The organism is Microbacterium paraoxydans, from assembly GCF_900105335.1.
GTDB lineage: Bacteria > Actinomycetota > Actinomycetes > Actinomycetales > Microbacteriaceae > Microbacterium > Microbacterium paraoxydans.
In genome coordinates this window covers 719,386-947,824 of record NZ_LT629770.1, presented here as the reverse complement: position 1 = coordinate 947,824, position 228,439 = coordinate 719,386, and the positions used below count along the sequence as shown (strand labels likewise).

Below are 228,439 nucleotides of genomic sequence, written 5' to 3'. Positions count from 1 at the left end.
ACCGCCCTTGACGGACTTCGACAGCTCCTTGATGAAGCCTTCCGCGGTGACGGTGTACTTCACCTCTTCGTCGCTGACCTTGGCGGTGTTGACGGTGACGAACGACTGGTCACGCTCGATGTACGCGGCGGCGCGACCGAGGATCATCGGGTCGAAGACGACGTCGCCGTTCATCCACAGCACGCCGCTCTTGCCGGTGGCGCTCAGGGCGCGCAGCAGGCTCTTCGAGGTGTTGGTCTCGTCGTAGCGGTCGTTGTGGACGTAGTTCACGGAGGGGAAGGCCTCGATGATGGTCTCCGCGCGGTAGCCCACGACCGTCGTGATGCGCGCGTCGGATCCGAAAGCGGCCCGGATGTTGTCGTGCTGCTGGCCCATGATCGTGCGGCCGTCGTTGAGCTCGGTGAGCGGCTTGGGCAGCGCACGGCCGAGGCGGGAGCCCATTCCGGCTGCGAGGATGACGGTCTGAAGAGTCACGAATACTCCTAAGGAAGTTGTGTTCACGGTCGGTTCACCGACCAGACACTTCGTCGTGCCGGGAATCATGCTAGCGATTCCCCCTGGGAACCCCGGGGCCAGGCAGGCCCCGTTGCCATTTCGTGACCGAGTACACACGCAACGCACAGGCACGACAACCCCCTTGCAAATTCCGCGGAGAAGGGGTTCTGATGTCGGAATGTCGCGTGGGGCCTTGGCTCTCAGCTACCCGTTGATACCGTAGGACGGTGACTTCCTCCCCTGATAACCCCACCCCCCAGGCAGAGGGAGCCGAGACTCCGACCGAGGCCTCCGCGCCCGCTCGGAAACCGGCCGCCAAGAAAACTGCCTCGTCCTCCGCCGGCGCGAAGAAAGCGACCGGAGCGAAGTCCTCCGCGACGAAGGCGGCGGCGGCGAAGACCGCAGCCTCGAAGACCACCACTGCGAAGTCCACGTCGGCGAAGACTGCCGGCACGAAGTCCACGAGCCAGAAGACCACGGCGGCGAAGGCCGCGGGCGCGAAGGCCGCTCCGGCGAAGTCCACCGCAGCGAAGTCCTCGACGGCGACGAAGGCGGCCACGGCGAAGACTCCCGCGGCGAAGAGGCCCGCGGCGAAGACTCCCGCGGTGAAGAAGCCGACCGCTGCGCGGCCCGCACCGACCAAGGCCGCAGCCGAGAAGGCGGCCCCCACCTCCGAGGTCGTGGTCGAGCCCACGCCCGCAGCGAGTGTGGATCCCGCGGCCGCTCGCACCGCGTCGGCCGCCCGAGCGGCCGCGGTGAAGAACACCGCCGCGCGGACCACGAGCCCGAAGCGCCCGTCCGCGACGACCACGAAGCCGAGCACTGCTGCCGCCAAGACGACGGCTGCCAAGACGGCTGCGGCCAAGGCCGCCGCGGCGAAGACGGCCGCCGCGAAGGCATCGGCGGCCAGGACGACGGCCAAGACCACCGCCGCCAAGACCGCTGCGGCGAAGGCGGCTGCGGCCAAGGCGGCTGCCGCGAAGGCCGCGGAAGCCGAGGCCGCGGAGGCGCAGGCGGCGGAAGCCGCGGCTGCGGACGCACAGGCCTCGGAAGCACTGGCCGCTGCGGAGACGCAGCCCGAGGAGTCCGCCGCGGTGGTGGCGTCGGACGACGGCGCCTCCGAGTCGGCGACGCGCGTCGAGGACGCGGCCGCCATCGAGGAGTCCGCCGCGGAGCCCGCGGTCGAGGTGTCGGACACCGCTCTGCCGGTGACGAAGGAGCCCGCGCTCGAGGAAAGCCGCGTCGCGGACGTCGAGGTCGTCGAAGTGGTCGAAGCCGTGATCGCCGAGGAGCCGCCGGCCGAGGTCGACGAGGAGGAGGCGGCGGAGCCCGCCACCGAAGCCATCCGGATCCGCGGTCTCGTGAAGCAGTTCGGCGAGAACCGCGCTGTCGACGGCATCGATCTCACCGTGCCCGCCGCCTCGTTCTATGGCATCGTCGGCCCCAACGGTGCCGGCAAGACGACGACCCTGTCGATCGTCGCCGGCCTCCTGCGTGCGGACGAGGGCAGTGTCCTCATCTGCGGCATCGACCAGGCGAGCGAGCCGCTCGCGGCGAAGCGCGTGATGGGCGTCCTGCCGGACCGCCTGCGCACGTTCGACCGCCTCACCGGCCGGCAGCTGCTGTATTACTACGGGCTGCTCCGCGGCCTCGCCGCCGACGTCATCGAGAAGCGCACCGGCGACCTCGCCCGGGCGTTCGATCTCGGCGACGCCCTGAACCGGGTGGTGTCCGACTATTCGGCGGGTATGACCAAGAAGATCATGCTCGCGGGCGCGATGATCCACTCGCCGCGCGTCCTGGTGCTCGACGAGCCGTTCGAGTCCGTCGACCCGGTCTCTTCCGCCGTGATCCTCGACATCCTGCGCGCCTACGTCTCGCACGGCGGCACCGTGATCCTGTCGAGCCACGGAATGGACCTCGTCGAGCGCGTGTGCTCCCGGGTGGCCATCATCGTCAACGGCGAGGTGCTCGCCGAGGGCACGATCGACGAGGTACGCGCGGGCCAGACGCTCGAGTCCCGATTCGTGGAGCTCGCTGGCTCCAGCGGCGAGGTGGAGGGGCTCGAGTGGCTGCACACGTTCTCCGACTGAGGTTCGCGCTCCTCCTGGGCGCCCTGCGCGGGGAACACCGGGTGCGCACCCTGCTCTCCTTCGGCGCGGTGATCGCGGTCACGGTGGTCGTCTGCGTGGCGGTGTTCAGTCTCGGCGACGCGCCCGTTCCGGTCTCCCAGGCGGTGACAGTGCTCGGCGGTGCGGCCGTCCTGCTCGGCTTCCTCGTGGGACCCCTGCTCGTGGGGGCCGTCGATCAGCTCGATCCCCGGCGTTTCGCGGTGTTCGGCGTCGACGAGCGGAAGATGCCCGGAGTCCTTGCGATCGCCTCACTGGTCAGCGTGCCGAGTCTCGCGCTCCTCGCGGTCTACGTCAGCGTGACGATCGTCGCCGTCCGCGCCGGTGCGCCGTGGGTGCCGGCCGTCCTCCTGGCGCTGACGGGGCTGCTGTCGACGATCCTCCTCTCCCGGGTCGGGATGGCGCTCAACGCGCTGCTGCTGCCGGAGCGTCGATCCCGCGAGCTGACCGCGCTGTTCGCCCTCGCCTTGATCGTCATCGCCTTCCCTGTCGCGGTGTTCCTCGGCTCGCTCCGCTGGGATGGCGAGGTTCCGGCATCGTTGGCGACCCTGACCTCGGTGATCGGGTTCACCCCGCTCGCCGCGTCGCCGGCGGCGATGTTCGCGGCGGCCGCCGGTGAGACGGCTGTGGCCTGGGTCAGCGGACTGATCGCCGTGGCCACCCTGGCGTTGCTGTGGCTCGCCTGGACCTGGTTCGTGCGCCGCCTGCTGACGACGACGGAGCGTCCGGTGGCGGCACGCGAGCGCACCGGACTCGGCTGGTTCGCCCTGCTGCCCTCGAACGCCTTCGGCGCCATCGCCTCGCGAAGCCTCGTGTACTGGCTCCGCGACCGTCGGTACATCATGAACATCATCGTGGTGCCCGTGGCGGGCGTGCTGACCGTGTTCCCACTGATCGTCGCGGGCGTGCCGGTCGAGATCGCCGCGCTCGTCCCCGTGCCCGTCATGGCCCTGTTCTTCGGCTGGCTGCCCCACAACGACGTCGCCTACGATTCCACGGCCCTGTGGACCCACGTCGCGAGCGGCGTCCGCGGTCTTCCCGACCGTCTCGGGCGCCTCGTGCCCGTGCTGCTCGTCGCCGTCCCCGTGCTGGCGATCGCGGTGCCGCTCTCGCTGCTCCTCGCCGGTCGGTGGAGCCTGCTCCTGCCGCTCGTCGGTGTCGGAGCGAGCCTGCTGTTCAGCGCCCTCGGGATCTCCAGCGTGGTGTCGGTGGTGGCGCCGTACGCGGTCTCCCGCCCCGGGGACAGCCCGTTCCAGCAGCCGCAGCGACCGACCTCCAGGGGGATCTACGGCCCGGCGGCGGCATTCCTCGGTGCGATCCTCCTGAGCGTGCCGACCATGTGGCTGTTCGGCGCGAGCATCGTCGCCGATCCCGGATTCGCGCCTGCGACGTTCTGGGTCGGCATCGTCACCGGGGCGGCCGCGTTCATCGGAGGAGCCGTGATCGGCGGACGCATCTTCGAGCACAGCGGCGAGCGTCTGATGGAGTTCGTCGAGACGGCCTGAGACCCGCCCCGCCGAGGCTCGGACGCGGCTAGAATCACGGGATGAGTACTCCGCTGGACAGCCCCGATCAGGGCGGCGTGGCAACGCTTGATCGCGAACTGGAAGAGCTCCTCCGCGAGGAGAACATCGAACCGGGCGACCACGAGCGCTTCTCGCACTACGTCAAGAAGGACAAGATCCTCGAGTCGGCGATCACGGGCAAGCCCGTCCGCGCGCTCTGCGGCAAGAAATGGACGCCCGGTCGTGATCCGGAGAAGTTCCCGATCTGCCCGACCTGCAAGGAGATCTACGAGTCGATGGTCGGCTGACCGCCGACCGCGCGTCAGTCCGCCTCGACGTAGACCGTCGGGATCGCCGGATCCGACTTGCTGAGTGCGAGCGCCCGCACCGGCAGCTCTTCGCGCACACGCAGGTGATGCGCGCGGGCGGCAGCCGTCCCCGCCGCGCCCTCGGCTGCGGTGTCGATCTCGCCGCCCTCGACGAGGGTGACCTGGAGCGGGCGTCCGTCCGGGTGCTCGGCAGGCGTGTCCAGCGCTTCGAAGCCGTCGGAGACGACGACCGTCTCTGCTGCGGCGACGCCGTCGTCGAGGGTGCGGAACGCCGCCTTGCGCCCGCCGAAAGACGCCTTGTCGGCCGAGGCCTTGGCGACGCCGATCCACGCCCCGTCGGCGTCCTGCCGGGCGACGAGCTTGTAGACCATGCTCGCGGTCGGATACCCGGAGCCGGTGACGACCGAGGTGCCGACCCCGTAGGCGTCCACGGGGGAGGCGGCGAGGGCTGCGATCGCGTATTCGTCCAGGTCGCTGGTGACCGTGATGCGGGTATCGGTGGCGCCGAGCTCGTCGAGTTGTGCGCGGACCTCCGCGGCGACGATCGGGAGGTCGCCGGAGTCGATGCGGACGCCGCCCAGCCCGGTCCCGGCCACGCGGATCGCGGTCTCGACGCCGGTGCGGATGTCGTAGGTGTCCACGAGGAGCGTGGTGTCCACGCCCATGCTCTCGACCTGCGCGCGGAAGGCGTCCTCCTCGCTGTCGTGCAGCAGCGTCCAGGAATGGGCGGCAGTGCCCATGGTCGGGATGCCCCAGGCGCGCCCGGCCTCGAGGTTGCTCGTGGCGCCGAAGCCGGCGATGTAGGCGGCTCGCGCGGCAGCGACCGCCGAGCGCTCCGCGGCGCGGCGGGAGCCCATCTCGGCGAGGGGCCGCTCTCCGGCGGCGATGCTCATGCGCGCGGCGGCCGTGGCGACGGCGGAGTCGTGGTTGAGCACACTCAGCGCCAAGGTCTCCAGGACCACCGCGTCCGCGAACGAGCCCTCCACCGTGAGGATGGGCGACCCGGGGAAGTAGAGCTCACCCTCACGGTATCCGCGGATGGTCCCGGTGAAGCGGTAGCGCTCGAGGTAGGCGAGGGTCTCGGCGTCGACGACGCGCTCGTCGCGGAGGAAGCGCAACTCGTCGTCACCGAAGCGGAAATCGCGCAGCAGCTCGAGCAATCGCCCGGTGCCGGCCACGACGCCGAAGCGACGTCCGCCGGACAGCCGACGGGAGAACAGCTCGAAGACACTCGGACGGGAGGCGGTGCCGTCCCGGAGCGAGGCGGCGAGCATCGTGAGCTCGTAACGGTCGGTGAGCAGCGCCGTCGACGTGGTCATGCGCTCAGCTTAGTGAGGCCAGGATGCACGAGGCGCCGCGCACGCGGGTAGGCTGGGGAGTCATGAACGACGCGCCCATCGGGATCTTCGACTCCGGTGTCGGCGGGCTCACGGTGGCCAGGGCCATCCGGGCCCAGCTGCCCCGCGAATCGTTCGTCTACATCGGCGACACCGCCCACTCGCCGTACGGCCCCAAGCCCATCGCCGACGTGCGCCGCTACGCGCTCGAAGTGCTCGACACGCTCGTGGACCAGGGCGTGAAGATGCTCGTGATCGCCTGCAACACGGCGTCCGCGGCCATGCTGCGCGATGCGCGCGAGCGCTACGACGTGCCCGTCGTCGAGGTGATCGGTCCGGCCGTGCGACGCGCGGTGTCCACGACGAGGAACGGACGGGTCGGTGTGATCGGTACGGTCGGCACCATCGGCTCCCGGGCGTACCAGGACATGCTCGAGGTGAACGAGCGCCTGCAGGTGTTCACGGCGGCCTGCCCCCGGTTCGTCGAGTTCGTCGAGGCCGGGGTGACCGGAACTCCCGAGGTGCTCGCCGTGGCCGAGGAGTACCTCGCGCCGCTGCGGGAGGCCGACGTGGACACGCTCGTCCTCGGCTGCACGCACTACCCGTTCCTCCGTGGTGCCATCAGCTACGTCATGGGGGAGGGCGTGACTCTGGTCTCCAGCGACGACGAGACCGCGGGCGACGTGTACCGCCAGCTCGTGCGCGGCGATCTGCTGGCGCCGCCCGACGCCACCGCGACCTATGTCTACGAGGCCACGGGCGACTCCGCCGATGACTTCACGGCGCTCGCGAACCGGCTCATGGGCCGCGAGGTGCGCGACGTGCAGCTCGTCCAGACCGGCGTCATCACGCTTCCCGATTCCGCCCTCGACGCGCGCTGAGCCCGTCGCTCCATCCCCGACCGAGAGAAGCACATGACCGACATCGTCCGCGCCGACGGGCGTTCCACCTCGCAGCTCCGCGAGATCACCATCGAGCGCGGCTGGAGCGCGCAGGCCGAGGGCTCGGCTCTCATCAGCTTCGGCGGGACGAAGGTGCTGTGCACCGCCTCGTTCACGAACGGTGTGCCGCGCTGGCTCACCGGCAAGGGCAAAGGCTGGGTCACGGCGGAGTACGCGATGCTCCCGCGCGCGACGAACAGCCGCAACGACCGGGAGAGCGTGAAGGGGCGCATCGGCGGCCGGACGCACGAGATCTCCCGGCTCATCGGACGCGCTCTCCGCGCCGTCGTCGACACCAAGGCGCTGGGCGAGAACACCATCGTCATCGACTGCGACGTCCTCCAGGCTGACGGTGGCACCCGCACGGCGGCGATCACCGGCGCCTACGTCGCCCTGGCCGACGCGATCGAGTGGGGGCGGGACAAGAAGTTCATCGGCAAGAACTCGACGCCGCTGCTCGACTCCGTCTCCGCGGTGTCGGTCGGCATCGTCGACGGGGAGCCGATGCTCGACCTCGCCTACGTCGAGGACGTGCGGGCCGAGACCGACATGAACGTCGTGGTGACCGGCCGCGGCCTGTTCGTCGAGGTGCAGGGCACGGCCGAGGGGGCGCCGTTCGACAAGCGCGAGCTCGACGCGCTCCTCGACCTCGGCGTCGCCGGCTGCGCGGAGCTGAAGGACCGGCAGCTCGCCGCCCTGGCGGGAGCCTGAGCATGCGCGTCGTCCTCGCGACCCACAACCCGCACAAGGTGGCGGAGTTCCAGCAGATCGTGCAGCAGACGCGGCCCGACCTGGAGGTCGTCGGCTACGACGGTCCCGAGCCGGTCGAGGACGGCGTGACGTTCGCCGAGAACGCGCTCCTCAAGGCGCGTGCGGCTGCCGCGCACACCGGCCTTGCGGCGCTCGCCGACGACTCCGGCATCTGCGTGGACGTGCTCGGCGGTTCACCCGGGGTGTTGTCGGCGTACTGGGCAGGGCAGAAGAAGGACGCCACGGCGAACCTGGAGCTGCTGCTCGACCAGCTGCGCGACATCGCCGACCCGCACCGCGCCGCGCACTTCACGTCGACCATCGCGCTCGTCCTCCCGGACGGTCGCGAGCACGTCGTGGAGGGGATCTGGCCCGGACGCCTCGCCCACGAAGCCTCCGGGAGCGGCGGTTTCGGCTACGACCCGATCTTCATCCCGGACGGTCAGCCGGACGGCGCGGAGCGCACCGTGGGGGAGTTCACGGCGGAGGAGAAGCAGTCGCAGTCGCATCGCGCCCGCGCCTTCACGGCGCTCGTGCCGCTGCTCGCCGCGCTCTGAGCGTCGGAGAGAAGAACCCCTGCTGACGGTGAGAATCGTTACTGTTCCCGACTAGCCAGGAACGGCCTCTTGGCACCCGCCCCCGGGCTAGCCTGGGGGCATGCACGATCACGCCCCCGCGCCCGGCGGTCTCCGTTCGGCGAGCAGCCGCCGCCTGCTCGCGATCTCCCTGACCCTCACCGCCACCGTGATGATCGTGCAGGTCGTCGGAGCTCTTCTCACCGGCTCGTTGGCGCTGCTCGCGGACGCCGCGCACATGTTCACGGACGCCTCGGCGCTCGTGATCGCCCTCATCGCCGCGACCGTGGCGGCGCGTCCTGCGGACGACCGGCGGACGTTCGGTTATCAGCGCGCGGAGGTCTTCGGCGCGCTCATCAACGCGGTCATCCTCATCGCCCTCGCCACGGTCGTCGCCGTGCAGGGGGTGCAGCGGCTGCTGAACCCCTCCGAGATCGAGGTCGCCGGTGGGCTCATGCTCGTCGTCGCGGTCGTCGGCCTGCTCGCGAACGCGGTGTCGATGTGGCTGCTCAGCCGTGCCCAGCGCACGAACCTGAACGTGCGGGGCGCCTACCTCGAAGTGATGGGCGACCTTCTCGGCTCGCTCATGGTCATCATCGCGGCGGGCGTGATCCTCGTGACGGGCTGGATGCCGGCCGACGCCCTCGCCTCGCTGTTCATCGCGGCGATGATCATCCCGCGGGCGTTCGTCCTCCTCAAGGAGGTGTTCTCCGTGCTCGCCGAGTCGGCGCCGAAGGGCATGGCGGTCGGCGAGATCCGCACCCACCTGCTCGGCTACGACGGCGTCGTCGGGGTCCATGACGTGCACGTGTGGCAGCTCACCCGCGGTGCTCCGGTCTTCACCGCCCACGTCAGCGTCCGGCCGGATCTGCTGGCGGACGGCCGCTCGGCGGCGCTGCTCTCGGAGATGCAGGCGTGCCTCGCGGACCACTTCGACGTCGCGCACTCCACGTTCCAGATCGAGCCGGCCGAGCAGAGCGACTGCGAACCGCACCACGCCTGAGCGGCGTGTGCGTCACGCCTCGACGGTGATCTCGTCGACGGTCTTGTCGGGACGCAGACCACGCCAGCGGGCGTGACGGAGGATGCCGTCCGGCGTCCAGTTCGCGAACTCCACCTCGCCCACGAGTTCTGGACGCACCCACAGGGCGTCGGAGGCATCGGGTCGGGGGACGCCGTCGAGCGGTGCGCGCGGCACCCGCAGCGGCTCCAGGCGGGCGAGGAGGTCGCGGAGGATCCGGTCGGTGAATCCGGTGCCCACGCGGCCGATGTAGCGGAGGTCGCCGCCCTCCGGGACCGCGAGGAGGAGAGAGCCGAGAGTGCCCTCCCGCTCGCCCTTCCCCGGGCGGATGCCGACGATCACCGCCTCCTGCATGCGGGTGTTCTTGAGCTTGAGCCAGGAGGGCGAGCGCTGGCCGGCGCGATACCGTGACGCCGGATCCTTGACGACGACGCCTTCCAGCCCGAACTCCTCGCTCGCGGCCAGCGCCGCGTCCACGTCGTCGAAGACGGGTGGGACCTGGATGGGCGCGTCGACCCCCGCCACGATGTCGTCCAGGAGCGTGCGGCGCTCGCGGAGCGGCATCCCGGTGAGATCATGCCCGTCGAGGCGGAGCAGGTCGAACAGCATGTACACGACCGGTGTGCGCACCACCTCGCGCTCGATCTCCCGGGGCCGGGTGAGGTGCATGCGATTCTGCAGCAGGGAGAAGCTCGGCCGGGCTGCGCTGTCGAAGGCGACGATCTCCCCGTCGACGATCGCCTCGTCGACCGGGAGGAACGGGGCGCCGTCGGCCGTCAGCTCGGGATAGCGCGCGGTGATGTCGGTGCCGCGACGGGCGTGCAGCGACATGTGCCCGTCGCGCCAGGTGCCGATCGCACGGATGCCGTCCCACTTCACCTCCACCCAGGACGGGGTGCTGAGGTTTCGAGCGATCGCGGGGGTGCCGTTCTCGGCGAGCATCGGGGAGAGGGAGGGGAGGGTGGTCGCGGCGGGGGACGGTGCGGGTGCGGCGAGCGGCCGTCCGCGGCGGGCGGGGGCGACGGCCGCCGCCCGGATCGCGGGAGCCGGGGTCGAGGCGGGCGCGTTCGCGGCCAGTGCCGGAGCGTCGGGGCGGAGCGACGAGAGGGGGTCGAATCCGGCAGCCGCGCGTGCGAGCACGTCGTCCAGCTCGAGGTGTGCGAGCCCCGGGTCGTCGAGCTCCTCCCACGTGCGCGGCGCCGCGACGCCGGGGCGGGCGCGCCCCCGCAGGGAGTACGGGGAGATCGTCGTCTTCTTGCCGTTGTTCTGGCTCCAGTCGAGGAACACCTTGCCTCCGCGCACGGCCTTGGACATGACGCTCGTCGCGAGGTCCGGGTGGTCGTTCTCGATGATGCGCGCCAGCTCTTTGACGACGGCGGAGACCTCGGCGCTGGTCTGCTCGCCGGGCAGGGACGCGTAGAGATGGATGCCCTTGCTGCCGCTCGTCACGGGCAGGGGGTCGAGGCCCATGCCGGTGAGGAGCGTCCTGGCGATCCGGGCGACCTCGGCGCACTGCGCGAGGTCGGCGCCGGGTCCGGGGTCCAGGTCGAGCACGAGACGGTCGGGGCGACCGGGCAGACCCTCCGGGGTGAACCGCCACTGCGGCACGTGCAGCTCGATCGCCGCGACCTGCGCGAGCCAGACCAATGTGGGCACGTCCTCCACCAGCGGATACGCCTTGGGGCCGTCGGAGTGCTGGATGTCCTGCCGCGGGATCCAGTCCGGAGCCCCGGGCTCGAGCTGCTTCGTGAAGAAGGAGTCCTCGGGAGCCGCGGCGGTGCCGACGCCCTCGACCCAGCGCTTGCGGGTGACCGGGCGGCCGTCGAGGAGTGGCAGGAGCAGGGGCGCGATGGCGGTGTAGTAGGCGATGACCTCGCCCTTGGTCGTGCCCGTCTCCGGATAGACGACCTTGTCTAGGTTGGTCACGCGCAGTCGTCGGCCGTCGACCTGTACGACCTGCGCCTCTCCCACCATGGAGCCAGCGTAGTCAAGGGGTGGTCGTGACGGGTGGGGCTGGTGTCTACTGGTGTGATGAGGACGATCTGGAAGGGCGCCCTGACGTTCGGGCTGGTGAACGTGCCGGTCAAGGTGTACTCCGCGACCGAGGATCACGACGTGCCGCTGCATCAGGTGCACGACAAGGACGGCGGCCGCATCCGCTACCAGCGGACGTGCGAGGTGTGCGGCGAGACGGTCGCGTACTCTGACATCGACCGCGCCTACGTCGACGACGGCCAGACGGTCGTGCTCACCAAGGACGACCTCGCCGCGCTGCCGGCGGAGAAGAGCCGCGAGATCGACGTCGTGGAGTTCGTGCCCTCCGACCAGGTCGATCCGCTCACCCTCGACAAGCCGTACTACCTGGAGCCCGACTCGAAGTCGCCCAAGGCGTACGTGCTGCTGCGCAAGACCCTGGAGCAGACCGATCGCACCGCGATCGTGCGGTTCACGCTGCGCCAGAAGACCCGGCTCGCCGCGCTGCGTGTGCGGGGCAAGGTGCTCGTGCTCCAGACGCTGCTGTGGTCGGACGAGGTCCGGGAGGCGGAGTTCCCGTCCCTCGACGAGGACGTGCGGATCTCGAAGAAGGAGCTGGAGCTGTCGTCCTCCCTCGTGGACAGCTACTCGGCCGACTTCGATCCCGAGGAGTTCGTCGACGAGTACCAGAAGGAGCTCCGCACCCTCATCGACGCGAAGATCGAGGCCGGCGAGACCTTCGATGTGGCCGAGACGTTCGGTGGCGACGCCGAGAAGGCGGCCGACGGCGGCGAGGTCATCGACCTGATGGAGGCGCTGCGCGCGAGCGTGGCCCGCTCCAAGGAGAAGCGCTCGAAGAACGCGGGCTGATCCGCGACGAGGTCAGTGCTTTCCGTCGCCGTCGAGGTCGGGGGCCCGGTCGAACACGTCGGCGTCGAGGACGAGCTCCTCCGCCTCCGCATGGTCGGTCACGACGTCTTCGCCCGCGGCCGCGGCCTTCTTCGCCTTGTGACGCTCGGTGAGGTAGTGCCACAGGGTGACGATCGCCGTACCGCCGACGGCGATGAGCAGGATGATGTCGATGTACTCGACGACGAGGTGCCGGATCCAGGGGATGTAGGCGATGAGGTACCCGACCATCGTGAGCCCGAAGCCCCAGATCATCGCTCCGATGAAGTTGTAGAGCGAGTAGCGCCGCCACGGCATGTGGCCCACCCCGGCCGCGACCGGAGCGAACGTGCGCACGATCGGCACGAAGCGGGCCAGGATCACGGTGAGGCCGCCGAAGCGCTCGAAGAACGCGTTGGTGCGCTCGACGTTCTTCTTGCTGAACAGGCCGGATTCCTTGCGTTCGAACACCGCGGGACCGCCCTTGTGTCCGATGACGTAGCCGACCTCGCCGCCGATGAACGCCGAGAGCGCGATGAGCAGCGAGACGACCCAGATGTTCACGCCGAAGACGTTGCTCGTGTGGGTCAGCAGGCCCGCGATGATGAGCAGCGTGTCACCGGGCAGGAGGAAGCCGACCAGCAGACCGGTCTCGGCGAAGATGATGAAGCAGACCACGAGGAGCGCCCACGGACCCGCCGCCCCGATGATCGTCTGCGGATCGAGCCACGGGATGAGCGCGGTGGGGGCGTGCAGCATGCTTTCGAGCACTGGCGGGATTCCCGTCGGTCGTGAGGTGTCGGCGGTGGAGCGATGCGGGCGCCGAAGCACCCGTCGTGCGGAAGGTGGGACTTGAACCCACACGCCCTGGGGCACAGGAACCTAAATCCTGCGTGTCTGCCAATTCCACCACTCCCGCGCGGTGGCTTCAGTCTACTGACCCGCGCGCTGTTCGACCCTGGGGATCGTCCCGCAGTTCCGCGCCGTCACGCGGGGCGATGACGCTCCAGCCGGACGACGGCGACGAGGATTCCCGCCGCGAGCGCACCGAGGCCGCCCATCGCCATGTCGCCGATCGTGTCCTCGTAGGTGACGAAGATCTCGTCGGTGACGAAGGTGCGTCCCGCCCACTCGATCATCTCCCACACGGCGCTGGCAGCGAGCCCGATCACGGTGCAGAGGATGATCGGGATGCGGGGGCGGAACGCCGGCGACTCCTGCGCGGTGACGATGCCGAGGCGGGAGAGCACGAGGTAGCCGGTGGCGGCGAGGGCGCCTGTGCAGACGAAGTGCACGACGAGGTCCCACCCGGTGAGCGTGCGGTACACGTCGAACACGTTGCTCGCGGCGGCGATGAGTACGATCAGGCCGATCGCGAGGTCGATGCCGCCGCGCATCCCGAGGACACGGGGGAGCATGAGGGCGGGGAGGGCGAGCGCGAGGATGCCGGCGTCGGTCGGGGTGGACCAGATCGCCGCGACGAGGACGCTGAGGATGCCGATCACGCGGACGGCGTCGGCGCCGTACTCCGCCACGGACTGCGGTGGGCGGAGGAAGTCCTCCTTCATGCGGGCTCCTCGGGTGCGACGGCGGGGGCGAGATCGAACAGGGCGTGCACGGGGAGATGATCGGACGGCCAGCCCCCTCCATACTGGCGGGCGTCGATGCCCACCCGGCGCACGGGTAGCGCGGGGGAGGCGAGGACGCCGTCGATGCGGCGTCCGCGGCGCGGCGACCGGTAGCCGGCGAACGTGCTCCAGGCGGGTGTGCGGCGGGTCACAGCGGCCGTCCACGAATCGCGGAGGACGTCGTCGGTCTCCAGGGCACGCCACGGTGCCGAGCCCGCGGCGGCGTTGAAGTCGCCGAGGAGGATGACGGGTGTCAACGCTGCGGCAGCGACGTCGTGCACTGCCTGCGCCTGGCGGAGCCGCGCCCAGGGTGAGAACGCGTCGAGGTGGGTGTTGAGCACGGTGACCGTGGCCCCCGTGCGGTGATCGCGGAAGGACGCCTCCACCGCCACCCGCGGCACGACACTCGACCAGGAGCGCGAACCGGGGCGATCGGGGGTGCGGGAGAGCGCGACCTGTCGCCAGGTGCGCAGCTCCAGCCGGTCGGCGTCGTAGAAGAGCGGACAGCCCTCGCCGCGGGGTCCCGGGAGGCGGCCGTGGCCGATACGGCGGAACGACGGGCCGAGCGCGGCGGAGACGGCGGCAGCCTGCTCAGGGAGGGCTTCCTGCACACCGAGGACGTCCGGCCGCTCCGTGCGCAGGAGCGCGGTGAGCCGGGGACGTCGAACCGACCAGCGGTCGGCGGGTGGCCAGGCGAGCGCGCCGAGATCGCGGCGGATGTTGAGGGTCATGACGTGCAGCTCGGTGGCAGACGCTGTTCCGAGGAGCGGGGCGGTCATCGGCGGGCTCCGGGCGCGGGGACGCCGAGCCGGTGCAGTACCCGGCGCAGGGTGAGCCGCACCCAGCGCACGGGCGGGAAGTCCTCCGGCCAGTGCACGAGGACGGTGCGGGCGCCGATCCAGGCCCGGCGCGCGAACGAGCGGCCGCTGCCGAACGGGCGCATGGAGATGCCCATGTCGGTGTGCACGAGCCAGCGGATGCGGTGGCGCTCGCCGACGTGGAAGGCGAGGTCGAGGTCGTCGTGGAGGTCGGCGTCGTCGCGGTGCACGCGGTCTCGGACCGCAAACCAGGCCGAGCGGCGGAGGGCGAGATTCGACCCGAACAGCGGCGCGTGGCCCAGGGCGGAGCCGCACACGATGACGTAGGACAACAGGTAGGCCACCGCGAGGGGCCGCCGCAGGAACCGGGGGCCGTCGACGAAATGCGCACCGCCGGTCCAGGCGCCGACCCGCGGATCCCGCGTACACGCGGTCGCCATCGTCTCGATCCACCGCGGCCCCGGCACGCCGTCCGCGTCGAGTCGCAGGATCACGTCGCCCGTCGCCGCGTCGTACCCGGTCGCGCTCGCCGCGGGTATGCCCGGGGTGTCGCACCGCACGACCCGTGCACCGTGCCGGACGGCCACGGCGGCCGACTCATCGGTCGAGGCGTTGTCCACGACGATGATCTCGTCCGGCGGAAGCGTCTGTCGGGCGAGGGCGCGAAGACACCGCTGCAGTTCCGTCGCGTCGTCCTTGACCGGGATGACCACGCTCAGGGTCGGTTCGGGGGCGGCTGGTGTGGCGCGGTGCACGTCGTCTCCTCGCAGGTCTGCTCCTCAGCCTAGGGAGCGCGACGACGGGGGACGTACCGGTTGACACCGGGGCGGGCGGGTCGATACGGAGGCGTCAGGAGGAGCCTTGGATGCAGACGGCCTGCCCCTCGACGAACGTATCGATCGCGGTCCGGCGGAGTTCCTGTTCGCGGTCGGGGTCCGCGTCGTCGCCGTTCTGGACGCCGACGCGGTAGTCGTGGAGCGCGCGCAGATCGTCGCTCACTGCGGTCGCAGCCTCCTGCACCTCGCCGTCGACGTCGAGATCGGCGTACTCGTCCGCGAGCTCCTTCAGGCGCTCGGTCTGCTCCGGGCTCGGCGTGCCGCCGACCGTGTCCTGGGCGAAGAAGGCCTCGAGCTCCGTGTCGACGGCGGCCACACTCTGGCACTGCAGGAGATCGGCGCCACTGGTGCAGCCGGACAGGAGGAGAACCCCGAGGAGGCCGCACGAGACAGTGAACCGCTTCATGCCTGCACGCTACCCGGTGCCAGAGCGTTCCCGTTCGGAGGCCGCGCACGGGGTGTGGATAACTCCGCGGGCCGGGAGCGGATCGTTGCGAGGATGCAGGGATGGAGCAGCCCGCGTCGATCATCGCCGACCTTGTGCGGCGTCGGCTGCGGTCCGAGGGGGTGGATCCGGCGACCGACCCGGAGCGGGCGCGGGAGGTCGCCCGGGCGGAGGTGCGGCGTCACGATGATCGGGCGCTCGCGCGGGGCGGCGTGCTGGTCGAGGACGAGGCGGCGTGCGTGCGGGACGTGCTGGCGGCGGTGAGCGGCTTCGGTGCTCTGCAGCCGCTGCTCGACGACCCCGGCATCGAGGAGGTGTGGGTCAACGGCGACGGGGCCGTGCACACGGCGCGGGGTGGGGTGGCGGAGCGGACGGCGCTGTGGTTGGACGAGGCGACGGTGCGGGACCTGGTTGAGAGGATGCTGCAGGCGACGGGACGGCGCGTGGACATCGGGCAGCCCTTCGTCGATGCCTCGCTGCCGGACGGCTCGCGGCTGCATGTCGCGATCGCCGATGTCGTGCGCGGGTCGTGGGCGGTCAACATCCGCAAGTTCCTTCCCGGGTACCGCTCGCTCGATGCGCTCGTGATGCAGGGCGCGCTGACCCCCGAGGCCGCGCGGGCTCTCGGTGAGGCGATGCGGACGGGCGCGTCCGTGATCGTGTCGGGGGCGACCCACGCGGGGAAGACGACGATGCTCGGGGCGCTGCTCGCCGCCTGCGCGGCGGACCAGCGGATCATCACGGTGGAGGAGACTTTCGAGCTCGCGGTGGACGGCCCGGATGTGGTCGCGCTGCAGGGGCGTCAGCCGAGCCTCGAGGGCACCGGCGAGATCACGCTGAGGCGATTGGTGAAGGAGGCCTTGCGAATGCGACCGGACCGGCTCGTGGTGGGGGAGGTGCGCGACGCGGAGGCCCTTGACCTCGTGCTCGCGCTGAACACGGGCGTGCCCGGGGCCTGCACGGTGCACGCCAACTCCGCCGCGGAGGCGCTCGACAAGCTGTGCCTGCTGCCCCTCCTCGCCGGCCGGAACATCGACCGCGACTTCGTCGCTCCGGCGCTCGCGTCGTCCGTCGATCTCGTCGTGCACTGCGCGCGCGATGCGGCCGGGCGTCGATACGTCGAGGAGATCGTCGCCTTGACGGGTGAGGTGATCCAGGGGCGGGTGCTCAGCACGCCGGTCTTCGGAGCCGCGCGCCCCCGCGGCCGATCGGCACCGGTCGGGACGGGGGTTCTCGCATGACGATCCTCCTCGGCGCGACGCTCGCGGCCGGCGTGCTCCTGATCCTGGCACCGTGGCTGTGGCCGGCCGGGGAGCGCTCCGCGACTGCTCCGCATCGCGGTCGTCTGGCTCGTCTCGCGGGCGAGGCGGGGTTCCCGGCGGTGCAGACCCGCTCTCTCGTGATCGGCATCGCCGGTGCCGCGCTCGGCGCCGCCTCCCTCGCCTGGCTCGTCACGGGAAGCGCCGCGCTCGCGATTCTCGCCGGGCTGGCCGGGGGCGCGGCGCCGATCGCCTACCTGCGTGGCCGACGTCTGCGGCTGCGGCGTCTGCGGCGCCAGCTCTGGCCCGACGTCTGCGACCTGCTGATCGCCGCGATCCGCGTCGGCCTGTCGCTTCCCGATGCGGTGGCCACCCTCGCGGAATCGGCTCCACCGCCGCTCCGGCCCGCGTTCGAGGTGTTCGCCCGAGACCTGCGGAGCAGCGGACGGTTCGACTCCAGTCTGGACCGGCTAAAGGCCGTCCTCGCCGATCCACTCGGCGACCGGATCATCGAGACCCTGCGGATGGCGCGGCAGGTCGGTGGCACCGAGCTCATCGGCGTGCTGCGGGCGCTCTCCTCGTCCGTGCGTGCCGACGCGGCGCTGCGTGGCGAGGTCGAGGCGCGGCAGTCGTGGATCCGCGGAGCGGCCGTCCTCGGAGCCGTGGCGCCGTGGGTGATCCTCACCCTCCTGATCCTGCGCCCGGAGGGGGCCAAGGCCTATGGCACGCCGGAAGGGATCGTCGTGATCGTCGTGGGCGCGGTCGTGTCCGTCGTGGCATTCCGCCTCATGATCCGGATCGGTCGGCTGCCCGAGCCGCGTCGGTGGTTCGGGTGAGCGGGCTCTCCGCGCTCGCCGTGGCCGTGCTGCTCGGCGGGGGATTCGCCACGGGTGTCCTCTCGCTTCTGGCGGGCCTCCCACGGTGGCGGGCGGCGTCGCTCGCGTCGCGGATCGCGCCGTACGTGCGGGACGTCGTGGACGACGAGGTGTTGCCGCGCGACGCCTTCACCCGGCCCGGCACCCTGCCTGCCGGAGGGTTCCGCCTCGGTGCGCGCGGTGCGAAGACGCTCGACCGTCTGCTCGGCGGGACGGAAGCTCTCCGACGGCGGCTCGCTCAGGCGGGGTCGGCATTCGATCCCGTCGCCTTCCGCGGTCGTCAGCTCGCGGTGATCGTGGGCGGAATCGCTGCCGGAGCGCTCGCCGTCATCGTTCTCGTCGTGATCGGTCGGTGGTCGCTTCCGGTCGGGTCGATCCCGCTCCTCGCGGGAGCGGCGGCCGGTGTGGGGTACGACATGCGGCTGTCGGCGCGGGTGCGTGCGCGAAAGGTGCGTCTGACCGAGGAGCTGCCGACGACGCTGGAGTTCCTGGCGCTCTGTCTCTCGGCGGGCGAGGGGTTCCTCGATGCCGTGAAGCGCGTGGCCGGTGTGGGGTCAGGGGAGCTCACGGTCGAGCTGCGCCGCGCGGTACTGGAGGTCGGGACGGGGTCGCCGCTGGCGGACGCACTGACGGCGATGGCAGCGCGGCTGGAGCTGCCGGGGCTCACGCGGGCCGTGGACCAGATCGTCGCCGCGCTCGAACATGGAGCGCCGCTCGCCGCCGTCCTGCGCGCGCAGGCCGACGACACGAGGGAGGAGGCCAAGCGCACGCTCATCGAGCAGGCCGGACGGAAGGAGATCTTCATGCTCCTGCCGCTGGTGTTCCTCATCCTGCCGCTGTCCGTCGTGTTCGCGATCTACCCTGGTCTGTTCATCCTGCGCCTCGGCATCGGGTGAGTGGTCGGCCGAGGGCGCCCCGGGGGCTTACCTTTTGACTATGGGAAGTCTTGAGTACAACAGCTCTCGTCCGCCGATCGACGTCGAGGACACCCTGCTGGCGCATCTGAAGATCGTGATCTCCACCAAGCTCCGTCGCCAGGAGAGCTTCATGATGACGTGGCCCTCGGGGAAGAAGAGCCCGGGCCGGCTCTCGGCGTGGATGCACCCGGCCATCCCGCTGGTCCTCGAGTTCGATGCCGAGCCGACGCCGGCGATCGACCCGGCTCGGGTCAGCCACATGATGGAGCGGCTGAACGCCCGAGGTGAGCTCGTCATCGACGAGTTCACCTCCTGACGCTGCGGCGGCTTCCCGCGGCGCTCAGACGTCCCAGTCCGGCAGCCCCCCGAGGTCTGCAGCAAGGCTCCCGTCGTTCGACGCCTTGACCTGGAAGAGGAACACCCGCGACGTCGGGTGGACGAGGACGCTCGCGAGGCCGTCCGACGTGGCGAACGAGACGAATGTGGGCTCGGCGCGCGCGGCGGCTTCGATCCGCTCCCGGAGGGCGACGACATCCGTGCCGCGAGGCAGGGGATAGGTGAGCCCGTCGATCTCGACCCGCGCCCGCATCTCATCGTCAGGTCCGGGGCGCATGCGTGACAGGCTATCCCTCGTCGTGGTGTCCGGACCCGGGGTTGTGCGATTCGCGCGACGGGGGTACAGAACCCCGCCGCTTCGCTCTCCGGGCACCGACGACGATGACGATGACGGAGACGAGGATCACCACGCCGCCGACGATCGCGATCAGCACCGGAATCGACGGCAGCAGAGGGTTGGGTTCCATGAGGCAGGAGCCTATTGCGCCCGGGTCGGCTCCGGGGAGACCCGCGGACCTCCTTGACGGTGCTCCCGCGCGGAACGTCGCCAGCACACGAACGCGACGGCGGCCGCCGCCAGCATGGTGAAGGCGGCGGGAAGCCCACCCTCGGTCCCGAAATCGCCACCGGTGAGCAACGGTGCCGAGGAATCGGAAGGGGCGAAGAACAGGAGCGACGTGGAGTGCGGGTCCAACCCGCTCACCGGGATGCCGTAGACGTTGCCCATGCCGAAGTTCCAGCCGGCATGAATACCGCAGATGAGCCACAGCGACCGCTGCCAGAGTGTGACGAAGGTGGCGAAGATCGCGTACAGGAAGATGGTGGCGAAGGCCACCGGATGGCCGCCGACGCCATGCACCACCGTGAACAGCAGCGAGGGGACGAGGACTGCGAGCCACGTCGGGAATCGTTGCCCCACGCTCTGGAGGAGGAACCCGCGTGTCACGACTTCCTCGTTGCCGCCCTGGACGATCACGGTGACGGCGAGAGCCAGGATCAGAGGTAGGGCGGGAAACCCGGAGGTGCCGCCCGCGGGGCCGGCGACCGCCTCGTACTGGCCCGTCAGCAGAAGGAACAGTATGGGTACGGAGATCAAGACGAGCCCGACGACGACGCCGAGCAGGAGAGCGAGCACGCCGCGCCCGGGTTGCCGGAAGCCGAGAGTGCGCACGTGTCGCCGCTCATAGAGGCCGACCCAGGCGAAGACGAGGCCGATGACGACGAGGTTGGCGAACGCCTCCTGGAACTGCGACGCGACGGAGCCCGCAGGAACGGGGGCCGCGATCGTGAGAGCCGCGAGCAGGCCGATCTGGACGATCCAGAGCGCGAGGAAGAGGATGATCGCCAGCCACCAGCTCGTGACCCTGGCACCTGACCGCGCGTCCGCGATGAAGGGGGACTCGTGAAGGGAGGCTCGTGCGGGGGAACTCGTGGAGGTCATGGGGTCCTGTCACGTCGCAAGGGGGCTTAGTTCGTCGAACGTAGCAACGGTGTCGACGCGGCGTCCATCGTTCTCACCCGGATGAACCGTCGGGAGGATCCGGCGATGCCCGGAACACCGAGCTCCTGTGGATAACGTCCGCGCCGTGGCAGGTCTCCCATGCACACTGGCGGCATGATCTCTCGTGCGCGCTCGATGCTCTGTGCCTTCTACGACGACGAACGGGGAGACGTGCCCGGTTGGGTGCTCGTCACCCTGATGACCGCGGGGCTCGTCGTACTCATCTGGGCGGTCGCCGGGCCCGCACTCACCTCCCTGTTCGAGCAGGCCATCCAGCGGGTCTCGGGGCTCTGACATGCGCGCGCCTGCGGGGGTGACCGACGACCGTGGGTCGAACCCGGTGGAGTTCGTGCTCGTCGGCACCCTGCTCACCGCACTCACCCTCGCGGTGCTGCAGCTCGCGTTCGCGATCTACGTGCGCAATGTCGTCCACGACGCCGCTGTGGAGGGGGCGTACTACGCGGCTCTCGCCGACACGACAGCCGCGGAGGGGGAAGAGCGGGCGCGTGAGGTTATCCGTCGCGCGGTGGGCCCCTCCTACGCAGACGACATCACGGTGACCTCGGCGCGGCGAGCGGGACAGGAGACCGTCGAGGTCCGGATCCGGACGACGCTCCCGGTGTTCGGCCTGGTCGGCGTCCCGGCGGCCTTGCAGGTGGAGGCCCACGCACCGGCGGAGTCATTCGATGCGCGATGACGCGGGGTCGAGCTCGCTGGAGTTCATCGCCGTCGGCGTGATCATGCTCGTGCCGCTGCTGTACCTCGTGATCGCCGTGGGCTCGGTGCAGGAGCAGACGCTGGGCGTCGAGGCCGCGGCGCGGCAGGCCGCACGTGCCGTCGCCTCGGCACCCGACATCGCGGCGGCGGCCGACCGAGGGGAGGAGGTGCTGGACGGGGTCGTCGCGGAGTACGGCATCGATCCCGGTGCGGTCGACGTCGCGGTGTCGTGCCGCCCCCGGGCATCGGCCTGTCCGGCGGCGGGAGCGACGGTGGTCGTCACGGTCTCGACGCGCGTGTCGCTGCCGCTCGTGCCGGGCGTGCTCGGACTCGACCAGGCGACGTCCGTCCCTGTGGAAGCCGTGTCGGTGCAGAAGGTGTCGCGGCGATGGGGCGGGGGATGAGGGGGCGCGTGCCGGCCCTGAAGCAGCACGGAGAGGGCGACGACGACGGGAGCGTACTGCTGCTCGTGCTCGGCTACCTCCTCCTCGCGCTCGCGGTGCTGTTCGTGTGCGTCTGCGCCACCGACCTCTACATCGCCCAGAAGCGGCTGGACGGGCTCGCGGACGCGGCGGCGCTCGCCGGAGCGGACGGCTTCACGCTGCAGGTGGAGGGTGACAGCCCCCGAGCGACGCTCACCGACGCGGGGGTGGCCGAGCAGGCGGCGCCGCTCGTCCTCGGAGCGGGGTTCAAGGCGACCGTCGTCGACGCGGGCACCCCGGACGGCGTGAGCGCGCGCGTCACCGTTGCAGCGACCTGGCACCCGCCGCTGCTCTCGCCGTTCGTGCCGGACGGAGTGCCGTTGCAGGCGACGGCCACGAGCCGGACGGCGCTGCGCTGAGCGACCGGGCGCTCAGCCGTCGGCCGGGTCCGGCGTGGGCGGGGGCGTCCGGGGGACGAACCGCGGGATCCAGCGCAGGAACCCCGCGGCGCCGACGAGTCCGATCAGGCCCATGGCTCCCGCCGCGAACGAGAGGGAGGCGACCGCGGTGATGCCCGAGACGAGGAGCGGAGCGACCGCGCCGCCGGCATCGGTCAGCGTGCGCCACGACCCGAGGAACGCGGCGGGGTCGCGCTTCGGGGCGACGTCCGCGCCGAGAGTGAGGAGGATGCCGCTCGACAGACCATTGCCGACGCCGAGGACCGCGGCGAACATGCCGAACCAGAGCACCGCGGAGTCGAGGTCGTGCGTGACCGACAGGGCGAGGAACCCGGCGCCCATCAGCACCATCGCGGGCATCGCCGCCCAGAGCCGGCCGAAGCGGTCCATCACCTGGCCGCTGGCGTAGAACAGGGCGAAGTCGATGGCGCCGGAGACCCCGACGACGAGCGCGATGGTCGATGCGTCGAGGCCCAGGGAGAGCCCCCACAGCGGGAGGACGACCTGCCGTGCCGACCGCACCGCGGACAGCGAGGCCGCAGCGAGTCCGAGCCGACCGAGCACTCCGCGCTGCCGCCACATGGTCTGGAAGATCCCGGCCCGCTCGACGATGGGGATCGACCCGGTCACCGCCTCTCCGCTGTCCTCCACGAATCGATCGGTCGTCCGCAGCGGGGCGACGGTCTTCTCCGGATCCGGTCCGAAGAGCACGAGCACGACCATGACCACGAGGCAGGCGAGGAAGAACCAGATCGCCGCGGCCTCGGTACCGAAGAGCTGCAGCAGACCGGCGGAGACGAACGGGCCGATGAAGATGCCCAGACGGAAGCTGCCGCCGAGCAGGGAGAGCGAGCGGGCGCGGAACGCCAGCGGCACCCGCGTGGTCATGAACGCGTGCCGGGCGAGCCCGAACGCCGCGGCGCACAGGCCGAGAAGGAACACCGATGCCGCGAGGACCCCGAGCGACGGCGCGAACACCATGCCGACGGCAGCGAGGATGGCGATGACGCCGGCGATCACCATCGTGAACCGCTCGCCGATGCGGCCCACGGCCCACCCGGCCGGGAGGTTGCCGCACAGCTGACCGACCACGAGCGCCGAGGCGACGAGGGCCGCGAAGGCGACGTCGGCCCCCATGGACGCGGCGATGACCGGGATGAGCGGGATGACCGCGCCCTCGCCGAGGGAGAAGAGGACGGTCGGCAAGTACACCATCGGCCCGAACTGGCGGAGGACCGTGGATGCACTGCTCACGCCCTTCACGCTACTCCCGTCGGCGCACGGCCCTGGACATGCCCGTCCCCGCGCGCGCGGGCGGCACGTTAGGCTGAGGTGTCATGCTCGAACTAGATCTCTCCGCCGAAATCCAGGCGCTCAGGCACACCTTCGGCGACATCAGCGAGGTCGTCGATGTCAACCGTCTCCGCGAGGATATCGCGCGTCTCAGCGAGGAGGCCGGCGCGCCCGACCTCTGGGACGACACCGAGAACGCCCAGAAGGTCACCAGTGCCCTGAGCCACCGCCAGTCGGAGCTCGCCCGCATCACCGGCATCGCCCAGCGCCTCGACGACCTCGAGGTCCTCGTCGACCTCGCGAACGAGATGGGAGACGAGGAGTCGGCGATCGAGGCGCGCAAGGAGCTGCAGACGCTCACCGACCTCATCAACCAGCTCGAGGTGCAGACGCTGCTCGATGGCGAGTACGACGAGCGCAGCGCCATCGTCACCATCCGCTCCGGCGCCGGCGGCGACGACGCCACCGACTTCGCCGAGATGCTCATGCGCATGTACCTGCGCTGGGCGGAGCGTCACAAGTACCCCGTGAAGGTCATGGACACCTCGTACGCGGAGGGCGCGGGCATCAAGTCGGCGACCTTCGAGATCGACGCGCCCTACGCCTTCGGCACGATCTCCGTCGAGGCCGGCACGCACCGCCTCGCCCGCATCAGCCCGTTCGGCTCCGCGGACAAGCGCCAGACGTCGTTCGCCGCCGTCGAGGTCATCCCGCTCATGGAGGAGGCGACCGAGGTCGACATCCCCGAGAGCGACATCCGGGTCGACGTGTTCCGCTCCTCCGGCCCCGGTGGGCAGTCCGTCAACACGACCGACTCCGCCGTGCGCATCACGCACCTCCCGACCGGCATCGTCGTGTCGATGCAGAACGAGAAGTCGCAGATCCAGAACCGCGCTGCGGCCATGCGGGTGCTGCAGAACCGCCTCCTCCTGCTGCAGAAGGAGCAGGAGGCCGCCAAGAAGAAGGAACTCGCCGGCAACATCACCGCGAGCTGGGGCGATCAGATGCGCTCCTACTTCCTCTACGGTCAGCAGCTCGTGAAAGACCTCCGTACGGGCCAGGAGTCCGGCAACCCCGCCGCCGTGTTCGACGGCGATCTCGACGACTTCATCTCGGCGGGCATCCGCTGGCGCAAGCGCAAAGACGAGGACTGACCCCTACGACGAAGGCCCCGGGAGATCCCGGGGCCTTCGTCGTGCGGTGCGGACGGGTCAGCGAGCCGACGGCTCGACGGTCACGCGCGCGACCTCCTGCAACATCTCGTCCGTGATGACGATCACGTAGGACGAGCTCTCGGCGACGTCGAACGAGACCGTGCCCTCCGCCGTGGAACCGGCGTCCTGCTCGCTGGACTCCAGCGTCGCCTCGCCGAAGATGTCGTAGTCACCCTCGGTGCCGTCCGCGGTCTCGACGGAGAAGTAGAGCGGGTTGACGTAGGTCGTCCCGTCGAGCGTCTCCCAGGCGACGTCGATCAACAGATATCCGCCGTTCGCGGGCTCGAAGTCCGTGCCGTTGGTCGGGCCGAACGTGGCGGAACGGATGGTGACCTCGGCCGTGCCCTCGAGCTGCGGCACGGTGACCGGCTCTCCCAGCGTGCCCTCGGCGACCTCACCCGTACCCGCGTCGCCTGTGTCGTCGGTCTCCGGCGCCGGGCTCTGAGTCGTGCCCTCGTCGTAGTCGGGAAGCGTGACCGGACGCACGGTGTTCGCGACGGCCAGCACGAAGAAGATGCTCACGACTATGGCGACGATACCGCCGAGCACCGACACCCCGAGCCCGGTGATCCCCGGCCACTTGGTGCCCTTCAGGAACAGGGAGATGAGCGAGACGATGAATCCGGCCGCCAGGAGGAACCAGGCGAACGGCAGCGTCACGGGGATGAACGCGAGGAGGAGGCCCAGCGCGGCGAGCCCGAGGCCGACGAGTCCGAGCACCGAGACCTTCTTCGGGGCCGCGGGAGCCGGCGCCTGACCGCGGTACGTCCCCTGACCGGGGTACGCGCCCCGACCGGGGTACGCGCCCTGCCCCGGATACGTTCCCTGAGCGCCCGGCGCCTGGCCCGGGTATCCGCCCGCGCCCTGTGCACCCGGGTACGCGCCCGGTGTCGGGTATCCGCCCTGGCCCTGGTATGCGTTCTGATCGGGAGTGGCCGGCGGGACCATCGGCGCCGCACCGGGGAGGCCGTGCGCGCCGCTGGTCGGTGCGGTCCAGTCCTGTGCCGGCTCTGGCGCGACGATGAACTCGGTCGCGGGCTCGTCCGGAGCGATCTCGCGCTCAGCGGCGACGGGCTCGGGAGCGACGGTCTCCGCCGTCGCCGTCGGCTCCTGTCCCAGGGGAGCGCCGTCGTCGGTCGCCGCGGGGGTGCTCTCCGCGCCCCCGTCGTCGGTCGCCGTCGCGGTGGTGTCGTCGGTCGTCGCCGTCGTCTCCGGCGCGAAGTGCTCCGTCCACTGCTGGCCGTCCCACCAGCGCAGGCGCCCGGAACCGTCGTCGTACCAGCCGGCAGGTGTCGTCATGGGGGTCCCCTCCGTGTGTGCGCTCGCGCGCGGTGGACGCGAATCGACACTCCATGTATAGCAGCGGGCGACGACCTCGGTGGGCCTGCGAGCACAGCCGAGAAGCGGAGCGGCGTCCTGCGCGGCGGGGTGTCGTGCCGGGGCCGGGCCCGTGGCGCGCTTAGGCTCGAATCGCCATGATTCGGTTCGAGAACGTCACGAAACGCTACCGCGGGACGTCGAAGCCCGCCCTGTCCGGTGTCGACTTCGAGGTGCAGCGCGGGGAGTTCGTCTTCCTGGTCGGTGCCTCCGGCTCCGGCAAATCCTCCTGTCTGCGCCTCATCCTGCGCGAGGATGTGCCCACGACCGGTCGCGTCGCCGTCCTCGGCCGCGATCTGCGGGCTCTGGCGAACCGGAAGGTGCCGTACTTCCGCCGCCACATCGGCTCGGTGTTCCAGGACTTCCGGCTGCTGCCGTCCAAGACGGTCTACCAGAACGTCGCCTTCACGCTGCAGGTCACCGGATCGTCCCGCGGCTTCATCCAGCAGGCCGTTCCCGAGGCGCTCGCGCTCGTCGGGCTCGACGGCAAGGAGAAGCGCATGCCGCACGAGCTCTCCGGCGGGGAGCAGCAGCGCGTCGCGATCGCCAGGGCGCTCGTCAACCGTCCGCAGGTGCTGCTCGCCGACGAGCCCACCGGAAACCTCGACCCCGCGACCTCCGTCGACATCATGCAGTTGCTCGCCCGGATCAACGCGGGCGGCACGACGGTGCTCATGGCCACGCACGAGGCCGGCTTCGTCGACCAGATGCGCCGCCGCGTGATCGAGCTCCGCGACGGCGAGATGGTCCGCGACGAGGTGCACGGCGGATACGGCGACACCTCGAACATCCCGCGTCTGGTGCCGGAGGAGGTCCGCGGTGCCGCGGCCGCCGCCGCTCTCACCGCCGTCCAGGAGGTGCAGCGCCAGACCGCCGATCTCTCCGTGGTCCGTGCCGCACTGGCCGAGGAGCTGGACGCCCAGCGCCGGGCCGCGGCCGCGTCTCCCGCGGTCACCAAGCCCGCCGCCGACCCGGCCCCGCAGGTGGTCGAGCCGCCGGAGCCCGCACGGGAGCCGGGCGTGGTCGAACCGCCGGATGTCGTGCCGCCGCAGCCCGCCGCCGAGCGCCCTGCGCCCGCGGGTCCGCGCACGCACCCGATCGTGATCCCGGAGGTGGACGTCGCCGAGCTCGGCGTCGCGGACCGCCTCGGGCTGTCCGACCAGGACGATGAGGAAGTGGGCCCGACCTCATGAGAATCGGCCTGATCCTGACCGAGGCCCTCGTCGGCCTGCGGCGCAACATCTCGATGGTGATCTCCGTCGTGCTCGTCACCTTCGTGTCGCTGACGTTCGTCGGCGCCGCGATCCTCATGCAGTCCCAGATCGGTGTCATGCGCGGCTATTGGGCCGAGCGCGCCCAGGTGGCGGTCTACATGTGCTCCGCGGTGTCGGAGTCGGACACCTGCGTGGACGGCGCGGCGAGCGAGGAGCAGGTCGCCGCCGTGCGCGCCCAGCTCGAGGGCGACGCGCTGTCGCCGCTCATCAGCTCCATGACCTTCGACACAAAGGAGGAGACGTACGCCAAGCTCGTCGAGCAGGTGGGGGAGGAGCAGGCCAGCGTGCTCTCGCCCGACCAGGCGTTCGAGGTCTTCTTCGTCACGATGAAGGATCCGGGCCAGTCGCAGGTGCTCGCCGAGGCGTTCAGCGGGCAGGCCGGAGTGGAACAGGTGCAGGACCAGCTCCAATACCTCGAACCGCTCTTCTCCGCGCTGACGGTGGCGACGTACATCGCCGTCGGCATCGCGGTCCTCATGCTCATCGCCGCGACGCTGCTGATCGCCACGACCATCCGCCTGTCCGCCTATGCGCGACGCAAGGAGATCGGCATCATGCGCCTCGTCGGCGCCTCGAACCGCTTCATCCAGACGCCGTTCGTCCTGGAGGGCGTGTTCGCCGCGCTCCTGGGCTCGGCCCTCGCGAGCGCGGCGGTCGTCGCCGGCATGCACTTCGGTGTGAACGGCTACCTGCGCGGGCGCGTACCGTTCATCACGACGTGGGTGACCATGCAGGACGCGATCCTCGTGGTCCCGGTCCTCGTCGGGATCGGTGTCGTGCTCGCGGCGCTGTCGGCCGGCTTCGCGATCCGACGGTGGTTGCGCACCTGATACCCTGAAAGGCTGCTCGGCCGATCCGCTGCCGAGCCGTCCACGGCACTACAGCACAGGAGATCATCATGCCCAGGGAACGCGGGGAGAAGGTCATCGCGACCAATCGTCGCGCGCGTCACGACTACAACATCGAGAAGTCGTACGAGGCGGGCATGGTGCTCACGGGCACTGAGGTGAAGTCGCTCCGTCAGGGACGCGCGAACCTCAGCGACGGGTACGCGTTCGTGAAGGGCAACGAGGTCTTCCTCGACGCCGTGCACATCCCGGAGTACTCGCAGGGGCACTGGACGAACCACTCGGCCAAGCGCATCCGCAAGCTCCTCCTGCACCGGGAGGAGATCGCGAAGCTCGCCCACGCCGTCTCCGCAGGCGGATACACGCTGATCCCGCTCAAGCTGTACTTCTCGGACGGCCGCGCCAAGGTCGAGATCGCACTCGCGAAGGGCAAGCGCGAGTACGACAAGCGCCAGACCCTCCGCGAACGCCAGGACACCCGCGAGGCCGAGCGCGCGATGCGGCTGCGCAACCGGGTGGGGGAGTAGCCCGCCGAGGTCAGAGGCTCGGCGTGAAGCCGAACACCCGGCCGAGGAACGCGAGCTCGCGTTCCAGCGCGTCGACGATCGTCTCCGCACTGCGGAATCCATGCCCCTCGCCCGGGTACAGCACGTACTCGTGGTCGATGCCGTTCGCCGCCAGGGCGTCGCGGATGGCCTCGGACTGGGACGGCGGCACGACGCGGTCCTCCCCGCCCTGCAGCAGCAGCACCGGCACGTCGATGCGGTCGGCGTGCGTCAGCGGTGAGCGCTCGATGTACACGTGCTCGGCAGCGGGGAGCGGACCGACGAGGCCGTCGAGGTACGAGGCTTCGAAGTCATGGGTCTCGGCGGCGAGCATCCGCAGATCCGCGACGCCGTAGCGGCTGATGCCGGCGGCGAACGTCCCGCCGCGCACGAGCGCCGAGAGCACCGTCCAGCCGCCGGCCGAGCCGCCGCGGATGGCGATGCGCGCGGGGTCGGCGAGCCCGGCGTCGGCGAGCCCGCGGGCGGCAGCGATCACGTCGTCCACGTCGACGACGCCCCACTGCCCCTGCAGGCGGTCGCGGTACGCCCGGCCGTAACCGGTGGACCCGCCGTAGTTCACGTCGAGCACCCCGATTCCCCGGCTCGTGGAGAACGCGACCGAGGCAGAGGCCGCTCCCGTGACGTGGGCGGTCGGCCCGCCGTGCACGAGCACGATGTAGGGCGGGAGCTCGCCGTCGGTGCCGCGGGGCTCTCCGGGCGCGGCGGGCGGATAGGCGAAAGCGTGCACGGGGCCGTGCGCACCTTCCACGACGAGCTGCTGGGCCGCCGGCATCCACTCCTCATCGACCGGAGCGCCGCCGGTGACGGTCTCGACGGCCCCGCTGTCCACGTCGACGCACCAGATGCCGGAGGTCACGCGCGAGCCGTCGCCGCTGAGCAGGACGCGCGAGCCGGAGACGTCATCCACGCTGAGATGCCCGTCGCCCGGGACCGTGATCGCGCGCGTCTCGCCGTCTGGGGACACGAGCTGCACCTCGTCGCGGCCGTCGGTGCGCACGGCCACGACGCGGCCGTCCGCCAGCGGCTGGAACCAGCGGTTGCCGAGCACCCACAGGCCGTAGCCGGTGTCCGCGTCGGACGAGGTCAGCGGTTGGGAGGCGCCGGGCTGCAGGCCGTCGAGCGCGAGATGCTGGAGCTGCCAGCGCCCCGAGGCGTCGTCGGCGAACACGAGGGCGTCGTCGCCGGTCCATTCCGGCTGCAGGGCGGCGGAGGTGGGGACCCGGGTGATCGTCCCGCCGGCCGCCGATCCGATCGCGAGCGTGGCGCTCTCCCAGGGCATGCTGTCCGCCTGCCACTCGACCCAGGCGACGCGGCTGCCGTCGGGCGAGAGCGCGGGGTGGGCGAAGAAGCCGGGACCCTCGACGACCACCCGGATCGCGGAGGCGTCCTCGGCGGCTGAGCCGTCCACGGGGATCTCCACGATCGCGCGGCGGTGCGGGTCGGTCGAGAGGTCTTCCCTGACCGCCAACAGCCGGCCGCTCTGCACGCGCAGTCCGCCGTACGAAGGGCCGGCGGCGGTGAGGGGACTCGGCTCGGCGTCTCGATCCATCCGGTGCACGCGCTGGTCGGCGCCGGAGACGAAGTACAGGGTGTCGCCATCGACGGTCCAGGCGCCGCCCCCGTACTCGTGCACGCGGGAGCGGGCGTTCCAAGGGGCCGGGAGGATCTCCGTGCCCGTCGAGCTGCGTATCGTCACCCTTCCGCCTTCGGCGGGCACGGACTCGGCCCACCACACCTCGTCGCCGACGAAGCGGGCCCCGTCGATGCGCGGCGCCGCTCCTGCGACGGCTGCGGCGGTGAAGGGGGAGGACCAGGAACCGAACGGTGAGGACATGCCTCGAGCCTATGGGCGGTGACACACGACGTCACACTCGTGCGGCGGGCCGAGGCCGTGTTCTAGGTTTCTGGAAACGCCCGGTCCATCCCGGGCGTGGAGCGACAGCCGAGCCCGGCACCCGCCCGCGAACGACGTGCTCTTCGTCGTGCGCGGACCCCGGCCCCTGTCCCCTGGAGAGAAGATGTCTTCCACGTTCGACACCGCTCGAGCCTCCCGCGTGCCGTTCTCGTTCGAGCTCTACCCGCCGCGCTCGGAGTCGAGCCAGGAGGCCCTGCACGAGACGGTCCGTCGCCTCGCCGCGGCCGGCCCGGAGTTCCTGTCGGTGACCTACGGCGCCGGCGGCTCGACCGGTGGCCGCTCGCTCGATGTGCTGCGCTTCATCCGCGAGCACACCGACGTCGAACCCCTCGCTCATTTCACGTGCGTCGGCAACACCTACGCCGGAGCCACCGCGCTCATCCGGGAGTTCCTCGACGCCGGGATCCTCCGCTTCCTCGCCCTGCGCGGAGACCCGCCCGCGGGACAGAGCGAGCCCTTCCTGGGCGACCTGGAGAGCGCCGCCCAGCTCGTGCAGCTCATCGATCGCGTCCAGGCCGAACGCGCGCCGTATCAGGAGTCTCCGGTCCCCGGTCTCCCCGGAGCCGCGCTCGTGGCCCCCCGGCAGAAGGTCGACATCGCGGTCGCCGCCTTCCCGAAGGGGCACCCCCGGGCCACGCACCGCACGCAGGATGTCGAGGCGCTGCTCGCCAAGCAGGCCGCGGGCGCGACCTTCGCCATCACGCAGCTCTTCTTCCACCCCGATGACTACCTCGCCTTCGTGGAGCGCGCCCGCGCCGGAGGCGTCACCATCCCGATCCTCCCCGGCATCATGCCGATCACGTCGCCGACCCGGCTGGCCCGGGTGCTGGAGCTGACCGGGGAGCACCTGCCCAGCGAGCTCTCGATCGCCCTCGATGTCGAGCCGACCGCCGAAGGGCGCCGGGAGATCGGGATCTCCTGGGCCGCGCGCCTCGCCGCCGACGTCGTCGCGGGCGGGGCCCCCGGCGTGCATCTGTACGCGTTCAACCAGCACGAGACCGTCCTGACCGTCCTCGCCGAAGCCGGCATCGTCCCGGCGCTCCGGCATTAGTCCCCGCCGAAAGGAAACACCATGACCGCATTCCCCGAGGGCACCATCCTCGGCTACCCCCGCATCGGCCGTCGCCGCGAGCTCAAGAAGGCCGTCGAGGCGTTCTGGGCCGGGCGCATCGACGAGCAGGAGCTGGAGCGGACGGCCGCGGAGTTGCGCGCGACGACCCGCGAGCGCCTGGCGGGGCTCGGCCTCGGCCGCGCGGACTCGTCCATCCCCGAGTCCTTCTCCTTCTACGACCAGGTCCTCGACGCCGCCGTCACGGTCGGCGCGATCCCCGCCCGCTTCGACGATCTCCGCGAGGCCGACGGGTCGATCGGCCTCTCCGCCCTGTTCACCGTCGCCCGCGGTGAGGGCGAGCGGGCGCCGCTGGAGATGACGAAGTGGTTCGACTCGAACTACCACTACCTCGTTCCGGAGATCGGTCCGGAGACGGTGTTCTCCCTCGCCAGCGACCGCCTGGTGCGCGAGGTCGCCGAGGCGGTCGCCGCCGGCTTCGTCACCCGACCCGTGGTCGTCGGGCCGGTCACGCTGCTGGCGCTCGCGAAGGCGTCGGACGACGCACCGGAGGGCTTCGAGCCGCTCTCGCGGCTGGATGACGTCCTGCCGGTCTATGTCGACCTGCTCGCCCGTCTGCGCGCCGCGGGCGCCGAGTGGGTGCAGCTCGACGAGCCCGCCCTCGTGAGCGAGTCCCTGCCGGCCACCACCGCGCAGCTCGCCTCCGCCGCGGAGCGCGCGCTCGCGGTGCTCGGGAACGCCGAAGAGCGTCCCTCGATCCTCGTCGCGGCCCCGTACGCGAGCCTCGGCGCGACGTTCGCGACCGTGGCCGCCGCCCCCGTCGAGGCCATCGCCGTGGATCTCGTGCGCGGCACCGTGCCCGACGCGGTGCCGGGCCTCGAGGGCAAGACCCTCGTCGGCGGCGTGATCGACGGTCACAACATCTGGCGTGGCGACCTCTCCGCAGCGTTCGACTCTCTGGAGGCGCTCCGCGCGCTCGGGGTCCCGGTGTCGGCCTCGACTTCGACCTCGCTGCTGCACGTGCCGCACGACGTGGAGGACGAGACGGCGCTGGACGCGCGCCTGGTGTCCTGGCTCGCCTTCGCGGATCAGAAGGTGCAGCAGGTCGTGACCCTCGCCCGCGGCCTGTCCGAAGGGCGCACGGCGATCGCGGCCAAGCTGGACGCGGCGACCGCTGCGCTGCAGGACCGCCTGACCGCTCCCGGTGTGCGCGACGGTGCGGTGCGTTCTCGCGCGCTGAGCGACGCCGACTTCGCCCGGGCCCCGTACCAGGAGCGGGAGGAGGCGCAGAACGCCCTCGGCCTGCCGGCGCTGCCCCTGACGACGATCGGCTCCTTCCCGCAGACCGGCGACATCCGCCGCGCCCGCGCGCAGTTCCTCCGCGGCGAGATCCCCGAGGACGACTACGAGGAGTTCCTGCGCCGTGAGGTCGCCGCGGTCGTCTCCCTGCAGGAGGACCTCGGTCTCGACGTCCTCGTGCACGGCGAGCCGGAGCGCAACGACATGGTGCAGTACTTCGCGGAGAACCTCGACGGCTTCGCGGTCACGCAGCACGGCTGGGTGCAGTCGTACGGTTCGCGAGCGACGCGCCCGTCGATCCTCTGGGGAGACGTCTCGCGTCCCGCGCCCATCACGGTCGGCTGGTCGGCGTACGCCCAGTCGCTCACGGCGAAGCACATGAAGGGGATGCTCACGGGCCCCGTCACGATCCTCGCGTGGTCCTTCGTCCGCGACGACCAGCCGCTGGGGGAGACGGCGAACCAGGTGGCGCTGGCGCTGCGCGATGAGATCGCCGATCTGGAGGCCGCGGGCATCCAGGTGATCCAGGTCGACGAGCCGGCGCTCCGGGAGCTGCTCCCGTTGAAGCAGGCCGACCAGCCGGCGTACCTCGACTGGTCTGTCGCCTCGTTCCGTCTGGCCACGGGTGGGGCTGCGGCGGCGACCCAGGTGCACACCCACCTCTGTTACTCGGAGTTCGGCGTGGTGATCGACGCGATCCGTGCGCTCGACGCGGACGTCACGTCCATCGAGGCGGCCCGGAGCCGCATGGAGGTCGTCGCGGACATCGCCGAGGTGGGCTTCGACCACGGCATCGGCCCCGGCGTGTACGACATCCACTCGCCGCGCGTGCCCACCGTGGAGGAGGTCGAGTCCCTGCTGCGGCGTGCGGTGGAGGAGATCCCCCTCCGTCAGCTCTGGGTGAACCCGGACTGCGGTCTGAAGACCCGCGGCTACGCCGAGACCACGGCGTCGCTGCGGAACATCGTCGAGGCCACGCGGCGCGTGCGCGAAGACGTGGTGGTCACCGCCTGACGCGGTCGTCCCCGGACACACGAAGGCCCTCCCGGTGCGACCGGGAGGGCCTTCGTTCTCGTCTCACCGACGATGCGGTGCCTCAGACGGCGCGCATGACCGCGACGACCTTGCCGAGCACGACCGCCTCGTCGCCCAGGATCGGCTCGAACGCGGAGTTGCGGGGCAGCAGCCACGTGTGGCCGTCGCGACGCCGGAGCACCTTGACGGTCGCCTCGCCGTCGAGCATCGCGGCCACGATCTCGCCGTTCTCCGCCGTGTTCTGCGAGCGCACGACGACCCAGTCGCCGTCGCAGATGGCGGCGTCGATCATCGACTCCCCGGACACCTTGAGCATGAAGAGGTCGCCCTTGCCGACGAGCTGCCGGGGGAGCGGGAAGATCTCCTCGACCTGCTGGTCCGCCGTGATCGGCACGCCCGCGGCGATCCGCCCGACCAGCGGCACGAGTGCAGCATCGCCGACAGGAGTCACCACGTCCGCCGGGTTCTCCGCGCCGGTACCGGGGAGGTCGATGAGGACCTCCATCGCGCGAGTCTTGCCCGGGTCGCGCCGCAGGTAACCGCTGAGCTCGAGCTGGCCGAGCTGGTGGGTGACGCTGGACAGCGACTTGAGCCCGACGGCGTCGCCGATCTCACGCATGCTCGGCGGATAGCCGTTCTGTGCGATCGAGGCCTGGATGACCTCGAGGATCGCCATCTGCTTCGGGCTGAGGTTCTTGCGACGACGGGTGCGCGGCGCCTCGGACTCGAGGGCTGAGGTGTCGCTCATGGTGCTCCTTCACTGCGTGATCCGACGTGCCGCTTCGCATGTCGGTGGCCCGTGGTGGGGTGTCCTTATCGAAACCGTATCCGAGAAACGCGCCGATCTGGAAGATCTGTTCGAGCGTGTCGGGCGATTCGCGGGGCATGGTTTCGAAGACAGCTTGACAGATGTTCGAACTCGAAGATATCTTCGGAACGTAGCTTCGCATCCACGGCTCCCGGCCGAGGCGCGGATGCGAAAGCTACGCCAACCTCCCCGGGCTCCGGCGCCGGGACAGTAAGGAGCAGACATGAGCAGCATGAGCCTCAGCACCGCGACCGCCCTTCCGGCATCGGCCCGTCCGGCCACCCGGCTGCGGATCACGGCCCGCGGCCGCCGCACCCTGCTCGCGCTCGCCTCCGTCCCGCTCGCTGCGGGTATCGCCTTCGCCGCCATCGGTGGGGGCAGCGCGATCGCCTCCGGCGTAGACGCACCGGCCGTCTCCGTCGAGACCGTCACGGTCATGCCCGGTGACACGCTCTGGTCGATCGCGAGCAGCATCGCTCCCGCCGCCGACCCGCGGGATGTCATCGGCGAGATCAGCCGGATGAACCTCCTGCGCGGCGGTGAGCTCCAGGTCGGCCAGGAGCTCGCGCTCCCGGCACGGTACACCGACTGACGCGGAGTCCGAGGTCCTGCCTCCGGTCCCTGACGATCCGATCGTCACGATGACCTCGGCCATCCGTGCTCCTCTTAAGATGGGAAGGGTGACCTTCTCCCTCAACGATCTCCCGCTCCGCGACGATCTGCGCGGACTCACCCCGTACGGCGCACCTCAGGCCCCGCTGCCGGTCGCCCTCAACGTCAACGAGAACACGCATCCTGTTCCCGACGAGGTCGCCAGCGACATCCTCGACGACATCGCGGTGGCGATCCGAGACGTGAACCGGTACCCGGACCGTGAGTTCACCACATTGCGCGAGGCGTTCGCCGACTATCTGGGGCACGGCCTCACGTCGGAGCAGATCTGGGCGGGCAACGGATCCAACGAGGTGCTGCAGCACATCTTCCAGGCCTTCGGCGGTCCGGGGCGCACGGCCTTCGGCTTCGGCCCCACGTACTCGATGTACCCGCTCATCGCGAAGGGGACCGGTGCGTCCTGGATCGCCGGCACCCGTCAGCCCGACTACACGGTCACCCCGGAGGAGGCGGCGGAGCAGGTGCGCGCGGCCGACCCCGACATCGTGATCCTCTGCTCGCCGAACAACCCGACCGGCACCCCACTGGGGCTCGACGTGGTGGAGGCCGTCTACGAGGCGGCCCGCGGCGTCGTGATCGTCGACGAGGCTTACCAGGAGTTCGCGCCACGGGATGCGGCGTCGGCCCTCACCCTCCTGGAAGGACGGCCGCGGCTCGCCGTCTCCCGCACCATGAGCAAGGCCTTTGCCTTCGCCGGTGCCCGCGTCGGCTACCTCGCGGCCGATCCGGCGTTCATCGACGCGCTCCGGCTCGTGCGACTGCCGTACCACCTGAGCGCTCTGACGCAGGCCGCCGCGGTCGCCGCCCTCCGCAACGCCGACGTCATGCTCGGCATGGTGCAGGAGATCGTGGAGCAGCGTGACCGCATCACGGCGACGCTCGAGGCCTTCGGATACACCCCGCACCTCTCGTGGTCCAACTTCGTGCTGTTCGGCGGCGTCGCGGATCCGCGGGCGACGTGGCAGCAGCTGTACGACCGCGGGGTGCTCGTCCGCGACGTCGGCATCCCCGGCCACCTGCGCGTCAGCGCCGGCACCGAGGCGGAGACGACGGCGTTCCTGGACGCCCTGGCCTCGATAGGATCGGCATCATGACCATCCCCGCGCCCACCGCACGCACCGCGAGCCGCGTGCGCAGCACGTCGGAGTCCACCGTCGAGGTCGAGCTGAACCTCGACGGCACCGGTGCGAGCCGCATCGACACCTCGGTGCCGTTCTTCGACCACATGCTCACGGCGTTCGCCAAGCACTCGCTGACGGATCTCACCGTGCGGGCCTCCGGGGACACCCACATCGACGCCCACCACACCGTGGAGGACGTCTCGATCGTGCTCGGCCAGGCGATCCTGGCAGCCCTCGGAGACAAGTCCGGCATCTCCCGGTACGGCGACGCCCTCGTCCCGCTGGACGAGGCCCTGGCGCAGGCCGTCGTCGACATCTCCGGTCGCCCCTACCTCGTGCACGAGGGGGAGCCGGCCGGCTTCGAGCACCACCTGATCGGCGGGCACTTCACGGGATCACTCGTGCGGCACGTCTTCGAGGCCATCACCTTCAACGCCGCGCTGACCGTGCACGTCCGGGTGCTGGGCGGGCGCGACCCGCACCACATCGCCGAGGCCGAGTTCAAGGCATTCGCGCGGGCGTTCCGTCAGGCGAAGGCGCTGGATCCCCTCGTCGACGGCATCCCATCCACCAAGGGAGCCTTGTGAGCGCCGCGCCCCGGGTCGCCGTCTTCGACTACGAGTCCGGCAACGTCCACTCCGCGGTCAAGGCCCTCGTCGCCGCGGGAGCCGACGCCGTCCTCACGCGCGACCGCGCCGAGGCGCTCGAGGCGGACGGGTTCGTCGTGCCCGGTGTCGGGGCCTTCCAGGCGGTGCGGGACGCTCTGCACGCCCACGGCGGCGACGAGATCATCGGCCGTCGTCTCGCGGGCGGCCGACCGGTCCTCGGCATCTGCGTCGGCATGCAGGTGCTCTTTGAGCACGGCGTCGAGCGGGGGCACGACACCGCGGGCCTCGGCGAGTGGCCGGGCGCCGTGACGGAACTCAACGCGCCCGTGCTGCCGCACATGGGCTGGAACACCGTCGAGCCGGGGAAGGACACCGTCCTGTTTCGCGGGATCGAGCAGGAGCGCTTCTACTTCGTGCACTCCTATGCGGCGCAGTCCTGGGAGCTCGACGTGATCCCGCCGTTCCCGCAGCCCGTGCTGACCTGGGCGGAGTACGGCGGCCCCTTCCTCGCGGCCGTCGAGAACGGCCCGCTCTCGGCGACGCAGTTCCACCCGGAGAAGTCCGGGGACGCCGGCATCCGGCTGCTCCGGAACTGGGTGCAGAGCCTCTGACCCCGAGCCGCGTTGGCGCCCGGCGTCACGCGGTTTGTCCCGCGCCCCGCGGCGGACTACCCTCGTCTCTCGTGCCCGCTCGGGCCGCAGACCCACCCGAACCAAGGACCCCATGAACGACTTCGCGCAGTCCCCCTCGCTCACGCTCCTTCCCGCGGTCGACGTCGCCGGCGGCAAGGCGGTCCGTCTCACCCAGGGGGAGGCCGGGACCGAGACGAGCTACGGCGACCCGCTCGACGCGGCAGGGGAGTGGGTCTCGCAGGGAGCCTCCTGGATCCACCTCGTCGATCTGGACGCGGCGTTCGGTCGCGGGAGCAACGCGCCGATCCTGCGCAAGGTCATCAAGCAGTTCAAGAACGTCAATGTCGAGCTCTCCGGCGGCATCCGGGACGACGCGAGCCTGGAAGCCGCGCTGGAGAGCGGTGCCGCGCGCATCAACCTCGGCACCGCCGCGCTGGAGAACCCGGAGTGGGCGGCCGACGTGATCAGCCGGTTCGGGGAGGCGATCGCCGTCGGCCTCGACGTCCGTGGCACGACGCTCGCCGCGCGGGGCTGGACGAAGGAGGGCGGCGACCTCTGGGAGGTGCTCGAGCGCCTCGAGGACGCCGGCTGCAGCCGCTACGTCGTCACCGACGTGACCAAGGACGGCACGCTGCGCGGTCCGAACCTGGAGCTCCTGCGCGAGGTGACCTCGCGCACGCCGAAGCCGGTCGTCGCGTCCGGCGGCATCTCGAACCTCGACGACATCGCCGCGCTGCGCGACCTCGTGCCCCTGGGCGTCGAGGGGGCCATCGTCGGCAAGGCTCTGTACGCGGGCGCCTTCACGCTCGCGGAGGCCCTGGATGTCGCCGGAGACTGACCCCCACGCCTGCGGCCCCGAGTCGCACAACCGGGCCGATTCCGCCGGCGTCCCCTGGGAGGGCCGCAGCTTCGAGTCGAACCCGCATGCGGCGGACGACGGCTCGGCGGACCCGGCTCTCCTCGCGGCGCTGCACCGCTTCCGTGCGGGCGAGGGGAGCCAGGCCGAGGTCGTCGACGCGTTCCGCTCCGCCCGGGTCCTCGTGCCCCTGATCGCGGAGAAGGGCGAGGAGGGGGTGGCGCCCAGCGGTCTCGCGGTGGACAAGACGCAGGAGCTCTCGATCGTCACCGTGGCCGCCCCGGACGGGCGCCGCGTCCAGCCGGTGTTCTCGTCGGTCGAGACGATGCAGCGCTGGGATCCGTCGGCACGCCCCATCCCGGTCGAGGCCGTCCGCGCGGCCCTGGCCGCGTCGTCGGAGGACACCGATCTCATCGTGCTGGACCCCACGTCCGACACCGAGTTCGTGATCCGCCGCCCCGCCGTCTGGGCCGTGGCGCAGGGACACGCGTGGGAGCCGAGCTTCCTCTCTCCCGAGGTCGTCACCGCCCTTCGGGAGAGCATCGCCCACGAGCTCGCCGTGATCGACGTCGCGGTCGCGCCGGGAGACCCGGACGCCCGGCTCCGCGGACCCGAGCTCATCGTCGTGCTGGAGCTCGTCGACGGCTTGGAGCGCGAGGTCCTGGATGCCGTGCTCGGACGACTCGCTCAGCGCTGGGCCGCGGACGACCGCATCGCCGTCCTCGCTGACTCGCTGACGGTCAAGCTCCGCCGCAGCATCTGAGGCGGAGCTTCGGCCGGATCAGGTGACGGGACCGGTCCACTTCTCGCCCGGGCCCTTGCCGATCGGGTCGGGGATGGTCGAGGCCTCGCGGAAGGCGAGCTGCAGCGACCGGAGGCCGTCGCGCAACGAGCGGGCGTGCATGTCGCTGATCTCAGGGGCGCCGGCGGTGATGAGCCCTGCCAGGGCGTTGATGAGCTTCCGTGCCTCATCGAGGTCGAGCTGGGCCGCGGCTTCGGGGTCGTCCGCCAGGCCGAGCTTCACGGCCGCGGCGCTCATGAGGTGCACGGCGGCGGTCGTGATCACCTCGACGGCGGGGACGTCGGCGATGTCACGGACGGCCGAGGAGGCTGCCTCCTCCTGCCGAGCCCATCGCTCCTCGCGCTCGCGGGCCGCCTCGTCCGATGCCTGGTTCGTCACTTCGCCTTGCTTTCTGTTAGACTTTGGCGGGCTCCGGAGCGTCATGCTCCGGAACGAAAGAGGATTCACTTCCCACCCGCGCTTGCCGTTCCAGGCTACCGGGTCTTGCGCTCCGCCGGCTCCGCTCGTCACGAGAGGGCCGGTAGACAGGGTGCGAAGCCGGTATCTGAACGCCGGCGGGTGGGGGGACGACTTCGATTTCGCCCGGGATGCAGACCGCATCACGGTGGCCGAATCACATCGTCTAAGGAGCTCCGCATCAGCGATCCCCGTACCAATGAGCGCATCCGCGTCCCCGAGGTCCGCCTCGTCGGCCCCGCGGGTGAGCAGATCGGCGTTGTCCGCATCGAGGCAGCGCTGCGTCTCGCCCAGGAAGCCGATCTCGACCTCGTCGAGGTCGCCCCGAACTCGAAGCCGCCCGTCGTCAAGATCATGGACTACGGCAAGTTCAAGTACGAGGCCGCGCAGAAGGAAAAGGAAGCGCGTCGCAACCAGGCGAACACGATCCTCAAGGAAGTCCGCTTCCGTCTGAAGATCGAGGCGCACGACTACACGACGAAGCTCAAGCGCGCCGAGGGCTTCCTCAAGGCCGGCGACAAGGTCAAGGCCATGATCCTCTTCCGCGGTCGAGAGCAGTCTCGCCCGGAGCAGGGTGTCCGTCTGCTGCGCAAGTTCGCCGAGGACGTCGCCGAGTTCGGCACGGTCGAGTCCAACCCGACCATCGACGGCCGCAACATGGTGATGGTCGTCGCGCCGCACAAGAGCAAGTCCGAGGCGAAGCAGGAGCAGAACGCCGTGCGCGCCGCGAACAAGCAGGCCGCGCGCGAGGCGAAGAACGACGCGGACGCCTCCGCGGACGCCAAGGCGGAGTAGGTCCGCCCCCAGAACTCCCGCACCGCGGGTTGACACCGTCGCCTGAGAAGGCGCCATACGAAGGAAGAGAAGATGCCGAAGCAGAAGACCCACTCGGGTGCTAAGAAGCGCTTCAAGATCACCGGCAGCGGCAAGCTGAAGAAGCAGCAGGCCGGGATGCGCCACAACCTCGAGCACAAGTCGAGCCGTCGCACCCGTCGTCTGAACCAGGACCAGGTGCTCGCGAAGGCGGACTTCAAGGTCGCGAAGAAGCTTCTCGGTCGCTGACGCGCCCGATCGCAGGATAGGAACACAGGAAAATGGCAAGAGTCAAGCGGGCGGTCAACGCCCACAAGAAGCGTCGGGTCATCCTCGAGCGCGCCTCCGGCTACCGCGGTCAGCGTTCGCGCCTCTACCGGAAGGCCAAGGAGCAGGTCATCCACTCCCTGGTCTACTCGTACCGGGACCGTCGCAAGCGCAAGGGCGACTTCCGTCGTCTGTGGATCCAGCGCATCAACGCTGCGGCCCGCCAGAACGGCATGACGTACAACCGCTTCATCCAGGGTCTGGGCCTCGCGGGTGTCACGGTCGACCGTCGCATGCTCGCCGACCTCGCGGTGAACGACGCCGCGACGTTCACGACGCTGGTCGAGACGGCGAAGAAGGCTCTGCCCTCCGACGTCAACGCGCCGAAGTCCGCGGCGTAAGCATCTCGCTTCCGAACGGGCGTCTTCCTCCGGGAAGGCGCCCGTTCCGCGTATCCGGGCGGTGTCGGGCTGACCGTAGACTGAGTTCGTGCTGGAGAACCCCCGTTCCCCCCGAGTCCGTGCCGTCGCCAAGCTGACCAAGCGCAGCGCCCGCACCGAGACCGGTCTTTTCCTGCTGGAAGGTCCGCAGTCCGTCCGCGAGGCCCTGACGTACCGCCCCGAAGCGATCGTCGAGCTCTTCGCGACCCCGCACGGCTGGGAGAAGCACGCGGACATCCGCGCCGCCGCCGCGGAGGCGGACGTCGACGTCGAGTACGTGAGCGAGGACGTCCTCCACGCGATGGCCGACACGGTGACCCCGCAGGGGCTCGTCGCGGTCGTCCGTCAGACGCCGACTTCGGTGCGGGACATCTTCGATGCGGCACCGCGTCTCGTCGCGATCTGCGAGGAGGTGCGCGACCCTGGCAACCTCGGCACCATCATCCGGGCCGCCGACGCCGCCGGCGCCGATGCCGTCGTGCTCACCGGTCGCACGGTCGATCCGTACAACCCCAAGGTGGTGCGGGCGACGACCGGCTCGCTCTTCCACCTTCCGGTCTCGGTGGGCGGTGAGCTCGACGAGGTCGTCCGACGGGCACACGATGCGGGCCTGCAGATCCTCGCGGCGGACGTGAAGGGGGACGACCTCCTCGCGGCACGCGCCGACGGCGTGCTGGGCGAGCCGACCGCCTGGCTGTTCGGCAACGAGGCGCGCGGGCTCGAGGATGAGGCGCTGACGCAGGCCGACCGTGTCCTCCGGTTGCCGATCTTCGGGCGCGCCGAATCGCTCAACCTGGCCACCGCGGCGAGTGTCTGCCTGTATGAGAGCGCGTTCGCCCAACGCGCGGCCTCCACGGGCTGACCCGGCGAAGAACGGGACGCGGGATGCGGATACTGATCGTCGAGGACGACGAGCGGGTGGCGGGGGCCTTGCAGGCCTTCCTCGCGCGCTCGGGCTATGCCACCGTGCATGCGGCCGACGGGGCCGCGGCGCTGGAGCACCTCGATGCCGACACCGAGGTGGTGCTGCTCGACCTCGGGCTGCCGGATGTCGACGGCATCGACCTCTGCCGCCGCATCCGCGGGCGCTCCGACGTGCCGATCGTCATCGTCACCGCGCGTAACCAGGTCGCCGAGCGCATCAAGGGACTGCGCGCCGGTGCCGACGACTTCGTGGTGAAGCCCTACGACGTGCACGAGCTCCTGGCGCGGATCGAGGCGGTCACCCGGCGATCGCGGCCGCTGCGGACGGAGCCGGACACCCGCGTGCTGCTGCAAGGCGGCGCGGTGCAGATCGACCTCGTGGCGCGGGAGGTGCAGGTCGGCGGGGTGCCGCTGGCGCTCACCCGCAAGGAGTTCGACATCGTGGGCGTGCTCGCGCGGTATCCGGGTGTCGCGGTGCCGAAGGAGCGCCTCATCCGCGAGGTCTGGAACACCGATTGGCGTGGCTTCGGCCACTCCCTCGAGGTGCACGTGGCCGCCATCCGGAAGAAGAGCGGCGATCGCGCGTTCATCGAGACCGTGCGCGGCGTCGGCTACCGGCTCGCGGGGTCCTGACGCGTGCGCCGCCGCCTGACCGTCGTGTTCCTCGTGCCGTTGATCATCGTGCTCGTCGCACTCGGCGGCGTGACCGGGTGGAGCGCGGCACGCAGCGTCCAGCAGTCGTTCTATGCCGAGCAGCTCGGCGACCTCGGGTACTTCGCGACGAGCGCCCGACAGGCGCTGCGCTCCGGGAGTCCGGCGGTGATGGACGCCGAGGTCCGTCGCTTCCAGGAGGTCTACGGAATCGAGGTGACCGTGTTCGATCTCACCGGCAGCCCCTGGGCGGCCGGTGACCACGGAGACGCGGTGCTGTCGGAGGAGGATGCGCAGCGTGTGCGGCTGGCGCTCTCCGGTCGCCGCGCCGAGCAACCGACGTCCTCCCCGTGGGTCGTGTCCGATGCGGCGCTGGTGGAACCCGTGTTCGACGACGGCGATGTGATCGGTGCGGTGCTCGTCAGGGGCGGCACGGACACCCCGCAGATCGTCATCCTGCGGCGGACGCTCGTGCTCGCACTCATCGTCGTGCTGCTCAGCGCGCTCGGCATCCTCTTGGTCGCGGGGCTCGCGCGCTGGGTGCTCTCGCCGGTGCGCCGTCTCGACGAGGCGATGGCGGCGATCGAGCGGGGGGAGATGGACGCCCGGGTGGCCGAAGGCACCGGCCCGCCCGAGCTGCGGCGCATGACGCGGGTGTTCAACGGCATGGCCGATGAGATCGAGCGCGTCATGACGAGACAGCAGGAGTTCGCGCTGAACGCCTCGCACGAGCTGCGGAATCCGCTCAACGCGCTGTTGCTGCGCGTCGAGCACCTCGCGACGGGGCTGGGACGCGAGTGGGACCACGACGTGGAGGAGACCAGGGAAGAGGGCCGGCGGATGACCCGCATCCTGGAGACCCTCCTCGGACTCGCCCGCGGCGGTCGCACCGACTCCACGATGTCGGCGGTCGATCTCGCCGCCGTCGCCGGCCGCCGGGTCGAGGCCTGGCAGGAGGTGGCGGCGCAGCGGGCCATCGTGCTGCGCCGGACGGGGGAGTCGTCGGTCATGACGATCACCGACCGCACCATCGTGGAGAGCGCGCTCGACGCCGCGATCGACAACGCGGTGAAGTACTCGCCGGAGGGCTCGTCCATCGAGGTCGGTGCGCAGCGCGCGGGCGACGAATGCCAGCTCACCGTGCGCGACCACGGTCCCGGGCTGTCACCGGAGGATGCGTCGTCGGCGGCAGACCGCTTCTGGCGGAGCGCGGACAGCGGCGACATGCCGGGAACCGGTCTGGGGCTGGCGATCGCGACCGACCTCCTCGCGACGGTCGGGGGCGAGCTGCGGGTGCGCGGCGCCGACGGCGGCGGGCTCCTCGTAGCCCTCGTCCTCCCCGCGGAGGCGGCAGCGTGAGCGGGCGGGGGCGGCGTGTCGTCGCCGGGATGCTCGCGCTCGTGGCGGCGGTCGCGTTGAGCGCGTGCAGTCCGCGTTCCGAGGACTGGACGCAGACCGTCGCCGTGCTCGCCGCGGGCAGCCCCACCGGTGTGTACCACGACTACGGCAGCCACCTCGCGACAGAGCTGTCGCGTGAGCTCGACGTCGACCTCACGGCGGAGGTGACGGCGGGATCGGTGGACAACCTGTTGCGCGTGACCGCGGGGGAGGCCCTCCTCGGCTTCGCGCAGGGCGATGCGGCCGCCGATGCCGTGGCGGGGACGGGCGCCTTCGCCGAGCCGCTGGATGTGCAGGCGGTCGCCCGCCTCTACGACGAGTACCTGCAGATCGTCGTGCGGGACGACTCGGCCGTCGAAGACGTCGCGGACCTCGCCGGACGGACGATCTCCCTCGGCGCGGAGAACTCGGGCGTGAACGTGATCGCCACGCGAGTGCTCCACGCGGCCGGCGTCGCGGCCGAGGCGGTCGACGACCCGCAGCTCGACCTCGGCGGGTCGATCGCCGCGATGGAGCGGGGCGAGATCGACGGCTTCTTCTGGGTGGGCGGGCTGCCGACACCTGGCATCGCGGACCTCGCGGGCACCATCGACGTGCGCCTGCTCCCGGTCAAGCAGGACTGGGTGAACGCGGTCAACGAGCGCTACTCCCACGCGTACCGGCCCGCCGACGTGCCTGCAGGCACCTACGGCCTCGATGCCTCGGTGACGACGTTGGCGGTGCCGAACTACCTCGTCACCGCCGGCAGCACCCCGCCCGGCGTGGTGCACGATCTCGTCGCGGGCCTGTTCGCGGCGCGCACCTCGCTGGCGGCCGACGTACCGGCGGCGGCGCTGCTGGACCGCCGGTCGGCGATCTTCACCGGGCCGGTGCCCCTGCACCCCGGCGCGGAGCAGTACTACCGCGATCTGCGCCGGTGACCGGCGCCCCCTCAAGAAATCCTCAAGATCCCTGACAGCCGTGCGCGGGCTCTGCCAGGGTGAGGTCGATCGCACACGATCGGACACCTGCTGCCTGCTGTCGCTGGGAGCGTGGCAGCAGGGCGATCCCGCGGCCCGAGGGGGCGGGCCGTGGGGTGCCCCTGCGAGGATGCATTGGCGCCGCGATCAGGTGATTACGAACGTGTAAACCTCACCGTGGTGCCTGGAACCGCGCGCATCGCGTGGCTAGTTTGGAGAAATGATGACCTCTGAAACCCCGCTCGTCGTCGTCGAGAACGTCCAGAAGCACTACGGCGAGTTCCAGGCGCTCAGCGACATCGACCTCACCGTCAACGCGGGGGAGGTCGTCGTCGTGATCGGCCCCTCCGGCTCGGGCAAGTCGACGCTCTGCCGCACGATCAACCGCCTGGAGACCATCACCAGCGGCTCGATCCGCATCGACGGCAAGGAGCTGCCCGCGGAAGGCAAGGCTCTCGCGCACCTGCGGGCCGACGTCGGCATGGTCTTCCAGTCCTTCAACCTCTTCGCGCACCTCACGATCCTCGAGAACGTGACGCTCGGCCCGATCAAGGTCCGCGGACTCAAGAAGTCCGACGCCGAGGCGGAGGCCATGATGCTCCTCAAGCGCGTCGGCGTCGCGCAGCAGGCGAACAAGCTCCCCGCGCAGCTCTCCGGCGGCCAGCAGCAGCGCGTCGCGATCGCGCGGGCCCTGGCCATGCAGCCGAAGGTCATGCTCTTCGACGAGCCCACGAGCGCGCTCGACCCGGAGATGATCAACGAGGTCCTCGACGTCATGGTCGAGCTCGCCCAGGAGGGCATGACGATGATCGTCGTCACCCACGAGATGGGCTTCGCGCGCAAGGCGGCCGACCGGGTCGTCTTCATGGCGGACGGCCGCATCGTCGAGGAGGCCACGCCCGAGGAGTTCTTCACGAACCCGAAGAGCGACCGCGCGAAGGACTTCCTCTCGAAGCTCCTCACGCACTGACTTCCCCAGACCCCGCACCCACAGCACAGCACATGAAGGAGACGCACATGCGACGTACACGGACACTGGCCGGATTCGGGATCGCCACGGTGGCGCTGCTCGCGCTCACGGCCTGCAACAGCGGCACGCCGTCGAACCCCGGAGGCGGGGGTGACGGCGATGCGGGTGAAGACAGCACCTGGTTCGAGGTCGCCTCGGACGTGCAGCTCGAGGGCAGCCCGACGTTCGACGCCATCGAGGAGCGCGGCAAGGTCGTCGTCGGTGTCAAGGAGGACCAGCCCGGCCTCGGCTACCTCGACGTGACCACGAACGAGCGCACCGGCTTCGACGTCGACATCGCGCGCTGGATCGCGGCGTCCCTCGGCTATGACGAGGACAAGATCGAGTTCAAGCCGATCGCCTCCGCGAACCGCGAGCAGGCGATCGTGAACGGCGACATCGACTACTACGTCGGCACCTACTCGATCAACGACAAGCGCAAGGAGCAGATCGACTTCGCCGGGCCGTACTTCATCACGGGTCAGGGCCTCCTCGTCGCCGCCGACGCGGAGGACGCGGATGCGCTCGAGGACTTCAACGGCAAGACCGTCTGCTCGGCGACCGGCTCCACCCCGATCCAGAACATCAAGGCGAACTTCCCCGACATCAAAACGCAGGAATACGACCTGTACTCGGCGTGCGTGCAGGACCTGATCGACGGCAAGGTCGACGCCGTCACCACTGACCAGGCCATCCTGATCGGCTATGCGGCGCAGTACCCGGACGACGTGAAGGTCACCGGCGGTCTCTTCACGGAGGAGCGCTACGGAGTCGGGCTGGCCAAGGGCGATGACGTCTTCCGCGCGCACATCAACGAGCTCTTCACCGACGGTGGCGACATCTGGCAGGCGATCTTCGACAAGAACCTCGGCTCCAGCGGCATCGAGGTCGAGCAGCCCGAGGTCGACGCGTACTGATCCTATGGGGCGGCCCTCCTCCAAGGGCCGCCCACAGCTTGAACCGAGAAGGGGAGGGTGGCGTGGACGTCATCTTCGGGAACCTCGACCTGTGGGGCGAGGCGATCAGCAACACGCTGCTCGTCTTCTTCGCCGGCGGCATCATCGCCCTGGTCCTGGGAATCATCGTCGGCGCGATGCGCGTCTCGCCCGTGCCGATCGCGCGCGGCGTCGGCACGGTGTACGTCAACATCGTGCGCAACACGCCACTGACACTGGTCTTCTTCTTCTTCGTGTTCGGGTATCCCCAGCTCGGTCTGCCCGAGCTGTCGAACACCGTGCTGGGCATCCTCGCGATCGGCATCTACACGGCCACGTATGTCGCCGAGGTCCTGCGCGCGGGCATCAACACCGTCCCCGTCGGGCAAGCTGAAGCTGCGCGGGCCATCGGTCTCCCGTTCGGACAGGTCATGACGCTCGTCATCCTGCCGCAGGCCTTCCGCTCGGTCGTCCCGCCAATGATGAGCGTCTTCATCGCCTTGCTGAAGAACACCACGGTGGCCGCCGGCTTCTCGATCGCGGAGCTCGCGGCCCTGCGCTCGACGGTCAACGACTCGGCCGATCGCCCGGGCAACCCGATGGAGGTTCTGCTCTGGGTCGCGGTGGTCTTCGTCGCCCTTGTCATGCTGATGAGCTGGGGTCAGCGGTATCTCGAGAACCGATGGAGGATCGCCCGATGAGCTCCGTACTGTACGACGTCCCGGGTCCCCGCGCCATCGCGCGCAACCGGATCATCGCTGTCGTGACCATCCTCGTGGTGCTGGCAGCCTTCGGCTTCGTGATCTATCGAATGATCGAAACGGGGCAGTTCTCCCCGCAGAAGTGGTACGTCTTCACCTTCACCAACGTCTGGGCAGGCATCGCCCGTGCCCTCGTGAACACCCTGGCGGCCTTCGCGCTGGCCGCGGTCCTCAGCCTCATCCTCGGCTTCGTCCTCGCGATCGGGCGGTTGTCTGACCACGCGTGGGTCCGCGTCCCCGTCACGATCGTCACGGAGCTGTTCCGCGCCGTGCCGGTCCTCGTCTTCATGATGCTGCTCTACTACGGGCTCCCCGTGGTGGGCGTGAAGATGGACCCATACTGGGCGGTCGTCCTCGCCCTCATGGCGTACAACGGCTCCGTGCTCGCCGAGGTGCTCCGTGCCGGAGTGGAGTCGCTGCCGCGCGGGCAGAAGGAAGCGGGCTACGCGATCGGACTGCGCAAGAGCGGCGTGATGCGCCTCATCCTGCTACCGCAGGCCATTCGCGCGATGCTCCCTGTGATCGTCGCCCAGCTCGTGGTCACGATGAAGGACACCGCCCTCGGCTTCATCATCACGTACCCCGAGTTGCTCTACTTCGCGAAGCAGCTGACCTCACAGCAGGGGCGCCCGATCCTGCAGTCCGCCTTCGTCATCGGCGGCATCTACATCATCATGTGCCTCATCCTCTCCGGCATCGCACGTTGGGTGGAGGTGCGCACGCGTCGATCGGCGAAGGTTCTCGCTGGCGGCACCGTCGATCCTGAGCTCGATCCGCGACTTCACGAGGGCGGCACCGACACGCAGCTGCTCACGCTGCAGAAGGGTGACAGCCGGTCGCGACGCTCCAAGCGCGAGTGAGTATCGGCGCGGGACGCCCGTCCCGCGCCGGTAGACTCGACTCCCGTGTCAGAGTCTCCGGAAATCACCCCCGAAGCGGTCGAAGCCGCTGTCGCCGACGCCCTCGCGGCGATCGAGGCGGCCGCCGACACCGCCGCGCTGAAAGCCGCCCGTGCGGCGCACGTCGCGGAGGGATCGCCGCTCGCGGTCCTGAACGCCTCGATGCGCCAGGTCGCCCCCGAGAACAAGGCCGCGTTCGGCAAGCTCGTCGGTCAGGGCCGCGGTCGTGTGAACCAGGCGCTCGCGGCGAAGGAGGCCGAGCTGGCCGCCGCCGAGGTCGCCGCGCGACTGGAGGCCGAGCGCGTCGACATCACCGCCGTCCCGTCGCGGACGCGCGTGGGCGCCCGCCACCCGCTGGCCCTCCTGCAGGACCACGTCGAGGACATCTTCGTCGGCATGGGGTGGGAGATCGCGGAGGGGCCGGAGCTCGAGCACGAGTGGTTCAACTTCGACGCCCTGAACTTCGACGTCGATCACCCCGCCCGTCAGGAGCAGGACACCTTCTACGTCGACCCGACCTCGCGCCACCTCGTCATGCGCACGCACACGAGCCCGGTGCAGGTGCGGTCGATGCTGAACCGCGAGGTCCCCATCTACGTGCTGTGCCCGGGCCGCGTGTACCGCACCGACGAGTTCGACGCGACGCACCTCCCGGTCTTCACGCAGTTCGAGGGACTGGTCGTCGACAAGGGCATCACGATGGCGCACCTCAAGGGCACGCTCGACCACTTCGCGAAGCAGCTCTTCGGCCCGGAGGCCAAGACCCGCTTCCGCACGAACTACTTCCCCTTCACCGAGCCCTCCGCCGAGCTCGACCTGTGGCACCCGACCTTCAAGGGCGGCGCGCGCTGGATCGAGTGGGGCGGCTGCGGCATGGTCAACCCGAACGTGCTGCGCGCGGCCGGGATCGACCCGGAGGTGTACAGCGGCTTCGCGTTCGGCATGGGCATCGAGCGGGGCCTGATGTTCCGCAGCGATGTGCAGGACATGCGCGACATGGCCGAGGGCGATGTCCGTTTCAGCGAGCAGTACGGGATGGTGGTGTGATGCGCGTCCCGCTTTCGTGGCTGCGTGAGTACGTCGATCTGGCAGCGGATGCCACGCCCGAGGACGTCCTCGCGGCGCTGGTGACCGTCGGCTTCGAAGAGGAGGACGTGCACCGCTTCGACATCACGGGTCCCGTGGTGGTCGGCGAGGTCGTCTCGCTCGAGCCGGAACCCCAGTCCAACGGCAAGACCATCAACTGGTGCCAGGTCGACGTCGGTCCCGAGCACGGCGGCGTCCGTGGGATCGTCTGCGGCGCGCACAACTTCGGCGTCGGAGACAAGGTCGTCGTGACCCTGCCCGGCGCCGTCCTTCCCGGGCCGTTCCCCATCGCCGCCCGCAAGACCTACGGTCACGTGTCGGACGGCATGATCGCCTCCGCGCGCGAGCTGGGTCTCGGCGACGAGCACAACGGCATCGTCGTGCTGAGCGACCTCGGCATTGATGCGCCGGTGGGCACCGACGCGATCGCGCTCCTCGGCCTCGACGACGTCGCGGTGGAGATCAACGTCACACCGGACCGCGGCTACGCGTTCTCGGTGCGCGGCGTCGCCCGTGAGTACTCCCACGCTACGGGGGCGGCCTTCCGCGACCCCGCCGAGCGCGACTTCGCCGAGCTGCAGCCCGGTTCCGGACACACGGCCGTGGTGGACGATCAGGCGCCGGTGCGCGGCAAGGTCGGCGCGAGCGAGTTCGTCACCCGCGTCGTGCGCGACGTCGATCCGTCGCGGCCCACCCCGCCGTGGATGATCGCGCGCCTGAGCCTCGCCGGCATGCGGTCGCTGGGTGTGCTCATCGACATCACGAACTACGTCATGCTCGAGCTCGGCCAGCCGCTGCACGGCTACGACCTCGACAAGCTCACGGGCGGCATCACCGTCCGGCGCGCGACGCCGGGGGAGAAGATGACGACGCTCGACGGCGTGGAGCGGAAGCTGCACGTCGAAGACCTCCTCATCACCGACGAGTCCGGTCCGATCGGCCTCGCCGGTGTCATGGGCGGCGGCACCACCGAGATGAGCGACACCACGCGGAACGTGCTCATCGAGGCGGCGACCTTCGACGCGACGACCATCGCCCGCACGGCCCGCCGGCACAAGCTCCCGAGCGAGGCGTCCAAGCGCTTCGAGCGCGGCGTCGACCCGCTGATCCCCTTCGTCGCAGCCCGACGCGCGGCCGACCTCATGGTCGAGCTCGCCGGTGGCACGCTCACGGAGGAGGGTGGCGCGCTCTTCGCCGAGGTCTTCGTCGCCGAGATCGAGCTCCCGCGCGGTTTCGTGCAGGGACTGATCGGCGTCGACTACACCGACGACGAGATCACCGGGGCGCTCACGACGATCGGGGCGGAGGTCAGCCCTTCGACAGGCTCAGGGACCCAGGCGGACGGCGAAGGGACCCAGGGTGACTCCGGGTGGACGGTCATCCCGCCGACCTGGCGCCCCGACCTCACCGACAAGTGGACGCTCGCCGAGGAGGTCGCCCGCATCCACGGGCTCGACCGCATCCCCGCGGTGCTGCCGACGCCGCCGTCCGGTCGCGGCCTCACGGCCCACCAGCGGGGGCGTCGCCGCGTGGTGAACGCTCTCGCCGCCGCAGGATTCGTCGAGACCCCGGCGTTCCCGTTCACGACCGAGGCGCAGAACGATCTGCACGGCTCCGCGTCCGGTGAGCACCTGCCCGGCATCCGCCTCGCGAACCCGCTCGACGGGCAGGTGCCGTTCCTGCGGCGCTCGCTCATCCCCGGTCTGCTGCAGACCGCGCACCGCAACATCTCGCGCGGGCTCACCGATCTGGCGCTGTTCGAGACGGGCGCCGTGTTCGTCCCGGAGCCCGGCGTGGAGTACGGCACCGCCGAGGTCCCGCCGCTGGGTGTCCGGCCGTCTGATGAGGTGCTCGCAGCGCTCGACGCCTCCATCCCCCCGCAGGAGCGCCACGTCGCGGTGCTGCTGACCGGCAACGTGTCGCCGCGTCAGCCGGGGCGTGCGGCCGAGGCCGCCGGACTCGTCGAGGCGCTCGACGCGGTCCGCGTGATCGGGGCCGCCGCGGGCATCGAGATCGACGTCGTGCAGACGCAGCGCGCCGCGCTCCACCCCGGACGCACCGGTGCGCTGGTCGCCGGCGGCGAGGAGATCGGCTACGTCGGCGAGCTGCATCCCGCCGTCGCCGAGGAGGCCGACCTGCCGGGTCGCGCCACCGTGCTGGAGCTGGACCTCGACCGGCTGCTCACGCTCGCCGGAGGACGCATCGTGGCGGCATCGCTCTCCACGTTCCCGGCCGCGACGCAGGACGTCTCGCTCACGCTCCCGGCCGAGGTGCCGGCAGGCGAGGTCCGCGCTGCTCTCGCCGAGGGCGCGGGTGCCCTGCTGGAGTCCGTCCGGCTGGTGGACGACTACCGCGGCGAGGGTGTGCCCGAGGGATCGAAGTCGCTGACGTTCGCGCTACGCTTCCGCGCCGACGACCGCACGCTCACGGCCGCGGAGGCCTCCGAGGCGAAGATGGCGGGCGTCGCCGTCGCCGCGGACCGCTTCGGCGCCGCCCTCCGCGACTGATCGCGATGCCGCGCGGCTTCCTGGAGGCCGCGCGGCATCAGGCGCTCGCGCGGCATCAGGCGACAGCAGTGCCGGTGGCCTGTACTCGCGTGATGGCCTGGGTTCGCGTGGTCGGCTGCGCTCGCGTGAGGGCCTGCGCTCGCGTGGCGGCCTGTCCTGCTCCGCTCTGAGCGGAGGCCCTTCCCCCGAGTCGTCGATCCTGATGACATGGGCACATGACGGATGTGCTGATCCTCGGGGGAACCGGATGGCTGTCGGGGCGCATCGCCGCGCACGCGTTGGGAGCGGGAGCGTCCGTGACCTGCCTCGCCCGCGGCGGACGCCCGGCGCCGCCGGGAGCGACCCTCGTGCTGGCGGACCGGGATGAGGAGGCCGCCTACGACGTCGTCTCGCGCACCGATTGGGATCACGTCGTCGACGTCTCCTCCCGCGCCGCTCATGTCTCCGGGGCGGTCCGTGCGCTCGGCGACCGTGCCGCCCGGTGGACGTACATCTCGTCGATGTCGGTCTACCGCGATGACGAGACGGTCGGGGCGGACGAGTCGGCCCCGCGGCATCCGGCCGCGCAGGCCGGTGAAGATGACGACTACGCGCGGCAGAAGGTGGCGGCGGAGGATGCCGTGCAGGCGAGCCTCGGCGACCGCGCGCTCCTCGTCCGTCCCGGCCTCATCGTCGGCACCGGCGACCCCAGCGATCGCTTCGGCTACTGGGCGGCGGCGTTCCTCCGGGCGCTGGACGAGCCGGTGCTGCTCCCGCCCCTCGACGGGCGCACGGCGCAGGTCATCGACGTCGAGGATGTCGCCGCCTTCGTCGTGTCCGCCACCGTCACCGGTACCGTGAACGCGATCGGCGACGTGCGCGAGCTGGACGACGTGCTGCGGACCGTGCGCGCGGCCACCGGACACACCGGGCCGCTCGTCGTCGGCACGGAGGAGCGTCTCGTCGCGGAGGGTGTCGCGTACTGGGCGGGGCCGCGCTCGCTGCCGCTGTGGCTGCCACCCGAGATGAGCGGATTCATGACCCGCTCGAACGCGCGGTATCGCCGCAGCGGAGGCACCCTCCGCCCCCTCGACGAGACGGCGGAAAGCGTCGTGGCGGACGAGCGCGATCGGGGCGTGGACAGGGAGCGCCGCGCCGGACTCACGCGGACGGAGGAGCGGGCGCTGCTCGACGCCTTCGCTCGCTAGACTGCGAGGCAGTGACACGGGGTGCCGCATCCGCGGCTGAGATCACACCCGTCGAACCTGATCTAGTTCGTACTAGCGAAGGGATGTCGCAATGAGCGATCCTGTGCGTCCGCAATCCGTCCTCGACCTCGCCGCCACGGCGGGAAGGCTGCGGGAGGAGGTCCGGGCTGCGCCGCCGTTGACGCACTGCGTCACGAACGCCGTCGTGACGGGCTTCACCGCCAACGTGCTGCTGGCGCTCGGGGCGGCGCCGGCCATGGTCGACATCGTCGGCGAGACCGAGCCGTTCGCCGCTGCCGCCTCGGGGCTCCTCGTCAATCTCGGGACGCCGACCCCGGAGCAACGGGAGGCGAGCAGGGAGGCCGTGGCCGGAGCGCGCGCCGCCGGCACGCCGTGGGTGCTCGATCCCGTCGCGATCGGCACCCTCCCGGTGCGGACGGCGCTGGCCCACGAGCTGGTCGCGCTGCGCCCGACCGCCATCCGCGGCAACGCGTCGGAGATCCTCGCGCTGGCCGGACACAGCAGCGGCGGCCGCGGTGTCGACGCGACGGACGGGACCGAGGCGGCGGCAGCGGCGGCGCGGGAGCTCGCCGTCCGGCACGGTTCCGTGGTCGCCGTCTCCGGCCCGGTCGATCTCCTCACCGACGGGGAGCGGGTGATCCGCATCGCGAATGGGCACGAGCTGCTCACGCGGGTGACCGGCGGCGGCTGCGCGTTGGGCGCCGTGATGGCGGCCTTCCTCGGGGCGGCCCGCGGCACCGGGACCGACGCGCTGACGGCGGTGGCCGCGGCGGCCCTCGTCTACACGGTCGCGGCCGAGCAGGCGGCGGAGAGCTCCCGCGGACCGGGCAGCTTCGCCGTCGGACTGCTCGACGCTCTGTCCGCCGTGACCCCGGCGGATCTCCAGGCCCGCGCCCGCGTCGAGGAGGAGGCCCGATGACCGTCGACCTGTCCCTCTACCTCGTCACCGATCGGTCGCTGTGCGGTGCTCGTGGGGTGGTCGAGACCGTCCGCGAGGCCGTGGCGGGTGGGGTCCGCATCGTGCAGCTCCGCGACAAGGAGGCGACGGACGAGGAGACGGTCGACCAGCTCCGCGCCCTGTCCGTGGCCATCGACGGTCGCGCGCTGCTCGTCGTGAACGATCGCCTCGACGCCGCCGTCGAGGCCCGTCGCCGCGGTGCCAGGGTGGACGGGGTGCACCTCGGCCAGGCGGATGCCTCGGTGCTCCGCGCGCGCGAACTTCTCGGCCCGGAGGCGCTGATCGGGCTCACGGCGAACACCGCTGCCCATCTCGATGCCGTGAACGCGCTTCCGCTGGGGACGGTCGACTACCTCGGCGTCGGCGTGATCCGGCCCACGCGCACGAAGCCCGACCATCCGGACCCGCTCGGCATCGACGGCTTCGCCGCGTTCGCCGCGCGCAGTGCGCTGCCGTGCGTCGCCATCGGCGGGGTGGACCTCGACGACACGGCGGCGCTGCGCGCGGCCGGTGCGGCCGGGATCGCGGTGGTCTCGGCGCTGTGCGCGGCAGAGGATCCCCGGGCCGCCGCCGCGGCCTTCCGTCGGCGGTGGCTCGGGCGGGCGGTGCCGCACGTGCTCAGCATCGCCGGCAGCGATCCGTCCGGCGGCGCGGGCATCCAGGCCGACCTCAAGGCGATCGTCGCGCACGGGGGCTACGGCATGGCCGCCCTCACGGCCCTGACCGCCCAGAACACGCAGGGCGTCCGCGCCGTGCACGTTCCGCCCGCGGACTTCCTGCGGGCGCAGCTCGACGCCGTCGGCGACGACATCCGCATCGACGCCGTGAAGATCGGCATGCTCGCGGACGTCGAGGTGATCCGGACGGTCGCCGCGTGGCTCCGGGCGACGCAGCCCCCGATCGTCGTGCTCGACCCGGTCATGATCGCCACCTCGGGGGACCGGCTGCTCCAGCCCGACGCGGAGCTGGAGCTCCGGGATCTGCTGTCCCTGGCGACCGTGGTCACCCCGAACCTCGCGGAGCTGGCGGTGCTCGTCGGTCGCGAGGTGGCGGACTGGGCGGACGCGCTCGCCGCGGCGCGAGAGCTGTCGGCCGATACGGGGACCGCGGTGCTGGTGAAGGGCGGGCATCTGCCCGGGGACGAGGCGCCGGACGCCCTGATCGACACGGCAGCCGGTACGCACGCGGAGTTCCCCGGGCCGCGCATCCGGACGGAGAACACCCACGGCACCGGCTGCTCGCTGTCCGCGGCTCTGGCCACACGACTGGCGAGGGGCGACGATCCGGCGACGGCGGTCCGCGCCGCGCGCGCCTGGTTGCGGGAGTCCCTCCGCGCGGCGGACGACCTGGACGTCGGGCGAGGACACGGCCCGATCCATCATCTGGCGGGACTCTGGGCCCGCGGCAGGGCCGAGACCCGGCCGACACCGGAGGAGGTCGCCGCGGCCTGGTGGGACGAGACCGCCGCGATCCGCCGCGACATCGACGCGCTGCCCTTCGTGCGCGCGCTCGCCGAGGGGACTCTCGACCGCGACGCCTTCGTCTTCTACCTCGCGCAGGATGCCCTCTACCTCCGCGAGTACGCGCGGGTGCTCGCGGAGGCGTCGCGTCTCGCTCCGACCCCCGACGAGCAGGCGTTCTGGGCGGAGGCCGCGCACGGCGCGATCCGCGGCGAGCTGGAGCTGCACGCGGCATGGCTGACCCCGGAGACCGGGGTGAGCGCCGCGACCTTCGCCACCGAACCCGCCCCGGCCACGGTCGCCTACCTCGACCACCTGCGCGCCGTCGCCTTCGGTGGGGACTACGCCACGGTGATCGCGGCCGTGCTGCCGTGCTTCTGGCTCTACACCGACCTGGGCGAGCGGCTCCATGCCGGAGCGTTCGGCGCGGCGCCCCGTGACCCCCGGCATCCCTACGCATCGTGGCTGGCGACCTATGCGGATCCGGCTTTCGCGGCGGCCACCCGGCAGGCCGTCGCGCATGTCGCCGCCGCGGCTGCGAGGGCCGACGACACCGGCCGGGAGCGGATGCGGCGCGCCTTCCTCACGTCGAGCGCGCACGAACGCGCCTTCTTCGCCGCGCCGTCTGCTCCCGACGTCGTGTGACGCCCCGGATTTGCGGTGCCGAACGCGCCCGCGCTATCGTCGCCGCATGCCTTCGGTCGCCACCGCTCCTTCGACGCTCGTCCCGAGCGTCATCGCCGTGCGCCGACGTCGCGGCCGCCGATTCTAGGCGACCCCGCCCTTCTGCCTGCGTCCGCGCGGCGGTCGAGTGCCGGTGTCGCCGCCTCCGGCCCCGCCCCCGGTCCCGAGATCGTCGAGGACCCGACCGTTAAGGTAGAAGCATGACGTATTCCGTCGCCGTCTCCGGCGCCTCCGGCTACGCAGGCGGCGAGATCCTGCGCCTCCTGGCCGCTCACCCCGACGTCGAGATCCGCACCGTCACGGCGCACTCGAACGCCGGACAGCCTCTCGTCGCCCATCAGCCGCACCTCCGCTCGCTCGCCCACCTCACGCTGCAGGACACCACGCCGGAAGTCCTCGCCGGACACGACATCGTGTTCCTGGCCCTTCCGCACGGCCAGTCCGGGCAGTACACGGACGCCCTCGGCGACACCGCGCTTGTGATCGACGCCGGGGCCGACCACCGACTCACCTCCTCGACGGAGTGGGACGCCTTCTACGGCGGGGCGTTCCACGAGCCGTGGACCTACGGCGTGCCCGAGCTCCTCGTCGGAGGGGGCAAGCAACGGGAGGTGCTCCGCAACGCGACCCGGGTCGCCGCACCCGGCTGCAACGCCTCCACCGTGAGCCTGAGCCTCGCCCCCGGTGTCGCGGCCGGCGTGATCGACCCGGGCGACATCGTCTCCGTCCTGGCCGTCGGCCCGTCCGGGGCGGGCAAGAGCCTGAAGACGAACCTCCTCGCCAGCGAGATCCTCGGCTCCGCGAACCCCTATGCCGTCGGCGGCACGCACCGCCACATCCCGGAGATCCGTCAGGCGCTCGCCGCCGCCCGCCCTTCGACGGGCTCAGGCCCTTCGACGGGCTCAGGGACCCAGGGAGCAGGGACCCAGGACATCCGGATCTCGTTCACTCCGGTGCTCGTGCCGATGTCGCGCGGCATCCTCGCCACGTCCACGGCGCCGATCGCCGAGGGTGTGAGCGACGCCGAGATCCGTCAGGCGTGGGAGAGCGCCTACGGCGACGAGACCTTCGTCCAGCTGCTGCCGGAGGGGACCTTCCCGCGCACCGCCGACGTGCTCGGGGCGAACACGGCCCTCCTCGGCCTCGCGATCGACCGCGCCGCGAACCGCGTGACCGTGGTCACCGCCGTCGACAACCTCGTCAAGGGCACCGCCGGAGCTGCCGTCCAGTCCATGAACATCGCGCTGGGGCTTCCCGAGACCCGCGCCCTCTCAGTGAACGGAGTCGCCCCGTGAGCGTCACCGCCCCCGCAGGATTCGAGGCGGCCGGGGTCGCCGCCGGACTCAAGTCGACCGGCAAGCCCGATGTCGCCGTCGTGGTCAACCGCGGCCCCCGCAAGGTCGGCGCCGCCGTCTTCACGAGCAACCGCGCCAAGGCCAACCCCATCATCTGGTCGCAGCAGGCCGTCGCGGACCGCGTGGTCGAGGCCGTCGTCCTCAACTCCGGCGGTGCGAACTGCTTCACCGGCAGCTTCGGGTTCCAGACCACGCATCAGACCGCGGAGAAGGCGGCCGAGCTGCTCGGCATCAGTGCGGGTGACGTGCTCGTCTGCTCCACGGGACTCATCGGGACGGGGGATGCGGTCTTCCGCGAGAAGGTCCTCGCGGGCACCGCGCAGGCGATCGCCGAGCTGAGCGCGGACGGCGGGGAGACCGCCGCGCACGCCATCATGACCACGGACACCGTCGCGAAGACCGCTGTGGTGACCCGCGACGGCTGGACGATCGGCGGCATGGCGAAGGGCGCGGGCATGCTCGCCCCTGGTCTGGCGACGATGCTCGTGGTGCTCACCACCGACGCCGTGCTCGAACCGCTCCAGGCCGACGAGGCGCTGCGTCGGGCGACGGGACGCACGTTCGACCGCCTCGACTCCGACGGCTGCATGTCGACCAACGACCAGGTGACGCTGCTCGCCAACGGCGCCTCCGAGGTCGTCCCCGACCTCGACGACTTCGCCGAGGCGCTCACCGCGCTCTGCCAGGAGCTCGCGGTCAAGCTGCAGGGCGACGCGGAGGGCGCGAGCCACGACATCACGATCGAGGTGCAGCACGCCGTCTCCGAGCAGGACGCCGTCGAGGTCGGCCGCTCGGTCGCCCGCAACAACCTGTTCAAGGCCGCCATCTTCGGCAACGACCCGAACTGGGGCCGCGTCCTCGCGGCGATCGGCACGACGGCCGCGCAGTTCGACCCCTACGACGTCGACGTGTGGATGAACGGCGTCCGCGTCTGCACCGCCGGCGGGCCGGACCGCCCCCGCGAGGAGGTCGACCTGACCCCGCGGGCCACGCACCTGATGATCGACCTCAAGGTCGGAGAGGCCACCGCCACGGTGCTGACGAACGACCTCACCCACGACTACGTGCACGAGAACAGCGCCTACGCCTCATGACCGACATCCAGGACACCACGCCGGACATCGCGGCGCAGAAGGCGACCACCCTCATCGAGTCGCTGCCGTGGCTGAAGAAGTTCCGCGACCAGATCGTCGTCGTCAAGTACGGCGGGAACGCCATGGTCTCGGACGAGCTGCAGGAGGCCTTCGCCCAGGACATCGCGTACCTCCGCTACGTCGGTGTGCAGCCCGTGGTCGTGCACGGCGGCGGGCCGCAGATCTCCGACATGCTGCAGCGGCTGGAGATCCCCAGCGAGTTCAAGGGCGGGTACCGCGTCACCAACACCGAGGCCATCGGCGTCGTGCGGATGGTCCTCACCGGCCAGGTGAACCCGCAGCTCGTCTCGAAGATCAACTCGCACGGCCCCATCGCCACCGGGCTCAGCGGCGAGGACGCCGGGCTCTTCGGCGGCCGCCGTCGCGGTGTGATGATCGACGGCGAGGAGGTGGACCTCGGCCGCGTGGGCGACGTGGTCCAGGTCGACCCGACGCCGGTGCTCGACCATCTCGCCGCAGGGCGGATCCCGGTCGTGTCAAGCATCGCGCCCGACCTCGACCACCCGGGGCAGTCGCTCAACGTCAACGCGGATGCCGCGGCCGCCGCGCTCGCCGTGGCCCTCGGCGCGCGCAAGCTCGTCATCCTCACCGACGTGCCGGGGCTGTACGCCGACTGGCCCAACCGGGACTCGCTCGTGTCGCACCTGACGTCGGACGCGCTCGTCGAGATGCTTCCGCGCCTCGAGTCGGGGATGATCCCGAAGATGCGCGCATGCCTCGATGCGGTCGAGGGCGGCGTCGACGCGGCGGCGATCATCGACGGACGGGTGCCGCACTCGGTGCTCGTCGAACTGTTCACCAGCAAGGGAATCGGGACCGAAGTGGTCCTGGGAGAGAAAGGGGCGACGGCATGACCGTCTGGCAGGACGACGCGGCACGTGATCTCGTGCTCAACGCGGGGGAGCGCCTCGCGCTGCTGACCCGCGGTGAGGGCTCGTACCTGTGGGACGCCGAAGACCGACGCTACCTCGACTTCCTCGCCGGCATCGCGGTGACCTCCCTCGGGCACGCGCACCCGGTGTTCGTCGAGGCGGTGTCCCGGCAGGCCGCCACCCTCGCGCACGTCTCGAACTACTTCGCGACTCCGCCGCAGCTCGCGCTCGCCGCCCGGCTCAAGCGCCTCGCCGGCGCGGGGATCGACGGTCGCGTGTTCTTCTCGAACTCCGGAGCCGAGGCCAACGAGGCCGCGTTCAAGCTCGCCCGGCTGCACGGCGGCGCGGAGCGTCCGCGCATCCTCGCACTGGAGAACGGCTTCCACGGCCGGACGATGGGCTCGCTCGCGCTCACGGCCAAGGAGTCGATGCGCGCGCCGTTCGCTCCGATGCCCGGAGGCGTGGAGCACATCCCGGCCACGATCGAAGCGCTGGAGGCCGCGATGGACGACCGGGTCGCCGCCGTCATCGTGGAGCCGATCCAGGGTGAAGCCGGCGTCGTCGAGCTGCCCGAGGGCTACCTCGCCGCGGCACGCTCGCTGACCCTCGCGCACGGCGCCCTGCTCATCGTCGACGAGATCCAGACGGGCGCGGGCCGGACCGGCGCCTGGTTCGGATTCAGCCACGAGGGCATCACGCCCGACGCCATCACGCTCGCGAAGGGCATCGGCGGCGGATTCCCGATCGGCGCCCTCGTCACCTACGGGCCCGCGAGCGCCCTGTTCACACCCGGTTCGCACGGCTCCACGTTCGGCGGCAACCCGCTCGCGACGGCCGTGGCGGACGCGGTGCTGGCCGAGATCGAGCGCGCCGACCTCGTCGACAACGCTGCGCGCCGTGGCGCCGAGCTGCGGGACATCATCCTCGGCATCGACTCCCCGCTGGTCGGCGGCGTCCGCGGCCGTGGACTCCTCGTGGGCGTCGCGCTCACGCAGCCCGTGGCGGGCGCGGTGGTCGCCGCCGCACAGGACCGCGGTCTCATCGTCAACGCCGCCAACCCCGAGACCGTGCGCGTCGCGCCGGCTCTCACCATCGGCGACACGGAGCTGGCGGAGTTCCGCGAGCTGTTCGCCGCCGCTCTCTCCGACGTCCACACCTCCGCCACCGGAAAGGTCCCCGCATGACCCGCCACCTGCTGCGCGACGACGATCTGACGCCCGCCGAGCAGGCGGAGATCCTCGATCTCGCGCTCGAGCTCAAGAAGGATCGCTGGGCCGACAAGAGCCTCGCCGGCCCGCAGACCGTCGCCGTGATCTTCGACAAGTCGTCCACCCGGACGCGCGTCTCGTTCGCCGTCGGTATCGCCGACCTCGGCGGCACGCCGCTCATCATCTCCACGGCGAGCAGCCAGCTCGGCGGGAAGGAGACGCCGTCCGACACGGCCCGCGTGCTCGAGCGCCAGGTCGCCGCGATCGTGTGGCGGACCTACGCGCAGTCGGGCCTGGAGGAGATGGCCGCCGGCACCCGGGTCCCCGTGATCAATGCGCTGTCCGACGACTTCCACCCCTGCCAGCTCCTCGCCGACCTGCTGACGATCCGTGAGCACAAGGGCGACCTCAAGGGCCTCACGCTGACGTTCTTCGGCGACGGCCAGAGCAACATGGCGCACTCCTACGCGCTCGCGGGCGTCACGGCCGGCATGCACGTGCGCATCGCCTCGCCGGAGGACTACGCGCCGCGCGCCGACGTGATCGAAGCGGCCGACCGCCGCGCCGGGGAGACCGGCGGATCGATCACGCTCTTCACCGACCCGGTCGAGGCGGCCGCCGGTGCCGACGTCGTCGTCACCGACACCTGGGTGTCGATGGGCAAGGAGGAGGAGAAGCTCGCGCGGATCCGCGACCTCGGCGGCTACAAGGTCACACCGGAGACGATGGAGCTCGCGCACGACGACGCGATCTTCATCCACTGTCTCCCCGCCGACCGCGGCTACGAGGTGGACTCCGCGGTCATCGACGGTCAGCAGAGCGTGGTCTGGGACGAGGCGGAGAACCGCCTGCACGCCCAGAAGGCCCTGCTGGTCTGGCTCCTCGGGAAGAAGGACGCGTGATGGCCGGCTCGCACGAAGGCACCAACGAGGGCGCGCTCTGGGGCGCGCGGTTCGCCACCGGTCCGTCGCCGGAGCTCGTCGAGCTGAGCCGGTCGACACACTTCGACTGGATCCTGGCGCCGTACGACATCGCGGGTTCCCACGCCCATGCCACGGCGCTGGCCGCCGCGGGGTACCTGGAGCCGGATGAGGCCGCCCGGATGCACGAGGGCCTCGACGCGGTCGCGCGCAAGGTCGCCGACGGCTCCCTGCAGCCGCTGCCCACCGACGAGGACGTGCACGGCGCGCTCGAGCAGGCGCTGATCGCCGAGCTGGGTCCGGAGCTGGGCGGACGCCTCCGCGCCGGCCGCAGCCGGAACGACCAGATCGCCACGCTCGTGCGGATGTACCTGATCGACCACGCCCGGGTGATCGCGCGCGACCTGCTGCGCGTGATCGATGCGCTCGTGGCGCAGGCGGAGGCGCATCCCGACGCGATTCTGCCCGGCCGCACGCACCTGCAGCACGCACAGCCGGTGCTGCTCGCCCATCACCTCCAGGCCCACGCCTGGCCGCTGGTGCGCGAGCTCGAACGCCTCGTCGACTGGCGTCGTCGCGCCGGTGTCTCGCCGTACGGCGGGGGAGCGCTCGCGGGGTCGACCCTGGGCCTGGATCCCGCGCTCGTCGCGACCGAACTGGGTCTCGACCGCCCCGCGGAGAACTCCCTCGACGGCACCGCCGCGCGGGACGTCGTGGCGGAGTTCGCGTTCATCGCGGCGATGACGGGGGTCGACCTCTCCCGCCTGTCCGAGGAGATCATCCTCTGGAACACGCGGGAGTTCGGCTTCGTCACCCTCGACGACGGCTACTCCACAGGATCCAGCATCATGCCGCAGAAGAAGAACCCGGACATCGCCGAGCTCGCGCGCGGCAAGTCCGGGCGTCTCATCGGCAACTTGTCCGGTCTCCTGGCAACGCTCAAGGGCCTGCCCCTCGCGTACAACCGCGATCTGCAGGAGGACAAGGAGCCGGTGTTCGACTCGGTGCAGACGCTCGAGGTCGTGCTGCCGGCGTTCGCCGGGATGATCGCGACGCTGCGTTTCCACACGGAGCGGATGGCCGAGCTCGCTCCCCAGGGGTTCTCCCTGGCGACGGATGTCGCCGAGTGGCTGGTGAAGCGGCGCGTGCCGTTCCGCGATGCCCATGAGATCTCCGGCGCGCTCGTCCGTGCCTGCGAGGAGCAGGGGATCGGGCTGGAGGACGCCTCCGACGAGCTGCTGCTGTCGGTGTCTCCGCACCTCGTCCCCGAGGTCCGGGAGGTGCTCACGATCGAGGGCTCCGTCGCGTCGCGCACGGGCGTCGGCGGCACCGCTCCGGAGCGGGTGGCCGAGCAGCGCGCGGAGCTCGTCGCGCGCGCGCAGGCCGCCGCGCACGCGCTCGGCCTGTAGCCGGTCCGGCGGCGGCCGCGCCTCAGTGCAGGTCGCCGTCGGCGGCGGACCGCTCCCACCGGGTGAACCGGACGGTCAGACCCGACCGGGTCGGGGCGGCGAGGAACGGTCCGGCGGAGACGGCCGCGTCGCCGGCGAAGGGGGCCACCCTCACCAATCGCCACGGTCCGTCGTCCGCGCGGGCGCGAACGATCATCGCGTCCTCCCAACGACTGACCCGGACTGTGATCTCGCTCTCGCGCCAGTCGTCGACGTAGCCGACCGACCAGTCCGACCGCCCGGCGGTCACGACAGCGCCGAGACCGAGGTGGCCGTCCGCGAACTCGACTCCCGCTTTGATCCAGTGCTCGTCGTCAGCACGCACGAAGAGACCCGCTTGATCGAACTGGCCCTCCCAGGGGGCTGTGAAGGCGACCTCGATCGCCTCCCCGACGGCGAGCGGGGCGAGCAGCGCGTGTTCTGAGTCATGGACGAATCCGTAGGCGGTGTGACGCCAGGCGTCGCTGCCCTCGATCGCGGTGGCGTCGAGATGCCCGTCGATCCGGGTCAGCGCGGGGGAGTGCGTCCAGGTGCCATCGCTCCAGTCGATGATGCGTGAATCAGGCATATTTCCCATCTATAGCCCTATAAGGCATAAACTCTGAATATTCGTGTTACGGTTATGGCATGGTCATCGCCGTGATCGCCGACATCGTGGGCTCCCGAGAACTCGGAGACCGGAGCGCCGCACAGCGCGCGCTGGACGAGACCATCGCTCAGGTCGAGCGGGACCGCCCGCTGGCGGTCCAGCCGCTCACGCCCACGGTAGGGGACGAGCAGCAAGGCGTCTACCGTGCACTGCCCGACGCGCTCCTGTCCCTTCTCATGATCCAGCTCCGGCTTCCGGAGGGGCTCGCCTTCCGCTTCGGGATCGGCGTCGGCGAGGTTCGATCCGTCGCCTCGGTGCATCGCGACCTGGCCGACGGCCCCGGCTGGTATGCCGCGCGCGCCGCGATCGAGATCGTGCATGCCCGCGAGCAGCGCGCCGTGCCGAGGACGCGCACCTGGATTGTCGGCGCCCCGGGTCAGGATGAGGTCATGGAGAACGTGATCGCCGCGTCCAATGCCTACGTCCTCGCGCGCGACGAGCTCGTGGGGGCGATGAGCGAGCGCGAGCGTCACCTCACATACGGGCGTCTGGTCGGCCGGTCCCAGCAGGAGCTTGCCGCGCAGGAGGGCATCTCGCAGCCCAGCGTGTCCAAGTCGCTGCGGAGCGCGGGAGCCGCCGCTCTCATCGAAGGAGTGGCCGCGCTCCGGGGGGAGTCCGCATGATCCTCGCGGGCTTCGTCCTCCTCGCCGTCGGCGCGACCGACCTCGTCCGGCAGTTCGTGCCGCGACGGTGGGTCGGGTACGTCGTCGCCGCGGCCGTGATCCTCCTCCTCGGCATCGGCGGAGACGCGCTGCTGCCCGCGCTCCTGGGGCTCGGCGCCGGAGCGCTGTGGATCTGGAGCATGCCGGACGCGGGGTCCACGCGCGCCGGGTTCTGGCCCGCGGTCGCGCTGGCCGCGCTCAGCATCGGCGCCGTGGTCTGGGGCGGAGCCCGGGACACCGCGGGCCTCATCGGCGAGATGTGGACTCTCCGCTCACCCTTCGGCGAGGTCCCGTTCGACCTCGTCGTGCTCGCGCTCGGGGCCGGGGTCTTCCTGCTCGAATCCGCCAACCTCGTCGTCCGCGCTGCTCTCGACGGCGAGCACACCTGGCGCCCGGCCGAGGTCTCGGTTCCGGTGCCTCCGTCCGACGCGTCGTTGGCCCCCGTCTCCGCCGCGGCGCCCGCCGGCGAGACCCCCGCGGTGTCCGCTGTCATCCCGGCCGATCCCCGCCACGGTTTCAAGGGCGGACGACTCATCGGCCCGCTGGAGCGTGTGCTCGTGATGATCCTCACGCTCGCCGCGGCGTACCCGGTGCTCGCGGCCATGCTCGCCGCCAAGGGCATCGTGCGCTTCCCGGAGATCTCCCGCGACGGGGAGACCGGCGCGCGTGCCGAGTACTTCCTCGTCGGCAGCCTCGTGAGCTGGGTCATCGGGCTCGGCGCCGCGTTCCTCGTCTGGTGGGCGGCGCACAGCTGACACCCCCGCCGGCGACGCAGCCGGACGGTCGCGCGCTGCTAGCCTGGAGCGCGTGTCAACTCCCGCTCTGACGACCGCGCCGCAGGCGATCGACCCCACGTTCGAGAACGTGTGGGACGAGATCGTATGGCGTGGCCTCGTCCACGTGTCCACCGACCAGGAGGCGCTGCGCGCCCTGCTCGCGGGAGCCCCCGTCACGTATTACTGCGGCTTCGACCCGACGGCGCCCAGCCTGCACCTCGGCCACCTCGTCCAGCTGCTCCTGCTCCGCCGTCTTCAGCTCGCCGGGCACAAGCCGCTCGGCCTCGTCGGCGGCTCCACCGGCCTGATCGGCGACCCGCGACCCACCGCGGAGCGCACGCTCAACACCCGGGAGACGGTGGCGGAATGGGTCGATCGTCTGCGCGGACAGGTCGAGCGATACCTCAGCTTCGAGGGCGACAACGCCGCCCGCATGGTGAACAACCTCGACTGGACCGCACCGCTCTCCGCGATCGACTTCCTCCGCGAGATCGGCAAGCACTACCGCGTCGGCACGATGCTGAAGAAGGACGCGGTGGCTGCGCGCCTGAACTCCGACGCCGGGATCAGCTACACCGAGTTCAGCTACCAGATCCTCCAGGGCCTGGACTTCCTCGAGCTCTACCGCCAGTACGACTGTGTCCTGCAGACGGGTGGGTCTGATCAGTGGGGCAACCTCACCAGCGGCACCGACCTCATCCACCGGGTCGAAGGGGTGTCCGTCCACGCGATCGGCACGCCGCTGATCACCAACAGCGACGGCACGAAGTTCGGCAAGAGCGAGGGCAACGCGATCTGGATCGACGCGGACCTCACGAGCCCCTACGCGTTCTACCAGTTCTGGCTCAGCACGGCCGATGCCGATGTGATCGAACGCCTCAAGGTGTTCACGTTCCTGACCAGGGCCGAGATCGAGGAGTACGCCGAGCTCGTCGCCACGGAGCCGTTCCGCCGCGCCGCCCAGAAGCGCCTCGCGCTCGAGGTCGTCGCGACGGTGCACGGCGTGGAGGCGACGGCGGCCGTGATCGCGGCGTCCGAGGCGCTGTTCGGTCAGGGCGACCTGACCACTCTCGACGCGGCGACCCTGCGCACGGCCTTGGACGAGCTCCCGCACGCGACGGTCGCCGCCGGTACCCCGGTCGTCGACGCGCTCGTCGCGACCGGGCTGGTGTCGAGTCTGTCGGAGGCGCGTCGCGCCATCGCGCAAGGTGGCGTCTCCCTCGACGGCGAGCGGGTGGAGGACGACACCGCGATCGTGCAGGGCACACTTCCCGGCGGCGTCTCGGTGCTCCGTCGCGGGAAGAAGACGCTCGCCGGCGTCTTCCTCGGCTGACCCCGGCCACGTATGCCGTTCACCCCGAGTCACGCGATCGTCGCGCTGCCGTTCGTGCGCACGCCGCTCATCCCCGCGGCGATCGCGATCGGAGCGATGACGCCGGATATCTCGCTGTTCCTGCGGAACGTCGGGCTCAACTACGGCTTCCTGCACGATCCGGTCAACGTCGTGTGGACGGCGCTGCTCGCGCTCGTGCTCTTCCTGCTGTGGCGTGTGTTGCTGCGCCCCGCGACCCTGGAGCTGCTGCCGGACTGGGTGAGCACGCGGCTGCCCGCCGGGTGGGGCGCGAGCGGACTCCGGGCGGCGGTCGAAGCCCTGAGCCGTGACGACCGCTCGCGGTACCGCGCCGCGCGACCGCTGTATCCGTTCCTGCTCGTGGTCTCGGCGATGCTGGGGGTGCTCTCGCACATCCTCTGGGATGCGTTCACGCACGAGTCGCGGTGGGGTGTCGATCTGGTTCCCGCGCTCGCGAACTCCTGGGGTCCGTTCGACGGCTACAAGTGGCTGCAGTACGCCTCGAGCGTCCTCGGTCTGCTCGGTCTCGCGATCTGGGCCGCGCTGTGGCTGCGGCGTGCGACCCCGCGAGCGGATGCGCCGCGGGTACTTCCGCCGTTCGTGCGGATCGCGTGGTGGCTCTCGCTTTCGGTGATCCTCGTGGTCGCGTGGGTCGGTGGACTGCTGGCGTTCGGTCCGCTCTCCGCCGACTTCACCGTGCAGCATCTCGCGTATCGGGTGCTGCCGCCCGCCTGTGCGGTGTGGGGCCTGCTCACCCTGGTCCTCTGCGTGGTCCTCGCCGTGCGACGGCCGCGCCGCACCGTCTGATCCCGCTTCCCGGAGGCCTCCCGCACCAGGGAGTCCCCCTCACCAGCGCGGTGCGTCCGAATCCCAGGCATGCGGGGCGGCGAAGGTCAGCCCAGGGAGCGCCGGTGCCGCCGTCACGACCGGCGTCCCGTCCACGTCGAATCGCGAGAGATGCGCCGAGGCATCGATCTCCGGCGCGCGCACGACGTCGGTCGTGCGCGGCATCCCCAGCAGTTCGGCGGCGACGCGGCGCAGCGAGGTGCGCACGATGCGCGAGCGCCCGTCGCGCGAACGGAGCAGCCGGGTGAGTGCGGCGGCGAGGAGATACCCGGTGCTGTGATCCAGCGCCTGGGCGGGGAGGGCGCCCGGCCGTCCGTCCTCGCCCTCGATCATCGCGATGCCGCTCTCCGCCTGGACGAGGCTGTCGAAACCGGCGCGCTCGGGGTGATCGGTGCCCCAGGCGCTCAGTTGCGCGACGAGGAGACCCGGGTGCTGCTCGACCAGAGCGTCGGGGGAGAGGCCGAGCCGGTCCAGCGAGGCGGGCCGATATCCGAGCACGACCGCATCCGCCGACTGCAGGAGGCCGTGCAGCTCGGAGGATCGGGCGTCGAGACGAGCCGTGCGCTTGCCATGGCCGGTGTCGAGGTGCTGCCACGGGAGCTCGGGGAGGTGCGGTGGGTCGAGACGCAGCACATCGGCGCCGAGGAGAGCGAGCGTTCGTGTGCACACCGGCCCCGCGATCACTCGCGTGAGGTCCAGGACACGGAGGCCGGCGAGGGGCAGGTGCGCCGAGGGGCCGGGGGACGGGCTCCGTCGCTCACTCCGCCGTCCGTCCGCCGCGTCGATGGATGCTACGTCGAGGAGGGGAGTGCTCCGCAGGGCATGATCGACGTCCGGGTCCTCACGGCGCACGGCGACGGCGAGACCACCGGCTTCGGAGATCCGGTCGACGGCCGCGTCGCTCGACAGAGCCGCCACCCTGCGGGCGACCGCCTTCGGACCCGCCGCGTCGGTCAGGCCGAGCGCGCGGCGAAGCGCGCGCGCATGGTGCGGGTAGTTGCCGTGCGTTCGGATCCAGCCGTCTGCGCTCTCCCAGAATCCGGAGAGGGGCGCCCACACCGGCGGCGGAGCACCGTCGACCAGCAGATACCGATCGCTCCGATAGGCGACGGCGACTCGACGGGGATCGATGGCCGCCGGGTCGAGTCCTGCGGCGAGCACGACCGACGCCACGCTGGCGAGAGCGAGCTCCGCGGTCGCGGTGCGGGACGGGAGCGGCACGGCATCCAGGGCGCTGACCGCGGCGAGCAGATGCGCAGGCAGGGAGTCTGCGCCCAGCTCCCGCTGGACACGGCCCAGCAGGTCGGCAGCGTGAGGAGAAGCGTGCGGGGGCATGGGCGCGATGCTACTCCCCACCGATGCGGTCGGAAACGACGGCTGACCCGGGCGAATCCGCTCGAGCAGCAGACGCGACACGCCCGGGGTGGTGCGCCCGATTTGCCAGACCCCCGGAATCCACGTAACTTATTACTTGTTCGCCCCACAGGGAAGCGGAGAAGCCCAGAGCTTCACCCCCCTCAAGCGGAGAACCACTCCCGATCCACTTTCACTTGAGATATCCGGCGCTTGCGCCTAGGATGGGAGATCCACCCCTTCTGCGGCTGTCACCGGCTGCGCAGCGGATCCAAGATCCGCGCGGCGCGCCGATTTGACAAGCGGGTCGGGATGGCTAAGATAGAGAAGTTGCCCTGCGGGCCTGGTCGTGATGGCTGGGTCGTGGGAGCATCCGATCCTTGAGAACTCAACAGCGTGCACTTGTCAAATGCCAAATTATCCTCGTCTAGCTTCGGCTGGGTGAGAATTCCTTTGGATCAAAGACCAACCTCCTTGTGGGGTTGGCAACGGATGAAGTCAGCAATGAATTCGTCTCTTTGGTCAGCATCAAACTCGCTGCGTTCCGGTTTTTCCCCGGTTCGTATGCAATTTCTTTTTACGGAGAGTTTGATCCTGGCTCAGGATGAACGCTGGCGGCGTGCTTAACACATGCAAGTCGAACGGTGAACACGGAGCTTGCTCTGTGGGATCAGTGGCGAACGGGTGAGTAACACGTGAGCAACCTGCCCCTGACTCTGGGATAAGCGCTGGAAACGGCGTCTAATACTGGATATGTGACGTGACCGCATGGTCTGCGTTTGGAAAGATTTTTCGGTTGGGGATGGGCTCGCGGCCTATCAGCTTGTTGGTGAGGTAATGGCTCACCAAGGCGTCGACGGGTAGCCGGCCTGAGAGGGTGACCGGCCACACTGGGACTGAGACACGGCCCAGACTCCTACGGGAGGCAGCAGTGGGGAATATTGCACAATGGGCGAAAGCCTGATGCAGCAACGCCGCGTGAGGGATGACGGCCTTCGGGTTGTAAACCTCTTTTAGCAGGGAAGAAGCGAAAGTGACGGTACCTGCAGAAAAAGCGCCGGCTAACTACGTGCCAGCAGCCGCGGTAATACGTAGGGCGCAAGCGTTATCCGGAATTATTGGGCGTAAAGAGCTCGTAGGCGGTTTGTCGCGTCTGCTGTGAAATCCCGAGGCTCAACCTCGGGCCTGCAGTGGGTACGGGCAGACTAGAGTGCGGTAGGGGAGATTGGAATTCCTGGTGTAGCGGTGGAATGCGCAGATATCAGGAGGAACACCGATGGCGAAGGCAGATCTCTGGGCCGTAACTGACGCTGAGGAGCGAAAGGGTGGGGAGCAAACAGGCTTAGATACCCTGGTAGTCCACCCCGTAAACGTTGGGAACTAGTTGTGGGGTCCATTCCACGGATTCCGTGACGCAGCTAACGCATTAAGTTCCCCGCCTGGGGAGTACGGCCGCAAGGCTAAAACTCAAAGGAATTGACGGGGACCCGCACAAGCGGCGGAGCATGCGGATTAATTCGATGCAACGCGAAGAACCTTACCAAGGCTTGACATATACGAGAACGGGCCAGAAATGGTCAACTCTTTGGACACTCGTAAACAGGTGGTGCATGGTTGTCGTCAGCTCGTGTCGTGAGATGTTGGGTTAAGTCCCGCAACGAGCGCAACCCTCGTTCTATGTTGCCAGCACGTAATGGTGGGAACTCATGGGATACTGCCGGGGTCAACTCGGAGGAAGGTGGGGATGACGTCAAATCATCATGCCCCTTATGTCTTGGGCTTCACGCATGCTACAATGGCCGGTACAAAGGGCTGCAATACCGTGAGGTGGAGCGAATCCCAAAAAGCCGGTCCCAGTTCGGATTGAGGTCTGCAACTCGACCTCATGAAGTCGGAGTCGCTAGTAATCGCAGATCAGCAACGCTGCGGTGAATACGTTCCCGGGTCTTGTACACACCGCCCGTCAAGTCATGAAAGTCGGTAACACCTGAAGCCGGTGGCCTAACCCTTGTGGAGGGAGCTGTCGAAGGTGGGATCGGTAATTAGGACTAAGTCGTAACAAGGTAGCCGTACCGGAAGGTGCGGCTGGATCACCTCCTTTCTAAGGAGCATCTGACGCTTCGGCGTCCAGAACCCGGTTCGAAGGCATACGTTCTTCGCTGGGAGCTCATGGGTGGAACATTTGACATGGCATCGAGATCTGATCTCGGGACTAGTACGCCGCTTCGGTGGTTGGAAGGTTCTGGGTGAGGGGACCGGTGCCTGCACGCTGTTGGGTCCTGAGGGACCGGATGCGGATCTTTCGGGATCTGGTCTGAACCTCTGGACCTCTTTCTGTTTGTCCCTGTGGGGGCAGGTGGATGGGGGTTCCGCCCGTACTTTGAGAACTACACAGTGGACGCGAGCATCTTGCAACTGGTCTTTGATCAGTTGCGCAAGATGATCTTAAAGATCATTAGTCAATTTCTGATTCAGTCTTCGGACTGGTCGGGTTTTTGATTCAAACTCATGTGATTTCAAGTCTTTAAGAGCAAACGGTGGATGCCTTGGCATCTGGAGCCGAAGAAGGACGTAGCAATCTGCGATAAGCCTCGGGGAACTGATAAGCAAGTTTTGATCCGAGGGTGTCCGAATGGGGAAACCCCGCTGGGCGGCGTGCCGACCTAGTGACTCCCGCCTGAATATATAGGGCGGGTAGAGGGAACGTGGGGAAGTGAAACATCTCAGTACCCACAGGAAGAGAAAGCAACCGCGATTCCGTTAGTAGTGGCGAGCGAAACCGGATCAGGCTAAACCGAGTGTGTGTGATATCCGGCAGGAGTTGCATATTCGGGGTTGTGGGACTCACCAGTCAGTTCTGCCGAGCTGGCGACGTTACAGAAGCGTATAGACGAACGGTCTTGAAAGGCCGGTCATAGAGGGTGCCAACCCCGTAGTCGAAATGCGTGTTCTGGCGTGGAGAGTATCCCAAGTAGCACGGGGCCCGTGAAATCCCGTGTGAATCTGTCAGGACCACCTGATAAGCCTAAATACTCCCAGATGACCGATAGCGGACAAGTACCGTGAGGGAAAGGTGAAAAGTACCCCGGGAGGGGAGTGAAATAGTACCTGAAACCGTTTGCTTACAAACCGTTGGAGCACCCCTGGTAGGTGTGACAGCGTGCCTTTTGAAGAATGAGCCTGCGAGTTAGCGATATGTGGCGAGGTTAACCCGTGTGGGGTAGCCGTAGCGAAAGCGAGTCTGAATAGGGCGATTCAGTCGCATGTCCTAGACCCGAAGCGAAGTGATCTATCCATGGCCAGGTTGAAGCGACGGTAAGACGTCGTGGAGGACCGAACCCACTTAGGTTGAAAACTGAGGGGATGAGCTGTGGATAGGGGTGAAAGGCCAATCAAACTTCGTGATAGCTGGTTCTCTCCGAAATGCATTTAGGTGCAGCGTTGCGTGTTTCTTGCCGGAGGTAGAGCTACTGGATGGCCGATGGGCCCTACAAGGTTACTGACGTCAGCCAAACTCCGAATGCCGGTAAGTGAGAGCGCAGCAGTGAGACTGTGGGGGATAAGCTTCATAGTCGAGAGGGAAACAACCCAGACCACCAACTAAGGTCCCAAAGCGCGTGCTAAGTGGGAAAGGATGTGGAGTTGCTCTGACAACCAGGAGGTTGGCTTAGAAGCAGCCACCCTTGAAAGAGTGCGTAATAGCTCACTGGTCAAGTGATTCCGCGCCGACAATGTAACGGGGCTCAAGCACGCCACCGAAGTTGTGGCATTGACATTATTGGTAGGCCTTCGTGGTCCAGCCGTGTTGATGGGTAGGAGAGCGTCGTGTGGCCAGCGAAGCGGCGGTGGAAACCAGCCGTGGAGGCTACACGAGTGAGAATGCAGGCATGAGTAGCGAATGACGTGTGAGAAACACGTCCTCCGAAAGACCAAGGGTTCCAGGGTCAAGCTAATCTTCCCTGGGTAAGTCGGGACCTAAGGCGAGGCCGACAGGCGTAGTCGATGGACAACGGGTTGATATTCCCGTACCGGCGAAGAACCGCCCAAGCTAATCCAGTGGTGCTAAACGTCCGAGCCTTCACATCGTCGCCTTCGGGTGACACCGTGGAGGGGAGCACGTGACCCCATGCTGGTGCGGTTAGCGTATTAACAGGTGTGACGCAGGAAGGTAGTCCAAGCCAGGCGATGGTTGTCCTGGTGCAAGTGCGTAGGCCGAGTCGTAGGCAAATCCGCGACTCATACAGGCTGAGACACGATGCGGATAAAAAGTGGATGATCCTATGCTGCCGAGAAAAGCATCGACGCGAGGTTCTAGCCGCCCGTACCCCAAACCGACTCAGGTGGTCAGGTAGAGAATACCAAGGAGATCGAGAGAATCGTGGTTAAGGAACTCGGCAAAATGCCCCCGTAACTTCGGGAGAAGGGGGGCCTTCGACGTATTAGGACTTGCTCCGAAAGCGTTTGGAGGCCGCAGAGACTAGTGGGTAGCGACTGTTTACTAAAAACACAGGTCCGTGCCAAGTCGCAAGACGATGTATACGGACTGACGCCTGCCCGGTGCTGGAAGGTTAAGAGGACCGGTTAGCCGCAAGGCGAAGCTGAGAATTTAAGCCCCAGTAAACGGCGGTGGTAACTATAACCATCCTAAGGTAGCGAAATTCCTTGTCGGGTAAGTTCCGACCTGCACGAATGGCGTAACGACTTCCCAACTGTCTCAACCGCGAACTCGGCGAAATTGCATTACGAGTAAAGATGCTCGTTACGCGCAGCAGGACGGAAAGACCCCGTGACCTTTACTACAGCTTGGTATTGGTGTTCGGTGTGGCTTGTGTAGGATAGGTGGGAGACTTTGAAGCGGTGACGCCAGTTACCGTGGAGTCATTGTTGAAATACCACTCTGGTCACTCTGGATATCTAACTTCGAACCGTAATCCGGTTCAGGGACAGTGCCTGGTGGGTAGTTTAACTGGGGCGGTTGCCTCCCAAAAAGTAACGGAGGCGCCCAAAGGTTCCCTCAACCTGGTTGGCAATCAGGTGGCGAGTGTAAGTGCACAAGGGAGCTTGACTGTGAGACTGACAGGTCGAGCAGGGACGAAAGTCGGGACTAGTGATCCGGCAGTGGCTTGTGGAAGCGCTGTCGCTCAACGGATAAAAGGTACCTCGGGGATAACAGGCTGATCTTGCCCAAGAGTCCATATCGACGGCATGGTTTGGCACCTCGATGTCGGCTCGTCGCATCCTGGGGCTGGAGTAGGTCCCAAGGGTTGGGCTGTTCGCCCATTAAAGCGGTACGCGAGCTGGGTTTAGAACGTCGTGAGACAGTTCGGTCCCTATCCGCTGCGCGCGTAGGAAGTTTGAGAGGATCTGACCCTAGTACGAGAGGACCGGGTTGGACGAACCTCTGGTGTGTCAGTTGTTCCGCCAGGAGCACCGCTGATTAGCTACGTTCGGGATGGATAACCGCTGAAAGCATCTAAGCGGGAAGCCGGCCTCAAGATGAGACTTCCATACCTTCGGGTGAGAGGCTCCCAGCCAGACTACTGGGTTGATAGGCCAGATGTGGAAGCACGGTAACGTGTGCAGCTGACTGGTACTAATAAGCCGATGACTTGATAACACACCGTTTGTTGGTGCTTGCGTCCACTGAGTGGTTCTCGATGTACGGTCGAGAACTACCTTCAACAATGATTCATCATTGCTTTAGGTTTGATTGAAACATCAATAGTGTTTCGGCGGCCATAGCGTGAGGGAAACGCCCGGTCACATTCCGAACCCGGAAGCTAAGCCTCACAGCGCCGATGGTACTGCAGGGGGGACCCTGTGGGAGAGTAGGACACCGCCGGACTCCTTTTAGTCGAAATGGCCACCCATCGTTGGGTGGCCATTTTGCGTTTACAGCACGAAGAGAACAGGGAGCACCATGCCGGAAGAGGAAGAGCGCCGTCCGCGTCGCAACGACGACAGGAACCAGCGCAACGAACGTCCTTCCGGAGGTCGCCCCGTCTACCGCGACGGCGCATCTCGTGCCGGCTCGGGTGACCGCGCCCCGCGTCGCGAGGGCGGCTACAACCGTGATGGTGCCCCTCGTCGTGAGGGTGGCTACAACCGCGACGGTGGTGCCCCGCGTCGTGAGGGCGGCTACAACCGCGACGGTGGTGCCCCCCGTCGCGAGGGCGGCTACAACAACCGCGATGGTGCCGCTCGTCGCGAGGGTGGTTACAACCGTGACGGTGGTGCCCCTCGTCGTGAGGGTGGCTACAACAACCGCGACAGCGCTCCGCGTCGCGAGGGTGGTTACAACCGTTACTCCGGCCCGCGTCGTGAGGGCGGCTACAACCGCGACGGTGGTGCCCCCCGTCGCGACGGTGGCTACAACAACCGTGATGATGCCCCTCGTCGTGAGGGTGGCTATAACCGCGACGGTGGTGCCCCGCGTCGTGAGGGCGGCTACAACCGCGATGGTGGTGCCCCTCGTCGTGAGGGTGGCTATAACCGCGACGGTGGTGCCCCGCGTCGTGAGGGCGGCTACAACCGCGATGGTGGTGCCCCTCGTCGTGAGGGTGGCTACAACAACCGCGACAGCGCTCCGCGTCGCGAGGGTGGTTACAACCGCGACAGCGCTCCGCGTCGTGAGGGTGGTTACAACCGTGACTCCGGCCCTCGTCGTGAGGGGGGCTACAACCGTGATGGTGGTGCCCCGCGTCGTGAGGGTGGTTACAACCGCGACTCCGGCCCGCGTCGCGAAGGTGGTTACAACCGCGACTCCGGCCCGCGTCGTGAGGGTGGTCACAACCGCGACAGCGCTCCGCGTCGCGAAGGCGGCTACAACCGGGACTCCGGCCCCCGCCGTGAGGGTGGTTACAACCGTGACTCCGCTCCGCGTCGCGAGGGCGGGTTCGAGCGTGAGCGGGGGAGTGACCGGTCGCGGTCCTTCCCGCAGCGCGGCGGGGCTGGGCGGGAGCGTCCGGCCAACGCAGCGAACGAGCGTCCGCGCTTCGACGAGCCCCGCGTCCCGGACGAGGTCACCGCGCGCGACCTGCATCCGTCCGCGCGCAACGAGCTGAAGACGCTGAGCAAGGAGAACGCCGAGTTCGTCGCTCGTCACCTGGCGATGGCCTCCCGGCTGATCGACGAGGACCCCGCTCTGGCGCACGAGCATGCGCTGGCGGCGTCGCGTCGTGCCGGCCGGATCGCGATCGTCCGCGAGACCCTGGGCATCACCGCCTATGCGACGGGCGACTTCGCCTTGGCGCTGCGCGAGCTGCGTACCTACCGCCGGATCTCCGGCAAGGATGACCAGATCGCCCTCATGGTCGACAGCGAGCGCGGTATCGGTCGTCCCGACCGCGCCCTCGAGACGGGTCGGGCCGTGGATCGGTCAGCTCTGACCACGCCCGTGCGAGTCGCGCTGGCGATCGCGATGTCGGGTGCCCGGCTCGACCAGGGCGATCTGGAGCTCGCCCTCGGAGAGCTCGAGATCCCGGAGCTGGACCCGGACCGCGCATTCGAGTGGAGCCCCGCGCTGTTCGCCGCGCGCGCCGCTGTCCTGGAGGACCTCGGCCGTACGGACGAAGCCGAGTTCTGGGCGCGCCGTGCCGAGGTCGCCGCCGAGGCTCTCGGCGTCGATGAGGCCGGCGATGAGGAGCTCTACGTGGAGGACGGCCTCATCGAGGACGGGTTCTCTGATGACGAGTTCTCCGATGCTGACGTCGCTTCTGTCGAGGACGAGGAGGAGGCCGAGGACGAGGCCGACGACGCGACCGTAGCCGACGACGCGACCGTAGCTCCCGACGCGACCGTAGCTCCCGACGCGACCGGGGCCCCCGAGCCCGCCGAGCCGTCCATCGAGGACGAGGTGCGCGAGCTGCTCGGCGAGGACGACGAGACGGATGACGACGAGACGGAGGACGACTCGCCCTCCGCGCCTGAGAAGCCGGAGGCGTAGGTGGGACTCTTCACACCGAAGGCGCGGAAGCAACCCGTGGGACACACACCCCTCGAGGGCGTCGACACCGTCCTCGCTGATCTCGACGGCGTGGTCTACGCGGGTCCCGGCGCTCTGCCGCATGCGGTGGAGAGCCTGAACGCGGCGGCGCACACGGTGCGTCTCGGCTACATCACCAACAACGCCTCGCGCACCGACGCCTCCGTGGCGGCGCACCTCACGAGTCTCGGGCTCGACGTGGCTCCGCAGGACGTCGTGACGAGCCCGCAGGCGGCGATGCGTCTGCTGTCCGGGATCGTGCCGGCGCCGGCGACCATCCTCGTGGTCGGCGGCGACGGCCTCGTCGACGAGGTGCAGAAGGCCGGGTACACGGTCACGCGCAGCGCCGAGGACGCGCCGCAGGCCGTGGTCCAGGGCTTCGCGCCCGAGGTGGCCTGGACGGATCTCGCCGAGGCGGCGTTCGCTCTCAAGGTCCCCGAGGACGAGGGCGGCATCCCGTGGATCGCCACGAACACCGACTGGACGATCCCGCGCGAGCGGGGTGTCGCCCCGGGGAACGGCACTCTCGTCTCCGCCGTGCACACCGCGATCGGTCGTCTGGCGACGGTGGCGGGCAAGCCGGAGACCCCGATCTTCGAGGAGGCGCTCGCCCGTTTCGGCGCGGCGAAGGCGCTCTTCATCGGTGACCGCCTCGACACCGACATCATGGGTGCCAGCCGTGCGGGCATCGAGTCCGCCCTGGTGCTCACCGGCATCGACCGCCCCAAGCACGTCCTCGCCGCGCCCGAAGGATCCCGCCCGACCTACATCCTCGGCGACCTGCGCGGACTGCACGAGCCGTACCCCGAGCCCACCGTGACCGACGGCGTGTTCGACGTGAACGGCGCCGCCGTCCGCGTCCGGGGCGCAGACGTCGAGATCGTCGCCGAGTCCGGCGACCAGCTCGACCTGCTCCGTGCGGGTGCCGCCGCGATCTGGGCGTCCGGGACGCCGGTGTTCGTCCTCCGGGTTCCGGAGCGGCTGTACGCGGACCCGTTCCACCGCACCTGAGCCACGCGTGGCGCCGCCGCCCGTCGGTGGCGCCGCGTACAGTGGAAGCGTGAGCGATGAGACGACGACCGGCGCGCCGACGGACGGCCTGTGGAGTCGTCTGCGCCTGATCGAAGGGCAGCCGCTCGCCGCACGCGCCGACGCGTACTCGGCCCTGCACGACGAACTCTCGCGACGACTCGAGAGTGGATCCCGGCACGACCTGCGGGAGACCCCGGGACCACGATGACGCGACTCGACGCCGCCCTCGCCGCCCGAGGACTCGCCCGTTCGCGCACGCATGCCGCCACCCTCATCGCCGACGGCCTCGTGAGCGTCGACGGCCGCCCGGTCGTGAAGGCCTCGACCCCGGTCAGCGACGACGACACCATCACGGTCGCCGGCGCCGACCACTACGTCAGCCGCGCGGCGCACAAGCTCGTCGCCGGGCTCGACGGCTTCGGCATCCCGGTTCAGGGGCGCTTGGCGCTCGACATGGGGGCCTCGACCGGCGGATTCACGCAGGTGCTGCGGGAACGCGGCGCGCGCCGTGTCCTCGCCGTGGACGTCGGGCATGGCCAGCTCGCCCCCGCGGTCGCTGCCGACCCCGGCGTCATCGCCGTCGAGGGCTTCAACGTGCGGCACATGACGCGTGACAGCCTCGCCGCGGCGACGGGGGAGTCTGCGCCCCCCGACCTGGTGGTGGGCGACCTCTCCTTCATCTCGCTCGAGCTCGTGCTTCCCGCGGTGGTCTCCGTCGGCGCACCGGGCGCCGACGTGCTGTTGCTGGTCAAACCCCAGTTCGAGGTCGGGCGGACGGCCGTGCGCGGCGGTCTCGTCACCGACCCCGCCACCCGTGCGGACGCCGTCGCCCGCGTGGTGTGGAGCGCGTGGGACGCCGGGATGGGGATGGCGGGGATCGTCTCCTCCCCGATCCTCGGGACTCACGGCAATGCGGAGTGTCTCGTGCACCTCGTGCCGGGCGGCGGCAGCAATCCGACAGAATGGATGGACACCATCAACCGGCTGGCAGGGGGACGATGAACGAGCGCAGGATCCTGGTCGTCGCCCATGCGGGCCGCGTCGACACCGTCGCGGCCGCCCGTCGGGTTATCGGCGCCCTCCGCGGTGCGGGGGTCCGTCCCGTCCTGGCAGCTGACGACCATGCCGAGCTCGCCGCGGTCGATGCGTTCTTCGCGGACGTCGAGGTGCTGGACGCCTCCGGGCCGTCGACCCTCGAACTCGCGATCGTCCTCGGCGGCGACGGCACCATCCTCCGCGCGGCGGAGCTCGTCCGCGACAGCGGCGCCCCGGTGCTCGGCATCAACATGGGACACGTCGGCTTCCTCGCGGAGATCGACCGGGACGACATGGACGACGCGATGCGCCGCGTCATCGCCCGCGACTACGAGGTCGAGGAGCGCCTGGCGTTGTCGGTGCGCGTCAAGGACCGGTCCGGCGACGTCGTCTTCGAGACCTGGGCCCTGAACGAGGCGACCGTCGAGAAGGCGAGCCGCGAGCGCATGATCGAGGTGGTGCTCGAGATCGATGGGCGCCCCCTGTCGAGCTTCGGCTGCGACGGCATGGTCATCTCCACCCCGACCGGCTCGACCGCCTACAACTTCTCCGCCGGCGGACCCGTCATCTGGCCGACGGTCGAGGCCATCGCGGTGGTCCCGCTGTCGGCACACGCCCTGTTCGCGAAGCCGCTCGTGGTGAGCCCCGATGCGGCCGTGGCCATCGAGATGCTGGAGCGGACGGACGGCTCCGGCATCCTCTGGTGCGACGGCCGTCGTTCCCACGATCTCCCGCCGGGCGCCCGAGTCGTGGTGCGCCGCTCGTCGCGCCCGGTCCGTCTCGCGCGCCTGCACCCGACCGCGTTCACGAACCGTCTCGTCCGCAAGTTCCAGCTGCCCGTCGAAGGGTGGCGCGGACAGGAGCGGAGGAGCGACGCATGATCGAGGAGATGCGCATGCAGGGGCTCGGCGTGATCGCCGACGCCGTCCTGCCGCTCGGCCCGGGCTTCACGGCGATCACCGGAGAGACGGGCGCGGGCAAGACCATGGTCGTCACCGGCCTCGGGTTGCTCCTCGGCCAGCGCGCCGACTCGGGCGCCGTGCGCAAGGGCGCGGCCCAGGCGTCGGTGGCCGGGGTGTGGATCGTGCCCGAGAAGGGCGAGGTCGCCGACATCGTGGCCGAGGCCGGGGGAGAGCTGGAGCCGGCCGGTGCCGGCACCGCCGAGCTCTATGTCTCGCGCACCCTCAGCGCCGAGGGCCGCAGCCGTGCGAGCGTCGGCGGGCGCGCCGCTCCGGCGGGGGTGCTCTCCTCGCTCGCGGACGAGCTCATCGTCGTGCACGGACAGTCCGAGCAGCTCCGGCTGCGGTCGGCCGCCGCGCAGCGCGACGCACTCGACCGCTTCGGCGGCGAACCGATCGCCCGGGCGCTGGAGGACTACCAGGCCGCGTTCGAGCGCTGGCGGACCCTCGACGCCGAGATCATCGACATCACCGCGAACCGCAACCGGCGTGCCGAGGAGGCCGCTCGGCTACGGGAGGACCTCGCCCTGATCGAGGCGACCGCCCCCGAGGAGGGCGAGGACGAGGAGCTGACGGCCCGTGCCGAGCGCCTCGCGAACGCGGAGGAACTCCGCGTCGCCGCCGCCCTGGCCCACGGGGCCCTCTCGAACGAGGAGGGCGAGCCCGATGCGTCGGCGCTGGTCGCGGAAGCACGCCGAGCGATCGAGCGCGTGTCGGACCCGAAGCTCGCGGAGGTCGCGGAGACCCTGGCCGACATCGGCTACCGGATCGCCGACGCCGCCGGTGTGCTCTCCGGCTTCCTCGCCGACCTCGACGAATCCGGACCCCATGAGCTCGCCGCCGTCGAGGAGCGCCGGGCCGCACTCGGCGTCCTCATCCGTCAGCACGGCTCGCTGGCGGAGGCGCTGGCGCTGTGGCAGACCGGATCCGCGCGGCTGGCCGAACTCGACGACGACGGAGAGCGCCTGGAACGCCTCACCGCCGAGCGCGACGCGGCCAGGGCGGAGCTCGACGCCCGGGCCGACGCTCTCACCGCGGCCCGGAACGAGGCGGCCGGCCGACTCGGCGAGGCCGTGACGGCCGAGCTGCACGCGCTGGCGATGCCGGACGCGCGCCTGGAGGTCTCTGTGACCCCGGGGTCCGAGAGCACCCACGGCCGCGACGACGTCACCATCCTGCTCGCCCCGCATCCCGGCGCCGAGCCCCGCTCGGTCGCCAAGGGGGCCTCCGGCGGCGAGCTGTCGCGGGTGATGCTCGCGATCGAGGTCGTCATCGCGGCGACCGACCCGGTGCCCACCTTCGTGTTCGACGAGGTCGACGCCGGCATCGGCGGCGCGGCGGCCATCGAGGTGGGTCGGCGACTCGCCCGACTCGCCGAGAAGTCGCAGGTGATCGCCGTCACCCATCTCGCGCAGGTCGCCGCCTTCGCGAACAACCACCTCACCGTCGTGAAATCGCACGACGGCGCCGTCACCGCGTCCAGCGTGCGGCGGCTCGACGGGGAGGAGCGCGAGGCCGAGATGGCCCGTCTGCTCTCCGGCCTCGCGGATTCCGATGCCGCACTCACCCACGCCCGCGAGCTTCTCAGCCTCGGCGTCTGAATGAACTGTTAGGATAGAAGCCCGTGATGAACTCTTCTTCTGCGGGGCCCAAGAACGACACGACCAAGCACATCTTCGTGACCGGTGGTGTCGTTTCGTCTTTGGGCAAGGGGCTCACCGCGGCCAGCCTGGGCAACCTCCTGACCGCTCGCGGACTCCGCGTGGTCATGCAGAAGCTCGACCCGTATCTGAACGTCGATCCGGGCACCATGAACCCGTTCCAGCACGGCGAGGTGTTCGTCACCGACGACGGTGCGGAGACCGACCTCGACATCGGCCACTACGAGCGCTTCCTCGACATCAACCTGTCCGAGGCGGCCAACGTCACGACCGGTCAGATCTATTCGCAGGTGATCGCCCGCGAGCGTCGCGGCGAGTACCTCGGCGACACTGTGCAGGTCATCCCGCACATCACCGACGAGATCAAGCGCCGCATGCGGCTGCAGGCCACCGAGGACCCGCGTCCCGACGTGATCATCACCGAGGTCGGCGGCACGGTCGGCGACATCGAGTCGCAGCCCTTCCTCGAGTCGGCGCGCCAGCTGCGTCACGAGCTCGGCCGCGACAGCGTGTTCTTCGTGCACGTCTCGCTCGTGCCGTTCATGGGCGCGTCCGGCGAGCAGAAGACCAAGCCGACCCAGCACTCGGTCGCAGCCCTCCGCCAGGTCGGCATCCAGCCCGACGCCCTCGTGCTCCGCAGCGACCGGCCGGTGAGCGCGAGCAACCGCAACAAGATCGCCCTGATGTGCGACGTCGACGTCGAAGGCGTCATCAACACCGTCGACCTGCCGAGCATCTACGACATCCCGTCGACCCTCAACGAGCAGGGCCTCGACTCCTACATCGTGCGCCGCCTCGGCCTCGACCAGAAGGCGGACGACGTCGACTGGACGCGCTGGAACAAGGTGCTGCACGCGGTGCACAACCCGAAGCACGAGGTCACGATTGGTCTCGTCGGCAAGTACATCGACCTTCCGGACGCCTACCTGTCCGTGACCGAGGCCCTCAAGGCGGGCGGCTTCGCGCAGGAGACCAAGGTCAACATCCGCTGGATCCCGTCCGACCTCTGCGAGACGCCGGAGGGCGCGCAGGAGCAGCTGGCGGAGCTGGACGGCATCTGCGTGCCCGGAGGCTTCGGCATCCGCGGCATCGAGGGCAAGCTGGGTGCGCTGAAGTTCGCCCGCGAGCAGGGCATCCCGACCCTCGGCCTCTGCCTGGGGCTGCAGTGCATGGTCATCGAGTACGCCCGCGACGTCGCCGGAATTGCCGGAGCCTCGTCCAGCGAGTTCGATCCGGACACCGCGGAGCCCGTCATCGCGACCATGGCCGAGCAGATCGAGATCCTCGACGGCGGCGACCTGGGCGGCACCATGCGCCTGGGCCTGTACAAGGCGGCTCTCGCGGAGGGTTCGCTGGCGCGTGAGGTCTACGGCGCCGCCGAGGTGTCCGAGCGTCACCGCCACCGCTACGAGGTCAACAACGCCTACCGCGATCGCCTGTCGGAGGCCGGTCTGGTGTTCTCGGGTCTGAACCCCGAGCTGGACCTCGTCGAGTACGTCGAGCTGCCGCGCGACGTGCACCCGTACTACATCGCCACGCAGGCCCACCCGGAGCTCCGCTCGCGTCCGACCGACCCGCACCCGCTGTTCCGCGGTCTCGTCGGTGCCGCCATCGCGCGTCACCGCGCGAGCGAGCTGTTCGACGTGCCCGTCGATGAGTGAGTCGAAGGCGGACGTGCCGGAACCGCTGCGGGACGAGCCCTTCGAGCCGGAGGTCCTGAGCAGCGACCTCGTCTATGAGGGGTACGTCTGGGACGTCCGCTCCGACCGGGTCCGCTACGGCGACGGCGAGATCGTGCGACAGTACGTCGCCCACCCCGGGGCCGTCGCGATCCTCGCGATGGACGACGAGGAGCGGGTCCTGCTCATCCAGCAGTACCGTCACCCGATCCGTCACCGCGACTGGGAGTTGCCGGCCGGCCTCCTCGACATCGCGGGGGAGGAGCCGCTGGCGGCCGCCCGTCGCGAGCTCGCGGAGGAAGCCGACCTCGTCGCCGCCCACTGGGAGCCCCTGGTGTCGTCGTGGACGACGCCCGGCGGTAACGACGAGCTCATCCGGGTGTTCCTCGCGACCGGACTCTCAACCGCCGAGACCGCGCATGACCGCGAGGACGAGGAGGCCGACATCCGCGTCGCGTGGGTGCCACTGGACGAGGCCGTCGCCGGAGTCCTGGAGGGACGCCTGCACAACGGCATCCTCTCCATCGGCGTCCTGGCCGCCGCGCAGAGGCTGCGCGACCGGAGCTGAGCATGCTGCTCGATCGCGCCCTCGACGCGTACCTGCGTCATGTGACGATCGAGCGCGGGCTCAGCAGCCACACCGTCGGCGCCTACCGGCGGGATCTCGAGGGCTACCGGGACTGGCTCGCTGCGGACGGGATCGACGACACCGCGCACATCACGCCCGCCGTCGTCGACCGCTTCATCGCCGCCCGCGCGTCCGCGGAGCCGCAGCCGGCCGCGACGAGCCTGGCGCGCCTGCAGTCCTCGGTGCGCGGCTGGCACCGGTTCCTCGCCCGCGAGGGCATCGAGGCGGACGATCCGACCGGACGACTCCGCCCACCGAAGACCCCGCGCCGGCTGCCGAAAGCCCTGACGATCGACCAGGTGGAGCGGCTGCTCGCCGCGCCGTCGGCCGAGGAGCCGCTCGGCATCAGGGACAGGGCGCTGCTGGAGCTCCTCTACGCCACGGGTGCCAGGGTCTCGGAGGCGGTCGGTCTCGACGTCGACGACATGGCGCACGGCGAGGTGCTGCGCCTGCGGGGCAAGGGCTCGAAGGAGCGGATCGTCCCGGTGGGGTCGTACGCCCGCGCCGCCGTCGACGCCTACCTCACCCGGGTCCGTCCGGAGCTCGCGGCGAAGGGCCGCGCATCGGCCCGGCTCTTCCTCGGCGCGCGCGGTGCCCCGCTCTCGCGACAGAGCGCGTGGCTGGTGATCCGTTCCGCTGCCGAGCGCGCACAGCTCACCGCCGAGGTCTCCCCGCACACGCTGCGGCATTCGTTCGCGACGCACCTCCTGCAGGGCGGTGCCGACGTGCGGGTGGTGCAGGAGCTGCTGGGGCACTCCTCGGTCGCGACGACGCAGATCTACACGCATGTGTCGGTGGATGCTCTCCGTGACATCTACGCGACCTCTCATCCCCGGGCGCGCTGACCGCGCAGGCCGCGGCCGGTACCGGGTCGCCCGCCGCGCGCCGAGACGGCTGGGGAACGCTGGGCGGCTACAATCGAGCAAGCACGAAGGAGCAGGAGAACCGGTGGCTGAGAAAGTGGCGAAGTCCAGGGCGAAGGCGCAGAAGGCCGACGACACTCCCATGGGACCCACCGGCCGTCCGTACCAGGGCTTCCCGATCCCGGCGCCGCTGAAGTCGCACGGCCCGGCCCGCATCATCGCGCTCTGCAACCAGAAGGGCGGCGTCGGCAAGACGACCACCTCCATCAACCTCGCCGCCGCGCTCGCGGAGTACGGCCGCAAGGTGCTCGCGGTGGACTTCGACCCGCAGGGCGCGCTGTCCGCCGGTCTCGGCATTCAGACGCACGACGTGCCGACGGTCTACGACCTCCTGCTCGACACGAAGCGCGACGCGCACGACGCGATCGTGCACTCGAACGTGCCCGGTCTCGACGTCCTCCCCGCGAACATCGACCTCTCCGCCGCGGAGGTGCACCTCGTGAACGAGGTCGCCCGCGAGACGATCCTCGCCCGCGTGCTGCGCCAGGTGGCGGGGGAGTACGACGTCATCCTCATCGACTGCCAGCCGTCGCTCGGTCTGCTGACCGTGAACGCGCTGACGGCTGCGCACGGCGTCATCATCCCGCTCGAGTGCGAGTTCTTCGCGCTCCGCGGTGTCGCGCTCCTCATCGAGACCATCGACAAGGTCCGCGATCGCCTGAACCCCTCCATCGAGATGGACGGGCTGCTGGCGACCATGTACGACCCTCGCACGCTGCACTCGCGCGAGGTGCTGGAGCGGGTCGTGGAGGCGTTCGGCGACGACGTGCTGGAGACCGTGATCGGCCGCACCGTGAAGTTCCCGGATGCGTCGGTCTCGGGGGTCCCGATCACCGAGTTCGCTCCGGAGCACGCGGCCGCACAGGCATACCTGCGGCTGGCCAGGGAGCTGGTCGCCCGTGGCGCCGTCGCCTGACGAGCTCGGAACCGCTGAGGTCCCGGCATCCGCCGACGCCGTCGACGCGGCGGAGTCTTCGTCAGCCGACGACGCCGCGGGGTTCCGCGTCTCGCTGTCGAACTTCGACGGCCCCTTCGACCTCCTGCTGAACCTCATCTCGAAGCACGAGATGGACATCACCGAGGTGTCGCTGAGCGCCGTCACCAACGAGTTCATCGCGTACCTCGCCGACCTGGAGGACGAGGAGGAGCTGGATCAGGCCTCGGAGTTCCTCGTCGTCGCCGCGACCCTGCTGGACATGAAGGTCGCGGGACTGCTGCCGCAGGGCGAGCTCGTCGACGCCGAGGCCGTCGCCCTGCTCGAAGCGCGCGACCTGCTCTTCGCCCGCCTCCTGCAGTACCGCGCGTTCAAAGAGGTCTCCGCCTGGTTCTCGCGGTGCCTGCAGCGGGAGGACCGCCGTCATGTGCGTGCGGTGCCTCTGGAGGAGAAGCACCGGAAGCAGACGCCCGAGCTCGTCTGGTCGCTCACCCCCGACGACTTCGCGGCGCTGGCGCTTCTGGCCTTCGCGCCGAAGGAGATCCCGCACGTCGGCCTCGACCATCTGCATGCACCCCTGGTCAGCATCCGCGAGCAGGCCGCCATCGTCGTCACGCTGCTGCGCGGCACCGAATCGCTGAGCTTCCGCGAGCTCGTCGCCGGCGTCACCGAGCCGGGTATCGTCGTGGCCCGCTTCATCTCGGTGCTGGAGCTGTACCGGCACGCTGCGCTCTCCTTCGAACAACTGGAACCGCTCGGGGAGCTCACGCTCCGCTGGGCCGCCGACTCCTGGTCGGACGAGACACTCGCGACCCTGGGGGCCGACTATGACCGATGACGTGACCGAGGCAGAGACCGGGCTCCGCGACGAGCCCGACGCCGTGACGGGGTCCGAGCTCCCGCTCAGCGAGCGTGTGGAGGCGATCCTCTTCATCGTCGACGAGCCGATCGGCCTGGTGGCTCTCGCCGCCGCGGTCGGCGCGCCGGTGCCCGCCGTCCGGCAGACGGTCGAGTCGCTGGTCGAGGACTACGACGGTCGAGGCGCGGGTCCGCGGCGCGGCTTCGAGCTGCGGGAGGTCGGCGGTGGATGGCGGCTCTACGTCCGCGAAGACCTCGATCCGGTCGTGGCGGAGTTCGTCGGTGGTCAGGCGCCGGCCCGGCTCTCCCAGGCGGCGCTGGAGACGCTCGCGGTGATCGCGTACAAGCAGCCGGTGACCCGGAGCCAGGTGGCCTCGATCCGCGCGGTCAACGTCGACTCCGTGGTCCGCACCCTCCTCGCGCGGGGGCTGATCACCGAACTGTTCGCCGATTCCGAGACCGGCGCGATCAACTACGGCACGACCGATGCGCTCCTCCAGCATCTCGGCATCAACTCTCTGGATGAGCTTCCGCCGATCTCGCCGCTCCTCGACGACGGCGCCGACGGCTTCGACGAAGGGACGGTCCGATGACCACCGACGCCCACGATTCCGCCGCTCCCGAAGGCGTGCGACTGCAGAAGGTGCTGGCGGCCGCCGGTGTGGCGTCCCGTCGGGTCGTCGAGCAGTACATCGTCGAGGGGCGCATCCGCGTGAACGGCCAGGTGGTGACCGAGCTCGGCCGCCGCATCGACCCGGAGCGGGACCTCGTGGACGTGGACGGCACCGCGGTGCAGCTCGACGTGTCCAAGCGCTACGTGATGCTGAACAAGCCGACGGGTGTGGTCAGCAGCATGCGCGACGAGAGCGGACGCCCGGATCTCCGGCGCTTCACGAAGGACTACGAGGAGCGGCTGTACAACGTCGGGCGTCTGGACGCCGAGACCAGCGGACTGCTGCTGCTCACCAACGACGGCGAGCTCGCGCACGTGCTCGCGCACCCCTCCTTCGGTGTCACCAAGGTCTACATCGCGAAGGTCGAGGGGGCGGTCACGGCGCAGACCATCTCGAAGCTCACGAAGGGCATCGAGCTGGAGGACGGGCCCATCGCCGCCGACAAGGCCCGCCTGCTGGACACGTCGCGCGGCTCGAGCCTCGTCGAGCTCACGCTGCACTCCGGACGCAATCGGATCGTGCGCCGGATGATGGCCGCGGTCGGCCATCCGGTCACGGAACTCGTGCGGAGGCAGTTCGGTCCGCTGCACCTGGGAACCCTCCCGGCCGGTCGGACGCGGGAACTGAGTAAAATCGAACTCGGCGCGCTGCTGACTCTCGCGCGCCGGGAATCCGGTGTCGCCGAGGCGCCAGGCGAGCAGGAGAGCGAATGATCCAGACGACGAGTGCGCCCGCGGCGCGGAAGACCGGTGCCGTGGCGCCGCGTCTGTCCGGCACCGTGCGCATCGTCGGCGCCGGGCTGCTCGGTGCCAGCGTCGGCCACGCCCTCCGTGCGAAGGGCATCGACGTCGTCCTCACCGACGCGTCCCCTGCGCAACTGCGCCTCGCCGTCGACTACGGTGCCGGGCGGCTTCCGCAGGACGACGACGCGCCGGTGCTCATCGTCGTGGCCGTGCCGCCGGACGTGACCGCCGACGTGATCCAGGCCGAGCTCGAGCGGTACCCCGACGCCGTCGTGACCGATGTCGCGAGTGTCAAGCTGGAGCCGTTCCGCACGCTGCGGGAGCGCGGCGTCAACCTCGCCCGCTACATCGGCTCGCACCCGCTCGCCGGTCGGGAGCGCGGCGGGGCGATCTCGGCGAGAGCCGATCTCTTCATCGGGCGGCCGTGGGTCGTGTGCCGCGACGAGGACACCACCGCGCGGGACCTCGCGCTGGTCGAGGCACTGGCCCTCGACGTCGGCGCGATGCCGCTGGAGATGACCCCGGAGGAGCACGACCGCTCCGTCGCCCTCACGTCGCATGTGCCGCAGGTCGTCGCGAGTCTCCTCGCCGGTCGGCTGGCCGGGGCCGAGGAGGGCGCCCTCCGTCTGGCCGGGCAGGGCGTGCGAGACACCACGCGCATCGCCGCGTCCGCTCCCGAACTGTGGGTGCAGATCCTCGGCGCCAACGCCGGTCCCGTCGTCGAGATCCTCGACGCGCTCGCGACCGACCTGAGCGAGGTCGCCGATGCGCTGCGCGCTCCCGCGGCCCCCGGTGCCCGACGCGTGCTCGCGGAGACCATCCGCCAGGGCAACGACGGCGTCGAGCGCCTCCCCGGCAAGCACGGACAGAACCGACGCTTCGAGACACTGGTCGTCATGGTCGACGACACCGCCGGTCAGCTGGGGCGCCTGTTCGGCGAGCTCGGAGAGCTGGGCGTCAACGTCGAGGACCTGCGCCTGGAGCACTCTCCGGGCGCGCAGTTCGGCCTCGCCGAGATCAGTGTCGACCCCGCGGCGCTGCACGGCGCGATCACCGGGCTCCAGGAACGCGGCTGGCGCATCGCAGGGAACACCAATGACTGACACCTCCACCATCTCCGCCACGAAGTTCATCGCCATCGACGGCCCCGCCGGGTCCGGCAAGTCGAGCGTCTCCAAGGCGATCGCGCGTCGCGAGGGCTTCGGCTACCTCGACACCGGGTCGGCCTACCGGGCCCTCGCCTGGCATGTGCTCGATCGCGGTGCAGACACCGACGACGCCGAGGCCGTGCGCGCCGCGGCCGCCGACTTCCCCGTCCGTCTCGGTCTCGACCCCGACGACCGCACGGTGCGCGTCGGCGACGTCGACGTGACGGAGGCGATCCGCGAACCGCGTGTGTCCGGTGCCGTGAGCGGCGTCGCCCGCGTGCCGGAGGTGCGCACCCAGGTCAACGAGCTCTTCCGGGCGCTGGTCGCCGAGGCGCCGTACCCGGCCGTCGTCGTCGAAGGACGCGACATCACGACCGTCGTGGCACCGGATGCGCCCGTGCGCATCCTGCTGACCGCGGCGCCCGAGGTGCGGGCCGCACGCCGCGCGGGCGAGCTCGCCGGCGAGAACGCCGCCGCCGTCGCGGACGCGCTGCACAAGCGCGACGCCTCCGACAGTGCCGTCGTCGACTTCCTCAACGCCGCGGAAGGCGTGGAGGTCGTCGACTCGACCGCACTCGATTTCCCCCAGACCATCGACGCCGTCCTCTCGGTGATCGAACGACTCCGAGGAGCAGACCGTGGCTGACGACGAATACGAAGGCGGTCCCGACCAGCTCGCCGAGAAGCTCGAGCAGATCGATGACCAGCTGGCCGAGCAGCGCGCGGAGACCCTGCGCGCCGGCCTGGCCGACTACGAGCTCGACGACGAGGACGCCGCGCTCCTCGCCGGCGTGGCGCTGGGCGAGGACGGCATCGAGTTCCTGCCTGCGCTGCCCGTGGTGGCGATCGTCGGGCGGCCGAACGTGGGCAAGTCCGCGCTCGTGAACCGGATCCTGGGGCGTCGCGAGGCCGTCGTGGAGGACACCCCCGGCGTCACCCGCGACCGCGTCACGTATAAGGCCGAGTGGAACGACCGCCGCTTCACGGTCGTCGACACCGGCGGCTGGGAGCCCGACGCCCGCGGCATCGACCGTTCGGTCGCGGCTCAGGCCGAGGTCGCGATCGACCTCTCCGATGTCGTGCTGTTCGTCGTGGATGCCATGGTGGGCGCCACGTCGACCGACGAGCACGTCGTGAAGCTGCTGCGCAAGAGCGGCAAGCCGGTCTTCCTCGTCGCCAACAAGATCGACGACGCTCGTCAGGAGCCGGAGGCCGCCGCCCTGTGGAACCTGGGTCTCGGGGAGCCGCACCCGGTCTCCGCGATCCACGGTCGTGGTGTCGCCGACCTCCTCGACGCCGTGCTGAAGAAGCTGCCCGAGATCTCCGCGGTGGCGAAGCAGGAGATCGGCGGTCCGCGCCGCGTCGCGATCCTGGGGCGCCCGAACGTCGGCAAGTCCTCGCTGCTGAACAAGGCCGCGGGCGAGGAGCGCGTCGTCGTCAACGACCTCGCCGGCACCACTCGCGACCCCGTGGACGAGGTCGTGGAGCTGGGCGGCAAGATGTGGCGCCTCGTCGACACGGCCGGTATCCGTCGCCGCGTGCACATGGCGCAGGGCGCCGACTTCTACGCGTCGCTGCGCACGTCCGCCGCGCTGGAGAAGGCAGAGGTCGCGATCGTCGTCCTCGACGTGTCGGAGTCGATCAGCGAGCAGGACGTACGGATCATCGACATCGTGCTCGAGTCGGGTCGCGCGCTCGTCCTGGCGTTCAACAAGTGGGATCGCCTCAACGACGACGACCTGGAGAACGCCGACCGCCGCCGTTACCTGGAGCGCGAGATCGAGCAGGACCTCGCCCACGTGGCCTGGGCCCCGCGGGTGAACATCTCGGCGAAGACCGGTCGTCACCTCGACAAGCTCGTCCCCGCGCTCGAGATGGCGCTGGAGAACTGGGACCGCCGCATCCCGACAGGCAAGTTCAACGCGTTCCTCGCCGAACTCGTCGCCGAGCACCCGCATCCGGTGCGCGGCGGGAAGCAGCCGCGCATCCTCTTCGGGACGCAGGCCTCGACCCGTCCGCCGACGTTCGTGCTGTTCACGACCGGCTTCCTCGACCCGGGCTACCGCCGGTTCATCCAGCGCCGCCTGCGCGAGCTCTACCCGTTCGAGGGCACGCCGATCGTCATCAACATGCGCGTGCGGGAGCGTCGCCAGCGCTGACTCGTTGCCGCGCATGTCGCGGCGGTCGCGCCGGAGCCCCGATGCTGTGAAAAGCTGAGGGGGTGACTGTCGTACCTCCCGCCGCCGGTGAACCGCGTCGCCCCGAGGGGCCTCGCGATCCCGGCGATGCCTGGGTGGTCGCCGACACCGGTGAGCGGTACTGGGGGCGCTTCGGTGCAGCCGGCCTCCTCGCCGTCGACCCGGAGCGCGGCATCCTGCTGCAGCATCGGGTCGCGTGGAGCCACTTCGGCGGCACCTGGGGCCTTCCCGGCGGCGCGCTGCACGAGGGAGAAGCGGCCATCGTGGGCGCCGTGCGGGAGGCGCAGGAGGAGGCGGGAGTGCCGGATGGTGCGGTGCGGCCGCGCTTCACGAGCGTGCTCGACCTCGGCATCTGGTCGTACACCACCGTCGTCGCCGATGTGCGCACGCCGTTCGACCCCGTGATCAGCGACCCGGAGAGCGTCGCGCTGTCGTGGGTACCCGTCGAGGACGTGGACGCGCTGCCCCTGCATCCCGGCTTCGGTGCGGCGTGGCCGATGCTGCGGGCTCAGCTCTCGGCGCATCCGGTGGTCGTGGTGGACGCCGCCAACGTCGTGGGCTCGGTCCCGGACGGCTGGTGGAAGGATCGTGCGGGAGCCGCCGCACGACTGCGCGACCGTCTGACCGGGCTGTCGGTGCCCGCGGACGACCTCGGGCTCGCGGGGGACGCCTGGTTCCCGGAGGTCTCGCTCGTCGTGGAAGGTCGCGCGCGGGACATCGCGGAGGCCGCTGCGGCGGGATCACCCGCGGACGCCGCGGCCGCAGAAGCCGGAGTCGCGAGCTCGGCCCTGGGCGTCGTGCGTGCCGAAGGCGCTGGTGACGATGCGATCGTCGCCGAGGTCCAACGCCGGGTCGCGAGCGCGTCGCCGGTTCTCGCGGTGACCAGTGACCGCGAGCTGCAGTCCCGCGTTGAGGCCGCCGGGGCGCAGGTGCGCTCGAGCGGCTGGCTCCTCCGTCTTCTCGACGCCTAGCGCGAGACGCGGGCGCCTCGCTCCGCGGATCCAGGTACTCATACAGCGGCGTGGCATGGCATGGTCTGAGGTCGCGCGGATCGACGTGGTCTGAGGTGGCGCGGCACGACGTGGTCTGACGCGGCGCAGATCGACATGGTCTGAGGTGGCGCTAATCGACGTGCCTGCGTCACCGCGCGCGAATGACCCGCCGCCGAGATGATCCGCGAGCTCAGACGAAGGCGACCCGACGTGGGGCGTGATCGGTATGGACGGCGCCGAGGGGACTTCGCCATTCGAGAACCCCACCGGGTCGCTGTCGTACCGTCCAGCGCTGAGGCTCCGGGATATCGGGGTGTTTCAGCACGTGGTGTCCGCGGCAGAGGTGCGCGAGGTTGTCGACGCGGGTCGGGCCGCCCTTCGCGTGATCCCAGGTGTGGTCGACGTCGCAGCGGTGTACCGGCTGGCGACACCCCGGGAACCGGCAGTGCTGATCGCGGGCCCGAAGCAACCGGCGCATGCTCTCGGTCGGGCTGTAGGCGTCCGTTTCGATGACCTGCCCGTGCGGATCGAGGAACAACCGCGTCCAGCCCCCGTCGCGACCGGCCAGAGCTCGCGCGATGTCCGGGTGCAGAGCGCCGTGTCCGTCCAGTTCGGCCGGACGGTCGTCGAGTCCCGCGAGGGTCGTTGCCGCCACGGTCACCTGCAGGCGGCCGCGCACGCCGGCGAGGCCCTCGCCCTCGACGGCGCTCGGATCGGCGGTCAGGAGCAGATCGGTCAGCAGGTCGGCCTGTACCTGGCTCCAGGTGCGGGTGTCTGTGGGGGCCGATTCCTCCTCGGGGTCGAGGGCGAAGGTGCCGCCATCGACGCTGGAGATCGTGGCGTCCGACCGAGGAGCGCCGCACGACTGATCCGTCGCGATGTTCTGACCAGTCAGCAGATCGTCGTGCGTCGGAGTCAGGGGAGGCGTCGCTCCGCCCGCATCGCGGGCCTGGATCACCGTGCGGGTGAGCTGATTCAGTCGGTCGGCGATCGCCACCGCCGCCCATTCCGGGAGGACCGCCGTCAGGACCGCGAGGCCGTCGTCGACCGATCGCACCGTGACGCAGCGCTCGTCCGCGGCGCGGCGGTGTCGTTCCGTGATCGTCTCGCCGACAAGCGCGGAGGCGACGCGGCGGGCATGCACCCGCGTGCGCGCCGCGGTCTCGGCTTCGGCGACGACGAGCACCGCCGTCTCGAACAGCGCCATCGTCTCGGGCGCGACGACGCGGTTGCGGATGGCCTCGGCCACGACGGCGCTCGCCCGCGCGATCTCCCGCACGTGCCCGGAGCTCAGAGACCCCGTGTGGAAGGCCTCTCGCACGCGGGGGAGCGCGGTGCTCAGGGCGAGAGCGTCGGCGAACGCGAACTCCATGGTGCCGGTGGAAAGATGCGCCGCTGTCGCGAACTCGGCGACCATCGAGCGGTGGATGGCATCGCGGTGGTGCGGGGCCGCGGCCACGTCTTCATCATGGAAAGCGATCTGCGCCATCAGCAGCTCCGCAGCCTCTGCCTCCAGCGCTGCGATGCGTCGGCGGGTCTCCGTCCAGGCGTCTCGCACGCGCCTCCGCTCCTCCAGATCGAGGGGTGCGGTCGGCGGGTTCGTCATACCTCGATTTTAGAACGTATGTTCGAATCCCGGAAGGGCTCAGTCGTGTTGTATATCGCCTCGTCCGCGGAGACGGTCGATGTCCCGACGCTCCCGCTTCGTCGGTCGTCCGGCGCCGCGGTCCCGGACGCCGAGGGCTGCCTGCGGCTCGCGTTCCGGCGTTCGATCTTCGTAGGCGAGGGCGGCCAGCGGCGCTCCGACGCGCTTGAGGAGGATCTGGCGCACGATCAGGATCCGGTCGAAACCCGCGATGCGGATCCGGAGCTCGTCGCCCACGCGGACCGCCTGTGCAGCCTTCGCTTTGTCGCCGTTGACGCGCACATGCCCCGCACGGCATGCGGTGGTCGCCGCCGACCGGGTCTTGTAGACGCGCACCGCCCAGAGCCAGCTGTCCACCCGCGCGCTGTCGACCATCAGGCGGCCCTCCGCTGCAGGGAGACCAGGGCACCGGCGATGATCAGGCCCTGGCCGAGCGTGTAGGTGAGCATCACGGCGGGGCTGCTCCAGGCCGGAAGGGCATCCGGAAGGAAGAGCCGGAAAGCGAGGATCGTGTCGCTCGCCAGGAAGAACGCGCCGCCCGTCGCGACCAGCGGATGGCATCGTGCGGCGAACGCGGCGGTGCCCGCGAGAAGCAGACCATACAGGGCGACGCCGATGAGGAGCGGGCCCGTGTGCGGGCCGAGGACGAGGATCATCGCGAGCCACCAGACGGCATAGATCGCCGTCCACCACGGCAGCCGGCGACGCGCCAGGTGGCGGGCGAAGAGGACGATGTAGGCGATGTGCGCGAGACCGAAGAAGCCCAGCATGAGCGGAAGCTCGGGTGCCGCGGGGAACAGCGCGCCCGCGCCGTCACCCAGCCAGGAGAAGAGCAGGGCGACGAGGAGGAGGGCCACCGTCACGGGTGGGTGGATCCGTCGCGCCGCCACCAGGACCGGTACCGCGAGCAGTGGCATCAGCAGCAGCTTCGTCGGAGCCGCGAGATCGTGGCCGAGCGCCAGAAGCACGACGTGCAAGGCGGAGAGAACGGCGTAGGGGACGAACGCCCACACGATCGCGGGAGGAAGGGTGCGGCGCTGCATCCCTCCATCGTATGACCGGAGGGGCATGTCGTCCCGAAGGCGGTCGATCGGACCGGCCCGACTCAGGACTCGACGGTGACCGTGGCCACGGTGCCCTCGACATCGAGGTGCACGGCCGGCCAGTAGCCCTCCGGGAAGTGCTCGCCGCAGGAGTCCGTGAAGTGGAGGACGACGGTGCCGTCACTGGAGGCCTCGATGGTCTCGAGGTCCAGGTCGTCCGCCGCCTCGTCGAGCTCGGTGAGGTCGGGGTCTCCGGTGCTGAACGTTGTCACCACAGCGTCCGAGGCGACGCGGCGGAGGCCCGGGAGGGCGGCGACGACCGTACGCAGCCGGGGGAGCAGCGGAGCGACCTCGTCCGGCGACGCGCCCTCGACCATCAGCTCGTAGGTGCTGCCGTCGACCTCGACGCTGCCGACGAACCAGTCGTGGGTGAGGGCGGAGCCGTCGTCGAGCTCGGAGGTCGCCCGATGGAGCGGTCCGAGGTCGGGATCGTCGAGGGAGGAGTTCGCGTCGCTCATGCCTTCACGCTATCGGTCCCGTTCGGTGTGATATCCAGGGCGACGAGCACGCGCCCCGGCTTCATCACCGCCTTCTCCGTGAAGCCCGCGCGCAGGAACGTCCCGAGCGTGCCGTGGTACAGATCGTTCGCGCGCTGCTTCTCGCCACGGGTGTCGACGGGATACCCCTCGATGAGGCGGGCGCCCGACTCTCGCGCGAAGGCGATCGCGGCGTCGAGCAGCTCGGCGTAGAGCCCGGTGCCCCGATGCTCCCTGCGGACGACGAAGCAGGTGACCGCCCACACGGATTCGTCGTCGAACGGCTCGGTGCTCGATGCGGCGATCATGCGGGTGCGGGGGATCCGGGCCTGACGGGTGCGCGGGCCGATGCGGATCCAGCCTGCGGCCTCGCCGTCGACGTACGCGACCAGCCCCGGAGGGGGACCCTCGTCGATCTCGGCGCGGAACATCTCGGTGCGCTGAGGCGTGGTCGTCTGATTCCAGTCCTTGTTCGGCAGCACCGGCCAGATGCACTGGCAGCTCGCCCCGTCACCGCCGCCGGTGAGCGCGTGTTGCACGTCATCCCAGCGGGCGGTCGTCGCCAGCGCGGTCGTGATCGTCGACATGCAGGCGACGGTACAAGCAGCTTCCGACACCCCGCAACGCCTCGGTTCGCGAGAGGGCCTCCGGTGCGGCTAAGATAGGGGAGTTGCCTGCGCGAGAGTGCAGAACAACGGGCTGTGGCGCAGCTTGGTAGCGCACTTGACTGGGGGTCAAGGGGTCGCAGGTTCAAATCCTGTCAGCCCGACCATTGGGCTGTTGGCAATACTGATTGCAGAACAGCGAGAGAAAAGGGAAGGGCACCTGCTTCGAGCAGGTGCCCTTCCCTTTTCTGCGTCTGTGAGATCGGTTCAGGTTTAGATGGTCGAGTCGGAACGATGCTGGGGGGCGAAAACACGAACGCGCCCGGTTTTCGGGCGCGTTCGATTGTCCTGGTGTGGCATGGAGCGTGCCGGGTGTGCCGCCGGCGGGCGTCGTCAGTGAACAGAGCCGTTCAGGTGCGCATTGGTGTCAGCGCGAGCTGGTCCTGTTGGTCAGGCGGCGCGGTCCTCGAAGAGGACGTTCGACTGCCCCTTGGGATGACCAGGTCGCCGTTGCCCGTGGTCTTCGTGTACCGGTTCGCCCATACGCGGTCGCGGCGGCGGAGGATGTATACCCGCGGGGTCGTGCGGGCTCGTTCGATTTCTTTGTCGCTGAGGAACGCGGCGATCTTGCGCAGGTTGTGGTTGACGATGAGGAGAGTGACCAGGATCTGTGCGGCGGCGATGCCGCGGACGCGGCGGCGACCGGCAGTCTCGATGTCTTCGTCACCGGATGCTTTCAGTTGTTCGTTTCCGGACTCGACGGTGTTGCGGGCGTGGTCGTGGAAGGTCTCCCACTCTTCGCTGCCGTAGTCGAATGCCTGCTGGGGCGCTTGCATCTCGGTGAGGTCGAATGCGGCCGAATGCTGCTTGCAGATGGTGTCAAGAAACTCGTCCTCGAGAGTTTCAGGCTCGACCTCCGGGCGAGCCTTCTTCGCTGCGGACAGCATCATTTCGCGCAGGGGGCAGGTAACCGTCGGGCTCGGCCCGAGTGAGGGGCAGCGCAGCATCACCTTCCCATCGGGAGTCTTCGCCTTCTGCTTCACGTGGAGTCGGTAGGCCTTGCGCTCCTCCAGCCGTGCACGGTAGGTCTCGGCGTCGATCTTCTTAGCGAGGAAGTTCTTGGTTGCCTCGAGCAGAGGCTTCGGCGTGTTCGGGCAGTAGACGTCGCCTTCAACGAACAGCCCGCCGTGCTGGCCGCCCTTTACTCCGACGCGGTCGGAGCGGTAGTCCGTGGACGGCGTGAAGCCGGTCTGCAGGGCCGGCTTCAGGAGCCGGAACGGCTTGGCGTTGGCCCAGTACTGCTTGTCGGCGTCGGCGATGCCGGGCGGGAGGTCAAGGCTCGCTGCGGCTTCGAGGAGCAGTGCGGCTTCTTCGGCGACCTCCATGTTCGGGATGCTGAGCGACGCTGCGACCACGAGACTCGGGAATCGCTTTGATCCGGGCTGCTCCGCGTCGACGCGGACGGCCAGGTTCGCCACCCATCCCCAGTCGTAGTCCGCCCACTCTCCGCGGCCCGGAGCGGTCTGGTCGACCTCGCCCTTCTGGTTGTCAACTCGTTCGGCCTTGCCGCTCTTCACGTGCCATCCGGCGAATGCATCGACGGGGCCCGGGCTCATCTGGCCGAGGTCCGCGGTCTGTTCGGCCCTGACCTTGCTCGCGAGGTTCTTCCGGCTGTAGCCCTTGGTCGTGGGGGTGCCGATGTAGGTCTGGTCAAAGGAAACGTCCATCTGTTTCGTCGCGCGACGGATAGCTCGGGGCTGCTGCATAAAGGACATGCGGATGAACAGGCGGGTGTATTCGTCCAGACGCGCCTTGTACTTCTCCGCGCGCTCGGCGTCATGGTTCCGCAGGATCTCTTGAATCTCGGTGTAGGTCTTGGCCGTGTAGAGCTCCTGGGGATACGGATCCATCAGCTTCTTCATCCGGTGGAACGCGCGGATGGTGTTCGTGTACCAGCGCTTCGTCGTTGGGACATGGGTGGCGAAGCTCACCGGCGACTCCGGGAGGTCGAGGAGTTCGCAGGACTTCGTTGAGAGCCGGTGTTGCAGCACGTGAGCGGCACGTCGGATGTGCAGCGGAGCGCCTTCATGAGCGAGAAGCAGGAGCGCCACCAGGAGGGCACGGATCGAGATCATAGCGGGCCGGCCGCCCATGCCCTCTGAGTTGGAGTCTTCAGCTGCCCAACGTTCGAACTGCTCGAGGATCCCGGACTGGAGCACGCGTGCTTCGGTGCGTGCAACCACATCATCGTCGAAGCGTTGGAGGGTGCGGCCACGGCCGAGGATCTCGCGCTCGGTGATGCCGCAGCCGTCGGTGCCGTCGAAGGCGCGGTAGTAGTCGATGTCGGTGGAGGTCATCGCGCGACCTCCGCCCCAACGAGCTGGGCGGTGAAGTCTCTGACGTCGACCTCGTTCGCGTGCTCGTAGTACCGGACGAGGGTCGTGTAGCGGTCGAAGCCGGCGACATCACGGAGCACGGGCAGCGGCACGTTGTTGTTGATGTGGTGCAGCAGCCATGCCGCACGGAGGGCCGCTGGGGTGGGCCGGACGGGCGCGGGGTGGTCGGTGAGGAAGGACTGGATGATGCGCGGCGGATATTCGGCGATCCATGGCCCGCGGAAGACGCGCTCGCCAGCGTCGATGCGGCCCTCGACGCTACGCAGCAGCACACGCGCCCAGGCATGGCGCACAGGGACTCGGCGAGCTCGCTTGCCGGTGATGTTGACGAAGACGACGTCGCCTTCGCGGTGGATGTCGGCGACACGGACGTTGACGATCTCGGCTGCCGTGAGCCCTGCACCGCCGGCGAGCCCGAGGAGGGCCTGAGCGTTCTGTCGCTTTTTCACGGTGGTGAGCGAGTTCGCCCAACTGTGCATCGACGCGATCTGCTTTGTCGTGAACGGCGAGCGGACCTTGCCGTTCGGGGCCGGGATGGCGATGAGGTCGGCGTCGGCGAGCTCGCGACCGATCTTTACGAGCTGGCGGGACACGCCCCACCGGTGTCCCTCGGATCGGTGCCTGTGGACGGTCTCGAGGAAGCGGTCGATGTTGCTCTGCGTGTATACGCGACGGATGGTCAGCTCGGTGCCGCTCCGCGACCACACCCACATGTGGAACGGCGCGGACATCGTCATCAGTCGGCGGGCCACGTCGAATGAGTGCGGCAGCATGGCCGCCGCCGTCTCGACCGTGAAGAATCGCGTGGCCGCCCACGCGCCAGTCATCTTCGCGCTGTTCGGCCGGTACTTGACGATGATGGGCGCCGCTAGTTCGGGTAGCTGCGGGTGAGCGGCGAGCAGTTCTGCAGTCTCGGCGACAATGTCGTTGAGTCGGTGGTTCGGGTTCATGGCCACCGTGTACGCGGCTGCTTGAAAGAGTGCGTTTGCGGCGTGTCGCACCTTCCACAGCACGGTGCACCGGCCTAGACCTGCGGGTGCGGGAAGTCCAGCTTCCGGGGTGGGAGTGATGCCGGTGACGGGAGGAACTGCCGGATCCTGTCCAGCGCCGCGAGGTGCTCGAGCCCGGAGATGCGGAGAAGATCCCGCGGCGGGGTTCCGGCATGCAAGTGGGTAAGCAGCCAGGTGGTTCGCATGCGAGCCGGCCGAACGTCTAGCTCCGTTGTATGTCCGCGATGCAGAAAGTCAGTGACCTGCGCCGACCGGACACCGGTGCGTCCGACACGGAACACCCACTGGTCGTCGCCCAGTTCTCCCATCGCTGCGCGTAGTCCGGGTTGCCACGCAGGGAGCACCGGGACGAGCCGTGGTCGCCCCGACCACACCAGGATATGAACATCGTCTCCACGCACGTCGATGTCCCCGCTGCGTACGGACAGCAGCTCCCGGGTCGCGAGACCTGCTCCGAACCCCATCGCAAGGAGGGCAGCCGCGTCACGACGACGCACAGCCGACCCCTGGGCGCCGGCCCAGCTTCGGAGGGCGGCGATCTCGGCTGCCGCGTATGGCGGCGTGGGATCGGACCGAGGGATAGGGAAGCGAACCTCCGATGGCGGCGTCACGGCATCGACCATGGTGAGGAGGGTGGATCGATAGGTGGCCCTGCTACCGCGTGTGAAGGCCGCCATTCCACGGTGAACGTACTCTTCGACCACTTGACGACGAAACATCCGTGTCACGTCGAGATCCATGCCTCTGGTTTGCCACGCCCACAACACGAACGCCGTCGCGACTGGATACAGCGGACGCGCCTCCCGCCCCGTCCGACGTGCCGTCTTCACTACGGCGGCCGTCACCACCGGCTCGAGCGTCATCCAGTACCGCACGGCCTTCTTCGGCACGAAGGGTCCAATGCCCGCTTCGCCTCCATCGCCCGTGTCGGTCATCGTCAGACTGCTCTTACTGCGGCAGTGGTGTTCTTGATACCTGGTTGATGTTCAACACCGTGCCGGACGTGCGGCGAGTGAACAAGACTCCAGGAACATTTCGGTCAATGAGGAGCATCATCGGAGCTCCGACCCGGCACGTCGCGACGGCGACCAACACAGCGGACTCGGAATCGAGCATCGCCCGGTGCCCTGTGCGCCCCTCCACCGTGCGAGTTACCCGTCGTTCATCCATGTCGAGGCGAAAGGCGACACCGTCCTCCGTGGCGACGACGAAGACGCCGTCCATGTCATCGAGCAGGCGGTCCTGCGGCTCGCGGTCGATCTGCACGATGGCGCCTCCCTTCGGGTGCCAGCAACCCTACGAAGCCATCGACGGGAACTCCGCCGACTCAGCGACACTGCCGCGTCTACCCGGCGCGGTCTGACAGCAAGGGCACACCGCGCATAGGTGCATGGGGCGAGCCGTCTCGCCCATGAAAGGACCCTGTGCGCGCGTCGACCCCCGCAGAACTCCACGCCGAAGCCGAACGACTACGACAGGCAGAGATGCCCGGCGATCCCGTGGCCGACCGGTTCGCGGCGGCAGTGACCCTGGTCCTCGACGGCCAGGACGTAGCCCAGCGCCGCACCGCGAACTGGATCAGCTCACTCCACGCGTATGAAGATCACTGGCGAGACCTCGGCCGCGCGCCCCGCGAAAACACTCGCGCCAGGGAAACCCTCACGGATGAAGAACGCCACCTCGGCGAGTGGGCTCGATACCAGCGTCGCTTCGAAGGCGGCCTCAATGCCTACCAGCGTGCTCGACTCGACGTCTCACCCGCGTTCGAGTGGGACCCCCTGGACCGCGTGTGGAACGAAAGGTTCGAAGCATGCGAACGATTCGTCACTGCACACCGCAAGCTCCCTCGACTACATGCGGCAGATCGAACGGAGTTCCTGCTCGCACGCTGGCTCGGCCGCCAACTGCTGAGACTGCGAAGCGGCCGCCTCGAGAGCAATCGCTCTCACCAGCTGCACCGACTCCTCCGAGAAGCACGGCGAACATAGCCTTCGTCCTGCGATGGGCTGCTCTTGCACTGGAGAGTTCGTCAGAACCTTCACGCCCAGGCATTCATCCGTCTCCACAGAGACTCGTAAGGGAGGATTGCTGGTTCCTCGAATGCGTGCTCGACGCTGCTCGAACCTTGCCGCTCCCGCCCTCCCGCTGAAGCAACACGAGATGGCCTCTCACCCAGCGATGCCGTAGAGCGGGGAGGGTGGATGCGGCGGGAGCCGTGGCGCAGGCTTATACAGTCGCGATGTATAAGGCTGACCAAAGCGGTTGGCACAGCGACAGACATACCTGCGGCCGTCCGTCGAGTGAAACAGCGCCGATGCTGTTCGCGTGGCGACTGCGGCTAGCTGCATGCTCGCAGCTAGCCCGCGCAGGGTCTCACCTGAAGGGAGGGGCTTCTCCTCGGTCAAGGCTCATCGTGGCGGGTTCGAGTGTGGCGCCGGCGGACCTCTTCGAGTATCTCCTCGAGACTGCGGACACCGTTGACGTAGTCCTCGGCATCACGGAGGGCACGAGGTGTCGGCTTGAGTCCGTCCAAGACGCCCGAGTGCAGGGCTTCTGCGGCGCCGTTGATTCGCTGCGCACGAGTGAGGCGGGGAGCTTGGCCGTTCGCCAGTCCGCGGAGGACGGCGAGACTCGGCGTTGCCATCCGAAGGTTCTGCATGTCGAGGATCCCGAGGTTCCACTCGTTGCCGTCGCGTCCGAGGCTAGCAACCCGCCGTCCATCATCGGTCTGTCCGCCTCCTGCGACATGCATGTGCCCGTGAATGAGCAGCTCAGGGCGCACAGCGTCCCACACCTGGCTGACCCGCGCACGTGACGCCACGGACGCCTCCAGTGCCGCCTTAGTGAACCAATGCGGATTCGTCCGCAGGAGTTTCTGGACCGGGCGTACCGGGGTGTTTGCCGGAGACTCGTGAGTGAGCATCAGGTCAGCGGGACCGCCGGCGATGCCTGCCGCGACGTGTTCGTCGGTGATGGCCTCATCAGGCCACCAGGTCAGCCCTTCCTGGCGAGACACACGGTCGACGGATGACGCGCCTCCGAGCGACAAGACGGATCGCCCGCCGATGGTGAGGCGCGCCGGTCGGGGGAGCAACCAGGTGATGTCCGAGACCCGAACCGCTTCTCCGGGGTGCTGGTCGAGAAGTGGAGTGATCTTGTCCCACGGTTCATGGTTCCCGTTCGTGACGTAGATGGCGGTGATGTTCGTCTCCGCGAAAGCTTCGTCGACCTCGGTCGGCGGCATCCACCAGTCGCCGAGCTGCAAGATGGTCGTCACATCCGGTGCGAGGTAGGGGAGTGCCCTCGCCAGCATCCGAAGCCAACCAATGTTTCCGTGGACATCCCCCAAGACCGCGACTCGCTGGTCAGGCAAGCTGATCTCAGTTGCGTGTTCTAGAGCGTGCATCGTGGGCCCCCATCGAAATGGCTACGCGATGCATCTCGCTCGCGTGACGGTGATGGTCAGCCTCACATCCAGCGAGGCGTGCGCACAGACCCGCCGCTCGATCTGTCGTTGGATCGGCGAATCGCGGACAGTGTCGACAAGTCTGGATCGCGCGCGTCATTCTCCATCGCCGAGAATCTTGAAGTGCATGTTTCGGCGATGCCTGCGCACGGCACCAGGTCGCACGCCAACGCGGTGGACCGCGGACGGACGATCAGACCTTCGAAGCTGACGTCTTCGGCGAGGCGTTGATGATCACAACCTCCATGGTCTCTGGCTTGTTCAGCCCGAGGTCTAGGATCGCTTCCTCAGTCTTCTCAATTTCCTTCGCCGAGTAAGCGACGACGACGAAGACTGCCGAGTCGGTGTCGTTCGCCTTCTTGTAGACGTCGACCTGGTTCTTCATATTGCGCTTCAGGGAGCTACTCTTTGCGAGCTTGAACTCGATGAGGCTCTTGTCGAGCCCCTCGGAGATCTTGAAGTCGACCGCGCCGCTGCCGTTGTTGACCTCCCGATTGACGTCAAACCGGGACTTCTGGAGCAGGAGACCGAAGAACAGCTGGACGTCCGACTCACTCGACAGGGCCTTGTTGCCGCCTTTGTTGAGCAGACGCCACCCACCCTTGTCCTCGACGTAGTGCTTGAACGTCTCCACTGCTTGGCGAGCCTCCTGCGTCGAGGTCCAGGACCTCTCGTAGAAGTCTGTCTTTCTAGCGATGTCGTGGGCGGTCCGCTGCACCTGGTCGCGCAGGAGCGCCTGCGTGTCGTCGACCTTCGCGCGGCTATTAGAGACGGCCGCGTCGCCAGTATCTTCCTTTAGCTTGATATAGCAGTCCACGAGGTCGGGGAAGTAGCGTAGCGCGAGCAAACGTGCTTCCCGCTGCTCCTTCTCCGAGGACTCCTTGGTCAGCCGTTGCCCGAGGTAGTTGTTCACGTCCGCTCGGAGCTGGGCGTTCTCCACGGCCTCAAGCACTGCGTCGAACGAGCGCTCCATGTCGGACCGGTTGATCCAGGTGTCATCCTTGGTGAGGAGGTCGACCGGGGTCAGGATGACGAAGTCGCCGTCCGTGTATGGAAGCTCGTATGACTGGGAGGCCCAGGTCTGAGTGTTGTAGTTGAACTTGGCGCGCGCGACCGGGACTGTCTTCCGGTGTTCCTCAGCAAGGTGCTTCACCGCAAAGTCGCTCGTGTATCGCAGCAAGTAATGCTTGATCAGGTTCGTCGTGAGGTCGGAGATCGTGTCCCTGCCGACACCGTTACTGATCAGTGCGAGCTTCTCCATGTGACTGGAGTCGGTGATGGGTTCACTGCCGATGTTCTTGAGGAGCCCGCTGAGCGCACTGTGCAGGGCGACCGCGAACTTCTTCCCGAGACCGTGCCCGGCGTTGCCGTCGACCGTGAACCCAAGCCAGTTCTGCCGCACCTCACTGAACGTGTACCAGCTCTTGATACGGCCCGCGGTCAATGGCTCGTGTGCGTGGTCTCGCAGAAATCGGAGGTAGTCGACGATCTGCTCGTGCAGCGCTCGGTATTCGTCCTTATCGCTGTTGAAGAGCAGGAACGGGTCGATGAAAACCGGGAGATCGGTGACCACGGAGATATCGAACGCCCCCCATTCCTCGAGCACCTGCGGGGCGACATTGAAGCGGTCGCTGAAGTAGATGCCCGCGGGGTCAGCGGTCCATGGCGTCAACGGGCTAACCACGTTCGACCAACCGCTTCTGTGCGCGGTCGTAGATGTAGTCCGTGATCTCGCCGGACATGATCATGGCGACGGCTTGGTTGATCACATCGCGAGGTGCGATGAACCATTCGGAGGGGTCGTAGTCACGGCCGTTCCGGTCGATCTGCGTTAGGTCGAGTCGCACATCGGCAAAGACGCGGTGCAGTAGCGCCTCCAGTCCTGATGCCTTGAGGTTGTACACCCTGTAGTCGGCGACGATCTTGACCGGGGCCATGAGGTACGTCGGAGACTCCGACGCTCCCTTCACGCGCTGCTCGACGCTTGTGGTCGAGAAGCCGATCTTGTGCAAGTCGTTGATGTTCGCGATGAGCGGGTCGGTGCTCATCGACTGCAACACGTAGATGTGTCCGCTCTCGATGTCGGCGTCCAGGATGTCACTTGCATCGTGCCCGGTTCGAGCCAGCACCTGTCCCTGCGTCTCGTACATGCGGGTCTGGAGGCTCTTGTCGTACATTGCGGACTCTGTGCCGTTCTCGAAGACCAATCGCAGGCGCTGCTTCTTGCGCGATTCGCCTCCGATAAACAGATCTACCTTCTCGCCCACATCCGCGACGAAGCACATCACTCCATTCAGGACGAAGAACACACCTTCCTTGATCAGGTGCATCCCGGTGAACGGGCGGAGCTCGAAGGTGCCATCTGCCAGCTCGGCGTGCTTCGCTTTGAACAGCGGCTCGAACTGCTCGAAGTCTTTCGCTTTCACACGCTGCGCAACGGACTCGGCCGACTCTGGACGCTTGACCACGGGCAGGTCCGACACGTCGAGGATCCCGGACTCGTCGCCCAGTAGCTCGTCGAGGTCGTCGCTCTCCAGCAGATCGTCAATGGACGTCGGTGCTGCGGGAGCTTCCAGCAGGCCGAATTCGTCCAGGTGCTTCACCGCCTCTGCCTTGGCGTCGTTGGCGAGGAAGCCGTCCAGGCGTGCCCCTAGCTTGCGTTCGGCGATCTCACGGGTATGGGGGTTGGGTAGTCGCCCCTCGGTTCGCCGGAACTCGACGATCTCCAGGAAGGCTCGTTCGAGGCGGTCCGACGAGGTGAGCTTCTTCGGCTTCTCTGGCGCGGTGAGCAGCTCGTCGTCGAGGATGTCGTCGAGGCTCAGCGGCGCCTCGGGCTCGAAGGGTTCGTTCTCGCTCATTCGACCACCGTCTCCGTCGCGGCCTTCTCTGCCTTGCGCCGTGCCGCGAGCTTCTGCAGGAACAATAGGGCCGCGGCCAGCCGCTTCTCTGCGGGGTCCTCGGAGCGGATGTCCGGGTTCTTGCCGTGGACTTGCTTCCACGTCTTGATCTTCGGGAACAGGGACAGCGCCTCCTCTTCGGAGAACTCGATCTTCGTGGACGTAATTGTGTCTTGGATCAGGCGCAGCACCGAGGGTGTGACCGACTTGGACAGCACCTCGAACGCTCGTTGAAATGGGTTCACCGCGTCGATGAGGTTGATGTTCAGCTCGTCGATGTTCACGAACTTCTCGGCCATCTTGATGAAGCGTTTGTCGCCGACCTCACGCACCTCGCCGTTCTTGATCACCGAGTCCACGACAACCTGCTGGCGCACTTCTTCGACCTGCTCTTCGGTAAGGTCTGGGTACTTCTCCCGGATGATCTTCGGGATCAGCACCATATTGGTCGTCTCGGCGTCGACCGAGCCGGCCGCCGCCCGGGCAAAGGTGTCGTCCTGAAGAATCGTTGCCTTCAGGTCGTTCAGGTCCGTCGCGACAATCTGCTTCACGCGGTCGCTGGACGGCTCCTTGAAGCCCTTGATCTTCAGCTCGCCCGTCTTCGCCGGTGCATCGTCGTCGAACTTCTTCGTCTTGAAATTGAAGTTCGGCGCGAGAACCTGCTCCATGAGCAGCGACGCCGTAATCGCCTTGAGCATGTTGTTCACCGAGACCTTGACCTCGCCCTGCGAGGCATCTGGCTCGGCTATGAGGTTCGTGAACTGCGCATGGGACTTATTGGGACTGTCGCGGGTCACGCGCCCGATGATCTGGATGACCTCGGTGAGAGAGGCCCGGTAGCCGACAGTTAGCGCGTGCTCTGCGAAGGGCCAGTCGAAGCCTTCCTTCGCCATGCCCAGCGCGATGATGATGTCGACGCCGCCGCGGTCCTTCGACGCGGTATGGGAGAGATAGTGAAGAGTGTCGCCGCGCTTCTTCTGGTCGGTGTCGTCGACAAGATCCGCGACTCGGACGATCTCATCGGTGTCCCGGCGGCGAACGCTGATGATTCCTGTATCCGGGTCTGTCGACTCGACGCGGCCAATGGCGTCGATGATGCGTCCGACTTCTTCGATCTTGTCCTTCGTGGACTCTCCGGAGTTCACGCTCGGAATGTGCACGATGGTCTTCTTGTCGAGGTCCAGCACTTCGTGGATCGCGTCGGTGTACCGGCCTTGGTAGAAGTGATGCCCGATCCCGAGGGATCGCAGGTGCGCGTAGCCGTTGAGCTGGTCGTAGTAGTTGAAGGTGACAGGCGTAAACTTCGCCTCGTCCTCGGGCGCTAGCACTGGCACGGAGTCTCCGCGGAAGTAGGATCCGGTCATCGCGACAATGTGCACGTCGGAGCCGTTCATGACATCACGCAGAAGCGCGCCCAGGCGCGACGTCTCCGTGTCAGCCGAGACATGGTGGAACTCATCAATCGCCAGCACCGTGCCGTTGAACGACTCCGGGGCCACCTTTTCGAAAGCGAATCGCAGCGTCGCGTGCGTGCACACGAGGACCGCGTCAGGCCCCTCCAGGAACTCGATGAACTCGCCAACCTTGCCCGCCGATGAGCCCGGGTCGCACAGGTTGTGCTTGTCCTTGACCTCCCAGTCGGCCCAGAAGCCCTGCGTCGTCAGGCTCGTTGAGGCGAACGAGGCTCCAATGGAGCGCTCAGGCACTGCAACGATGACCTTTTTGCGGCCCTGGTTGTACAGCTTGTCGAGCGCCACGAACATCAGCGCGCGGGACTTGCCCGATGCCGGCGGAGCCTTCACCAGAAGGTGCTGGGCGTCGCGCTGCTCGAAGACGCGCTGCTGCATCTCGCGCATGCCGAGCTCGTCGGTGTTCACCGATGCCCTCGTCTGCGCATACGTAACGTCGACGATGTTTACCGGCTTGTTGATCCCGTTCACTCCGCTGTCCTCCGGGTCCTCTTCGCCGGCGTTTTTGCTGTGTCATTGGCTGTCATGCGCTCGTACAACGCGAACAGGTCCGACAACCGCTGTTCGTCGGTTTCGTACGGTGTCTTCGAGTAGATCGAGTCCACCAATGCGTCGACCGCCGCATGGGCCTCACGCAAGTCATGTGGCATCTTGCCCGGGTCGTAGAGCTCAGCGAGCGTCCGCTCACAGTGGTACTCGCGGACGTCGAGCACGCGGAGTGCGGCCTCAGTCAACCTCTCCTTCATCACCTCGGTCAGCGGTGGCACAGGGAAGTTGTTGTAGACGATGGTGTTCGAGTAACGGAAATCTGTCTTCATTTTTCCGCCCACTGCCCGGGCCCAGGTCATATGCACGCGTGAAGTCAGGATCGCGAAGAGCCACGGCTGAGCATCGTAGATAGCGTATGCAAGATTGGAGACTACGGTTTCAGGTCCGAGGTAACCGACCGGAATGTACTCTCGCCGTTCTGATGAAACGCTTGGCACGATGATCGCATCGGTGGGCTTGAACGCTCTCTGCTTGAAACGATGTGGTCGATCTGCGAAGTCGACCGTGCTTTGCGCCTTGCTCTTACGCCGCCAGGATGCCAGCCGGTCAAGCCGTTCGGCGATTGGGCCAATCTCTCGGGCAAGACTCACATCACGGTCCGGAATCCAGAGACAGTAACGCTCTGTGTCATTGATATAGTCAGCGGCGCCGACGTAGCGTTTGAGGAACTTCAGGGCACCTGGTTCGGCGGCCACAAGTCCTCGCTTCTCGGCCGGGTCGAGAACCAGGTAGCCGCCATCAGTTGGCTTGGATCCGAATACCATCGGCGGAAGTGCGGGGGAGATCGGCTTCATCTGCCGTCCAGCGATAATGTTCGGCGCGTCCGCCAGATATCCGTTGATGTTTTGCGCCGCGATCTCGAGTCCGGCGGTGAAGATATACCTCGGCGCATCGGATCTATTCCGCAACCCGATCACTGACACTGTGACACCGGCATTGTGTTTGGCGTTGTTCTCCCATTTGAAAGACGTGTATGCGAAGCCGATCTCGATGTTCATATCGAAAATCATGGGGAACATCAAGCTGACATGCTCACCTTGTGCGACAGAATTTGTCGTGACGAAAGCCAGCTGTGCCTGGGAACCCGCGATGTAGTCCGCACCCTTGATGAACCAAATTGCGATGTAATCGAGATTCTTGGAGAATGGCCGTCGGCCAAAGGCCGCGAAGAACTCGCTCTTCTGCTCCTTGGTCTGCATGCTCGAGCCGACATACGGCGGGTTCCCGATCAGATAAATCTCTGTCTCGCCGCTGTTTGGGCAGACCTCATTCCAGTCCATGCGCGTCGCATTGCCAGGCTTAATCTGTCCGGTCTCTTTGAGTGGGATTAGGGGGATCTCGACCCGAAACTTCTCGCGGAACTCCCGGTTCATCTGGTGCTTCGCAATCCAGAGCGACAGGATCGCGACCTCCACCGCGAAGTCATCGATCTCGATGCCGTAGAAGTTCTCGATGCTTATTTTCGAGTCAGCCCAGAGCACCTGATGCGACGAGCTCAGCTCGGCGAGGCGCTCGAGGATCGCGTGCTCGAGCTTGCGGAGCTCCTTATAAGCGATGACGAGAAAGTTGCCTGAGCCGCAGGCGGGGTCGAAAATCTTGATCGCCGCGATCCGGTCCAGCAAGCGTACAAGTCGACGCTCACTATTCTGCGCGTCGTTGAGTTCAGCTTTCAAAGCGTTCAGGAACAACGGCTCGATTGTCTTGAGGATGTTCGGTACTGAGGTGTAATGCTGCCCCAGGTCGCTGCGTTTGCCGGGCGTGACGATGGCTTGGAACATCGAGCCGAAGATGTCGGGGTTGATGTCGCGCCAGATGAGCGTGCCCGAGGCGATAAGTTCCTCGCGTGCTTGTTTTGTGAAGCGGGGCACTGTTTGGTCGTCGGTGACGGTGAATAGGCGACCGTTTACGTAGGGGAATTCGGCGAGGTGTGTTGGCTTGTCGGCGGGGTCGGCCGTGTCTAGCGCCTTGAAGAGGTCGGTGAGGAACTCTGCCATGTCTGAGCCGTCGGGCTGCGTCTGCGATCCGATTGCGTTCGTGAACTGGTTGTCGGCGAAGATGCCGGTGTCTTCGGCGAAGAAGCAGAACAGGAGGCGTGTGAAGAAGATGTTGAGTGAGTGTCGACCTTGCTCGTCGTCGAAGATCCCGGGGTTAGCGTTAAGCAGTTCGTCGAAGAGCTTGCCCATGCGCTCGGCGGCCTTGACGTCAGCGTGGGACTCTGCGACGTACTGTGCCTTCTCCATGCCGGCCCAGGGCAGGAAGAAAGTGAAGTGCTGGTCGATCTCGCGGATCGGGAACCCGATGGTCTCGTTCGTCTTGCTGTCATGCGCGACCACGTCGACGTAATCGGTGACGATGACGAACCGCGTGCTGAAGCGCACGACGGCCGGCGACGCTTTGAGTTCCTCGAGGACCGTCAGCGGGTCGCCGTTCGTCTCCTTGAAGTACACGACGTTCTTCTGTGCGACCTCGGTTGCCGGGTCGAGGGCAACGTTCAGCGAGCCGTTGCGCAGCCTTGTAACGTTGCCCTGCGGCTTCCCATAGGCGAGAAGCAGATCAAGAATGAACTCCCTGTCGTACGTCTCTCTGCCGGCCAAAGGAGCGACGCGCTCCTCAACTGCCTTGAGGCTGAGCCTCGCCATATAGATCTCCTACCCTCACATGTGCAGCGCCGAAGAGAACGGCAAGTCAGAGCGCGGTTTGACTCCTCAACGAGGCAACGCGATACATCGGACTTCATCCTATCGGCGAGCTATGACACGTCCGGTCTGAGTCGGCCCTGCTAGCTGAGGCTCGGGGTCAGGAGCTCACATACCCCCAACGGCACATCCGCAGACCGATAAGATCAGGCCGTGCCTCAGCAACGCGCTCGTCCTAGAAGGCCGCTGCGTCGATGACGGTGGCGGACTTCTGCACGCACGAGTGGTCGTGGGAGTGCGAATGTGAATGTGAGCATTGGTGCTGGCACTCGCACGAGTGGGAATGCCGGCAGTATGAGTGCGACTGCGAGAGCGTCGAGGACGCCGTCGATGACTCGTCAGGAGCGGGCGAAGCGGACCTCAGGCTGAGAGACCTGGCGGCTATCGCCGCCATTGGGGGTCTCGCGTACGGCACTGCACGACTGTTCCAGAAGCGGCGCGACGCCAAAGGTGAAGCCGCAGATCAATTTGCCCAAGATTCCGACGCAGAGAGCCCTGGGACAGTCGTTGACGCAACGCCGACCATGCCCTCCCCGGGCTGGTATAACGACGGCGAGAGTGTCGGGCTGCGTTGGTGGAACGGCGCCGCATGGACTGAGCATCGCCAGGCTCCGCCTGCAATTCCTGCAGGGTGGTACGACGACCGGGCCGGGTTCGTCCGGTGGTGGGACGGAACAGGTTGGACGGGTCACGTCGCACCTAAGTCCTGAGAGGTGCTCGGTCCTATGGCGCGTCCGTGCCCCACATGCCGGCGTACTCGTCGGCCACGGACTCCCAGGCGACTCGCGCCGCGTTGGTTATGTCCGGCAGCGGTGAGGAGGGTGTCGCACGGATAACGAAGTCGTGAGAGATAGGTCGGCGCGCGTGGTCTTCCCTTCCTTCCGGATCCGGGAAGCGAATCGCCAGCACATCACCAACTCGTCTCATGACCGTGCGTTGCTCAGCCACCCCATCGAACGCCGTTTCGTAGACCGGGAGCGGATCGGCGTATCCGCCATCGCGGAGGAAGCGGAAGCCCCACTCTCGACCTCGCGTCGCCCAGATGTAAGAACCCGGCTCAAGCATCACGTCAAGCTCCGAAGGAGAACATCATCTTCCTCCCCCTTATCCAAGTCCATCTGGAACTGCGTCAGCGTCGCAGTGACGAAATTGTGCTTGGCAAGCGCCTGCGAGTTCAGCTCGCGGAGCTTGTCGCCGGCCATCTGAGCCGCTTCATCAATGACGTCAGGGCTCAGCATCGCGAGGACGGCGCCGAGCTTCCCCTTCTTCTGCTTGCCGAGGAGTGCGGCGGCCAGAAGCTTCGACCCGCCATTGATGATCCCCTCCGCGACCTTGGTCGGAAGCTGCCCGAGCCTCGCCCACTTCGCATGGCGCTCAAGCGGCAGCAGGGCGGCCACAGGCAGAACGAGGTCGATCCCGACGCGCTTGTCAACTTCGATCTTGTTGGGTTCGAACTTCGCCGATGACAACAGGAGGAAGTCTTCGGCTACTGACATCGCGCTTGGATTCTGAGCAAAGCCAGCGAGCACCTTGCGCAGCTCGTCGAGGTCGTCGGCGGCTTTCAGGTCGAGTAGATCCCTGAACTTGAAGACGTCAATGTGGGGGAGCAAATCTGCCTTCGACAGCGCCACGATCCAGATGCGTGGGAACTGCAGAAGTGGCGTTCCCTCGTCGAGCAGATCGTCCTTGAGCGCGAGGAGTCCGTTGGCGTAGTTGCTGAAGAGCGATTTCAAGTAGCGTTCTTCTTCGCCGGCATGATCTAGAAGACGCTGGCCGTCGACGAGCAGCAGCGCGACGTCCGACCCGAGCAACGAACGAAACGTGTCGACGCGGCGTCGTGCTTCTTCGCCGCTGGCGCCTTGCTCGAACCAATCGCCGGGGTAGTCATGCCAGACAAGCCGCAACGCATGGAACGGTTGAGCCTTGGACGCCTTCGGGCTCGGTTGCTCTTTCAGCTTGATCGAGAAGGCATACGATGTCGCTGCGAAGCGGGTGAGGTCCGGGGCTCTGGCTTCGTCACGCATGCCAAGGTAGTTCCGATTCAGCCGCGCTCCTTGCCCGATGTCCTCCGCCACGACGCGATAAAGGCTCTGTTTCAGGAACGAAGCTTCCTGAGCCGCGCCATAAAAGGAAGACACCAGTACGGTCTTACCGCTACCGCTTCCGCCGAACACAGCAATGTGCTGTTCGAGCGCAGACTTCTTCTCTTGCATGGTCCCAACGTAGAGCACGCCGTAGATAACCGCCTTGCAGTTCCGTTGTCGTCGCGGCGGCGGGCTAATCCGTCTTCTCTCGGTCGCTTACGGTGTCTGTCGACGAACCTCAGCGAGGTCGGCGGCGTCGCCCGCCTTGCGAGATAGGACGCTGTCGCGTGCCGCAAGCGGCTGACCATCGATCCGCTCATACGCCGACTGCATCTCTGCGGTGACATCGTTGCCGAGCGTGCGCACCTGGGCGAGGCTAGGCTGGCGGCCCGCGACGTGGGTCACGAAACGCACGCGCTCCTCGATCAGGGCCGCTTCGACTTCAATGGCCTCAACGATGTCGAACTCGGCGCCGAAAACGAGGAACACTGCGGTGTCGTAGCCGGCGCTCCGGAATGGGCTGAAGCGCGCGCCGGGCCCGGCGGCGCGATTGGCCATCGCCTTCACCTGGATGCGCGAGCCCGCCGCGGTGGTGATGTCGTGCGACTTGGTAGAGTTGGGTTCCAGTACTCCGCCGCGCGCCAGCCAGACAACGTGCTCGGCGATGTCGCCCAGTGGCTTGTTGTTCGTGCGCACCAGGTCGCGCCGCCGAAGTTCATGCACGACGCTCGCCTCCAGCTGCAGCAGGTGCCGAACCGGCATGAGAGTGATGTCGGGCAGGGTGGTCATCCGCCCAGTCTCCCGTACCATCGGCAGCGCTGACGCTTGCTTCAGCGAACGCTGCACTACCAAGGCGCCGTTCACACTCTGCCAGGATGAACATATGGTCACCCTGGACGATGTCGCTCGCGGGCTGGCAGCAGATATCGACCCCGATGACGCCGAGCCGGAGTACCTGGCGTTATATACCGCCGAGGCCCCACCGTTGGATGGCATCTTCGCGGTCCTGCACGAGAGACTCAACGGCCACTTCCGGTTCATGAACACGAAGATGACCATGGGGCGCCACTTCAACGCGGGCGACAGTCGTGACCTCATGGACCTGATCCAGCAGATCAGCGACATGAGGAAATCGCTCAAGCGTGCTGGCGTGACCTTCGAGGTACGCGAGGACTATAGAAAGCTCATTGAAGAGTGCAAGTCGTTCTTGGTCTACTCGGGAGGAAGCCCGATCCCGGACTCAGTCGAACGAATAGAGATCGAGCGCTACGAGGCTGTGATGTTCACGTCGGCGCCAGCTCCGCAACGCAGAAGCGATGCCCCGCCGATCCTGACACTCGTCGGGGAAGGTTCCTTCGCGCTGGTGCACAAGTACGACGATGCGCTGTACAACGAAACGTTCGCGGTGAAGCGAGCAAAGGCGAACATCTCCGAGCGAGACCTCGCCCGGTTCCGAGCGGAGTTCGACCTGCTGCGTGCGATTCGCTTTCCCTACATCGTCGAGGCCTACGACTATGACTCGAACCGCAACTCATTCACCATGGAGTATTGCGATGAGACGCTGGGGGAGTACATACGCAAGGGAAACTCGACGATCAGTTGGTCAACCCGCAAGCGCGTGACTCTTCAGTTCCTCTATGCGCTCAACTATCTCCATGTTCGCGGCACGCTTCATCGGGACATCAGCCGCAACAACATCCTCATCAAGAAGTACGACATGGGGGCTGTGCTGGTGAAGCTGTCGGACTTCGGTCTACACAAGCATCGGGACTCGGACTTCACGCGCACGGAGACGGAGATGAATGGGTCGATCATCGATCCGCTTCTCGAATCCTTCAAAGACTTCAAGCACACTAATGACATCTACGCGGCCGGTGTCATCGTCTCCTTCATCTTCACCGGCAAGACCAGGCTGGGCGTCGCTGACGGCGCGGTCGGCGACATTGTGAATAGCGCGACGAGCCTCGTCGAGTCGGAAAGATTCGCCTCCATCTCCGACATGATCTCAGCCGTCGAGGTGCTGGAGGCACCTGCAGCGACGTCCCCGGAAGCTCGCGTCTAGCGTCCTCCGACTAGCAGTGCGGTGGGCGTTCGATGGGTGGGCTCTGCCGATTCGACCTAAACCGTGACATCGAATCTCGGGTGCACTCCCACTCCGTGCAGCGGCCGGAGAAGAGCACCGAGGTTCGCGTTGTTCAGGGCGCGATGGGCAAGTATCGACTCACCGACCGAGGGACCGCCACCCGGAACACCCTTGATGACTTCCCGAACCCGAACGGGACTTGCGGGCGTGACGACCTGGCCCGGCGGCGCTCCGGGCTCGAACGCTATCTCGTGGCAGCTTCTTGGATCGCCGCCGCGAGCTCGTCGTAGCCGACGACCGCTGTGGCGAGCTGCTGTGCTCGCACCCAGGTAAGTGTTGACTGCCCGGTTGCCTCGAGCGCAACGCGCGAGAGCACGGCGAATCGCCAGTTCCCGATGTCGAGTTGGTCGAACTGCTCTCGCCCGGCGAGATTCACGGCGAGAACGTAAACGTCGGCGTTGTAGGTCGACTCGGCGGCGTATGTGTTCGTTTCCGGGTCGAGGAGCTTTCCGCGAAGACCTGAGAATGCGAGCGTGGACGGTTGGCGCTGCGCCCATCGCTGCACGAGTGCGCTGGACTTCACCTCGATGCGGATGTCGCCCCACAGGACGTCGAACGCGTCCCACTCGACGCGCACTGGCCGCTCGACCCCGGTGGCACGCCACACAAGGTACTCGGCCAGCCACCCGCGAACATTGTTCGTGGTCACGTCGGGCAACGCGAACCGCCAGAAGTCAGACACCGATGCGTCGACTCCGAGTAACCGCTCGTCACCGATTAGCGGATCCAGCGGAGGCGGCTCGACCATCGTCATGACGTGAGCATACTGGTCGCCGTCCCACCGAGGATTCGATGCTAGACGGGGACGTGGACTCGCCGACCTAGCCTCGATGTGTTCACGAGTACGGAATCGAAAGAGCGCTCTCCACCGCTTCCGGTTGCGCACGACCACGAAGACGCGACTGCCGGCTATAGGTTCTGACTAGGTGAGCGCATCTAGGCACCCGCTCTCACCTCTCGTAACACACCCCGTCACCATCTCCGTCGCGGCATGTGTAGTAGCCAGCCTCGGTGCGACGCTGGAGTTCCGCTTCCACCTCGCGAATGCGTCTGTCTGTCTCTTCCCGTGCTGCTGCCCACGCAACTGCGTCCTGCTCTGCTACTGACCGGCATACGCCCAGCCCCGCGACTGATCCGACAACTGCCGTATTGCCGGCCTGAGCGATGAGCGGGGCGTATTCGGCTTGGACCGAGGTCAGGTTCGTGTTCTCGATAAACGGTGAGAACACGATGCCTTCGCTGGGTGGAGGGAATCCTCCGCCAAAATCCGACGTGTGAGGCATCCACCAGCCGCTACGAACGAGAATCTCATTCACTGACTCCAACGGTGGGCTTGGCCAAGGGTGCTCGGCCGTCCGTATGTGCAGGAACCCCTCATCTCCCCGCACGTCGGAGCGCACGGCGAGCACCTCTGTTCCCACCGGCACGAGGGCGCTCACGTCAGCGGTGTAATCGGCAGACGCGCCGTTGCCTGTCGGGTCAAGACCGCAACTGTTATGGACGGGCGTGACGAGGTCGAGTCTGACCTCGGCGCTGTCCACGAGTAGTGTCTGAATCCCGTCGAACCCCGTCACCGTCCCGGAGAACACGCGCTCGCCGACGTGGCTGTCGTCGGCGAGGGTGGTCGCCACAGCTTCGGCCGCCTCGTCGTTTTTCAGAACGTAGAATTCGACGCGTTCGTGTTCTCGGAGTGGCGTTCCCGGCAAGGGTGCCTGGGACACGACTGTCCAGTTCCCGCCCATGTAGATGTCACGATCTTCCTCGGAGGCATCGTACTCCTTGATGAATGCATCCCACTCCGCCAGCGCGTCGCGCGCTTCCGGGAGCTTTTTGCCAACGAGGTTGGGCACTCGGTAGTCGGCGGAGTCTGGGAGCGGCCAGTATTCGCGGATGGCTTCGAGTTCTACGGGGAGGGCGTCTGCAGGTTCCGTGGCTGCCGGCGCGCCGGTTTCTCCGCCAGTAGGTCTCTCAGGGGTCGGTAGCGTGATCCCACTACACGCGGTCAACGCGAGCATTGTTCCGACGAGCAGGGCGAAAGACGGTCTGTGTCGCACGGCGCCAGACTATCCGGGGATCGCACGGGGCGCTCAGGTCAGTGCCCGCATGCGCAGCAGAGAATCGAGTGCGACAACACCGAGTGCTTCACATGTGGTGGTCCGACTCGGCGATTGCTTCGTCGAGCTGTCGCATGCGCTCCTCGATCCGGAGTCGCGCGACGACCGATTCGGAGTGCTCGCTGCAAAGCCACTGGCCATCGAAGTTCTCGCCCGTCCGTGTCCGACATCGGTCCCCGAGGCTGACGTGCTCACACCGCGCACTTGGTGCTGGACGGAGATGGTCGGGGGCATTCGCGGCGTACGGCGAACTCTCCCATCTGTACGGGTGTTGAGGGCAACGCCATTCGAACCAGCCGCCGTTGCCGGGCCCGTCGAGGTCGGGGGCCCAGACGCTGTGTTCACGCCAGCGGCGGACCACGACGATGTCCTGCGTGCTGTGGGTCCGTCCCCACTCTTCGCGGCGGCAGTAGGTGCATTCGCTTGTCAATGGATCCTTATCATCGCCGCGGTCTTCGATGTCGAGGATCGGGTAGGGCGTGTCGATGAGCATGTCTTTAAAGAGGACCATCAAGACTCCTTTCCGGCGAAGATGCTCGTTCTATCGATTCCGTCGCGCAATCGCGTCCACTGCTCGGCGCACGCGGGGCTGATGCGGTAGTAGACCTCGCGTCCTCGGGCCGGGCGGAGGTCTTGGCCGGTTGCCCTCGTGAATGGCGCAAGTGTCCCCTCTGGTAGGTGCGCGTTGATGTAGCGGTAGAGGTGCGTGCGGAAGGTGGAGATCACCGATGCCGTCTGCCCGGTCCACTCAGCCAGCTCAGCGATGCTGAGCCACTGGCCCGCCCCGCCGTGCTCTACAACTGCATCCATGATCCTGACGTAAACACGTGCCGTCGTCGTGGGTGCTGATGCGAACCGCTCAACTTGTTCGTCAGGCCAAAGCGGGTAATCGGGGATCCCGTCGTCAGGAACGGCTGTTCGTGGGAGGCGGTTCGGCTGGTCGGCGATGAGGAACGCCGCGAACCTTCGCACTTCGTCGGCGATTTCCGACGGTACGTCGATGGTGATGAGGTTGCTCATGTCGCAGATCCTACTTCGTGTGCAGCACTCCACCAACATACAGTGCAGCATACGGTGTGAACCAAGCGGGGATTCGCTGTTTCGAAGCCTGTTACGCATTAAGCGTGGTGAGCTCAGCGCGTGTAGTTGGAATCTGGCATCACAGACTGTGCGTCTGCCGGGCGACGAACGGAATGAAGATGCATCTTCGCCGGGTGAGGCAGGCCGCGTCGATACGATGTGGGGAAGCATCGCGTCGGGTGAGGGTTCATCGTCGGCCGACGGCACACTGGAGGGGCGACATGGGCACTACCACGGAGACTCGTGCTGCGTTGAAGACATGGCGCGAGGGGCTCATCGGACTGGATCGACGAAGCCGTCTCCTCCGCTTCAGGGCTCCCAGGACATCCTCGCTGAGCTTCGATGCTCCCTCCGCGGATGCCATCCTCGATCTGCTCCGTTCCGGAAAGCTCCAGAGCTTCGTTGGCGATCTCATTGACCCGGATACCGGTGAGGCGAGACCGGCGCGTGCTGGAGCTCTCCTTCACGTTCCTCGCGCAGACGCGGAGATCGGTCCTGTGGTCCGCACTCTGATGCGCCGCGCGAACGAAGAGTTCCTCGACCGCGGGCTTTCCGTGCTCTACGTCGCTTTCGGAATGCTGAAGTGGCAGGACGTGGACAAGACGGACATGACCAGTCCGATCTATCTGCTCCCTGTTGAGTTGGTCCCGGAAGGGCCTCGAGCTACCCCGAGGATCAAGGGTGGTCAGGACGACGCCGTCCTCAACCCTGCCCTTCCGCTTCGTCTCAATGAGTTCGGGATCACTCTTCCGACGTACGAGGAGGTCGAGGGGCTGACCGTGTCGGAGATCCTGAGCCGCTTCACCACAGCACTCGGCAAGGCGAAGGATTTCAAGGACTGGAGCCTGGAACCCGAAGTCCACCTCGCAACGTTCTCGTTCGCCAAGGAGGCCATGTACAAGGACCTCCTCGACAACGAAGCGACCATCATCGACCACCCGGTGGTCCGTGCTCTGGCGAACGGTGACCCCACGACTCAGAGCGATGAGTTCCAGTTCGACCCTGTCGATCCCGCGGACATCGACGAGGTCGCCCCGCCGGAGCGCACACCACTCGTACTGGACGCGGATTCCTCTCAACGTGCCGCCGTCGCAGCTGCTCTGGGCGGACGCAGCTTCGTGATGGACGGACCGCCAGGAACGGGTAAGTCTCAAACCATCGCCAACATGATCGGCGCGCTCATGCACGCCGGCAAGTCGGTGCTCTTCGTCTCGGAGAAGATCGCCGCGCTCGATGTGGTGAAGAACCGCCTCAAAGACAGCGGTCTCGAGAGTTACCTGCTCGAGCTGCACTCCCACAAGACGAACCGCAAGGACGTCGCATCCGAACTCCTCCGCACCCTCGACAACGTCGCCCAGCCACCCCACGCGATGACCGCCCCATCTCGGTCAGCCCTTGAAGACCGCCGCCGCCGACTCAACTCCTACGCGGTGGCGATGAACGAGCGCCGCTCACCGCTGCAGGCATCGCTTCACGATGTCCTCGGTGAACTCGCCGAGCTCGTCCACGTGCCGGTCGCGCCCGCTCCGGGTCGCCCACCTCTCCAGCTGTCAGAAGAGGGACGCGCAGCACTCGGCGACACTCTCAGCCGCCTCGAACGAACATGGCGCCCCGCAGCACAAGGCACGACTTTCCTATGGCGCGCTGTCACAGATCCCTCCTCGCTCGAATCGCGCCTCTACTCCGCGGCCAGCACCCTGGAAGAGCTTCAAGGCACGATTCGCCTCAATGACGATGTCGTCGATTCGTTCGGACTGCGCACACCCCGACAAACGACGACCTTGATGGAGTTGCTGGATCTCCAACACATTCACCGACCCGGTTTCGTCAACGACGCATGGCTGACCGCAGTCGACCAGACTTCCATCCACGCAGATCGTCAACGACTTGGCGATCTCGTCGCCACGTATCAGCGAGCCGCTGACCTCGTCATCGAGCTGGCGGGTGTCAGTTACGACCAGCTGCCCATCGACTTCCCCGCGCACCCAGAGGCCATTACCGTTCATGGGGCAATTGACCTCGCCGGGCTCACCGCGCAGACGCTGAGAGGCACCGCAGACGCGTTCGCAGCCCGGGCGGCATCGCTCACCGCTGCGATCACCGCCGTCGGCAACCTCGCTCACCTCGTCGGTGTGGCCGCCCCTACCTCCTTCACTGACGCAGACCGTGTCGTGCGCCTCACTGAAATACATCGCGAGTTCCCCGGCATCGAAGCCGCTTGGCTCACACCCTCCGGGCTTCATGCGGCCCGTAACGCCGCAAGCGCTCTTCGTCTTGAAGCTCTCGCGCTCGAGCGCAGCGAATCCCAGGCGAGCGGACTCTTCACCCCGAGCGCTCTCACGGCACCACTGCGGGATCTCCAGGACCGCTTCGCCAACCTCCACACCGGACTCCGAAAACTGTCCGGCGCGTACCGTACCGACAAGAAGGCGCTCGGAGCCCTCCTCGCCGACGCGAAGGAGGTGAAGTCAGGCATCGCCCACCTTTCGGATGCCATCGCCTGGTCCGATGCCGTGGGAAGGTTCGAGGCAGCCGGCATCGCATCCGGACACCTACTCGGGCGATGGTGGCAGGGACGGTCTACCGACTGGGACGCAGTCGACCGCTACCTCGGAGCGGCCGCGGAAATCATCACCCTCAGCGGCGACGCGGTCTCCCGCTCAACGGTCACCTACCTGGCTTCCACGACGGTTGACCCCACAGAGGCGGCAGTTTCAGACTCCGTGCGTCTCGAGCTCGCCAGCTGGCGAGCAAGCGTTGCATCGCCTCCTGCCCTGGCCGGGCGACCGGAACTACTCGTCGAACCACCGGCGACCTCGGTCGCCTGGCTGTCCGCTCACATCGCCCCCATGAGAAGCGCCGCTGAACGGATCGAGTCGGTGTCGGCCCGCACCAACAGAAACCACACTCTTGGAGATGCTGAAGCGATCATCGCTGCAGTCCAGGATGCGCGCGCTTGGACGCGAGAACTGGACTCGGCGGCCACCGAACTGAGCGCCCAGTTCGGACACCTCTACCAAGGCGCCCGCACCGACCTCACCGTCGTGGACATGGCCCTCGGCTGGGCGGAGAGAGTTCGCGAGCTCGCGGGCGCTGCACTTTCACCTCACCAAGTTTCTGCTCTGGTCCAATCCTCTCCCGTCGGCAGCCTTGAGTCCGTCCTCCGGAAGTGGGAGAGCGCGCGAGACGAGATCCTCAACGCGTTCGGCTCGTCGCGGACGGACGAGCTGCGGGAAGACTTCGGCGACTTCGTAACTGCCTTCGAACTTCTGCGCGACTTCCAGTCCGACACCATCGGTCAACAGGAGTGGTTCGACTATCAGGCAATCCGCGCCGAGCTTCGCGAACTCGACCTCGATGAGACCGTCAACTTCTGCATCGAGCAGCGCTTGCAGGCTGCGGACGTTCCCAAAGTCATCGAGCGTGCCTTGCTGCGGGCGTGGGCGGACGAGCACATTCGGACTGACACCCGCTTGCATCCACTGCTCGCCGCAGACCGAGAAGCTCTCGTCGCCGAGTTCCAGAAGCTCGACCGAGAGATCGTCGCAGCAGCCACCAGCGACATCATCAAAGCCGCGAACACGCGGCGGCCCGCAAACACCTCGTTGGGAGAGCCCGCCCTCATCCGGCGGGAGGGCATGAAGCAGAAACGCCACATGGCGGTTCGCAACCTCATCACCCAGGCGCGTACAGCGATTCAAGCCATCAAGCCCGTCTTCATGATGTCTCCACTCGCGGTCTCGCAGTACCTTCCGCACGATCTGAAGTTCGACGTCGTCATCTTCGACGAGGCATCCCAGGTCACCCCAGGCGACTCCATCAACTGCATCTACCGCGGCAGATCGTTCATCCTCGCCGGGGACGACAAACAGCTCCCGCCCTCCCAGTTCTTCGAACGGGCGGTGGAATCCGACGACTCCGACGAAGATGACTCTGACGTCAAAGACTTCACTTCGATCCTCGAACTCGCCAAATCCTCCGGCGCCTTCCGAAACCTGGGCCTGCGGTGGCATTACAGGTCGCGTCACGAAGCGCTCATCGCGTTCTCGAACTATCGGTTCTATGAAGGACACCTTGTCACCTACCCGTCCGCACAGGACGAAGGACCAGACGTCGGGGTCGAGTTCTTCCACGTAGACGGGATGTATCGCCGAGGCGGAGGAGCAGACAACCCGAAGGAAGCCAAAGCCGTCGCCGAGAGAGTCATTCAGCACTACCGGACAAGACCCGGTCTCTCCCTCGGCGTCGTCACCTTCTCCGTCGCGCAGGCCGACGCCGTTGTCGCGGCCGTCGACGAACTTCGCACGCAGCACAGAGATCTCGACCCTCACTTTGACAAGAGCGACCGACTCAACGGATTCTTCGTCAGGTCACTCGAGTCGGTCCAAGGCGACGAACGCGACGTCATCGTCTTCTCCATCGGGTACGGCCCAGACGAAGCGGGCAAGATCTCGACCAACTTCGGTGTCCTCAACAAGGACAAGGGATGGCGTCGCCTCAACGTGGGAGTCACCCGCGCAAGGCAACGCATCGAGGTCGTCGCATCCATGGACGCAGGCGACATCCCACCCTCCATGAACGAGAACGTCGAAGCCCTGCGCGCGTACCTCGACTTCGCCCGCAGAGGTATCTCCACGCTCGGCACACAAGCCTCCGTGACAGGCCTCATGCCCGACTCCCCGTTCGAAGAGTCCGTGATCCGGGCGATACAGTCCTGGGGCTACGTCGTTGAGCCCCAAGTCGGAGCCGCTGGCTTCCGCATTGACATCGGTGTGCGACATCCCGCCAAGCCCGGCTCCTTCGCCCTCGGCGTCGAATGTGACGGCTACCAGTACCACTCGGCACCCGCCGCACGTGACCGGGATCGGCTCAGGGACCAAGTGCTCTCAGGCCTCGGGTGGACCCTTCACCGGATCTGGGGCACCGGCTGGTACCGAGATCGTCATCAGGAAGAAGAACGCCTCCGCGCTGCCATCGAAGCCGCAGTCGCGGGAACAACGACCCGTCAGCGGAACTTCACCATTCCACGTGCGGCGGTGGAGACCGCCGCAGCGGAAGCAGACGTCCCCTTCGCGTGGGCTGTCGACTACGTCGAAGCGAAACCCGTCCAGTTGCCGCACTGGGTCCAGCCGGCAGAGCCCGGCAACCACCTCCACCTGGTCGAACCCCTCAAAACCCTCGTTCAGGTTGAAGGTCCTGTTCACCTCGACACCGTCAGCGAGCGCATCCGAGAATGGTGGTCCGTCGGCCGAGTTACCGCCCGGCTCAAGGACAACATCGACCTAGCAATCACCAAAGCGGGCCTCGCCCGAGATGGCGATTTCGTCGATGTGCAGGGCCGCACGGTAACGAAGGTGCGGTCACGCGACCACAACCGCAAACCAGACCAGGTCCACCTCGATGAGTTCGCGCTCGCCGCCGAGATGCTCGTACGAGATGTCGGCGGAGCGTCACGTTCAGAGGTGGTGAATGCCGTCGCGCGCCAGTTCGGCTGGACACGGACGGGCGCCATCGTAGACCAGCGCGTGAATGCAGCTGTCGACCGCGCTATTGCCCGCGGGGTTCTCGCCGAATCCGGCGATACCTTGTCTGCAGCACCTTCTAAGTAGCGTCATCATCCAGTACTAGCGAGAGTGACGAGAACGCAGCCGTTCGAGGCGACAGTTTGCAGTGTCGCATGGTCGCGATGCTTGGAGCGCGTGATGCCATCAGCGTGCTCCTTGCCGTGGTTACAGCGCAAGGTCACTCGCCCTCTGACCGCGAGGAGGAGAGTGCCGATAGCATCAGCGCGTGGAGGAATCGGATTTCTACGGCATCAGCGGAATGAAAGAGACCGTCTGCCTGAGCCACATCACAGACGACGTGTTGCGCGGCGCTCTCGGCGAAGTCGCCGATAAGTTTGAATGCTCGTTCTGCCCGCGAACGTCCGAGCGCTCCACGGAGCCTTTCGCCGTCGCCATGGATGAACTCGGATCTCGGGTTTGGGACGTGGTCACGTGGCTGTACCAGTGGACGGATGGGGGCGGAGACCCATGGCAGTACGAGGAGGAGTACGACGACACCTACGTGGTCTACGAGACCGTCGAGGAAGCTATTGATCCTGCATACGCCATGCAAGTCGTCGAATGTCTGATTGCAGCAACCAGCTCCTCGGATTCCTGGATTCCGAGTGACACCATCGACCCGTCGATGCTTGGCTGGGACGCCTACTCCGCGACGGTCCGAACGGAGAGTCGATTCGTCGTCATCGGAGCATCTGATCGGCCTGGCTTCGAGGACGAACCCCCAGCGAGAATCGGAAGGTTCCTCGCATCGCTGCTTGCATACGTCGAGTCCGACCTGGTGGTGGAGCTGCCAGCGGGATCGAGACTGTACCGCGGACGCATGACCGACGATGCTCGCGGTCTACTCGACAAAGTGCACGCTGAACCAAGTACCCAGCTAGGGTCCGCGCCATCTAACCTCGCGAAGAACGGTCGCCTTTCGCCGCCTGGGATCAGCCTCTTCTATTCAGCCGATGACCTGCAAGTCGCAATCGCTGAGATCGCTCTGCACTCCGAATACGACGAGGCCATCATGGGCGCGTTCAGAACCACGAGGGTACTGAGGATACTCGACTTCACTCGGCCGCTGACGACGCTGCCGAGCATCTTCGCAACGGATGACGACAGTCGGAGACGCTGGATGTTCGCCCGCTTCAAGAAGCACTTCACAGACATGATCACCGCCCCTGTAGTGCTCGACGGAAGAGAAGCGTTCGACTACACGCCCACGCAGGTCGTCGCGGAGTGGCTGCGATGGGTTCCGGTCGATCACATCGACGGCATCGCGTGGCCGTCCCATCTCACAGACAAGCTCAACGCCGAGGCCGAACCAGGTGAACCGATCCTCCAAGAGGAGGGCAAAGACGACAGTACCCACCCCCGCAACATCGCGCTGTTCTATGGCCACGGCACAGACTTTCAGTCAGATCCACCGACTACAGCCGAACTGGCTCGTCTGAATCAGCGGCATCCGACACTCACGCTATCTACGGATGACATCACCATGCACAGGGTTGTCCGCAGCGTTCGAGCGCAAGAGATCGAGCAGGTCGACGAGGACTGGGACGATCCCAACCCGATGTTCATGACTTCTGGCTGGTAGGCACATAGCCGCGTCCCTCGAACGTGCCGGTCGAAGGAGCCGCTCCGGCCGGTGTAGTGACTGGTTGGACGGCAGCAGGAAAATCGTTGAGGTCGTGCAGGAAAGCCGTGCGCGGGTGCGGGGTCAGACGGGCACCACAACGGCTTTTGCCAACAGCCCACCATTCCGGGGCCGGAATCTCGCACGAGGTTCCGGCCCTTCTGCCTTCCCGGGATCGCCGAGGGCATGAGGAGGCCACGCCCTCCGCGACCGTCAGTGCGTCGGAAGAAGCTCCGCGATCTTCCCCGGGGCCGCACCGACCAGCGTCTCGCAGGCCTGTGCCAACCGAGCGGCGAACAGCGCGGCGTCGGTACGGCGCGTCAGCGCATGCGCTGCGATGCCGTCGATCATGGCGAGGATCTGCCAGGCCACGGCATCCGTGTCGTCGGTGCGGAACACGCCGGAGCTCCGGCCCTCCTCGATGAGCTGCGCGACGAACGACTGCCAGGCGCTCATCTGCTCGTCGATGGCCACCGACAGCGCTGCACTGCCGCGGCCGAGGGACCAGGCGTCCACCCACACGAGCGTGATGTCGTCGTGGCCACTGCTGAGGACCGTGGAGATCATCCGTGCCATCCGTGCTGCCGGCTCGCTCTCGGTCTCGGCCTGGGTGCGGACGTCGTCCAGTTCGGATGCCGTCAGCTCGCGGAAGGTGCGCGCGACCAACTCGTCCATGCTCGATGCGTAGTGCGAGACGAGCCCCGGCGCCACCCCTGCCCTGCCGGCGACCGCCCGCAGCGTCAGCGCGGACAGTCCCTTCTCCCTGGCGATCGCGATCGCGGCGTCGTAGATCTCGCCGGCGCGCTGCTCCGGAGTCTTCCTGGTCCGTGGACGCGTATCGGATGTTGACATGGTGCCTCCAGTGTAGGAACATTCCTTTATTGGTCATGCGACCAACAAGCTGTTGTCGACAAAGGAGATGACATGGGCTGGCGGATGCCGCACGAGGGCGAACGGCACGAACGCAGCTGGATGGCGTTTCCGCGCGTGGGCGTCACCCTGGGCGACGGTGCTGCCTGGCGCGACACGGCGTACCGCGCGTGGACCGACGTCGCCCTGGCGATCGCCGAGTTCGAACCGGTGACGATGGTCGTGGACCCGACCGAGATGGCGCGGGCGCGGGACATGCTCGGCTCGGCCGTCGAGATCGTCGAGTCGCCGCTGGACGAGTTCTGGATGCGCGACTTCGGCCCGACCTTCGTCCTCGACGACGATCGGCCGGGCGTCCTCGGCGCGGTCGACTGGATCTTCAACGGCTGGGGTGCGCCCGCGTGGGCCGAGTGGCAGGTGTCGGCCGGCGTCGCGCGCATCGTCGCTGCACACGTCGGAGCCGAGCACATCAGTTCGGTGCTCGTGAACGAGGGCGGCGGCATCCATGTCGACGGCGAGGGCACGGTGCTGCTCACCGAGACCGTGCAGCTCGACCCGAACCGCAATCCCTACGCCGACAGGGGCCGCGCCGAAGCCGAACTCGCACGCACGATCGGCGCGACCACAGCCATCTGGCTGCCGCGAGGCCTCACGCGCGACTACGACGAGTTCGGCACCAACGGGCACGTCGACATCGTCGCCGCGTTCGCCGCTCCGGGCCGGGTGCTGCTGCACCGCCAGGACGACGCGGGACACCCCGACCACGTCGTCACGCGGGAGCTGAAGGCGTTCCTGCAAGACCAGACGGATGCCGCGGGCCGCCCGCTCGAGATCATCGACGTCCCCGCCCCCGAGACCCTCCGCGACGACGAGGGGTACGTGGACTGGAGCTACATCAACCACCTCGTGGTGAACGACGCGGTGATCGCGTGCGGGTTCGGTGAGGACGCCGCCGATGCCCGCGCGCGGGACATCCTCGGGTCCGCGTACCCCGGGCGACAGATCGTGACCGTCGACGCGCGCCCGATCTTCGCGCGCGGCGGCGGCATCCACTGCATCACCCAGCAGCAGCCGGCACCGACCGAGGCACCCGCATGATCGGCGTGGTCGAAGCATCCATCGCGGACCTGCGGCGAGCGCTCGAGACCGGTGCGGCTACGAGCGTCGCGCTGGTGCAGGCCTATCTCGCCCGCATCGACGCGTACGACGCACCCGGCACCGAGACCGCACTCAACGCGGTCGTCGTCCGCAACCCCGACGCCCTCGCCGAAGCCGCGGCGTCCGATGCCCGCAGGGCGGCCCGGCACTCGCTCGGCCCGCTGGACGGCATCCCGTACACGGCGAAGGACAGCTACCTCGTCGCCGGGCTCACCGCGGCATGCGGATCCCCGGCGTTCGCGGATCTGGTCGCGCAGCGGGACGCGTTCACGATCGAACGGCTCAGGGCCGGCGGGGCGATCTGCCTCGGCCTGACCAACATGCCGCCGATGGCGAACGGCGGGATGCAGCGCGGTGTGTACGGACGGGCGGAGAGCCCGTACAGCGCCAACTGGCTGACCAGTGCATTCGGATCCGGCTCCTCCAACGGATCGGGTACCGCGACCGCCGCGAGCTTCGCTGCCTTCGGACTCGGCGAGGAGACCTGGTCGAGCGGTCGGGCACCGGCGTCGAACAACGCCCTCTGTGCATACACGCCCAGCCGCGGCGTCATCTCGGTGCGCGGCAACTGGCCGCTGGTGCCCACGATGGACGTCGTGGTGCCGCATACCCGTACGATGGCCGATCTCTTCGAGGTGCTCGACGTGATCGTCGCCGACGACGCCGACGTCCGCGGCGACTTCTGGCGCGCCCAGCCGTGGGTGCGTATCCCTGCCGCATCCGAGGTGCGTCCGGCGTCGTACCGCGACCTCGCCGTGGCCGACCCTCGTTCCGCTCTCGCCGGCCGGCGCTTCGGCGTGCCGCGCATGTACGTCAATGCCGATCCGGATGCCGGCACCGGCACCACCATCGGAGGCGCGACCGGGCAGCGCATCGTGACCAGGGCGTCCGTCATCGACCTCTGGGAGCCGGCGCGCCGAGACCTCGAAGACGCCGGCGCCCACGTGGTCGACGTCGACTTCCCGGTCGTCACCAACTACGAGGGCGACCGCGCCGGGGCGCCGACCGTGCGCACCAGGGGACTGGTGTCCGAGCGGTTCCTGCGCTCCGAGATCGAGGATCTCTCCGCATGGGCGTGGGACGACTTCCTGCGCGCGAACGGCGACCCCGCGCTCGATCGGCTCGAACTCGTCGACGGCGCGCGCATCTTCCCGCATCCGGAAGGTGCCCTCCCGGATCGCTACACCGGCTTCGATGACGAGATCGCCGGGTATCCGGCCCTCGTCCGCCAGCGCCCGTACGCGTCATTCACCGACATCCCGCATCTCGAGGAGGGCGTGCGCGGGCTCGAGGAGACCCGTCGCATCGACCTCGAGGAGTGGATGGACGCGCTCGGCCTCGACGCCGTGATCTTCCCCGCCGTCGCCGACGTCGGCCCCGCCGACATGGACGTGAATCCGGCATCCGCCGACGCCGGTTGGCGCAACGGTGTGTGGGTCGCGAACGGGAATCTCGCGATCCGACATCTCGGCATCCCGACCGTCACGGTGCCGATGGGCACGACGGCAGACATCGGGATGCCGGTGGGTCTGACCATCGCGGGCCGCGGCTGGGACGACTCCGCCCTGCTGCGCCTCGCCGCCGCGTTCGAGGCGACCGGCGAGCGCCGTACTGCACCGCCGCGCACTCCCGCTCTTCCCGGACAGGAACTCCCGTGACGTCGCCCTTTCCGCGCCCGGAGCGGCGCCTGCAGATCACGGCCGACGCCTCGGATCCGCTCCAGCGCGGCGTCGAGCGCGGCAGGCAGCTGCGGGAGACTCTGCCCGGCGCGATCGACGCGTATGATCGGCTCTTCCGCCTCGGCGCCGTCGACGAGAAGACCGTGCGCGACGACGCCGAGCGGCTGCTCGACGCGATCGATGCCCACCGTCCGGCGCTGCGCGCGCAGATCGAGGGCATCGCCGCCGGTGCGGATGCCGAGATCTGGCGCGTCGCCGCATTGAACGGCCGCACGGAGATCCTGTCCCGCAGCATCGCCGTACCGCCGGGAGAGTGCTCGACCATCGTGCGCTCGATCCGCGATGCGGACGGCCGTGCGCACACCCTCGGCGTGCAGACGTGGGACTGGCACATGGAGATCGCGCCGTATTGGCACACGATCATCTCGCGCGGCGGTGTCCACGACTACGCCGGGCTCACCGAATGCGGCATCCTCGGCAAGATCGGCGTGAACAGCGCCGGCGTCGCGCTGCACTTCAACATCCTGGGGCACCGGTCCGACCGGCCAGAGGGCATCCCGATGCACGTGCTCGCCGCTCTCGTGCTCGAGGAGGCCTCCAGCGTCGCGCGCGCCGTCGAACTGGTGCGCGAGGCGCCGGTCACGAGCTCCGGCTCGTTCGCGCTCTTCGACGCCGCGGGCGACGCCGTGCTGCTGGACATCTGCCCCGAAGGCGTGTTCTCCGCGCCCGCGATCACCGAGGGCACCTGGCTGCGCACGAATCACTTCCTCACCGAAGCACCAGCGGCGCACGAGAAGACCTGGCTGTACCAGCCCGACTCCGGTCAGCGCTGGGACTTCCTCCGGGGTCGACTGCTGTCGGCCGGCGCAGCGACGGATGCCGAGCAGCTGCGCGCGATGCTCGTGACCGGCGACGGCGAGCCTCCGGTGACCTGCATACCCGACCTCGCGCTTCCGATGGGACAGCGGTGGGCCAGCCTGGCCACCGTCGTGCTCGACCCCGCCGGTCGTCGCGCCGACGTGCTCGACGGCACTCCGGCCGAAAACGCCACCCGCCCGCATCTGGCGCTCGCGCTCTGACCCGATCGAAGGGACCACCATGACCGACACCGCCACCGTCTATCGCAACGCCATCGTCTTCGACGGGCGCGCGGATGCTCCGGTGCAGTCCGCGTTCGCCGTGCGCGGCGATCGCATCCTCGCCGTCGGCACGGAGGCGGAGGTCCACGCCGCGGCAGGTGAGGGTGCCGCCGTCGTGGACCTCGGCGGGGCGTTCGTGATGCCCGGTGTCATCGAGGCGCACGCGCACCTGGCGATGTTCGGCCACGCGCAGGGCAAGGTGCAACTCCGCGACTGCACCTCGGTGGCACAGATCCAGCAGCGGCTGCTCGAGGCACGGGCGATGAACCCGGACGCGACGGTCATCGAGGGGGTCAGCTGGCTGTTCGACGCTCTGCCTGACGGCGTCACCCAGCCGACCGGGGCGATGATCGACGAGGTGATCGACGACATCCCGGTCTTCCTCGACGCGAACGACCTGCACAGCACCTGGGTGAACACAGCCGCGCTGCGCGCCGCCGGCATAGACCGCGACACCGTCGACCCGATCGGCGGCCAGGTCGTGCGGGACGACGACGGAGAGGCGACCGGGTTCCTGCTCGAGACCGCGGCGATGGATCTGCTCGCGGACTATCTCGACGGCATCCGGACCGAGGAGGAGGTCGACGGCCACCTCGAGCTCGCCTTCGGCGCGTATCTGGCGGCCGGCGTCACCGGTGCCGCCGACATGGGGATGACAGAGCAGTCGATGGCGGCGCTGCGGCGTCGGCTCGACCGCGACGGTCGGCTGCCGTTCCCGGTCACCGCGCACTGGTGGCTGAGCTCCACCGGCGATCCGGCAGCCGATCTCGCCCAGGTCGAGCGTGCGGTGCAGCTGCGTGACGAACTCGATGCCACGGGCACGCCGTGGCTGAAGGTCGTCGGGGTGAAGTTCATCCTCGACGGCGTGATCGACGCGTGCACCGCCGCGATGGTGCGCCCGTATGCCGACGGCTCGAACGCCGACCCGATCTGGAGCCGCGAGGCCGCGACGCCGGTCGCGATCGCCGCCGACCGCGCCGGCCTGCAGCTCGCGATGCACGCGATCGGAGACGCGGCGAGCGCACTGGCCGTCGACCTCGTCGAGGCCTGCGAGCGGGCTAACGGCACCGACATCGCCCGCCGCCCGCGCATCGAGCATCTGGAGTCGGTCGCGCCCGAGACGGTCGCACGGATGCGCGCGCACGGCATCGCGGCATCCATGCAGCCGGTGCACTGCGACCCCGCCATCCTGGACAACTGGATGGCGATGCTCGGCGATCAGCGCGCTGAGGACGGCTTCCCGTGGAACTGGTTCCGCGACGTCGACGTTCCCGTCGCGCTGGGTACCGACGCCCCCACCGCACCCCACGAGGCTCTGCACAACCTGTTCATCGCGATGACCGGGCGATCCTCGATCGACCGCGCGCTGCCGCCGTACCACCCCGAGCGTGCGTTCACCGCCGCGCAGGCACTCGCTGCGGCGACGTCCGGCGCGGCCCACGTCGGCGCGATCGACGACGCCTACGGCCGGATCGCGCCCGGCTTCTTCGCGAACGTCGCCGTGCTGGACATCAACCCGCTGTCCGCGCCGACCGACGACCTGCTCACCGGTGCCGTGCTGCTCACCCTCGTACACGGCGAGGTCGCCTACCGGCGACCATGAGCTCCCGCTCCTGAATCCCGAACGCCCCCTGCACTGACGCAGGAGGGTGCCCGTCCTGGAAGGACCGTCATGTCCGACACATCCGCCACCCCCGCTCCTGGTGCCGTCGCGCCCGGATCCGAGTCCGATTTCGTCGACTCCGCCAGCACCCCCGAGACCCGGGGCATCGAACTCATCGACGACGCCCAACGGCACGGGAGAGCCCGCGATCTGTTCTTCGTCTGGAGCGCTCCGGGCGTCAGCGTGCTGAACATCACGGTCGGCGCCTCGATGACGCTCGTGCTAGGCCTGGAGATCTGGCAGGCGCTGCTCGTGATCCTGGCATCGAGCGCGCTCGCTCTGCTGCCGGGTATCGTCGCCATCTCCGGACCGGCAGCCGGCACCTCCGGCTCCGTGGTCCAGCGAGCGATCTACGGTATCCACGGCAACAAGATCGTCATCGCGTTCTACGGCTGGTTCATCTCGGGCGTCTTCCTCGCGCTGAACTGGGTGGCGGCGTCGTTCATCGGCGGCGAACTGCTCGTGCGGTGGGGCTTCCCCGATCCGATCGCGGCATCGATCCTGGTGGCGGTCGTGGTCTCGACGATCACCGTGATCGTCGCCGCGTACGGTCACGCCCTCATCCTGAAGGCCTACCTGGCGATCTCGATCGGGCTGTTCGTGATCTTCGCGCTCGTCATCGGCTTCCTCGCGCCCGCGCTGGATTGGGGGTTCGCGCAGCCCGAGCCGCTCAGCGGGCTGCCGCTGTGGGTGAGCGTCACGATCGCGTTCGCGCTGATGGCATCGTCGCCGCTGTCGTTCAGCAACAGCGCCGACATGGCCCGCTATCTGCCACGCCACACCAGAGCGTCCGGCATCATCGGCGCGACCGCGCTGGGACAGCTCTTCCCGGCGGTGCTCATCACCGCCTTCGGCGTCGTGCTGGGCGGTTCCATCGGGCCGGACAGCCTCGCGAACGGCATCGAGTACTCCCTGCTCGAGAAGCTGCCGGTGTGGCTCGCCCCGCTGTTCGTACTCGGCGTCCTGGTTAACTGCATCTCGCTCAACGGCATGACGACGTACACGGCGAGCATGGCCCTGCAGTCGATCGGCGTGCCGATCCGCCGCATCCCCTCCGCGATCCTCATCGGTGCGCTCGGCTGCGCGTTCACGATCGTGCTCGTCGTGGCATCCGACCTGATCAGCGCCGTCAACCTCATGCTGCAGTTCCTGCTGATCATCTCCGTGCCCACGATGGGCGTCTACGTCGCCGACATCGTCCTGCGCCGCAACCGCTACTGCGGTACCGACCTGTTCGACGAACGGCCCGGCGGCAGGTTCTGGTACACCGGCGGCTTCGGCCTCCCGGGTCTCGTCTCCGTGGTCACCGGTGGCTTCGCCACCGCGATGTTCCTGTCGACGACCGTGTGGACCGGCCCGCTCGGCGCGGCGCTGGGCGGGCTCGACCTCTCGGTGCCGGTCGGACTCCTGGTCTCGGTGGGCCTGTACGCCGTGCTCGCAGGACGGACGGTGCGCGCGCAGATCGGGGGCTGAGCCCGGCGGCCTCCGCGATTGCTCTCTTCAGGCTCGGGCGTCAAGGGGGGCGCGGTGCCGCCGTCCCCCGTCCTACCGTTCCCCCATGGCTATCGAACTGAACCGACCGGCGCTGAAGCTCGCGCGCTCCCTCGTCCGCGACGGCAAGGTCGTGCGGGACGAACGCGACGACTGGTCCGAGGCGGCGCCCAGCGCGGAAGACGAGAACCGCTTCATCGACGAGCACGGATGGACGGAGTTCGCCCACTGGCACCTCGGCATCGACAAGAGCGAGAACCCCGAGACGAAGAAGGCGTACAGCTTTCCGTTCGGCGACTTCCGGAAGGTGCGCCGCTCCGGAGTGATCTCAGGGGAGAGCCGCGCCGGACAGTATGACCACGAGGAGATCCGCGACGAGTTGCGGAAGCTCCTCGAGCTCATCGACTCCGAGGAATGACGCCGCGCGTCCGTATGCTCGTCCCAAGGCTGTTTCGATGACGACGGGGTGGGGCATGGTCGATGACACCGGCAGGGACGACACGGACGCGAGCGGCGAGACGGAGGACGACCTCCCGTACTACACACCGCCGTTCGGCAGGGAAGAGGTCCCCGGGTTCCTCGACCGACTCGTCGCCCACCTGCTCGCGGGAGAGACGCGCGAGGCCTTCACGTTCGAGGGGGTGGAGGTCGAGGAGTCGCAGGGCGTCTGGCTGCTCCCGCTCGGCGGCTACGACCCCGACGCCGACGAGTCGCTGCAGCCGAACCCGCCCGCGGACCTCGTGGTCCCCGAGGGCGGATTCGCCGCCTACGCGGAGGAGTGGACGGAGGGCGTGCGCCGGACGCTGCACGAAGCGTGGGGTGCGCCGATGGTCCGGAAGCCGTCGCTCGTGGGGGAGAACCAGGATCCGGAGGGCATCCTCGACGTGGTCCTCGTCTCGGTCGGCATCCCGGAGGCGGAGATGTGGGACCGCGGCGATCTGTACTGCGTGCTGGTCACGAACTGGGACACCGAACCGCGGCAGAGCATGCTGCGCCAAGCGATGGTCGTACTGCCGCGGGAGTACGCCGTCGGCAGCCTCAGCGCGCTCCTGCCCGAGGAGGACATGCACAACGACCTCCTCATGAACGGCGAGCATCCGCTCGAGCTCCGACGCCGCGCCTGGCTGCTGAGCACACTGTTCGGCGCCGGGGAGGTGCGGCTGCGCGACGTCGACACCCCGGCGTCCCGCTTCAGCCTGCAGTCGCGCAGCGGGGTGACGACGGTCTGGACGTTCACGGACGACGGCCGCATCCTCGTCCTCATCCAGGACCCGACGTCGACGTTCGCGGACGAAGCGCCGGCGCAGTTCCTCGCGGAGGTGGCGCAGCAGCACGGCGGCGATGCGGCGGATGCCGCGGATCCGTCCGAACGGGAGGCGGACCTGGCGGAGGCCTGGCTGATCCTGGCCGCGCGCATGCTCGACAGGGTTCCGGACGACCTCCGCGCCCTCATCGCCGCCCGAGGCGAGGACGCCCGCGGCGAGGTCGCGGAGCACGACCTGGAGTTCCGCATGCTCGGCGACGAACCCGTGCCGGTCATCACCGGCGCGGTGTGGTTCGACGGGGAGCACTGGTGCGTCTCGCCCTCGCTCATGGAGATCGGCCGCCGCAACGACTTCGGCATGGACGACTTCGGCTTCGGCGCCGCGGTGCGGCAGCCGTATCGTCTCGGCGGCGCCCTCACCGTCGACGAGATGTCGCGGGAAGGGGACGAACGACGCACCTGGTTCGAGCGGGTCTTCGCCGCGTGCCCGTACCCGGAGCAGGACCGCCCGTCTGACACGGACCGCCTCGGCTACGCGGTGCCGACGAACGGCGACTATCACGACCTCGTGGCGGACATCGAGCGCGTCACCAGAGCGTGGTGGGAGCGCTCGCCGGAGGACGCCGACTGGGCGGATCGGACGTTCGAGATCGGCGGACGCGGGCTCCGCGACGACCACGGTCGGGCGCTCCGCGTCGTGCTCGCGTCAGGGGAGGGGTGGACGGTCGATGCGCTGCAGGCCTGGGCGGACGACCTCATCGGCGTCATGAGCGAAAGGTGGGGAACGGCCGGGGAGATCCATGCTCGCAACGAGAAGACCGGGATCGATCGCCGCAGCCCGCTCACCCGCGTCATGCGCGCCACGGGACTCCTCACCGCGCCGCTCTGGTGGGTGAACGGCCATGCGGTCGCTGTGGTCGCCGGAACGCCCGATCCCTCGTACGGCGACGACCCCGAGGTCATCATCGTCATCGCGCGACCGGACGCCGTGCTCGACCTCGCGCGCGGGAGCAACCCATGGGAGCTCCGCATCCGCGCCCGGATCATCTCCGACGTCTCCGCCCTCGTGGGCGGCGCCCCCGCGTCCGGACCCTTGCCGTGGAACGGCCCGCCGCTCGCCGGCTCCTCCCTCGTCCCCAATGCGATGCGCGGCGGCTTCCGCACCGGAGACCACTTCTGGACCTGGTACTTCACCCACGACGGGCGCGGCCTCCTCCTGTCCCATCCGACGGGTCCCGACGCCGCCGCCCGACCCGAGCCCTCCTTCGAGGAACAGGTCGCCCTGTTCTGCGGCGTGCCCGACGACCTGCTGTCGCTCGTGGTCGACCGAGACCCGGGAGGGTTCTTCCCGGTCGTGCATCGCGGGGCCTCGGCCCCTGGCTCCGCTGGGACCGAGAACCTCCTCGCCGGCGCGGCAACCCTGCCCGCCGTGCACGCGGTGTTCTGGCGGGACGACGTCGACTGGCGCGCCTCGGAGGGGATGCTGCAGCGGGTCCGTGACGCCCTCGACCCGGACGATGTGGACACGACGAACCCCCTGGAGACCATCTACTCCGAGGCCCTCGGGGTGCCGCAGCTCCAATGGGCACTGCGGATGGGGGAGCGCATGGGGCCGCCGACCCTCCTCGATGCGTCGTACGCGAGCTTCGTCTTCGATCGGGTGCCCGAGCGGGAGGAGATCGAGCACATCTACGCGGGCCTCGGGGTGTTCCCCGATCTCGCACTCACCGGCACGCTCAACGACCTCCTCGACGTCGTCGTCGATGCTCCGGGGTACCGGTTCCTCCTCGATGCCGCGCTCAGCAACCCGCACCCCCAGCGCCGCCGCGAGCTCGCGCTCTGGCTCTTGGACCAGCGCCTCGACGCGTCATCCTCCCTGTCGTTCCTGAGCCCGGTCAACGTCCTCTTCGCCAACCCCACGCTGGGCGCGGAGGATGAGCCGGTGCTGCGACGCCTGCTCGAGCGGGGCGCGATCCCGGGCCCGACACCCGTCGCGACGCTCCCGGAGGGGCATCCGTTCGTGCAGCTGCTGCATCGCGACATCGAGGAGACCGCGCTGGCGCCGCTGGTGCGGACCCTCCTCGTGCACGGTGACGTCGATCCCGCGACGCCCGCTCTCCCCGACGGTCGCAGCTTGCTGGACTTCGCATCCGGCGCCTTCCCGCACGGGCGGTCCCGAGATGCGCTCGCGTCGGCGATCCGAGAGCTCGTCGCGGGCGGCGCCGTGGACACCGACGCCGAGCCGGAGCGATGAGCGCTCCGGAGCCCGGAGCGCGCGTGGACGACGCCGAGCCCTACGCCCGCGCCCTGCGAGCCGTGCTCGACGGGGAGAGCGAGCGCGTCGCCGCCGCGCTGGGGGACCTGCATCGGGCCGCCGTCGAAGCGGAGAGCGGTGTGGAAGCGATCCTCATCGACGTCTTCGTCGACCAGGACGGCGAGGGCCCCTTCGACGTCTGGGCGCGGTTCGACGGGGCCGACGCCTTCGACCTGGACCGGCGGTTCGACGACCAGCGCCACCTGTTCGGTGTGGAGTGGACCGCGGACGGCTGGGAGCCCGCGGTGCCCTCGCGCCCGCGCGGATGGACGCGGGATCGCCTGGAGGAAGCCGTCCTCGTGGTCGTCGCCGAATGGATAGAGGGCCTGCTCCCGACCGGCGCGAGGGAGGGCCTCTTTTGGGTCGGCGCTCCCGACCTCGGCTACGCCTGACGGAGCGCGGACTGCCCCGAGCGGCCCGGCCAGCCGTCGTCCGGTGATAACGTCGGGCTATGAGCGACCGCGTGAGCCTCGAAGCCCTCCGCTATGCCCAGGCCGTCTCGGAGACCCACTCCTTCGGCGCCGCCGCGCGTGCCTACGGCGTGACGCAGCCGGCCCTCTCGACCGGAATCTCCAAGCTGGAGGACCGCCTGGGGGAGCGCCTGTTCGAGCGCTCGCCCCGCGGGGTCGTCCCGACAGCCTTCGGCGCGCATCTCCTCCCGGTCATCGACCGCGCGCTCCTCGCCGTGGACCAGGTCGCTGCCGAGGCCGCGCGCTGGAACCGGTCGGCCGATGCGCGGGTGCGGGTCGGGGTCTCGCCGCTCATGAATCCGGCCATCGTCGCGCGCGCCTACACGGCCGTGTGCGCGCTTCCCGCCTCGCCGGCGCCGCGGCAGCTCGTCCTCCGCGAGGCGAACGTCGCCGACCTGCGGCGTGAGCTCTCCGCCGGGGAGCTGGATCTCATCCTCGTCCCCTCCGTCGCACCGATGCCCCGCTTCCGGCACCGCATCGTCGATGCGGAGCCGGTGGTCGTCGTGGACCACGAGCCGTCACAGGGCGGCGCGGTCGAGCTCAGCGACCTCACCGACACGCCCCTCATCCTGATGCCGGACACGTGCGGGCTGACGACCTTCACCACCGATCTCTTCGACGCGAACGACGTGCCGTTGAGCGCCTACGACGGCGAGGCCGCGACCTATCGGGTGCTCGAGGAATGGGCGAAGCTGGGCCTCGGTACGGCGGTCATCCCACGCTCGAAGCTCGCCTCCCCGGACGCGCCGCATCGCCCGCTGCGTGAACGCGGCATGGACGTGGAGATCTTCTACGAGGCGGTCTGGGACCCTTCCTCCCCGCTCGCCGACGACTTGGCCGACCTCACCGCCGCGCTCTCGCTGGACGCGGTGACTGCCGACTCATAAACAGGGGTTATCACTCGATCACGTGCGCTCGTCTACTCCCGACGGCTGCCGCTTCGTAGCGTGGAGACGAGACGGCACCCGCCGTCCAGGACGGAGAGGAGCCGCACCATGGCCGAGCTCGACAGGGAATTCACCGGACGCACCGCGATCGTGATCGGGGGCACGAGCGGGATGGGCCTCGCCATCGCCGAGCGGATCGGACGCGAGGGGGCCGCGGTCGTCGTGGTCGGACGGCGCGAGGAGAAGCTGGGGGCTGCGCGGACGTCTCTCGTCGGCCAGGGCATCGATGTGACCGTCCTACAGGCCGATCTGACGGACCCCGCGAGCGTGGAAGCACTCCGTGCCCGGCTCGCCGCCGAGCACGCCGATGCCGACCTCCTCGTGAACGCCGCGGGTGTGTTCGCGCCGAAGCCGTTCCTCGAGCACACCGAAGCGGACTACGACGCGTATCTCGACCTCAACCGGGCGACCTTCTTCGTCACCCAGACGGTGGCCTCCGGCATGGTCGCGAAGGGCCAGGGCGGAGCCGTCGTCAACCTCGGCTCGATGTGGGCGCACCAGGCTGTGGCTGCGACGCCGTCCTCGGCGTACTCGATGGCCAAGGCCGGCCTGCACTCGCTCACCCAGCACCTGGGGATGGAGCTCGCGTCGCACGGCATCCGCGTGAACGCGATCGCCCCCGCCGTCGTACGGACGCCCATCTACGAGGGCTTCATCCCGAAGGACGAGGTCGACGGAGTCGTGTCGAGCTTCGACGCCTTCCACCCGCTCGGCCGTGTGGGAACCCCCGAGGACATCGCCGAGGTCGCCGCGTTCCTGCTCTCCGACCGCGCGAGCTGGGTGACCGGTGCGGTCTGGGACGCCGACGGCGGCGTCATGGCCGGTCGCAACTGACGCCGCCTCCTCGCGGAGTTCCGGAACCTAGCTGCTCGGCGAGGTCTCCTCAAGCCCCTCGGCGACTCCGGTTCCAGCCGGGAGACTGGGGCCAGCCCGATCGAAGGAGGAGACATGGAATCGACACCCGACGACGTCGGCGGTCAGCCGTTGCGCGACGGCGACGCCACCACCGAGGCTGACCCGAGCAACGATCCCGCGCAGGCGGAATGGGAGCGCACGGAAGCCCTCGACGACGGTGCGGCACCGGAGGATCTGGAGGAGTCGACCGCCACCGGCCGCGATCCCGACGAGATCCCCGATCCCGACGATGAGGTGCCGGCGGCGGACCTGCCGGGTTCCGCGCCGCAGCCGGAGAGCCAAGGGGAGGATCCGGTTCTCGCCGATCTCGGCGAAGAAGGCCAGGGTGACCTGGGGCCGGGGGACGTCTGATGGCCATCACGTCGATCGTCACCCGCTCGAAGAACGGCCAGTGGGTCAACGAGGTGGAGGGCGCGCCGGAGCTCTCCCGCAGCTACACCAGCCGCGATGAGGCGATCGAGGAGGGGGAAGCGCTCGCCTCCGAGCACGGCGCCCGCCATGAGGTCGAGGAGAGCGAGCCGACCGGCACGATCACCGACGGCGGCGACCCGCACGACGTCTGAAGCCCGGCGGCTGCTCAGCGCAAGATGACGAGTTCGCGCGTCGTGCGGGTCATCGCCACATAGCGGTCGACCGCCCCCGTGCGCCCGGAGCCGAATGCCTCCGGGCGCACGAGGACCACGAGGTCGAACTCCAGTCCTTTGGCCTCCTCCGGCGTCAGTGCCCGGACCCGGGGCCGCGGCACGAAGGTGGGGTCGCCGATGACGGCGGCGACTCCCTCCGGGTTCGTCGCGAGCCACGCCTCCAGCTCCGCGTCTCGCTCGGGCACCGCGCCGTGCCGGATCGGGATGCCGCTCTCCCGCACGGACGTCGGGACGTTGGCGTCGGGGAATGCCTCGCGGATCGTCGGTGCGGCCAACGCCATGACCTCGGCCGGAGTGCGGTAGTTCACCCGGAGCGAGGAGACGCGCACGTTCCGCAGGCCGAGGCGTTCGAGGCGGGCGGGCCACGACTCCGTGAACTTCCGCCGCGCTTGGGCCCTGTCGCCCACGACCGTGAAGCTGCGGGAGGGGCACCGCGCGATCAGCATGCGCCACTGCGCATCGGTGAGCTCCTGCGCCTCGTCGACGACGATGTGACCGAAGGGGCCGGCGAGCTCGTCGGGCGGAAGCGGGGGAGGCGCGTCCGCTCCGGCGAGAACGTTCTGCGCATCCTGACCTCGCAGGATCGACATCACTTTCATCTCGCTGTCGTCGCTCGCGACGAGGTGGTCGACCACTGCCGACATCTGCTCCTGCGCCGCGGCCGCCGCGCCCTGCCGGCGGTGCTGCTCGCGGACGGCCTCGGGGTCGCCGATCCGGCGGTGCGCGGCATCGAGGAGGGGCAGGTCCGGGTCCGTCCAGGGCGCCCCCTCGGCACGGTGCAGCAGGGCGTGCTCCTCGGGCGCGAGGTCGGGCGCACACCGCGCGAGCAGCGTCGGGGACGCCCAGAGCGCGGCGACCACGGCGTCCGGCGTCAGCAGCGGCCACGCCCGTACAAAGGTCCCGGTGAGTTCGTCGTCGTGCCGCAGCCACCGGCGGATCGAGGACTCCGGGACATCCTCGTCGCGCATCTGGTCGACGAGCAGTTCCAGCAGCTCCTCCCAGACCTCGTCGCGGACCTCGTTGTGCGGGGAAGTCGGATCCGCCGAGGCGAACAGCTCGGCCCAGTCCTCTCGGCCGATCCAGAGATCGGCCCACGGCGTCTCGATGCGGAGCGCATGCCGCGGTGGCCGGGTCAGGACGGCGACGGCCGCCCCGATCACCTGGTCCGGGTCGAGACTCTGCTTCAGCTCGGCCACGCGGTGGTCCGGCTCCGTGACCGCGCCCGCGCCCTCGGGAGTGAGGTCGCGCAGGGTGCACAACCTCACCGTGTCCTCGCCGAGACTCGGCAGCACGTCCTCCACATAGCCGAGGTACTGCGGGTTCGGACCCACGAGGAGCATGCCGCCGCCGCCGTTCGTCAGTCGCGGTTCGGCGTACAGGAGGTGTGCCGCCCGGTGCAGGGCGACCACCGTCTTCCCGGTGCCTGGGCCGCCGTCCACCACGAGAGTGCCGGGGGAGGGGGCTCGAACGATGGCGTCCTGATCCGCCTGGATCGTCGCCAGCACATCCCGCATCCGTCCGGTGCGATGCGCGTCCAGGCTCGCGAGGAACGCGGACTGGTCGTCGAGGGAGGCGGCGCCGTCGAGGCCCTCCGGCGACAGCGCCTCGTCCCAGTAGTCCGTGATCCTGCCTCGGTTCCAGCGGTACCGTCGCCGGGAGAGGAGGCCCCGGGGGTCTTCCCAGGTCGCGGCGAAGTACGGTTCCGCTGCCGGAGCCCGCCAGTCGACCAGCAGGCGGGTGCCGTCCGCATCGGACACCCCGGCGCGACCGATGTACACCGGCGGTCCGGCCGCGGGGGTCATCCGGCCCAGGCACATGTCGATGCCGTAGCGCTCCCGCAGGCGCAGCGTCGCGCTGAGGCGGCGGATCTCCAGGTCGCGATGGACCGCCGTGACGCCCGCGTCCGCGGCCTGCTGGCGCACGAGGGCGAGACGAGCGGTCAGGGCGTCGCGTTCCCGGGAGAGGGCGACGCCGAGCCGTCGGAGGTGGACGCGGTCGGCGGCGATGAGGTCGTCTGCGGACTTCGCCGCATGGTCGGCGGACAGGTCAAAAGGGTCGAGCACCGGAGGTCTCCTTCGCGAGGGCATGCGGGGGCACGCGAGCCGTCGATTCTGCCTCTCGAGGGGGGCCTTGTGGCAAGCCCCCACTCCGGCGATATCCTGGAGATGCAGGGAGACGAGGGGACCTCACCATGACCCATCGGATCGGCTACCTCATCGGCAGCCTCGCATCGGACTCCATCAACCGCGTCCTGGCGACGGCGCTCGTGCGGCTCGCCCCGCCGGACCTGGAACTCGTGGAGATCCCGATCCGCGACCTCCCCCTCTACAACCGCGACGACGAACTCGAACCGGTCGCTGCGGTCACCGCGTTCAAGAGTGCGGTCGAGGGGGCGGACGGGCTGCTGCTCGTGTCGCCGGAGTACAACCGCTCCATCCCCGGGGCGTTGAAGAACGCCATCGACTGGGGCTCGCGACCCTGGGGGCACAACTCGTTCGCACGAAAGCCCACGGGCATCATCGGCGCCTCGACCGGAGCGATCGGCACCGCGGTCATGCAGTCGTCGATGCGGAGCGTGCTGAGCTTCCTCAATGCGCCGCAGCTGAACGCCCCGGAGGCGTACATCACGTTCCGGCCCGAGGTGTTCGGCCCCGACGGGCAGGTGCACGACGCCGACACTGAGAAGTTCGTCGCGCACTACATGGAGGAGTACGCGGCGTTCGTCGAGCGGGTGCTGTCGCTCACCGCTCCGGGTCACGTCGGCGACCGGTAGCCGCCGCGCTCGCCGCGTCAGGAGGGCGTGTCCGTCACGAGGTCCGTCACGAGGGCGCTCAACGCCAGGGCGTCGTGGGGTGCGTGCCCGCGGGCGTCGTTGTCGAAGTACACGAAGACGTCGCGCGGCTTCCCGTCGTCGGCTCCGGTCCCGTCGGCCCACCCGCGGATGAGCCTCGCCCACTCCCGCAGCTCCTCCTCGGTGTAGGCGCTGTGGTAGAGCATCTGCGCGCCGTGGAGACGGATGTAGACGAAGTCCGCGGTGAGGGCGTCGAACCGCGGCCACTTCCCGGCGGTGTCGGCGATGACGAGGGAGGTTCCGTGCTCCTGCAGGAGGCCAAGGCTCGACGGGTCGGCGAAGGAATCGGAACGCGGTTCGAGGGCGTAGCGGAGCGGGCGGTCGGCATCGATCTCCAGCCACGTCCGGTCCTGCAGCCGCTCGTCATGCCGCCGGGCGAGGGAGAGAGCCTCCGCCGCCGTCTGCGGGAGGGTGTCGAGGAACGCCTCCACGATCTCGGCGTCGAAATGCTGCCGCGCGGGGAGCTGCCAGAGGATCGGGCCGAGCCGGGGACCGAGGGCGAGGACGCCCGAGGCGAAGAAGTTGGCCAGCGCCTGTTCGACGTTGCGCAGCCGCAGCATGTGGCTGACGTAGCGGGAGCCCTTGACCGCGAACACGAAGTCGTCGGGAACGCTCGCCGCCCACCGGCGGTAGCTCTCGGGCCGCTGCAGCGAGTAGAACGAGCCGTTGAGCTCGACGGTGGGGAAGTGCGATCCGATGTGCTCGAGCTCTCGACGCTGCGGCAGGCCGCGCGGGTAGAAGTCGCCGCGCCACCGGGCGTACCGCCACCCGGAGACGCCGATGCGTACCCGGCCCTGCCCGCTCTTCCTCGTCACGGCCGCCTCCGTCGGGTCAAGCCCCTTGCTGCTGTCGTGCGGCCTCGGCAGGCTGGAGGTACCCACACCGAAGGAGGAGAAGCCATGTCTCTCAATGACCATCCGATCGACGATGTGAAGCCCGAGGCCGACCTGCAGGAGCAGGAGCGCCTTGCGGAGGAGGTTCCCGAGGATCCGGAAGCGCCGACCCCCTCGGCACCGGAGCCGCACCCCATCGAGGCGGACCCGGCGGACGCTGCGGAGCAGCGCATCGAAGTGCCGCTGGATGAGGACGGCGTCGACGAACCCGCCGACGACTGACGTCCTCCGGCGGCAGGTGAGCCGGCGCGGCGTTCGAGACAGGGGAGAGACGTCATGACGAACGACCGTAGTCCGAGCGGTGCGTGCCCTCGCCGGGGTTGACGCCCAGCAGGACGATGGCTAGCCGCGGGGTATGCCCTCTCGACGGGACCGCCCCAACCCGGTGCTGCCGAGAGGGCTCACCGTCCTACCCGGACGGTTGGGGAGGCGGCGAAGTCTCGCTGTCTCTACGGCCGATCCCCCAGAGATTCAGCCGGTAGCCCCCGCTACGAAGAGCAGAATATCCCTTAATCCTCTTGTCCGCCATTTGGGGGACAAAAGTTTCTTCGAAAAATTCTGCGCGGCTCTCGGCTCTGTCGCCGATACGGGCCGTTCCGTAGGGTGGGGACATGGACAGGATGCTCGTCTTCGCCGGTCAGGTGGCCCTCCCGGTCGGGCACCGGGTCGAGGTCTCCGAACTCGTCGACCCGCAGACGGATGAACCCGTCGTCCTCTCGCTGCTCGATCTGGACACCGGCATCCGCTACCGCCGCGCCGAGGAGCCGCGAGCCGAGGTGACGCACTGGATCGGTCGTGTCCTCGACTGCACGGTGGCCGTGGGTGTCGCTCCGCGGACGTCGCTGCTCATCGACCCCATCGGGCCGTCGGCCAGCGGCGCGGGCATCGCTCTGCGCGGCGCGGATGCGGCGGTCAACGCGGCCAAGGCGGAGGCGGATCGCTGGGGTGGATCGGACCGGCCCCCGCCGGAAGAGCCCGAACGCTTCTGGTGACCGCCGGAAGCCGGGCCCTCGGGCACCGGACTCACCGGGCACCGGACTCATCGGAAGTCCCGCGAGCGGTGCATGACCCCCGTGCGGAGGTCTTCGAAGGCGTCGGCGAGCACATTGACGACCCCCTCCGGTGAGCGCTCGAGGATGCCGCGGATGATGAGCGCTGGGGACTCTCGGGCGATACGACCGAACCGACCCCAGACCCCCGTCGAGCAGATCACGTTCACCAACCCGCTCTCATCCTCGAGGTTGACGAAGGTGACGCCGGCGGCCGTGGCGGGTCGTTGTCGATGGGTGACGAGACCGGCCACCTCGACGCGTCGTCCGGTCTCATGCCGCTGCAGGTCCGCGGCCGTCAGGACGCCGCGAGCCCGGAGGTCGTCGCGGAAGTGCGTCATCGGGTGGTCGTCGGTCGAGATGCCGGTCGCCCAGAGGTCGGCCGAGAGGCGCTCGTAGCTGGTCTGGTCGGCGAACAGCGGCGGCTGCACCGCCACCGTGGTCCCCGGGAGGAAACGGGCGCGGTCTTCCGCGGCGGCCCCGGCGAGCCAGATGGCCTCCCGGCGCTCCAACCCGAGGCACGCGAAGGCTCCGGCGGTGGCGAGGGCCTCCAACTGAGCGGCCGTCGCGTCGGTCCGGCGCACGAGGTCGTGCAGATCGCGGTAGGGACCGTGTGCCTCCCGCTCGGCGACGATGCGCTCCGCCATCGGCACGCCGATCCCGCGGATGCCGCTGAGTCCCAGGCGCACCGCGAACCGTCCGTCCCGCCGGTGCGCCGCGGACTCGTCCGGTGCGCTCCGGTCGAAGCGGTGCACGGGCGGCTGCGGGTCGGCCAGGCAGTCGTCTCTCCCGGTCGTCCCTGCGGCGTCCGGCGTGAGGGGTTCGAGGGTCTCGGTGGCGGAGGAGAGATGGAGATCCGGGCGACGGACCTCCACGCCGTGCCGACGGGCATCCGCCGTGAGGGTCGCGGGGGAGTAGAAGCCCATCGGCTGCGACCGCAGCAGGCCCGCGAGGAAGGCGGCCGGATAGTGCAGCTTCAACCACGAGCTCGCGTAGACGAGTAGGGCGAAGGACAGGGAATGGGACTCGGCGAAGCCGAAGTTCGAGAACGCCTGAATCTGCGCGTAGATCCGGTCGGCGGCCTCATCGACGAGCCCGCGGCGGGCCATCCCGGCGTACAGCTTGTCCCTGACCTTCTCGATCTTCTCCAGACCCCGCTTCGATCCCATCGCCCGGCGCAGCAGATCGGCCTCGTCGGCCGTGCAGTCGCCGACGGCCGTGGCCATCTGGATGAGCTGCTCCTGGAAGATGGGGATGCCGAGTGTCCGCGCGAGGATGTCCTCGAGGTCGCTGTGCGGGTAGGGGATGGGGAACTCCTCCGGGGGCTCGCCCCTGGCCTCCCGTTCCCGGTTCGCCTCGTCCACCTTGTCCTTCGCCATCTTCCGACGGACGAACGGGTGCACGGCGCCGCCCTGGATGGGGCCGGGGCGGATGAGGGCGATCTGGATGGCGAGGTCGTAGAAGCGTCGCGGCTGCAGCCGGGGGAGCAGCCCGATCTGCGCGCGGGACTCCACCTGGAAGACGCCGATCGAGTCGGCCCGGCAGAGCATGTCGTAGACGCCGGCCTCCTCCTTCGGCAGGGTCTCCAGCGTCCACTCCTCGCCCGTCGCCTCCCGGACCAGGTCGAAGCAGTGCTGCAGCGCCGCGAGCATGCCCAGACCGAGCAGATCGAACTTCACCAGTCCCATGAAGGCGGCGTCGTCCTTGTCCCACTGGATGACGGTGCGGTCCTCCATGCGGGCGTGCTCGACCGGCACCACCTCTCCGACTGGCCGGGCTGTGAGCACCATGCCGCCTGAGTGGATCCCCAGATGCCGTGGAGCCTTCAGCAGCTCGGCCGCGTAGTCGAGCACGGTGTCGGGGATGTCGTGGCCCTCCACGGGTTCGAGCCCTGATCCCCAGCCGTCCACCTGCCGTGACCAGGAGTCCTGCTGTCCTGGAGAGTGCCCCAGGGCTCTGGCCATGTCGCGGACGGCGTTCTTCGGCCGGTACTGGATGACGTTCGCCACCTGGGCTGCCCGCTCCCTTCCGTACTCCCGGTAGACCCACTGGATGATCTCCTCCCGTCGCCGTGAGTCGAAGTCCACGTCGATGTCCGGCTCCTCCGTGCGGGTGGTGGCGAGGAAGCGCTCGAAGGGGAGACGGTAGAGGATCGGGTCGACCGCGGTGATGCCCAGCAGATAGCAGACCGCGCTCGCCGCCGCCGAACCCCGGCCCTGGCAGAGGATGCCGCGTCGCCGGGCCTCCGTCACGATGCCGTGCACGATGAGGAAGTACCCGGGGAAGTCCTTCTCCTCGATCACGTCGAGCTCGCGGGCGATGCGTCGGCGGCCGTCCGCGTCCAGCCGCGGGTACTTCGACGGGACCGCCTCCCAGACCAGGTGCCGCAGCCAGCTCATCGGCGTGTGCCCCGGCGGGACGTCCTGACGGGGGAGGGCGGGGCGGGCCATCCGAAGTGGGAAGGCCGAGGCCGCGGCCAGCTCCAGGCCGTGCGAGATCGCACCGGGGTACCGCCGGAAGCGCGCCGTCATCTCCGCCCCGCTGCGCAGGTGCGCGCCGCCATGGGCCGGCAGCCAGCCGTCGAGCTCGTCCATGCTCCGGACCGCGCGGACCGCGGCCACCGCCTCGGCGAGAGGGGCCTGGTCCGGGCGGGCGTAGTGCACGTTGTTGGTCGCCACGACGGGCAGCCGCATCCGGCGGGCGAGGTCGGCGAGGGCGTCGTTGCGCCGGGTGTCCAGCGGATCGCCGTGGTCGAAGAGCTCGACGGAGACATTGTCGTGTCCGAAAAGTCCGACGAGATGGTGCAGCGGCGCGGCCGCGTCTCCGGCCTCCAGCCCCTGTCGTACCGCCCCCTTGCGGCAGCCGGTGAGGATCGTCCAGTGCCCGTCGGCGGTCGCCGCGAGCTCGTCGAGGTCGTAGACCGGGCGCCCCTTCTCCCCGCCGCGGAGCTGGGCCGCGGTGATCGCTCCCGACAGGCGGTGGTACCCCTCGAGGCCCCGGGCGAGCACGAGCAGATGCGTGCCCGGCGGATCGGCGGCCCCCTGCGGAGCGGAGGGCAGGTCGAGGGAGAGCTCGGCGCCGTAGACGGTCTGCAGCCGCAGCTCCATGAGCTCCGCCAGCTCGGCGAAGCGCGCGGCGCCGTAGAACCCGTCGTGGTCGGTGAGGGCGAGCGCGCTCAGGCCGAGACGCTCGGCCTCCGCGAGGAGGTCCTCGGGGGAGGACGCCCCGTCGAGGAAGGAGTAGGACGAGTGCGCGTGCAGCTCGGCATAGGGCACCGCCTCCTCCGGACGCTCCGGGAGGGCCGGGGGGACGCGCTTCCGCGGACGACTCACCGGTCCGGGATCCGGGCGGAGCCCCCGCGGTGCGGAGGTCGCTTCGGGAGTGGGCTCTCCGCTGAGGGTGCGTTCGAGCTGATCCCAGGTCAACGGCGGATTGTGCCAGCCCATCAGCGGTACCTCCCCTCAGCCCACCAGCGCTCGCCGGCCAGGAAGACCAGCCAGGCGCGATCGCGGTCGTCGATGATCTGGAGCCGGTGTCCTCGTTTGCCGCCGCCCGTGCTCCACCGCCGTTCATGCACGGGCCACGGGCCGGCCCAGGCCTGCACGGCCGCCCCGTCGATGCGGGCGGGGTCGTGCGTGAGGGCGCCACGATCGTCGACGTCGATCGTGCTCCCGTCCGCGGCGACGACGCCGATGGGGCGCGGTGGGCGGAACACCTCGGAGGGGAGAGGGTCGGGAAGGCTCCCCGGCCAGGGGGACCGCGGATCACGAGGCGGGACCGGGCGCTCGCCCCACGGCGTGAGCACCTGACGATCGGCGAGCCAGCGCCCTCCGGAGAGGGCGGCGGTGACCACGCCCTGATGCCCCAGCATGGTCTGCACCCGTGAAACCGCGTGATGCAGTCGCTCATCGGTGCCCGAGCCGAAGAGTCCAGGTTGATGGTGGGCCGCATCATCCACTGCGACGGGGAGGAGGCGGGCGGCCACGATGCCCCCGAATGCCCTCGCCTCGTCGACGGGCGCGCTCGCGGTCAGGGCGGCCACCGCCTCCAGCTGCCAGCGCACACGGTCCACGAGGTCGGCGGCGTCGAAGCTCGTCGGGTGCAGCCAGGTGCGGGAGTGGACGGCGCCGTCGTCGTCGGTCAGGTCGATCCGCACCTCGGTGCACACGAGCGACGCGTCCGCCAGAGCGAGCATCACGGCATCGGCGGTCTGCCGCACGGCGAAGGCCACCTGGTCGGTGCCTCCGAGAGGGGACTCGAACTCGATGGTCCTGGCCAGTTCGGGGTCGGGCGGCCGGGGAGCCAGAGGCCGGGAGTCGGCGCCGGCGGCGAGGGCCTGCAGGCGGGCACCGTGCTCGCCGAAGCGGTCGCGGACGTCGAGAGGGGCGAGCGCGGTGAACTCGCCGAGAGTGCGCACGCCGAGGCGGAGGAGGAGATCGCTGATCTGCTCGTCGCGGAGCACCTGCACGGGGTAGGGGGCCAGGAACTCGCGGGAGCCGCCCGGGGGCACGACCGTGCAGGACGCCGTTCCTCGGGCCGCGATCTCGGCGGTGAAGGGTCCGTCGGCGACGCCGACACGCACTTCGGGGAAGCCGGCAGCGGCGAGGATCGCGGACAGGGCTGTCGCCGCCTCGGCCTCTCCGCCGTGATAGCGGGCGATCCCGCGAGCGCGCAGGATCGCGAGGCCGGGGCGCAGCAGCGTCACGCCAGGGGCGTGCTTCTCGATGAGCTGCAGCACCGGGACGAAGGCACGCTCGTCCTTCTCGGCGTCGTGGGGGAGGACCTGCAGCGAGGAGAGGAGTCCCTGGGCGACGCGGCGACGCTGCCCGATGCGGACGCCGTGCGCGCGAGCGGATGCGGTGCAGGCGACGACCGTGTTGGCCTGCACCAGGGCCGTGGGCGGATGCGGCCCTCCGCCCAGCACCGCTCGCAGCGGCCAGTCGGGGAACCAGAGGACGAGGACACGGAGAGGGGCGTTCATCCCGCCTCCGCCCAGAAGAGGAGGTCGGATGACCCGGCCTCAGCGCCGTCCGTCGCAGAGGGAGCGAGCGGCGGCAGGGCGGTCAGCTCTGCGACCACGGTCTCCACGGCTCCGTGCCCGCCGGGCAGTCGGACACGCACGCTCGAGGCGCGAGGGCTGTGCCTGGTCCGCGCCGTGACCGTCACCGTGCAGTCCGAGAGCAGCCCCCACCCCTCGCCGAGCCCATGCCAGTCCGGGTCGTGCAGCCGGATGGTCCCCTCGCTCTGCGCCCAGCGCCCCGCGCCCGGTTCCTCCGCCACGAGCAGCGTGGACCCGCGGTCGCGCAGACGGGCGCTGAGTCGGGACACATCGGCGTCCCGTGCCCTCGTCGTGGGCTGCACGACGATCAGGGGCACCACCTCGGCCAGCGCGGATGCGACGGCGAGCCAGCGGTCCCCCGGGTCGGGGACGAGGATCAGTCGGCTCAGGTCGATGCCGTAGGCGGCAGCGGCTTCGACCCCCAGGGTGGGCATGCCGATCACCGCGCACCAGTGCCCGCGGTCGGAGGAGGCGCTGAGCAGCGCGAGCACGAGGGCGGGCGAGGGGGAGACGGTGTACGAGGTGCCCGTCTGCAGCCCCTCCTCCGGCAGCAGTGCGGCGAAGGCGGGATCGAGGGGGAGGAGCGTGTGCTCGCTGCGCCGTCGCTGCATCCGGCTGATCTCGCGGCGCAGCCGCAGGACCTCTCCGGCGCGGGTGTCGCTGGTCGGAGAGAGCGCGGTCATCGCATCGAGCCCGATCCCCATATGTCCATCCTCGAAGATATGTACGAATAAAGCAAGTGACACGACTGACGCTAGTTCGTACATCCGACATCGCCTGGCGGGTTGTCCACAAGGCTCTCCGCGCCCTCCCGGATCTCCCTAACCTGCCGGGATGGACATCCGTCTCGCCCTCGTCGGTCTCGTGCACGGCGGCCTCCTCGCGGTCGGCATCCTGCTGGCTGTGATCGATGCGCGCACGCACCGGCTCCCGAACCGCATCGTGCTGCCGACCCTGTTCCTGCTGCTCCTGGCGGCGGCCGCCGACGCCGTCGCCACCGCCGACACGGCCGCGCTGGGGCGGGGCCTGCTCGGGGCCCTCGTGCTCGGCGGCTTCTATGCGGCCCTGAGGCTGCTCAGCCGGGCGGGCATGGGCGGAGGCGATGTGAAGCTCGCCCTCGTGATCGGACTCGTCCTCGCCTGGCACGGCTGGGGCGCGTTCCTCCTCGGCGCCTCGTCCGCCTTCGCGCTCGGAGCCGTCTACGCGCTCGTGCTCCTCGCCGCGGGACGGGCCGATCGGAGGACCCGCATCGCCTTCGGCCCGTGGATGATCGCGGGGGCGGTCCTCGGCGTCCTCGGCGGCTGACCGGGCGGGTCGCCCCGAATGAGGGAGGGCGGCGCTACCCTGGGCACATGGCACTCGCACGACTTCACGGCGGCCCGCTGGACGGGCAGATCATCCCCCTCGACGACGACGCGGACGACAAGCTGATCGTCCCCTACAGCGAGACGCAGGTGGTCTACAACCGCCGCGGCGAGCCGCAGAACACGGGCGAGGGCGACGGCCCCACCGAGATCGACTACTGGTTCGAGGAAGCCCTCGAGGACCTCACGCTCGAGGATGACTGAGCCCTCTCGCACCGTCGAGGTCGAGCGCAAGTACGACGTCGACGAGGGGACGCCCCTGCCCGACTGGACGGCGATCCCCGGAGTCGATGCGGTCTCGCCCGGTGAGCACCGCGCTCTCGACGCCCGCTATCTGGACACCGCGGATGGAACGCTGGCCCGTGCCGGCGTCGCGGTGCGCCGTCGCTCCGGCGGACCGGACGAGGGCTGGCACATCAAGGGCCCGCGGCAGGGCGACGGCCGGGTCGAACAGGGCTGGCCCCTCGGTGGCGAGGAGGTGCCGACGGCGGTGCGCGCAGCGATCGCCGCCTGGACGACCGCGCCGCTGGAGCCGCTCGCACGCATCGAGAACGACCGGACGGCCTACCTCCTCACCGGACCGGACGGCGTCGTGGCGGAGTTCGTCGACGACCGTGTGCGCGCGACCGATCTGCGCGGCGGAACACGTCGGGCGTGGCGGGAATGGGAGGTCGAACTCGGACCGGCGGCTCCGTCCGACGACGCCGGTCGCGCGGCGTTCTTCGCGGCGATCGAGCGCGCCGTGCGGGCGGCGGGCGGTCGCGAGGCCGGCTCCGATTCGAAGCTCGCCCGGGCTCTCGGCTTCTAGGCCGCCGACTCCTCGGATGCAACCCCTTTCCGCGTGCGGTCGCGGGGTGGTTGAGTGACCACATGAGTCGACCGCCCGTGCTCCGATCGCTGCAGACGATCGTCCCCGAGACCGTCCTCGTGCAGGAGCAGGTGCGCGACGTCTTCGCCGCGCAGCCCGGGCTGGGACGGCTGGCGCAGCGCATCGTGGCGACGTCGTTCAACGTCTCCGGCATCGACACACGGCACACCGTGATCGCGGAGCTGGCCGAAGACGCCGCCCCGGACGAGCCGCTGTTCTATGACCGCGGCTCGGGACGGCTGTTGGCGCCGGGCACGAAGGCGCGCAATGACGTCTACACGCGCGAGGCGTCCCGTCTCTTCGTCGAGGCAGCGCGCCGCGCCCTCGAGGCGGACCCCGACCTGGACCCGGCGGACGTGACGCACGTCATCACGGTCTCCTGTACGGGCTTCCACGCCCCGGGACCCGAATACGAGATCGTGCGCGGGCTCGGCCTGTCCGACGCCGTCCAGCGGTACCACCTGGGCTTCATGGGCTGCTACGCCTCGATGCCGGCTCTCCGCGCGGCCGCACAGTTCTGCGCGGCCGATGAGAACGCGGTCGTCCTCGTCGTCAGTGTCGAACTGTGCACGCTGCACCTGCGCTCCTCCGAGGATCCGGACACCATCGTGGCCTCCTCCCTGTTCGCCGACGGGGCTGCCGCAGGGATCGTGACGGCACGGGACCTGCCCACGGCCGTCCCCGCGCTCCGGCTCGACGGCTTCCACACCGCGATCGTGCCGGAGGGTGTCGACGACATGGCCTGGACGATCGGCGACTCCGGTTTCGAGATGATCCTGTCGACCGCCGTCCCGCAGATCATCGGCGAGTCGATCATCGGGGCACTGGCGCCGCTCTACGGGCGGGAGGAGGGGCTGGCGGAGGCCTTCGCCGCCGGGCGGGTGGGCGACCGGGTGCGCCACTGGGCGATCCACCCGGGAGGGCGGAGCATCCTCGACCGCGTGCAGGAGCGGATGGCCCTGAGCGACGGGCAGCTGCGACCCGCGCGCGAGACGCTCCGCGAGTTCGGGAACATGTCGAGCGCGACCGTGCTGTTCGTGCTGAAGCGCATCCTCGAACAGGAGGGCGCGGAGGCCGGCGACCGCGTGGCGGCGATGGCCTTCGGACCTGGCCTCACCGCCGAGAGCGCGCTGCTGACAGTCGTCGCTCCCGCACCGTGAGCGTGGATCTGTCGGCGCGCGCCGCCGACCTCGTCGAGCTCATGGACGACCCCGACGCGGACGAGGAGGCGCTCGGCCGCACGTACCGGCGCTTCAGCGCCGTCAACGCGGTCGTCTCACGCCCCGGGCGGCTGTATCGACGCGACATCCGCCCCCGGGCGGCGGCAGGGCGTCCGCTGCGCATCCTCGACATCGGCGCCGGCGGGGGAGACCTGTGTCGCGACCTCGTCCGGAGACTGCGACGCGATGGCCTCCGGGCCGACATCACTGCTCTGGACGCCGACGAGCGCGCGATCCGCTGGGCCTCGGCACACGACGACGGTGCGGGGATCCGCTATCGTCACGCATTCTCCAGCGACCTCGTGGCGGCGGGCGAGACCTATGACATCGTCCTCTCCAACCACGTCCTCCATCACCTCGACGCCGCAGCGTTGCACGCGGTGCTCGCCGACTCGCGTGCGCTGGTGGGCGACCGCGGACTCGTCTCCCACCACGACATCGCCCGCAGCCGTCTGGCGTATGGGGCGTTCGCGGCCGGGACCTGGCCGTTCGCGCGGAACCTCCTCGCCGGGTCCTTCATCCGGGTCGACGGTCTCCTGAGCATCCGCCGCTCGTACACTCCCCAGGAACTCGCGGCCGTCGCCCCGTCGGACTGGGAGGTGCGGTCGCACCTGCCCGCACGACTCGAGCTGCGCTGGGAGGGCGCAGATGGTCGACCATGACGTCCTCGTGGTCGGGGGCGGTCCGGTCGGGCTGCTCCTCGCCTGCCTCGTGGCGCAGGACGGCCGCCGGGTGCGGGTGTACGAGCGTCGCACGGACCAGGGTACGCAGACGCGCGCGATCGGGATCCACCGTCCGGGGCTCGATGCCCTCGATGCCGCCGGGGTGGGCACCGAGGTGCGCTCCGAGGCGCTCCGGCTGTTCGGCGGTGAGGTCCGCAGTCGCGGGCGGCGGCTCGCCGCCCTGACCTTCCCGTCCGAACGTCCGATCCTCACGCTCGCGCAGCCGCGCACCGAGGAACTGCTGCGAGGCCGCCTCCGGGCGCTGCAACCGGATGCGCTGCAGTCCGGTCGCACCGTCAGGTCTCTCCGTGACGAGGGGCCTTTCGTGCGGGCCGGGATCGACGACGAGCACGGGTGCCGCCAAGAGACGGCGTCGATCGTGATCGTCGCCGACGGCGTGCGGAGTCCTTTCCGGACGGCGTTCGGTGCCGGCTGGGACCCGCGGTCGGGGAGCGCGGACTACGCGATGCTCGACGTCGATGCCCCGCAGGCCGACGATCGCGCCGTGCTGTACTTCGAGCCGGACGGCCTCGTCGAGTCCTTCCCCTTGCCGGGCGGGCGGCACCGCTGGGTGGTGCGCGAAGACCGTGGCAGGACGGTGGCATCGGCTGCTGAGCTGGCAGGCCTCGTCGAGCAGCGGACGGGGCACGCTCTCGACGTGGACCCCGCCGCGCCCGTGTCGTCGTTCCGCGCGGCCCAGCACGCCGCGCGGCGGCTGCATCGCGGACGGATCGTCCTGCTCGGGGACGCCGCGCACGAGGTGAGCCCGATCGGCGGTCAGGGCATGAACCTGGGCTGGGCGGATGCGCTCCGGCTGCGGGACGCGTTGCGCCGGACCGACCGGGGCGCCGTCCCCGTCCTGGACGGCTTCGCCCGGGAGGTATGGCGGACCACGCGGAAGGCGCATCGTCGTTCCGCGTTCTTCATGGCGATGGGGGCTCCGGCTATCGCGCCGGTCGTCGTCGTCCGGGAGGGGCTGGTCGGCGTGCTCGGCTCCTCAGCACTGCGCGGGTGGACGACCGGCCTCATCACGATGCGCGGCCTGTGACGCGAGAAGGCCCGGTCCGCGTTGCGCGGACCGGGCCTTCGTCGAGGCGTCGGATCAGAAGTTGATCATGTGGCCGGCCAGGCCATGGAAGCCCTCCTGCAGCGCCTCAGACAGCGTCGGGTGCGTGTGCACGTTGCGGGCCAGCTCGAGAGCCGTGAGGTCCCACTTCTGCGCGAGGGTCAGCTCGGGCAGCAGCTCCGACACGTCGGGGCCGATCATGTGCGCGCCGATGAGCTCGAGGTGCTCGGCGTCGGCGATGAGCTTGACGAAGCCGACCGGCTCGCCGAGGCCGTGCGCCTTGCCGTTGGCCATGAACGGGAAGGTCGCGACCTTGATCTCACGCCCCTCGTCCTTGGCCTGCTGCTCGGTGAGCCCGAACGAGGCGACCTGCGGCGAGCAGAACGTCGCGCGCGGCATCATGCGGTAGTCGCCCAGCGTCATGGTCTCGGCGCCGCCGATGGTCTCGGCCGCGACGACACCCTGCGCCTCGGCGACGTGCGCGAGCTGCAGCTTGGCGGTGACGTCGCCGATGGCGTAGATGCCCTCGACGTTCGTGCGCATGTGGTCGTCGATGTCGATCGCACCGCGCTCCGTCAGCTTCACACCCGTCTTGTCGAGTCCGAAACCCTCGACGTTCGGGGCGAACCCGACCGACATGAGCACCTTGTCGGCCTCGATCGACGCCTGCTGGCCGTCCTTGCCCGTGTACGAGACGGTGACGGAGGAACCGTTGTCGACGACCGACTCGACCTTGGTGGAGGTGAGGATGTCGACGCCGTAGTTCTTGTACTGCTTCGTGATCTCCTTCGACACGTCGGCGTCCTCGTTGGGAAGGGCCCGGTCGAGGAACTCGATGATCGTGACCTTCACGCCGTAGTTCGTCATCACGTAGGCGAACTCCATGCCGATGGCGCCGGCGCCGACGATCACGATGGACTTCGGCAGCTCACGGGAGAGGATCTGCTCCTCATAGGTCACGACGTTGTCGCTGAGCTGCACACCGGGGAGCAGGCGGACCTTCGATCCCGTCGCGATGATCGCGTTGTCGAACGTGACCTCCTCGGTGGAGCCGTCCGCCTTCGCGACCGAGATGGCCTTCGGGCCGGTGAAGGTGCCGCGGCCGTCGTACTCGGTCACCTTGTTCTTCTTCATGAGGAAGTGGATGCCCTTGACCCGGCCGTCCGCGACGACGCGGCTGCGGTCGAACGCCTTGCCGTAGTCGATCGTGAACTCTCCGGAGATCCCGAAGAAGTCGGCCTTGTGGTTCAGGGTGTGCGCGATCTCCGCGTTCTTCAGGAGCGCCTTGGAAGGGATGCAGCCGACGTTGAGGCAGACACCACCCCAGTACTTCTCCTCGATGATCGCGGTGGACAGGCCGAGCTGTGCGCTGCGAACCGCAGCGACGTATCCGCCAGGACCTGCACCAAGGATGACGACGTCGTAATGTGGCATGCCTTAAGCCTATCGCTCCGAGGGGGCGTCGGAATCGGTGGGAGCCGGTCCCCGAGGACGGCGCACGATGAGCCAGACGACCACACTCAGCGCGGCGAGCACGCCGAGGATCACCAGGACCCAGATCCATGTCGAAGCGGCTCCGGCGTCGTCTCCCGCGTCCGGTGCCGTCGTCGCGGTCGTCTCGGGCGTGGTGGTCTGCTCCGTCGTCGGCGCCGCGGTCGGGGGAGCGGTGGTGGGCTCGCCCGTCGCGGCACCCTCGTCACCGACGGTGACGGTGAAGGAGAACTCGCCGGACGTGGGGTGGCCGTCGCTCGAGACGACCTTCCAGACGACGCGATACTCGCCGGCGGGCCCCGAGCCGGTCAGGGGCTGGGTCACGATCGCCCCGTCGACCGTCGGGGCGCCGTCGATCACGGATTCGCCGGCCGGATCGGTGACGGTGAGCTCCGTCGCTCCTTCGCCGTCGATGAGCTTGGCGCTGAAGGTGAGGGTCAGCTCCGCGGGCAGCGTCTCCACGCTGCTGTCCGCCGCGGGCGACGACGACACGAGGGCGTCGTGGGCCGAAGCCGACAGCGGGGAGAGGAGGACGAGGAACGCGGCGAGGAGGGTGGCCGCGAGGGCGATCGGGGCCGCCGGGCGGCGCAGAGCTGTGGTCTTCACGAGTCCAGCCTATGAATCCCCGGTATGGGACCGCTGAGTGCGAAAGCGGCCTCCCGCGCACCCCTCTGGATCGGATAGTCTGGACAGCCAGGAGGGCACAGTGACAGACAGCGACAGCCGACCGGCCGGTGAAGCCGCCATCCATCGCTCCGGCGAGCCGAGACACGATGTGACGCAGACGTTCGGACACGATTCCGATCTGTCGTTCGTCCCGTTCGGCGTGGAGTTGACCGATGTCGAGCAGTCGGCCATCGCGGCGCTGCCCTCGGGCTCGGCTCTGCTGCTCGTCCGTTCCGGAGCGCTCGCCGGTGCGCGGTATCTCCTCGACACCGACGTGACCACCGTCGGCCGCCACCCGGAGGCCGACATCTTCTTCGATGACGTCACGGTGTCCCGTCGTCACGCGGAGATCACCCGGACCGGGACGACGTTCGAGATCATCGACCAGCGCTCCCTCAACGGCACCTATGTGAACGGGGAGCGCGTGGACCGCAGCCCCCTGGCGGACGGCTCCGAGCTGCGCGTCGGCAAGTTCCGTCTGAACTTCTTCGCGTCCCCGCTCGACCGCGCGGCGAACGCCTGATGGCGGCAACTCCCGCCCGTGAACGCTCGGCGTCCGCGGGCCTGCTGAGTATCGGTCAGGTGCTCGCACGCCTCACTCCGGAGTTCCCCGACCTGACCTCCAGCAAGCTGCGGTTCCTCGAGGTGCAGGGCATCGTCCGGCCCTCCCGCACCGAGTCCGGCTACCGGAAGTTCTCCTCCGCCGATATCGAACGGCTCCGTCTGGGACTGACGCTGCAGCGGGATCACTACCTTCCGCTCAGCGTCATCCGCGAGCAGCTCGACGAGGCGGAGGCCTCGGGGGAGACGGCGGCGCTCGCGCCGCCGCCCTCGATCGCCCCGGCGCCGCGTCGTTATCGCCGTGACGAGCTGCTGGCTGCAGCAGGCGCGGGCCCGCAGCTGCTCAACGACGCCATCAGCACCGGGGTCATCACCGCGCAGGAGACCTACTCGGATTCCACCGTCGCGCTGCTCCGTGGGCTCGTCGCCCTCGACCGGCACGGCATCGAGCCGCGTCATCTCCGCTCCCTGCGACAGGGTGCGGAGCGTGAGGTCTCGCTCATCGAGTCGGCGCTCTCCACGCTGCTGCGCCGAACCGATGCCGCCTCGCGGGCGCGCGCCAACGAGCTCGCGCCGGAACTGGCCACACGGATCGACGACGTCCGGACCTTGTTCGTGAAGGACGCACTCACGCGGATCCTTTCGTAACGAACTGATTGCGACACACCTTCGGCGTCGCGCGGATGTCGTTGCCGGTGCCGGGACCCTGCTCTACCGTGGAGATAACCGTTCCAGGGAGGATTTCAGATGAATGCGGATGAGCTCGCAGGCGACCCGCGGTTCGTGACCGAACTCCTCTTCACCGACGGTCTGCCCGCGATGGACGACGAGGTCGGCTACCGCGGCGCCGTGGCGGCACGTGCGGCCGGCATCACGTACCGTCAGCTCGACTACTGGGCACGCACCGAGCTCGTCGAGCCCACGGTGCGCGGCGCGAACGGCTCCGGTTCGCAGCGCCTCTACGGGTTCCGCGACATCCTCGTCCTGAAGCTCGTGAAGAGCCTGCTCGACACCGGGATCTCCCTGCAGCAGATCCGCACCGCGGTGGACGAGCTCCGCCGCGCCGGTATCCGCGACCTCGCGGGGACGACCCTCATGAGCGACGGGGCTTCGGTCTACCTCTGCACGTCGAACGACGAGGTCATCGACCTGGTCAGCCGCGGTCAGGGTGTCTTCGGTATCGCGGTCGGCAAGGTCCTGCGCGAGGTGGAGTCGACGCTCGTCGCCTTCGACGCCTCCGCTCCCGACCCCGTCGACGAGCTCTCCGCCCGTCGCGCCAAGCGCTCCGCCTGACGGCCCCCGCTCCACGAAGAACGGCCACCCTCGAAGAGGATGGCCGTTTCGTCGTTCCGGGGTCTCAGCTCTGCGGTCCGGTCTCCGGGACGGGGATCCGACCCGTGCGGATGATGCGGTCGAGGAGCTGGTCGAAGTCTGCGGCGAGTTCCTGCGCCGAGTCGCCGGGCCAGATGTGCAGCGGCTTCGCGGCGCCCTGCGCCTGCTGGAGAGAGGTGCGCTCCGGCAGTTGCGGCGAGAGGACGAGAGGGCCGAACATGTCCCGCAGCTCCTTGATACGGAACTGGTGCTCGATCGACTGCGGGCGCACGCGGTTGACCACGATGCCCAGCGGCTGGAGGCGCGGGGAGAGGCCGCGGCGGATCTCCTCGATCGCACGGAGGGCACGGTCTGCTGCCGCTACGGAGAAGAGGCCGGGCTCGGTGACGACCATGACGCGGTCGCTCGCCGCCCACGCGGTACGGGTGAGGGCGTTCAGCGAGGGCGCGCAGTCGATGAGCACGAGGTCGTAGTCCGCCTCGACCGCTGCGAGCGCCTCCTCGAGCTTCCATACATCGCGGACGCTCGGGTGCGGGCCGTCGAAGTTGATGGCGGACGGACTGCCGATCAGCACGTCGATCGTGCCGGGGTGGACCTTGGCCCAGCCGCTGGAGGTGATCGCCTGACGGACGGTCTTCTCCTTCGGGTTCGCCAGCACATCGGCGATGTTGAGTCGTCCCGCGACCTGGATGTCCATCCCGGTGGAGACGTCGGACTGCGGGTCGAGGTCGACGACGAGCGTCCGGACACCCCGGGCGAAAGCCGCGGAGGCCAGCCCGAGTGTCACGGTCGTCTTGCCGACGCCCCCCTTGAGAGAGCTGACGCTGAGTACGTGCACGGAGACCACGTTACCTTCCCCTAGGCTGGGGGAACACTCAGCCCCGCCCCATGTGCGTGCCTCGGCCGTGCATCGAGCTCTCAGAGGTGTGCATGTTCCAGAAGATCCTTGTGGCGAATCGTGGCGAGATCGCGATCCGGGCATTCCGGGCAGCGGTCGAGGTGGGGGCGCGCACCGTCGCCGTCTTCCCGCACGAGGACCGCGGCTCGGTCCATCGGCTCAAGGCCGACGAGGCGTACGAGATCGGCGAGCGCGGGCACCCGGTCCGCGCCTACCTGGATGTCGACGAGATCATCCGCGTGGCCACCGAGGCCGGTGCCGACGCCATCTACCCCGGCTACGGCTTCCTCTCGGAGAACCCCGAGCTGGCGGAGAAGGCCGCGGCGAACGGCATCGTGTTCATCGGGCCGCCGGCGAAGGTCCTCGAGATGGCAGGCAACAAGGTGGAGGCGAAGCGCCACGCCGTCGAAGCGGGCGTCCCCGTGCTCCGGTCCACCGAGGCCTCGGACGACGTCGACGCCCTGGTCGCCCAGGCGGAGGAGATCGGGTTCCCCCTCTTCGCGAAGGCGGTGGCCGGGGGAGGCGGCCGTGGCATGCGGCGCGTCGAGACGCTCGGCGATCTCGGACCGGCCCTCGCCGAGGCCATGCGGGAAGCCGGCAGCGCCTTCGGCGACCCCCGGATGTTCCTCGAGCAGGCCGTCGTCCGGCCGCGGCACATCGAGGTGCAGATCCTCGCGGACAAGACCGGCGAGACGGTGCACCTGTTCGAGCGGGACTGCTCCGTGCAGCGGCGGCATCAGAAGGTCGTCGAGATCGCTCCCGCCCCCAACCTCGACGACGACGTGCGCCAGGCCCTGCACGGCTACGCCGTGGCCTTCGCCCGCTCCATCGGCTACGAGAACGCGGGGACCGTCGAGTTCCTGCTGGAGACGGCGGGGGAGCGTGCCGGCGAAGTCGTGTTCATCGAGATGAACCCGCGCATCCAGGTCGAGCACACGGTCACCGAGGAGGTGACCGACGTCGACCTCGTGCAGAGCCAGATGCGCATCGCCGCGGGGCAGACCCTCGCCGAGCTGGGACTGCAGCAGGAGAATCTGCACCTGCGCGGTGCCGCACTGCAGTGCCGCATCACCACGGAGGACCCGACGCAGGGCTTCCGTCCCGACACCGGGAAGATCACGACCTACCGCTCGCCCGGCGGCGCGGGGATCCGTCTCGATGGCGGCACCGTGCACCAGGGCGCCCAGATCAGCCCGCACTTCGACTCGATGCTGGCGAAGCTCACGTGCCGAGGACGCGACTTCCCGGCCGCCGTCGCCCGCGCGCGCCGTGCCCTCGCCGAGTTCCGCATCCGCGGTGTCTCCACGAACATCCCCTTCCTCCAGGCTCTGCTCGACGACGAGGCGTTCATCCGGGGCGACGTCAGCACGTCCTTCATCGACGAGCGCCCGGAGCTGCTCCGCGGACGCGCCTCGAAGGACCGCGGGACGAAGATCCTCAACTGGCTCGTCGACGTGACGGTGAACAAGCCGCACGGCGCGCACCCCGGCGTCATCGACCCCGCGACCAAGCTGCCGCCGATCGACCTGGCGGTCGAACCGGTGCCCGGATCCCGGCAGCGGCTGCTCGAGGTCGGTCCCGAGGAGTTCGCTCGCGGCCTGCGTGCGCAGAGCGCCCTCGCGATCACCGACACGACCTTCCGCGACGCGCACCAGTCGCTGCTCGCGACCCGGGTCCGCACGAAGGACCTCGTCGCCGCCGCTCCGTACCTCGCCCGGCTGACACCGGAGCTGCTGTCGGTCGAGGCCTGGGGCGGCGCCACCTACGACGTCGCGCTCCGCTTCCTGGGCGAGGACCCGTGGGAGCGACTGGACAAGCTGCGGGCGGCCCTCCCGAACGTCGCGATCCAGATGCTGCTGCGTGGCCGGAACACGGTCGGCTACACGCCGTACCCGACGGCGGTGACCGAGGCCTTCGTCGCGGAGGCGGCAGCGAGCGGCGTCGACATCTTCCGCATCTTCGACGCGCTCAACGACGTGGAGCAGATGCGCCCGGCGATCGAGGCGGTCCGCGCCACGGGGACCGCGGTCGCGGAGGTCGCGCTCTGCTACACCGGCGACCTGCTGGATCCGGCGGAAGGGCTCTACACCCTCGACTACTACCTCGGACTCGCGGATCAGATCGTCGCCGCGGGCGCGCACATCCTCGCGATCAAGGACATGGCGGGCCTGCTCCGTCCCGCCGCCGCCGCGAAGCTCGTTTCGGCGCTCCGTGAGCGCTTCGACCTGCCCGTGCACCTGCACACCCACGACACTCCGGGCGGACAGCTCGCGACCCTGCTCGCGGCCAGCGCCGCCGGCGTCGATGCGGTGGATGCCGCGTCGGCCCCGCTGTCCGGCACGACCAGTCAGCCGTCGCTGTCTTCGCTCGTGGCCGCGCTCGCCCACACGGAGCGGGACAGCGGGATCTCCCTCGCCGCGGTCTCCGACCTGGAACCGTACTGGGAGGCGGTGCGTCGCCAGTACGCGCCGTTCGAGTCCGGGCTGCCGGGACCCACCGGACGTGTGTACCACCACGAGATCCCCGGCGGACAGCTGTCGAACCTCCGGCAGCAGGCGAAGGCTCTCGGCCTCGCGGACGACTTCGAACTCATCGAGGACATGTACGCCGCAGCCGACCGCATCCTCGGACGCGTCCCGAAGGTCACCCCGTCGTCGAAGGTCGTGGGGGACCTCGCCCTGCACCTCGCCGCGGTGAAGGCCGATCCCGCCGACTTCGAGGCGAACCCCGAGAAGTACGATGTGCCGGACTCCGTGGTCGGGTTCATGGCCGGAGAGCTCGGCGACCTCCCCGGTGGCTGGCCCGAGCCCTTCCGCTCCAAGGTGCTCGCCGGCCGTTCCGTGCGAACCGGCCTCACGGCGCTGACGGACCAGGACGAGGCGGAGCTGGCGGGGACGAGCGCGCAGCGGCGCTCCCGCCTGAACACGCTGCTGTTCCCCGCGCCCACGGCCGAGTTCACGGAGCGGCGCGAGCAGTACGGCGATCTGTCCGTGCTCGACACGAGCGACTACCTCTACGGGCTGGTCCCCGGCCAGGAGCACCTCATCGAGATCGACCGTGGGGTGCAGCTCTACGTGGGTCTCGAAGCCATCGGCGAGGCGGACGACAAGGGCATGCGGACCGTCATGACGACCCTGAACGGTCAACTCCGGCCCGTGTTCGTGCGGGATCGTTCCATCTCCGTGGATGCACACGAGGTGGAGAAGGCGGACACGTCCGTTCCCGGCCAGGTGGCGGCGCCGTTCTCCGGAGTGGTCACCCTCAAGGCCGAGGTGGGGGCGACGGTGCGGGCCGGTGAGCCGGTCGCGTCGATCGAGGCGATGAAGATGGAGGCTGCCATCACCGCCCCCGTGGACGGGGTCGTCGAGCGGCACGCCATCGCCGAGACGCAGCAGGTGGACGCGGGTGATCTTTTGGTCGTGATCCGACCGGCGCACTAATCTTGTCCGGGCGAGGCCGCGCACCCTGGGCGCATCCCGAGGCCCGCACAGGTTGGAGTGACACGTGACCGCGAAGAACAACGCCGATCCCGAGGACAGTCCGCTGGGGGTGCTCGACGACGCTGCGTCCGTCGACACCGCCGGCATCGGCATCCTCGGCGGGACCGCGCAGGTGCGGGTGACCCTGCCGGCGGAGGAGGACGACGACCTCGCCGACGACGGCGTGGTGGAGGGAGAGGTCGGCATCGACCTCGTCGTCGACGACCTCACGCTGCCCGCCGCGCCGAAGCCCGTCCTGGATCCGCCGCGCACCGACGACGTGATCGATGCGGTCGTGGTGGAGGAGCCCGCGCCGATGGCAGATGCCGCCCCGGCTCGGGTCGCCGAGGAGGAGGCTGCGGCTCTCTTCCTTGCGAAGGCCGGTGCCGACCGTGCAGAGAGCCCGGCGGCTAAGCCGGCGCGCGCCCCGCAGCCACCCGTGCAGAAGGAGACCACGATGCCCGCATCCGACGACAAGCCCGTCGCCTCCGCGCCCACGCGTCCGGGCCCGCGCACCGACGTGACGCTCACCGCGAAGCGCCTCGACGAGTTGGGGGAGTCCGCCCGCGAATCCGCGGACCTCCTCACCACCGATCGCCTCCTCGACCCGCATCGTATGGCCAAGCCGGAACCCGAGGGCGGGTGGAGCCATCTGCTCTACACGCTGTCCGGTCGGCGGCTGAACATCGGCGACGGGCGCCGTGCGCGCGAGCGCAAGGAGCTGACCGCGCGCATCGCGGCCCCGCTCGCTGGCGGCGCCCGCTTCGTGCCGGTGCTCTCCCGCAAGGGCGGCGTGGGCAAGACCACCGTCACGGCGCTCCTGGGCATGGCCCTCGCGGACGCGCGGGAGGACCGTGTCATCGCCGTGGACGCGAACCCCGATCGGGGAACTCTCGCCGACCGGGTGCAGCGCGCCGCGCACGGCAAGTCCGTGCGAGACCTGGTGCGCATCCGCGACGACGTGCGGGGCTACCACGACGTCTCCGCCATCGTCGCTCGGGATGCGACGCGCCTCGATGTGCTCGCATCGGACGCCGATCCCCGCGTCGCCGAGGCCTTCAGCGACGACGACTACCGCGATGTCGCCGATGTGGCCGCGCACTACTACTCGCTCGTGCTCACCGACACCGGCACCGGAATCGTCCACTCCGTGATGTCGGCCACCCTCGACCTCGCCGACCAGATCGTCATCGTCTCCGGCCTCAGCGTCGACGAGGCGCGACTGGCCTCCGAGACGCTCACGTGGCTGGAGACCAACGGGTACGCGCAGCAGGCGCGGGATGCGATCGTGGTGCTCAACCAGTCCACGCCCGGCACGCCGCTCGTGCGTCTCGGAGAGCTCCAGGCGCACTTCGCGTCGCGGGCCCGCAGCGTCGTGCGTGTGCCGTACGACCCGCAGATCGCCGCGGGCGGGACGATCGTCTTCGCGAACCTCCTCCCCGAGACGCGGAAGGCGGCACGCGAACTCGCGGCGCTCCTCGTCGAGGGTCTCCGGGCGAAGGCCGCCTGATGACGGTCCGAGAGATCCGCATCTTCGGCGACCCGGTCCTGCGGACCGTCTGCGCGGCCATCGAGGAGATCGACGACGGCGTGCGCGCCCTGGTCACCGATCTCCTGGAGACCGTCGAGCTCCCCGGTCGCGCCGGCGTTGCGGCCCCGCAGATCGGCGTCGCGCTCCGTGCCTTCAGCTACAACGTCGACGGCGAGATCGGGTACGTCCTCAACCCCGTGCTCACGGAGGTGCGCGGCGAGCCCGAGCCGACGGGGGAGGGCTGCCTCTCGGTGCCGGGACTCTGGCACGACGCGCAGCGCCACCCCTGGGCCCGGGTCGAGGGGATCGACCTCGACGGGCAGCCGGTGGTGCTCGAGGGGGACGGCTTGCTCGCGCAGGCCCTCCAGCACGAGACCGACCACCTCGACGGCAAGCTCTTCCTCTCCCGGCTCGACCCCGAGACCCGGAAGATCGCGATGCGCGAAGTTCGAGAGAGCTCCTGGTTCTAGCCCCGACCCACCCCTTCTCGTACGAACCGGCCCCTTACGCGCGAGCGCAAGGGGCCGGTTCGGTCGGAAGGGGGTGGGTCGACCTGTGGGTCAGCCGCCGATCGCGACGTTGGTCGTGGCGACCGGCTCGTCGTAGATCGCGGAGATCTCGTCGGCGAAGTCGTTCATGATGATGTTCCGCTTGATCGACAGCTTCGGGGTGAGGTGGCCCGAGGCCTCCGTCCACTCCGAGTCCAGGATCGTGAACTTGCGGATGGACTCCGCGCGCGACACCCGCTCGTTCGCCGCGTCGACCGCGCGCTGCACCTCGGCGCGGACCTGCGGGTTTGTCGAGGCCTCCGCCAACGTCATCTTCTCGTCGAGACCGTTGTTCGCGAGCCAGGTCGGCAGCATCTCCGGGTCGAGGGTGACGAGTGCCGAGATGAACGGACGCTGGTCGCCGACGACGACGACCTGCCCCACGATCGGGTTCGCGCGGATCGGGTCCTCGAGGGCGGCCGGGGCGACGTTCTTGCCGCCCGCCGTGACGATGATCTCCTTCTTGCGCCCGGTGATCGTGAGGAATCCGTCGGCGTCGAAGCTGCCGATGTCGCCGGTGTGGAACCAGCCGCCGTCGCTGAACGCCTCGGCGGTGGCCTCCGGGTTGTTCCAGTACTCCTTGAACACGTTGATGCCCCGCACCTCGATCTCGCCGTCGTCGGCGAGACGCACCCCGACGCCGGGGAGGGCGGGGCCGACCGTGCCGATCTTCGACTTCGAGGCGAGGTTCACCGTCGCGGGCGCCGTCGTCTCGGTCAGACCGTAACCCTCGAGGATCACCACGCCGAGGCTGTGGAAGAAGTGGCCGAGGCGCGCGCCCAGGGGAGCGGAGCCCGACACCGCGTAGACGACGTTGCCGCCCATGGCCTCACGGAGCTTGGAGTAGACGAGCTTGTTGAAGAGCGCGAACTTCAGCTTCGTGCCGAACGGGATCTTCTTGCCCTCCTCCAGCAGCCGGGAGTGCTCGATCGCGACGTCGGCCGCGGCGCGGAAGATCTTGCCCTTGCCACCCGCCTCGGCCTTCTGCTCGGCGGAGTTGTAGACCTTCTCGAACACGCGGGGGACCGCGAGGAGGAAGGTGGGCTTGAACGAGCCGAGGGCCGGCAGCAGCTGACGCGTGTCGGGCTGGTGGCCGGTGCGCACCCCGGCGTGCACGTTGAGGATGGAGATGAAGCGCGCGAAGACGTGCGCCGTCGTGATGAAGAGCAGGGTGGAGGAGCCGGGGGTCTGCACGACCTCGTCGAGGGCCTTCGCGGAGTTGCGGGACAGCTCGACGAAGTTGCTGTGCGTGAGCACGCATCCCTTGGGTCGTCCGGTGGAGCCCGAGGTGTAGATGAGGGTCGCGATGTCCGAGCCGACGGCGAGGTTCCGGCGACGCTGGATCTCGTCATCGGAGACCGAGGCTCCCTGCGCGGTGAGCGTGTCGATGGCGCCCAGATGCAGCTGCCAGACCTCCCGGAGCAGCGGCAGGTCGCCGCGCACCTCGTCGACGCGGGCGAAGTGCTCCGGTGACTCGACGAGGAGCGCGATCGCGCCGGAGTCCTCGAGGATCCACTGGATCTGCGACGGCGAGCTCGTCTCGTAGATCGGCACCATCACCGCACCGGCGTAGAAGAGGGCGAAGTCGACGAGGCTCCACTCGTAGGTGGTGCGGGCGAGGAAGCCCACTTTCTCGCCCGGCTGGATGCCCGCGGCGGCGAAGCCCTTCGCGAGCGCGATCACGGCGGTCTCGAAGTCGGTGGCGGAGATGTCGCGCCACCCGTCGCCCTGCGGGACGGAGAACAACGCCCGGTCGGGAGTCGCCTCGACGCGCTTCGCAAGCAGGTCGGCGACGTTCGCGTCGGGATCGGCGGGGACGATCGCGGGGACTTCAAACTGGACCACGGCAGCTCCTTCGGTACCGGTCGGGCACGGGCGTTGGTCCGAGTCTAGGGCATGGCACCGGGTCGCGGTCAGGGTGAAACTCAGTCGCTTCCCGGGTCGAGAGACGAGAAACGTGAGGCGATGTGCATCGCGGCGCTAGACTTCACCTCGATGTTCTACTGGCTGATGAAGTACGTCGTGATCGGCCCCGTGGTCAAGGCCGTGTTCCGCCCCTGGATCGTGGGGCGGAAGAACGTGCCCGCGACCGGGGCGGCGATCCTCGCCAGCAACCATCTCTCCTTCGCGGACTCGATCTTCCTGCCCCTCGTGATCGATCGGTCGATGTCGTTCCTCGCGAAGAGCGACTACTTCACCGGACGCGGCCTCAAGGGGTGGTCCACCCGCTTCTTCATGAAGGCGACGGGCCAGATCCCCATCGACCGCTCCGGTGGCAAGGCCTCGGAGGCCTCCCTGAACACCGGCCTCCAGGTCCTCGGCGGGGGCGACCTGCTCGGCATCTATCCGGAGGGCACCCGCAGCCCCGACGGCAAGCTCTACCGCGGCCGCACCGGCATCGCCCGGATGGCGCTCGAGGCGAAGGTCCCCGTCATCCCGGTCATCATGGTCGACACCGACACGGCGATGCCCATCGGCCGCCGGATCCCGCGCGTCATGCGGGTCGGGATCGTCATCGGCGAGCCGCTCGACTTCTCCCGCTACGCCGGCATGGAGAACGACCGCTACATCCTCCGCTCCGTCACGGATGAGATCATGGTGGCGCTCCAGCGGCTCGGTCAGCAGGAGTACGAGGACGTCTACGCATCGACCGTCAAGGACCGCCTCCCGGCGCGCGTCACATAGCCTCCGGAGCGCGTCTCGGCGGTGTCGCCGCCCACTAGGCTGGACGCATGCTCCCGCACCACATCGAAGCCCTTGATGCCTGGCGCTCGCTTCCCATCAAGCAGCAGCCGCAGTGGCCAGACGCCGACCGCGTCGCCGACGTCTCCCGGCAGATCTCGAGCCTTCCGCCGCTGGTCTTCGCGGGTGAGGTCGACAACCTTCGCGACCGTCTCGCCAGGGCGGCCTCCGGGCAGGCCTTCCTCCTCCAGGGCGGCGACTGCGCCGAGACCTTCGCCGGGGCGACGGCCGAGCAGATCCGCAACCGCATCAAGACGGTGCTGCAGATGGCCGTGGTGCTCACGTATGGCGCCTCCATGCCGGTCGTCAAGATGGGGCGCATGGCCGGGCAGTTCGCCAAGCCGCGCTCCAGTGACACCGAGACCCGCGGCGAGGTGACGCTGCCCGCGTACCGTGGCGACATCGTCAACGGCTACGACTTCACCGAGGGCTCGCGTCAGGCCGACCCCGGTCGTCTGCTGCAGGGCTACCACACCGCGGCATCGACGCTGAACCTCATCCGGGCCTTCACCCAGGGTGGATTCGCCGACCTCCGGGAGGTGCACTCCTGGAACAAGGGCTTCGCCCAGAACCCCGCCAACCAGCGCTACGAGCGCATGGCCGCCGAGATCGATCGTGCGATCAAGTTCATGGAGGCCGCCGGCGCGGACTTCGACGAGCTGAAGCGGGTCGAGTTCTTCACCGGCCACGAGGGTCTGCTCATGGACTACGAGCGCCCGATGACGCGGATCGACTCCCGGACGGACACGCCGTACAACACCTCGGCCCACTTCCTGTGGATCGGGGAGCGCACGCGCGAGCTCGACGGCGCGCACGTCGACTACTTCTCGAAGATCCGGAACCCGATCGGCGTGAAGCTGGGCCCCACCACGACGCCGGAGACGGCGCTGGCGCTCATCGACAAGCTCGACCCGGAGCGCGAGCCCGGCCGCCTGACGTTCATCACGCGCATGGGTGCCGGCCGCATCCGCGACGCGCTGCCCCCTCTGCTGGAGGCGGTCCGCGAGTCGGGTGCGCAGCCGCTGTGGGTCACCGACCCGATGCACGGCAACGGCATCACCACGCCCACCGGATACAAGACGCGCCGTTTCGACGACGTCGTCGACGAGGTCCGCGGCTTCTTCGAGGCCCACCGCGCCGTGGGTACGTTCCCCGGCGGCATCCACGTCGAGCTGACCGGCGACGACGTCACCGAGTGCCTGGGCGGATCGGAGCAGATCGACGAGGCGGCCCTCGCGACTCGCTACGAGAGCCTGTGCGACCCGCGTTTGAACCACATGCAGTCCCTGGAGCTGGCCTTCCTCGTGGCCGAGGAGCTCGAGAAGCGCTGATCCGCGGGCGGAATGCACGAAGGGGCCGGAACGATGTTCCGGCCCCTTCGTCGTATCGCCGTCAGCCGGCGAAGCTCATGGTGAGCGTGATGCTCGTGCCCTTCCGCTGCGGGTCGGACGGGCTGTACGACTCCACGCGCGTGTTCTCGTTCGCGAGGAGATCCCACACCGAGTCGGGCAGACCGGTGCTGCTCGTGTAGCTCCAGGTGAAACCGGCGTCGCGCAGCGCGCCGGTTGCCTCATCCCGCGTCATCCCGGAGACATCGGGCACGTCAAACAGCGGCGGCCCCTGGGAGACGATCAGCTGGATCGTCTCGCCCGGGCGCCACGATCCTCTCTCGGCGCGGTCCGCGTAGCCGATGACGCGGTCCTTGCCGATGGAGTCGCTCGGGCGGTAGATGTTCTCCTCCGCCACCTTCAGGCCCTTGCCGGTGAGCGTCTCGGTGGCCTGCTTGACCGTCATGTCCGTGACGTCCGGCACCGGGCCGCGTGACACCTGGATGGTCGCCGTGTCCTTCTCGTGGACCGTGCATCCCTGGTCGCAGGCGAAGGCATCTCCGCCGTCCCGAGGGGTGATGCGGACATTGATGACCGATCCGTCCGTGGTGTCGGTGAAGTACTCCTCGTCGTCGGTGATCTCCAGATTCGCCGCCTGCAGCGCGGCCCGCACATCGTCGGCCGACTGCCCCGCGACCGGGGCGAGGTCGTGCGAGGCCGGGCCGGCGGATACGACCACGGCGACGGTGGCGCCCTTGTCGATCCTGGTGCCCGAGCCGGGGTCCGTCTCGATGACGATCCCCTTCTCGACATCGACGGAGAACTCGTCGCGCTGGGCGGGTTCGAAGCCGGCTTCGGTGAGGTCGGCGGCGGCCTCGTCGTAGGTCTGGCCCGCCACATCGGGCACCGCGATCAGCGAACCGGGACCGGAGCCGAACCACCATCCGACGCCGCCGGCGAGGACGGCGAGCAGCAGCACGAGGGAGAGGAGGAAGGTACCGCGGGCGCGGCGCTTGGCGGCTCGCCGGCGGAGGATCGTGGCGTTGTCGATCCCCGGGGACGTGGCCGTCGCCGGTTCGGGGAGGACCATGGTGCCCGGCATGACCTTGGTGAGGTCTCCGGAATCCGCCTGGTCGCGGGAAGCGCCGGTGGTCCGGGTCACGGCGGGGGCGACGCCGATCTCGCGCTCGATCTCGCGCAGGCGCTCGAGCATCTGCTGGGCATCGTCCGGACGCTCGTCCGGAGACTTCTCGGTCGCCCACAGCACGAGCTCGTCGAGCTGCTCCGGCACTGCGGGATTGCGGACGCTGGGCCGGGGAACCGACTCCGTGGCGTGCTGGAACGCGATCTGCATCGGCTGCTCGCCCTTGTAGGGCTGCTCGCCGACGAGCATCTCGTAGAGCATGATGCCGAGCGCGTAGATGTCGCTGCGGGCGTCGGCGGTGCCGCGGGTGACGAGCTCGGGCGCGAGGTACGCGATCGTCCCGAGGAGCTGCTGCCCGGTCGCGGTGTTCGCGGTCGTCGCTCTGGCGAGTCCGAAGTCGCCGATCTTGATGCGGCCGTCCTCCGCGAGCAGGACGTTCTCCGGCTTCACGTCGCGATGGACGATGCCCGCCCGATGCGCGGCGGAGAGCCCGGCGAGAACGGCGTCCATGATGGTGATCGTCTGAGCGACGGTGAGGCGCTTCTGCTCGCGGAGCAGCTCCCGCAGGGTGATGCCTGGCAGATACTCCATGACGAGGTAGGCGAGCTCGCCGTCCTGGCCCTGATCGAAGACGTTGACGACGTGCGGGTCGGCGAGCCGCGCCGCGGCGCGCGCCTCCTGGATGAACCGGCTCTGGAACGCGGAGTCGTCGCTGAGGTGGGCGTGCATGACCTTCAGGGCGATGCGACGCTCCAGTCGGAGGTCGGTGGCGACATAGACCGTGGCCATTCCGCCGCGGGCGATCCGCGCACGCACCCGGTACCGACCGTCGACAAGCCGCCCGATGAGGGGGTCGGCTTGATGATTGGTCGTCACGACAGAAGTCTATGGACGATTGGCTGAAAGCCCCGGGAACGCCTCACCCCTCGAGGCATCCGGATTTCCGCAGGCGTCACCCGTGCTGGGCGAGCCATGCGTATGCCTGGGCCTCCCACTGCCCGTAGCGATCCGGGTAGGCGGAGATCTGCACGGCCTGCGCCGCATCGGTGAAGGCCAGCGACTCCCAGCCGGGAATGTCGAGCAGGCCGCGGGTGAGATGCCCGTTCGGGTCGCCGGCGCCCCCGTAGAAGACGCGCGTGCTCCGCTCCGCATCCATGATCTGCGCCGGGGTGCCCCAGCCGGTGCTCGGGCGCTGCTGGAAGATCCCGAGCGAGTCGCGGTCCCCCCAGTCCAGGTTGCGGAGATCCGACTCCACCATCCCGGTGGCGAGGGCGATGGCGATCCCGCGGTCGGAGACTCCGAGCTCGCGGCCCACGCGGATGATGAGCGCGGCGTTGGCCGCCTGCTCGGCTGTCAGGGTGGCACTGCGCTGTCCGGTGGGTGCGGCGGCGGGCTTCGGAGCAGGTGCCTGCACGGCGAGGCGCTGACCCGGGTAGATGATCGACGACGCGCCGAGGCCGTTCCAGGCGAAGAGGGACTGCGTGGTGGTCCCGTACCGCTGGGCGATCGAGAACAGCGTCTCGCCTGCTGCCACGGTGTGTGTCGCGCCGCTCGGCTGCGCCCGCGGTGCCGGTGCCGCCGCGGGCGCGGCGGCGGGCGCGGCTGCGGGCGCAGCAGCCCCGGACACGACGAGCTTCTGCCCGGGGTAGATGATGGCGCCGGCGGGAAGGCCGTTGGCGGCGAGGATCGCGCTCACCGAGGTGGCGTATCTCCGGGCGATGCCGAAGACGGTGTCGCCCGCCACGACCGTGTGGGTCTTCGTCGCCGCGGGGGCCGGCGCGGGAGCCCCGGCGGGGGCGTGCAACTGCAGACTCTGCCCCGGATAGATCACCGATCTCCAGGACAGACCGTTCCAGCCGAGGACGTCGGTCGTTCGGATTCCGTAGCGACCGGCGATGCCGGCGACCGTGTCGCCCGGTTGTACGACATGCGAGGGCGGGATGTTCTGCGTCGGTGCGACGCGCACCGGAGCGATGCGATGCCGTTCGTGCGGCGCGACCGGCGGTGCAGGCGCGGCGGCGGCGGGCGCCGCCGTCAGAGTGGCGGCGAGAGCGCCGGCCACGGCTGTCTGGAAGATCACGTCAGCCCCCTTTTTCGAGCACTTCACGCTGACACGGATGTATAGAGATGTCAACAGAAGTGACGGGTGTGACGAATGTGACGGAAGTGCTGAACATGCGCTTCGGCTGCCGAGGTGAGATAGTGGCAACGTGTCTGAGAACGTCGCTGCAACCCGTGATTCCGCCTTCGAATGGCTGACCATGCCCGACCTCGTCGAGGTTCTCGGCGAGCCGCTCGGGCGCGTGCGTCGTCTGATCGACGAGCACTACCTCGTCGGCTCGCGGCGCAGCGGCGTCTTCGCGGTGCCGTCGGTGTTCATCGTGGACGGGCAGCCGCTGAGCTCCCTGCGCGGGACGATCATCGTCCTGCAGGATGCCGGCTTCTCGGACGACGAGCTGATCGACTGGCTGCTCGCCGAGGAGGAGACCCTCGGGCGTTCCCCGATCGCCTCCCTGCTCGCCGGACACAAGAGCGAGGTCCGTCGGCTCGCGCGCACGCTCGCCTGAGCGATCCGCTCAGGAGGAGCGCACGGTCGCTGCTCTGCCGAGGTCGCGGAGCTCTCCGACAGCGGCGTCGTCGAGCCGGGCTCCGGAAAGCGCGCGATCGGCCTCTCTGGCGTAGTCCGCGATCATCGTCTCGACCCGTTCGAGGGCCCCGGTTCCGGCGATCGTCTCCTGCAGGAACGACACCTGCGCTGCTGTCAGATCGGGATCGCCGAGCATCTCGTCGAGCAGCCGCCGCGCAGGGGTGTCCAGCTTCTCCCTGGTGAGGGCGATGAGCACGGTGCGCTTGCCCTCGCGCAGGTCATCGCCCGCGGGCTTGCCGGTGACGGCGGCATCGCCGAAGACGCCGAGCACGTCGTCACGCAACTGGAAGGCGAGGCCGAGCGGGTGCCCGAAGCGCCGCAGCGCCGAGGTCTGCTCCGCGTCCGCGCCGGCGAGGCTCGCACCCAGGATGAGGGGCTGCTCGATGCTGTACCGCGCGGACTTCAGCGAGGCCACACGGAGCGCCCGTTCTGCATGCTCGCGGTCGTCGCTGACGCTCCACGCCGACTCCTCGGCGATGTCGAGGAACTGTCCGATCGTGACGTCGCGCCGCATGCGCGCGTACTCGGCGCGCACGGTCCGTGCCTCTCCGTGCCCATCGAGCGCAGACTCCAGGAGGTCATCGCTCCACGCGACGAGGAGATCGCCGAGCAGCACGGAGCCGGCGCGGCCGAAGGCGGCGGCGTCTCCCCACCAGCCGGCGGAGCGGTGGGACGCCTCGAGAGCTCGGTGAGCGGCGGGGCGGCCTCGGCGTGTATCGGAGTTGTCGATCAGGTCGTCGTGCACGAGTGCGGCGGACTGGAAGATCTCCAGCGCCGCGCAGAGGTCCCACAGGGCGTCGTCCTCGGTGGCGAGACGGTCGCGGAAGCGGGAGACGGCGCGCCATCCTGCGTGGCAGAAGCGGGCGCGCAGCCTCTTGCCTCCGGAGAGGGTGTCGGACGCCGCGTCGAGGAAGGCGGCGGCGTCGTCGCCGTAGTCCGCCGACTCCGTTCGCATGCGGTCGAGGAAGAGGTCCAGTCGCGCGGCCACGGCGTCGGGGACGGAGGGGGAGGGGGACGGCACGACTCCCAGCATACGTAAAGGATGAGACGCCTGAACTGCTAGCCCCGGACGCCGCTCGCGCGTAGACTGGAGGGCACGATACCCGAGGGGGATGAGATGCCACTCTCCGAACAGGAGCAACGTCTGCTCGACGAGATGGAACGCCATCTCCTGCACAATGACGCCGACGTCGTGAGCGCGCCGTCGGGTGATCGCACGCTCAGCTATCGCAACCTCGTCTACGGGGCCCTCCTCCTGCTCGCCGGCATCGGCGGACTCGTCGTCGGCGTCATCCTCGGGGACGTCTGGGGCATCGTCGTCGGGGTGATCGGATTCGCGGCCATGCTCGGCGGAGTGATGCTGGCCGTCACCCCGGTCCGGCGCAGCGGTCCGGCAGAGGCCCGCACGCGCACCGCCCCGAAGCGGCAGGACTCCTCTTCCTTCATGGATCGCATGAACGACCGATGGGATCGGCGGCAGGACGGCCACTGACCCCTCCCTTTCTCTCCACCACGAAGCCCGGATGCTGAGCATCCGGGCTTTTTCGTGCGTGCTGCGCCGTCCACCCTCCACCAGCCCTCCACTGTCCTCCACCGGCCCTCCACCTCCCTGTGCCGCGGAATTCCAGGGCATGAGCGAACATCCTCCCGGGAATGGGCGGCGATAGCCTGGATTCGTCGTAGGAATGTGGAGGAAAGTGGAGTAAAGTGGGGCGCACCTCGAGTTGGCCGGACGGAGAGGGGGTGATGGCCGATGCTGCTGGGCACGCACTCACCGAAGCTGGACGACAAGGGACGGGTCATCCTTCCCGCGAAGTTCCGCGAGGACCTGGGCGGCGGCATCGTCGTCACCCGGGGCCAGGAGCGCTGCCTCTACGTCTTCAGCACGGCCGAGTTCGAGGCGATGCACGAGCGGATCCGTCAGGCGCCGCTCGCCAACAAGCAGGCGCGTGACTTCATGCGCATGTTCCTCTCCGGCGCCAGCGCGGAGATGCCCGACAGCCAGAACCGCATCACCATCCCCGCCCACCTGCGTCAGTACGCAGGTCTTCAGAAGGAGCTCATCGTGACCGGAGTCGGCGCCCACGCCGAGATCTGGGACGCGGAGAGCTGGAACGCCTACCTCGCCGCCGGCGAGGAGTCCTACGCCGAGCTGGAGCAGGAGGTGATTCCCGGACTGTTCTGACCACGGCTGTGATGCCCCGCCGCTCCCGCCCCGACACACTTCCCCGGTGCCGGGTCGAGATGCGGAGGGGGATCAGAGCCGAAGGTCGGACCCGAGAGAGATCATGAACCTACGCGACATCCACACTCCTGTCCTGCTCGACCGCTGCGTCGAGCTCCTCGCGCCCGCCCTCCAGGAGGACGGCGCCGTGCTCGTCGACGCCACCCTCGGCATGGGCGGCCATTCCGAGGCGCTGCTCGAGCGATTCCCCGGCATCCGTCTCATCGGGCTGGACCGGGACACCGACGCGCTGAAGATCGCGGGGGAGCGGCTCGCCCGGTTCCGGGATCGGGTCACGCTCGTCCACACCGTCTACGACGAGATCGGGCTGCACGCTCAGGACGCCGCCGGGATCCTGTTCGACCTGGGTGTCTCGTCGCTGCAGCTGGACGAGGCCGAACGCGGCTTCGCGTATTCCAAGGACGCTCCGCTCGACATGCGGATGGATCAGACGAAGGGCATCACCGCCGCCGAGGTCATCGCCAGCTACAGCGAGGGGAACCTGCGGCGCATCTTCGAGCGGTACGGGGAGGAGAAGCTCGCCGGCCGGTATGCGCGCTTCATCATCGACGCCCGTCAGAAGCAGCCGATCACGCGATCGGGTGAGCTCGTCGACATCCTCGTGGCCGCAACCCCCGCGGCAGCGCAGCGATCAGGGCACCCGGCGAAGCGCGTGTTCCAGGCCCTCCGGATCGAGGTCAACGCCGAGCTGAACGTCCTCGCTGACGCGATCCCCGCCGCGATGGACGCCCTCGCGGTCGGAGGACGCATCGTGGTGATGTCGTACCAGTCCCTCGAGGACCGGCTGGTCAAGCAGGCCTTCGCCGCCGCCTCCTCCTCGACGGCGCCCGCCGGGTTGCCTGTCGAACTGCCCGAGCACGCCCCCCGATTCCGCATCCTGACCAAGGGGGCGGAAGTCGCCGACGACGAAGAGCGCGCACGCAATCCGCGTGCGATACCGGTGCGCCTGCGCGCCGCCGAGAAGGTGCGGGAGAGCGCATGAGCATGAACGCAGTCCGCAAGCCAGCCCTGCCACTGCAGCCGGCCGCCCCGGAGACGGCGCCGGAGCGGCGCCTGCGGCCGGTGACGCCCCCGGCACGACGCCGCAAGCCGAAGCTCGCCTACGCGCTCGTCGCGCTGGGCGGCGCCCTGGCCATCGGCGCGGGTCAGGTCGGGCTCTCGCTCGCCATCACCCAGGACTCGTTCACCCTCGCGGGGCTCACGTCCCAGCAGCGTGAACTCGACCTCCGGACCGATGCGCTCCAGGAAGAGCTCACGGGACTGAGCTCCCCGCAGGTGCTCGCCAGCAGCGCCGCCGACCTCGGCATGGTCGTGGCGGGCGCCCCGTCCTATCTCCGCCTCAGCGACGGTGCCGTCTTCGGCGCGGGTACCGGGGCGGAGGGGGTGTCCACGATCGATCCCAACGGGAAGGCGGCCGTCGGCAACGTCCTCGTCACGGAGGAGACGCCGCCGGCGACGGACACGGCGGACGAGGAGACCGGCGGCACATCGCCGGCGCAAGACCTGCCACCGGCCATCACCGACGGCCTGCCCAGCCCCACGACGCACTGACCATCCCGAGCGACGGAGAGATCCCATGACGACACGAGCCACGCGCGGACCGCGGCGACGCACCGTCGTCGCCCTGGCGGTCATCCTTTCCATCCTGGTGGCGTTCGTCGTCCGCCTCATCGACATCCAGGTGGTGAGCGCCGACGAGCACGTCAGCCAATCCCTCGAGCACATCGGCGACGGCTCGAAGATCCCCGGCCAGCGGGGATCCATCGTCGACTCCGAGGGCACGGTCCTCGCGTCGAGCGTCATGGTCTACGACGCGCAGCTCAGCCCGCAGGTCATCAGGCTCACGGAGGAGAAGGATCCGGCTCTGCCGTGGGCCGAGGCCTCCGAGAAGATCGCCGCGATCACGGGGGTGTCGGGAGACGAGATCCGCAAGCGTGTCTCCGACGCCCTCGCCGAGAACCCGAACAGCCAGTACGCGCCCTTGAAAACCGGGTTGAACACCGAGCAGTACATCGCGCTCCGCGACCTCGGCCTCGGGTCTTACCTGGCGCTGAAGCCGCGCGAGACCCGGGTCTACCCCAACGGGGCCGTCGCCGGCAACGTGCTGGGCTTCCTCGACAACACGGGCGAGGCCAAAGCCGGTGTCGAGCAGCTCGAGCAGGCATGCCTGGCGCCCGTGGACGGTGAGAAGACCTATCGCAAGGGCAAGGACGGGGTCGTGATCCCGGGCAGCGAATCCGTCACCGACGCCGTCGACGGCGGCACGGTGCAGCTCACCATCAACAGCGACCTGCAGTGGTACCTCCAGCAGATGATCGGCGAAGAGGCCCAGAAGCAGGGCGCCAAGGGCGGGACCGTGACGGTCGTCGAGGTGGGCACCGGGAAGATCCGCGCCGCCGCCGAGTGGCCGGCCATGGACCCGAACGACCTGGACTCCTCCACGCCGGAGACGCGTTACAGCCAGATCTTCCACCGCGACTTCGAGCCGGGCTCCACCTTCAAGGCGATCACCGCGGCCGCGGCGATGGAGGGTGCCGGCCTCACTCCGCTCAGCACGGTCACGGCGTCGTCGCGCGAGACCTTCCCCAACGGTGCCGTGGTCAACGACGCATTCAGCCACCCCGCCTACAACTACACGCTGGCCGGCGGACTGATCGACTCGTCCAACACCGCGCTGTCGAAGTTCGGCACGATGGTCGCCCCCGAGGTCCGCTACGACTACCTGCAGCGCTTCGGCGTCGGGCAGAAGACGCTGGACTTCCCCTCCGAGGTGGGCGGCATCCTCCACCCGGTGAGCGACTGGGACAGTCAGTCGCTCTACACGACGACGTTCGGCCAGTACTTCACGGTGACGGCCCCCCAGCTCGCCGGCGCGTACCAGGCCATCGCCAACGGCGGGGAGAAGATCGACCTGTCGATGGTCGAGTCCTGCACGGCCCCCGACGGGACCGTCACGGAGACCCCTAAGCCGAAGCACGAGCAGATCGTGAAGGAGCAGACCGCGGCCGACCTGACCCGGATGCTGGAGAACGTCGCAGTGCAGGGCGGCAACGCCGATCGCATCCAGGTCCCCGGCTACCGGGTGACCAGCAAGACCGGTACCGCGCAGGTGTCGGACGGCAAGGGCGGCTACAAGGCCGGCGTGTACTACACCAGCATGGTGGGCTTCGCTCCCGTCGACGACCCCCAGTACGTCGTCGTGGTGACCCTCGACGAGCCGACTAAGGTTGTATCGTCCGCGGCCACCGCTTCCGCCTTCCAGAAGGCGATGACGCAGGTGATGAAGACCTATCGCGTGATGCCGTCCTCTGTCCCGATGGACGCGCTCCTCCCCAAGTTCGGATAGCCGGCGAGAGCCGCGCATGGAGATGACATGATCGCCCTGACGCTCGCTGAGATCGCTGCCGCCATCGGTGGTGAACTGCGCGTGGCCGGAGAGCACACGCCGGAGACGGTGGTCGACGGCATCGTCGACACCGATTCCCGCACCATGGAGGCGGGTTCGATCTTCGTCGCCAAGCCCGGTGCCGAGACGGACGGGCACCGTTTCGTCGGCGCCGCCGTCGAAGCCGGTGCCGTGCTGGCGATCGTCGAGCACCCGGTCGACGTCGATGTCTCGCAGATCGTCGTGCCCGATGCCGTCGCCGCGCTCGGCGACCTCGCCCGCGAGGTCGTGGCGCGCGTGCGCGCCGGCGGGAACCTCCGCATCGTCGGCATCACCGGCTCCAACGGCAAGACGACGACCAAGAACTTCCTCGCCCGCATCCTCGAGGACGAGGGTGAGACCGTCGCTCCGGTGAAGTCCTTCAACAATGAGGTCGGCGCCCCGGTGACGATGCTCCGCGTCACGCATGACACCCGCTTCCTCGTGAGCGAGTTCGGCGCCGCCGCCCCAGGCAGCATCGCGCGGCTCGCCGGCCTCGTCGAGCCCGACCTCGTCGTCGTGCTCATGGTCGGCATGGCGCACGCCGGGGGCTTCGGCGGCATCGAGGCCACCGCGAAGGCCAAGTCCGAGCTCGTCGCCGCGGCCCGCGTGCCCGGCACCGCCGTGCTCAACGCCGACGACCCCCGCGTCTGGGCGATGCGGGAGCTCGCGGAGAGCCGCGGCCTCCGGGTCGTCGGCTTCGGCCAGTCCGCCGCGGCCGCCGTGCACGCGCGGGACATCGAGGTGTCGGCCTCCGGAACGCAGTGCGTGATCGAGGCCGCGGGAGAGGAGCTGCCGCTGCGGCTGCGCGTCCTCGGGGCCCACCACGTCACGAACGCCCTCGCCGCGATCACCGCCGCCGTGGAGCTCGGCGTGGCTCCATCGGAGGCCGTGTCCCGGTTGGAGACCGTCGAGATCGCCGAGCGCTGGCGCATGCAGCCGCTGGGCAACGACCGCGTCCGCATCATCAACGACGCGTACAACGCCAGCCCCGATTCGATGGCGGCCGCGCTGCGGACGCTCGCGCAGATCACCGGACCGGACGAGCGCACCGTCGCCGTGCTCGGTGCCATGAGCGAGCTCGGCGAGAGCGCCGGGGAAGAGCACGACCGCATCGGTCTGCTCGCCGTGCGCCTCAACATCCGGCGCATCGTCGTCGTCGGGCCTGAGGCCCGTCGGCTCTACCTCGCCGCCGTCGGCGAGGGGTCGTGGGACAGCGAGGCCGTGCATCTGCCGGACCAGGACGCCGCGTTCGAGTACCTCCGCACCGAGCTGCGCGACGGTGACCGGGTCCTCGTGAAGTCGTCCAACTCCGTGGGCCTCCGGCATCTCGGCGATCGTCTGGGAGAATTGTTCTCGTGAGGTCCCTCATCATGGCGGCGGCCATCTCGCTCGCCTTCACTCTCTTCCTGACTCCCGTCTTCCTCCGGCTCTTCCGGAAGTGGGGCTGGGGGCAGGTCATCCGCACCCCGGAAGCCGCCGGCAACCCCAGCCACGAGGCCAAGCGCGGCACGCCCACGATGGGCGGGGTCATCTTCATCCTCGGCTCGATCGTGGGCTACTTCACCGGCGTCCTCGTCAGCGGGGAGACGCCGGCGCTGTCCGCGATCCTCGTCATCTGGCTCATGGTGGGCTTCGGCGTGGTCGGGTTCATCGACGACTACATGAAGGTGCGCAGCCAGCGCAGCCTCGGGCTGTCGGGGTGGCGCAAGGTGATCGGTCAGCTCATCGTCGTGATCCCCTTCGGCATCGTGGCGCTGAACTTCCCGAACAAGTGGGGGCAGACGCCGGCCAGCGCGTCGATCTCCCTCTTCCGGGACATCACCTGGCTGAACCTCTTCGCGTTCGGCGTCATCCTGGGCTGGATCCTCTACCTCGCCTGGATCTCGATCATCGGGGTCGCGACCTCCAACAGCGTCAACCTCACCGACGGCCTCGACGGCCTCGCCGCCGGCGCGGGCGTGATCGTCGTCGGCGCCTACAGCCTCATCGCGTTCTGGCAGTTTAAGCAGCCCTGCATCGGGGGAGACCCCGGTTCCCTCGGCGGTTGCTACGAGGTGCGCGACCCGTTCAACCTCGCGATCATCTCGGCCTCGTTCGCCGCCAGCCTCATCGGGTTCCTGTGGTGGAACGCCCCGAAGGCGAAGGTCTTCATGGGCGACGTGGGCTCGATGGCCATCGGCGGCGTCATCACCGCGATGGCGGTCATGACCCGCACCGAACTGCTGCTCCTCATCATCGCCGGCGTCTTCGTGCTCGCCTCCGGATCCGTGATCCTGCAGCGCGCCTACTTCAAGATCACCCGCGGCAAGCGGCTGTTCCTCATGAGCCCGTTCCACCACCACCTCGAGATGCGGGGCTGGTCGGAGGTCACCATCGTGGTGCGCATGTGGATCATCGCGGGTCTTCTCGCTGTGTCGGCCGTCGGGCTCTTCTACGTCGAATGGCTGACCCGTGTCGGCTGAGCGTCTGGCCGGGCTGACGAGCTGGCACGCCGACTGGAGCGGCCTGCGCGTCGCCGTCCTCGGCCTCTCCATGACCGGCTTCTCCGTGGCCGACACCCTCGCGGAGCTCGGTGCCGACGTCCTCGTGCTCAGCGAGTCCGCGGAGGAGGAGTACGCCCGCCTTCTGCCCGTCATCGGCGCACGGCTGGAGCTCGGACCGCTCGACGCCGTGCCCGAGGCGCTGACGGCGTTCGCACCCGAGGTCGTCATCGCGTCCCCGGGGTTCGCTCCGGCGCACCCGGTCATCCGCTGGGCCCAGGACGAGGGCATCGCCCTGTGGGGTGACGTCGAGCTCGCCTGGCGGGTGCGCGACAAGGTCCTCCGCGCGGACGGCACGCCGGCGGACTGGGTGCTCATCACCGGCACCAACGGCAAGACGACCACGACCCAGCTCACGGCGACGCTGCTCGTCGCCGGCGGGCTCCGGGCCGCACCATGCGGCAACATCGGCGTCCCCGTGCTCGACGCGGTGCGGGACCCCGCCGGCTTCGACGTGCTCGTCGTCGAACTCTCCAGTCACCAGCTCTGGTATCTCGGCCTGTCGCGCCCGGAGGGCGAGCTCTTCCCGCACGCCGCGGTCTGCCTGAACCTCGCCGACGATCATCTGGTCTGGCATGGCAGCGCCCAGGCCTACCGCGACGCGAAGGCCCTGGTCTATCGGAACACCCGCGTCGCCTGCGTCTACAACAAGGCCGACGAGGCCACGCGTCGGATGGTGGAGGAGGCCGAGGTCGTCGAGGGTGCTCGTGCCATCGGCTTCGACCTCGGCATCCCCGGGCCGAGCGACCTCGGCGTCGTGGAGGGGCTGCTCGTCGATCGGGCCTTCCTCGACGACCGCGCGCGCAGCGCCCTGGAGCTGACGACGGTCGCCGACCTGGAGGCCGCAGGACTGTCGGCCCCGCACATCGTGCAGAACATCCTCGCCGCCAGTGCTCTCGCCCGCTCCCTCGGAGTCGAGCCCGAGGCGATCCACGGCGCACTGCAGACCTTCCGCCTGGACGCGCACCGCATCGAGGTGGTCGCCCGGCATGCCGGCATCACCTGGGTCGACGACTCCAAGGCGACGAACCCGCACGCGGCGGCGTCGTCGCTGCGCGCGTACCCCGGAGCGGTGTGGGTCGTGGGCGGCGATCTCAAGGGCGTCGACATCGGCGATCTCGTCGCCGACGCGGGCGCGACCGCGCGCGCGGCGGTCGTCATCGGCGTGGACCGCGCGGCGGTCGTCGCGGCATTCGAGCGACACGCGCCGACGGTGCCGGTCTTCGAGGTCGAAGCTGGTGACACTGGACAGGTCATGAACCGCGTCGTGGAGATCGCGGCGGGGATCGTCGACGGGGAGGGCACCGTGCTCCTCGCTCCCGCCGCTGCATCCTTCGACCAGTTCTCCAGCTACGCGGATCGGGGCCACCGCTTCGCCGAGGCGGTGCGGGAATGGATCGATCGGGGGAGCGCCGATGACGCAGGTGGCTCGCCCTCCGCGGTCTGAGTCGGGAGGCCTCGCGGCACGGGTCTCGCTCGGACGCCGGTTCACCCCGGTGTCGACCGAGTTCCTGCTGATCGCGTCGACCGCCCTGCTCCTGACGATCTTCGGTCTCGTGATGGTGCTGTCCGCGACGAGCGCGACGGCGGTGGCCAAGGCGCAGAACCCGTTGGACGGCGCTCTCCGGCAAGGTGTGTTCGCCCTGCTCGGCATCCCGATGATGTTCCTCATCAGCCGCTTCCCCGTGGCGTTCCTCAAGCGCATGGCGTGGCCGGCGCTGTTCGGCGCCGTGGCCCTGCAGCTCCTGGTGTTCACTCCACTCGGCGTCGCCGACGGCGGAAACCGGAACTGGATCCAGGTGGCGGGCTTCCAGATGCAGCCGTCCGAGTTCCTCAAGCTGGCGCTCGCCCTGTGGATCGCCGCGGTCCTGCTGCGCAAGCAGACCATGCTCGGCACCTGGCACCACGTCTTCATACCCGTCGTCCCCGTCGGCGCGCTGGCGATCGGCACCGTGCTCGCGGGTAAGGACCTCGGCACCGCGATGGTGCTGGTCCTCATCCTCCTCGGCTGCCTCTTCTTCTCCGGGGTGAAGCTGCGGCTGTTCATCATCCCGATGATCCTGGGCGTGGCTGCTGTCCTCGCTTATGCGCTCTCCAGCAAGGACCGCATGCGGCGCATCACCGCCACCTGCGACGACATGACGCTCTATTACAACGATTGCTACCAGTCGATCCACGGCATCTGGGGCATGGCCTCCGGCGGTGTCTTCGGACTCGGCCTCGGCAACTCCCAGGAGAAGTACGGGTGGCTCCCCGCCGCCGGCAACGACTTCATCTTCGCGATCGTCGGCGAGGAGCTGGGGCTGATCGGCTGCATCGTCGTGCTCGCCCTCTTCACGTTCTTCACCGTGGGTGTCTTCCATGTCATCCGCAAGACGTCAGACCCGTTCATCCGCGTCGCGGCCGGGGGGATCACGGTGTGGATCGTGGGTCAGGCCGTGCTGAACGTCGGCGTGGTCATCGGGGTCTTCCCCGTGATGGGCGTGCCCCTTCCCTTCATGTCCCAGGGGGGGACGGCGCTCTTGGCCGTGCTCATCGCCTGCGGTGTCCTGCTGGCTTTCGCGCGGACCATCCCGGTCGCCGAGAAGCAGTCAGCCGAGCGGGGTAGGGTCGCGAGGTGACTTCGTACCTCCTCGCCGGCGGTGGCACCGCCGGCCATGTCAATCCGCTGCTCGCTGTCGCCGACGCGCTGCGTGAGCGCGACCCCGCCGCGACGATCCTCGTGCTCGGCACGGCCGAAGGCCTGGAGTCCCGCCTCGTCCCCGAGCGCGGCTACGAGCTGCTCATCGTCGACAAGGTGCCGTTCCCGCGGCGCCCGAACGCGCAGGCCGCGGCGTTCCCCGCGCGGTTCCGCCGGGCGATCGCCCAGGTGCGTGCGCACATCCGGCAGCACGGCATCGACGTCGTGGTGGGCTTCGGCGGCTACGCCTCCGCACCCGCCTACGTGGCCGCGCGTCGCGAGCGCGTGCCCTTCGTCGTCCACGAGGCCAACGCGAAGCCCGGGCTGGCGAACGTGCTCGGTGCCCGTGCGGCCGCGGGCGTGGGCGTCGCGTTCGCCGGAACGCCGCTCCGCGGGAGCGAGGTGGTCGGCATGCCGCTGCGGCGCGAGGTCATCACGCTCGACCGGGCGGCACAGCGGGCCGAGGCGGCCGAGTACTTCGGACTCGATGCCGATCGTCCTGTCCTTCTCGTCTTCGGCGGCTCGCTCGGAGCGCAGCGGTTGAACGACGCCCTCGCGGACTCCTGGCGCGACATCCTCGCTGCCGGTTGGCAGCTGCTGCACGTCACCGGGGAGCGCAGCGACCTCGCCGACCCGGGAGTGCCCGGCTACGCCCTCCGCCGGTATGTCGACCGCATGGATCTCGCGTTCGCACTGGCCGACCTCATCGTGTCGCGTTCGGGATCGGCCACGGTGAGCGAGATCAGCGCGCTCGGCATCCCCGCGCTGTACGTGCCGTACTCGGTGGGCAACGGAGAGCAGCGTCTGAACGCCGGATCGGCCGTGGCCGCCGGTGCCGCGCAGCTCCTCGACGACGCGACCTTCGACGGCGACGCCGTCCGGCGGATCGTCGTGCCGCTGCTCGGCGATCCCGACCGCATCCGTCGGATGGCGGAGGCGGCGGAGACCGCGGGCACCCGCACCGGCACCGAGAACGTCGTGGCGATGATCGATCGTGCCCTCGGTGCGGCGTGACGCCGCCGCCCGGACGAGAACGAAAAGTAGACTGAAGCGGACATGATCAGACCCGACCTCTCCCTCCCCATCCCCGAGACGATCACCGCCGCGCACTTCATCGGCATCGGTGGATCCGGGATGAGCGGACTCGCCAAGATGTTCCTCGACGCGGGCATCCGCGTCTCCGGCAGCGACCGCGCCGACAGCGACAACCTGCGGGCGCTGGCCGCGGCGGGTGCGACGGTCCACGTCGGTCATGATGCCGCCCACCTCGGCGACGCCGACACGGTCGTGCACACCGGCGCCATCTGGCCGGAGAACCCCGAGTTCGTCACCGCCAAGGAGCGGGGCCTGCACGTCATCCACCGGTCTCAGGCGCTGCACTGGCTGATCGGCACGCGGCGCCTCGTCTCGGTGGCGGGTGCGCACGGCAAGACGACCTCGACGGGGATGATCGTCACCGCGTTGCGTGACCTCGGCGCCGATCCGCACTTCGTCAACGGCGGCGTCATCGAGCAGCTCGGCACGTCCAGCGCGACCGGGAGCGGCGACCTCTTCGTCATCGAGGCGGACGAGTCCGACGGCACCTTCCTCCTCTACGACACGGCTGTGGCGCTCATCACGAACGTCGACCCCGATCACCTCGACCACTACGGCTCCGACGAGGCCTTCCACGACGCCTTCGTGCGGTTCGCGGATGCCGCGTCGGAGGCGGTCGTCATCTCCAGCGACGACCCCGGCGCGCTCAGGGTCCTGGCAGGGCTGTCCCACCCGCGGGTCCTGACGTTCGGTCAGGCCGAGCACGCGGATGTCCGCGTCAGCGAGATCGTCACCGCGGGCCCCGTCGCGGCGGTCGTCTCGCACGGAGGGGAGACCGAGCGCATGCAGCTCGCGGTCCCCGGCGTGCACAACGCGATCAATGCGACGGGAGCGGTCGCCGTCCTCCTCGCGCTCGGCCACCCGCTCCGCGACGCCGTGCGCGCCATCGAGGGCTTCGCGGGAACCGTCCGTCGTCTCGAGCGCCACGGTGAGGAGCGCGGGGTCACGGTCTACGACGACTACTCCCATCACCCCACCGAGGTCCGCGCCGCGTTGGAGGCCATGCGCAGCCTGGCGGGTTCCGGCCGGCTGATCGCGATCCAGCAGCCGCACACGTACTCCCGGACGCAGCACATGTACCAGGAGTTCGCGGACGTCCTGGAGGAGCTCGCCGACCACACCGTGATGCTGGACGTCTACGGCGCCAGGGAAGACCCGGTGCCCGGCGTCACCGGTGAGCTGGTGAGCGGCGCGTTCCAGGACGCTTCCCGCGTGCACTTCGTCGCCGACTGGCAGGAGGCGGCCGACTACACGGCATCGGTCGCGGAGGAGGGCGACTTCGTCGTGACCCTCGGTTGCGGCAACGTCTACCAGATCATCCCGCAGGTGCTGGAGTCACTTCGCCGGACCGACGGGGCGTAGCCCATGCGCCGGCCGCCCCCACTCCCGAGCGCTCCGGATACTCCGGGGGAGACGGACGACGCGTCCGAACGGACCCTCCGCCGGCGTCCCGCCCCGCTGCCGTCGCCGGACGAGGGGGGAGACGCCTCGCCGGTCGGGTCCGCCGCAGTGATGCCCGAGGAACGGCCGGTCCCGCGTTCGTCCATGGATGTCTGGCGCGCCGCGCGCGCCCGTCGCAGGGCGCTCCGGGCGGAGATCCGTCGGTTCACCCAGCGATCCCGCCGGCGTCGTATCGTCTGGCTGAGCGCCCTCGGGGCCGTGGCGCTGCTGATCGGGGGGAGTGTCGCCGCCGCCTACAGCCCGCTCTTCGCTGTGCAGCGCATCACGGTCACCGGCACCACGACGATCGATCCCGCGGTGATCGAAGGCGCCCTCGCGGACCAGCTCGGGACGCCGCTCGCCCTGGTCGATACGAGCGGGGTCAAGGCGGCGTTGCTGACGTTCCCGCTCATCGAGACGTATGCCCTGGAAGCACGTCCACCGCACGACCTGACCGTGCGCATCGTCGAGCGTACGCCGATCGGGGTGGTCGAGTCGGGTGCCGGCTTCACCCTCGTGGACGCAGCGGGCGTCGCTCTCTCGACGACAGCCCAGCGCCCGGCGGGGCAGCCGTTGGTGGAGGTGGAGGGCGGGGTCGACTCGGCCGCCTTCCGCAGCGCCGGGCTCGTCGTCCGAGCGCTCCCGGCGGACATCCGCAAGACACTCACCGGCGTGCGGGCCTCGACGGCGGACGACGTGACCTTGACCCTCGACTCCGGCCTCACGGTCGTGTGGGGGAGTCAGGAGGACTCGGGGTTGAAGGCGCTCGCACTCTCCGCCGCGCTCGTGAAGAACCCCGATGCCTCGTCGATCGACGTCACGTCTCCCGACGTGGCGGTCGTCGGCTGATCTCTTTCGGCGGGAATGGCGCGACACGCCCATGTCGCTGCGCGTGCGCGGCCAGGCGGCGCATACCTTCGATCTGAGAGAACGCAATACCGGGAAATACTTTACACCTCTAGTTGAGGTTTAAGGTTCACCCCTTCCAGGCTCTACTAATCGGAGGCCGGCCATGAGCCAGAACCAGAACTACCTCGCCGTGATCAAGGTCGTCGGCGTCGGCGGTGGCGGCGTCAACGCCGTCAACCGCATGATCGAGCTCGGTCTCCGCGGAGTCGAGTTCATCGCCGTCAACACCGACGCCCAGGCGCTGCTCATGAGCGACGCCGACGTCAAGCTGGACGTGGGCCGCGAGCTCACCCGCGGTCTCGGCGCCGGTGCCGACCCCGAGGTGGGTCGTCGCGCCGCAGAGGACCACGCGGAGGAGATCGAGCAGGCCCTGACCGGTGCCGACATGGTCTTCGTCACCGCCGGAGAGGGTGGTGGCACCGGAACCGGTGGTGCTCCCGTCGTCGCCCGCATCGCCAAGTCGATCGGTGCGCTGACCATCGGTGTCGTGACGAAGCCGTTCTCCTTCGAGGGGCGTCGTCGCCAGAGCCAGGCCGAGGCGGGCGTCGCGAAGCTGAAGGAAGAGGTCGACACCCTCATCGTCGTCCCGAACGACCGTCTGCTCGAGATCAGCGACCGCGGCATCTCGATGATCGAGGCGTTCGCGACTGCCGACCAGGTCCTCCTCGCCGGTGTGCAGGGCATCACCGACCTCATCACGACCCCCGGTCTCATCAACCTGGACTTCGCCGACGTGAAGTCGGTCATGCAGGGAGCGGGATCCGCCCTGATGGGCATCGGCTCGGCCCGCGGCGCCGACCGCGCGATCAAGGCGGCGGAGCTCGCCGTCGAGTCGCCGCTGCTCGAGGCCTCGATCGAAGGCGCGCACGGTGTGCTGCTGTCGATCCAGGGTGGCTCGAACCTCGGCATCTTCGAGATCCACGACGCCGCGGACCTCGTCAAGGAGGCCGCGCACCCGGAGGCCAACATCATCTTCGGCACGGTCATCGACGACACGCTCGGCGACGAGGTGCGGGTGACCGTGATCGCCGCCGGCTTCGACGGCGGCGAGCCCTCGCTGCGGCTGGACCCGATGGTCGTCTCGCGTCCCTCCACCGCGTCCCTTCCCGAGGTGGCGCTGTCGGAGACCTCCGAGCCTGCGGCCGAGAAGAGCACGCCCGAGCCCGCCCCGGCGCCGACGGCACCGCGCACGCCGACGACGAGCATCGAGCCGGCCTTCGCCGACGACGACATCGACATCCCCGAATTCCTGAAGTGACGACACCGGTCGGCGCTTCGGCGCCATCGGACCTGGCCGCGCGGCTGTCGGCGATCGACGAGAAGATCGCCGACGCCGCGCGTGCCGCCGGGCGGTCCCCCGAGGAGATCACCCGGATCGTCGTCACCAAGTTCCACCCCGCCTCCCTGGTGCGCGATCTGCACGCTCTCGGAGTGCACGCGGTGGGGGAGAACCGGCAGCAGGAGCTCACCGCCAAGGCGGGCGAGCTCTCCGGCCTCGACCTCGAGTGGCATTTCATCGGGCAGGGGCAGACGAACAAGGCCGCGGCGATCAGGCGGAGCGCCGACGTCGTGCATTCCGTGGACCGTGACCGGTTCGCGGACGCCCTGCACCGTGCGGCCGAGACCGACGAGGTGCTCGACGTACTCGTCCAGGTGAATCTCACCGAGGATGAGGGCAGGGGAGGCGTGGCGCCGGCGTCAGCCGTGGCGCTGGCCGAGCACGTGCTCGGCCTGTCCTCGCTGCGGCTCCGTGGTGTGATGGCCGTCGCGCCCCTCGACGAGGATCCCGCGCGCGCCTTCGCCCGTCTGCACCACATCGCCGCCGACGTGCGGACCGTCGCTCCCGACGCGACGTGGATCTCCGCCGGGATGACCGGCGACTTCGCCGAGGCCATCGCCGCCGGCGCGACACACCTGCGGATCGGTTCCGCAATCACGGGACCGCGCCCCGCCCGGGGTTAACCTGTGACAAGACCAGCCCGAAACGTTCGAACCGGAGGACACGATGGGTAACCCGCTGAAGAAGACCATGGTGTATCTCGGCCTCGCCGACGAGGAAGAGGTCTACGAAGAGGAGACGCCGGCGCCCGCCCGCGCCCAGCGTGAGCGTGAGCGTGAGCGCGAAGAGCCGGCTCCGGCTCCCGTCACGCCCCTCCGTCGTCCCGTCGCCGTCCGCCAGCCCGCAGCAGGAGCCGTGAACGAGATCCTCACCGTCCACCCGAAGCAGTACCGCGACGCCCAGCTGATCGCGGAGAGCTTCCGCGAGGGCGTCCCGGTCATCATCAACCTCTCCCAGATGAGCGACGCCGACGCGCGCCGCCTCATCGACTTCGCGAGCGGTCTCTCCCTCGGCCTCTACGGCCGGATCGAGCGGGTGACCTCCAAGGTATTCCTGCTCTCGCCGGAGAACATCGCGGTGTCCGGCCACGGGGGTATCGCGCACGCAGACGCCGAGTCTGCGGGCTTCGACCACTCGTAGACCGTGCAGCTGGTCTCGGTCCTCGCCAGCATCGTTCATCTGGTGCTGCTGGTCTACATCCTCGTGCTCTTCGCGAGGCTCATCCTGGACTACATCCCGATGTTCAATCGGGAATGGCGTCCCAAGGGCTTCGGTCTCGTGGCCGCCGAGGCGGTGTACACCGTCACCGATCCGCCCATCCGGTTCTTCCGGCGGATCATCCCGCCGCTCCGTATCGGTCAGCTCTCGCTGGACTTCGGCTTCGCGCTGACCCTTCTGGTCGTCCTGATCCTCATGAACATCGTCCGGTTGTTCATCCGCTGACCACCCCGCGTGTCGCGCCCGGTGACGGCGGCGAGTTCACCGAGCCTGGGTGTCGTGGCATCGCGACCCCAAGGCTCGGGGGCTATGCTGGCACCCAGGTGCGCGCCCCGGGTTCGCGCCACATCACGAACACGCCATACATCGGTACTGGCAATCGAACTCATCGAAAGAGGAGCCACCCATGGCACTTACCCCGGATGACGTCGTCACCAAGCAGTTCCAGCACGTCCGCTTCAAGGACGGCTTCGACCCGGACGAGGTCGACGACTTCCTCGACGAGATCGTCATCGAGTGGCGCAAGGCCCTCGAGGAGAACGCCGAGCTGAAGGCGAAGCTCGCCGCTTATGAGTCGGGCTCCACGCCTGCTCCCGCCGCTGCCGCCGAGCCGGAAGCCGCTGCTCCCGCCCCGGCCGCCGCCGAGGCTCCCGCCGCCGACGCCGCACCGACCGGCTCCGCGACCGCGACCGCCGGCATCATCGAGCTCGCGCAGCGTCTGCACGACGAGCACGTGGCCGAGGGTGAGGCCAAGCGCAACCAGCTCATCTCCGAGGCCGAGGCCGAGGTCGCACGTATCCGCACGGAGGCCGAGGCGAAGCAGCGCGAGGAGACCGCACGCCTGGAGCGCGAGCGCAACACGCTGGAGGCGCGCATCACGGAGCTGCGCAACTTCGAGCGCGACTACCGCTCGCAGCTCCGCGGCTACATCGAGGGTCAGCTCCGCGAGCTCGACGAGAAGTCGGCGTCCACGGACTCCACGCCGGTCTCCGCGATCGGCCTGTAAGGCGCCCTCTTGTCAGGACGTCGTCCCCTTCGTCGGTCGGCGGCCGGTGCGATCGTTGCGATTCTCGCAGCGGTCGTGCTGGCCGCCGATCAGTTTGTGAAGTACCTCACCATCGAGAATCTGCCGCTCCACGAGGCGGTCCCGGTCCTCGGAGAGTTCCTGCAGCTCTACTACGTGCGCAACCCCGGTGCGGCGTTCTCCCTCGGCTCGGGCGTGACCTGGATCTTCACCATCGCCCTCGCGGTCGTCGCAGGCGTCATCGTCTGGAAGGCGTTCGGACTGCGGTCGCGTCTCTGGGCTGTCGTCCTCGGGTGCCTGCTCGGAGGGGTGCTCGGCAACCTGTCGGACCGTCTCTTCCGGGCCCCCGGCTTCCCGGTCGGGGAAGTGGTGGACATGATCTCCATGCCGTGGATGATGCCGGCGATCTTCAACGTCGCCGACATCTTCATCGTCACCGGGATGATCTCGGTGGCTCTGCTCGTCGTCTTCGGGCTGCGGTTCGACGGCACGCGAGAGCGAGACCACGCCCCGATCGAGACCGACGAGGACGCCGAGGCGGCTGCGGCGTCCGAGGAGCGCTGACCGTGGAGTCGCGTTCGCTGCCCGTCCCGGACGGGCTCGACGGTACGCGGGTCGATGCCGCCCTCGCCAAGCTCCTCGGGTTCTCGCGGACCTTCGCGGCGGAGGTGGCCGCATCCGGCGGCGTCCGCCTGGACGGCGTCACCCTCGACAAGTCGGACCGCCTGCGCGGCGGTGCGTGGCTGGACGTCGAGTGGGAGCCGAAGGAGGGGCCGAAGATCGTGCCCATCGCGGTGCCCGAACTCGGGATCGTTTACGACGACGATGACATCGTCGTGGTGGACAAGCCGACCGGGGTCGCTGCCCACCCCTCGCTCGGGTGGGAGGGACCCACGGTCGTCGGCGCTCTCGCCGCCGCCGGGTTCCGCGTCGCCACCAGCGGCGCGCCGGAGCGTCAAGGCGTCGTGCACCGGCTGGACGTCGGGACGAGCGGGCTCATGGTCGTCGCCAAGAGCGAGTCCGCGTACACGGCCCTCAAGCGCGCGTTCAAGGAGCGCACGGTCGAGAAGATCTATCACGCGGTGGTGCAGGGGCATCCGGACCCGCTCGTGGGCACGATCGATGCGCCGATCGGTCGGCACCCGAACCACTCCTGGAAGTTCGCCGTCGTCCCGGACGGGAAGCCCTCCGTGACACACTACGAGACGCTCGAGGCGTTTCCCGGTGCCTCTCTGCTCGAGATCCATCTGGAGACGGGTCGTACGCACCAGATCCGCGTGCACATGGCGGCGCACCGGCACCCGTGCGTCGGGGACCCGCTCTACGGCGCCGATCCGACGCTCTCCGCCCGCCTCGGACTCACGCGGCAGTGGCTGCACGCGCATCAGCTGGCATTCGCCCATCCGACGACGGGGGAGTGGGTGCAGTTCGCCTCGCCCTATCCGGAGGACTTCCAGCACGCGTTGGACGTGCTGCGCGGGGAATAGCTCATCCGCCGGGGCGTCAGCGCGCCGGTGTCCGGGGTGTCCGCCACACTGACCACATGAGCATCGTGGTGCGCCCGGCGACGGTCTTCGATGACGTCGCCGCGGTCGTGGGTCCGAAGAAGTCGACGTCGAACGTCTGCTTCTGCCTGAGCTATCGGATCGGCAACAAGGAGAACGTCTCCCTTCGCGGTCCCGCACGGGCCGAGCGGGTGCGTGAGCTCTGCCACCAGGATCCTCCCCCCGGCGTCCTCGCCTACCTCGACGACGAGCCGGTCGGCTGGGCGGCGTTGCACCCTCGACGCGACACGAGCTTCGCGCGCAATCGTCTCATCCCGCATGTCGACGACCTCGACGTGTGGTCACTGTGGTGCTTCCGGGTCCGCCCAGGGCATCGCAAACAGGGTGTCTCCCACGCCCTCATCGAGGGCGCGGTCGCCTACGCGCGCGATCGGGGCGCACCCGCGATCGAGGGGTATCCGGTCGACAACGCCGGCGCGAAGGTGAACCTCACGATGGCGTACGTCGGGACGCGGCGTCTCTTCGAGAGCGCGGGGTTCGCGAAGGCGGCGGACACGGGCTCCGTCCTCGACGGCTTCCCTCGCGTGCTCATGCGGCTGGACCTCCGCGAGAAAGCGTGAACCGGGAGCCGACGCCTCCTCGTGTCCGGGGCCGAACGTAGACTCGAAGCATGGCATCCGACTCCTTCGTCCACCTGCACGTGCACAGCGAGTACTCGATGCTCGACGGGGCTGCGAAGATCAACGCGATGACGCAGGCGGCCGCCGATTACGGCATGCCGGCGATCGCGGTGACGGACCACGGGAACACCTTCGCGGCGTTCGAGTTCTACAACGCGGCCCGCAACGCCGGCATCAAGCCCATCGTGGGTCTCGAGGCCTACGTCACTCCGGGCACGCACCGCAGCGACAAGACCCGCGTGCAGTGGGGCTCGGCGGACCAGCGCAGCGACGACGTGTCGGGTTCGGGCGCGTACACCCACATGACCATGTGGAGTCAGAGCACGGAGGGCATGCACAACCTCTTCCGGCTGAGCTCGCTGTCGAGCATGGAGGGTTACTACTTCAAGCCGCGTATGGACCGCGAGCTGCTCCAGACATACGGCAAGGGGCTCATCGCCACGACGGGGTGCCCGTCGGGAGAGGTGCAGACGCGGCTGCGGCTCGGGCAGTACGACGCCGCCCGCGCGGCTGCGGCGGAGTTCCAGGACATCTTCGGCAAGGAGAACTACTTCGCCGAGATCATGGACCACGGCCTGTCGATCGAGCGCCGGGTCATGACCGATCTGCTGCGGCTCGCGAAAGACCTCGGCATCCCGCTCGTGGCCACCAACGACTCGCACTACACCCACCAGCACGAGGCCGACGCCCACGCAGCCCTGCTGTGCGTGCAGTCCGGCTCCACGCTCGACGACCCGAACCGCTTCAAGTTCGACGGCGACGGGTACTACATCAAGACCGCGGCCGAGATGCGGCAGCTCTTCCGGGACCACCCGGAGGCCTGTGACAACACGCTCCTGATCGCCGAGCGCTGCGAGGTGGAGTTCAACACCTCGGCGAACTACATGCCGCGGTTCCCGGTCCCCGACGGCGAGACCGAGGACAGCTGGCTCATCAAGGAGGTCGAGAAGGGCCTCCACTACCGGTACCCGAACGGCATCCCGGACAAGGTGCGCAAGCAGGCCGAGTACGAGACCGGCATCATCCTCCAGATGGGCTTCCCCGGGTACTTCCTCGTCGTCGCCGACTTCATCAACTGGGCCAAGGACAACGGCATCCGGGTCGGTCCGGGACGTGGCTCCGGTGCCGGTTCGATGGTCGCCTATGCGATGAAGATCACCGACCTCGACCCTCTCGAGCACGGTCTGATCTTCGAGCGGTTCCTCAACCCGGACCGCGTCTCGATGCCCGACTTCGACGTCGACTTCGACGACCGTCGTCGCGGCGAGGTCATCGAGTACGTGACCCGGAAGTACGGGTCCGAGCGCGTCGCGCAGATCGTCACGTACGGCACGATCAAGTCGAAGCAGGCGCTCAAGGACGCCGGTCGCGTCCTCGGCTTCCCGTTCAGCATGGGCGAGCGACTCACCAAGGCCATGCCCCCGGCCGTGATGGGCAAGGACATGCCCCTCGACGGCATGTTCGACTCTGCGCACCCGCGCTACAAGGAGGCGAGCGAGTTCCGCGCCCTCATCGAGACCGACCCCGAAGCGAAGACGGTCTTCGATCGGGCCCTCGGCCTCGAGGGGCTGAAGCGACAGTGGGGCGTGCATGCCGCCGGCGTCATCATGTCGTCGGAACCCCTGCTCGACATCATCCCGATCATGCGCCGCGAGCAGGACGGCCAGATCGTCACGCAGTTCGACTATCCGTCGTGCGAGTCCCTCGGCCTCATCAAGATGGACTTCCTCGGCCTCCGGAACCTCACGATCATCTCGGACGCGCTCGACAACATCCGGATGAACCGCGGTGAGGAGCTCGATCTCGAGCACCTCGGTCTCGATGACCCCGCCGTCTACGAGCTGCTGGCCCGCGGCGACACGCTCGGCGTCTTCCAGCTCGACAGTCCGCCGCTGCGTTCACTCATGCGGCTCATGAAGCCGGACAACTTCGGCGACATCTCGGCCCTCATCGCGCTGTACCGTCCGGGGCCGATGGGTGCGAACTCCCACACCAACTACGCGCTGCGCAAGAACGGGCAGCAGGAGATCACCCCGATCCATCCCGAACTCGCGGAACCGCTCGCTGAGATCCTGGAGGAGTCCTATGGACTCATCATCTACCAGGAGCAGGTCATGGCCATCGCGCAGAAGGTGGCCGGGTTCAGCCTCGGTCAGGCCGACATCCTGCGCCGCGCGATGGGAAAGAAGAAGAAGTCCGAGCTGGACAAGCAGTATGCGGGGTTCGCGGCGGGAATGACCGAGCGCGGCTTCGGGGAAGGAGCGGTCAAGGCGCTGTGGGACATCCTCCTGCCGTTCTCGGACTACGCCTTCAACAAAGCGCACTCCGCCGCGTACGGTCTCGTGTCCTATTGGACCGCCTACCTCAAGGCGCACTACCCGGCCGAGTACATGGCCGCACTCCTCACGAGCGTCGGCGACTCGAAAGACAAGATGGCGCTCTACCTCAACGAGTGCCGCCGAATGGGCATCAAGGTGCTGCCGCCGGACGTCTCCGAGTCGATCAACTTCTTCGCGGCCGTCGGCGATGACATCCGCTTCGGCCTCGGCGCCGTCCGCAACGTCGGCACGAACGTCGTCGACGGCATCGTGCAGTCGCGCAAGGACGAGCGGTTCACCTCGTTCCATCACTTCCTCGACAAGGTGCCGCTGCACGTCGCCAACAAACGCACGGTCGAGTCGCTGATCAAAGCCGGGGCCTTCGACTCGATGGGTGACACCCGTCGGGCCCTCCTCGAGATCCATGAAGACGCCGTGGAGGCGGCGGTGGACCGGAAGCGCAACGAGGCTCAGGGCGCCATCGGCTTCGACTTCGACAGTCTCTACGACGGCATGGAGGAGGCGGCACCCGCGAAAGTGCCCCCTCGTCCCGAGTGGATCAAGAAGGACAAGCTCGCCTTCGAGCGGGAGATGCTCGGCCTCTATGTCTCTGACCACCCGTTGGCTGGTCTAGAGGTCCCGCTCGCGAAGCATGCCTCGATCTCCATCCACGACCTCAACAACTCCGAGGACCTGCAGGACGGCGATCAGGTCACCGTGGCCGGCCTCGTCACGAGTGTCCAGCATCGTGTGGCGAAGGCGAGCGGAAACCCGTACGGAATGATCACCGTGGAGGACTTCAACGGCGAGGTCACCGTGATGTTCATGGGCAAGACGTACCTCGAGTTCCAGCACACTCTGCAGCAGGATGCGATCCTCGCCGTGCGCGGGCGCGTCTCCCGGCGTGATGACGGCCTGAACCTGCATGCCCAGTCTGCCTTCGCCCCCGACGTCGGCTCCTTCGATGCAGCAGGGCCCCTGTCTCTCGTCCTCGCCGAGCAGCGCGCGACGGAACGGGTCATGACGGAGCTGGCCGAGGTGCTCCGGCGGCACAGCGGGGACACCGAGGTACTGCTGCGCGTGCATCGCGCTGGCACAGCGAAGGTGTTCGAGGTGCCTATGCCGGTGAAGGTCTCCGCCGACCTCTTCGGTGACCTCAAGTCACTGCTCGGACCAACCTGTCTGGGGTGAGCGGGTAGGATCGGGAGCCGTCGAGAGCACCGGAAAGATGTGGTGCGCCGATGAGGAAAGGACGACTATGAGCACGGATCTTCCCGAGCCGGACGCCGAAGCGGTGTTCAGCGATGAGGACGGCGTCCTCTACGACGACGAGGTCACGCCGGAGTACGGCATCCTCGGATTCACGCTGCGCGAGCTCCTGATCGTCGGAGTCTGGCTGGTCTCCTTCCTCGTGTCCTTCTTCCCGCTCAGCGGGGGGATCTCGCTCTGGGGCATCGGCATCCAGTGGATCCTGCCGATCGGCGTGCCGACGGTCGCCGTGTTCCTCCTCGTCCTCCGGCGGTTCTCACCCGACGGCATCCGCCGGGTGGGGTCGCTCGGCATCGATCAGTTCGCCTCCGTGGCCTTCTCGGTCTCGGCGTGCGTGTGGGCCGGCAACCTGTGGCTCGCCCTGTCGGCCGTCATCTCCACCGGCAACTGGGGTCTGCCCTGGAACGCCGTCGTGCAGGTCATCACCTCGACCGCGCTCGTCGTGCTCACCGTCTTCGCCCCGCTCATCCCGGGCCTCAAGGAGGACTTCCAGGGGCGGCTCGTCACTCTCGCGCACCGCAACGCCAATCCGGTGCGCCCGGTGATCGCACGGCCGCGTCCCGAGGCGACGTCGAGCGGATCCGCCGCTGAGGCCCCTGCCGCCGCCGAGTCTCCCGCTGCGGCGGCCGAGGGCGAGACAGCCGTGATCTCCGACGCCGATGCCGAGCAAAGCACCGGTGACGCGGACGCCGCCGCCGATCTCCGCGACACCGACACCGACACGCGTGACGTGTCGGCGAACGGCGCGGATCGCGTCCCTCTCACCGCGCATGCCTCGGGCGGGGGAACCGGAACCGTGCCGGTCTCCGCGGAAGACGAGTACACCCCGGTCTACTCGCGGCGGTCCCGCGGGGAGCAGCCGGAGATCGTTTCCGACACCGGCAGCATCGAGTCACTGTTGGGCGCCAAGGCGCTCTCCGAGGAGGAACTCGCGGCCGCGCAGGAACCGGCATCGGAAGACGTGACGGCGGTGCATTCCGTCATCGACGATCACCAGGCCGCCGCTCCGCGTCGGAACACGCCCGAGGCGCAGCCCTTCTGGATCCTCGCCCCGACCGAGCGCGACGTGCACGACGAACGCGGAGAGCCGATCTTCCGCATCGGTCCGACCGCCTGGGCGCTCGTCATCGAGGATCGGGGCGGGGCGTTCGTCGTCCGCCACGATGACGGCCGCATCGGCTATCTCCACGACATCGCCGGCATCACGAAGGGCTGACATGCGCACGATCGATCTGCGGGGGCGCGAGCTCTCGCCCGCTGACATGCTCGCGGCCGTTCCGCGCGCGACCCAGGCACGAGCCGAGGCGCTCGACACCGCCGCGCGTCTCGTCGACGACGTGCGGGATCGCGGCGAGGACGCGCTGCGGGAGCAGGCGGAGCGGTTCGACCGGGTCACCGGGCACGCTGTGCGGGTGCCGGAAGCACACCTCGCGGATGCGCTGTCGAACCTGGCTCCGACGGTCCGCGCTTCCCTCGAAGAGGCCATCCGACGTGTGTGCCTGGCCTCGGCCGCGCAGGTCCCCGCACCGCAGGTGACGAGGATCGGCGAGGGAGCGACCATCACGCAGCGCTGGCAGCCGGTGGCCCGTGTCGGGGTCTACATCCCCGGGGGCAAGGCCGTCTACCCGTCGAGCGTCGTCATGAACGTCGTCCCCGCGCAGGTCGCGGGGGTGCAGCAGATCGCCCTCGCCTCGCCGCCGCAGGCGGACCAGGACGGTCGCGTCCACCCGACCATCCTGGCCGCCGCGGCGCTGCTCGGGGTCTCCGAGGTCTACGCGATGGGCGGAGCCGGAGCCATCGGTGCGCTCGCCCACGGTGTCGCGAGCCTGGGGCTCGATCCCGTCGACGTCGTGTCGGGACCCGGAAACAACTACGTCGCGTCGGCGAAGCGGGCCGTCGCCGGGGTGGTCGGCACCGACTCCGAGGCCGGCGCGACCGAGATCCTCGTCGTCGCCGACGCCGACGCCGACCCTCGCCTCATCGCCGCCGACCTCGTCAGCCAGGCCGAGCACGATGAGCAGGCCTCGGCCGTCCTCGTGACGGATGCCCTGGAGATCGCGGAGCAGGTCCGCGCAGAGGTCGAGCAGCAGGCTGCGCGCACGCGGCACAGCGAACGCGTCGGGGCTGCGCTGTCCGGCCCGCAGTCGGCGATCGTGCTGGTGGACGATCGAGCGACGGCGGCCGCGTTCAGCAACGCCTACGCCCCGGAGCACCTGGAGCTGCACCTCGCGGATGCGGAGGAGGCGGCAGCCGCCTTCACGAGCGCCGGTGCCGTGTTCGTCGGCGACCAGACCCCCGTCAGCCTCGGTGACTACATGGCCGGAAGCAACCACGTGCTGCCCACCGGCGGTCAGGCCCGCTACGCACCGGGCCTGGGCGCCTACACGTTCCTCCGCCCACAGCAGGTCGTCTCCTACGACCGCTCGGCCCTGGCCGCTGTTCGGGAGGGCGTGGTCGCGCTCGCCGAAACCGAGGTGCTCCCGGCCCACGGCGAGGCGATCGAGGCCCGCTTCACCGCGTAGGATCTGTCAGATGCACTGCCCCTTCTGCCGTCACCCCGACTCCCGGGTCATCGATTCCCGCACCAGCGACGACGGACTCTCGATCCGTCGGCGCCGTCAGTGTCCGGAATGCGGAGGACGGTTCTCCACGACGGAGACGGCGAGCCTCAACGTCATCAAGCGCTCGGGCGTCATGGAGCCCTTCAGCCGGGAGAAGGTCATCTCCGGCGTGCGCAAGGCCTGCCAGGGGCGTCCCGTGACGGAGGCGGACCTCGCGATCCTCGCGCAGCGGGTGGAGGAGGCGGTCCGACAGACCGGCGTCTCCCAGCTCGACACGAACGAGATCGGCCTCGCCATCCTGGGGCCGCTTCGTGAGCTCGACGAGGTCGCCTTCCTCCGCTTCGCGAGCGTCTACCAGGCGTTCGACTCGCTCGAGGACTTCGAATCCGCGATCAGCGACCTCCGGGCCGACCACGCGAAGGCGGAGGCGGCGGACCGGTAATCTGGCAGGGATGTATCCGCTGCTCTTCCGCGCCGTCCTGTCGCGCTTCGACCCCGAGTTCGCCCACCACGCCGGCATGGCGGTGATCCGCGTACTCGGTGTGCCGCCGCTGTCGTGGGCCACCCGCGCGATGACCCGCCCTGACCCTTCGCTTCGCGTCGAGGCCCTGGGGCTGACGTTCCCGTCGCCGTTCGGCATCGCGGCCGGGTTCGACAAGAACGCCGTCGGGGTTCGCGGACTCGCGGCGCTCGGCTTCGGCCACGTTGAAGTCGGCACGGTCACGGCTGTCCCGCAGGAGGGCAACCCGAAGCCGCGCCTGTTCCGGCTGGTCGAGGACCGGGCGGTCATCAACCGCATGGGCTTCAACAACCGGGGCGCGGATGCCGCAGCCCGTCGTCTCGCCCGCCTTCGCCGCGGCGCCCCCGACACGGTGATCGGCGTGAACATCGGCAAGAGCCGCGTGGTGGACGTCGAGGACGCCGTCGCCGACTACGTCGCCTCCGCCACCCGCCTGGCTCCGCTGGCCGACTATCTCGCGGTCAACGTCTCATCGCCGAACACTCCCGGGCTGCGGGGTCTGCAGGCGGTGGAGACCCTGGCGCCGCTGCTGCGAGCCGTCCGTGACGCGGCCGGGTCCACTCCGCTGCTCGTGAAGATCGCCCCCGATCTGCCGGATGACGAGATCACCGCGATCGCGCGGCTCGCCGTCGAGGAAGGGCTCGCGGGCATCATCGCCCACAACACGACGATCAGCCGTGACGGACTGCGCACCGATGCGGCCGTCGTCGAGGCGGCCGGTGCGGGCGGTCTCTCCGGTGCTCCGCTCAAGAAACGATCGCTGGAGGTGCTCCGGGTCGTCCGTGCCGCGGTCCCCGAGGACTTCTGCGTGATCGCGGTGGGCGGTGTCGAGACGGCCGCCGATGTGCAGGAGCGTCTGGATGCCGGAGCCACCCTGGTCCAGGGCTACACGGCGTTCCTCTACCGCGGCCCGTTCTGGGGCCGCGAGATCAACCGAGGACTGGTCAGTCGGGGTACTGCCCGCGCTTGACCTGCGGCTTGGGCAGGCGCATGAAGCGCATCTGCAGAGCCCGCATGCCGGCGTACCAGCCGAGACCCTTCTCGACGCGGTCCTTGCCGAACTTCGCGGCCGCCTTGCGCTTGACCCGCATGCCGAGGAGGATCATGCCGCCGATCGCGATCACGAGGTAGGCCATCATGAACAGGTACGCGTAGAACGAGATCATCATGTTCGTCGGCAGCAGCGAGGCCAGGATGACGAGCACCATGACGCCCATCACGAACTCGGCGGGGTGCCAGCCGGCGTCGACGTAGTCGCGCACCCACCGGCGCTGCGGGCCCTTGTCACGCGCGGGGAGGTACTTCTCCTCGCCGGCGGCCATGCCGGCCTGCGCCTTCGCGCGGCGCTCGTTGAGCTCGGCGCGAGCCGCCGCCTTCGCCTCCTTGGTGTTCGCCACGAGGGGGCGCCGGCGCGCAGCCTCCTGCTCGGCGCGGGTCGGCGTCGCGCGTCCCTTGCCGACGGCAGGCGTCTGGGGGGCGTCGTCGTTCGTCGAAGGGGAGGCGGGGGTAGTGGCCACGAGGTTCCTCGGTTCGCTGGGGTGGGTCGCCTTAAGATTACTCGCATGACCTCACCTGCACTTCCCAGCGAGTCCGACGCCGCCGTCCTCGAAGCGGTCGCCACCGGCATCCCCTCCGCGCTGTCGGACCTCGGGAGCCTCGTGCGCATTCCCGGCATGGCCTGGCCCGCCTTCGACCAGACGCAGCTCGAGCGCAGCGCCGACGCCGTCGCCACGCTCGCGCGCGGCACCGGGGTGTTCGACGAGGTGAAGGTACTCCGTGCCGACATCCCCGGTACCGACGAGCAGGGCCAGCCCGCCGTCCTCGCGACGCGCGCGGCGCGGAACGGGAAGCCGACGATCCTCCTCTACGCCCACCACGACGTGCAGCCTCCGGGGGACGACGCCCTGTGGGAGACGCCGCCATTCGAGCCGACGGTGCGTGACGGCCGCCTGTACGGACGCGGCGCCGCGGACGACAAGGCCGGCATCATGGCCCACATCGGCGCGATCCGCGCGGTCGCCGAGGTGCTCGGAGACGACCTCGACCTCGGGATCGCGATGTTCATCGAGGGGGAGGAGGAGTACGGCTCGCGTTCCTTCGCACAGTTCCTCTCCGACAACAAGGAGGCCCTCCGCGCCGATGCGATCGTCGTCGCTGACTCGGGCAACTGGGATTCCGTCACGCCGGGCCTGACCGTGTCCCTCCGCGGCAACGCACGCTTCACCCTGAAGGTGCGCACGCTCGACCACGCGTCCCATTCCGGGATGTTCGGTGGCGCGGTTCCCGACGCGATGATGGCGACCGTGCGACTCCTCGCCACGCTGTGGAACGAGGACGGCTCCGTCGCGGTCGAGGGGATGACCGCTCGGGATGCCGAGACGCCCGAGTACACCGAGGAGACACTGCGCGACGAGGCCGGGCTCCTCCCGGGGACGACGCCCATCGGCGACGGCACGATCCTCAGCCGTATCTGGAACAAGCCCTCCGTCACGGTCATCGGCATCGATGCGACGAGCGTCGCCTCAGCCTCGAACACCCTGCTCCCGGAGGTGACCGTGGTGATCAGCGCCCGTGTCGCCCCCGGGCAGTCCGGTCAGGATGCCTACGAGGCTCTGGAGCGCCACCTCCGTGCACACGCGCCCTTCGGTGCCGAGCTGACCTTCTCCGATGTGGACCTCGGCAACCCCTTCCTCGTGGACACGAGCGGGTGGGCGGTCTCCCTCACCCGCGGCGCGATGCGCGACGGGTACGGCGTCGCTCCGGTGGACCTGGGCGTCGGCGGGTCCATCCCGTTCATCGCGGATCTCGTGCGGGAGTTCCCGGAGGCCCAGATCCTCGTCACCGGCGTGGAGGATCCGCACTCCCGCGCACACAGCCCCAACGAGTCGCTGCACCTGGACACGTTCCGGCACGCGGTGGCGACCGAGGCCCTGCTGCTCGCCCGTATGAACGCGCGGGAGATCTGAGCCTTCCGTCCCCACCGGCGGTAGAATCGTCGGAGAGCCCGTACCCGGCCCGTCATGAGGAGCGACATGAGCGACACCACCCTGTCCGCAGAGACCACAAGCGCACACGGCGTCAAGCTGACGGACGCCGCTGCTACGAAGGTGAAGAACCTCCTGGAGCAGGAGGGCCGCGATGACCTCCGTCTGCGCGTCGCCGTGCAGCCCGGCGGCTGCTCGGGCCTGATCTACCAGCTCTACTTCGACGAGCGGTACCTCGAAGGCGACGAGACCGTCGACTTTGACGGTGTCGAGGTCATCGTCGACAACATGAGCGTTCCCTACCTCGACGGTGCCTCGATCGACTTCAAGGACACCATCTCGGAGCAGGGCTTCACCATCGACAATCCGAACGCGGCGGGCAGCTGCGCCTGCGGCGACAGCTTCCACTGACACGTTCTTCCCGCGAACGGCCGTCGTCACCTCGCGTGACGGCGGCCGTTCCGCTTCTCAACCTGCATGGTTGGCATGAATCAGGTGTGAGGTTGCTCTAGACTTGGACATGCCTTGTCCGCGATCTGAAAGGTGCATCGTGCCCTCGAAACGCCGCCTTCGTTGGGCCGCACTCCCTGTGGGAGTTGTGGCAGCTGTGGCTCTGGCGGGATGTACTCCCACCGAGCTGAACGGCTTTCTTCCGGGCTTCGTGGATGGTGGTCCGGCAGCAACCAACCAGACGGAGCGCGTGTCGTCCCTCTGGGTGAACTCCTGGATCGTGCTCCTCGCGGTCGGTGTCGTCACCTGGAGCCTCATGGCCTGGGCTGCGATCGCGTACCGCCGCCGCAAGGGCCAGACCGGCCTCCCGGTGCAGATGCGCTACAACATGCCGATCGAGATCTTCTACACGATCGTGCCGCTCATCCTCGTGTTGGGCATGTTCTTCTTCACGGCTCGCGACCAGACCGAGATCGAGACGAAGTGGGACGACCCCGACGTCGAGATCACCGCGATCGCCAAGCAGTGGGCGTGGGACTTCCAGTACAACGGTGAGACCGAGGAAGACACCGTGTGGACCATGGGCATCCAGGCCCAGCCCGACGCGGAAGGCAACATCGACCAGGCGGAGCTGCCGACCCTGGTGCTGCCGGTCGACCAGAAGGTCACCATCAACCTGCAGTCGCGCGACGTCATCCACTCCTTCTGGATCATCGACTTCCTCTACAAGAAGGACATGTTCATCGGGAAGGACAACTCCTGGTCCTTCATCCCCACCCGTGAGGGCGAGTACGCCGGCAAGTGCGCCGAGCTCTGCGGCGAGTACCACTCGATGATGCTCTTCAACGTGAAGGTCGTCTCGCAGGACGAGTACAACGCCTACCTCGAGACCCTCGAGGAAGAGGGCAACACCGGGGACATCACCGACGCGTACGACCGTCTCTCGAACCTCCCCGGCACCTCCGGGAAGACCGACACCGAGGAAGGAGAGGAGTAAGCCATGTCGACCACTGAAGCTCCTCGCACCGACGAGGCACCTCGCTCCCGTCCCACCACCCTGCCCGCGCGCCAGGCTGCTCTGATGAGCTCCTCGCGCGTCGAGCAGAAGGGCAACATCGTCGTCAAGTGGATCACCTCCACGGACCACAAGACGATCGGGTACATGTACCTCATCGCCTCGGTGATGTTCTTCCTCCTGGGTGGCGTGATGGCGCTGGTGATCCGCGCCGAGCTGTTCGCTCCGGGGATGCAGATCGTCCCGACCAAGGAGCAGTACAACCAGCTGTTCACGATGCACGGCACGATCATGCTGCTGATGTTCGCGACGCCGCTGTTCGCGGGATTCGCCAACGCGATCCTGCCGCTGCAGATCGGCGCTCCGGACGTCGCGTTCCCGCGTCTGAACGCCTTCGCCTTCTGGCTGTTCCTGTTCGGGTCGACTATCGCGGTCGCCGGCTTCCTCACCCCGCAGGGTGCGGCCTCGTTCGGCTGGTTCGCGTATCAGCCCTTGGCCAACGCGTCGTTCTCGCCAGGAGCGGGCGGAAACCTCTGGATGCTCGGTCTCGGCATCTCGGGCTTCGGTACCATCCTCGGTGCGGTGAACTTCATCACGACGATCATCACGATGCGTGCTCCCGGCATGACGATGTGGCGCATGCCGATCTTCAGCTGGAACACGCTCATCACCAGCCTGCTGATCCTGATGGCCTTCCCGGTCCTGGCCGCGGCGATCTTCGCCGCCGCCGCCGACCGCGTGCTCGGTGCGCACATCTACGACCCGGCCAACGGCGGTGTCCTGCTCTGGCAGCACCTGTTCTGGTTCTTCGGCCACCCCGAGGTCTACATCATCGCGCTGCCGTTCTTCGGCATCGTCTCGGAGATCTTCCCGGTGTTCAGCCGGAAGCCGATCTTCGGGTACAAGACCCTGGTCTACGCGACGATCGCGATCGCGGCCCTGTCCGTCGCCGTGTGGGCGCACCACATGTACGTCACCGGCTCCGTGCTGCTGCCGTTCTTCGCCCTGATGACGATGCTCATCGCGGTGCCCACCGGTGTGAAGATCTTCAACTGGATCGGAACGCTCTGGCGCGGTTCGGTGACGTTCGAGACCCCGATGGTGTTCTCGCTCGGCTTCCTCGTGTCGTTCGTCTTCGGTGGCCTCACCGGTGTGATCCTCGCGGCCCCGCCGCTGGACTTCCACCTCAGCGACAGCTACTTCGTCGTGGCGCACTTCCATTACGTGGTGTTCGGTACGGTCGTGTTCGCGATGTTCGCCGGCTTCTACTTCTGGTGGCCGAAGTGGACGGGTCGCATGCTGAACGAGCGCCTCGGCTACGTGCACTTCTGGATGCTGTTCGTCGGCTTCCACATGACCTTCCTCATCCAGCACTGGCTCGGTGTCGACGGCATGGTGCGTCGCTACGCGGACTACTCCGCAGCGGACGGCTGGACGTGGCAGAACCAGGTCTCGACGATCGGCGCGATCATCCTCGGCGCCTCGATGCTGCCGTTCTTCCTGAACGTCTGGATCACGGCGCGCAAGGCGCCGAAGGTCACGGTGAACGACCCCTGGGGCTACGGCGCCTCGCTCGAGTGGGCCACGTCGTGCCCGCCGCCGCGGCACAACTTCACGTCGATCCCGCGCATCCGCAGTGAGCGTCCGGCCTTCGACCTAAACCACCCGGAGGCCGCGGAGTTCGCGACCACCGCACCCGGCGAGCGAGAGGGCCACTGAGCCATGCGCGACAACGTCATCATCTGGTGGGTCCTCACCGCGTTCTTCGCCCTCGTCGGCGTCGTCTACACGGGCTGGAACATCCTGGCTCACCCGGGCCTTCCGCTGGTGAACCAGATCGAGTGGGTCGGCACGGTCGCCCTGTTCTTCTCGGCCTTCATGGGTGCGATGGTCGCTTTCTACCTCGACCGGACGCACAAGGCGCAGAACGGTGAGCTGCCCGAGGACATCCTCACGTCGGACATCGACGACGGTGACCCCGAGCTCGGCGAGTTCAGCCCGTGGTCCTGGTGGCCGCTCGTCCTCGCGGCTTCGGCGGGTGTCTTCGTCGTGGGTCTTGCGGTCGGTCACTTCCTGCTCCCGATCGGCCTCGCGATCTTCGTGGTCGCGATCGTCGGCTGGGTCTACGAGTACTACCGCGGCAACTTCGCCCGCTGAGTCTCCTCGCACCACGAAGGTCCCCGGATCACTCCGGGGGCCTTCGTCGTTCCTGTGAACAGTTCACACGTGGGTGCGGACGCGGGGGATTCCGGTCAGCGGGTCGACGGGACGGTGGTGCACACCCTCGGCGTCTTCGATGGGATATCCCTCGCGGGCCCAGTACTCGAAGCCGCCGATCATCTCGCGCACGCGATAGCCGAGACGAGCGAACTCGAGCGCGCCGCGGACGCCGCCGTTGCATCCGGGGCTCCAGCAGTAGACCACGACCTCGGCGTCCGCCGGGATCTCCTCCGGGGCACGGTGGGCGATCTCGCTGTGAGGCATGTGGAGCGCGCCGGACACGCGCCCCTGGGCGAATGCCTCGGTCGAGCGGACGTCGACCACGACCAGTGCGCGGCCGGCGGCACGGTCGGCGTGCACGTCGCTGGGGTCGGTCTCGAAGGCGAGTCGGGCGGCGAAGTAGTCGAGGCGATCGATCATGAGCCCAGGCTAGGGATGTGCGGGCGCCGACGACCGAGGAATACCGTCGCGCGTCGCGCGAATCCTGCCGTCGTAGTCGGTCAGAGCGCCGCGGTCATCTGGATCCGCCGCCCGTACCGGGTCAGGCCGAGACGCTCTTCGACGGCGACGAGTTCGCGGAGGAAGTCGGTGTCCGGCGTGGACTCCGTGAAGCCGCAGCGGAAGTAGAACGGGGCGTTCCAGGGTACATCCGCGTAGGTCCGCAGCGTGAGCTGCGTGCGACCCCGCCGGCGGGACTCATTCTGGGCCGCCAGGACGAGGGCGCGACCGATCCCGCGGCGACCGGAGGCGGGGTGGACGGACAGCTGCTCCAGATGGGCGTACCCGGGTCCTTCCAGTACCTGCACGAACCCGACCGGCACCTCATCATGTCCGCCGGCAGGCTCCGCCGTAGGGGAGCAGGTGGCCACCATGACGAACCCCTCGGCGCGCCGGCGGTCGTCGGCTGTCGACGGCGGGGGCCAGTCCTCGGCACCGAAGCGATCGGTCAGAAGGATGTCAGCGGCGCGCTCGATCTCCTCGAGGACGGCATGGTCCTGATCCGTCGCGTGTCGGATGAGGACGGTCATGCACGCTCCGCGGGTAGAGCGGCGATCGCCTCGATCTCGACGAGCTGGTCGTCGTAGCCGAGGACGGTCACGCCGAGGAGGGTGCTGGGGACGTCGTGAGCGCCGAAAGCGGCGTGGATGACGTCCCAGGCCGTGACGAGGTCCCGCTGCGCGGAGGAGGCCACCAGGACCCGCGTGCCGATGACATCCGTCGGAGCGGCGCCGGATGCCTTGAGCGCGTCGGCGAGGAGGGGAGCACGGAGCAGGCGGACGGCCGAAGACATGAGACGATCCTCTCATCGGGGGAGAACGATGAAAGCCCCGTCCGATCGGACGAGGCCTTCATCGAAGGGGAGTGACGACTTACTCGTCGTCCTCCGACTTCTTCTTCCGAGGCTTCTTGACGGGCTCGGTCGAGATCACCGTGCTGGGCGTGTTCGGCGTCTCGTCGACGTGCGTCTCGTCGACGGTGAGCGGCGCGTCCGGGAACCCGGCGCGCTCGTGAGCTCCCTGGATCTCGGCGGCCTCCGCCTCCTCGTTCCCCGCAGTGACGTGATGCTGGTGCGCGTCAGCCGCGTCGATCTCGGCCTGCGTGAGCGGGGCGAGACGGTCCTCGAAGAACCAGCGCGACATCGCCGAACGGAGGTTCTCCGTCCAGGGGATGCGGCCCTTGGCGTTCGGGCGGACGACCAGCGGCTCGTAGCCGTCGACGTCGATGAGCTTCCAGCGGTCGTAGACGTCGACCGGCTGGTGCACCTCGATGAACTCGCCGCCGGGGAGACGCACGATGCGGCCCGACTCGAAGCCGTGCAGGACGATCTCGCGGTCCTTCTTCTGGAGCGCGATGCAGATGCGCTTCGTGACGAAGTAGCCGATGATCGGGCCGAGGAACAGCAGCGCCTGCAGCGTGTGGATCACGCCCTCCATGGTGAGCATGAAGTGCGTGGCGATGAGGTCGGACGAGGCCGCCGCCCACAGGACCGCGTAGAAGATGACGCCGGCGACGCCGATCGCGGTGCGGGTGGCCGCATTGCGCGGACGCTGGGCGATGTGGTGCTCACGCTTGTCGCCGGTGACCCACGCCTCGATGAACGGGTAGATCGCGACGATGACGATGAACAGGCCGAGCACGGCGACCGGGGCCAGGATTCCGAACGACCAGGTGTGGTCGAGGAACACGATGTCCCAGTTCGACGGTGCCAGGCGCAGCGCGCCGTCCGCGAACCCGATGTACCAGTCCGGCTGCGTACCGGCCGAGACGGGGGAGGGGTCGTAGGGGCCGTAGTTCCAGATCGGGTTGATCTGGAAGAACGTCGCGATCAGCACGATGGTGCCGAAGACGATGAACAGGTAGCCACCCATCTTGGACATGTAGACCGGCATCATCGGGTAGCCCACGACGTTGTCGTTCGTGCGGCCGGGGCCGGCGAACTGCGTGTGCTTGTTGATGATCATGAGCATCAGGTGCACCGCGATGAAGGCGATGACCAGCATCGGGAGCAGCAGGATGTGCAGCGTGTACAGGCGACCCACGATGTCGGTGCCGGGGAACTCGCCGCCGAAGAGGAGGAACGAGGTCCAGGTGCCGATCAGCGGGAGACCCTTGATCATGCCGTCGATGATGCGCAGACCGTTACCCGACAGCAGGTCGTCGGGGAGCGAGTAACCGGTGAAGCCCTCGGCCATCGCGAGGATGAACAGCACGAAGCCGATCACCCAGTTCAGCTCGCGCGGCTTGCGGAACGCGCCCGTGAAGAACACGCGCAGCATGTGCACGCCGATGCCGGCGATGAAGACGAGCGCGGCCCAGTGGTGGATCTGGCGGACCAGGAGGCCACCGCGGAGGTCGAACGAGATGTGCAGGGTCGACTCGAGGGCCGACGACATCGCGATTCCGCGCATGGGGGCGTAGGCGCCGGTGTAGTGGGTCTCCACCATCGACGCCTGGAAGAAGAACGTCAGGAAGGTTCCGGAGAGGAACACGACGACGAAGCTCCAGAGCGCGATCTCACCGAGCATGAACGACCAGTGGTCAGGGAAGATCTTGCGACCCAGCTCCTTGACGAAGCCGGAGAGGCTCGTGCGCTCATCGATGTAGTTCGACGCGGCGCCGACGAAGCGGCCGCCGAGAGGCGCCTTGGTGTCCTTCTCGTCCTTGGACAGCGTTGCGGTGCTCAATGGCGCTCCCAGAAGCTCGGGCCGACGGGTTCGGTGAAGTCGCTGCGTGCGATGAGGTAGCCCTCGTCGTCCACGGTGATGGGCAGCTGAGGCAGCGGCCGAGCGGCCGGGCCGAAGATGACCTTCGCGTGGTCCGTGACGTCGAACTGCGACTGGTGGCACGGGCACAGCAGGTGGTGGGTCTGCTGCTCGTACAGCGCGACGGGGCAGCCGACGTGCGTGCAGACCTTGGAGTACGCGACGATGCCGTCGTAGGACCAGTCCTTGCGGTCCTCGGCCTCGATGAGCTGCTCCGGGCGGAGGCGCATCATCAGCACGATGGCCTTGGCCTTCTCCTCGAGGTAGCCCTCATCGTGACCGAGCTCCGCGAGATCCTCCGGGATCACGTGGAAAGCGGAGCCGAGCGTGACGTCGGCGGCACGGATGGGGGTGCCGTCGGGGTCGCGGACGAGGCGCATGCCCTCATCCCACATCGTGTGCTTCAGCAGCGCGACCGGGTCGCCCGCGGTGGGGTCGTCCGGCGTGGAGTGCGGGGCGAGGCCACGGAACAGCGTCACACCGGGGATGATCGACGCGACGATCGCCGCGAACAGCGAGTTGCGGATCATCGTGCGGCGACCGAAGCCGGACTCCTCGTTGGCGTCTGCGAAGGCCTTGATGGCTGCCTCACGCGTCGAGTCCTTGCCCCGGGTGGGGTGGCGGAGCTCGACGTGCTCCTTGTCGGACATAAGGGCCTTCGACCAGTGGATCGCGCCGATGCCCAGAGCCAGCAGCGCGAGCGCGATGCCGAGACCGATGAAGAGGTTGTTCTGACGGATGTCGATGAGAGCGCCGCTCTCGATCGGGAACAGCATGTAGGCGGCGACCGCCCAGATGCTGCCGGCGAGCGACAGGTAGAACAGCGTGTAGACGGTGCGGACGGCGGCCTTCTCAGCGCGCGGGTCCTTGTCGGTCATCCGCTCGCGGTGCGGCGGAAGACCGGGGTTCTGCACGGGATCGCTGACTGCGACACCCAGCCCCGGAGAGGGCTGGTAGGCCCTGTCAAGAGCCTGCGAGTCGTCGTCGTGTGCCATGGTGCTCCTCGTACGTTCCTCTTCGATGAATAAGCGTCAGTTGGACTTCGCCGTGATCCACACGGTGATGGCGACCAGAGCGCCGATACCGAAGATCCACACGAACAGGCCCTCGGAGACCGGTCCGAGCGAGCCGAGGGAGAAGCCGCCGATCTGGACGGACTGCTGCTGGAAGAGCAGAGCCGAGATGATGTCGCGCTTGTCCTCGTCGGACAGGTTCATGTCGCCGAAGACCGGCATGTTCTGCGGGCCGGTGACCATGGCCGCGTAGATGTGCAGCGCGCTGGTCTCCGTGATGGCCGGAGCGTACTTGCCCTCGGTGAGAGCGCCACCGGCGGCGGCCACGTTGTGGCACATCGCGCAGTTGACGCGGAAGAGTTCGGCGCCGTGCGCCACGTCGCCCTCGCCGTCGATGATCTCGTCAGCGGGGTACGTCGGGCCGGGGGCCTCGGACTGCACGTAGGCCGCCATCGCGAGGATCTGCTCCTCGGTGAACTGCGGCTCCTTCTGCGGAGCCTGCGGTCCCTGCATCTGCAGCGGCATACGACCGGTCGACACCTGGAACTCCACCGCCAGCTCGCCGACGCCGTAGAGGCTCGGGCCGTTGGGGGTGCCCTCCAGGTCGAGGCCGTGGCAGGTGGCGCAGTTGGCCGTGAACAGCTTCTCGCCGTCTTCGACCGTCAGCTGCGTCGACGCCGTGGGGGCGTCGTTGGCGGCGAAGGCCGCCGTCGCGCCCGCGTACACCGCACCGGTGATCATGAGGCCTGCTCCGATGAGTGCGGCCGCCGCCAGTGGGCTGCGACGACCGCTCGAACGGCGCTTCTTCTCTCGTGCCATCTCGGGGATCAGCTCCGCTCTTATTTCAGGAAGTAGATAACGAAGAACAGCACGATCCAGACGACGTCGACGAAGTGCCAGTAGTAGGACACCACGATCGAGGAGGTCGCCTCCTTGTGCCGGAAGTTCTTGACGGCGTACGCGCGGCCGATCACCAGGAGGAACGCGACGAGTCCGCCGGTGACGTGGAGGGCGTGGAAGCCGGTGGTGATGTAGAAGGCCGAGGCGTAGGCGTCAGCCTGGATCGGCATTCCCTCGGCGACCAGCTGGGCGTACTCCCAGACCTGACCCGAGACGAAGATCGCGCCGAGGGCGAAGGTGAGGAAGAACCACTCGACCATGCCCCAGCCGAACAGACGACGGCGGCCGGCACCGTTCTTCTGTCCCTTGCCGATCTTGTACGGCTGCAGGTCCTCCGCCGCGAACACGCCCATCTGGCACGTGAAGGAGGAGAGCACGAGGATCGCCGTGTTCACTGCCGCGAACGGAACGTTCAGGAGCTCGGTACGGTCGGCCCACAGCTCGGGTGAGGTGCTGCGGAGTGTGAAGTAGATCGCGAAGAGTCCCGCGAAGAACATCACCTCGCTGCCGAGCCACACAATGGTGCCGACAGCTACCGGGTTGGGCCGCTTGATGGTTCTCGCCGCCGGGGCATACGTCGCTGAGGTCGTCACCCCTCCATTATGGCCGATCCGCGAGCGTGATTCTTGCACCCCCGACCCTCGATTCGCCCTTCGAGGACTTAGGGGACCCTAAGAAAACACTGCGAATACCCGGTGAATACGCGGGAAACGCCGTTCCTTCGTCGCGTGGGCGCCCGCCCGGATCGCACTGCACGTTTTCTCTGCGCCGATAGGATCGCACACATGGCTGATTCCCTGACCTGGTCCGACGTGCTCACATCTCTCCTGGAGCGTCGCGACCTCAGCGTCTGGGAGTCCACCTGGGCCATGCGGCGGATCATGCAGGGCGAGGTCTCCGAAGCGCAGCTCGCCGGGTTCCTCGTCGCTCTGCGCGCAAAGGGCGAGACGATCGACGAGATCGTCGGTTTCCGGGATGCCATCCTCGAAGCCGCCGTGCCGCTTCCGGTCTCTCCGGACGTGCTGGACATCGTCGGCACGGGCGGGGACCGCGTGGGTACGGTGAACGTCTCGACGACAGCGGCCGTCATCATCGGCGCCACCGGGATCCCGGTCGTCAAGCATGGGAATCGGGCCGCGAGCTCCGCGTCCGGCTCCTCCGATGTCCTCGGTGCCCTCGGCCTGGAACTCTCGCTCGATCCTGACGCCGTCGCCTCGATCCTCGACCGGACGGGTATCACCTTCGCCTGGGCGGGGGCCTTCCACCCCGGTTTCAAGCACGCCGGCGCGGTCCGTTCGCAGCTCGGCGTGCCCACGGTGTTCAACATGCTCGGACCTCTCTGCAATCCGGCGCGCGCCGAGGCGAACGCGGTCGGCGTGGCGCAGATGGAGCGGGTGCCGCTCATCACCGGCGTCTTCCGCACGCGGGGAGCGACGGCGCTGGTCTTCCGCGGCGACGACGGCCTCGACGAGCTCACGACCACCGGCCACAGCCGCATCTGGGAGGTCACCCGCGGGGACATCCACGAGCACGACCTCGACCCGCGCGACCTGGGGATCCCCCTCGCCGACCTCTCCGATCTCATCGGCGGCTCTCCCGCCCACAACGCCGAGATCCTCCGCCGGACCCTCGCGGGTGAGCAGGGGCCGGTACGGGACATCGTGCTCCTCAACGCCGCCGCCGGAATCGTCGCCTTCGAGCTGTCCCAGGACGCGACCCAGGTGCAGCGGCCGATCCTCGAGCGCCTCCGCGACGGGCTCGCCCGGGCGTCCGCGGCGGTGGATGACGGGAGTGCGCTGGCGAAGCTCGACCAGTGGATCGGCGTGAGCCGCGAGCTGGCTGCCCCGAAGGAGTGACCATGGACCCGGTCGACGCGCTGCTCGAGATCGCTTCGCTGCTGGAGCGCGAGCGGGCGTCGCGGTACCGGGCCAAGGCGTTCCGCCAGGCCGCGGCCACGTTCCAGGAGCTTCCGTCCGACGTGCAGGGCGACCCGACGCGTCTCCGGGCGGCCAAGGGCATCGGCGAGTCGACGTTCGCCGTCATCCGGCAGGCTCAGGCCGGAGAGGTGCCGGAGTACCTCGTGGAGCTCCGCGGCGACGTCGAACCGGAGAAGGTGTCGGTGCTCCGCGGAAAGCTGCGCGGAGACCTGCACGCCCACACCGAGTGGTCGGACGGGACGACCTCCATCGAGGTGATGGCTGCTGCCGCCCGCGCGCAGGGCCACGAGTACCAGGCCATCACCGACCACTCCCCGCGCCTCCGTGTCGCGCGTGGACTGTCGGCGGAGCGGCTCCGCGAGCAGATCCCGCAGGTGCGGGCGCAGTCGGGGGACGGCTTCACACTGCTCGCCGGTATCGAGGTGGACATCCTGGAAGACGGAGCCCTCGATCAGGACGATGCGCTCCTCGCGGACCTGGACATCGTCGTCGCCTCGGTGCACTCCAAGCTCCGCATGGACGGACGGGCGATGACCGCGCGGATGATCGCGGCCGTCTCGCATCCTCGGGTGAACGTCCTCGGACACTGCACCGGCCGGCTCGTGCAGGGCGACCGGGGCACGCGCCCGCCCTCGGCCTTCGATGCCGCCGCGGTGTTCGCGGCGTGCGCGGAGAACGGGGTGGCGGTCGAGATCAACTCCCGTCCTGAGCGTCAGGACCCGCCGGACGAGCTCATCGCGATCGCGCTGGAGGCGGGATGCCTCTTCTCCATCGACTCCGACGCACACGCCCCCGGACAGCTCTCCCTGCTGGACCACGGTGCCGAACGGGCGGAGCGTGCCGGCGTTCCAGCGTCACGCATCGTCACCACGTGGGGGCTTTCGCGTCTCCTCGCCTGGGCGGAGTGACGTCCGGCCGGATCAGCCCTCGGTGATCTGGTTCGCGGCCGCGGTGACCGCGGTGACGGCGCGTGTCATCGAGCTTCCGAGGTTCCAGCTCTCGGCGAGGGCCGTTGCTTCTGCGGCTTCCTCCGACGTGAGGGCGTGCAGGGCGACTTCCGGGGCAGCGATCGGAAGCGACGTGGCGACGGCGACGACGGTCGGAGCGACGTCGAGGTAGGCCTGCGCGTCGAGGATCTTCGCGCGGATGCCGGCACTCATACCTTCACCGGCTTCCGCGGCCTCCCGGATGCCGAGCAGGTCGCCGTGCTTCTGCAGCAGAGTGGCCGCCGTCTTCTCGCCGATGCCGGCGACGCCGGGAAGACCATCCGACGCGTCCCCGCGCATCGTCGCGAAGTCCGCGTACTGCGTCGGCAGGACACCGTACTTCGCGACGACCGTCGCGTCCGTGACGACTTCGAGGTTGCTCATGCCGCGGGCCGTGTAGATCACGCGCACGTCGCGCTCGTCGTCGATGAGCTGGAACAGGTCGCGGTCGCCGGTGACGATGTCCACGGGCATCGGCGCGTTCGTTGCGAGCGTGCCGATCACGTCGTCCGCCTCGTGCTCGGCGACGCCGACGATCGGAATGCCGATGGCCCCGAGCGTCTCCCTGATCAGGGGGATCTGCGCCTCCAACGGGTCGGGGACCTCTTCGACGTCCGGGGCGCCAGTCACGACCTCCACCACCCGGTGGGTCTTGTAGCTGGGGATGAGGTCGACCCTCCACTGCGGACGCCAGTCGTCATCCCAGCAGGCCACGACGTGGGTCGGCTGATAAGTGGTGACCAGCTTGGCGATCATGTCCAGCAATCCGCGTGCAGCGTTGATGGGGGAGCCATCGGGGGCCGTCACCTTGTCGGGCACGCCGTAGAACGCACGGAAGTAGAGGCTGGCGGTGTCGAGCAGCATGAGGCGTTCGGCGCGGGTCATGGGTTCAGGGTAGAGCGTGCCAGATCAGGTGCTCAGCAGCCCGGCGCCGCGGGTCGTTCTTCGCACGTCCGTGCCACGAGTGCGGTGGTCGCCTCGTAGATGCGGACGCTCCGGGACGGTCCGTCGACGGACAGCTCACCGGACACGGGGAACCACCCTCCGCCGATGTCGACCTCCGCGGTGTAGACGACCACGGTGCTCGTGGAGTACGTACCCCGATGCGCGAAGGTATGGCTGGTCGGTGTCGCCGTGAACGGCGCCTGGCCGAGCTCTTCCCAGGTACGGCCGCCGTCGGGCGTCGTGGCCGTCGTGCCGTCCCCGTGGTCGAAGACGACGCGGACCGGGGTGAAGCGCACCGTCACCGGCCGGTCGAGCAGGGTACCGGTCGCCGTGTGTGTGGCGACCTTCGCCACGAAGTTGGTCGGCATACCTGCGACGCCCGCGTTCCCCGGCTCGGCGGCGGTCGTTACCGGTGCGGGGGCGAACTGTGCGAGATCCTCGATCGTGAGCGCTCGCCCCGCCTTCTTCGTCACCCGCACCCCGTACATGCCGCACGAGCGGCTCAGCGGCGTGTCATCTGTCCGGCACGGTTCGTGCTTTTGTTCTGGTGCGGACAGGGGCTGGCGGTCCGGTCGCGGCGACGGGATGTAAGGGTGCGTTGACGCGGAGACGTTCACGGTCGAACCGTCTGTGCCGGCAAGAAAATCGGAGAAGCCAGGCGAGTCGGCCCCAGAAGCGAACGGCAGCAAAAGCAAGAATGCGACTACAAGCCCGGGCACGGAACGTCCTCAATTGGGTCGGCGGAGTCGACCGTGAGAGCTCCATTCGGATCTGCCAACAGTATTAGCGCTAGGGCGTAAACGCCGGGGCGATCGGGGGAGACCCCTGAACTGCCGTCCTGATTCGTGATCCGGACGTTCGATACATCGAGGCAAGCTGACGCCCGGATGCGTTCAAACGGAGACTCACTCGCTTTCCCCTCGAAGAAGGTGATGCGCGTCTCTCCTGCCAGGACCTGACCCTCTGCGTGCATTCGCGAGAAGTTCTTTCGGTCTGCTGATTCTACGGTCCCGCTGGAAAGCTCGAATAATCGCTCGAAGGTCTCTGGATCACGGGTATCGACGCGATTGAGCGCGTCAATGTACTCGGAGAAGGTGGCCTCGGCGGCGGCGAAGGCTTCTTCTTCGGAGGTGAACGCGGGGGAGGGGGTCGGCGTGGACTCCGGAGCGGGGGTGCATCCGGAGAGCAGCGAGACGCCGAATGCCAGCACGGCCAGGAAACGGAGAGGAGTGGGCGACATCACCGAGCCACCGTATGCGGAATGCGCAGGTCGCCGCGGGCGTTATCCACAGAGCGGCTGCGGGAGATCCGCCCCTTCATCGGGCGACAACTTCTGGTAGCCTGAACTGTCACTCGTGGCGTGTACACGCATGCCCAGGTGACGAACACACCACAATCCACCTGCTGCGAAGCACATCCCGGCCGTGCGCGGCCATGCTCCGCAGCCCGAGTATCCATTCACAAGGACAACCCACTACATGACTACCGCAACGACCGCCCCGGCCACCAAGCAGGTCGCCATCAACGACATCGGATCTGCTGAGGACTTCCTGGCCGCGGTCGAGAAGACCCTGAAGTTCTTCAACGACGGCGACATCATCGAAGGCACGATCGTGAAGATCGACCGCGATGAGGTCCTGCTCGATGTCGGCTACAAGACCGAGGGTGTCATCCCCTCGCGCGAGCTCTCGATCAAGCACGACGTCGACCCCAACGAGGTCGTCAAGGTCGGCGACGAGGTCGAGGCCCTGGTTCTCCAGAAGGAGGACAAGGAAGGCCGCCTGATCCTCTCCAAGAAGCGTGCGCAGTACGAGCGCGCCTGGGGAGACGTCGAGAAGATCAAGGAGAACGACGGCGTCGTCACCGGTACGGTCATCGAGGTCGTCAAGGGTGGACTCATCGTCGACATCGGCCTCCGTGGCTTCCTCCCGGCCTCGCTCATCGAGCTCCGTCGCGTCCGCGACCTCACGCCGTACCTCGGCCAGGAGATCGAGGCGAAGATCCTCGAGCTCGACAAGAACCGCAACAACGTCGTCCTGAGCCGCCGCGCGCTGCTCGAGCAGACGCAGTCGGAGTCGCGCACCACGTTCCTGAACAACCTGCACAAGGGTCAGGTCCGCAAGGGTGTCGTCTCCTCGATCGTCAACTTCGGTGCGTTCGTGGACCTGGGTGGCGTGGACGGCCTCGTGCACGTCTCCGAGCTGTCCTGGAAGCACATCGAGCACGCCTCCGAGGTCGTCGAGGTGGGCCAGGAGGTCACCGTCGAGATCCTCGAGGTCGACCTCGACCGCGAGCGCGTCTCCCTGTCGCTGAAGGCGACGCAGGAGGACCCGTGGCAGGTCTTCGCCCGCACCCACGCGATCGGTCAGGTCACGCCGGGTAAGGTCACCAAGCTCGTCCCGTTCGGTGCGTTCGTCCGCGTCGCCGACGGCATCGAGGGCCTCGTCCACATCTCCGAGCTCTCCAGCAAGCACGTCGAGCTGGCCGAGCAGGTCGTGTCGGTCGGCGAAGAGGTCTTCGTCAAGGTCATCGACATCGACCTCGAGCGTCGTCGCATCTCGCTGTCGCTGAAGCAGGCCAACGAGTCGGTCGACCCCAACGGCACCGAGTTCGACCCGGCCCTGTACGGCATGCTCGCCGAGTACGACGAGAACGGCGAGTACAAGTACCCGGAGGGCTTCGACGCCGAGACCGGTGCGTGGAAGGAAGGCTTCGACGCCCAGCGCGAGGCATGGGAGCAGGAGTACGCTGCGGCCCAGGCTCGCTGGGAGGCGCACAAGGCTCAGGTCGCGAAGGCGGCCGAGGCCGAGGCTGCGGCCGGCGACGACTTCGGCGGCCAGTCCTTCTCGAGCGAGTCGGCCGGCGCCGGCACGCTCGCCGATGACGAGGCTCTCGCGGCTCTGCGCGAGAAGCTCTCGGGCGGCAACTCCTAAGCAACACTCCGAAAAGGGTCGTCACCCCGCCTCACGGCGGGCGTGGCGGCCCTTTTCGTATGCCCGGAAACCAGCGGAACAGCTGCGTGACGCAACATTACGGCCGCATTCGTAACATTCCGGAGCCTCCGACAGCATGGGGACATGACCGCCCTCCTGCCCCCTGCGTCGCGCACCGCTGAGGCCCCGAAGACAACGGGCTCCGCACAGCCTGTGCGCCTCGGCGGCATCGCGCGGTCGTTCCCGCTCGCGCAGGGGCGACGCGAGGTGCTCCGCGATCTCGACCTGGACATCGCCGCCGGGGAGATCGTCGCCGTCGTCGGTCCGTCCGGGTGTGGGAAGTCGACACTGCTGCGCCTCATCGGCGGGCTGGACACCCCCACCCGGGGGACGATCCGCCTGGACGGCTCCGGTGTCGCCGATGTCGACGAGCGCACGGCGATCGCGTTCCAGGAGCCGCGGCTGCTCCCGTGGCGTACCCTCGCGCAGAACGTCGAGCTCGGTCTTCCCCGCGGCGTCTCCCGCGGCGTCGGACGCACTCGGGTCCGCGAGCTGCTGCAGCTTGTCGGTCTCGAGCACGCCGCCGACCAGCGCCCCCGTGAAGTGTCCGGAGGCATGGCGCAGCGCGCGTCCCTCGCCCGGGCTCTTGCCAGGAACCCCGGAGTCCTGCTGCTCGACGAGCCTTTCGGTGCGCTCGACGCCCTCACGCGCCTTCGCATGCACGACCTGCTCCTGAAGATCCACGCGGCCGAGCCCACCACGGTGCTGCTCGTGACCCACGACGTGGAGGAGGCCCTCTATCTCGCCGACCGCGTGCTGCTGCTGCGTACCGTCGGCGACGCGGATGACACGGCGTCGTCCGTCGCGCGGACGATCCGCGTCCCCGGCATCCGCCCCCGAGACCGCGCCGACCGCGGCCTCGCCGACCTGCGCGCCGAGCTCCTCGAAGGGCTCGGCGTCGACACGCACCACCACACCCCCGAGGAGACCCGATGAGCACCATCACCCGCCGTATCATCCCTGCGATCGCCGTCGCCGGGACGATGATGCTCGTCGCCACCGGCTGCGTCGCCGGCGAGAACGCGTCCGCCGAGGCCGAGTCCACCCCCGCCGGGAACGGCGAGTGGTCGGCGGACACGCTGTCCATCGACTTCGCGACCTACAACCCCCTCAGCCTGGTGATCCGCGACCAGGGCATCCTGGAGGACATCCTCGGTGACGACGTCACCGTCGAATGGGTGCAGTCCGCCGGGTCGAACAAGGCCAACGAGCTCCTCCGCTCGGGTTCGGTCGACGTGGGATCGACGGCGGGCTCGGCTGCGCTGCTCGCCCGCGCGAACGGTTCGCCCATCCAGGTGATCGACATCTTCTCCCAGCCCGAGTGGTCGGCCATCGTCGTCGGTCCCGACAGCGACATCACCTCGGTCGAGGACCTCAAGGGCGCCTCCGTCGCGGCCACCAAGGGCACCGACCCCTACTTCTTCCTCCTCCAGGCCCTGGAGGAGGGCGGGCTGTCGCTGGCCGACGTCGAGGTGCAGAACCTCCAGCACGCCGACGGGCGCGCGGCGCTCGACGGCGGTTCCGTCGACGCGTGGGCGGGGCTCGACCCCATCATGGCCGCCGCGGAGCAGGAGTCGGGCGACAAGCTCATCTACCGCAACGTCGACTTCAACACCTACGGCTTCCTCAACGCGACCGAGGACTTCATCGACAACCACCCCGACCTCGCTCAGGCCGTCGTCGACGCCTACGAGGAGGCGCGTGCGTGGGCGCTCGAGAACCCGGAAGAGACGGCCGCCCTGCTGGCCGAGGTCGCCGGCATCGACCTCGAGGTCGCGACCACGGTCATCCAGGAGCGGTCGAACCTCGACGTGAACGGCGTCCCCGGTGACGATCAGCTCGCCGTGCTCGAGAAGATCGCCCCGGTGCTCGTCGAGTCCGGCGACGTCCAGGGCGGGCAGGAATCCGTCGACAAGGCGCTGTCCAGCATCATCAACGACACCTTCGCGACGAAGGCGGGCGCAGGCGAGTGACCGGTTTCGAGGATCGGGTGGTCGTCCCGGCGGAATCGCGGGACACACTCGAGTTCGCGAAGGGTGCTCCCCGGCGGGGGACGGGGGGAGCACGGCGTGGTCTGCCGCCCGTCGTGCGGGTCCTCGGGGGCTTCCTGCTCCCGGCCGTGATCCTCATCGCCTGGCAGGTGGTCACGACGGCCGGTCTCATCGAGCCGTACCGACTCCCGGCGCCGGCGTCGGTCTTCCAGGCCGGGGTGGAACTCGCCGAGTCCGGTCAGCTCTGGACCCACATCGCCATCTCGGTCCAGCGGGTGCTTCTCGGGTTCGCGATCGGCTCCGTCGTCGGCCTCGCCGCGGCCGGCATCGTCGGGCTGTCGCGCTGGGGTGACGTGCTGCTCAGCCCGACGCTCGCCGCGGTTCGCGCGGTGCCGTCGCTCGCCTGGGTGCCGCTGCTGATCCTGTGGATGCAGATCGGCGAGGAGTCCAAGGTGACCCTCATCGCGATCGGCGCGTTCTTCCCGGTCTACACGACGGTCGCCTCGGCGCTCCGACATGTGGATCCGCAGCTCGTCGAGGCGGGACGCTCGTTCAGCCTGCACGGATGGTCGCTGTTCCGCACGGTCCAGCTCCCGGCTGTCGTGCCGTCCGTCGTCTCCGGCCTCCGCCTCGCGCTCGCCCAGGCGTGGCTGTTCCTGGTTGCTGCCGAACTGATCGCGTCGTCCATGGGGCTCGGCTTCCTGCTGACGGACTCGCAGAGCACGGGTCGCGTCGACCGCATCCTGCTCTCCATCGTGCTGCTCGCGCTGCTCGGCACGATCACCAACGGCGTGCTCGCGCTGTTGGATAAGTACCTGCTGCGGCGATGGACGTGACGACGACCGAGGCTCGGCTGCGGGAGGAACGGATCTATCCTCCGTCGCCCGCGTTCCTCGACGCCAACGTGACCGCGGACGCCTACGAGCGCGCGGCCGCTGATCCTCTGGCCTTCTGGGAGGACGCGGCGCGCCGACTGGACTGGACCGAGCCGTGGACGGCCGTGCACGAGTGGGACCCGCCCGTCGACGGTGCGGTCCCGGCAGCGCGATGGTTCCTCGGCGGCCGGCTGAACGTCGCGGTGAACTGCGTGGACCGTCATGTCGACGCCGGGCGCGGAGACAAGGTGGCGCTGCACTTCGAAGGGGAGCCCGGTGACCGGGTCTCGGTGACCTACGCCGACCTCCAGCGCCGGGTGGCCCAGGCGGCGCACGCGCTGGAAGGCCTCGGGATCCGACCCGGCGACCGTGTGGTGATCTACCTCCCCGTGCTCGTGGAGACGGTGGTCATCACGCTCGCCTGCGCGCGGATCGGAGCCGTCCACTCCCTCGTCTTCGGGGGGTTCTCCGCAGAGGCCGTGCGTTTCCGGCTCGAGGACACCGGGGCGAAGCTGCTCGTCACCAGCGACGGCCAGTTCCGGCGGGGGACGGCGACCGAGGTCAAAACCGCCGCCGATGCCGCCGCTGGCGGACTGCCGGAGCTCGAACACGTCCTCGTGCTCCGTCGCACCGGACAGAGCGTCCCGTGGACCGAAGGCCGGGACGTGTGGTGGCACGACGTCGTCGACACGGCCCCCACCGCGCATCAGGCGAAGGCCTTCGACGCCGAGCACCCGCTCTTCATCATCTACACCTCCGGCACGACGGGGAAGCCCAAGGGCCTCGTGCACACCTCCGGCGGCTATCTGACGCACGCGAGCTGGGCGCACTGGGCGCACTTCGACGCCAAACCCGACGACGTCCATTGGTGCACGGCCGATCTCGCCTGGGTCACCGCCCACACCTACGAGATCTACGGGCCGCTGTCGAACGGGCTCACCCAGGTCATCTACGAGGGCACGCCGGACACTCCGCACCGCGAGCGGCACCTGGAGATCATCGAGCGCTACGGCGTCACGGTCTATTACACGGCCCCGACCCTCATCCGGATGTTCATGACCTGGTTCGGCGACGAGCTGCCGAGCGGCCACGACCTGTCGACCCTGCGACTGCTCGGCACGGTGGGCGAGGCGATCAATCCGGAGGCCTGGGTGTGGTTCCGCCGGAACTTCGGGCGGGATGAGCTCCCCGTCATCGACACGTGGTGGCAGTCGGAGACCGGGGCCGCGATGATCGCACCCTTGCCCGGCATCACACCCCTGAAGCCCGGCTCCGCGTCGGTCCCGCTTCCGGGCATCGACGTCGCGGCGGTCGACGAGAACGGTGACGAGGTGGCGCCGGGCCGGTCCGGGACGCTGGTCGTCCGGCGTCCGTGGCCGGGGATGGCGCGGACCGTCTGGGGCAATCCGGAGCGCTACCGCGACGCGTACTGGGCCGCGTACGCAGGCGTGGGCGCGCACGGCGGCTATTACGTCGCCGGAGACGGGGCGACCCGGGACGCCGACGGATTCATCTGGATCCTGGGCCGGCTCGACGATGTCGTGAACGTGTCCGGACATCGCCTCTCGACGATCGAGATCGAGTCGGCGCTCGTGGCGCACGAGACGGTCGGCGAAGCCGGGTCCGCCGGTGTGGCGGACCCCGTCACCGGGCAGGCGGTCGTGGCGTTCGTCACCCCGTCCGGCCGGGCGGAGATCGACGCGCACGCGCTTCGCGCTGAGGTCGCCCGCGCGATCGGTCCGGTCGCGAAGCCGAAGCACGTCATCGTGGTGCCGGACCTGCCCAAGACACGCTCGGGGAAGATCATGCGTCGCCTGCTCGCGCAGCTCTGGGATGCCGAACAGGATCGGCGCGCGGGACGCACTCCGCAGGCCCTCGGCGACACGACGTCACTGCAGAACCCCTGGGCCGTCGACGACATCGCCGGCGCTCTCGCCGCAGAATCGAGGACATCATGACCGAGGACCACCGCTTCGGGTTCCGCACCCGCGCTCTGCACGCCGGCGGCACACCGGACGCCGCCACCGGAGCGCGGGCGGTGCCGATCTACCAGACGACGTCGTTCGTCTTCGACGATGCGGCCGACGCCGGGAATCTCTTCGCGCTGCAGAAGTACGGCAACATCTACTCGCGCATCGGCAACCCCACCGTCGCCGCCCTGGAGGAGCGGCTGGCCTCGCTGGAAGGCGGTATCGGGGCGGTGGCGACCGCCTCCGGGATGAGCGCCGAGTTCATCACGTTCGCCGCGCTCGTGGGCGCGGGCGATCATGTCGTCGCCGCCGCGCAGCTCTACGGCGGCACGGTGACGCAGCTCGACGTCACCCTGCGACGGTTCGGCGTGGAGACGACGTTCGTCAGCTCCTCCGACCCGGCTGACTTCGCCGCGGCCATCCGTCCGGAGACCAAGGTCGTCTACGTCGAGATGATCGGGAACCCGTCGGGCGAGATCGCCGACATCGCGGGTCTCGCCGCCGTCGCGCATGAGGCGGGGGTGCCGCTCGTCGTCGACGCCACCCTGGCCACGCCGTACCTCGCGCGCCCGCTGGAGCACGGGGCGGACATCGTCATCCACTCGGTCACGAAGTTCCTCGGCGGGCACGGCACGACCCTCGGCGGTGTGGTCATCGAGAAGGGCACGTTCGACTGGGGCAACGGCAAGTTCCCGCAGATGACCGAACCCGTGGCCTCCTACGGCGGCATCTCCTGGTGGGGCAACTTCGGCGAGTACGGATTCCTCACCAAGCTGCGCTCCGAACAGCTGCGCGACATCGGACCCGCCCTGAGCCCGCAATCGGCCTTCACGCTCCTGCAGGGCGTAGAGACGCTGCCCCAGCGCATCGACGCTCACATCGCCAACGCCCGGGTCGTCGCCGAGTGGCTGGCTGCAGACACGCGCGTGTCCTACGTCACCTGGGCAGGGCTCGAAGGTCATCCGCATCATGAGCGTGCCGCCCGGTACCTGCCGCTGGGACCGGGATCCGTGTTCGCGTTCGGGGTCGCCGCCGAGGACGGCCGCGCCGCGGGGGAGGCGTTCATCGAGAACCTGCAGCTCGCGTCCCACCTCGCCAACATCGGCGACGCCCGCACCCTGGTGATCCACCCGGCCTCCACCACGCACCGCCAGCTCACCGAGGAGCAGCTCGTCGCAGCCGGCGTACGCCCCGACCTGATCCGCATCTCCGTCGGCCTGGAGGACGCGGAGGACATCATCTGGGACCTCGATCAGGCCCTCACCCTCGCGACGGGAGCCCACCGATGAGCGCGACCTCCGCCGGCGACGCCTGCGCCCTTCCTCCGGCCACGGATGCCGCCAGCTGCGCGCTCCCCGCGGTCGTCGAACCGGGCCGCACCTGGACCGGCCCCACGCAGCCGCAGCGGTTCGGACTGCTGCGGCGGGCGCGATCGATCGCCATCGTCGGGGCGTCGGGCAACCCCGCGCGGGCCTCCTACTTCGTCGCGACGTACCTGCTCTCCAGCACGCCCTACGACGTCTATCTCGTGAACCCGAGGGAGACCGAGATCCTCGGGCAGCCGGTGTATCCGTCGTTGAGTGCCCTGCCAGTGCAGCCCGACATCGTCGACGTCTTCCGTCGTCATGACGACCTGCCAGGGGTCGCGCAGGAGGCGGTCGACAGCGGGGCCAAGACGCTGTGGCTCCAGCTCGGCTCCTGGAACGAGGAGGCGGCCGCGATCGCGGAGGCGGCCGGGCTCTCGGTGGTCATGGACCGCTGCATCAAGATCGAGCACGCCCGTTTCCACGGCGGTCTGCATCTCGCCGGCTTCGACACCGGCGTGATCAGCTCCCGGCGGCAGCTGCTCGCGCGCTGAGGGGCGCTCGCTGGGGCCCCGGGGTGCTCACGCGCAGATCGTGTTCGCCGTGCCGCGCTGCAGCGTCACGGGAACCTGGAGGTCGGTGAGGTGCCAGTCGAGGCTGCGGCCGGTGAGCCGCGGCAACGAGGAGCACGTCCATGCGCGGTCGGGCGTGACGTGGCTGCCCGGGAGCACCCCCGCTTCGGTCCAGGAAGTCCATGTCCGGGGAAGGCCCGTCGCCCTCTTCAGATCCACGTCGACCTCGACGTGGTGCGACCCGCCCGGGGCGTTCGTGCTGATGTAGAAGTGGCCGGAGGCGTCGCTGATCTCCTCGTAGCGGATCGCCGTGATCGTGCAGCTGGTGGGAGCTGCCGACGGGCTGCTGTAGGCCTTGCACGTGTTCCCCGCGAACGGCGACAACCATGCCGAGGCGGACGTCATCGTCGCCGTGACCACGGTCCGATCCGTCCACGCCGCGCTGGTGGTCGAGACGATTCCCTGAGCGACGGCCAGGAAGACGAGAGCCATCGCGACAACGAGGCCGGCCACCGGGGAGAACCTTCGTGCGGGTGTCACGTAGCCAGGGGCTTTCGTGCCGGTCGCTCGGCCGGGCTCATCATGCTGAGGCCGAGCAGCCCCAGGAGACCGAGGAACATCGGGACGGCGACCGCCGGCGTGGTCATCCGCATGATGGCGGTTCCCCATCCGGGAAGCTGTACCGCCGGCTTCCACACGTCGCCGGTCACCGGATAGTCGAGCGCGTCGGAGAACTCGTTGTGGTCGCCCTTCATGGTGACCGTGCGCGTGCCGTCGGAGTCCGCGATGGCGGTGATGCGGTGGGTCACCAGGGAGTCGGTCAGCGCGCTCGGCAGGCTGACGACGTCACCGACCTCCAAGGATTCGGCGGGGACCTTCGTGGCGATGAGGAGGTCGCCCGTCATGATCTCGGGTTCCATGGAGCCCGAGATCACGACGAGCGGCTGGATGAGCCCGATCGCCGTGGCGCCCCAGACGACGCCGCAGCCCACGCCCATGGCAGCCAGCGCCCAGAGCACGGGCAGGGCGAGCCGGCGGAGGAGCTGCACCACGGTTCGTCCTTCGTCTCTGCTGCGGGGTTGGGGGGTCAGTTGGTGGCGGTGGCAGAGACCGTGACCAGGATCGTGCCGGTCTTGCCCTGGTTGCTCGTCGGCCAGTCGGCCGGGGTGGTGACGACGAGGTCGAACTCATCGGTCGCCGTGGAGCCGGAGGAGGTCAGCGACGCCGCGAGCCCGGTGATCGTCGCCGTCGGCTTGACCGTGAAGTCCGTCGCCGTGTTACCGGGGGCGTACTCGACGGTCGAGGTGAGTGCGGCGTTGACGGAACTGGCGTTCTTGACCCAGAGCTTGATGGTGCGGGTCTCGCCGGGGAGCAGGTTGGCCAGCTTCTCCGCGGGCACGACGAGCTCGATGCTGTTCTTCGCGGCTGACTCCTTCCAGGTGGTTCCGTCGGTGGAACCCTGGAGGTTGAAGGTGGCTCCTGCGGCCGGAACGCTGAAGAAGGTGTTGTCGGTCCACGCGGCGCTCGTGAGCGCGGCACCGATTCCTCCGGTAGCGAGCACGGCCAGCGCGAACGCCATGATCGGGCGGCGCCGGAAGCGTCGCTCGGTGCGGTCAGGGCGTGCGGGGGCATCCGTGTTCGTCATGGCTTCGACGTTACGCAGCGCACCTCAGGGGACCGTCAAGTCTTCCTCAAGAGGGACCGAAGCTTTCCCGATTGTTCCGCGGCAGCGTCGGGCGCCGCCCTCGGACAGGCGTGGCAGGATGGTCGGATGCCGCTCATCGCTCTCACCGGAGGCATCGCGTCGGGGAAGTCCACCATCGCGAACCGGCTCGCCGAGCTCGGCGCGGTGATCGTCGACGCTGATCGGATCGTGCGCGAGGTCCAGGCGCCGGGATCCGAGGTGCTCGGCGCGATCGCGCGGACGTTCGGCGACGAGGTCATCGCCGGAGACGGTTCGCTCGACCGGGCCGCTCTCGGGGCGACCGTGTTCGCCGATCCGGGCCGTCTCGCGCAGCTGAACGCCATCGTGCACCCTGCCGTGCGCGCCGAGTCCCAGCGCCGTTTCGACGCCGCGTTCCGTGCCGATCCGGATGCTGTCGTCGTCTACGACGTGCCGCTTCTCGTGGAGGCGCGTGTCGATGACCCGTGGGATGCGATCGTCGTCGCGCACGCGCCCGAGGAGGTCCGTCTCGAGAGGCTCGTCGGGCTGCGCGGGATGACGCCGGAGGAGGCGCGCCGCCGGATCGCCGCCCAGGTCCCGGACGAGCGGCGGCTCGCGATCGCCGACGTCGTCATCGACACCGCAGGATCGATCG

General features: G+C 68.9%; 209 protein-coding genes, 2 tRNA genes, 3 rRNA genes, 1 pseudogene and 1 riboswitch (2 of these 216 running past the window's edge). Of the genes and pseudogenes, 149 read left to right on the top strand and 66 right to left on the bottom strand.

Annotated features, from left to right (window positions below):
• Window positions 1–474, bottom strand: partial view of a phosphocholine cytidylyltransferase family protein gene (locus tag BLU02_RS04775; RefSeq protein ID WP_060923420.1) — the 5' portion only. It extends 219 nt beyond the left edge of the window; the window shows 474 of its 693 coding nt (coding positions 1–474); it begins with the start codon at window positions 472–474; its stop codon lies beyond the left edge, outside the window.
• A 248-nt stretch (window positions 475–722) separates the two neighbouring features.
• Between BLU02_RS04775 and BLU02_RS17745 the strand changes: the two genes are divergently transcribed.
• The 3 genes from BLU02_RS17745 to BLU02_RS04755 are packed head-to-tail and all read left to right on the top strand — an operon-like array spanning window position 723 to window position 4,437.
• The gene (locus BLU02_RS17745; RefSeq protein WP_231919641.1) at window positions 723–2,588 is read left to right on the top strand and encodes an ABC transporter ATP-binding protein; all 1,866 of its coding nucleotides are present in this window, start codon (window positions 723–725) and stop codon (window positions 2,586–2,588) included.
• Window positions 2,564–4,129: a hypothetical protein gene (locus tag BLU02_RS04760; RefSeq protein WP_060923587.1), complete on the top strand. Its 1,566-nt coding sequence runs from the start codon at window positions 2,564–2,566 to the stop codon at window positions 4,127–4,129. Before BLU02_RS17745 ends, BLU02_RS04760 begins: the two co-directional genes overlap by 25 nt.
• A gap of 41 nt (window positions 4,130–4,170) precedes the next feature.
• The gene (locus BLU02_RS04755) at window positions 4,171–4,437 is read left to right on the top strand and encodes a DUF3039 domain-containing protein (protein ID WP_060923586.1); all 267 of its coding nucleotides are present in this window, start codon (window positions 4,171–4,173) and stop codon (window positions 4,435–4,437) included.
• Window positions 4,438–4,451: 14 nt separating this feature from the next.
• Here the strand turns inward: BLU02_RS04755 and BLU02_RS04750 are convergent, their stop codons facing one another.
• A complete protein-coding gene (locus BLU02_RS04750) occupies window positions 4,452–5,777 on the bottom strand; it encodes a nicotinate phosphoribosyltransferase (protein WP_083370889.1) in 1,326 nt (441 codons plus the stop codon).
• 62 nt (window positions 5,778–5,839) lie between these two features.
• Between BLU02_RS04750 and murI the strand changes: the two genes are divergently transcribed.
• The 4 genes from murI (at window position 5,840) to BLU02_RS04730 (ending at window position 9,064) form a co-directional block, all read left to right on the top strand.
• Entirely contained in the window at window positions 5,840–6,676 is an 837-nt protein-coding gene (gene murI / locus BLU02_RS04745; RefSeq protein WP_060923537.1) for a glutamate racemase, read from the top strand.
• 33 nt (window positions 6,677–6,709) lie between these two features.
• Window positions 6,710–7,447, top strand: coding sequence for a ribonuclease PH (gene rph / locus BLU02_RS04740; protein WP_025105317.1), 738 nt, complete (start codon window positions 6,710–6,712; stop codon window positions 7,445–7,447).
• Window positions 7,448–7,449: 2 nt separating this feature from the next.
• Window positions 7,450–8,043: an RdgB/HAM1 family non-canonical purine NTP pyrophosphatase gene (rdgB, locus tag BLU02_RS04735; protein WP_060923536.1), complete on the top strand. Its 594-nt coding sequence runs from the start codon at window positions 7,450–7,452 to the stop codon at window positions 8,041–8,043.
• Between the two features lie 100 nt (window positions 8,044–8,143).
• Entirely contained in the window at window positions 8,144–9,064 is a 921-nt protein-coding gene (locus BLU02_RS04730; protein ID WP_060923535.1) for a cation diffusion facilitator family transporter, read from the top strand.
• A 12-nt stretch (window positions 9,065–9,076) separates the two neighbouring features.
• On the opposite strand, the gene ligD is transcribed toward BLU02_RS04730, so the two are convergent.
• Window positions 9,077–11,056 carry a non-homologous end-joining DNA ligase gene (ligD, locus tag BLU02_RS04725; RefSeq protein ID WP_083370888.1) on the bottom strand — a complete coding sequence of 660 codons (1,980 nt, stop codon included), beginning with the start codon at window positions 11,054–11,056 and terminating at the stop codon, window positions 9,077–9,079.
• Between the two features lie 57 nt (window positions 11,057–11,113).
• Between ligD and ku the strand changes: the two genes are divergently transcribed.
• Complete coding sequence (gene ku / locus BLU02_RS04720; protein WP_060923079.1) at window positions 11,114–11,926, top strand: non-homologous end joining protein Ku; 813 nt, start codon at window positions 11,114–11,116, stop codon at window positions 11,924–11,926.
• Between the two features lie 12 nt (window positions 11,927–11,938).
• Here the strand turns inward: ku and BLU02_RS04715 are convergent, their stop codons facing one another.
• From BLU02_RS04715 to BLU02_RS04690, 6 genes are all read right to left on the bottom strand, one after another.
• On the bottom strand, window positions 11,939–12,703 hold the full coding sequence (locus BLU02_RS04715; protein WP_060923080.1) for a DedA family protein: 765 nt from the start codon (window positions 12,701–12,703) through the stop codon (window positions 11,939–11,941).
• Between the two features lie 78 nt (window positions 12,704–12,781).
• Window positions 12,782–12,863: transfer RNA gene (locus tag BLU02_RS04710), tRNA-Leu, on the bottom strand.
• Window positions 12,864–12,930: 67 nt separating this feature from the next.
• Entirely contained in the window at window positions 12,931–13,512 is a 582-nt protein-coding gene (locus tag BLU02_RS04705; RefSeq protein ID WP_060923081.1) for a DUF2238 domain-containing protein, read from the bottom strand.
• A complete protein-coding gene (locus tag BLU02_RS04700; protein ID WP_060923082.1) occupies window positions 13,509–14,351 on the bottom strand; it encodes an endonuclease/exonuclease/phosphatase family protein in 843 nt (280 codons plus the stop codon). Before BLU02_RS04700 ends, BLU02_RS04705 begins: the two co-directional genes overlap by 4 nt.
• The gene (locus BLU02_RS04695) at window positions 14,348–15,145 is read right to left on the bottom strand and encodes a glycosyltransferase family A protein (RefSeq protein ID WP_060923083.1); all 798 of its coding nucleotides are present in this window, start codon (window positions 15,143–15,145) and stop codon (window positions 14,348–14,350) included. Before BLU02_RS04695 ends, BLU02_RS04700 begins: the two co-directional genes overlap by 4 nt.
• A 94-nt stretch (window positions 15,146–15,239) precedes the next feature.
• The gene (locus BLU02_RS04690; protein ID WP_060923084.1) at window positions 15,240–15,632 is read right to left on the bottom strand and encodes a hypothetical protein; all 393 of its coding nucleotides are present in this window, start codon (window positions 15,630–15,632) and stop codon (window positions 15,240–15,242) included.
• A gap of 101 nt (window positions 15,633–15,733) precedes the next feature.
• Here BLU02_RS04690 and BLU02_RS04685 point away from each other — a divergent pair, with 101 nt between their 5' ends.
• Genes BLU02_RS04685 through BLU02_RS04670 form a run of 4 tightly spaced genes read left to right on the top strand, consistent with a single transcriptional unit; the run spans window position 15,734 to window position 19,038 of the window.
• Entirely contained in the window at window positions 15,734–16,912 is a 1,179-nt protein-coding gene (locus BLU02_RS04685; RefSeq protein ID WP_060923085.1) for a TadA family conjugal transfer-associated ATPase, read from the top strand.
• Window positions 16,909–17,766 carry a type II secretion system F family protein gene (locus BLU02_RS04680; RefSeq protein WP_060923086.1) on the top strand — a complete coding sequence of 286 codons (858 nt, stop codon included), beginning with the start codon at window positions 16,909–16,911 and terminating at the stop codon, window positions 17,764–17,766. The genes BLU02_RS04685 and BLU02_RS04680 overlap by 4 nt, the downstream gene beginning before the upstream one ends.
• Window positions 17,763–18,701, top strand: coding sequence for a type II secretion system F family protein (locus BLU02_RS04675; protein ID WP_060923087.1), 939 nt, complete (start codon window positions 17,763–17,765; stop codon window positions 18,699–18,701). Before BLU02_RS04680 ends, BLU02_RS04675 begins: the two co-directional genes overlap by 4 nt.
• 40 nt (window positions 18,702–18,741) lie before the next feature.
• A complete protein-coding gene (locus tag BLU02_RS04670; RefSeq protein ID WP_060923088.1) occupies window positions 18,742–19,038 on the top strand; it encodes a DUF7882 family protein in 297 nt (98 codons plus the stop codon).
• A 24-nt stretch (window positions 19,039–19,062) separates the two neighbouring features.
• On the opposite strand, the gene BLU02_RS04665 is transcribed toward BLU02_RS04670, so the two are convergent.
• From BLU02_RS04665 to BLU02_RS04655, 3 genes are read right to left on the bottom strand one after another with little or no spacing between them, the layout of a single operon-like run.
• Window positions 19,063–19,335 carry a hypothetical protein gene (locus tag BLU02_RS04665; RefSeq protein WP_144882538.1) on the bottom strand — a complete coding sequence of 91 codons (273 nt, stop codon included), beginning with the start codon at window positions 19,333–19,335 and terminating at the stop codon, window positions 19,063–19,065.
• Between the two features lie 10 nt (window positions 19,336–19,345).
• Entirely contained in the window at window positions 19,346–19,525 is a 180-nt protein-coding gene (locus BLU02_RS04660; RefSeq protein WP_060923090.1) for a hypothetical protein, read from the bottom strand.
• 11 nt (window positions 19,526–19,536) lie between these two features.
• On the bottom strand, window positions 19,537–20,499 hold the full coding sequence (locus BLU02_RS04655; protein ID WP_060923091.1) for a CPBP family intramembrane glutamic endopeptidase: 963 nt from the start codon (window positions 20,497–20,499) through the stop codon (window positions 19,537–19,539).
• A 174-nt stretch (window positions 20,500–20,673) separates the two neighbouring features.
• On the opposite strand from BLU02_RS04655, the gene BLU02_RS04650 reads away from it, so the two are divergent.
• The 4 genes from BLU02_RS04650 to BLU02_RS04635 are packed head-to-tail and all read left to right on the top strand — an operon-like array spanning window position 20,674 to window position 22,117.
• On the top strand, window positions 20,674–20,853 hold the full coding sequence (locus BLU02_RS04650; RefSeq protein WP_060923094.1) for a hypothetical protein: 180 nt from the start codon (window positions 20,674–20,676) through the stop codon (window positions 20,851–20,853).
• A gap of 1 nt (window position 20,854) precedes the next feature.
• Window positions 20,855–21,256, top strand: a complete 402-nt coding sequence (locus BLU02_RS04645; RefSeq protein ID WP_060923092.1) for a TadE/TadG family type IV pilus assembly protein — start codon at window positions 20,855–20,857, stop codon at window positions 21,254–21,256.
• Entirely contained in the window at window positions 21,246–21,680 is a 435-nt protein-coding gene (locus BLU02_RS04640; RefSeq protein ID WP_060923093.1) for a hypothetical protein, read from the top strand. Before BLU02_RS04645 ends, BLU02_RS04640 begins: the two co-directional genes overlap by 11 nt.
• An 8-nt stretch (window positions 21,681–21,688) precedes the next feature.
• On the top strand, window positions 21,689–22,117 hold the full coding sequence (locus BLU02_RS04635; RefSeq protein WP_231919640.1) for a pilus assembly protein TadG-related protein: 429 nt from the start codon (window positions 21,689–21,691) through the stop codon (window positions 22,115–22,117).
• Between the two features lie 12 nt (window positions 22,118–22,129).
• Here the strand turns inward: BLU02_RS04635 and BLU02_RS04630 are convergent, their stop codons facing one another.
• Window positions 22,130–23,371, bottom strand: a complete 1,242-nt coding sequence (locus BLU02_RS04630) for an MFS transporter (RefSeq protein WP_060923530.1) — start codon at window positions 23,369–23,371, stop codon at window positions 22,130–22,132.
• Window positions 23,372–23,493: 122 nt separating this feature from the next.
• Here BLU02_RS04630 and prfB point away from each other — a divergent pair, with 122 nt between their 5' ends.
• Window positions 23,494–24,603, top strand: a complete 1,110-nt coding sequence (gene prfB / locus BLU02_RS04625; protein ID WP_025105296.1) for a peptide chain release factor 2 — start codon at window positions 23,494–23,496, stop codon at window positions 24,601–24,603.
• Between the two features lie 57 nt (window positions 24,604–24,660).
• Here the strand turns inward: prfB and BLU02_RS17740 are convergent, their stop codons facing one another.
• A complete protein-coding gene (locus tag BLU02_RS17740) occupies window positions 24,661–25,962 on the bottom strand; it encodes a DUF2510 domain-containing protein (protein ID WP_060923529.1) in 1,302 nt (433 codons plus the stop codon).
• A 176-nt stretch (window positions 25,963–26,138) separates the two neighbouring features.
• Here BLU02_RS17740 and ftsE point away from each other — a divergent pair, with 176 nt between their 5' ends.
• The 3 genes from ftsE (at window position 26,139) to smpB (ending at window position 28,689) form a co-directional block, all read left to right on the top strand.
• The gene (gene ftsE / locus BLU02_RS04615; protein ID WP_083370887.1) at window positions 26,139–27,233 is read left to right on the top strand and encodes a cell division ATP-binding protein FtsE; all 1,095 of its coding nucleotides are present in this window, start codon (window positions 26,139–26,141) and stop codon (window positions 27,231–27,233) included.
• Window positions 27,230–28,144: a permease-like cell division protein FtsX gene (gene ftsX / locus BLU02_RS04610; protein WP_060923645.1), complete on the top strand. Its 915-nt coding sequence runs from the start codon at window positions 27,230–27,232 to the stop codon at window positions 28,142–28,144. Before ftsE ends, ftsX begins: the two co-directional genes overlap by 4 nt.
• A gap of 68 nt (window positions 28,145–28,212) precedes the next feature.
• Window positions 28,213–28,689: an SsrA-binding protein SmpB gene (smpB, locus tag BLU02_RS04605; RefSeq protein ID WP_050722832.1), complete on the top strand. Its 477-nt coding sequence runs from the start codon at window positions 28,213–28,215 to the stop codon at window positions 28,687–28,689.
• 10 nt (window positions 28,690–28,699) lie between these two features.
• On the opposite strand, the gene BLU02_RS04600 is transcribed toward smpB, so the two are convergent.
• Entirely contained in the window at window positions 28,700–30,562 is a 1,863-nt protein-coding gene (locus BLU02_RS04600) for a S9 family peptidase (RefSeq protein WP_083370886.1), read from the bottom strand.
• 184 nt (window positions 30,563–30,746) lie between these two features.
• On the opposite strand from BLU02_RS04600, the gene BLU02_RS04595 reads away from it, so the two are divergent.
• Window positions 30,747–31,694, top strand: coding sequence for a methylenetetrahydrofolate reductase (locus tag BLU02_RS04595; protein ID WP_060922519.1), 948 nt, complete (start codon window positions 30,747–30,749; stop codon window positions 31,692–31,694).
• A 21-nt stretch (window positions 31,695–31,715) separates the two neighbouring features.
• On the top strand, window positions 31,716–34,025 hold the full coding sequence (gene metE, locus BLU02_RS04590) for a 5-methyltetrahydropteroyltriglutamate--homocysteine S-methyltransferase (RefSeq protein WP_060922520.1): 2,310 nt from the start codon (window positions 31,716–31,718) through the stop codon (window positions 34,023–34,025).
• A gap of 82 nt (window positions 34,026–34,107) precedes the next feature.
• On the opposite strand, the gene lexA is transcribed toward metE, so the two are convergent.
• Window positions 34,108–34,794: a transcriptional repressor LexA gene (gene lexA, locus BLU02_RS04585; RefSeq protein WP_060922521.1), complete on the bottom strand. Its 687-nt coding sequence runs from the start codon at window positions 34,792–34,794 to the stop codon at window positions 34,108–34,110.
• Between the two features lie 283 nt (window positions 34,795–35,077).
• Between lexA and BLU02_RS04580 the strand changes: the two genes are divergently transcribed.
• The 6 genes from BLU02_RS04580 to BLU02_RS04555 all read left to right on the top strand — a co-directional run bounded on the left by BLU02_RS04580 (window position 35,078) and on the right by BLU02_RS04555 (window position 39,506).
• Window positions 35,078–35,446 (top strand): LysM peptidoglycan-binding domain-containing protein, encoded by a 369-nt coding sequence (locus tag BLU02_RS04580; protein WP_082750078.1) that lies wholly within the window; start codon window positions 35,078–35,080, stop codon window positions 35,444–35,446.
• Window positions 35,447–35,525: 79 nt separating this feature from the next.
• Complete coding sequence (locus BLU02_RS04575; protein WP_174521437.1) at window positions 35,526–36,620, top strand: histidinol-phosphate transaminase; 1,095 nt, start codon at window positions 35,526–35,528, stop codon at window positions 36,618–36,620.
• Window positions 36,617–37,234, top strand: coding sequence for an imidazoleglycerol-phosphate dehydratase HisB (gene hisB / locus BLU02_RS04570; protein ID WP_060922523.1), 618 nt, complete (start codon window positions 36,617–36,619; stop codon window positions 37,232–37,234). Before BLU02_RS04575 ends, hisB begins: the two co-directional genes overlap by 4 nt.
• Window positions 37,231–37,866, top strand: coding sequence for an imidazole glycerol phosphate synthase subunit HisH (gene hisH, locus BLU02_RS04565; RefSeq protein WP_060922524.1), 636 nt, complete (start codon window positions 37,231–37,233; stop codon window positions 37,864–37,866). Before hisB ends, hisH begins: the two co-directional genes overlap by 4 nt.
• Before the next feature lie 112 nt (window positions 37,867–37,978).
• Window positions 37,979–38,725: a bifunctional 1-(5-phosphoribosyl)-5-((5-phosphoribosylamino)methylideneamino)imidazole-4-carboxamide isomerase/phosphoribosylanthranilate isomerase PriA gene (gene priA / locus BLU02_RS04560; protein WP_025105284.1), complete on the top strand. Its 747-nt coding sequence runs from the start codon at window positions 37,979–37,981 to the stop codon at window positions 38,723–38,725.
• Window positions 38,709–39,506 (top strand): SseB family protein, encoded by a 798-nt coding sequence (locus BLU02_RS04555; protein ID WP_060922525.1) that lies wholly within the window; start codon window positions 38,709–38,711, stop codon window positions 39,504–39,506. Before priA ends, BLU02_RS04555 begins: the two co-directional genes overlap by 17 nt.
• Window positions 39,507–39,524: 18 nt before the next feature.
• On the opposite strand, the gene BLU02_RS04550 is transcribed toward BLU02_RS04555, so the two are convergent.
• Complete coding sequence (locus tag BLU02_RS04550) at window positions 39,525–39,923, bottom strand: DUF1844 domain-containing protein (protein WP_060922526.1); 399 nt, start codon at window positions 39,921–39,923, stop codon at window positions 39,525–39,527.
• A 258-nt stretch (window positions 39,924–40,181) separates the two neighbouring features.
• Between BLU02_RS04550 and infC the strand changes: the two genes are divergently transcribed.
• From infC to argH, 22 genes are all read left to right on the top strand, one after another.
• Window positions 40,182–40,796, top strand: coding sequence for a translation initiation factor IF-3 (infC, locus tag BLU02_RS04545; protein WP_105950149.1), 615 nt, complete (start codon window positions 40,182–40,184; stop codon window positions 40,794–40,796).
• A gap of 72 nt (window positions 40,797–40,868) precedes the next feature.
• Entirely contained in the window at window positions 40,869–41,063 is a 195-nt protein-coding gene (gene rpmI, locus BLU02_RS04540; protein ID WP_025105280.1) for a 50S ribosomal protein L35, read from the top strand.
• A gap of 32 nt (window positions 41,064–41,095) precedes the next feature.
• On the top strand, window positions 41,096–41,482 hold the full coding sequence (rplT, locus tag BLU02_RS04535) for a 50S ribosomal protein L20 (RefSeq protein WP_017202428.1): 387 nt from the start codon (window positions 41,096–41,098) through the stop codon (window positions 41,480–41,482).
• Between the two features lie 88 nt (window positions 41,483–41,570).
• The gene (locus BLU02_RS04530) at window positions 41,571–42,383 is read left to right on the top strand and encodes a TrmH family RNA methyltransferase (protein ID WP_060922527.1); all 813 of its coding nucleotides are present in this window, start codon (window positions 41,571–41,573) and stop codon (window positions 42,381–42,383) included.
• A 23-nt stretch (window positions 42,384–42,406) separates the two neighbouring features.
• On the top strand, window positions 42,407–43,078 hold the full coding sequence (locus BLU02_RS04525) for a response regulator transcription factor (RefSeq protein WP_060922528.1): 672 nt from the start codon (window positions 42,407–42,409) through the stop codon (window positions 43,076–43,078).
• A gap of 3 nt (window positions 43,079–43,081) precedes the next feature.
• Window positions 43,082–44,455, top strand: a complete 1,374-nt coding sequence (locus BLU02_RS04520; RefSeq protein WP_060922529.1) for a sensor histidine kinase — start codon at window positions 43,082–43,084, stop codon at window positions 44,453–44,455.
• Complete coding sequence (locus BLU02_RS04515; RefSeq protein ID WP_231919639.1) at window positions 44,452–45,414, top strand: TAXI family TRAP transporter solute-binding subunit; 963 nt, start codon at window positions 44,452–44,454, stop codon at window positions 45,412–45,414. Before BLU02_RS04520 ends, BLU02_RS04515 begins: the two co-directional genes overlap by 4 nt.
• 262 nt (window positions 45,415–45,676) lie before the next feature.
• Complete coding sequence (locus BLU02_RS04510; RefSeq protein WP_060922536.1) at window positions 45,677–46,423, top strand: amino acid ABC transporter ATP-binding protein; 747 nt, start codon at window positions 45,677–45,679, stop codon at window positions 46,421–46,423.
• Window positions 46,424–46,470: 47 nt separating this feature from the next.
• Complete coding sequence (locus BLU02_RS04505; protein ID WP_060922530.1) at window positions 46,471–47,379, top strand: glutamate ABC transporter substrate-binding protein; 909 nt, start codon at window positions 46,471–46,473, stop codon at window positions 47,377–47,379.
• A 62-nt stretch (window positions 47,380–47,441) separates the two neighbouring features.
• The gene (locus BLU02_RS04500; RefSeq protein WP_060922531.1) at window positions 47,442–48,098 is read left to right on the top strand and encodes an amino acid ABC transporter permease; all 657 of its coding nucleotides are present in this window, start codon (window positions 47,442–47,444) and stop codon (window positions 48,096–48,098) included.
• Complete coding sequence (locus BLU02_RS04495) at window positions 48,095–49,018, top strand: amino acid ABC transporter permease (RefSeq protein WP_082750080.1); 924 nt, start codon at window positions 48,095–48,097, stop codon at window positions 49,016–49,018. The genes BLU02_RS04500 and BLU02_RS04495 overlap by 4 nt, the downstream gene beginning before the upstream one ends.
• A gap of 45 nt (window positions 49,019–49,063) precedes the next feature.
• Window positions 49,064–50,104, top strand: a complete 1,041-nt coding sequence (gene pheS, locus BLU02_RS04490) for a phenylalanine--tRNA ligase subunit alpha (RefSeq protein ID WP_083370885.1) — start codon at window positions 49,064–49,066, stop codon at window positions 50,102–50,104.
• The gene (pheT, locus tag BLU02_RS04485; protein WP_060923497.1) at window positions 50,104–52,650 is read left to right on the top strand and encodes a phenylalanine--tRNA ligase subunit beta; all 2,547 of its coding nucleotides are present in this window, start codon (window positions 50,104–50,106) and stop codon (window positions 52,648–52,650) included. Before pheS ends, pheT begins: the two co-directional genes overlap by 1 nt.
• Window positions 52,651–52,865: 215 nt before the next feature.
• The gene (locus BLU02_RS04480; RefSeq protein ID WP_060923496.1) at window positions 52,866–53,837 is read left to right on the top strand and encodes an NAD-dependent epimerase/dehydratase family protein; all 972 of its coding nucleotides are present in this window, start codon (window positions 52,866–52,868) and stop codon (window positions 53,835–53,837) included.
• 7 nt (window positions 53,838–53,844) lie between these two features.
• A riboswitch (TPP riboswitch) is annotated at window positions 53,845–53,938 on the top strand.
• Window positions 53,929–54,777: a hydroxyethylthiazole kinase gene (gene thiM / locus BLU02_RS04475; RefSeq protein WP_083370884.1), complete on the top strand. Its 849-nt coding sequence runs from the start codon at window positions 53,929–53,931 to the stop codon at window positions 54,775–54,777. It overlaps the preceding riboswitch by 10 nt.
• Window positions 54,774–56,921, top strand: a complete 2,148-nt coding sequence (locus tag BLU02_RS04470) for a bifunctional hydroxymethylpyrimidine kinase/phosphomethylpyrimidine kinase (protein WP_083370883.1) — start codon at window positions 54,774–54,776, stop codon at window positions 56,919–56,921. The genes thiM and BLU02_RS04470 overlap by 4 nt, the downstream gene beginning before the upstream one ends.
• Window positions 56,922–57,160: 239 nt before the next feature.
• On the top strand, window positions 57,161–58,255 hold the full coding sequence (gene argC, locus BLU02_RS04465) for an N-acetyl-gamma-glutamyl-phosphate reductase (RefSeq protein WP_060923303.1): 1,095 nt from the start codon (window positions 57,161–57,163) through the stop codon (window positions 58,253–58,255).
• Window positions 58,252–59,409, top strand: coding sequence for a bifunctional glutamate N-acetyltransferase/amino-acid acetyltransferase ArgJ (gene argJ, locus BLU02_RS04460; RefSeq protein WP_060923304.1), 1,158 nt, complete (start codon window positions 58,252–58,254; stop codon window positions 59,407–59,409). The genes argC and argJ overlap by 4 nt, the downstream gene beginning before the upstream one ends.
• Window positions 59,406–60,323: an acetylglutamate kinase gene (gene argB / locus BLU02_RS04455; RefSeq protein ID WP_025105262.1), complete on the top strand. Its 918-nt coding sequence runs from the start codon at window positions 59,406–59,408 to the stop codon at window positions 60,321–60,323. The genes argJ and argB overlap by 4 nt, the downstream gene beginning before the upstream one ends.
• Window positions 60,320–61,525: an acetylornithine transaminase gene (locus BLU02_RS04450; RefSeq protein ID WP_060923305.1), complete on the top strand. Its 1,206-nt coding sequence runs from the start codon at window positions 60,320–60,322 to the stop codon at window positions 61,523–61,525. Before argB ends, BLU02_RS04450 begins: the two co-directional genes overlap by 4 nt.
• On the top strand, window positions 61,522–62,451 hold the full coding sequence (argF, locus tag BLU02_RS04445) for an ornithine carbamoyltransferase (RefSeq protein ID WP_060923306.1): 930 nt from the start codon (window positions 61,522–61,524) through the stop codon (window positions 62,449–62,451). Before BLU02_RS04450 ends, argF begins: the two co-directional genes overlap by 4 nt.
• Window positions 62,451–63,878 carry an argininosuccinate lyase gene (argH, locus tag BLU02_RS04440; RefSeq protein WP_083370882.1) on the top strand — a complete coding sequence of 476 codons (1,428 nt, stop codon included), beginning with the start codon at window positions 62,451–62,453 and terminating at the stop codon, window positions 63,876–63,878. Before argF ends, argH begins: the two co-directional genes overlap by 1 nt.
• 22 nt (window positions 63,879–63,900) lie before the next feature.
• On the opposite strand, the gene BLU02_RS04435 is transcribed toward argH, so the two are convergent.
• Window positions 63,901–64,485 (bottom strand): DUF1349 domain-containing protein, encoded by a 585-nt coding sequence (locus BLU02_RS04435; RefSeq protein WP_060923433.1) that lies wholly within the window; start codon window positions 64,483–64,485, stop codon window positions 63,901–63,903.
• Between the two features lie 59 nt (window positions 64,486–64,544).
• Here BLU02_RS04435 and BLU02_RS04430 point away from each other — a divergent pair, with 59 nt between their 5' ends.
• From BLU02_RS04430 to BLU02_RS04415, 4 genes are read left to right on the top strand one after another with little or no spacing between them, the layout of a single operon-like run.
• Window positions 64,545–65,189: a SatD family protein gene (locus BLU02_RS04430; protein ID WP_060923434.1), complete on the top strand. Its 645-nt coding sequence runs from the start codon at window positions 64,545–64,547 to the stop codon at window positions 65,187–65,189.
• Window positions 65,186–65,983 carry a hypothetical protein gene (locus tag BLU02_RS04425; protein WP_060923435.1) on the top strand — a complete coding sequence of 266 codons (798 nt, stop codon included), beginning with the start codon at window positions 65,186–65,188 and terminating at the stop codon, window positions 65,981–65,983. The genes BLU02_RS04430 and BLU02_RS04425 overlap by 4 nt, the downstream gene beginning before the upstream one ends.
• 52 nt (window positions 65,984–66,035) lie before the next feature.
• The gene (tyrS, locus tag BLU02_RS04420) at window positions 66,036–67,337 is read left to right on the top strand and encodes a tyrosine--tRNA ligase (protein ID WP_105950136.1); all 1,302 of its coding nucleotides are present in this window, start codon (window positions 66,036–66,038) and stop codon (window positions 67,335–67,337) included.
• A 12-nt stretch (window positions 67,338–67,349) separates the two neighbouring features.
• Window positions 67,350–68,162, top strand: coding sequence for a DUF4184 family protein (locus BLU02_RS04415; RefSeq protein ID WP_060923437.1), 813 nt, complete (start codon window positions 67,350–67,352; stop codon window positions 68,160–68,162).
• A gap of 39 nt (window positions 68,163–68,201) precedes the next feature.
• Here the strand turns inward: BLU02_RS04415 and BLU02_RS04410 are convergent, their stop codons facing one another.
• On the bottom strand, window positions 68,202–69,536 hold the full coding sequence (locus tag BLU02_RS04410) for a CoA transferase (protein WP_082750165.1): 1,335 nt from the start codon (window positions 69,534–69,536) through the stop codon (window positions 68,202–68,204).
• Window positions 69,537–70,130: 594 nt separating this feature from the next.
• On the opposite strand from BLU02_RS04410, the gene BLU02_RS04405 reads away from it, so the two are divergent.
• The 20 genes from BLU02_RS04405 to BLU02_RS04305 all read left to right on the top strand — a co-directional run bounded on the left by BLU02_RS04405 (window position 70,131) and on the right by BLU02_RS04305 (window position 92,981).
• Window positions 70,131–71,655: ribosomal RNA gene (locus BLU02_RS04405) — 16S ribosomal RNA — on the top strand.
• A gap of 413 nt (window positions 71,656–72,068) precedes the next feature.
• Window positions 72,069–75,171, top strand: a 23S ribosomal RNA gene (locus BLU02_RS04400).
• Window positions 75,172–75,282: 111 nt separating this feature from the next.
• Window positions 75,283–75,399: ribosomal RNA gene (gene rrf / locus BLU02_RS04395) — 5S ribosomal RNA — on the top strand.
• Together the 16S, 23S and 5S rRNA genes form the textbook arrangement of a ribosomal RNA operon.
• Before the next feature lie 75 nt (window positions 75,400–75,474).
• Entirely contained in the window at window positions 75,475–77,499 is a 2,025-nt protein-coding gene (locus BLU02_RS17735; RefSeq protein ID WP_231919638.1) for a primosomal protein, read from the top strand.
• Window positions 77,500–78,549, top strand: a complete 1,050-nt coding sequence (locus BLU02_RS04380) for an HAD-IIA family hydrolase (protein ID WP_060923490.1) — start codon at window positions 77,500–77,502, stop codon at window positions 78,547–78,549.
• A 49-nt stretch (window positions 78,550–78,598) separates the two neighbouring features.
• Complete coding sequence (locus tag BLU02_RS04375; protein WP_157547010.1) at window positions 78,599–78,778, top strand: hypothetical protein; 180 nt, start codon at window positions 78,599–78,601, stop codon at window positions 78,776–78,778.
• Window positions 78,775–79,572, top strand: coding sequence for a TlyA family RNA methyltransferase (locus BLU02_RS04370; protein WP_060923488.1), 798 nt, complete (start codon window positions 78,775–78,777; stop codon window positions 79,570–79,572). The genes BLU02_RS04375 and BLU02_RS04370 overlap by 4 nt, the downstream gene beginning before the upstream one ends.
• Entirely contained in the window at window positions 79,569–80,486 is a 918-nt protein-coding gene (locus tag BLU02_RS04365; RefSeq protein WP_060923487.1) for an NAD kinase, read from the top strand. Before BLU02_RS04370 ends, BLU02_RS04365 begins: the two co-directional genes overlap by 4 nt.
• Entirely contained in the window at window positions 80,483–82,165 is a 1,683-nt protein-coding gene (recN, locus tag BLU02_RS04360; protein ID WP_083370880.1) for a DNA repair protein RecN, read from the top strand. Before BLU02_RS04365 ends, recN begins: the two co-directional genes overlap by 4 nt.
• A 26-nt stretch (window positions 82,166–82,191) precedes the next feature.
• Window positions 82,192–83,886 carry a CTP synthase gene (locus BLU02_RS04355; RefSeq protein ID WP_060921094.1) on the top strand — a complete coding sequence of 565 codons (1,695 nt, stop codon included), beginning with the start codon at window positions 82,192–82,194 and terminating at the stop codon, window positions 83,884–83,886.
• A complete protein-coding gene (locus tag BLU02_RS04350) occupies window positions 83,879–84,472 on the top strand; it encodes an NUDIX domain-containing protein (RefSeq protein WP_060921095.1) in 594 nt (197 codons plus the stop codon). Before BLU02_RS04355 ends, BLU02_RS04350 begins: the two co-directional genes overlap by 8 nt.
• 2 nt (window positions 84,473–84,474) lie before the next feature.
• Window positions 84,475–85,377 carry a site-specific tyrosine recombinase XerD gene (xerD, locus tag BLU02_RS04345; protein WP_060921096.1) on the top strand — a complete coding sequence of 301 codons (903 nt, stop codon included), beginning with the start codon at window positions 84,475–84,477 and terminating at the stop codon, window positions 85,375–85,377.
• Between the two features lie 160 nt (window positions 85,378–85,537).
• Window positions 85,538–86,371, top strand: a complete 834-nt coding sequence (locus tag BLU02_RS04340; protein WP_164498181.1) for a ParA family protein — start codon at window positions 85,538–85,540, stop codon at window positions 86,369–86,371.
• Window positions 86,355–87,227 carry a segregation and condensation protein A gene (locus tag BLU02_RS04335; RefSeq protein WP_060921097.1) on the top strand — a complete coding sequence of 291 codons (873 nt, stop codon included), beginning with the start codon at window positions 86,355–86,357 and terminating at the stop codon, window positions 87,225–87,227. The genes BLU02_RS04340 and BLU02_RS04335 overlap by 17 nt, the downstream gene beginning before the upstream one ends.
• Window positions 87,217–87,840 (top strand): SMC-Scp complex subunit ScpB, encoded by a 624-nt coding sequence (scpB, locus tag BLU02_RS04330; protein ID WP_060921098.1) that lies wholly within the window; start codon window positions 87,217–87,219, stop codon window positions 87,838–87,840. The genes BLU02_RS04335 and scpB overlap by 11 nt, the downstream gene beginning before the upstream one ends.
• Window positions 87,837–88,634, top strand: a complete 798-nt coding sequence (locus BLU02_RS04325) for a pseudouridine synthase (protein ID WP_060921099.1) — start codon at window positions 87,837–87,839, stop codon at window positions 88,632–88,634. The genes scpB and BLU02_RS04325 overlap by 4 nt, the downstream gene beginning before the upstream one ends.
• Complete coding sequence (locus tag BLU02_RS04320) at window positions 88,631–89,767, top strand: prephenate dehydrogenase (RefSeq protein ID WP_060921100.1); 1,137 nt, start codon at window positions 88,631–88,633, stop codon at window positions 89,765–89,767. The genes BLU02_RS04325 and BLU02_RS04320 overlap by 4 nt, the downstream gene beginning before the upstream one ends.
• Entirely contained in the window at window positions 89,760–90,458 is a 699-nt protein-coding gene (cmk, locus tag BLU02_RS04315; protein WP_060921101.1) for a (d)CMP kinase, read from the top strand. Before BLU02_RS04320 ends, cmk begins: the two co-directional genes overlap by 8 nt.
• Complete coding sequence (der, locus tag BLU02_RS04310; protein WP_060921102.1) at window positions 90,451–91,971, top strand: ribosome biogenesis GTPase Der; 1,521 nt, start codon at window positions 90,451–90,453, stop codon at window positions 91,969–91,971. Before cmk ends, der begins: the two co-directional genes overlap by 8 nt.
• A gap of 62 nt (window positions 91,972–92,033) precedes the next feature.
• A complete protein-coding gene (locus BLU02_RS04305) occupies window positions 92,034–92,981 on the top strand; it encodes an NUDIX domain-containing protein (RefSeq protein WP_060921103.1) in 948 nt (315 codons plus the stop codon).
• A 211-nt stretch (window positions 92,982–93,192) separates the two neighbouring features.
• Here the strand turns inward: BLU02_RS04305 and BLU02_RS04300 are convergent, their stop codons facing one another.
• From BLU02_RS04300 to BLU02_RS04280, 5 genes are all read right to left on the bottom strand, one after another.
• The gene (locus BLU02_RS04300) at window positions 93,193–94,608 is read right to left on the bottom strand and encodes an HNH endonuclease signature motif containing protein (RefSeq protein WP_060921104.1); all 1,416 of its coding nucleotides are present in this window, start codon (window positions 94,606–94,608) and stop codon (window positions 93,193–93,195) included.
• Between the two features lie 39 nt (window positions 94,609–94,647).
• On the bottom strand, window positions 94,648–95,022 hold the full coding sequence (locus BLU02_RS04295; RefSeq protein WP_060921105.1) for an RNA-binding S4 domain-containing protein: 375 nt from the start codon (window positions 95,020–95,022) through the stop codon (window positions 94,648–94,650).
• Window positions 95,022–95,690 carry a lysoplasmalogenase family protein gene (locus BLU02_RS04290; RefSeq protein ID WP_060921106.1) on the bottom strand — a complete coding sequence of 223 codons (669 nt, stop codon included), beginning with the start codon at window positions 95,688–95,690 and terminating at the stop codon, window positions 95,022–95,024. The genes BLU02_RS04295 and BLU02_RS04290 overlap by 1 nt, the downstream gene beginning before the upstream one ends.
• 62 nt (window positions 95,691–95,752) lie before the next feature.
• Window positions 95,753–96,208, bottom strand: a complete 456-nt coding sequence (locus BLU02_RS04285) for a hypothetical protein (protein WP_060921107.1) — start codon at window positions 96,206–96,208, stop codon at window positions 95,753–95,755.
• A complete protein-coding gene (locus BLU02_RS04280; RefSeq protein ID WP_060921108.1) occupies window positions 96,205–96,813 on the bottom strand; it encodes a GNAT family N-acetyltransferase in 609 nt (202 codons plus the stop codon). Before BLU02_RS04280 ends, BLU02_RS04285 begins: the two co-directional genes overlap by 4 nt.
• Before the next feature lie 108 nt (window positions 96,814–96,921).
• Between BLU02_RS04280 and BLU02_RS04275 the strand changes: the two genes are divergently transcribed.
• A tRNA-Pro gene (locus BLU02_RS04275) sits at window positions 96,922–96,998 on the top strand.
• A gap of 243 nt (window positions 96,999–97,241) precedes the next feature.
• Here the strand turns inward: BLU02_RS04275 and BLU02_RS04270 are convergent.
• The 9 genes from BLU02_RS04270 to BLU02_RS04230 all read right to left on the bottom strand — a co-directional run bounded on the left by BLU02_RS04270 (window position 97,242) and on the right by BLU02_RS04230 (window position 111,257).
• Window positions 97,242–99,188 carry a hypothetical protein gene (locus BLU02_RS04270; protein ID WP_060921109.1) on the bottom strand — a complete coding sequence of 649 codons (1,947 nt, stop codon included), beginning with the start codon at window positions 99,186–99,188 and terminating at the stop codon, window positions 97,242–97,244.
• Window positions 99,185–100,177: a tyrosine-type recombinase/integrase gene (locus BLU02_RS04265; protein WP_060921110.1), complete on the bottom strand. Its 993-nt coding sequence runs from the start codon at window positions 100,175–100,177 to the stop codon at window positions 99,185–99,187. The genes BLU02_RS04270 and BLU02_RS04265 overlap by 4 nt, the downstream gene beginning before the upstream one ends.
• A gap of 74 nt (window positions 100,178–100,251) precedes the next feature.
• On the bottom strand, window positions 100,252–101,172 hold the full coding sequence (locus BLU02_RS04260) for a site-specific integrase (RefSeq protein ID WP_157547008.1): 921 nt from the start codon (window positions 101,170–101,172) through the stop codon (window positions 100,252–100,254).
• Between the two features lie 13 nt (window positions 101,173–101,185).
• Entirely contained in the window at window positions 101,186–101,503 is a 318-nt protein-coding gene (locus tag BLU02_RS04255) for a hypothetical protein (protein WP_060921112.1), read from the bottom strand.
• Window positions 101,504–102,638: 1,135 nt separating this feature from the next.
• Window positions 102,639–103,643 (bottom strand): metallophosphoesterase, encoded by a 1,005-nt coding sequence (locus tag BLU02_RS04250; protein ID WP_060921113.1) that lies wholly within the window; start codon window positions 103,641–103,643, stop codon window positions 102,639–102,641.
• Window positions 103,644–103,896: 253 nt separating this feature from the next.
• A complete protein-coding gene (locus BLU02_RS04245; RefSeq protein WP_231919637.1) occupies window positions 103,897–105,375 on the bottom strand; it encodes a DUF8370 family protein in 1,479 nt (492 codons plus the stop codon).
• Between the two features lie 4 nt (window positions 105,376–105,379).
• Window positions 105,380–106,561: a GIY-YIG nuclease family protein gene (locus BLU02_RS04240; protein ID WP_060921114.1), complete on the bottom strand. Its 1,182-nt coding sequence runs from the start codon at window positions 106,559–106,561 to the stop codon at window positions 105,380–105,382.
• The gene (locus BLU02_RS04235) at window positions 106,558–108,540 is read right to left on the bottom strand and encodes a DEAD/DEAH box helicase (protein ID WP_060921115.1); all 1,983 of its coding nucleotides are present in this window, start codon (window positions 108,538–108,540) and stop codon (window positions 106,558–106,560) included. The genes BLU02_RS04240 and BLU02_RS04235 overlap by 4 nt, the downstream gene beginning before the upstream one ends.
• On the bottom strand, window positions 108,537–111,257 hold the full coding sequence (locus tag BLU02_RS04230) for a DNA methyltransferase (protein ID WP_060921116.1): 2,721 nt from the start codon (window positions 111,255–111,257) through the stop codon (window positions 108,537–108,539). The genes BLU02_RS04235 and BLU02_RS04230 overlap by 4 nt, the downstream gene beginning before the upstream one ends.
• A 251-nt stretch (window positions 111,258–111,508) precedes the next feature.
• Between BLU02_RS04230 and BLU02_RS17915 the strand changes: the two genes are divergently transcribed.
• Complete coding sequence (locus BLU02_RS17915; RefSeq protein ID WP_082749923.1) at window positions 111,509–112,024, top strand: DUF2510 domain-containing protein; 516 nt, start codon at window positions 111,509–111,511, stop codon at window positions 112,022–112,024.
• A gap of 354 nt (window positions 112,025–112,378) precedes the next feature.
• Here the strand turns inward: BLU02_RS17915 and BLU02_RS04215 are convergent, their stop codons facing one another.
• Window positions 112,379–113,527 (bottom strand): TRAFAC clade GTPase domain-containing protein, encoded by a 1,149-nt coding sequence (locus tag BLU02_RS04215; protein ID WP_060921163.1) that lies wholly within the window; start codon window positions 113,525–113,527, stop codon window positions 112,379–112,381.
• Window positions 113,528–113,614: 87 nt separating this feature from the next.
• On the bottom strand, window positions 113,615–114,187 hold the full coding sequence (locus BLU02_RS04210) for a hypothetical protein (protein WP_157547006.1): 573 nt from the start codon (window positions 114,185–114,187) through the stop codon (window positions 113,615–113,617).
• 94 nt (window positions 114,188–114,281) lie between these two features.
• Here BLU02_RS04210 and BLU02_RS04205 point away from each other — a divergent pair, with 94 nt between their 5' ends.
• On the top strand, window positions 114,282–115,460 hold the full coding sequence (locus BLU02_RS04205) for a protein kinase family protein (RefSeq protein ID WP_060921118.1): 1,179 nt from the start codon (window positions 114,282–114,284) through the stop codon (window positions 115,458–115,460).
• A gap of 265 nt (window positions 115,461–115,725) precedes the next feature.
• On the opposite strand, the gene BLU02_RS04200 is transcribed toward BLU02_RS04205, so the two are convergent.
• The 4 genes from BLU02_RS04200 to BLU02_RS04185 all read right to left on the bottom strand — a co-directional run bounded on the left by BLU02_RS04200 (window position 115,726) and on the right by BLU02_RS04185 (window position 118,675).
• Complete coding sequence (locus BLU02_RS04200; protein WP_060921119.1) at window positions 115,726–116,295, bottom strand: hypothetical protein; 570 nt, start codon at window positions 116,293–116,295, stop codon at window positions 115,726–115,728.
• Window positions 116,296–116,491: 196 nt separating this feature from the next.
• Entirely contained in the window at window positions 116,492–117,595 is a 1,104-nt protein-coding gene (locus BLU02_RS04195; protein WP_157547004.1) for a PASTA domain-containing protein, read from the bottom strand.
• A gap of 88 nt (window positions 117,596–117,683) precedes the next feature.
• A complete protein-coding gene (locus BLU02_RS04190) occupies window positions 117,684–118,166 on the bottom strand; it encodes a hypothetical protein (RefSeq protein WP_060921121.1) in 483 nt (160 codons plus the stop codon).
• The gene (locus BLU02_RS04185; RefSeq protein ID WP_060921122.1) at window positions 118,166–118,675 is read right to left on the bottom strand and encodes a hypothetical protein; all 510 of its coding nucleotides are present in this window, start codon (window positions 118,673–118,675) and stop codon (window positions 118,166–118,168) included. The genes BLU02_RS04190 and BLU02_RS04185 overlap by 1 nt, the downstream gene beginning before the upstream one ends.
• A gap of 281 nt (window positions 118,676–118,956) precedes the next feature.
• On the opposite strand from BLU02_RS04185, the gene BLU02_RS04180 reads away from it, so the two are divergent.
• Both BLU02_RS04180 and BLU02_RS04175 read left to right on the top strand, forming a co-directional pair.
• The gene (locus BLU02_RS04180; RefSeq protein WP_167627832.1) at window positions 118,957–124,344 is read left to right on the top strand and encodes a DUF3320 domain-containing protein; all 5,388 of its coding nucleotides are present in this window, start codon (window positions 118,957–118,959) and stop codon (window positions 124,342–124,344) included.
• 181 nt (window positions 124,345–124,525) lie between these two features.
• Window positions 124,526–125,881 (top strand): RES family NAD+ phosphorylase, encoded by a 1,356-nt coding sequence (locus tag BLU02_RS04175; RefSeq protein WP_060921124.1) that lies wholly within the window; start codon window positions 124,526–124,528, stop codon window positions 125,879–125,881.
• Window positions 125,882–126,133: 252 nt separating this feature from the next.
• On the opposite strand, the gene BLU02_RS04170 is transcribed toward BLU02_RS04175, so the two are convergent.
• Window positions 126,134–126,772: a TetR/AcrR family transcriptional regulator gene (locus BLU02_RS04170; RefSeq protein ID WP_060921125.1), complete on the bottom strand. Its 639-nt coding sequence runs from the start codon at window positions 126,770–126,772 to the stop codon at window positions 126,134–126,136.
• Window positions 126,773–126,844: 72 nt separating this feature from the next.
• Between BLU02_RS04170 and BLU02_RS04165 the strand changes: the two genes are divergently transcribed.
• The 12 genes from BLU02_RS04165 to BLU02_RS04110 all read left to right on the top strand — a co-directional run bounded on the left by BLU02_RS04165 (window position 126,845) and on the right by BLU02_RS04110 (window position 140,393).
• Window positions 126,845–127,888, top strand: a complete 1,044-nt coding sequence (locus BLU02_RS04165) for an agmatine deiminase family protein (protein ID WP_060921126.1) — start codon at window positions 126,845–126,847, stop codon at window positions 127,886–127,888.
• Window positions 127,885–129,606 (top strand): amidase, encoded by a 1,722-nt coding sequence (locus tag BLU02_RS04160; protein ID WP_060921127.1) that lies wholly within the window; start codon window positions 127,885–127,887, stop codon window positions 129,604–129,606. The genes BLU02_RS04165 and BLU02_RS04160 overlap by 4 nt, the downstream gene beginning before the upstream one ends.
• On the top strand, window positions 129,603–130,706 hold the full coding sequence (locus BLU02_RS04155; protein ID WP_060921128.1) for a C45 family autoproteolytic acyltransferase/hydrolase: 1,104 nt from the start codon (window positions 129,603–129,605) through the stop codon (window positions 130,704–130,706). The genes BLU02_RS04160 and BLU02_RS04155 overlap by 4 nt, the downstream gene beginning before the upstream one ends.
• A gap of 19 nt (window positions 130,707–130,725) precedes the next feature.
• A complete protein-coding gene (locus BLU02_RS04150) occupies window positions 130,726–132,369 on the top strand; it encodes an amidohydrolase (protein WP_060921129.1) in 1,644 nt (547 codons plus the stop codon).
• 69 nt (window positions 132,370–132,438) lie between these two features.
• A complete protein-coding gene (locus tag BLU02_RS04145; RefSeq protein ID WP_060921130.1) occupies window positions 132,439–133,902 on the top strand; it encodes a purine-cytosine permease family protein in 1,464 nt (487 codons plus the stop codon).
• A gap of 85 nt (window positions 133,903–133,987) precedes the next feature.
• Window positions 133,988–134,338 (top strand): hypothetical protein, encoded by a 351-nt coding sequence (locus BLU02_RS04140; RefSeq protein WP_060921131.1) that lies wholly within the window; start codon window positions 133,988–133,990, stop codon window positions 134,336–134,338.
• A 37-nt stretch (window positions 134,339–134,375) separates the two neighbouring features.
• On the top strand, window positions 134,376–137,438 hold the full coding sequence (locus BLU02_RS04135) for a hypothetical protein (RefSeq protein ID WP_157547002.1): 3,063 nt from the start codon (window positions 134,376–134,378) through the stop codon (window positions 137,436–137,438).
• Window positions 137,435–137,890 (top strand): DUF6389 family protein, encoded by a 456-nt coding sequence (locus BLU02_RS04130; protein ID WP_060921133.1) that lies wholly within the window; start codon window positions 137,435–137,437, stop codon window positions 137,888–137,890. The genes BLU02_RS04135 and BLU02_RS04130 overlap by 4 nt, the downstream gene beginning before the upstream one ends.
• Window positions 137,891–137,949: 59 nt before the next feature.
• Window positions 137,950–138,855: a LysR family transcriptional regulator gene (locus BLU02_RS04125; protein WP_060921134.1), complete on the top strand. Its 906-nt coding sequence runs from the start codon at window positions 137,950–137,952 to the stop codon at window positions 138,853–138,855.
• Window positions 138,856–138,963: 108 nt separating this feature from the next.
• Window positions 138,964–139,749, top strand: a complete 786-nt coding sequence (locus tag BLU02_RS04120; protein ID WP_060921135.1) for an SDR family NAD(P)-dependent oxidoreductase — start codon at window positions 138,964–138,966, stop codon at window positions 139,747–139,749.
• A gap of 114 nt (window positions 139,750–139,863) precedes the next feature.
• Window positions 139,864–140,181, top strand: coding sequence for a hypothetical protein (locus BLU02_RS04115; protein WP_060921136.1), 318 nt, complete (start codon window positions 139,864–139,866; stop codon window positions 140,179–140,181).
• A complete protein-coding gene (locus BLU02_RS04110; RefSeq protein ID WP_060921137.1) occupies window positions 140,181–140,393 on the top strand; it encodes a DUF2188 domain-containing protein in 213 nt (70 codons plus the stop codon). Before BLU02_RS04115 ends, BLU02_RS04110 begins: the two co-directional genes overlap by 1 nt.
• A gap of 14 nt (window positions 140,394–140,407) precedes the next feature.
• Here the strand turns inward: BLU02_RS04110 and helR are convergent, their stop codons facing one another.
• Window positions 140,408–142,537, bottom strand: a complete 2,130-nt coding sequence (gene helR / locus BLU02_RS04105; RefSeq protein WP_231919636.1) for an RNA polymerase recycling motor ATPase HelR — start codon at window positions 142,535–142,537, stop codon at window positions 140,408–140,410.
• A gap of 128 nt (window positions 142,538–142,665) precedes the next feature.
• Between helR and BLU02_RS04100 the strand changes: the two genes are divergently transcribed.
• Window positions 142,666–143,247 carry an NADPH-dependent FMN reductase gene (locus tag BLU02_RS04100; protein ID WP_060921139.1) on the top strand — a complete coding sequence of 194 codons (582 nt, stop codon included), beginning with the start codon at window positions 142,666–142,668 and terminating at the stop codon, window positions 143,245–143,247.
• Window positions 143,248–143,264: 17 nt separating this feature from the next.
• Here the strand turns inward: BLU02_RS04100 and BLU02_RS04095 are convergent, their stop codons facing one another.
• Complete coding sequence (locus BLU02_RS04095) at window positions 143,265–144,140, bottom strand: DUF72 domain-containing protein (protein WP_060921140.1); 876 nt, start codon at window positions 144,138–144,140, stop codon at window positions 143,265–143,267.
• Between the two features lie 84 nt (window positions 144,141–144,224).
• On the opposite strand from BLU02_RS04095, the gene BLU02_RS04090 reads away from it, so the two are divergent.
• Window positions 144,225–144,440 carry an Rv3202a family protein gene (locus BLU02_RS04090; RefSeq protein WP_060921141.1) on the top strand — a complete coding sequence of 72 codons (216 nt, stop codon included), beginning with the start codon at window positions 144,225–144,227 and terminating at the stop codon, window positions 144,438–144,440.
• Between the two features lie 389 nt (window positions 144,441–144,829).
• Window positions 144,830–145,210: a hypothetical protein gene (locus BLU02_RS04085; RefSeq protein ID WP_060921142.1), complete on the top strand. Its 381-nt coding sequence runs from the start codon at window positions 144,830–144,832 to the stop codon at window positions 145,208–145,210.
• Window positions 145,211–145,257: 47 nt separating this feature from the next.
• On the opposite strand, the gene BLU02_RS04080 is transcribed toward BLU02_RS04085, so the two are convergent.
• The 3 genes from BLU02_RS04080 to BLU02_RS04070 are packed head-to-tail and all read right to left on the bottom strand — an operon-like array spanning window position 145,258 to window position 151,030.
• A complete protein-coding gene (locus BLU02_RS04080; RefSeq protein ID WP_060921143.1) occupies window positions 145,258–148,713 on the bottom strand; it encodes an error-prone DNA polymerase in 3,456 nt (1,151 codons plus the stop codon).
• Window positions 148,713–150,248, bottom strand: coding sequence for a DNA polymerase Y family protein (locus tag BLU02_RS04075; protein ID WP_060921144.1), 1,536 nt, complete (start codon window positions 150,246–150,248; stop codon window positions 148,713–148,715). The genes BLU02_RS04080 and BLU02_RS04075 overlap by 1 nt, the downstream gene beginning before the upstream one ends.
• A complete protein-coding gene (locus BLU02_RS04070; protein ID WP_060921145.1) occupies window positions 150,245–151,030 on the bottom strand; it encodes a DnaE2-dependent mutagenesis accessory factor ImuA' in 786 nt (261 codons plus the stop codon). The genes BLU02_RS04075 and BLU02_RS04070 overlap by 4 nt, the downstream gene beginning before the upstream one ends.
• A 130-nt stretch (window positions 151,031–151,160) precedes the next feature.
• On the opposite strand from BLU02_RS04070, the gene BLU02_RS04065 reads away from it, so the two are divergent.
• From BLU02_RS04065 to BLU02_RS04040, 6 genes are all read left to right on the top strand, one after another.
• Entirely contained in the window at window positions 151,161–151,631 is a 471-nt protein-coding gene (locus BLU02_RS04065; protein ID WP_060921146.1) for a prepilin peptidase, read from the top strand.
• 47 nt (window positions 151,632–151,678) lie between these two features.
• Window positions 151,679–151,894: a hypothetical protein gene (locus BLU02_RS04060; protein WP_025105115.1), complete on the top strand. Its 216-nt coding sequence runs from the start codon at window positions 151,679–151,681 to the stop codon at window positions 151,892–151,894.
• Window positions 151,887–152,498: a CYTH domain-containing protein gene (locus BLU02_RS04055; protein WP_060921147.1), complete on the top strand. Its 612-nt coding sequence runs from the start codon at window positions 151,887–151,889 to the stop codon at window positions 152,496–152,498. The genes BLU02_RS04060 and BLU02_RS04055 overlap by 8 nt, the downstream gene beginning before the upstream one ends.
• 62 nt (window positions 152,499–152,560) lie before the next feature.
• Complete coding sequence (locus BLU02_RS04050; RefSeq protein ID WP_231919635.1) at window positions 152,561–153,718, top strand: type III polyketide synthase; 1,158 nt, start codon at window positions 152,561–152,563, stop codon at window positions 153,716–153,718.
• Window positions 153,715–154,440, top strand: coding sequence for a methyltransferase domain-containing protein (locus BLU02_RS04045; protein WP_060921149.1), 726 nt, complete (start codon window positions 153,715–153,717; stop codon window positions 154,438–154,440). The genes BLU02_RS04050 and BLU02_RS04045 overlap by 4 nt, the downstream gene beginning before the upstream one ends.
• Entirely contained in the window at window positions 154,427–155,548 is a 1,122-nt protein-coding gene (locus tag BLU02_RS04040) for an FAD-dependent oxidoreductase (protein ID WP_060921150.1), read from the top strand. Before BLU02_RS04045 ends, BLU02_RS04040 begins: the two co-directional genes overlap by 14 nt.
• 54 nt (window positions 155,549–155,602) lie before the next feature.
• Here BLU02_RS04040 and lpdA read toward each other — a convergent pair whose 3' ends face one another.
• Window positions 155,603–157,000: a dihydrolipoyl dehydrogenase gene (lpdA, locus tag BLU02_RS04035; RefSeq protein WP_060921151.1), complete on the bottom strand. Its 1,398-nt coding sequence runs from the start codon at window positions 156,998–157,000 to the stop codon at window positions 155,603–155,605.
• A gap of 9 nt (window positions 157,001–157,009) precedes the next feature.
• Window positions 157,010–157,663, bottom strand: coding sequence for a copper resistance CopC family protein (locus tag BLU02_RS04030; protein WP_060921152.1), 654 nt, complete (start codon window positions 157,661–157,663; stop codon window positions 157,010–157,012).
• 100 nt (window positions 157,664–157,763) lie between these two features.
• Here BLU02_RS04030 and BLU02_RS04025 point away from each other — a divergent pair, with 100 nt between their 5' ends.
• The 3 genes from BLU02_RS04025 to BLU02_RS04015 all read left to right on the top strand — a co-directional run bounded on the left by BLU02_RS04025 (window position 157,764) and on the right by BLU02_RS04015 (window position 159,577).
• The gene (locus BLU02_RS04025) at window positions 157,764–158,246 is read left to right on the top strand and encodes an FHA domain-containing protein (protein ID WP_060921153.1); all 483 of its coding nucleotides are present in this window, start codon (window positions 157,764–157,766) and stop codon (window positions 158,244–158,246) included.
• The gene (ftsR, locus tag BLU02_RS04020) at window positions 158,246–158,932 is read left to right on the top strand and encodes a transcriptional regulator FtsR (protein ID WP_060921154.1); all 687 of its coding nucleotides are present in this window, start codon (window positions 158,246–158,248) and stop codon (window positions 158,930–158,932) included. Before BLU02_RS04025 ends, ftsR begins: the two co-directional genes overlap by 1 nt.
• A 99-nt stretch (window positions 158,933–159,031) precedes the next feature.
• Entirely contained in the window at window positions 159,032–159,577 is a 546-nt protein-coding gene (locus tag BLU02_RS04015) for a MerR family transcriptional regulator (RefSeq protein ID WP_060921155.1), read from the top strand.
• A gap of 64 nt (window positions 159,578–159,641) precedes the next feature.
• On the opposite strand, the gene BLU02_RS04010 is transcribed toward BLU02_RS04015, so the two are convergent.
• The gene (locus tag BLU02_RS04010; RefSeq protein WP_060921164.1) at window positions 159,642–160,454 is read right to left on the bottom strand and encodes a ParA family protein; all 813 of its coding nucleotides are present in this window, start codon (window positions 160,452–160,454) and stop codon (window positions 159,642–159,644) included.
• A gap of 92 nt (window positions 160,455–160,546) precedes the next feature.
• Here BLU02_RS04010 and BLU02_RS04005 point away from each other — a divergent pair, with 92 nt between their 5' ends.
• From BLU02_RS04005 to def, 3 genes are all read left to right on the top strand, one after another.
• Window positions 160,547–163,954, top strand: coding sequence for a pyruvate carboxylase (locus BLU02_RS04005; RefSeq protein WP_060921156.1), 3,408 nt, complete (start codon window positions 160,547–160,549; stop codon window positions 163,952–163,954).
• 64 nt (window positions 163,955–164,018) lie between these two features.
• Entirely contained in the window at window positions 164,019–165,503 is a 1,485-nt protein-coding gene (locus BLU02_RS04000; RefSeq protein ID WP_060921157.1) for a MinD/ParA family ATP-binding protein, read from the top strand.
• Entirely contained in the window at window positions 165,503–165,994 is a 492-nt protein-coding gene (gene def / locus BLU02_RS03995; RefSeq protein ID WP_060921158.1) for a peptide deformylase, read from the top strand. Before BLU02_RS04000 ends, def begins: the two co-directional genes overlap by 1 nt.
• A 90-nt stretch (window positions 165,995–166,084) precedes the next feature.
• Here def and BLU02_RS03990 read toward each other — a convergent pair whose 3' ends face one another.
• Complete coding sequence (locus tag BLU02_RS03990) at window positions 166,085–167,917, bottom strand: AMP-dependent synthetase/ligase (protein WP_060921159.1); 1,833 nt, start codon at window positions 167,915–167,917, stop codon at window positions 166,085–166,087.
• A 150-nt stretch (window positions 167,918–168,067) separates the two neighbouring features.
• On the opposite strand from BLU02_RS03990, the gene BLU02_RS03985 reads away from it, so the two are divergent.
• On the top strand, window positions 168,068–168,757 hold the full coding sequence (locus BLU02_RS03985; RefSeq protein WP_060921165.1) for a lysophospholipid acyltransferase family protein: 690 nt from the start codon (window positions 168,068–168,070) through the stop codon (window positions 168,755–168,757).
• Between the two features lie 47 nt (window positions 168,758–168,804).
• A complete protein-coding gene (locus BLU02_RS03980) occupies window positions 168,805–170,145 on the top strand; it encodes a class II 3-deoxy-7-phosphoheptulonate synthase (RefSeq protein WP_029989865.1) in 1,341 nt (446 codons plus the stop codon).
• Window positions 170,146–170,206: 61 nt separating this feature from the next.
• Here the strand turns inward: BLU02_RS03980 and pknB are convergent, their stop codons facing one another.
• A complete protein-coding gene (pknB, locus tag BLU02_RS03975) occupies window positions 170,207–172,162 on the bottom strand; it encodes a Stk1 family PASTA domain-containing Ser/Thr kinase (RefSeq protein ID WP_060921160.1) in 1,956 nt (651 codons plus the stop codon).
• A gap of 76 nt (window positions 172,163–172,238) precedes the next feature.
• Complete coding sequence (locus BLU02_RS03970) at window positions 172,239–173,366, bottom strand: LysM peptidoglycan-binding domain-containing protein (protein WP_231919634.1); 1,128 nt, start codon at window positions 173,364–173,366, stop codon at window positions 172,239–172,241.
• A 130-nt stretch (window positions 173,367–173,496) separates the two neighbouring features.
• Here BLU02_RS03970 and BLU02_RS03965 point away from each other — a divergent pair, with 130 nt between their 5' ends.
• The gene (locus BLU02_RS03965) at window positions 173,497–173,853 is read left to right on the top strand and encodes an Rv2175c family DNA-binding protein (protein ID WP_060922681.1); all 357 of its coding nucleotides are present in this window, start codon (window positions 173,497–173,499) and stop codon (window positions 173,851–173,853) included.
• 9 nt (window positions 173,854–173,862) lie between these two features.
• Here the strand turns inward: BLU02_RS03965 and BLU02_RS03960 are convergent, their stop codons facing one another.
• On the bottom strand, window positions 173,863–174,966 hold the full coding sequence (locus BLU02_RS03960) for a polyprenyl synthetase family protein (RefSeq protein WP_060922680.1): 1,104 nt from the start codon (window positions 174,964–174,966) through the stop codon (window positions 173,863–173,865).
• Between the two features lie 84 nt (window positions 174,967–175,050).
• On the opposite strand from BLU02_RS03960, the gene BLU02_RS03955 reads away from it, so the two are divergent.
• The 25 genes from BLU02_RS03955 to BLU02_RS03835 all read left to right on the top strand — a co-directional run bounded on the left by BLU02_RS03955 (window position 175,051) and on the right by BLU02_RS03835 (window position 201,673).
• Window positions 175,051–175,425 (top strand): SCO2097 family morphological protein, encoded by a 375-nt coding sequence (locus BLU02_RS03955; RefSeq protein ID WP_060922679.1) that lies wholly within the window; start codon window positions 175,051–175,053, stop codon window positions 175,423–175,425.
• Between the two features lie 261 nt (window positions 175,426–175,686).
• Entirely contained in the window at window positions 175,687–176,118 is a 432-nt protein-coding gene (gene mraZ, locus BLU02_RS03950; RefSeq protein ID WP_025105095.1) for a division/cell wall cluster transcriptional repressor MraZ, read from the top strand.
• Window positions 176,119–176,221: 103 nt separating this feature from the next.
• On the top strand, window positions 176,222–177,160 hold the full coding sequence (gene rsmH, locus BLU02_RS03945; RefSeq protein ID WP_060922678.1) for a 16S rRNA (cytosine(1402)-N(4))-methyltransferase RsmH: 939 nt from the start codon (window positions 176,222–176,224) through the stop codon (window positions 177,158–177,160).
• A complete protein-coding gene (locus BLU02_RS03940) occupies window positions 177,157–177,729 on the top strand; it encodes a cell division protein FtsL (protein ID WP_060922677.1) in 573 nt (190 codons plus the stop codon). The genes rsmH and BLU02_RS03940 overlap by 4 nt, the downstream gene beginning before the upstream one ends.
• 25 nt (window positions 177,730–177,754) lie before the next feature.
• Window positions 177,755–179,524, top strand: a complete 1,770-nt coding sequence (locus tag BLU02_RS03935; protein WP_060922676.1) for a peptidoglycan D,D-transpeptidase FtsI family protein — start codon at window positions 177,755–177,757, stop codon at window positions 179,522–179,524.
• Between the two features lie 27 nt (window positions 179,525–179,551).
• Window positions 179,552–180,964, top strand: a complete 1,413-nt coding sequence (locus BLU02_RS03930) for a UDP-N-acetylmuramoyl-tripeptide--D-alanyl-D-alanine ligase (RefSeq protein ID WP_060922675.1) — start codon at window positions 179,552–179,554, stop codon at window positions 180,962–180,964.
• On the top strand, window positions 180,961–182,067 hold the full coding sequence (mraY, locus tag BLU02_RS03925; protein WP_025105090.1) for a phospho-N-acetylmuramoyl-pentapeptide-transferase: 1,107 nt from the start codon (window positions 180,961–180,963) through the stop codon (window positions 182,065–182,067). The genes BLU02_RS03930 and mraY overlap by 4 nt, the downstream gene beginning before the upstream one ends.
• Window positions 182,057–183,592 carry a UDP-N-acetylmuramoyl-L-alanine--D-glutamate ligase gene (gene murD, locus BLU02_RS03920; protein WP_060922674.1) on the top strand — a complete coding sequence of 512 codons (1,536 nt, stop codon included), beginning with the start codon at window positions 182,057–182,059 and terminating at the stop codon, window positions 183,590–183,592. Before mraY ends, murD begins: the two co-directional genes overlap by 11 nt.
• On the top strand, window positions 183,561–184,766 hold the full coding sequence (ftsW, locus tag BLU02_RS03915; RefSeq protein ID WP_060922673.1) for a putative lipid II flippase FtsW: 1,206 nt from the start codon (window positions 183,561–183,563) through the stop codon (window positions 184,764–184,766). The genes murD and ftsW overlap by 32 nt, the downstream gene beginning before the upstream one ends.
• Window positions 184,763–185,839 carry a UDP-N-acetylglucosamine--N-acetylmuramyl-(pentapeptide) pyrophosphoryl-undecaprenol N-acetylglucosamine transferase gene (locus BLU02_RS03910; protein WP_060922672.1) on the top strand — a complete coding sequence of 359 codons (1,077 nt, stop codon included), beginning with the start codon at window positions 184,763–184,765 and terminating at the stop codon, window positions 185,837–185,839. Before ftsW ends, BLU02_RS03910 begins: the two co-directional genes overlap by 4 nt.
• Window positions 185,840–185,881: 42 nt before the next feature.
• A complete protein-coding gene (gene murC, locus BLU02_RS03905) occupies window positions 185,882–187,282 on the top strand; it encodes a UDP-N-acetylmuramate--L-alanine ligase (protein WP_060922671.1) in 1,401 nt (466 codons plus the stop codon).
• Between the two features lie 183 nt (window positions 187,283–187,465).
• The gene (locus BLU02_RS03900) at window positions 187,466–188,209 is read left to right on the top strand and encodes a cell division protein FtsQ/DivIB (RefSeq protein WP_231919633.1); all 744 of its coding nucleotides are present in this window, start codon (window positions 187,466–187,468) and stop codon (window positions 188,207–188,209) included.
• A 163-nt stretch (window positions 188,210–188,372) separates the two neighbouring features.
• Window positions 188,373–189,527, top strand: a complete 1,155-nt coding sequence (gene ftsZ, locus BLU02_RS03895) for a cell division protein FtsZ (RefSeq protein WP_060922670.1) — start codon at window positions 188,373–188,375, stop codon at window positions 189,525–189,527.
• On the top strand, window positions 189,524–190,231 hold the full coding sequence (locus BLU02_RS03890) for a YggS family pyridoxal phosphate-dependent enzyme (RefSeq protein ID WP_060922669.1): 708 nt from the start codon (window positions 189,524–189,526) through the stop codon (window positions 190,229–190,231). Before ftsZ ends, BLU02_RS03890 begins: the two co-directional genes overlap by 4 nt.
• A 43-nt stretch (window positions 190,232–190,274) precedes the next feature.
• A complete protein-coding gene (locus tag BLU02_RS03885) occupies window positions 190,275–190,748 on the top strand; it encodes a cell division protein SepF (protein WP_025105082.1) in 474 nt (157 codons plus the stop codon).
• Window positions 190,749–190,751: 3 nt separating this feature from the next.
• Window positions 190,752–191,051, top strand: coding sequence for a YggT family protein (locus BLU02_RS03880; RefSeq protein ID WP_025105081.1), 300 nt, complete (start codon window positions 190,752–190,754; stop codon window positions 191,049–191,051).
• Between the two features lie 181 nt (window positions 191,052–191,232).
• Window positions 191,233–191,832, top strand: coding sequence for a DivIVA domain-containing protein (locus BLU02_RS03875; RefSeq protein WP_083370877.1), 600 nt, complete (start codon window positions 191,233–191,235; stop codon window positions 191,830–191,832).
• Window positions 191,833–191,841: 9 nt separating this feature from the next.
• On the top strand, window positions 191,842–192,414 hold the full coding sequence (gene lspA / locus BLU02_RS03870) for a signal peptidase II (RefSeq protein WP_254635588.1): 573 nt from the start codon (window positions 191,842–191,844) through the stop codon (window positions 192,412–192,414).
• A gap of 2 nt (window positions 192,415–192,416) precedes the next feature.
• Window positions 192,417–193,337: an RluA family pseudouridine synthase gene (locus BLU02_RS03865; protein WP_060921224.1), complete on the top strand. Its 921-nt coding sequence runs from the start codon at window positions 192,417–192,419 to the stop codon at window positions 193,335–193,337.
• A 56-nt stretch (window positions 193,338–193,393) separates the two neighbouring features.
• Window positions 193,394–193,975, top strand: coding sequence for a GNAT family N-acetyltransferase (locus tag BLU02_RS03860; protein WP_060921223.1), 582 nt, complete (start codon window positions 193,394–193,396; stop codon window positions 193,973–193,975).
• A 50-nt stretch (window positions 193,976–194,025) separates the two neighbouring features.
• Window positions 194,026–197,544 (top strand): DNA polymerase III subunit alpha, encoded by a 3,519-nt coding sequence (gene dnaE / locus BLU02_RS03855; RefSeq protein ID WP_060921222.1) that lies wholly within the window; start codon window positions 194,026–194,028, stop codon window positions 197,542–197,544.
• 67 nt (window positions 197,545–197,611) lie between these two features.
• The gene (locus BLU02_RS03850; RefSeq protein WP_060921221.1) at window positions 197,612–198,838 is read left to right on the top strand and encodes a hypothetical protein; all 1,227 of its coding nucleotides are present in this window, start codon (window positions 197,612–197,614) and stop codon (window positions 198,836–198,838) included.
• A 1-nt stretch (window position 198,839) separates the two neighbouring features.
• Window positions 198,840–200,144, top strand: a complete 1,305-nt coding sequence (gene hisD / locus BLU02_RS03845) for a histidinol dehydrogenase (RefSeq protein WP_060921220.1) — start codon at window positions 198,840–198,842, stop codon at window positions 200,142–200,144.
• Between the two features lie 10 nt (window positions 200,145–200,154).
• Window positions 200,155–200,625 carry a transcriptional regulator NrdR gene (gene nrdR, locus BLU02_RS03840; RefSeq protein WP_025105071.1) on the top strand — a complete coding sequence of 157 codons (471 nt, stop codon included), beginning with the start codon at window positions 200,155–200,157 and terminating at the stop codon, window positions 200,623–200,625.
• Between the two features lie 10 nt (window positions 200,626–200,635).
• On the top strand, window positions 200,636–201,673 hold the full coding sequence (locus BLU02_RS03835; RefSeq protein ID WP_060921219.1) for a quinone-dependent dihydroorotate dehydrogenase: 1,038 nt from the start codon (window positions 200,636–200,638) through the stop codon (window positions 201,671–201,673).
• On the opposite strand, the gene BLU02_RS03830 is transcribed toward BLU02_RS03835, so the two are convergent.
• On the bottom strand, window positions 201,648–202,220 hold the full coding sequence (locus tag BLU02_RS03830) for a DUF3043 domain-containing protein (RefSeq protein ID WP_060921218.1): 573 nt from the start codon (window positions 202,218–202,220) through the stop codon (window positions 201,648–201,650). The genes BLU02_RS03835 and BLU02_RS03830 overlap by 26 nt on opposite strands.
• 45 nt (window positions 202,221–202,265) lie before the next feature.
• On the opposite strand from BLU02_RS03830, the gene BLU02_RS03825 reads away from it, so the two are divergent.
• The 5 genes from BLU02_RS03825 (at window position 202,266) to BLU02_RS03805 (ending at window position 207,309) form a co-directional block, all read left to right on the top strand.
• Window positions 202,266–203,669 (top strand): dipeptidase, encoded by a 1,404-nt coding sequence (locus BLU02_RS03825; protein WP_060921217.1) that lies wholly within the window; start codon window positions 202,266–202,268, stop codon window positions 203,667–203,669.
• Between the two features lie 66 nt (window positions 203,670–203,735).
• Window positions 203,736–204,098 carry an iron-sulfur cluster insertion protein ErpA gene (gene erpA / locus BLU02_RS03820; protein WP_060921216.1) on the top strand — a complete coding sequence of 121 codons (363 nt, stop codon included), beginning with the start codon at window positions 203,736–203,738 and terminating at the stop codon, window positions 204,096–204,098.
• 109 nt (window positions 204,099–204,207) lie between these two features.
• Window positions 204,208–205,134 carry an aa3-type cytochrome oxidase subunit II gene (gene ctaC / locus BLU02_RS03815; RefSeq protein ID WP_060921215.1) on the top strand — a complete coding sequence of 309 codons (927 nt, stop codon included), beginning with the start codon at window positions 204,208–204,210 and terminating at the stop codon, window positions 205,132–205,134.
• A gap of 3 nt (window positions 205,135–205,137) precedes the next feature.
• Window positions 205,138–206,871 carry an aa3-type cytochrome oxidase subunit I gene (gene ctaD / locus BLU02_RS03810; RefSeq protein WP_025105065.1) on the top strand — a complete coding sequence of 578 codons (1,734 nt, stop codon included), beginning with the start codon at window positions 205,138–205,140 and terminating at the stop codon, window positions 206,869–206,871.
• Window positions 206,872–206,874: 3 nt separating this feature from the next.
• Window positions 206,875–207,309, top strand: coding sequence for a cytochrome c oxidase subunit 4 (locus BLU02_RS03805; RefSeq protein ID WP_025105064.1), 435 nt, complete (start codon window positions 206,875–206,877; stop codon window positions 207,307–207,309).
• A gap of 63 nt (window positions 207,310–207,372) precedes the next feature.
• Here BLU02_RS03805 and BLU02_RS03800 read toward each other — a convergent pair whose 3' ends face one another.
• The 7 genes and pseudogenes from BLU02_RS03800 to ctaE form a co-directional block, all read right to left on the bottom strand.
• Window positions 207,373–207,792: a rhodanese-like domain-containing protein gene (locus BLU02_RS03800; protein ID WP_060921214.1), complete on the bottom strand. Its 420-nt coding sequence runs from the start codon at window positions 207,790–207,792 to the stop codon at window positions 207,373–207,375.
• Window positions 207,793–207,872: 80 nt separating this feature from the next.
• Complete coding sequence (locus BLU02_RS03795; RefSeq protein WP_060921213.1) at window positions 207,873–208,400, bottom strand: GNAT family N-acetyltransferase; 528 nt, start codon at window positions 208,398–208,400, stop codon at window positions 207,873–207,875.
• Window positions 208,397–208,618, bottom strand: a pseudogene (locus tag BLU02_RS03790) (RidA family protein); the annotation flags it as partial. The gene BLU02_RS03795 and the pseudogene BLU02_RS03790, both read right to left, overlap by 4 nt.
• A gap of 124 nt (window positions 208,619–208,742) precedes the next feature.
• A complete protein-coding gene (qcrB, locus tag BLU02_RS03785; RefSeq protein WP_025105060.1) occupies window positions 208,743–210,557 on the bottom strand; it encodes a cytochrome bc1 complex cytochrome b subunit in 1,815 nt (604 codons plus the stop codon).
• Window positions 210,554–211,630: a cytochrome bc1 complex Rieske iron-sulfur subunit gene (gene qcrA, locus BLU02_RS03780; protein WP_025105059.1), complete on the bottom strand. Its 1,077-nt coding sequence runs from the start codon at window positions 211,628–211,630 to the stop codon at window positions 210,554–210,556. Before qcrA ends, qcrB begins: the two co-directional genes overlap by 4 nt.
• A gap of 36 nt (window positions 211,631–211,666) precedes the next feature.
• Window positions 211,667–212,467 carry a cytochrome bc1 complex diheme cytochrome c subunit gene (gene qcrC / locus BLU02_RS03775; protein ID WP_025105058.1) on the bottom strand — a complete coding sequence of 267 codons (801 nt, stop codon included), beginning with the start codon at window positions 212,465–212,467 and terminating at the stop codon, window positions 211,667–211,669.
• A 20-nt stretch (window positions 212,468–212,487) separates the two neighbouring features.
• Window positions 212,488–213,141: an aa3-type cytochrome oxidase subunit III gene (gene ctaE / locus BLU02_RS03770; protein ID WP_105950032.1), complete on the bottom strand. Its 654-nt coding sequence runs from the start codon at window positions 213,139–213,141 to the stop codon at window positions 212,488–212,490.
• A 192-nt stretch (window positions 213,142–213,333) separates the two neighbouring features.
• Between ctaE and trpD the strand changes: the two genes are divergently transcribed.
• Window positions 213,334–214,404, top strand: a complete 1,071-nt coding sequence (trpD, locus tag BLU02_RS03765; protein WP_060921212.1) for an anthranilate phosphoribosyltransferase — start codon at window positions 213,334–213,336, stop codon at window positions 214,402–214,404.
• A gap of 2 nt (window positions 214,405–214,406) precedes the next feature.
• On the top strand, window positions 214,407–215,393 hold the full coding sequence (locus tag BLU02_RS03760) for a PHP domain-containing protein (RefSeq protein WP_174521415.1): 987 nt from the start codon (window positions 214,407–214,409) through the stop codon (window positions 215,391–215,393).
• A 12-nt stretch (window positions 215,394–215,405) separates the two neighbouring features.
• Here BLU02_RS03760 and BLU02_RS03755 read toward each other — a convergent pair whose 3' ends face one another.
• The 3 genes from BLU02_RS03755 to BLU02_RS17400 form a co-directional block, all read right to left on the bottom strand.
• Window positions 215,406–216,356, bottom strand: coding sequence for a 5'-3' exonuclease (locus BLU02_RS03755; RefSeq protein WP_060921210.1), 951 nt, complete (start codon window positions 216,354–216,356; stop codon window positions 215,406–215,408).
• Window positions 216,357–216,388: 32 nt separating this feature from the next.
• Window positions 216,389–216,889 carry a hypothetical protein gene (locus BLU02_RS03750; protein WP_157546996.1) on the bottom strand — a complete coding sequence of 167 codons (501 nt, stop codon included), beginning with the start codon at window positions 216,887–216,889 and terminating at the stop codon, window positions 216,389–216,391.
• A 230-nt stretch (window positions 216,890–217,119) separates the two neighbouring features.
• Window positions 217,120–217,659, bottom strand: coding sequence for a hypothetical protein (locus tag BLU02_RS17400; RefSeq protein ID WP_157546994.1), 540 nt, complete (start codon window positions 217,657–217,659; stop codon window positions 217,120–217,122).
• 235 nt (window positions 217,660–217,894) lie between these two features.
• On the opposite strand from BLU02_RS17400, the gene rpsA reads away from it, so the two are divergent.
• The 7 genes from rpsA (at window position 217,895) to BLU02_RS03715 (ending at window position 226,103) form a co-directional block, all read left to right on the top strand.
• A complete protein-coding gene (gene rpsA / locus BLU02_RS03745; protein WP_060921208.1) occupies window positions 217,895–219,349 on the top strand; it encodes a 30S ribosomal protein S1 in 1,455 nt (484 codons plus the stop codon).
• Between the two features lie 144 nt (window positions 219,350–219,493).
• Window positions 219,494–220,345, top strand: a complete 852-nt coding sequence (locus BLU02_RS03740) for an ABC transporter ATP-binding protein (protein WP_060921207.1) — start codon at window positions 219,494–219,496, stop codon at window positions 220,343–220,345.
• The gene (locus tag BLU02_RS03735; protein ID WP_060921206.1) at window positions 220,342–221,382 is read left to right on the top strand and encodes an aliphatic sulfonate ABC transporter substrate-binding protein; all 1,041 of its coding nucleotides are present in this window, start codon (window positions 220,342–220,344) and stop codon (window positions 221,380–221,382) included. The genes BLU02_RS03740 and BLU02_RS03735 overlap by 4 nt, the downstream gene beginning before the upstream one ends.
• Window positions 221,379–222,236, top strand: a complete 858-nt coding sequence (locus BLU02_RS03730) for an ABC transporter permease (RefSeq protein ID WP_060921205.1) — start codon at window positions 221,379–221,381, stop codon at window positions 222,234–222,236. The genes BLU02_RS03735 and BLU02_RS03730 overlap by 4 nt, the downstream gene beginning before the upstream one ends.
• Complete coding sequence (gene acs / locus BLU02_RS03725; protein ID WP_060921204.1) at window positions 222,227–224,233, top strand: acetate--CoA ligase; 2,007 nt, start codon at window positions 222,227–222,229, stop codon at window positions 224,231–224,233. Before BLU02_RS03730 ends, acs begins: the two co-directional genes overlap by 10 nt.
• Window positions 224,230–225,534: an O-acetylhomoserine aminocarboxypropyltransferase/cysteine synthase family protein gene (locus tag BLU02_RS03720; RefSeq protein WP_060921203.1), complete on the top strand. Its 1,305-nt coding sequence runs from the start codon at window positions 224,230–224,232 to the stop codon at window positions 225,532–225,534. Before acs ends, BLU02_RS03720 begins: the two co-directional genes overlap by 4 nt.
• Window positions 225,531–226,103, top strand: coding sequence for a CoA-binding protein (locus tag BLU02_RS03715; RefSeq protein WP_060921202.1), 573 nt, complete (start codon window positions 225,531–225,533; stop codon window positions 226,101–226,103). Before BLU02_RS03720 ends, BLU02_RS03715 begins: the two co-directional genes overlap by 4 nt.
• Before the next feature lie 27 nt (window positions 226,104–226,130).
• On the opposite strand, the gene BLU02_RS03710 is transcribed toward BLU02_RS03715, so the two are convergent.
• Genes BLU02_RS03710 through BLU02_RS03700 form a run of 3 tightly spaced genes read right to left on the bottom strand, consistent with a single transcriptional unit; the run spans window position 226,131 to window position 227,766 of the window.
• On the bottom strand, window positions 226,131–226,634 hold the full coding sequence (locus BLU02_RS03710; protein ID WP_060921201.1) for a hypothetical protein: 504 nt from the start codon (window positions 226,632–226,634) through the stop codon (window positions 226,131–226,133).
• A gap of 23 nt (window positions 226,635–226,657) precedes the next feature.
• A complete protein-coding gene (locus BLU02_RS03705; RefSeq protein WP_105950021.1) occupies window positions 226,658–227,173 on the bottom strand; it encodes a signal peptidase I in 516 nt (171 codons plus the stop codon).
• Window positions 227,174–227,208: 35 nt separating this feature from the next.
• On the bottom strand, window positions 227,209–227,766 hold the full coding sequence (locus tag BLU02_RS03700; RefSeq protein WP_060921200.1) for a hypothetical protein: 558 nt from the start codon (window positions 227,764–227,766) through the stop codon (window positions 227,209–227,211).
• Window positions 227,767–227,892: 126 nt separating this feature from the next.
• On the opposite strand from BLU02_RS03700, the gene coaE reads away from it, so the two are divergent.
• Window positions 227,893–228,439, top strand: the 5' portion of a protein-coding gene (gene coaE / locus BLU02_RS03695; protein ID WP_060921199.1) for a dephospho-CoA kinase. Its footprint extends 89 nt past the window's final position; 547 of the gene's 636 nt are visible here — the first part of the coding sequence; it begins with the start codon at window positions 227,893–227,895; its stop codon lies off the right edge, out of view.

Bases quoted from the DNA above. Each gene is read 5' to 3' on its own strand.
- BLU02_RS04755 (WP_060923586.1), top strand. From the start codon at position 4,171: ATGAGTACTCCGCTGGACAGCCCCGATCAGGGCGGCGTGGCAACGCTT.
- BLU02_RS04750 (WP_083370889.1), bottom strand. From the start codon at position 5,777: ATGACCACGTCGACGGCGCTGCTCACCGACCGTTACGAGCTCACGATG.
- murI (WP_060923537.1), top strand. From the start codon at position 5,840: ATGAACGACGCGCCCATCGGGATCTTCGACTCCGGTGTCGGCGGGCTC.
- rph (WP_025105317.1), top strand. From the start codon at position 6,710: ATGACCGACATCGTCCGCGCCGACGGGCGTTCCACCTCGCAGCTCCGC.
- rdgB (WP_060923536.1), top strand. From the start codon at position 7,450: ATGCGCGTCGTCCTCGCGACCCACAACCCGCACAAGGTGGCGGAGTTC.
- BLU02_RS04730 (WP_060923535.1), top strand. From the start codon at position 8,144: ATGCACGATCACGCCCCCGCGCCCGGCGGTCTCCGTTCGGCGAGCAGC.
- ligD (WP_083370888.1), bottom strand. From the start codon at position 11,056: ATGGTGGGAGAGGCGCAGGTCGTACAGGTCGACGGCCGACGACTGCGC.
- ku (WP_060923079.1), top strand. From the start codon at position 11,114: ATGAGGACGATCTGGAAGGGCGCCCTGACGTTCGGGCTGGTGAACGTG.
- BLU02_RS04715 (WP_060923080.1), bottom strand. From the start codon at position 12,703: ATGCTGCACGCCCCCACCGCGCTCATCCCGTGGCTCGATCCGCAGACG.
- BLU02_RS04705 (WP_060923081.1), bottom strand. From the start codon at position 13,512: ATGAAGGAGGACTTCCTCCGCCCACCGCAGTCCGTGGCGGAGTACGGC.
- BLU02_RS04700 (WP_060923082.1), bottom strand. From the start codon at position 14,351: ATGACCGCCCCGCTCCTCGGAACAGCGTCTGCCACCGAGCTGCACGTC.
- BLU02_RS04690 (WP_060923084.1), bottom strand. From the start codon at position 15,632: ATGAAGCGGTTCACTGTCTCGTGCGGCCTCCTCGGGGTTCTCCTCCTG.
- BLU02_RS04685 (WP_060923085.1), top strand. From the start codon at position 15,734: ATGGAGCAGCCCGCGTCGATCATCGCCGACCTTGTGCGGCGTCGGCTG.
- BLU02_RS04680 (WP_060923086.1), top strand. From the start codon at position 16,909: ATGACGATCCTCCTCGGCGCGACGCTCGCGGCCGGCGTGCTCCTGATC.
- BLU02_RS04670 (WP_060923088.1), top strand. From the start codon at position 18,742: ATGGGAAGTCTTGAGTACAACAGCTCTCGTCCGCCGATCGACGTCGAG.
- BLU02_RS04665 (WP_144882538.1), bottom strand. From the start codon at position 19,335: ATGCGCCCCGGACCTGACGATGAGATGCGGGCGCGGGTCGAGATCGAC.
- BLU02_RS04660 (WP_060923090.1), bottom strand. From the start codon at position 19,525: ATGGAACCCAACCCTCTGCTGCCGTCGATTCCGGTGCTGATCGCGATC.
- BLU02_RS04655 (WP_060923091.1), bottom strand. From the start codon at position 20,499: ATGACCTCCACGAGTTCCCCCGCACGAGCCTCCCTTCACGAGTCCCCC.
- BLU02_RS04650 (WP_060923094.1), top strand. From the start codon at position 20,674: ATGATCTCTCGTGCGCGCTCGATGCTCTGTGCCTTCTACGACGACGAA.
- BLU02_RS04645 (WP_060923092.1), top strand. From the start codon at position 20,855: ATGCGCGCGCCTGCGGGGGTGACCGACGACCGTGGGTCGAACCCGGTG.
- BLU02_RS04640 (WP_060923093.1), top strand. From the start codon at position 21,246: ATGCGCGATGACGCGGGGTCGAGCTCGCTGGAGTTCATCGCCGTCGGC.
- BLU02_RS04630 (WP_060923530.1), bottom strand. From the start codon at position 23,371: ATGGTGTACTTGCCGACCGTCCTCTTCTCCCTCGGCGAGGGCGCGGTC.
- prfB (WP_025105296.1), top strand. From the start codon at position 23,494: ATGCTCGAACTAGATCTCTCCGCCGAAATCCAGGCGCTCAGGCACACC.
- BLU02_RS17740 (WP_060923529.1), bottom strand. From the start codon at position 25,962: ATGACGACACCTGCCGGCTGGTACGACGACGGTTCCGGGCGCCTGCGC.
- ftsE (WP_083370887.1), top strand. From the start codon at position 26,139: ATGATTCGGTTCGAGAACGTCACGAAACGCTACCGCGGGACGTCGAAG.
- ftsX (WP_060923645.1), top strand. From the start codon at position 27,230: ATGAGAATCGGCCTGATCCTGACCGAGGCCCTCGTCGGCCTGCGGCGC.
- smpB (WP_050722832.1), top strand. From the start codon at position 28,213: ATGCCCAGGGAACGCGGGGAGAAGGTCATCGCGACCAATCGTCGCGCG.
- BLU02_RS04600 (WP_083370886.1), bottom strand. From the start codon at position 30,562: ATGTCCTCACCGTTCGGTTCCTGGTCCTCCCCCTTCACCGCCGCAGCC.
- BLU02_RS04595 (WP_060922519.1), top strand. From the start codon at position 30,747: ATGTCTTCCACGTTCGACACCGCTCGAGCCTCCCGCGTGCCGTTCTCG.
- metE (WP_060922520.1), top strand. From the start codon at position 31,716: ATGACCGCATTCCCCGAGGGCACCATCCTCGGCTACCCCCGCATCGGC.
- lexA (WP_060922521.1), bottom strand. From the start codon at position 34,794: ATGAGCGACACCTCAGCCCTCGAGTCCGAGGCGCCGCGCACCCGTCGT.
- BLU02_RS04580 (WP_082750078.1), top strand. From the start codon at position 35,078: ATGAGCAGCATGAGCCTCAGCACCGCGACCGCCCTTCCGGCATCGGCC.
- BLU02_RS04575 (WP_174521437.1), top strand. From the start codon at position 35,526: ATGGGAAGGGTGACCTTCTCCCTCAACGATCTCCCGCTCCGCGACGAT.
- hisB (WP_060922523.1), top strand. From the start codon at position 36,617: ATGACCATCCCCGCGCCCACCGCACGCACCGCGAGCCGCGTGCGCAGC.
- priA (WP_025105284.1), top strand. From the start codon at position 37,979: ATGAACGACTTCGCGCAGTCCCCCTCGCTCACGCTCCTTCCCGCGGTC.
- BLU02_RS04555 (WP_060922525.1), top strand. From the start codon at position 38,709: ATGTCGCCGGAGACTGACCCCCACGCCTGCGGCCCCGAGTCGCACAAC.
- rpmI (WP_025105280.1), top strand. From the start codon at position 40,869: ATGCCGAAGCAGAAGACCCACTCGGGTGCTAAGAAGCGCTTCAAGATC.
- rplT (WP_017202428.1), top strand. From the start codon at position 41,096: ATGGCAAGAGTCAAGCGGGCGGTCAACGCCCACAAGAAGCGTCGGGTC.
- BLU02_RS04525 (WP_060922528.1), top strand. From the start codon at position 42,407: ATGCGGATACTGATCGTCGAGGACGACGAGCGGGTGGCGGGGGCCTTG.
- BLU02_RS04510 (WP_060922536.1), top strand. From the start codon at position 45,677: ATGACCTCTGAAACCCCGCTCGTCGTCGTCGAGAACGTCCAGAAGCAC.
- BLU02_RS04505 (WP_060922530.1), top strand. From the start codon at position 46,471: ATGCGACGTACACGGACACTGGCCGGATTCGGGATCGCCACGGTGGCG.
- BLU02_RS04495 (WP_082750080.1), top strand. From the start codon at position 48,095: ATGAGCTCCGTACTGTACGACGTCCCGGGTCCCCGCGCCATCGCGCGC.
- pheT (WP_060923497.1), top strand. From the start codon at position 50,104: ATGCGCGTCCCGCTTTCGTGGCTGCGTGAGTACGTCGATCTGGCAGCG.
- BLU02_RS04480 (WP_060923496.1), top strand. From the start codon at position 52,866: ATGACGGATGTGCTGATCCTCGGGGGAACCGGATGGCTGTCGGGGCGC.
- thiM (WP_083370884.1), top strand. From the start codon at position 53,929: ATGAGCGATCCTGTGCGTCCGCAATCCGTCCTCGACCTCGCCGCCACG.
- BLU02_RS04470 (WP_083370883.1), top strand. From the start codon at position 54,774: ATGACCGTCGACCTGTCCCTCTACCTCGTCACCGATCGGTCGCTGTGC.
- argC (WP_060923303.1), top strand. From the start codon at position 57,161: ATGACGTATTCCGTCGCCGTCTCCGGCGCCTCCGGCTACGCAGGCGGC.
- argB (WP_025105262.1), top strand. From the start codon at position 59,406: ATGACCGACATCCAGGACACCACGCCGGACATCGCGGCGCAGAAGGCG.
- BLU02_RS04450 (WP_060923305.1), top strand. From the start codon at position 60,320: ATGACCGTCTGGCAGGACGACGCGGCACGTGATCTCGTGCTCAACGCG.
- argF (WP_060923306.1), top strand. From the start codon at position 61,522: ATGACCCGCCACCTGCTGCGCGACGACGATCTGACGCCCGCCGAGCAG.
- argH (WP_083370882.1), top strand. From the start codon at position 62,451: ATGGCCGGCTCGCACGAAGGCACCAACGAGGGCGCGCTCTGGGGCGCG.
- BLU02_RS04435 (WP_060923433.1), bottom strand. From the start codon at position 64,485: ATGCCTGATTCACGCATCATCGACTGGAGCGATGGCACCTGGACGCAC.
- BLU02_RS04430 (WP_060923434.1), top strand. From the start codon at position 64,545: ATGGTCATCGCCGTGATCGCCGACATCGTGGGCTCCCGAGAACTCGGA.
- BLU02_RS04425 (WP_060923435.1), top strand. From the start codon at position 65,186: ATGATCCTCGCGGGCTTCGTCCTCCTCGCCGTCGGCGCGACCGACCTC.
- BLU02_RS04415 (WP_060923437.1), top strand. From the start codon at position 67,350: ATGCCGTTCACCCCGAGTCACGCGATCGTCGCGCTGCCGTTCGTGCGC.
- BLU02_RS04410 (WP_082750165.1), bottom strand. From the start codon at position 69,536: ATGCCCCCGCACGCTTCTCCTCACGCTGCCGACCTGCTGGGCCGTGTC.
- BLU02_RS17735 (WP_231919638.1), top strand. From the start codon at position 75,475: ATGCCGGAAGAGGAAGAGCGCCGTCCGCGTCGCAACGACGACAGGAAC.
- BLU02_RS04370 (WP_060923488.1), top strand. From the start codon at position 78,775: ATGACGCGACTCGACGCCGCCCTCGCCGCCCGAGGACTCGCCCGTTCG.
- BLU02_RS04365 (WP_060923487.1), top strand. From the start codon at position 79,569: ATGAACGAGCGCAGGATCCTGGTCGTCGCCCATGCGGGCCGCGTCGAC.
- recN (WP_083370880.1), top strand. From the start codon at position 80,483: ATGATCGAGGAGATGCGCATGCAGGGGCTCGGCGTGATCGCCGACGCC.
- BLU02_RS04355 (WP_060921094.1), top strand. From the start codon at position 82,192: ATGAACTCTTCTTCTGCGGGGCCCAAGAACGACACGACCAAGCACATC.
- BLU02_RS04350 (WP_060921095.1), top strand. From the start codon at position 83,879: ATGAGTGAGTCGAAGGCGGACGTGCCGGAACCGCTGCGGGACGAGCCC.
- xerD (WP_060921096.1), top strand. From the start codon at position 84,475: ATGCTGCTCGATCGCGCCCTCGACGCGTACCTGCGTCATGTGACGATC.
- BLU02_RS04340 (WP_164498181.1), top strand. From the start codon at position 85,538: ATGGGACCCACCGGCCGTCCGTACCAGGGCTTCCCGATCCCGGCGCCG.
- scpB (WP_060921098.1), top strand. From the start codon at position 87,217: ATGACCGATGACGTGACCGAGGCAGAGACCGGGCTCCGCGACGAGCCC.
- BLU02_RS04325 (WP_060921099.1), top strand. From the start codon at position 87,837: ATGACCACCGACGCCCACGATTCCGCCGCTCCCGAAGGCGTGCGACTG.
- BLU02_RS04320 (WP_060921100.1), top strand. From the start codon at position 88,631: ATGATCCAGACGACGAGTGCGCCCGCGGCGCGGAAGACCGGTGCCGTG.
- cmk (WP_060921101.1), top strand. From the start codon at position 89,760: ATGACTGACACCTCCACCATCTCCGCCACGAAGTTCATCGCCATCGAC.
- BLU02_RS04300 (WP_060921104.1), bottom strand. From the start codon at position 94,608: ATGACGAACCCGCCGACCGCACCCCTCGATCTGGAGGAGCGGAGGCGC.
- BLU02_RS04295 (WP_060921105.1), bottom strand. From the start codon at position 95,022: ATGGTCGACAGCGCGCGGGTGGACAGCTGGCTCTGGGCGGTGCGCGTC.
- BLU02_RS04290 (WP_060921106.1), bottom strand. From the start codon at position 95,690: ATGCAGCGCCGCACCCTTCCTCCCGCGATCGTGTGGGCGTTCGTCCCC.
- BLU02_RS04285 (WP_060921107.1), bottom strand. From the start codon at position 96,208: ATGAGCGACGCGAACTCCTCCCTCGACGATCCCGACCTCGGACCGCTC.
- BLU02_RS04280 (WP_060921108.1), bottom strand. From the start codon at position 96,813: ATGTCGACGATCACGACCGCGCTGGCGACGACCGCCCGCTGGGATGAC.
- BLU02_RS04270 (WP_060921109.1), bottom strand. From the start codon at position 99,188: ATGACCTCCACCGACATCGACTACTACCGCGCCTTCGACGGCACCGAC.
- BLU02_RS04265 (WP_060921110.1), bottom strand. From the start codon at position 100,177: ATGAACCCGAACCACCGACTCAACGACATTGTCGCCGAGACTGCAGAA.
- BLU02_RS04260 (WP_157547008.1), bottom strand. From the start codon at position 101,172: ATGACCGACACGGGCGATGGAGGCGAAGCGGGCATTGGACCCTTCGTG.
- BLU02_RS04250 (WP_060921113.1), bottom strand. From the start codon at position 103,643: ATGCACGCTCTAGAACACGCAACTGAGATCAGCTTGCCTGACCAGCGA.
- BLU02_RS04240 (WP_060921114.1), bottom strand. From the start codon at position 106,561: ATGAGCGAGAACGAACCCTTCGAGCCCGAGGCGCCGCTGAGCCTCGAC.
- BLU02_RS04230 (WP_060921116.1), bottom strand. From the start codon at position 111,257: ATGGCGAGGCTCAGCCTCAAGGCAGTTGAGGAGCGCGTCGCTCCTTTG.
- BLU02_RS17915 (WP_082749923.1), top strand. From the start codon at position 111,509: ATGACGGTGGCGGACTTCTGCACGCACGAGTGGTCGTGGGAGTGCGAA.
- BLU02_RS04215 (WP_060921163.1), bottom strand. From the start codon at position 113,527: ATGCAAGAGAAGAAGTCTGCGCTCGAACAGCACATTGCTGTGTTCGGC.
- BLU02_RS04210 (WP_157547006.1), bottom strand. From the start codon at position 114,187: ATGACCACCCTGCCCGACATCACTCTCATGCCGGTTCGGCACCTGCTG.
- BLU02_RS04205 (WP_060921118.1), top strand. From the start codon at position 114,282: ATGGTCACCCTGGACGATGTCGCTCGCGGGCTGGCAGCAGATATCGAC.
- BLU02_RS04200 (WP_060921119.1), bottom strand. From the start codon at position 116,295: ATGACGATGGTCGAGCCGCCTCCGCTGGATCCGCTAATCGGTGACGAG.
- BLU02_RS04190 (WP_060921121.1), bottom strand. From the start codon at position 118,166: ATGGTCCTCTTTAAAGACATGCTCATCGACACGCCCTACCCGATCCTC.
- BLU02_RS04185 (WP_060921122.1), bottom strand. From the start codon at position 118,675: ATGAGCAACCTCATCACCATCGACGTACCGTCGGAAATCGCCGACGAA.
- BLU02_RS04180 (WP_167627832.1), top strand. From the start codon at position 118,957: ATGGGCACTACCACGGAGACTCGTGCTGCGTTGAAGACATGGCGCGAG.
- BLU02_RS04170 (WP_060921125.1), bottom strand. From the start codon at position 126,772: ATGTCAACATCCGATACGCGTCCACGGACCAGGAAGACTCCGGAGCAG.
- BLU02_RS04165 (WP_060921126.1), top strand. From the start codon at position 126,845: ATGGGCTGGCGGATGCCGCACGAGGGCGAACGGCACGAACGCAGCTGG.
- BLU02_RS04160 (WP_060921127.1), top strand. From the start codon at position 127,885: ATGATCGGCGTGGTCGAAGCATCCATCGCGGACCTGCGGCGAGCGCTC.
- BLU02_RS04150 (WP_060921129.1), top strand. From the start codon at position 130,726: ATGACCGACACCGCCACCGTCTATCGCAACGCCATCGTCTTCGACGGG.
- BLU02_RS04145 (WP_060921130.1), top strand. From the start codon at position 132,439: ATGTCCGACACATCCGCCACCCCCGCTCCTGGTGCCGTCGCGCCCGGA.
- BLU02_RS04140 (WP_060921131.1), top strand. From the start codon at position 133,988: ATGGCTATCGAACTGAACCGACCGGCGCTGAAGCTCGCGCGCTCCCTC.
- BLU02_RS04135 (WP_157547002.1), top strand. From the start codon at position 134,376: ATGACGACGGGGTGGGGCATGGTCGATGACACCGGCAGGGACGACACG.
- BLU02_RS04130 (WP_060921133.1), top strand. From the start codon at position 137,435: ATGAGCGCTCCGGAGCCCGGAGCGCGCGTGGACGACGCCGAGCCCTAC.
- BLU02_RS04125 (WP_060921134.1), top strand. From the start codon at position 137,950: ATGAGCGACCGCGTGAGCCTCGAAGCCCTCCGCTATGCCCAGGCCGTC.
- BLU02_RS04120 (WP_060921135.1), top strand. From the start codon at position 138,964: ATGGCCGAGCTCGACAGGGAATTCACCGGACGCACCGCGATCGTGATC.
- BLU02_RS04115 (WP_060921136.1), top strand. From the start codon at position 139,864: ATGGAATCGACACCCGACGACGTCGGCGGTCAGCCGTTGCGCGACGGC.
- BLU02_RS04110 (WP_060921137.1), top strand. From the start codon at position 140,181: ATGGCCATCACGTCGATCGTCACCCGCTCGAAGAACGGCCAGTGGGTC.
- BLU02_RS04100 (WP_060921139.1), top strand. From the start codon at position 142,666: ATGACCCATCGGATCGGCTACCTCATCGGCAGCCTCGCATCGGACTCC.
- BLU02_RS04090 (WP_060921141.1), top strand. From the start codon at position 144,225: ATGTCTCTCAATGACCATCCGATCGACGATGTGAAGCCCGAGGCCGAC.
- BLU02_RS04085 (WP_060921142.1), top strand. From the start codon at position 144,830: ATGGACAGGATGCTCGTCTTCGCCGGTCAGGTGGCCCTCCCGGTCGGG.
- BLU02_RS04080 (WP_060921143.1), bottom strand. From the start codon at position 148,713: ATGGGCTGGCACAATCCGCCGTTGACCTGGGATCAGCTCGAACGCACC.
- BLU02_RS04075 (WP_060921144.1), bottom strand. From the start codon at position 150,248: ATGAACGCCCCTCTCCGTGTCCTCGTCCTCTGGTTCCCCGACTGGCCG.
- BLU02_RS04070 (WP_060921145.1), bottom strand. From the start codon at position 151,030: ATGGGGATCGGGCTCGATGCGATGACCGCGCTCTCTCCGACCAGCGAC.
- BLU02_RS04065 (WP_060921146.1), top strand. From the start codon at position 151,161: ATGGACATCCGTCTCGCCCTCGTCGGTCTCGTGCACGGCGGCCTCCTC.
- BLU02_RS04060 (WP_025105115.1), top strand. From the start codon at position 151,679: ATGGCACTCGCACGACTTCACGGCGGCCCGCTGGACGGGCAGATCATC.
- BLU02_RS04055 (WP_060921147.1), top strand. From the start codon at position 151,887: ATGACTGAGCCCTCTCGCACCGTCGAGGTCGAGCGCAAGTACGACGTC.
- BLU02_RS04050 (WP_231919635.1), top strand. From the start codon at position 152,561: ATGAGTCGACCGCCCGTGCTCCGATCGCTGCAGACGATCGTCCCCGAG.
- BLU02_RS04040 (WP_060921150.1), top strand. From the start codon at position 154,427: ATGGTCGACCATGACGTCCTCGTGGTCGGGGGCGGTCCGGTCGGGCTG.
- lpdA (WP_060921151.1), bottom strand. From the start codon at position 157,000: ATGCCACATTACGACGTCGTCATCCTTGGTGCAGGTCCTGGCGGATAC.
- ftsR (WP_060921154.1), top strand. From the start codon at position 158,246: ATGGCGGCAACTCCCGCCCGTGAACGCTCGGCGTCCGCGGGCCTGCTG.
- BLU02_RS04015 (WP_060921155.1), top strand. From the start codon at position 159,032: ATGAATGCGGATGAGCTCGCAGGCGACCCGCGGTTCGTGACCGAACTC.
- BLU02_RS04005 (WP_060921156.1), top strand. From the start codon at position 160,547: ATGTTCCAGAAGATCCTTGTGGCGAATCGTGGCGAGATCGCGATCCGG.
- def (WP_060921158.1), top strand. From the start codon at position 165,503: ATGACGGTCCGAGAGATCCGCATCTTCGGCGACCCGGTCCTGCGGACC.
- BLU02_RS03985 (WP_060921165.1), top strand. From the start codon at position 168,068: ATGTTCTACTGGCTGATGAAGTACGTCGTGATCGGCCCCGTGGTCAAG.
- BLU02_RS03980 (WP_029989865.1), top strand. From the start codon at position 168,805: ATGCTCCCGCACCACATCGAAGCCCTTGATGCCTGGCGCTCGCTTCCC.
- BLU02_RS03960 (WP_060922680.1), bottom strand. From the start codon at position 174,966: ATGCTGGGAGTCGTGCCGTCCCCCTCCCCCTCCGTCCCCGACGCCGTG.
- BLU02_RS03955 (WP_060922679.1), top strand. From the start codon at position 175,051: ATGCCACTCTCCGAACAGGAGCAACGTCTGCTCGACGAGATGGAACGC.
- mraZ (WP_025105095.1), top strand. From the start codon at position 175,687: ATGCTGCTGGGCACGCACTCACCGAAGCTGGACGACAAGGGACGGGTC.
- rsmH (WP_060922678.1), top strand. From the start codon at position 176,222: ATGAACCTACGCGACATCCACACTCCTGTCCTGCTCGACCGCTGCGTC.
- BLU02_RS03940 (WP_060922677.1), top strand. From the start codon at position 177,157: ATGAGCATGAACGCAGTCCGCAAGCCAGCCCTGCCACTGCAGCCGGCC.
- BLU02_RS03935 (WP_060922676.1), top strand. From the start codon at position 177,755: ATGACGACACGAGCCACGCGCGGACCGCGGCGACGCACCGTCGTCGCC.
- BLU02_RS03930 (WP_060922675.1), top strand. From the start codon at position 179,552: ATGATCGCCCTGACGCTCGCTGAGATCGCTGCCGCCATCGGTGGTGAA.
- ftsW (WP_060922673.1), top strand. From the start codon at position 183,561: ATGACGCAGGTGGCTCGCCCTCCGCGGTCTGAGTCGGGAGGCCTCGCG.
- murC (WP_060922671.1), top strand. From the start codon at position 185,882: ATGATCAGACCCGACCTCTCCCTCCCCATCCCCGAGACGATCACCGCC.
- BLU02_RS03900 (WP_231919633.1), top strand. From the start codon at position 187,466: ATGGATGTCTGGCGCGCCGCGCGCGCCCGTCGCAGGGCGCTCCGGGCG.
- ftsZ (WP_060922670.1), top strand. From the start codon at position 188,373: ATGAGCCAGAACCAGAACTACCTCGCCGTGATCAAGGTCGTCGGCGTC.
- BLU02_RS03885 (WP_025105082.1), top strand. From the start codon at position 190,275: ATGGGTAACCCGCTGAAGAAGACCATGGTGTATCTCGGCCTCGCCGAC.
- BLU02_RS03875 (WP_083370877.1), top strand. From the start codon at position 191,233: ATGGCACTTACCCCGGATGACGTCGTCACCAAGCAGTTCCAGCACGTC.
- BLU02_RS03860 (WP_060921223.1), top strand. From the start codon at position 193,394: ATGAGCATCGTGGTGCGCCCGGCGACGGTCTTCGATGACGTCGCCGCG.
- dnaE (WP_060921222.1), top strand. From the start codon at position 194,026: ATGGCATCCGACTCCTTCGTCCACCTGCACGTGCACAGCGAGTACTCG.
- BLU02_RS03850 (WP_060921221.1), top strand. From the start codon at position 197,612: ATGAGCACGGATCTTCCCGAGCCGGACGCCGAAGCGGTGTTCAGCGAT.
- hisD (WP_060921220.1), top strand. From the start codon at position 198,840: ATGCGCACGATCGATCTGCGGGGGCGCGAGCTCTCGCCCGCTGACATG.
- nrdR (WP_025105071.1), top strand. From the start codon at position 200,155: ATGCACTGCCCCTTCTGCCGTCACCCCGACTCCCGGGTCATCGATTCC.
- BLU02_RS03835 (WP_060921219.1), top strand. From the start codon at position 200,636: ATGTATCCGCTGCTCTTCCGCGCCGTCCTGTCGCGCTTCGACCCCGAG.
- BLU02_RS03825 (WP_060921217.1), top strand. From the start codon at position 202,266: ATGACCTCACCTGCACTTCCCAGCGAGTCCGACGCCGCCGTCCTCGAA.
- erpA (WP_060921216.1), top strand. From the start codon at position 203,736: ATGAGCGACACCACCCTGTCCGCAGAGACCACAAGCGCACACGGCGTC.
- ctaC (WP_060921215.1), top strand. From the start codon at position 204,208: ATGCCTTGTCCGCGATCTGAAAGGTGCATCGTGCCCTCGAAACGCCGC.
- ctaD (WP_025105065.1), top strand. From the start codon at position 205,138: ATGTCGACCACTGAAGCTCCTCGCACCGACGAGGCACCTCGCTCCCGT.
- BLU02_RS03805 (WP_025105064.1), top strand. From the start codon at position 206,875: ATGCGCGACAACGTCATCATCTGGTGGGTCCTCACCGCGTTCTTCGCC.
- BLU02_RS03800 (WP_060921214.1), bottom strand. From the start codon at position 207,792: ATGATCGATCGCCTCGACTACTTCGCCGCCCGACTCGCCTTCGAGACC.
- BLU02_RS03795 (WP_060921213.1), bottom strand. From the start codon at position 208,400: ATGACCGTCCTCATCCGACACGCGACGGATCAGGACCATGCCGTCCTC.
- qcrA (WP_025105059.1), bottom strand. From the start codon at position 211,630: ATGGCACACGACGACGACTCGCAGGCTCTTGACAGGGCCTACCAGCCC.
- qcrC (WP_025105058.1), bottom strand. From the start codon at position 212,467: ATGGCACGAGAGAAGAAGCGCCGTTCGAGCGGTCGTCGCAGCCCACTG.
- trpD (WP_060921212.1), top strand. From the start codon at position 213,334: ATGGCTGATTCCCTGACCTGGTCCGACGTGCTCACATCTCTCCTGGAG.
- BLU02_RS03760 (WP_174521415.1), top strand. From the start codon at position 214,407: ATGGACCCGGTCGACGCGCTGCTCGAGATCGCTTCGCTGCTGGAGCGC.
- BLU02_RS03755 (WP_060921210.1), bottom strand. From the start codon at position 216,356: ATGACCCGCGCCGAACGCCTCATGCTGCTCGACACCGCCAGCCTCTAC.
- rpsA (WP_060921208.1), top strand. From the start codon at position 217,895: ATGACTACCGCAACGACCGCCCCGGCCACCAAGCAGGTCGCCATCAAC.
- BLU02_RS03740 (WP_060921207.1), top strand. From the start codon at position 219,494: ATGACCGCCCTCCTGCCCCCTGCGTCGCGCACCGCTGAGGCCCCGAAG.
- BLU02_RS03735 (WP_060921206.1), top strand. From the start codon at position 220,342: ATGAGCACCATCACCCGCCGTATCATCCCTGCGATCGCCGTCGCCGGG.
- acs (WP_060921204.1), top strand. From the start codon at position 222,227: ATGGACGTGACGACGACCGAGGCTCGGCTGCGGGAGGAACGGATCTAT.
- BLU02_RS03720 (WP_060921203.1), top strand. From the start codon at position 224,230: ATGACCGAGGACCACCGCTTCGGGTTCCGCACCCGCGCTCTGCACGCC.
- BLU02_RS03715 (WP_060921202.1), top strand. From the start codon at position 225,531: ATGAGCGCGACCTCCGCCGGCGACGCCTGCGCCCTTCCTCCGGCCACG.
- BLU02_RS03700 (WP_060921200.1), bottom strand. From the start codon at position 227,766: ATGACGAACACGGATGCCCCCGCACGCCCTGACCGCACCGAGCGACGC.